Genomic DNA, 230,686 nt, shown 5'->3' with positions numbered 1-230,686 from the left:
GTAAAACATCAATACCCGCTTCTACTAATGCAGCAATACGCTCATCAGTACCAGCACCAACACTTACAGCAGCACCTACACGTAAACGACCTTGGTCGTCTTTACATGCGTCTGGTTTGTCTTGGGCTTTTTGGTAATCTTTTACTGTTATCATGCCTTTAAGTTTAAAAGCGTCATCAACAACAAGGATTTTTTCAATGCGGTGTTCGTGCATTAAGCCTAAAATTTCTTCGCGAGCTGCGCCTTCTTTAACGGTAACAAGCTTTTCTTTTTTAGTCATAACGGTAGAAACAGGCTGTTCAAGCTTAGTTTCAAAACGCATGTCACGGCTAGTTACAATACCAACAAGTACATTGTCGCTATCGGTAACTGGAAAGCCTGAAAAACCTTTTTCGTGTGAAAGCTCAATAGCGTCTGCTATTGTTAAATCGGCAGTCACCGTTACAGGGTATGAAACAATACCTGCTTCGTAGGTTTTAACTTTACGTACGTTTTTCGCTTGTTCTTCAATAGTCATGTTTTTATGAATAAAACCAAGACCACCTTCTTGCGCAAGGGCAATAGCTAAACGAGCTTCTGTAACAGTATCCATAGATGCTGAAATAAGCGGCAAGTTAAGTTTGATACCACGCGTTAAGCGAGTTGAAATATTTGCCGTGTGTGGCAAAACAGTAGAATGACCAGGTACTAAAAGTACGTCATCAAAGGTAAGAGCTTCTTTAGCGATTCTAAGCATTTTGGCAACTTCTCACATGTGGATCTAAGATAAGGAATTGCGGCCAAATTTTAACAGCGTTGTTGCCATGAGTAAATAATATTTAGCAAATATTTATGATAAAGTAGTGCAATAAATAGTTTTAGGTTGTTTTTTATGTTTTCGAAGCCTTCGCAGGCGGTTTACACCGTTTCACGCCTTAATAGAGAAATTCGCACAATCCTTGAGCAAGGTTTTGCATCTTTAGTGCTCACGGGCGAAATTTCTAACTTTATTACCCCTGCATCTGGACATTGGTACTTTTCGTTAAAAGACGATAAAGCACAAATTAAAGCCGCAATGTGGCGAGGCAATAATCGCAACCAAAGCTACCGCCCTGTAAATGGCGCACAAGTTACAGTAAAAGCGCGTGTATCGCTTTATGAACCTCGCGGTGACTACCAGCTTATTGTTGAGCATATGGAACCCGCAGGCGAAGGTCAGCTAAAACAAGAATTTGATGCGCTTAAAATGCGTTTAGCCGCCGAAGGATTATTTAGCTCTGCTCACAAACAGCCATTACCCCAAAATATTAATCGCATTGGTGTTATTACCTCAGCAACCGGCGCTGCTATAAAAGATATTTTAACGGTACTCAAACGCCGTGCACCGCAGCTAGAAGTCATCATTTACCCTGCTATGGTACAAGGCAAAGAAGCGCACGTGCATTTAATTAACCAAATTGAATTAGCCAACACACGTGATGAAGTAGACGTACTTATTTTAGGGCGAGGCGGCGGATCACTTGAAGATTTATGGTGTTTTAATCACGAACAGCTCGCCCGCGCTATTTTCAAAAGTGAATTACCGATAGTAAGTGCGGTAGGCCACGAAATAGATACCACTATTAGCGATTACGTTGCTGATGTTCGTGCAGCGACTCCATCAGCCGCAGCTGAGCTTGTAAGCCCTAATACGCAAGAGTTACACAACAAAGTAACGCAATTAGTTAATCGTTTATCTAACGCGTTTAAGCACGGCATTGCCGACAAGCGCGCACTAGCAACGCAGTTACAACACCGCCTTAATTTATGTCATCCGCGTAATCAGCTTAATCAAAAATCACAACGTTTGGATGAGCTAAGCATTGCGCTGCAACAGGCGATGCGTAATCGTTTATACCAACAAGAACGCACACTCAATAACTTAACGCCGCGTTTAATGCGCCAATCACCCGATAAAAAACTCGCTACAGCAAGCCATCAACTTTCGCAATTACAAGCTAGGCTAAACCAAGCTATACAACATCAGTTACAGCAAGCGAATAATAGCTTAGCACTGCAAGCAAGCAGGTTAGATTCAGTAAGTCCGCTTAATGTTTTAGCGCGCGGCTATAGCATCACTAAAACACAACAAGGCAAAGTGGTTAAATCTGTGGGGCAAATTAAAACAGGCGATGTTTTGATTACAGAGCTCGTTGATGGCTCTATAGAATCACAGGTTATACCTGTTACATAAAGTTGGTATTACTTAAAACTCTGTACTTAGCAACAATTTAAGCTCGCTATCGCTTGATGTGGAGGTAGTGCTTTTAAATTGTTGCCAAAACTCTTGCTTCATCAACTCGTCGTTTAGCTCTCGCCATTGAGAATTATCAAATGTGTCGTTATCAGCGGGTGCGGCAAGTTCAAATTCACATATCGTCGTTTTACATTTTGCGCTAACAACATCGGGTATAATCGCTAAATCAGCTGTTAATAAAAAATCTTGTAATGCCATTTCAGTACGATAAGCCCATTCTTCGTCACGCGTTTGCTTTTCAAATTTATCACGTAAAATCTTCTCAAAATCTGAAGGACCTCTCATTTGCTTTAAAATGCTTTTAACTGTCGCTTTCTGCTCAGCAAGTTGCTGCTTAAGCTGAGTTACTTGCTCTTCTAAAGGTAGCTCATCAAGCATTTGGGTTTCTGAATAGGTTGGAGGCGTCTCTTCAGCGGGCTCTATACTAGCGACTTGCTCAGGTACTGCAGAGTCTGCATTACTTAATACCTCATTACTTTGTTGTCCAGTATGAAGCTTTTGCTGTTTTTCATAACTTGGCTGCGACTTAACAGATTCTGGATGACTTGAAGCTGCATTAAAGTAGCTCCAAGTTAAACCTACACCCGCAATAAACCCAATCCCTAGAGCCAATAAACTATTCTTGTTCATGTTAATTCCTTTTAAGTTTTATTATTTTTAATTACTTATAGCATTGCACTCGTGTGCGATTCGTTTTCAGGCTCAGGATTTGCTAAAAAGTTTTGGTTCATACTTTGCGCCGGACACTCACAATCCGGTCGACCAATAATTTTAGCGGGCACGCCAACAGCGGTTGTGTGTGGTGGAACATTGCTAAGTACAACTGAGCCCGCACCAATTCGTGCGCCCTCACCTACTTCAATATTACCAAGTACTTTAGCGCCGGCGCCAATTAATACGCCCGCTCTAATTTTGGGATGACGATCACCCTGCTCATTGCCTGTACCGCCAAGCGTTACAGATTGCAAAATTGATACATTATCTTCAATTACCGCTGTTTCACCAATAACAATACCGGTTGCGTGGTCAAACATAATGCCTTTACCCACTTTACATGCTGGGTGAATATCGACCCCAAACACTTCAGAGTTACGGCTTTGAATAAAGCGCGCTAGCTCTTTGCGGTTTTGTTGCCACAAGCAATTAGCCAAACGGTGCGCCTGAATAGCATGAAAACCTTTTAGATTTAATATAACCGTAAGATAGGTTTCTGATGCAGGGTCGCGGTCTTTTACCGCTTTAATATCCTCAGCAACAAAAGATAGCATACGGTCACATTTTACAAATGCTTGATCGAACAGCTCTCGGATAGTGAATGCCGATACCACCGCATCAGCCAACTTATTAGCAACAATAAAGCTCAATGCCGAACCTAAACAATCATGATTCAAAATGCATGAATAAACATGACTTGCTAATAATGGTTCACGTGTTACTACATCGTTAGCTTCTTCGCGAAGCTGTTGCCAAATTGCATGACGCATAATACTGCACTGCCTTAAGTTGATATAAAATAGCCTTTTCCCAAGTCTAACGGATTTAAAGCCTAAGGTGTTAATCCCTTAGTTATTTGTTCTGGTTATTAGATATAACTAGCAACCAGAAATGATATTTTAAATACGTACCCACTTTTTAGATTAAGCTATACGACAGTTGCTAAAATTTCCAATACATACTTAAAATATAATAAATTAATAAAAATCAAAAGCTAACAACATATGACAGTTCACCTGTCATATGCCAAAATACATACTGGCGTACAGCTGACGGCGTAAATAACAAAAACAAACGCTAAATTAGCATCATCAACTCAACAAGGATAACGATGATGAAAAACGATGTATTAAATACAAGAAAATTAGGTTACAAATTTTACTTTCAAGATGGCGATAATCAAATAGCGTGTTTTGGTAGCTACTTTACAGGGAAAGAAGAAGTATACGTAAATGATGAACTTATAAGTAATAAGCGTAACCAAAGGATTCACAGTGGCCATCAATTTAATATTGGTGACAATGATTTTAAAGTAATGTTTGAAATGCGTAATATTTTAACTGGCAGGTTAGAGTGCTCACTTTATAAAAATGGCCAATTTATAAAAAGTTATGAACAATCATCATTATTAAATAACCCAAAAACTTCGTTAAAAGTGCTTTTTGGCTGCTTTTTTGGAGGCCTAGTTGGTGGCTACTTGCTAATTATAATTTTAGAATTCTTGATTGGGAAATTTTAAAATGCAACTTAATCCTAAAACAATAAAAGAACTTAGGCAGCAATTTAATTGGACGCAACAGCAACTTGCCGATGCCTGCGATGTAAGCTTGAGAACAATCCAACGGGTAGAAAAAGAAGGCGCGGCATCAAAAGAAACCACAATGGCTTTATGCGCGGTTTTAGAAGTACGCCAGGGTAAATTAATTAAGCTTGATGAAGATACAACACCTCTCGGTGGTGCAACAACTTTAAACAAGCACACTATAACCACGGTGTTAGCATTGTCATCAGTAGTCAGCTTCATATTAGGCATGATAACTGTTTTTTTTATTATGAAATAAGGAGCTGCAGCAATGTCAAAATATGAGTCGAAAGAGCTACGTGGCCACATCACTTTAGTTGTAATAATAAGTGCAATGATACTTTTTGGGTTAGGTGTAAAAATTGGTTCAATACTATATCCAATACCATAAAAAATGCCCCAATATATGGGGCATTTTAATTATCTTAACTTATATAACTATTTAAACCTTCATTGAAATACTTTATCAACTTTCATCACTTCAATATTTTTTGCAGGAATTGCTAATTTGTAATCAGCAATTACTTTATCTTCAGCCACTAATTCGGCAGGTTTATCGGTATTGTAAACCATTGGTGATGTTTGCTCAGACGCTAAACGTTTTTGCATATCAGCGCCGTCTGCGGTTATAAACACATATTGAACGTTGTCTGTTTGTAGGTTTTCTTTAATAACGCGATTTACATCAGCAACGCTTAGCGTTTTAAGTTTGTTAGTTACGTAACTTACAAAGCTATCTGTGTTGTAAAATTCGCTATCAAGTGCGTAACCTAATTGGCGGTTTTGACTTGCAACCATTTGCGGTACAAAGTTAATTAAAAAGTTACGCGTGGCTTCAAAGTCATCTTCGCTCATACCATTTTTAATTAGCTTATCTAGCTCAAATAAAGCCGTACGAGTTGCAAAGTGCGCATCGTTATTAGAGCGAAGTGGGCGTAACCACACTTGAAATATTTGCTCAGAGCGCCCTAGGTTTGCATCAGGCTTGGTTTGAAACATACCACGTGGAAAGTATTCAATGTATGCGTAATCGCCGTAGTTCATGCCGCGGGTTTCACGAATGCGCTCATACAAAAAGCTGTTAGAACTACGGTGCTCACCAAAGTACGAACGCACAAGCCAAAGTGCTGTCCAGTCTTCGCTACTTCTTATTGTATCAATAGGAAAACCAAACGATACCGCAGTCGATTGCGCCGACTTTTCTACAATAGTTGCATGATGACCTTTAAGCGCTGGTGCATCAGGAATACTTAAACGGCTTTGATCACCTTTTGGTAGCGTTGCAAAATCGCTCATCATTTTAGCTTTAAGTTTTGCAGGCACAGCCCCAATTAAGCCAACCGTGAGTTTAGATTGCGTAAGCTCGCTGTTATAAAATGCTTTAACGTCATCCAGCGTCAACGCTTCTAAATCAGAAATATCACCGTAGTTGTAGCTTTCATAAGGATGATTTTTGTAAAGCGCGCTGTATAGCACTTCTTTGCCTAGCTCTTCATCGTTAGATGCTTTTAAGCCTGACTTAATACCGTCGATCATTTCTTTTTTAAGGCGTTTAAAGTCGTCATCTCTAAAACCTGGATTTAGTAATTGATCGCTCACAAGTGTATACCACTGCGCCGCATTATCTTTGTGAATGCGCCCTTGAAACGACAGCATTTCTTTATCTATTTGATAGCCAAAGCTACCCGCAAGCGGATAAAGTGCTTTTTGAATATCTTTATAGCTTGTCGCCTCTGAGCCACCTTGTGCAAGCATAGCCGCAGTTAACGCAGCAACACCTTTTTTGCCTTGTGGGTCGGCAGCTGCACCGGTATTGAATAAAAAGTTAACATCAATTAATGGCGAGCTATTCGTTTTATCAAGTACTTTAAATACAGGTGCCGCAGGTGCTTCTTCAAGCTTTGCAGTAAGCGCATTTAAATCAACTTCTTGCTCAAAACCTGGGGCTTTATCAAGTGCCGACATAGTTAATGTGGTACGTGCGTTATCAGTAAAGTATTTATTAGCAACGGCTTTAATATCTGCGCTGGTAATGTTATCTGCCGATTTATACAGCTGGTTTATAACCTCAGGATCGCGCTCAAAATGCATGTAGCTGGCAAGGGTTGATGCAATCGCTTGCGACGAGTCTAAGCCATTTATAAAGCTGTATTTAAGGTTCGATTTTAAATCACTCAGCTTTTGCTCATCAACAAGCTCAGTGCGTGCTTTTGCATAAGTTCGGTTAATGGCATCGCGCGCAGTGGCTAAATCGTCTGCGTTTTCTACTTTAACAAATACGTGTAATAAACCCGGATCTTTAGTCTCTGGGTTATAGGTAAACATTTGGCTGGCAATTTGTTTGTCGACCACTAGCTCTTGATATAAATCTGAATTACTTGAAAAATAAAGCTGTGAGATTAAATCAAGCGCCGCTCTGTCTTTTTTAGCAGGCTCCCACGCAGCGCCTTTGTACGATACAAGTAACCAATGACCTGGTAGCGCTTCATCTTGCTGGTGCAAATATTTTGGTGCTTGTTGAACAGGCTCTGCTTTAATGTCAGCAATATAGTTACCCTTTTTCCAGCTGCCCCAATGCTTTTTAACCATTGCCATTGTTGCTTGCGGGTCTACATCGCCCACAATAACAAGTGACACATACTCAGGCTTATAAAACTTAGCAAAAAATTCTTTACCATAGGCCATTTGATCAGGCATAGCTTCTATGTCTTTAAAAAAGCCCATAGTGGTGTGTTTATACGTGTGCTTATCAAACGCCTCTTCGCGTACAGCGCTTAATAATTTACGAATTGGGCTCGCGTTGTTTTTTAAGTACTCACCTTTTACCGTTTGTGCTTCTGTTCTAAATTGCTCTTCGGTGTAAGTTAAGTTTTGAAAAATATCAGCTTCAAGCTCAAGTACTTTATCAAGATGCTGCTTTGAAAAGTTTAAATGGTAGTTTGTAAAATCGTTTGTTGTATAAGCGCGGTTATCAACACCTGAATTTTTTAATATGTCTGAGTACACATCTTCAGGGTATTTTTGTGAGCCTTTAAACATCATGTGTTCAAAAAAGTGAGCAAAGCCTGTTTTGCCCTCTTCAACTTCGTTACGCGACCCAACCGATACCGGAATTTGCAGCGACACTACATCAGGGTAATCAGTTTTAACAACCATGACACGTAAGCCGTTTTCTAGCTCTTCAATTAAATAATCTTGCGAAAAAACACGATCATCAGCTTTATTTACTTGTTCTTGTTGTGCTGTTGTTTGCGTGCTTTGGTTTTGTTGCATGGCGCAACCTGTTAACGCCAGCGATACCGCTAAGCTGGTTGCTAATAATTTAAATTTCATTGTTGTCCCTTTTTAAATTGAGCAAATTTGTTGTCAGATTTAACTCTTTAATTATGCCCCAAAGCCAATAAATATAAGAGCCCCAAGGGAATTTATTATGTAAACAACTGTGTCAATTATAAATAATGGGAACAAGCACTATGAATAAACATCATGTTAGTTGAAAAACTTTCACTAAATAAATCTATCTAGACGTCTAAATGGCTGCTATATTAAATCCATCAAAACAAACTTAGCTGGAATGAGGATTATGGCTTTATCACTAAAAGAGAAGATAGTGGACACCAACCAAGGTGTTTATCTTATTGGTACTACCCCGCCTAAAATTGGCACCGATAAAGCGCAATTAAAAACCATTGCAGAAAAGCTATTAGGTCGCTTACACGAAATTGAATACGACGGCGTAATAATTTACGACATTCAAGACGAAAGCAGCCGAACCAATCAAGACCGCCCATTTGCGTTTAAACAAACCGTTGATCCGCGTGAATACAGCCATTTACTTCGTAATTTATCTGCACAAGATGTGATTACTTATAAAAGTGTGGCGCAGCGTGGCGTAGGCGAATTTAAAGATTGGCTAAGTGAAACTAAAAACGACTACGATTTACAAAATGTTGTTTTAGTAGGTAGCCCATCATCGATAGGCGATATAAAGCTAAGCCTGCCAGATGCGTATAAAGCATTGGCTGAGCAATCAGATGATTTCTTTTTAGGTGGCGTTACGATTGCCGAGCGCCATTCAAGTAAACGAAATGAGCACGAACGATTAATAGAAAAAACAGCACAAGGTTGTCAATTTTTTATATCGCAAGCTGTTTACGACGCACAAGCTACTATAGAGCTAATTACTAGCTACGCACGTACGTGTAAAGCACAGGGTATTACACCTCAACGTATTATATTAACGTTTACCCCGTGCGGCGGCGAAAAAACCTTAGACTTTATGCAATGGTTGGGTATCTCAGTGCCAGAGGCAACTAAATGGCGCATGCTTGATGCAGACAATACATTAAGCGAATCAGTCCGTATTTGCCGTGAAAACCTCGACTTAATACTTAAAAGCTGTGCGCATTTAGATGTACCGCTGGGCCTAAATATTGAAAGCTTAACAAACCGTAAAGAAGAAATTGACGCGTCAATTAACTTATACCGTTTATTAAAAGCCATTATGGAATTGAACCTTGCGGAAAAGCTAATAGCTTAAAGGCTAGGTAAGAGCTAATTAACACCCTTCTTGGCAAGCCTCATGGCTTGCTTTTTTATGTCCGTACTTTGAAAAATGAATTAATAAATACAAGTAAAAATTTGCAGCTTAAGCTATTTATTGAAGCTGTTTTTGGTTATTACTCTCAAGCCTTTTTAAGGCAAACCCCATAGAGGAGCACATAACACCAAAAACTATTCCCTCATTAGATATAAATCTAATGCTAGTAAACGTTTCAAATAAGCTTATTATTGCTAAGGAAAAAATAAAACCTATCGCAGAAAAAACCAGCCAAGTTTGTGTGGCATGAGTCATGACGAACCTCCTTTTACTATTGTGCCTTTTTAGCGAGCTTATACGCTTGTTTATTTTTATACATTGCGTGGTCTGCATCATTTAATAGCGCTTCAAAGGGCTGCTTTTGTTTATTAGTAAAACTATAACCAATACTAAGCGATAAATCGCAAACGTCTTCTTTGAGTAAGGCTTTTGAATACTCAGTCGAAATTTTATCCATGATGTAGTTAATCTTGCTTTTATCGCTTACTTGCATTACTGCAACAAACTCATCGCCACCTAAGCGCCCTACTATATCAGCATCTCTTAAATGCGTTTTTAGCGTATCCGCCAATATAATTAAGGCTTTGTCGCCCACTTCATGTCCGCAGGTGTCGTTTAATTTTTTAAAGTCGTTTATATCGATAAACAAACAACACACGTCAAAGCCTAAACGTAGCGCTAAGTTAAGTTTTTGCTGGGCTAATAAGTTAAGTGCTCGGCGATTATAAATATTCGTTAATGAGTCTAACATGGCTATTTCGCGCATTTGCTCATAGCTATACACAAGCGCTAGGTCGTCTTCAATCAAATCACGTAGTTGTTCTATGAGTTCAAAATATTCATCGGTATAGCTTGTTTTCTGAGTGTCTTTTAAGCATAGCGTGCCAAATACTTCGCCTTCAGGCCAATGAATAGGTAAACCTAGGTAGGATTCAACACCATCTTCAACTACTTCTGGTAGGGTGTTCCATGCATCGTTATTACTTGCATCATTAACATATAAAATATTTTTAGTTTCAGCAACGTACCGACAAAACAGAGGTGTTTGAGGAGGAAGTATAGGATTGGTCTCAAAGTTAGAGCCACCTTCGTTACTTCTAATAACAACGCGATAGCCTTTGCTTGTTGCCTGAACTATATAACCAGACGGGGCTGAAAAAAGCCCCGTTATAAGGTCGATTGTTTTTTGCCATTTATGCAAAGATATTTGGCCATCAATACCAGAAAATGCCCATTGATCAATTTCAAACATTGCTTTACCTCGGCTATTTAGTAGCTCCAGTATAGGCAAAAAAGCAAAGTAAAAGCTATTATTTGCGACGTCTACTTGGCTCTCTTTTACCAGTGATACGTTTTTTATCGCGATCTTTTCGCGACTTGTTAGTATTTTTACGATTATCTTTTGGCTTTTTATTAGGATCTGGCTCGTAACCTTCTAACCACTGCGGCGTTAAACGCGTATCGAGTAGTACTTCAATTTCTTCTAGCAGCCATTGCTCATCAAGACTTACCAGCGACATAGCAAGTCCTTGTTCACCAGCACGACCTGTACGGCCAATACGGTGCACGTAATCCTCGGCAATGTAAGGTAGTTCAAAGTTAATTACGTATCTAAGTGTAGAAATATCTAAACCACGCGCAGCTACATCGGTTGCAACAAGTACGCGTGTAATACCTTCTTTAAAGTTTTGCAATGCACGGTCGCGTGCGCCTTGCGATTTGTCGCCATGGATTGATTCGGTTTTTAAACCGTCTTTACACATTTCTTTAGCAAGCTGATCAGCCATTTGTTTTGTGCGAGTAAAAATAAGCACTTGGCGCCAGTTTTTCATACCAATCATGTGCGATACAAGTTCGCGCTTACGATCCTCATCTACAGCGTAAATAACTTGCTCTACTTCAACCGCGGCTGAGTTACGTTTATCAACTTCAATTAGTTCTGGGTTTTTAAGTAACTTTTTACTGAGTTCAAACACGCTGTCATCAAACGTAGCTGAAAATAGTAAAGTTTGGCGATCGCCCGGGATATGTCGCAATATACGTCTAATTTCATCAATAAAGCCCATATCAAGCATGCGGTCAGCTTCGTCAAACACTAAGGAGTCTACACTTGAAAGTACCACACTGCCTTTAACTATATGATCAAGCAAACGCCCAGGTGTTGCCACTATAACTTGCGCTGTTTTAAGTGCTTTTATTTGAGGGCCAATACTTGCGCCACCATAGGCTAAAGCGCCATTGATATTAGTGCCTTGTGCGTACTTTTCAAAGCTTGCAAATACTTGCTGAGCAAGCTCACGGGTTGGCGTTAAAATGACTACACGTGCAAGGCCTTGCTCATCTTTTTTAGGGGTATTTAAAAGCTTATGTAATAAAGGTAAAACAAAGGCGGCAGTTTTACCCGTACCTGTTTGCGCGCTGCCCATTACATCACTTCCGGCTAAAATAGGCGGAATAGTTTTAATCTGAATTGCGGTAGGTTGAGTGTAATTATTTTGCTCAATCGCTGTTAATAATAACGGGTCGAGATTAAGTGATGAGAACGTAGTGGCAGACATAGGCTTAGCTTTAAAATAACAAAGAGCGCTATTGTACGCATATTACTGTACTGCGTAAATTAACCAGTCCAGAAAAGTATTTAATCGTGGTTGCTCACTTTCACTTTAGCGCTAAAACAATAAAAAAGGCGCTAAATAACAGCTGTATTTAGCGCCTTTTATAATTTTATGTAGCTTTAAGCTGGCTTTAGTGTCGCTTTACGCTCGTTGTAAAACGCTATTAAATCGTCAACTGTTGCTTGGCAGTATTCGCGTATACCCGAAACTACCATATGCTTTTCACCACTACCCACTTTAACGCCGTTTTCTAACAGGTTAAAACGAAGTGTAATTTTTCCGCGCTTGCCGGCGTACTCAAAACTAGGCTCTGCAAACTCAAGTTCTGGTGCTGTAATATCAAGATTATCAAGGTTGATAAGCATTGATTCGTAAATGATCATTGGGCGAGCAGGGTTAATCATTACCTCTTGCTTACCCATTAATGGAATAATTACATGCGGGAAAGTAGTACCAGAAAACTCAACATAATTTTTTATTAGGCTATTAGTCAGTGCTGGGCATTGGCTGGTTTTACCTTTGCGCTTTACCTTTAAAATAACTTTTTCGCCATTGGTTACATCAAACTCATCAGCCCCTTCAGGGAAGTTAAGTTTGGTGTTTTCATCAACCATACCGGCAAAAGTAAATTCCATTTGTTCACTAATACCGTAGCGGTCTAGTACCAATGAAAAAAGTAAGTCTCCTGGCGCGCAAAACTTTTTGGCATCTTTGTCGTGAAGTGGATTGTAATCGTCAGCAACGCATTTAGCGAATCGACAACCTTGCTCACGAGAGATAGAAACATAATCAGCATGCTGCTGAAAAAAAGGACTTAACATAGTTTGTTCACTGCTTAAACTGCTTATAACCTATCTATATTACCAGAAAAAAAATACTGAGAGGTCGAATCTGTTAGATTAGTTGCTAAATAAAACAGAGCAATAAAAAACAATGACCTTTTATTTATTAGCGCTATCAATTATATGTGTTTTTCCGTACTGCAAAATATCAATAATGCGGCAACCCCTTTGGCACTACTTACTAGCTTTAAGTGTTGTAAGTGCATATTTTCAAGGTTATATAAATTTATATGCCCTGCTGTTAACCGGGCTTTACGTTGTTTTATACTACTGTGCGCTAAATACAAAGCAGGCAATAATACGCGCTACTTTAAGTACTGTTTTTATAGTTTCCTCATTGGCATTAGCACTTCATTGGATGCCTGGTTTTAATAACCTCCCTATTGTTATAAACGAGCGTATTACAAGCGATGCGATTGCATTTACCCTTTATGCTAATTTTGATAAAGCTATGGCGGGTTTATTTCTTTGTGCTTACTTTTATTCGAATAAAAAAGCTTTAAAAGCAGACTCTAATAAAGCGGGCCCATTAAACGTTAAACAACCCATTTTAATAGTTATTGCTACTGTTTTAGCTACGCTCACTGCGGCTTTAATGCTTGGACTTGTAAGCTTCAACCCTAAGGTTCCTGGCTTTTGGTTAGCCTTTATTGCTATTAATCTTTTATTTACCTGTGTTGCCGAGGAAGCTTTATTTCGAGGTTTACTACAAACTAAGCTTAGCAAAATAATTACACCTACCCGTTTAGCAATACTTGCCCCTGTAATTACTGCAGGTATTTTTGCTTTGGCACATTTTGCTGGAGGAATTAACTATGTATTGGTTTCATTTATTGCCGGCTTGGGGTATGGCTATGTTTTTTATAAAACGCAGCGCTTAGAGTGGGCTATTTTATGCCATTGGTTGGTTAATGTTTGCCACTTCTTTTTGTTTACTTACCCGATGCTCAATAAAATCTAAATACATTTACAAATGCTAACAATTTACTTAGTAGTAAACATTGCCCGCATTTGATTTTGTTAGTAATTTACTATTTCAAATAATAAATTAAGGGACTAATAAATATGCTACGTTTTATAACGGCAATAACAGTGCTCGCCACAATAACGGGTTGTTCAAGCATGACTTATCATACAGATATAGACAACGGCGTTTTATCTCAAGAAATTGGCACCTACGTTAATAAAAGAGATTTACAGCAATTTTATAGCGACCAAGAAGCACACGAAAGTGGCGCTACACTCCTAGGCCGAATAGAAGGTGAAAGCTGTGATGGCGACGGTATGGGTAACAATAATGTAAGCTATAACCGCTCTAAATCAAACGCAATTGATTTACTTAAAGCTGATGCCATGCGCAGAGGCGGAAATGCTTTTACTATTAATTCTTGTAGTGAAACGTCTGTATCGTATTGCGACCTATCTGTTTTATGCACCGGACAGGCCTACGACTATTAATAAGTAAAAGTGCAAATTATATATTAAGCGCAAAGCTAAGTAGTACGCGTTTTCCAGACTCTATTTTAGATACGCTGTGTTCGTACTTATCGGGTCTGAATAAATACACGCGATTAAATAAATTTATAATGCATTTTGAGCATTTAAATACCCCACCCGCTTTAGGTTTTTCTAATACAAAGTTGAGCTTGTAATAGCGCCCTTGCTGCACAGGGTCAATATGGTTCATTACGCTGTGATTAGTTGGGTAAGTAACAAGGTTTATCGAAAATGTATTGCTGCTAAAAATAGCTTTGTTTTTAACGGTTGCAATCATACTGCCTCCTATGAGTTTATATGCCGTATTGTAGCATTGGACTAAGTCTCACTATGGTTTTAAACGAGACTAAAACACCATGACATATAGCCAATAAAACTAATATAAAATGATTAAACACAAAAAAGCCGAGCTTAATAAAGCTCGGCTTTTAAAAGTACGTTTAATAATTATGTACTTGGGTATTCGCGGTACGCACGCTCTATATTTTTAGCCTGCTTTTTAGAAATACCTAAATGGGCAAGTGCTACACGCAAACGAGCACGTGATAAGTCAGACCCTAATATTTCCATTGCATCAAGCACTGACGTACTTGATGTTTTGCCAGTAATTGCAACAAATATTGGCTCTAAAAAGTCTTTAATCTTAAGCTCGTGGAATGTAGCCACTTCTTTTGCAATTGCAAAAATAGCGGGCTTTTCAAAGCTACGTAAACCTTCAAGCTGCCATACAAAAAATTGTAGCGCTTGGCGAATCACGTTTTCGTCTGCTTTTCCGGCTGTTAATAGCGCAGGATCGTAAGTTGGAATACCACCTACAAAGTGCCCTGCAAGCTCAACCATATCCGACAGCGTATTAATACGTGTTTTAACTTCTGGTAATATTTTAGCTAACATTTCGCCGTTAAACTTCCAATCAACAAAGCGCTGAATTAACTGCTCGTCGGTTAGATTTTCACGGATCCACATGCCGTTTAACCAGCTTAATTTATCTACGTCGAATACTGGACCACCAAGCGATACGCGCTTCATGTCGAAGTTTTCAATCATTTCATTGAGTGTGAATTTTTCACGCTCATCAGGCATTGACCAACCCATACGGCCTAAATAGTTAAGCACGGCTTCTGGCAGGTAGCCCATTTCTTTATAGTAGTTAATAGACGTTGGGTTTTTACGCTTAGACAGCTTTGATTTATCTGGGTTACGTAATAACGGTAAGTGACCAAGTACTGGCGCTTCCCAACCAAAATCTTCATAAAGCTTTAATAGCTTAGGCGCTGAGTTAATCCATTCTTCACCACGGAAAATATGGCTAATTTCCATATGGTGGTCATCAACTACGTTCGCTAAAAAGTACGTTGGAAAACCATCTGCTTTTAAAAGTACTTGCATGTCTACGTTTTCCCACGGGATCTCAATTTCATCACGTAGGTAGTCGTTAAACTTAAATGTGCCTTCGCTTGGGATTTTCATACGTATAACGTAAGGTTTGCCTTCAGCTAAGTTTGCTTTAATTTCTTCATCTGTATGGTTTAAACCACGACCGTCATATTTAGGGCGTAGGCCTTCTGCCATTTGCTCTTCACGCATTTGATCAAGCTCTTCGCTTGTTGCAAAGCAGTAAAACGCTTTACCATCGTCAACTAACTGATGCGCGTATTTTTTATATAAATCGCTACGCTCAGATTGACGGTAAGGACCAAATTCGCCACCCACATCAGGACCATGATCCCACTCAAGCCCTAACCAACGTAGGCTATCCATAATCGCAAGTTCAGACTCTGGCGTGCTACGTACTTGGTCTGTATCTTCTATACGAAGTACAAATTCACCGCCTTGTTGTTTAGCAAAACAGTAGTTAAATAAGGCGATATAAGCGGTGCCAAGATGCGGGTCACCAGTTGGCGACGGGGCAACACGGGTGCGAATTGTCATGGTATATTCTCTTTAAATAAGTGAGATAGTAAAAGTGGTTTATGCAGCTACTTTGTTTAAGTAAGCAATAATATCGTTTGATTCATACAGCCATTGTACTTGGCCGTTTTGCTCTATACGCAGGCAAGGCACTTTAACTTTGCCGCCTTGCTCTAATAGCTCTTGACGATATTGCTCATTGTCTTTTGCATCACGCGTTTCTATGTTTAAGCCTTCGCGTTTAATAGCGCGACGTACTTTTACACAAAACGGGCATGCTTTAAATTGATACAGTTTAAATTGTGAGGTTTGCTGATCAAGCTGTGCTTGCTCGTCGCTTGCACGCTTTTTACTGCGAGGAGTAAATACAAAATTAAAGAATAAGATTATACAACCTAAAAACCAACGAACTAATTTCATGTTCTGCGCTCTGCTTACAACAATTTAAGGAGCCAGATTTTAGCACAAATTTACAATCAAAAAAGTGTAATACTGCGAGAATTACACTCAAGTAATTTAATTTAATAAAAGTGCTTCTATAGCAAGACCATATCATCCCTATGAAGTACTTCTGCGCCACTATCGTAATCGAGTAATAGGCCTATTTGACTAGAATGCGCACCCTTTATTTTATTTACCTCGGTGCTACTAAAGCGCGTTAAGCCCCGTGCAATTACTTGATTTTTATTATCTATTAAATCAATTAAATCACCGCGTTCAAAACGTCCAAATGCATTAGTAACGCCTTTAGCGAGTAAGCTAGCGCCTTTATTTTGAAGGGCGCCAATAGCACCTGCATCTATAACAATTTGGCCGGTACTTTTAGGCCCGGCTAGTAACCATTTTTTACGGCCATCTTTTGGGGCGGTGAGTTTTAAAAAACGAGTGCCTGGTAATTCGTCACTCATGCACTTTAAAATAACGTTTTTACCTGCGCCTTTAGCAATAATAACTTCAACGCCTGCGCGCCTTGCAATGTCAGCTGCTTGCAGTTTAGTTGCCATGCCGCCAGTGCCTAAACTTGTACCACTGCCACCAGCAAGTTGGCGTAATTCATCGTTTATATGTGTAACTTCACCAATGAGGGTAGCATTGGCATTGGTGCGCGGATCGCTGGTAAATAGCCCTTCTTGATCGGTTAGCAGTAATAATTTATTAGCATTAGCCAAAATAGCGACAAGTGCCGATAAGTTATCGTTATCGCCTACTTTTATTTCGCTGGTAGCGACTGCGTCGTTTTCGTTAATAATAGGCACAACGTCGTAATTTAATAATGCTGTGAGTGTATCGCGGGCATTAAGGTATCGCTCTCTGTCGTTTACATCAGCGCGAGTTAGCAGCATTTGCCCTACATTTACCCCATATAAAGCAAATAAGCTCTGCCAAATATGAATAAGTTGACCTTGTCCAATTGCAGCAAGCATTTGTTTATCAATTAAGCTCCTGCCACAGGGTTTTAATAGTTGTTCGCGCCCAGCAGCTACCGCGCCGCTCGATACTAAAACAACCTGGTGGCCTTGCTTTTTAAGCTCGCAGCATTGGCGTACTAATTCAACCATGTGTGCTTTATCTAGTTTATCGGTGCCGCCAGTAAGTACGCTTGTACCAAGCTTTACAACTATTACCTGTTCCCTTTGCATGTGCATGTGCTTTTTGCTACTGATTAATTAAAGATGAATTAATTTATACCAGCTCGGTATTTTTGAACAAGTTAAAAATATTCATGCTAGGATCTGATTTTATTAAATTATGTAAATTACTCTCTATGCCTGCCAGTTTATGTTTAATTATTGCCACCTTTTTATGGGGCAGCTCTTTTATAGCGCTCAAATACGCCATTGCTATTTACGACCCTGCATTGGTAATATTTTTACGCATGCTCACCACGTTAGTTTTGTCGCTTTGTTTATGGCGCTACGTTATTCGGTTTGAGTATTTAAAAGGTGACTGGAAGTATTTAGTGGGTATGTCGCTTGCTGAGCCTTGCTTGTACTTTTTATTTGAAGGCCATGCAATGGAATACACGTCAGCCTCGCAGGCCGGTGTTATTGTGTCGTGCTTGCCTATTATTATTGCTCTGCTTGCCTTTTTATTGCTTAAAGAATACATAAGTAAATCCATCGTGGTCGGTTTTACTTTGTGTATTGGCGGCAGTATTTTACTTACGCTTCTTTCACCCAATTCTGAGCAGGCACCTAATCCGTTGTTGGGTAACTTTTTAGAGCTTATGGCTATGGTGTGCGCTGCATTTTATACCGTAAGTATTAAACATTTAGCTAATCGCTACTCGCCCCTGACTTTAATTGCGTTGCAAGGTATTAGCGGCAGCTTGTTTTTTGCGCCATTTTTGTTTTTTATCGACCTACCAAGCGAAAACCAACACGACTTAACCGCGCTTATGAGCATTTTGTATTTAGGCTCGTGTGTAACTCTTGGCGGGTATGGCATGTACAACTATGCAATTAGTAAAGTATCGGTATTAACCGCTGCTGCGTACTCTAATTTAATTCCTATTTTTACACTTATTTTGTCAGCTATTATTTTGGGCGAAGTGCTCAACGTTTGGCAATGGCTGAGCATATTTGTGGTATTTATTGGCGTAATGATAAGCCAGCGCCATCAAGAGCTCGTGGTTGATATACCGCTTAGCGAATCGGGCGAAGACATTTGCGCAGATACAAGCAATCTTAAATCAGTACCCGAGGCAAGCGAATCAAAAGGATAACAGGTAAGCAAATACAGCCCAGGTGTTTGTAAAAATGAGTTTTGGGATTGATGAATAACCTCAATCCCCGTTACTTTATAATTTTGTATCACCCCACTTTGCAGCTGCAAAGTAAACGCTTCCCCCACTTTTGCGTTTTGTAAAAATGCAAAGTGGGTGTCGTTATGCCCTGCTATTAGCGCGCCTTTTTCGTTTCCAAATTCTTTTCCGCCAAGCTCCCCTGCGGGTAAAAATTGGCTAGGCGCAAATGCTAAATTACGACCACTCGCTCCAGCCAATACGCTTAATGTTTTATTATGGCTTGGCCAATCAAGCTTTGCAGTAACGTAGCTGTCGGCGTAATACCACGGCCTTACTTTAATCCCGGGTGATTTAAGTGCCTCTTGCCATGCCTGTTCAATTAATACTTGAGCAAGCCACGCTTTTGCCTGCATATAAGTACCGTGACCAAATAATCCAAGCCCAGCTATTAGTAAGCCCACGCTTAGCCACCTTTTCATTTTAAGTCTCTTTTCATTTAGGGATTCGCTCTGTGTTTAAATTTAAGAGCGCCAAATCCTAATAATAAAATACAGCCTAATAATATGTGCAGCCTACTTTGCCCATCTGTTTGTGGTAAACGCATCGCCATACCTTGTGGTACTGCATTAGTAGCTTGCGCCGTTTGCTCTGCCACTTCTTTTATTTGAGTTTGTTCAATCGCTATAAAAGCAGTAAACGGGCTAAGTAATTGATGAGTAAGTGCAAGCTCCTGTACTTCATCTTTAACGGTATTTTGCTCGTTGTATAAAAGTAATGACTTAATTTTTTGGCGCGCCCACAGTTTTGCTATACCTTGAGCGCTTGAGCTATTTTGTGTACTTAATTTAATACTTAAAGGCCCTTGTGCTGTTTGCCCAGCAAGTACCACACTTTTAGCATTATTAAGTTTTATAGCGACCATGATAGGCTCGCCAAAATATAAATCAGGTAGTGGTGATGGCCAAAAATCTAAGTTGTTACCGCTTTCATCGCTTAGCGCCAAATTAGTAATAGCCGGATGTGCAAGCTTATCAAACAACTGCTGCATTTTAGGTTGTACCTCGCTTGTGCTGCCTATAAACGTAAATGAGCCCTTACCTACATCTGCCGCTCGGCGCATAAAAAAGCTGTTAGGTGCGCTGCCAATACCTACCGTAAATAAGCGGCTATCGCCTAATTTACTTTGAATGTTTTTAAACAATACGTCTTCATTACTTACACTGCCATCAGTTAAAAATACAACTTGGCGTACAAAACCATCAAACTCGCTGCCATCAAGTACGGCATTAAGCGCACCTTGTATTTCAGTGCCGCCGTCGGCTGCTAGGCTATAAATAAATCGCTCTGCACGGCGTAAATTAAAGTCACTGGCTATTAGTGGTTTATCGCTCATTGGAGTCACTATGTTGTCAAAACCAATAATATTAAAACTGTCGTCGCTATCAAGTAATGAAAGCGCATAAAACAAGGCTTTTTTAGCTTGCTCCATAGATTGCCCGTGCATCGAGCCAGACGTATCAACGACAAATACCATTTCGCGAGGTAATCGCTGCGTTTGTGTAAAGTGATCCCCTGGAGGCATTAGCATAGCAAGCCCGTATCGGTCGCCATTTTCAAACTGCTGAGTAAAAAATGCAGCTTGAGCTTGCTCTTTTTGCAGCGGTTTAAACTCAAACACAAAGTCGCGATTAACTGCATTTGTCTCATTTAACGCTATTTTATATTGCCCAAACGCAGTGTTTTGTACATCAACATTATGAAACTTAGAATTGATATCCACCAGTTCTAAGCCGACGTCTATATCAATGTTTAAACTAAATTGGCTGCTTGGTACGTTATCAGTTTGAGTACTATCTTGAGTGATATTTTGAGTGCTGTAAACAGGGCTTAACCAGCCTGTTGGCGCTGGATTAAATGCTGTTTTTTCGGTATTACTTTGCTCAACTTCACCACTAATAGCGTGATAACGCGGTGTAATGGTAGTAGGAAACCTAATAGCAAATGTGCCGCTGCTGTAGTCAATTATTTCTTGATACTCAAGCTCAATAATTACTTGCTCACCTGGGCCAATGTTTGCCACATTAGTAATAAACATATTAGCGCGTTGCTGGCGTACAAGGGCCGCCTGCTTACCTGCTTTTTTAGCCTCCTCATATTTCTTTTCGGCTTCCACTTTTTTATCAATTTGGCCTTTAATGATTCGCTCACCAATGTGCATGGTCATGGCATGCACGGCGCTTTCATCAGGCAATGGAAAAACGTAGCGCGCATTAACTGCAAACGGGTTTTCGTTTTGATAGGTTTGCGTTACTACAACGTGATTAATCAGGCCAGTTAAGGTCATATTGGCGTCGCTTTTTAATATTATTGCGGGGCCTGCTGGTGCACCATTGCTATCAAAAAGCTCTAACTTGGGTGATTGTGCATGGCTTTTAAAGCTTGCTAACATCACAAATATATTTAGTATAAAAAGGCTTACCCATTTAAGGGTAAGCACTTTGGTTGGTTTACTCAATATCAACATAAATCACTCCATCGAACGCTTAGCTTTACTTAAATTCAGTTAGGTTTAGTTACTCGCCGTTTGGCCATTTACACTATTCATTGAGCGAGTGGTAAGCGTTACGCGTCTATCAAAAAAGTTATCTTCCACCGTGTTGCTGTTAGCTAATGTTTGTTGCTCACCAAATGCCTGCGTGCTCAAGCGTTTGTGGCTCACACCGTGTTTTATTAAATAGCTTTGCACCGCATTTACACGCGCTTTAGAAAGTAAAAGGTTAGCTTGCTCATCGCCGCGCTGATCGGCAAAGCCACTTAAATCAAGCGCGAGTTGTGGTTGGTTGTTTAAAAGTGTAACGAGTTGGTCTAACTGCAGTGCAAAATGCGGAGCAATAACACTTGAACCTGTTTTAAATTGCACCGTCATCGCCAATAAGTTATTAATTTGAACTTGAGTTAATTGCTCATTTTGATTGGCAAGTACCTCTAACTGTTGCTCTAACATATTGTTGTGGTTAAGTACGTGTTGGTAATCGCTGGTTTTTTCTTTCATTACCGTAATGGCACGCTCTTGCTCTGCAATTTTGTTATCAGCTACTTTTGAATCGCCTATTAAGCCACCGGCAAATGCCCCAATAAACGCACCAATTGGCCCGCCTACTACGCCGCCAATAATAGCGCCTGCACCTAAACCAATAGCCGTTTCTTTATGGGCTTCTTTTGATGGTGTGTTAGATGTTGAAGCAATTGCTGGAGTACAAAAACTAGCAATCAGTGTTAACGCAATTAATGTCTTCTTCATGATTTTATCCTTAAACTTACTTTAAATTTGTGATGTTTTGTTTTGATGGCTCTATTAAAACAAGTTCAAGTGGCAACAAAGGGGAGCAAAAATGGCAAACTGCTGAGCAATTGTGGCAAAAAAATGGCAATTGCCTTTTTAAGCGTACTTAGCTTAAAAACTTCGTTATAGTGCACAACAGAGCCGATAGGATAATGATTAGAATGAAAAAAATAGCCATCGTTGAAGATGAACCCGCAATCCGCGAAAACTATATAGAGATGCTTAGCGCACAGGGCTACCAAGTGAGTGGCTTTGCAGATCGCGTCAGCGCAGAAGCTGAATTTAAAAATGCCCTACCCGATTTAGCCATTGTTGATATTGGCCTAGGCCATGAAATAGATGGGGGGTTTTTACTGTGCCAAACATTGCGTTCGCTTTCTAAAACACTGCCTATTATTTTTTTAACCGCCCGCGATAGCGAAATAGATACCGTATGCGGCCTGCGCATGGGCGCCGACGACTACCTAACAAAAGATATAAGCTTGGCTCACTTGGCTGCACGTATTGGTGCACTATTTCGCCGAATGGAAGCACTTGAACAACCCGCTGATGCAAATGCACTTATAACACGCGGGCAGTTAACGCTCGACACGCAACGTATGCAGGTATTTTGGCAACAACAACTCGTTGATTTAACCGTAACCGAATTTTGGATGCTGCATTCACTCGCCCAGCGACCCGGCCATGTTAAAAGCCGTAACGAATTAATGAGCGATGCAAAAATTTACGTAGACGACAGCACAATTACCTCGCACGTAAAACGTATTCGTAAAAAGTTTGTAGCACTCGATGACGCCTTTGATTGTATAGATACCGTGTATGGCATGGGCTACAGGTGGGAACAACACTAATGCTACGATTTGGCCTGCGCAGTAAATTTATATTACTTTCATGTTTTTTGTTTTTGCTACCGTGGCTTGGCTACGAGTACGTATGGGAAATGGAAAAGTTTTTACGCCAAGGCCAAGAAAAAACCCTCGTAGGCACCACTCGAGCCCTTGCCACTGCATTACATGAGCGCCCCGCATTATTTGACGAACAAACCAACTTTTTAGACCAAGTAGTAAAAGGGCGCGATTTATACGCTTATAATCTTAAAAACCCTATTCAATTAGACGGTAAACTCACCGATTGGGACAGCTACCAACCACTATTTTGGCATTACGATAAACGCTACTTACAAAAAACAAACAGTACTCATAAAGCCAGCGACTTGTCGTTTGATCACATGGTGGGAAAATTTGATAACTACTTATATGCGCTATTTAAAGTAACTGACGACACGCTTATCTATCGCGCTAAAAATAGCTTAAGTATTACCAATAATGATTATTTAAAAATTGGCCTAAAAACGCCTGACGGCCAATTTAATACCTACATTATTGCCCCGCGCCAAAACGGTTGGGTTAATGCGTTTGATGCTAAAACCAAAATACCTTTTACAAAAATTCAGGGTTATTTTGAAAGTACCGAATCAGGTTATAACGTAGAGCTGCGCTTTCCTATTAACATGCTGGGCAACAAACTTGGCTTTGCCATTGTTGACATTGATAGTAAAGAGGCATTGTTAGAGCCTAAAATAATGTCGACCTCAAACTTAAATAACCCAAACGATTTAGGCTCGGTACTCGTACCTTCCCCAGAAATCAGCCGTATTTTAAAAGGCATGGGCCACAGTGGCAGCCGTATTTGGGTAGTCGATAATCATCATCGGGTATTGGCACAAACCGGCACTATTCAAAATGCCGATGGCGTATGGGCTGATGGACTTGCTAACCAGGCTCCCGAGACGTGGTGGCAGCGCTTTGAGCAAAATTACTTGCACCCAATTTACTATAAAATATTAACGCGCCCAGAAAACGAGTTTTTAGATACCCTGCACGATGTAGCTTCTATGCAAGGCACGCACTTAGCAAAGGCATTAAAAGGCCAACCTGCATCGTCTTGGCGCTTAACCCCTGACAGCAAAGCCGTTATTTTATCGGCCGCTTACCCTATTTGGATTCAAGATCAAGTAATTGGCGCGGTAATAGCAGAGGAAACCACAAACGGCGTACGTACGCTGCGTAATAAATCACTCGAAAAACTCTTTAACGTTATTTTAGCTGTGATGCTAATTGGTACTGTCACCTTGTTCTTTTTTGCCTCACGTATATCGAACCGAATTAGGCGGCTGCGCGATACAGCTGAGCAAGCAATTGATGCACAAGGGCGTGTTACCGGCAGTATTAATTACAGCGATGCTAACGATGAAATTGGCGATCTGTCGCGTAGTTTTTCAAACATTGTTAGTCGACTTGGTGGCTATACCGATTACTTAGAAAATATGTCGTCGCGGTTGTCACATGAGCTGCGCACGCCTGTTGCCGTAGTACGCTCGTCACTCGAGAACTTACAAAGCTTGCCACAGAACGAGCTGAGTCAAAAATACCTCGATCGCGCCAGCGAAGGCGTTGAACGCTTAGGTAAAATAATAACCACCATGAGCGAAGCCACTCGCCTTGAGCAAAGCATTCAAAGCAACGAACCTGAACCTTTTGATTTACAAAAAGTAATAAATGGCTGCATGCAAGGCTATCAGCTTACTTACCTAAACCAGTTATTTACGCTTGATGTATGCCAAAACAAATTACCTATGCAGGGTGCACCGGAGTTTATAGCTCAGCTGCTTGATAAACTTATTAATAACGCGCTGGAGTTTAGTGAGGCCAATACAGCTATTAATGTAGGCCTTAAGCAAAGCGAAAATAAAGCAATATTAACAGTGAGTAACACAGGCCCCGCGTTACCCGAAGGATTAACTGAGCATATTTTTGACTCTATGGTGTCGGTACGTAGCCAGCAAATGCAGCAACAGCCACATTTGGGGTTAGGTCTTTATATTGTAAGGCTGGTGTGCGACTACCATAAAGGCAGTGTAACAGCGCAAAACAACGAACAAGGTGATGGTGTCGTATTTACCGTAACACTGCCGTTAGTAAATGGTTAAGGCTGTATTTATACCGTTATATTTGTACCGTTATATTTATAGCCACAGCATTATATGCAAATAGTAAGTACGCAATAAGTTAAATTCAGCTGTATATTTTTAGTTAAAAAGAGTTACTTTAATTTACCTTAACTCCATATAAATTAACAAATAAACCCCTCTCATCCCTCAAAACCTGCCGGTTACAATTTAGTACAACTTCAAATGTAACTATTCACTTTTAATTCAGTCGAATGACCATACCCTACATCATATTAAAGTATTAAATTGAAGGAATACTCATGAAACCATCACTAGAGCGTGAAGAACTAGACTTTATTTTTGACTTATACAGGCCCTCTAAAAAACCTGAGCCTGAAAGTGTAAAACCAAGAAGTACTAACTACAAAGAATTAAGAAAGCACGACGCGACTAAAAACCAAGGCGTATCGCACTACTTAGTCTAATTATATTACGCTTGGGACTTCTCATGTTCTAAAAATGCTTTAATGCAGTTTATTTCTGCAAGTTTTACTTCTTCGCCTATTTCAGGGCCTTTTTTGCCATTTTTAAGTGCATTTTGCACTATCTGCTTTTTATCCATTTTTTGCAATTCAGTATGAATTGCTCTCAGTTTAGCTGCTTGTGGATATCGCTTATCAACCAATGTTTCACCACGCCCCTGTGCATCGCATTGGCATGCTTGGGTAAACGCTGTAAAACGCTCTGGGTGTACCAACGCATTTAAGTTAGTCACTATTAGCTTATGAATGGTTTGCGGCCTTAGTTGATCGACCGTATGGCAAAGCGTGTGGTTATCACTGGTGAGTACACCAACATCGCGAAAACGATTAGGTACTTTTAAGCGCTCACAAAACGCCTCAATAACTGCAACACCTTCGCGTTCGTGCCCACGTAAATTTCCATACTTTTTAAAACTAAGTGCTTTACCAAAGTCATGAGTCAGGGCTGCAAAACGAGTTTCTAAGTTAAAATTTAAATCAGCTGCACGTCTAAGTACCAGCATAGTATGTACAAATACATCACCTTCAGGATGATGGTTTGCCGGTTGCGGTACATTAACCATGCGCTCAAGTTCTGGAAAAATACCTAAGCCTTGCAGTGCTTCAAAATAAAGCTCAGGGTGCTTTTCACCCAGTGCTTTTTCAGTTTCAAGCCACACGCGCTCAGGTACTAAATGATTTAGCTCACCTTTATTTTTAAGCTCGCGCATTAATGCATACGTACTTGGGTGAATACGCCAATCACTGCCATAGCGCGCTAAAAAACGGGCAATACGCAGTACTCGAACAGGGTCTTCTACAAATGCCTCAGTGGTGTGGCGCAGTGTTTTATTTTGTAAGTCAGTTTGGCCATTAAATGGGTCAATAATGTTACCGTGTTCATCAAGCGCCATTGAATTTATGGTTAAATCGCGTCTTGCTAAATCTTCTTCGAGCGTTACCGTTGGGCTGGCATCAACCACAAAGCCAGTATAGCCTTTGCCGCTTTTACGCTCTGTGCGCCCAAGTGCATATTCTTCTTTTGTTTTTGGGTGCAAGTAAACCGGAAAGTCGCTACCTATTGGTACAAAACCAAGCGATTCCATCGTTTTTGGTGTTTCACCAATCACTACATAATCGTTATCTTTTGATTTTATATTTAGCAGTTTGTCGCGCACTGCACCACCAACGAGGTAGACTTGTTTTAAGTTACTTTTCACTTTATTCCCATAAACATTAATAAAATTGTTTGATACTAATCATAACATTAATTAAAAAATTCTGCGGTGTTTGCCAAGCTTAAGTAAGCTCATTACAATGGCGCATTATTTTCAGCTATAGCCTCACAATTAATGAAAAACCATTCATCAAAAAAAGAACTTATGTTACTACCCATTTTATTAGTGGTTATTTTAATGTGTGTGGCGGGTCACTTTTTACTACAAGCAAACTTTCAAGACAGTAATGTGGTTGAATACATGTTAGCAGCACTGCCGTTTGCTATGTTTGGATTGGTTATTGTGGCGTTTAAAATGGCGGCTAAAAGCGAAAAGGATGAACAAAACGAGCAGGACTCTTAATCCTACTCAGTTTTAGCTACTTATTATAATTTAAAGTATGTGATAGCCAAACCAGTCTGGCTTTATAGGCTGCGATATACCGCTGGGCGTGAGCTTAATGTTTAGCTGGCTGTCGAGTAAATCAATGGCAAAGCAATCGTCTACGTCATGTAAATCATCTTTATGAATATGGCTAAGCCCTGCTAGCAAATCGCTTTTAGCCCGCTCTTTAGCTTCATGGCTACTGCTTGCAACATACAGTGCAAAGTCGTGTTGCTCAGCCATAGAATCACTTCTGTAAGCGCCTAAATTTACAAAATAGAGTTGTTTATTTTGTTCAACGTACGTATCAACAATCTCTACTTTAAAGCCATCAATATCATTAATTGCCATGTAGCTATCCATGTGAACACTACTTCTGTCGCCTACCCATTGGCTTTTTAACTTTGTATAAGTTTGCTCGATGTTTTGCCCTACAACAAAACGAATATCATGCATTTCAATGTGGCAACCTTGAATCCGGCCACCTAAATACACCATAAATAACTGCATGCTTTTCCTTAACCTAAATTATCAACATCAATATTATGCTTTTTAATCAACTTATAAAAATCTGAGCGATTGCGCTTGGCAAGCTTAGCGCCTTCGGCTACGTTACCACCTGCCATTTTTAAAGTGTTAATTACATAGTCGCGCTCAAACTCTTTTTTAGCGTCGTTTAGTGATAATGGTTCTACGTTTGTTTCGTTACTATTTAGCGCAGCTAATACTAAGTGCTCTGAAATAACATCGCTTGGCGTTAATGCTACAACCTGCTCTACTACGTTTTGTAGTTGGCGGATATTACCTGGCCAGTCGTAACGCACAAGCGCATGCATAGCATCGCTTGCAAAGTGTTTTTCAGTTTGCTTCATGCGCTTAGCAATACTTGCACTAAAGTGCTGTGCTAATAAGCTTATATCTTCGCGGCGTTCACACAGTGGCGGTAATTTTAAATTAACTACGTTTAAGCGATAGTATAAATCTTCTCTAAATTGCTGGTTTAAAATAGCTTCAGGAAGATTTTTATGTGTTGCCGATACAATACGTACATCGATTGCTATTTCTTCTTGAAAGCCTACGGGGCGAATTGTTTTTTCTTGTAATACGCGCAGTAACTTAACCTGCAAGTTAAGTGGCATATCGCCTATTTCATCTAAAAATAGCGTGCCGCCCTCAGCTTGTTGAAACAAGCCTTGGTGATCTTTAATTGCGCCCGTAAAAGAGCCTTTTTTATGACCAAATAATTCAGACTCTAAAAGCTCCCCTGGTACAGCGCCGCAGTTAATTGCAACGAAAGGGCCACCGCTTACATGACTATGTTGATGGATAGCCTGTGCGAGTAGCTCTTTACCTGTACCACTAGCCCCCGAAATCAATACATTAACTTGCGTTGGCCCAAGTAGTTTTACTTGCTCTAACAAGTGCAGCATTGCACCACTGCGCGTAACTATATTACTTTTAGGTGCTGCTTCATCTGCATTAACACCATGTATTTCTATCGCTTTAGCAAGGCTGTCAAATAGCTCATCTTTATCTACAGGTTTAGTTATAAATGCAAAAATGCCCTGCTTAGTTGCCTCTACGGCATCAGGAATTGAGCCATGCGCTGTCATCATAATGACAGGTAATGCAGGGTAGCGGCTTTGCAACTGACGATGCAGTGCCATGCCATCCATTTCATCCATACGTAGGTCGGTTATTACGGCGTCAAACACTTGGCTTTTAAGTATTTGTAGTGCGGTTAAGCCGCTTTCACAGGTCGTTACTTCGTATCCTTTTGATTCGATACGAATAGCGAGCAGTTTTAATAAGCTAGCGTCGTCGTCAACGAGTAATACTTTTGCACCTTGAACTTTAGTTGCTGCCATAGTTACTGCTCCTTAGTTTCTTCTCGTAGTAAAAGCTGCTGCTCAATAGTTGCTAACGATGAGAGGGTTTCTTGCATTTTATTGTTAAGTGCTTGCTGCTCTTTTTTAGCATTTATTTGCATAGTCACTTGCTGCTTTTGAAGCCATAAATATTGCTTTATATCATCTGGCCAAAAGTAAGCTAAATCGAGTTTTAGCAACTTAGTCATTACCGTATTTGGATCATCATTTATGTTTAAGCACATAAATTTAAAAAAACGTTTAAGATCGTTTTCACCTGTAAAAATATCTTTTTTTGGCACCAATTTAAATCCGCCACACTGATTAGCGTGCCATGCAATAACTTGCTCTGCAGGCGGATAGCTTGGTTCAATTTTTGGTCTGGGTTTTGGACTAGGTTTACTGTTTTTGTCATTCGTTATTTTGGTATCGACCACAGGTGCAGGTGTAATTGACACACGCTCTTCTTGCCCATTATTAATTTCACAACCTGATATAACCATGCTGCTACTGAGCACACATAAAATAGCGATTAAACGCAAGCGCATGTTAATTAACTCCTAGATTTTTTGTTATGGGAATTTTAATTGAAAACCGGCAACCATGCGGCTCGTTATGCTCAACAGTAAGTGTACCTCTTAGCTGTTCAACAGACTCTTTCACAATAGTTAAGCCAAGCCCACTGCCTTGCAGCGTAACATTTTTACTGTGTTTACCTTGATAAAATGCGCTGAAAATTTGAGTTTTTTCTTGCTCTTTAATACCGCATCCTTTATCAAGTACAGCAATACAAAGTTGGTTTTGCTCAAGCGCTAAATTAATAGTAACGCTTTGCTTATCTTGTGAAAATTTTAAGCCATTTGAAATAAGCTGAATTAAAATCATCTCAATAAGCTCACTAGGCAAAGCAAGCTGTTTATTAGGTAAGTTATTTTGCCACTGTAGAGCTTGCTGACGCGCACTTAAGCGATGTTCAAAATGGCTATTAATTTTATTAATAAGATAGCTAAACTCAACTTCGCTTAGGCTGTCTTTACTGGTGCGAATCGCATTATAACTCAGCAGGCTGTCAATCATTGTACGAAGGCGCACCATAGATTGGCTAATAAGCTCAAGCACTGCTTTTTGCTCAGCAGTAATTGGGCCTACTATTTCATCAGTTAGTAAATCAGTGCCTTCGACCATTGAAGCAAGCGGCGTTTTTAGCTCATGGGTAACATGGCGTAAAAAGGTATCTTTTTGCTGCTCAAGCATATGAAGTTGCTCTTGCACCCATTGGAGTTTTTCTCCTAGCTCAACTAGCTCAGCGGAGCCTTTCACAGATATTTTTTGCTGCCAATGCCCCTGCCCTAGTTTATCAATAACTGTAGTTAACCCTTTTAGTCGCCCACTTATACGCCATAAAAAACCACCACCAACAATTAAAGTAAGCGGAATAAGTGCCACCAGCCAGTTTATAAATGAAGTTTGTAGGCTTGTAAGCTCATTTTGGTTATTGGTAATTTGCGCTTCATTTTTATCACGTAACCATAAAGTAAGCTCAGCAACTAAATCGCTCACTGGCACAAATAGCTCCGCTTGCTGTTGTTTTTGCTCAACAAGCTCTACATGCGCTGTTTGTAAGGTGACATATAAGCGTTGCCATTGGTAGGTGTAATCTTTATCCGTGTTAACAAATTTAAGTTCATCAATACTTTGCAGGGATGATTGCCATTTATCGACAATGAGCTTATCTAACGATTCGCTTTTTAATACCCAGTTTTGCCTAGTGGCGCGCTCAAGGCTGTTGAGTTCTTGTTTTAGAGTGTTAAACGATTTGGTAACTTGGTAGTTGTTACTCACGATACTTTGAGTCACTGCTAATTGCTTGTTAAGCGCATTTAAAAATACAATCACCACTATAGAAAGCGGGAGTAACGAAAGCAGCATACTCATTGCAAATTGCCCAATTAAATTAGGCCGCCAGTTAAGCATTGCATGGTATTTTTTAGCTATGGTTGCTGGCATTTCGTTTAGTCCTTTTAAGTTAAGCGTTCTATTATTAAGTGCTTACCTTATACACTAGCTGAACCAGCAATTATATTTAATACGATTAACAGCCAGCGCTACAAAAACAATGTGTCGCCAAATAGAGACAACGTAAACCATTGATTTTTAAACCCTACCTTTAATCTCACTACATAGTGTTGCAAAAGGCACACAAAAATTACAATAAACCCCGTAAAAACTTCCCACCTCTTTCAAGTTAAAAATATAAACACTTGAAAATTAACAACAATTATTTTTGGCATCATTTTTGTAGTAGGAGTAATAACTTTAATCAATAAGGAAATAATTATGAACAAACGCATTTTAGTAATTTCATCATTACTGGCTTTAGGCTTTTTAGGCGCTAACGCACACGCAATGGACGTTCACGCGACTTTTAACGAGCTTGATAAAGACAGTAACGGCACATTAAGTGAAGCCGAAGCAGGTGAAGATGCCGTTCTACACGAGAATTTTTTACAAATTGATACTAATCAAGATGGGCAATTGTCGCTAGATGAATTCAAAAAATTTATTCAATAAACTCATTTAATAAGGAACGTGATTATGAAACAACTTATAGCCGCTTTTTCATTAATGTTTTTAGCAATTAGTGCCACCGTAATTGCATCGCCAACAAACGTGCGCTTTGCCCATTTAGATAAGGATATGGACGGGCAAATATCAATTGTAGAAGCTAAGGAAGACAAGGAAGTAATGAGACAATTTGCCGACTTAGATGAAGACGGTGATGAAAAAGTCTCAAAAAAAGAATTTGAAAGCTTTAAGCCTTAATGAGTAATTACTGATTAAGCTTTACTTAAGTTTGTTACAAGTAAACTGAATTTAAAAGCATTTGCCATAATCCCTGAGGGAGTGTGTAAAAGGATTTAATGTTGGGAGTTAAATTACGGCAAGTGCTTTTTTCCTTTTTATTTTATTTTAGCCACGAACTTTTAATACATCTTTTGGAAGGAAAACCATGAAGATACTTTCCCTTGTTATAAGCATTTTAATGCTATTAAGTTTTGATGCCGCGGCACTTGATGTAAAGCAACGCTTTGATCACCTAGATAGCGACAAAAGTGGCTATTTAACACATGACGAACTTGATCCCCAACCACAACTTTTAAACACCTTTGTAAAATGGGACAAAAACCAAGATAACCAAATTTCGCTAGTCGAATTTAAAAGTTATCTAACTAACAACCTTTACTAAGTGATTTGTATGAAAAGCATTAGCTATATAACGCTGCTGGCGTTTAGTATTTTTAGCACATTTAGTTTTGCCGCAAGTAACGACATTGCAAAGCAATTTAAAAAGCTAGATAGGAATAAAGACGGTTTTTTATCACGTTCAGAAACCGCTATAGACCCGGCTTTGTGGTCACGGTTTTCAAGCTACGACAGTGATAAAGACGGTAAATTAGCATTAAATGAATATGGCTTATATGCAAGTAAGTAGTTTTATAGCTAGGTAAAAAAACACCTAGCTTATTATATTTATATCTATTAATTACGTTCAGGTTTTACTTTTAGAACAATGCGCCAAATACTCTGCATCAGCAGGTTTTGGGCTTACCATAAAATCCATTTTGAGATAAGTTAGAACAGGTTGATTACTCGTATTTTCAGTTGTCGCTTTCCAGCGCCATAAACCCACAGCAGCTGCCGCATTATTATCAAACACGCCCTCTGGGTAAGACGAGATAACCTTATACCCTTGGGCTTTACCTTGTGAATTAATTAACGTAGCAAGCTCAACACAACCTGAAATACTTTTCTTTGCAGCTTCTATCGGATATCGCGGCTCTACTCTTTTAACAACATCCCAGTATTCACCTGCCTTACTTCGCAGTTCAGGACTCGATAAATCAATAAAACTCAGCATTTCATCGCTTACTTGTTTATCAGACGTTGAACTACAGGCTATTAGCATCATACTCAAGGGGAGTAATAAATAGAGAGCTTTCATAGCATTTCCTTATTCTTGATGCTTATTTAGTTATTTGTAATATTCGTATTAAACTCATACCCATCAGATTTTATAAAGGTTCGATCCAAAATATTACACACACCGAAAGTAACTTTAAAGTGAGGTAAATAAGTACTTTTTTTTTCAAACCTTGTAATTTTTCTCGTTACTTGAAATGTTTCATCAGTAGGAGATTTTTTTAATTTTACCTGTTACTTGAAATGTTTCGCCAGCCGGACAATTTTTTAGATATTTTTTACCTACAGGTATTGAATCAATCATGAAATCAATTCTGATATGCGTAAGTACAGGTTGTTTAACTACATTTACGTTAGTAGGCAGCCAGGCCCATGTATTTAAAGATTGAGCTGCTGCTTCATCAAATAACCCTTTAGGATATGAAGAAATTACTTTATATCCTTGCGCCTTACCCTCAGAATTAATAATAGTCATGAGTTCTACACAACCTGCAAGACCTTTTTTTGCAGCAGCTATTGGATATCGTGGTTCTGTTCTTGTGGAAATATTCCAATAGTCTTTCACCCTGTCGCGCAGTTCAACACTTGATAAATCTATATAATCGCGTATTTCAGCATTTGATACATCAGTATGGTTTAGCTTTTCTACACTTTTATCTGCAGTAGGTGTCGATCCACATGCCGCAAGTAATGAAGTTAATGGGAGTAATAAATAGAGGGCTTTCATAGCGTTTCCTTATGCTTTATTGATTATTTTACATACTAAATAATTACATCAATTACCTATTTTGTAAACAGTTAATATAGAGAAAAGCCTTAAAATGAGGTCTATCAATTCATTGGTATTATAAAATCAAGTTTGTTAATGTAAGTAAATTAACAATAAAAATTAAGTAACTATGCCACTCAAAAAAATAATCAAACCACTCATACTAGCCAGCCTTTGCGCTAGTTCTAGTTACACTCTCGCACAAACAAAAGTAATTTATAACGCCAATGGTTATACCCCTTTATACAAAGGTGAAGTACAGCAGTTTTCTACCCTCGTTATTAAAAATGGCAAGGTAGTTAAGCTCGGTAGCGAAACACTTAAAGATAGCTACCCAGATGCCAAGCTAATTGACGCGCACGGTAATACCTTATTACCTGGCTTAATTGATGCTCATGGGCACGTTATTGGCCTTGGCGACAATTTATCGCAACTTGACGTACGCGGCGCAACATCGGTTGATGAAGTAACAAATAAACTAAAAGTATTTGCCGATAACAAACAAGGTTGGATTATTGGGCGAGGTTGGAACCAAGAGCTTTGGGCTGATACACGCTTTCCTACAGCTAAAGATTTAGACAAAGTAGTGAGCGATCGACCTGTGGCTCTTTCGCGGGTTGATAGTCATGCCATTTGGGTTAATTCAAAAGCGCTCGAACTTGCTGGTATTAACGCCCAAACAAAAGCGCCTGAAGGCGGTGAAATAATTAAAGACGAATTTGGCAATCCTACGGGTATTTTTGTAGATAAAGCAGAATCGCTAATTACCCAGCATATGCCAGCCCCTTCAAAGCAAGATATAAGTGACTCACTAGATGCAGCAGGTAAGCATTTATTAAGTTTAGGCATTACCTCTACTCACGATGCAGGTATTGATAAAGCCACATGGGAGGTTTACAAAGAGCGCGGCGACCTTGGTAATTTACCGCTACGTATTGTGGCAATGTTAAGTGGTGCAAGCCCTGATTTAAATACAATGTTAAAGGCAGGCCGATACCACGACAAAAATGACTTTATGGAAATTCGCAGTGTTAAAGTTTACGCCGATGGCGCACTTGGCTCTCGCGGAGCCGCTCTGATTGAAGAATACGCAGACAGACCTGGTCACCATGGTTTAATGCTTGAAACACAAGAAAAACTCGAAGCGCTCTTTACACAAAGCTTTAAAAGCGGCTTTAGCGCAAATACCCACGCCATTGGCGATAAAGCAAATAAAGTAGTACTTGATGCTTATCAAAATGTGTTTAAAAAAACGGGCGGTATATTACTACGTAACCGAATAGAGCACGCACAAATTGTAACGCCTGTGGATATCCCTCGCTTTAAAGCGTTAAAAATAATCCCTTCAATGCAGCCAGTACATGCCACTTCTGATATGCATATGGCAGAGCAACGCTTAACTGAAAAACAATTAAGCGGTGCCTATGCTTGGCAAACATTTTTAAAGCAAGGATCGGTTGTTGCAGCAGGCTCTGATTACCCGGTAGAGCTTGCAAATCCATTTGATGGTTTGTATTCAGCCATTACACGCATGGATCATAACAAACTACCTGAAAACGGCTGGCGCGCAAGTGAAGTACTAAGCCGCGAAGATGCATTACGTGCATTTACTCTCGGTGGCGCTTATTCAGCTCATCAAGAATTTAAGGTGGGTAGTTTAGAAAAAGGTAAATGGGCCGACTTTATTTTAATTGATAAAGACTACTTTAAAGTGCCTGTTGACGAGATATACAAAACAAACGTGCTGCAAACATGGGTAGCAGGAATAAAACGATACGAAAAAACTAAAACAGAAAATACCACCGAAAAATAAAACTAAAAAAGGGTTAACGCAAGTTAACCCTTTTGGGTTGTGTAGGAAGGCACTTTTAGCTAAACATGTTTTTCACATCTTTTAGCATGTCGTTGTACTCATCACTTGTGAATAGCTGCATAGACGGTATAACGCCTTTGTCTATATACGTTTGCAGCGCTGCTGACTTATCAGAAACCTGTAATATTCCCTCTAAAATAGCGCCTACTCGAATAAAGTCTACGTAACTAACTTTATCAGGTTTGTAACTTGGATCTGCCCAGCTTAGAGCTACATCAACAAACTCTTTAGGAAATTCCCACGCTTGCATAATCGACGAGCCAATTTTCCCACTCAGCTTTTGAATTGCGTGCGCTAAAAAGCTTGGGTTGGCAAACACTTCAGGGTGGCGCTCAGCTTCTGTTAAAATTGGTAATACACCAATATTGTAAACAAGCGCAGCTAATGTAATTGAATCACGATTTAATGAAGTGTGTTTATTGTTTTTTAAGTAAAACTCCATGAGTGTTATTGAATGGCTAGCAACGGTTAATGTTTTTTGCCAAGCCTTGCCCATGTAGCCTTTAATTAGCTCATTGTTTGATACAAATAATTGCTCCATAGCCATAGCCGTTGCAATATTTTTAATTTGGCGCAACCCAATGCGAGTCACTGCTTGTTGTAAATTAGATACTTTTACAGAACGTCCCATAATCGCACTATTAGCTACTTTTATCATACGAGCTGAAAGCGCTGGGTCTTGTGAGATTACATCTGACATTTGCATTAAATTCACATCAGGGTTATCTGCAGCTTGGCGAACCTTAATCGCTACTTCAGGTAGCGTTGGTAAAACCAACGTATCGTTATTTATTCTATCGACTAGAATCGTTAATAAAGCGTTTTCTGTAGACATAAAGCTGCCGTCCTTTTGTGTTCAGCCTGTAAAGTAACTGCAAACTCAGGCAGTTAATTTTCGTATTAGTAATATAATTAGTATTGTCTAACTTACCGATAAAGTTAAGAAAGTTATAGAAGTTTATTTTTATTTATAATGCTTTATCGCTCATGCTTGCCTTACAACGCCAAATACTTGCTATTTACTATTTAGTTTTGCTTTAATGCACTCACAATAAGGAAGCGTTTGTACATATTTAGTCTTTTAACTAAAGCAGTACAAATTATTAAACTTACTTTTTAACAGGCAATATAATGATCTTAAATAAAATTAGCCAAGCAATTATGCTCTCTGGTGTCGTTTTTCTTAGTGCATGTTCTGAACAAGCGCCGTCTTCTACCGACAACACAGCCACAGAGCTTGCTCAAAAAAGCAGTGCACAATCAGGCCCTGAGCTTATTAATGCAAATAACCAACGTTTAGATATTTACACCGACTTTAGCTTACAAAGTGATTTATCGCACTTAAGCGATAACCAACGAGCAATGGTTGCAAAGCTTATTGATGCTTCAAAAATAATGGACGAGTTATTTTGGAAACAATCTTTTGGCGAAAATAAAGACGCTTTTTTAGCAAAACTAAACGACGACAAAGTACGTAAATTTGCCGATATTAACTACGGTCCATGGGATCGTTTAAATGGCGATGAAGCGTTTTTATCCAGCTATAAAGAAAAACCTCTTGGCGCACAGTTTTACCCTGCCGATATAACCAAAGAAGAGTTAAACAATGCAGATGTTGAAGACAAAACAGGCCTTTACTCTGTAATTAAGCGTGATGAGCAAGGTAAGCTTTACAGCGTGCCATATTCAAAAGAATACGCTAATGAGCTTGCAAAAGCCGCTGACCTTTTACGTCAAGCTAGCAAACTTGCTGACGATAAAGAGTTTGCTAACTATCTAAACTTGCGTGCTGATGCTCTACAAAAAGATGACTTCCAAGTATCTGACTTTGCTTGGATGGATATGAAAAACAACCCAGTAGATGTGGTTATTGGTCCAATTGAGACCTATGAAGATCAATTATTTGGTTACCGCGCAGCTTATGAATCTTACGTACTTATTAAAGATTTAAAATGGAGCGAACGCTTAGCTAAGTTTGCCGCATTTTTACCGGAGCTTCAAAAAGGCTTACCCGTTGATGCTAAGTACAAACAAGAAGTACCAGGCTCTGACGCCGACCTAAATGCATATGATGTTGTTTACTACGCTGGGCATTCAAACGCTGGTAGTAAAACAATAGCGATTAACTTGCCAAACGATGAGCAAGTACAGTTAGAAAAAGGAACTCGTCGCCTGCAACTTAAAAATGCGATGCGTGCTAAATTTGATAAAATTTTAGTACCTATTTCAAAGCAGTTAATTGTACCTGAGCAGCGTAAACACATTACTTTTGATGCATTTTTTGCCAATACGATGTTCCATGAAGTCGCTCACGGTTTAGGTATTAAAAATACAATCACAGGTAAAGGTACTGTTCGTCAATCATTACAAGAACACGCAAGTGCGCTTGAAGAAGGTAAAGCCGACATTTTAGGCCTGTACATGATTGAGCAATTACTTAAAAAGGGCGAAATTACAGAAGGAACTATTGAAGATTATTACACGACCTTCATGGCGGGTATATTCCGCTCAGTTCGTTTTGGAGCATCAAGTGCGCATGGTAAAGCAAATATGATCCGCTTTAACTTTTTTGCTCAAGAAGGCGCTTTTTCTAAAAATGAAGAAGGCCTGTACCGCGTTAATATGGAAAAAATGAGCATTGCAATGGCCAAGCTTTCTCGCTTAATTTTAACCTTACAAGGTGATGGCGATTACGAAAAAGTAGATCAACTAATTGCAACGCATGGCGATATAAAAGAAGAACTTGCTGAAGACTTAGAAAAACTAAGTAAAGCAAATATCCCTGTAGATGTAACGTTTAAGCAAGGTAAAGAAGTACTAGGGCTTAAGTAGTTTTAGTTAAACTTAGCTAAACCCTAAAAAAGCGTTGCAGCTTAAAACTGCAGCGCTTTTTTTAACTCTGTAATTTGTACATCTGTATACGGCACAGCTGGATACTTACCCCAAATTGGCGCAGGCCAAGCAGCATCAGTAGTAAAGCGTGCAATATGGTGAATATGTAATTGCGGCACCATATTACCCAAAGCCGCTATGTTTAACTTATAAGGGCTAAACACATCCATTAATAATTTACTTAGCTTGGCTGACTCTTTTAAATACACAATTTGATCATCCTCAGATAAATCAATTATCTCTTTTAAGTTAGCCTGCCTAGGCACTAATACAAACCACGGATATTGGCTGTCGTTCAATAAAAGTACTTTACACAGTGGCCAATCGGCAAGCTCTATACAGTCGCGTTTAAGTTCTGGCGCTAGTTTAAATTCAGGGTTAGTCATTGTTATGTCCTACTTTGTCTTTAATAATCGCCACTTTATAGCATTTAGTTGCAGTTGCACACGCTTGGCTTTACCATCAAAGCAATATTTATAATAAGCTAAGGCAACCTTGTGCTAAAAAAAATAAAACACCTCTCACTAGCCCTCCCATTAATGGTTGGCGCTATTAGTGTTCAAGCAAAACCTTTATCGTTGGAGCGTATTTTTGACGATCCGAGCCTTTCGGGTAAATCACCTGTACAACTTAAATTTTCGCCTGACGGCAGCCGTGTAACTTATTTACAAGGCAAAAGCGATGACTACAACCGCTACGATTTATGGGAATACAATCTAAAAGATAACACCAACCGTGTGCTAGTTGATTCGGCAAAGTTATTTTCAGGCCCAGAAAACCTATCTGATGAAGAAAAAGCACGCCGCGAACGCCAACGTATTTTTGGTAAAGGCATATTAGAATACAAATGGTCTAAAGACGGTAAAGCACTTTTATTCCCACTTAACGGCGACCTTTACTATTACGATTTAGCCTCTGCTAAAAGTAAAAAACTAACCGACACTGAAACATTTGAAACCGATGCACGCTTTTCACCTAAAGGTAACTACGTATCGTTTATTCGAGAGCAAAACCTATTCGCTTTAGAGCTTGAATCAGGTAAAGAGATTCAGCTTAGTAAAGATGGCGGCGGCGTAATTAAAAACGGCATGGCCGAATTTGTAGCTCAAGAAGAAATGAGCCGCATGACGGGTTACTGGTGGTCAGGTGATGAAACTAAAATTGCTTATACCCGCGTTGACGAAACTCCAGTAAAAGAAGCTATCCGTAACGAAATTTACGCTGATGAAGTTAAATTATTTAACCAACGCTACCCGTTTACAGGTACTGATAACGTAAAAATTCAACTCGGTGTGGCTAAGCTAAATGACCAAAAAGTAGATTGGATTGATTTAGGTAAAGATGAAGACATTTATATCGCGCGTGCTAAGTGGCTAAAAGACGGCAATACACTGTCTTACCAATGGCAAAATCGCTCGCAACATAAATTAGAGCTTCGTTTTTATAACAGCGAAACTAAAGTCCAAAAAGTAGCATTAATCGAAAACAGCGAAACGTGGATTAACTTACATTTTGATCTTGAGTTTTTAAAAGACAAAAAACATTTTGTATGGGCATCTGAGCGCGACGGTTTTAAACACTTATATCTGTATCGCACAAACGGTCAACTTGTTCGCCAAATTACCTCAGGTGATTGGGCTGTTGATAGCTTAAAAGGTATTGATGAGAAAAAAGGCATTGTTTACTTTGCCGGTCGAAAAGATACACCGCTTGAAAGCCATTTATACAGCGCGCCTTTATTTAAAAAAGGCGATGCCAAACGTATCACCGAAAAAGGTCAGTACCATAATGTTGTGCTAGCAAAAGACAGCAAAACCTTTATCGATAATAGCTCGTCTGATAATAAACCAAACTCAGCAGCGCTTCGTAAAGTAAACGGCGAATTTATTACATGGCTTGAAGAAAATAAGCTTGATAGTAACCATCCGCTTACTCCTTATTTAAGCGACTTAACAAAACCAGAATACGGCACAATTAAAGCCGAAGATGGCCAAGTTATGCATTACCGTTTATTTAAGCCTAGCAACATTACTGATGGCAAAAAGCACCCTGTTATTGTTAACGTATACGGCGGCCCGCATGCTCAACGAGTGACGAATAGCTGGCGCAGTAAAAACTTGTACTTTCAGTACATGGCGCAACAAGGTTACGTAATTTTTCAACTGGATAACCGTGGTTCGTACAACCGTGGTAAAAAGTTTGAAGATGCTATTTATAAAAACCTAGGCGTGGTTGAAGTTGCCGATCAAATTAAAGGCGTAGAGTTTTTACGTACACTTGATTACGTAGACCCACAACGCATCGGTGTTTATGGCCACAGCTACGGCGGCTACATGGCACTTATGACTATGTTTAAAGCAGGCGATTACTTTCAAGCCGGCGTATCGGGTGCTCCTGTAACCGATTGGGCTCTATACGATACGCATTACACAGAGCGTTATTTAGGTCACCCTGATACGAATGCTAAAGGGTATGAAGACAGCGCAGTATTTCCATATGCTGATGGCTTAAAAGGCCCATTAATGATTTATCATGGAATGGCTGACGACAACGTATTGTTTACGCATTCAACTAAATTGTTTAAACAACTGCAAGATAACGAAAAACAGTTTGAAATGATGACCTACCCAGGCTCTAAGCACAGCCTACGTGGTAAACAAGTGCAAACACACTTACATCAAACAATTACAAACTTCTTTAATCGTCATTTTGATGTTAAATAAGCAAGTAAAGTAATAACAGACTAAAGGCTGATTGATAAATCAGCCTTTTTTTTGCATTAATGGGCGTTAAGCCTAGATTAAACTCTTTTTTTAGCTACGCTTATTCTATGCGCTAAAGCGCACACTTTTTGAGGATAAATGTATGCCTAGTCTACGTAGTTTTAGTATATTCCAACGTTTCTCGCTGCTCATAGCTATTGTTGTATTTGGGCTTATAGCGCTTAGTGTAGCCAGCCTAACTCACCAATATAGCTCTCTTAAAAACGAGCAGTACCTTAAAACACAAAATGTAGTAGAAACTGCGTACAGTATAATCGAGCACTTTTATGACCTTGAGCAAAATAATACTCTCACTCAACAACAAGCTCAATCGCAAGCACTTAATGCAATAAGAGCTCTGCGCTACGACAAAACCAATTACTTTTGGATTAACAATTACCAGCCAAAAATGGTTATGCATCCTATAAAACCTGCGCTTGAGGGAAAAGATTTAACCAATAATAAAGACCCTGACGGCAAAGCATTGTTTGTTGATATGGTTAATATAGTTAAACGCTCTGGCGAGGGATTTATTCCTTATAAATGGCCAAAACCAGGTAAAGAAAAACCAGTTGAAAAAATCGCATTTGTTAAAGGTTTTAATCAATGGCAATGGATTATTGGCTCAGGTGTTTATCTTGATTCAATTGACGAAGCATTTAGCGAGCAACGTAATCTAATAGTCGTCAGTGCAACAATTATGATTATTGCTGTTATTTTACTTAGCTACTTTATAGGCAAGAGCATTTTAATACCTACTCGTTTAGCAGCCGATATGATGAAAGATATTTCACAAGGTGAAGGCGATTTAACTCGTACATTAAATGAATCCGGTAACGATGAAATATCTGAACTATCACACTCATTTAATTTATTTGTTTTAAAAATGCGAGAGTCTCTTGTTCATGTATCACAAAGTGCAAACGATGTAAGCGAACATGCGCATACAGTTGATGATTCAAGTAGAACAAGCCACTCGTTTATTGAGCTTCAAAACGATAGCTCAACCCAAGTTGCAGCTGCCATGGAGCAAATGACTCACCAAATACATGATGTAAGCCGTAACGCCGAAGCCGCAGAGCAAGCAGCTAAAGATGCAGCACAAAACGCATCAACGGGTAAAAATGTGGTTGCGCAAACAATTACAGCAATAGAAACACTCTCAAGCAACATAGAAACAGTCAGTCGTGTAACAGAAGATTTAGCCAACGAGAGCCATAATATAGGCTCTGTACTTGATGTAATAAGAAGCATCTCGGAGCAAACAAACTTACTGGCATTAAATGCTGCCATTGAGGCTGCTCGCGCAGGAGAGCATGGCCGAGGATTTGCTGTTGTTGCAGATGAAGTAAGAACACTGGCCAGTCGTACAGGCCAAAGTACCGACGAAATTCAAACCATGATCACTAAACTTCAAGAAGGTGCAAAAGCAGCAGTAGAAGCAGTTAAATCAAGCCAAGCACTTTCAGTTTCTACCGTAGATCAGGCGTCATCAGCCAATACTTCACTTAATGAAATAGAACGACTTGTTTCAATTATTACCGAAATGAACAGCCAAATCGCACGCGCCACAGAGCAGCAAACTCAAGCTGCCGACGAGGTTAATTTGCGTATTAATGAGCTATCTCAATCAACTGAGCAATCATTAAATAATACTAAACAGCTTACCGATGCCAGTGATAATCTTAAACAAAGTAGCCAAGAGCTTTCGAGCGTAGTTAATCGTTTTAAATTAGATTAATCGATACCGTTCTCATAAAATGCAAAAAGCCCTGAATTAACAGGGCTTTTTTATTGCATGTAAGTTTTTAGCTTACAAACAGTAACGTGCAAACAAGCTGGTTACTGATGCAGCCGTTGGCTTGCCATGCTGCCAATCACCGCCTTCAACACCGCTTCCTGCAATGTCCATATGCACATAAGGCAAAGGTTGTGCAGAGTCGTTACCGTGCTTATCAAGCCCACCAACAATAGCCATAAACGCCATAGGGAACTGATGTCCACGCGCAGTAACAGCAGATGCTGCGTTATTGCTAGATAAAACATCGTCAGCTAGCGTGCGTGGTTTAATAAAGTCGTAATCTTCACGGCGAGAACGCGATACTTCAGCGCCATCGGCCCACAAATCTCCAAGGTCAGCTATTTGACGTGAAACACCAGCGCTACGAGCTGGACCATTTTCAACATACGCACCGTAAGGGCCCATTGCACGTGCCGCGTGACCCGTTAATGTAGCTACAGTAAATAACGTTGGGTTTATTTCGCCTTTAGCTAAATCTTTCATTTCGCTAAGCAGGTCACCCATTGCTAAGCGCCCTTCTGCATCGGTATTACCAATGCGTACACGGATACCTTCGCGGCTAGTAATAATTTCATCTGGCACAAAACAATCAGAACCAATAGAGTTACGAACAACAGCCAAGTACGATACTACTTTAACGCCTTTAGGCTGATAATCCGCAACAGCTTTCATAAAGCCCGCAACAGAAGCTGCGCCGCCTTTATCACGGCTCATGCCTGCCATATGGCCACCTACTTTTAAATCTGCACCCCCTGTATCGTATACAAGACCCTTACCTACAAACATAAGTGTACGAGTAATTTCGCCCTCTGGTACATATTCAAGCTTAACAACACGTGGGTGATGGCGCTCAACTGCATACGATGCACGAGCAACAGTGCTTAGCATTGGGTAGTTTTTATCAATAGCTGCAATATCATCAATTACGTCAACTGCAATGCTTGAGCCTTTAAATAAATCAACGCAGTAATCAGCAAAACGTGGTGGAGCCATACGCTCAGGTTCGGTGCCACACAAGTCACGCGCGGCATATTGGCCTGCAGCAATTGCATTAACAGCTTTGATTGTTTGCTCGCTTGCGCCAACTAAACCAATTTGAGTAATAGGTTCAATACTTTCACCGTGATATTCACGCGCTTCTAATGGCTGCCATAAGGCTTGGCAAGCGCCTAAATAAGCAACTTCTAAAGCATGCTGATAACGGCTATCGCCATTTAAATTTGGTAAAAATAATGCAGGATTAACACTACCCGACGCTTTTGCTTCGTTAATTGCTAATTTAGCAGCATCAAAATAACGGCGAACATCGTCGTAATCTCTATTTAACGGACCCGTTGGCGCAAGTACAACGCGTTTGTTTTCAATCACTAATAAAGTAACTTGTTTACCAATACGAGAATCAACTTTTGCTTGGTCTAAAATAGCATCACGTAATGAGTTATTTGGTAATAGAGAAAAGTCATCACTAATAATAATAAGCGCATCATGAGATGTGCATTCAAGGCTTGCACTAACCGCTTGAGGGTATGCCATAAATAAAGTCCTGTTAGAAAACATAAGCCCCTATTATCGTCGATTTAAATATTGAAGACCAGCAAGGTGCGATGAGCTAATTATACAACTTGCCAATAAATGGCAACTTGGGGTTACAGGCTTTATAGCTTAATCGAGAATACTCAGTTGGAAGTTTTGTTCTGGCTCGCTTTTAATGCCAACGCCTATGCCAAGTAATCTTACAGGTTGTTGTAGCCCTCGTTGATAGGCCTTAGTAAGGAGTTGAATAAATATTTCTGTGTTTAGCTCGTGGTATGCCTGATCGGCTGAGGTTACTACAAAATTTGCAAACTTCACTTTAACACTCAGCTTATTAATACGGTTTTGTAATTGCTGTTTATTAAGCCTTAAAACTAATTCGTCTAACAATTTTGGCAGCTCATCTAAGCACTCTTGCAAACTTGTTTTGTTGTATTCGTAGGTATGTTCAACACTCAGCGACTTTCTGATGCGATCTGTTGATACTTTACCAACATATTCACCTGCACATTTTTGATAAAGCGACACACCAAAATTACCCACATGTTGCTGCATCCAGTTAACGCCTTTTTCACGTACATCCTTGCCGGTATATAAGCCTTTTAAATTTAGCTTTTCGAGCGTTACTTTACCCACCCCCGGAATTTTCCCCAGCGGTAATTGCGCTAAAAAATCATCGACCTCATGAGGCAAAACGACAAATTGACCATTCGGTTTTTTTTCGTCGCTGGCTATTTTGGCAATAAATTTAATCGGTGCAATACCAGCTGATGCAGTGAGCCCTGTGGCATTGTAAATATCGGCTCTTATTTGCTGTGCAATAAGTGTGGCACTGCCTTTACAAGCGGTGCTGTCTGTTACATCTAGGTAGGCTTCGTCTAAAGAAAGAGGTTCAACTAAATCTGTGTAGCGGCTAAATACTTCACGTATTTGATTTGAAGCTTCTTTGTATACAGCCATGCGCCCAGGAACAATAACTAAATCGGGGCATAATTGTTTAGCATGATAGTTCGACATAGCCGATCGCACGCCATATTCTCTCGCTATATAGTTAGCGGTTGAGAGCACGCCTCGTCGGCTATTGCCTCCAATAGCAAGCGGTACACATGCAAGTTTTGGATTATCTCGCATTTCTACTGCTGCATGGTAAAACTACAGGGTAAAAAGTGTAAGTTCATGGAACTTAACAACTCAAGCTATTGAATTTAAATTATTTTTAAATTTAAATAAGCTTACAGTATTCACTTACATTAATTTCAGATAAAAACTTACAATTATATCGTAGTTTAGCGTCTAAATTAATTGAAAAGGAATATGTACTAAGTAAGCCATCAATAAGACTTAGTAGTCTCTTTATGCAAAATACAGTCATATGTCTCTTGCTGTAAATAGCTACTCAATCCCTGATCCTATTAAATATTTAGTAATATTGAAACTTAGCGCTATGTGTTGCACAAGACCAGCATAGTTATATGACTGTTCTTACAGCATAAAGAAATGCCTAGAGTTATTAGCTTTGGGGGAACTTAGATACGACTAACCGAGCTTAAAATAGCCATACAAAATCCTAAAAGAGTTCCCCTGTACTATCAAATAATGAACATTTAATAACTTTATATACCTGCTTTCTCAATATCTAATTTGCATTTTTTCCATGAAGCAATATGATCCAAGTTGAATTTATCGATTCCTTTGACGTATAAGGGCTCAAATTTTAGCTTGTTTATTACTTTCAAACTAATGATTGATGGATTGAAAGCCAACGTAAAAAGCTGCTGCATAATACCTTCGTATTTATCAACCAAATTAGATATTTTCTCTCTTCCTAGCTTCCATTCGAAGATAAAGTTTTCTTCGTCAACAGGGAGCATCATAGTAAGAACCCCTTGAGCAGCCGGGTGACTGAGTTGACAAAGCTCTGAATAACAATCGTAAAATTGAGAGCCGGCTTCCTCATCAGTTTTTCGAACGTAATATGAAGCAGTTTTCGCTTTGTGAGTTTGGGGAGCGTTCTCCTCGCTTTTTAATCTTCTAGCGTGCGTAAAGTGAATTAATTGATTTTCGAGTTCTTCACACAAAACAAGTTCTGCAGATTTGGCTCTTAATGCATTATCAATATGTTTTATGCTTTTTGATATGGTTGGCGCAAGGTTACCAATACTATGATAACTATCAGCCACCGATTCTATTAAACAACGAAATGAAGAAGCAAATGGCAGATATAATTGGCTTTCATAGGCAGACTTCATTCCCATTAACCACTCATAATTTCTCACTAAAGCTGAAAGTGAAGAAAAATTGGCTCTATATAGTATTTCTTTTATATATTGCGAGTTACCATTCAAGGGCTCTTTAAGCATAAGAGCTTCAAACTCACTTTGACCCATAAAGGTATATTTGTAATTTTCTAATTCAAAGAGCAGCTCCCCAATTAATTTGAGATACTGTGCTTCATTCTTGCCTATTAGGTTTTCGAAAGAGTTATACATAGTGTTTATCCATACTGTACTTTTAATAGCGTTAATTACACCTCATAACACTTCTCTAAGCTGTGCTTGTCAACGCTATAAATTTAAATGACGAACACTTCCCGATTTCCATAGTTGGTGGTCACTATCCTTGTCCGTTATAACACTATCTTCTGGCAATACATTATAATAACCACTGGTATATGTTTTAATAAGTCGACCGTTAACTCTATTGAATTTAAAGTTCGCAAGTGTTACTAGAAACCGCATAAACTGTAGCCAGTTAAATAGCTGGCTGGTATGCTATTTACGTCAAAGCCGCTCGGTAATTAGACCGACACAATCCCCAGGTAATCACACTAGTACAGATTATTCATCAGAAATTTTAGAAGAGGCTCTCTGGCTTCACCGACTATGTCAAAAGCACCTTTGTTAGTTACAACTAAAGATACATTTTGGTGCTGGTAGAAAAAAGATACTTTCGCCTTTTTGAATAAATAATCTTGATTTGGGAACTTATTATTAAGAGCTTCTAAAATATTCTTTCTGGATTTAATTTGAATATCAGCAAAGTTGTTTTCATCAATCTTCAAATTCCCAACAGAAATATTATTGATTTTCACATTTGATATAGTGTCATATTCGTTCAAGTAGTGTAATAATTTGTCGATCTTGAGTTGAAGTACACTAATGAACACGGGAGTAGATAATGTACGCTCTAAGTTGTCAATAAAACTATTTATGCTTCTTGGGGCTGCAACAACCTCAATCAAATATTTATTTTCTTGCAACTGCACTACCGCGAAATCGAAATTTATTATGCTTATTTGTTCGTTTTCAATTTCCGTACCATCAGGAAGAGCGAATTTTTCTATTCTAGTTACTTTTTCTGTGTAAGAAGCTTCTATAAAACTGTTCTCAACTGAAAACACTTCAAAACCAAAATTTTGTTCTTCAGAAAACGACCTTTTACCTATGCTCTGAATCAGTTCTGAAAGTTCCAATTCAACTGAAAAATTTATCCATCTTGATTTCATTTGCAGTTACTCCGTTACTTTTTTAAGCGCTTCATGCGCGGCTAATTCAACCTTTTGTGTAAGATTTCTTTCTTGACTGCTACTCAATGCTTTCCTTGCTTTCTGGTACTCACCTGCGCCCTTATACGTATAAAAGCCACGCACTAAATAAGAGAAATAGTCTTTTAATTCAGCATCAGAAAATTGAGCTTCAAACTCGAATAAGTCATCGTCTATCTTTGAATCAAGTTTAGAGCGCCACACAATTTTTGATATATAAAACCCCTTCTCGTATAGCTCCATTAGTTCCTCAGATTTGAGAACATTCTGTCCTTTTAAAGATGCTTTAGATATGTGCGTTCCTAACTCTATATCCCCTTGTTCTTCGGTTTCCGAATCATCTGAAGATACAAGTTCGGTCTCTTCAATGGGGTGATATACGTAGACATCTGTTACATCTACTAACTTAAAACCTGTAATACCATTAATTAGCTCTGTAAAGAATTTGGTAATCAATGTGTGGTTTGATATGTGCGTCAAATTTATGTTACTTGCTACAACTTCTTCTTCAAGTTCAGTTTCAAGTTTAGTGATGTATAAGGCTTTCCATTCTTCAACAGTTTTGTTCGACGGATGACGAATTACTAAATCACTTTCGTTATCCTCAATAGATATTACAGCTTCCTTGTTTGTCACCTGTTTAAATTCTGAGTTACTGTAATCAAACTCTCTGTACCGCACTTTAATATTGATTCCATTGCCATCTGATTTTTCAATGGTACATGTAGCTCCGTGATGCTCTATTTCTGCAACTAACTCGGCTGCGGCAGTTTCAATAACTTCTTTTTCAATGTGTCTACTAATGGTAGTGCTTGTATTCTTTTCGCGCCTAGTATTTGTGCCTAGAATGCCCGCAAGAGTTTTGTAGTCACCGTAGGAATGTGGGAAAAGAGAAAAATATTTAGCCAGCTTTTCTCGCTTCGTTGAATCAGAAATTATTATTCCTCGGCTAAGAAAAAGGTCTTTGATTTCACTATTTTTTAGTTTTGACTGATTAACTGCATCAAACATCGCTTTATCACTTACACTGTATAGACTTCCTTTCATTTTAGCTTCTCCAACCTACATCAATATCACTCAATAGTTCTTTGTACTGTGTTACAGTTTCAAAGTTATTTTCAATTTCTTTTAACCGCTTTTTCTTGTGTTCATCATAGCCCCACGCCGTTGCATATGATGATACTGCATTCTTAAACGTACTGGTGATATCCTTATGTTTTTCGAATGACGTGCACCTGATTTTAATTGAACAAGAACTATCTAGCATTTGGTGTCTGGAAATAGTGTCTAGCAGATATATGAACTCTTCTTGGGTTTCACCTCTGCCATGATAATAAATTATAAATCCTGCTGGTTCTTTTAATTCGGAATTATGTGTGACTTCATCATGTCCAATTATTAAAACAGGAGATGACAGCATTTCAATTGTTGCTGCTCTTTGATACTTATCATAGTGAGTCTTATGCAGGAACAATTCTGGATAATAGAACCAATGTTTATTTTCGTAAATTGGTGGAAGCTTTTGTTTTGCTGCTAAAGCGTTTAAATCGTTTACAATGGTGTTTAAATAACAAATCTGAGATGGCTCAATAATGTGAAGTAGCTGGTTTCTCTTTAGAGCAATGCTTGAAGTATTTATAACTCGTTTATTACTAGGATCTGATTTTTTTTTGATAAAAAATCGGTCATAAAAGTTTCTGTCGAACTGTCCATCGTGGTTATAAGTAAATAGCAGCGCCCTAATGTCTGCAGGCTCGCTAAAATTTGCGAACCGATTCTGCCACTCTTTGCTCATTCTTGCGCACTCAATAGTTTTGGCTAAAGACTTTAAAGCTGTTCTGACGTTACTTTCAGTAATTGAACCTTCTTTATAACTCTTGAGATCTGTATTGAATAAAACTCGCTTATTTGTATAGGGATCAAGGTAGTGAAAAACTACATCTACAGGATGCGTATGGCTTTTTGCATTATTTGACTTTGCATGCTCGGGGGGCTTCAAACACTCAAAGTTAGAGTTAAAAAGAGCTATAGTTTCCCATTTGAAAAATGAAAGTAAATTTTGAGAAACCAGCTCGGCCATTTTTCCGATGTTTTCCGTTTCAGCCATTTTATTTATCCTTAAAAGTTAGATGCATACGTTCGCACGATAATCTAATGTACTCCAAATTTAGGTCATATTAAATATCAAAGCTTTAAACTTTAGAAATTAAAAAGCGTTTATTTGTTTTAACTAAATCGTTATGTGCACTGTGAGTATATGTCTGGCTCGTCTTTGTCCAAAAACAAGTAAAGTGAATGTCCGTCCCTCGCTCACATCTGAACTTCTTAAAGGTGCCAATTGGGTCATTGGCAACACTTGCCTAGGAGGCTAAAATTAGCGACGAAGGAGCGTAACCAGTTGTTTTAGGTCCTTTGGTCAAGGCACTTGTTATTTGTAAAATAAAGGCGGCGCGCCAGCCTAACTGATTACGCACCTAAGCATTACAGCTTGGCTAGTATAATTGATGCTACTAGTGTCAACGCGAACGCAACAGCTGGTACGAATGCCACAGACAAAGCTGTAAACAATACACCAAAAGCACCTAACCGAAGATGCAAGCTTGCTGAACCCGCCAAAGTAGGTTTTGTCATAGACTCACTCCTTTAACAATGCCTCAGCCTCATGTTGGATCGGGAAAGAGACGGTTCAGACTTTGCTACCATATTTAGGTTTAAAACCGGTCATGCTTTGGTGGTAGCAACCCGACCGGACGGTTGTTGGGAAGAGTATGACTCTACTCCCAAGCATTCTTTAAACATAACGCCACTAAAACGGGGGGAAGAGCAATGTTCCGTTTGAAGTGCTTGTTAGCGCGTCTACTTTTTGGGTAACCCTTTAAATGTATTCTCAACCCATGCGTCAAACTTACTTCCTTTGTCAAAGCTAAGTACATCATACATTTCAGGGTTTGTATCTTTAAACCCTGCTTTGAATTGTTCAAGGTTAAACTCTTCTATATTTTTCTCACGCTTAACTCTAAGAAATAGTTTAGTGGTATCTTTAGGTCTAAATCCGATATCTTTTTTGCCTAAGCTGATTACTTTTCCATTTTTAGTAATATCCAACGCTTGAGCAGCTCGAACAGCTTCTTCTTTAACTTTGAAAACTTTATCGTGTAAAGCCAATCTAGTTATAACATCTCGGGATTTTTGACAATCATACTTTTTTAGTTCTTCTAACGCTGAGAGTCTAGCTTTCCAATCATGTTTACAATTGGCATTTTTAACAAGGTCATCGATATTAATTGGCGTTTCCATAATTAGTGACATTGACTTTCCTTAAGTGATGAATGATACATAGTGGACGACGTGCTAACAGCTTTATCAGAGGACACTCCCCCTACTTTAGCGCGAAAACATCCTCATTTTATTAATAGCATCTAGTGTAACTTATTGCCAGCTATAAATATTATACTTACTAAAGCTTGTTTAAACATGTGTAAATAGGAAAATTTTCTCTTAGTAATAGTTAGCTTATTACAGCTAATCATGACTTATCGTTCACAGCCGAACTTCGCAAAAGTGCCAAAAGCAGAAGTTCAAGAAATTGAAGTATAATAAAAGCTAAACGCTATAAACATAGGTTTAACTATTATTATAACTCTTGGTAAAAGCTGGGAAGTCCAGTTAACCCCCGAAGATTTTGAGTAATTAATTCTGCTCTTTCTAAAGAAAGGTATATTATGACTATCACATCGGTAAAACCAATCAACTCAAAACAAGGCTTAGAAAAGGCACTCAAACGTGTAGATGAGCTGTGGGACGTTGCGGAACCTAACACTCCTGACGGAGAAGAGCTTGTTATGCTTACGCAATTAATCGAAGATTACGAGTTAGCAAACATTGTTGCTCAAAGGGTAGTTCAAGAAGAAATAGAAGTTAATATAGACGATTTATAAGGGTCTTGTTATCGCTTACAGTCCATCTCTGCCACGCTGTTGTTGCACAATTAGTAATATGCAGATTGTGCATATTACTTAATTTCAGCTTATCGCTCTTTGCCGAAGTTCGGCTCAGTGCCAGTTGCGGACCTTCAAGGTGTGAATCTGTAACTCTGTTGGGTGACGCCTTCGGCTTAACCAACCTACCTTTTGACGTTACTGTACGGGGTAGGTCGGATAAGTGGCGAAGCCACGCCATCCGACAAAAATGATGAGTTTACTAGAAACAGCCCGACTTACCGCGTTTAGCTGCGTTTTAAAATTGGCAATACTTCTGCTGTTTCAGAATCTAACATTTCCAAAACGCTTTCAAAATCATGTATAGGTGACCAACCTAATTTCTCACGTGCGGACGATGAATCATATACGCGATCTAAGCATTGAGGTAATTGCCAATTTCTTTGTTTAAATGCTAGCGCGATTTCTGGGCACTTACGCTTGATGACAGATCCAGCTTCAGTATATAAAGCTTCGCAATCAGAAAGATGAAAAGGTGTTGTACCTGAAATTATAAAACGATTAAAACCGTTTAAACGTTTTTCCACAGCACATAAATGAGCACTTGCTACATCTCGAGCATCAATACCACGAGTCAGACGAAATACCGCCATTAAATCCGCAGCCTCAGGAAAACATCTCGACATTTGCAGCACAGTCACTGGAAGCTGAAACAGGTTTGAAATTTCTTTTAGCTTAGTTTCAGCATCAATTTTACTTTTATGGTAAATCGACTTAGGTTGCGGAGTAACCTCCTCATTAATCCAACCTGAAATACCTTTCGGAGTCGAAGCATAACCGTACAACGCAGTTGTACTGGTAAAAACAAAGTGCTTAATACCTGCTTTTACGCCAGACAAAGCCAGTTTCTCAGTCGCGTCTACGTTGATAGATTTAAACTCAGAATCAGGCACTAAACCAACATGAGGAGCATGAAGAGCCGCTGTATGAATGATGACATCAATATTTTCAAGAACCCCATCAATCAGAGCACTATCACGAATATCACCAATGTAATCGGCTGTTGAACAAGGTGTTTTATCAATACCGACTACGTTATGTGTTCGCATTAATTTAATATAGATCGCACGCCCTACTCTACCCGCAGAGCCTGTTACCAATATTCTCATTTACAGCACCTTCTTAATGATTTACCTCAAAGCAGCTAACAATTTAATAGTGTGCAAATAGCGTATTTATTTGCTATTGCTAGCTCATCTCTACATAGTTTTAACAAATTACCTAAGATATTACTAAGTTTTCTAAAGTTTTTATGTAAAGTTAAATGAAACAATATACGCGCGCCGCTCATTACCTCCAATTAATGAGCAAACAACATTGACCAATCTGTTAACTATTATATTTAGTCAATCGCAATGACTGGTTTTCGCTCTAGGCGGACTTCGCCAAAGTGCCAACAGCAGACATTGGTAACGTCTTACTAAACCGGCAAAATAGCAGGCTAGAATTAGCGACGAAGGAGCAAAAGCCTGCTATTTTGCGTCCCTTGGTTAAAGTGTATGTTAGCTTCGTTTTGAATGCTTCTCATTGTGTACTATAAATCGTGCTCTTTCATAAAGCTCATCGTAAGTCACTAACTCAACATTTCTAGAGTCCCTTCGGAATAGCTCTAAAGTCTTTTCTTTAATACGCTTAATACCAACTGGATCATCGTTCAGCTGAGACCAACACCCCATTATTAAAATTGTTTTTGAATCGTAAGAGCGTTGTGTAATTTCTTCATAATCGTCACCAATTAACTCTTTATTGGTTTCAACTTTTATTTGGCCACTAGCTTTTTGTTCTAGTATTTGAGAAAAAGCATCTATAAGACTGTTAGATAAACTCCAACAATTTGATCTGTTTTTAGATTTATTAAAAAGATCAGTTGTTGGTAACTTTAACTCCACAAAGGTAGTGAATTTTTTATCCCCCAATAGAAAGTCGGCTATAACTTCCTCTTTACCAGCGGCATTAGAAGTCGAAGCATGGAACTCCTTTTGAAGAATACCTTGAAAGCGATAATCTAATCCGTAGCCAAATATCCATTCGTTAGATTGAAAAAAATGCTGCCATGCTGTTTCATCTTTTGTGTTGGGAGCGCCAATTTGAATTTTATATTGAGCTAATCCACCTCTATATAACAATGATTCAAACAATTCTAGTTGGTGCTTTCTATACCCTGTGTTTACAAGGTCTTGGTTGGTTATTAAGCCTTTATCCAGTAATTCATAAACTACATCACTTCCATCATCACCTGACAGTAATGTAGCTATTTTAGCTTTGGTTTCAGAATCTAATACACTTAATTCATCGTCTGCTAGAGATATACGACGTTTAGTTACATCTTTAAAATCTAACTCTTTGATAAATTCTAAGAAGCAAGTAAGTTGTTCTAAATTGAATTTCGATAATTTTACTCGCTCTTTTTCTTTATTTGAAACAAGTTTAATTATTTCAAATCCCTCAATATCGTCTTTTTCTTTAAGGTAAACAACTTTCAAGCAAGTTCTTGCCGCTAATTTAATATGAGTTTCATCCTCATCCGAAAAGACAACTTGAAAAAAGCGACCATCTCCAAATTCATGGTTATACAAGTGTTCCAATTTAGAGTTTAAAATCACGTCCTCACCAGTTAATGAGGGCGGTGTAAAATCGTTCATATTGACTCCATTCTATTATGAAACGCTTAAGAAGCTAACGAGGCTGCAGAATAACTTCAACAGCCAAATTCAATTAAAAAACGAGCTCCTGTAATTAACTCTAAGCGTTTTTAAAGCATTAGGTAATACATTTGGAACCCATAAAACAGGCTGTTTTTCTTAAAAATGAGTAATTCCACAGCCTCAACGCCTAATTAACAGGCAAAAAATAGTTGGTTAAAATAAGCGACGCAGGAGCAAAAACCAACTTTTTTTTGTCCTTGTTTAATTTCTTATAGTTCGACCAAGCCACTTAATTTAAAAGTAACTGACTATTATATTAAGTGGAATATGCTTCTGTTGGTTACGAATATTGAATGACAAACATCCAATGTTTTTAACAAGACGTTCGAGCCAACAGAGCACCTCGATTTCAAAACGCATACTCAGGGATTGCCGACCAAGACTATCTATAAGACCTGCGAGAAACGAGATTTAAGCACATTCCGTCCTTAACTTTAACCGTAGGCGCTATAAAATGAAAGCATATAACGTTGATAATTTTGCTGTACTCATTGGCATAGATTGGGCCGATAAAAAACATGATATTTGTGAACACCCAACAGGCACTAATAAATATCATTACACCGTTATTAAACACACACCTGAAGCGTTGCATGAATGGGCTATGGATATTAAACAGCGTTATCCAGAGCAGAAAATAGCGATTGTTTGTGAGCTTAAAAAAGGCCCGCTTATTTATGCGTTAGCTAAATACGACCATCTTACTTTATTTACCGTTAACCCTTGTGCTGTTGCTAAATACCGCCAGGCTTTTAAGCCCAGTGGCGCAAAAGATGACCCATCAGATGCCTTTGTACAAGTTGAAATTCTCACGTTACACATGGATAAGCTGTCTGTCATTGAGCCTGAGTCTGCAGCTATGCGAACGCTGTCTCAGCTTGTTGAATATCGCCGAAGTTTAGTGCAAGACAGTGTCGATTTATCCAATAAAATAACGGCGACATTAAAGAATTATTACCCGCAGGCACTTGAATGGTTTAAAGAAAAGGACACGTATATATTCTGCGACTTCATTCAGAAGTGGCCGTCACTCACTGCGGTTAAAAAAGCAAGAAAACAGACTTTACTCGACTTTTTTGAGAGTCATAACTCACACTATTGCACGGTCAATAATGCACGACTAGACAGTATTAAAAATTCAATGCCATTAACTCTGGATGAAGGAGTCATTGTGCCTAATCAAATGCTCGTTGAAGTGCTTATTATGCAATTTAAAGTGTTATTAAAAGGTATTGAAAAACTCGATAAAGCAATAAAATCGGCTTATAAAGCCCAGCAGGATAAAAAGACATTTGATAGCTTACCCGGTGCAGGTCCACAACTCGCCCCACGTTTACTTGTTGCTTTTGGGAGTAATCGTGCGCGTTATAATGATGCTGCAGAGCTTCAAAAATACGCTGGTATAGCGCCTGTTATTGAGCGCAGTGGTCAAAAGGTGTGGACGCATTGGCGTTATAGTTGCCCCACTTTTTTAAGGCAAACATTTGTAGAATGGGCAGGCTTTTCTATTCGTTATTCATTTTGGGCTAAAGCGTATTATGAGCAACAAAAAGCCAAGGGTAAGCCGCACAACAGCATTATTAGATCACTGGCATTTAAATGGATAAGGATTGTATTTAGGTGTTGGAAAACGAATACACCCTACGATGAATCGACGTATTTAGCAGCATTAAAACGCAGAGGCTCACCACTTTTAAAATTTGCAATTAATAGCTAAATTTTACTAGTCGTCCACCTCAGGGCGTGTTGTTAGCTTTTAATTACACTAAACCGCCGCTAACACCCCTAAACTAACCCATGAAAGTAGAGATAATGTAACAGCTATTATTCCCCAGTATCCTAAGTATTCAGTGAAAAACAACCATCCATTATAATATTTATTTTCTATGCCTTTAGAGTTTGTAATCAGAAAATCAATTTGTTCATGAACTAAATTTCTATTTAATATTTCAGCATATTTTTCGCTTTTTTCAACGTAAAGCTCTTCTTGTGATTTACCATTAGCCGAAGGGCTTTCTATTAAGTGTTTAAACGAAATTCGTAATTCACTAATATCCATAGCTTGGTTTCTATACTTATCAGATCTTAATGCAAAGTTACTTTTTTGTATTAAGACGCTAATAACTAAAGCAAAAACAGACATAGAAGTAATTGAAAAATTAATAAACTTTATATACTCAGCTACAAATAAATTATCTTTATACACCTGAGTAATCATTGAAATTATGATTAAGCAAAAAGCTAAAGTTGTTAGAGACCAAAGAGATAAGTTATCGTGCTTTCCTATTCTTCGGCTAGCGAAAAAACAGCTTTCTTTTGTTTGGCCAGTCCTTTTGTATAAATCTTGAAGTTGCGACTTCATACTTTTCCTTAAAGCTAACAGCTTTATCAGAGGACACTTTCCTATTTTAGCGCGAAAATGTTCTTATTTTATGAACTTATATTAATAGCAAATAGTGTAAGCTATTGCCAGCTATAAATATTATGCTTTCTGTAGCTTATATAAACATGTAAAAAAGAGGAAAGTTTCCTCTTATTCTTACTAAGTTAATGTCAACTCCTCTGAATGACCGCTGCTCGCTCAAGTAACACCCTGAAAAGTAGCTCATATAGCTATCTAGGTTAACAACGCTATCAAAAAACAGAAGTATATTTCCGATAACTACCTTTGAAGCCCTAGAAACAGAAGTTTACTTCCGAAATATGGCAATATAGACTTAAAATCGGAAGTCTACTTCCGTTTTGTACTTTAAGATTATAAGCCGGTGTCTAGTGAAAGCTGGGGAATCCAAACTCGTTTCTGCCCATTTTCGAGTTAGAGCAAAAATTCTTCCTGCTCAATTAAACCAGTTCAGTCCATTAAAACCACCTCAAATTCTCTTGTTATATTTTATGTGGTATGGCGATAACTGATTGAACCAAAATAGGAACTCGGCTATGGTTGATTTATCAATAAAAATAAATTTAAAACGCGTTAATCTACAGGCTCGTTAGCCTCTTTAAGGAGTCATCGTGTTCTATCACGTAATAATTAAACCGAAATCAGATAAATACTACGGTGAGTACAAAACAGATCTCACTAAAGAACAGCTGATTTCAAGATTTGTTGAGCCCTACGAGCAAGGAATGCCAATAGTTATAAATGGTAAAACTGTTCAACCAGATGATCTTGAGCGAATCAAAATCTCAAAAAGTGAAAAAACAATCGAGTCATTTATTCCTCAGATTAAAGCTGAGGATCGGGCATCATCTGTTGCTTTTATTGGTGGGCCATCTTATACGTATCAAGCTATTGGAAGGGCTACTGATGTGACTGATGATTTTATTGAAGGTGCAATTGGATATAAGAAAGCCCTTGCCGAAACCAAAAGTAGTGCTAAAAAGAGCAAAGATGGTGAGCTATGTAGGGTGTTTATTGTTCATGGGCATGATGAAAGCGCTCAAAATAAAGCAGCTAGGTTTGTTGAGAAGTTAGGCTTTGAAGCAATAATCCTTCATGAGAAAGCTAGTTCAGGTAGAACGATAATTGAAAAAATCGAGCATTATTCAGATGTTGGGTTTGCGATTGTCTTATACACTCCTGATGATGTTGGCAACGTTAGATCCGAAGCCGATAATTTGAATGTTCGCGCGCGGCAGAATGTGGTTTTTGAGCATGGCTATCTTATCGGTAAGCTTGGGCGTACAAATGTCTCTGCTCTAGTTGACGGCAAGTTAGAGCTTCCAAACGATATTAGTGGAGTTGTTTATATTAGTCTTGATGAAGGAGCTGCTTGGCAGTTGCAGTTGGCAAAAGAGATGAAGCAATCCGGCTATAAAATAGATATGAATAAACTAATTTAAGGCTAACAAAGCGTTTCACCGGAAAAGTTGGTGAACGCGATGTTGGATTTTAAGTTCACTATAAATACTTAAAACGGGCATTTCTGTTTAGGAGACTTAGTGGTTCAAAAAATTGATACAACGGTCCAAGATTGGACTTCTAAGTATATGGAAAATGCCAACCAAGAAAATCAGATAATGTTGCGCGGTAATATATCTCCATTGGAATTAGCTAAGTATATCTCTGCCGTAAGCAACGATGATGGTGGGTATATATTACTGGGTGCGTACTCCGAGCCAGGTTATGGTTCAGGTTTTGAAAACACTGATTCTGAGTTAGTTAATGAAGCCTTAAAGCTGATATCTGGACTCAACGTAAAGTATCAAGAATATTCACCTAGACATCAACGGGTTTTCTTATTTACCATTGAAAAATGCGATTCTATTGCTTTAGCAAATGGCAGTGCGTATATCATGAACAATGGAATTCCTACTCTGATTTCAGAGAGAGAAGTTTTAGAAAAATTGGGGCTTGGTCTCGATTCATCTTTAATCAATATGCTTTCAGATCAAATCACTAAGCAATCTGATACAGTATCCGCGTTAAGAAATGAAGTTATTGAAAAAGGTAAACTAAAAAACCAAATTTCCGGTTTATTAGTTGGCGCATTAATCGGGTGGCTTTTTTCCACTGTGTTAAACGCTGTATTTGGAATCGTAGCATAATTCGTATAACAAACGATTTAACTCGCCTTTGCCCCAAAAAGAGTTAGCTCAGCAGTCTAAATGTCTCCATCTGATAATTTTTTCCATACTTTATCTAATGTTTACTTCATAGCTGAACATTAGGAACTTCACAGACTTTATTCAAATATTCTGTTAGTGTCTTATATATTCTCATAAATGCGGCAACCACCTAAAATAACATTAATTTCATTAAGAAAATGCCGTAAAGAAAAATATATACCAAGGTCATATTTATTATGTCTCCGACTTTTTATCTCAATCGAACACTATTTAGTGACAACCAACGATTCACCGAATCAGAATTACTCAATGCCTCAAATTACATTGTAATTTTGGCTGAGCCAGGTGCTGGAAAGACTGAGCTTATGAAAAGCTTAGCTAATCAGTTAGGGACTAAGGAGGTTACGGCAAATGTATTTAGCTATATGGGAGCTAATAGCGAATATTCTCCTCTTGTCATTGATGCTTTTGATGAATTGGCTAAAGTTGATACTACAGGTATTCATAAGCTACTTTCTAATGTATCAAATGCAAGACCTACACATGTCATTATTTCAAGCCGTTCGAGTGAATGGGATAGTTCTGCCACGAACACTTTTGAACAATTTATCGGCCATGCACCAACTGTTGCTCGGCTATGTGAATTTGATGAGTCTGAGCAACGAGAAATTTATACTCACCATACAAAAAAAGATAATTTTATAGAGTTTCAAGCTGAGGTTACTAGGTTTTCGTTGGAACCTCTCCTCCCAAACCCACAATTTCTTAAATTATTTGCAGATGCTTATATTGAGAGTGAAGGACACTTTACCGACAAACGTTCAATCTTTACTCAAGCCATTACCAGCTTAGCAAGAGAAGTAAATGCTAACACTAAACCGACCCCTTCGCTTTCTAGTGATCAAAAGATTAACTTGTCTTCAGAAATTTTTGCAAAGCTACTACTCTCTGGTGCTGAGGGGATAAGAATAAGTGAAGCAAACGAAAACAGGATGTATCCTCTAGCTGGTTCGTTGTTGAGTTCTAGTAGTGTGAATCTTAGTGGTATCCTAGCTACTCGCCTTTTTAAGCCTGGAGATAATGCAGACCAGCATCGACCTGTACATAAGATAGTTGCTGAATATTGTGCAGCAGATTATCTCACTAAGCGTATCGCTAACCCATCAGATCCTTTGACTATTGCACAGTGTTTGCCAATCATTGCTCCAAACTCTACTGTCCGAGATGAGTTGAGAGGATTAATAGGCTGGATGGCCGCACTGGGTAGTAAGACAATTGAAGAAGCTGCAATTGAACTTGATCCATATGCGGTACTCGCGAATGGCGACCCTTCTCAATTAGCTACATCGTCAAAGGCCATGCTTTTGTCACGTTTGAAGGAAGTAGAAGCTGTTGACCCTTACTTTAGGCGAAGTGACTCTTGGCGTAGGTTTAGTGTTGCAGGCTTATTTACACAAGATGTAATGAAAGAGGTAAAGCCAATTATCTCTGATGGAGGTGATGGCGATTTGCGAGACTTACTGCTTGAGCTTTTGGTGGGAACCCAAGCTGCAAGGTGGCTAGATATAGAGTTACGTCAGCTTTTATTATCGTCTACTGAAAGTAAACAAACACGTATGCTAGCTTACAAGTGCCTAATAGGGTTGGAATCTTACGATCCTCACTTAGACCTACGTGATTTAATTGCTGAAGCTAGCAGCTCCTCTTTAAATATCGCAGCAAATGTAATTGAATCAACTGATATTGACACCTTTAAACCGAATGAACTAGAAGTGTTCTTTCGGAATTGCGCTAACTTGTACCCTAGCCATAAACAAGACTTTGACGGTGTGCTAGGAGAACGTTACTTTGTTAAGCGTTTTATTTCCCATTTGAACGTACTACAGCTTGAAGGTTTGTTAGATTTATTAAGCAAAGGTTTGGCCTGCAATTATGGAAAAAAAGCGTATGAATGCGAATGTAGAACAGGGTTAAGTAAAATAATTGGTTCACTTTTAGACTGCTACTTTGAGTTAGCTAAACCTCCATTTGAACCATTGCGTATTTGGCAGTGGGTAGAGCACTTAAACTTTCCTGGGCAAATGAATACTCAAGATAATAAGTCGGTACAGGCTCTGCGGGCAGATGATCCATTACGCCAAGGAATTATTTCTCATGTTTTCGGAAAATTAACGGAACGAGAGGCGATATTTCAAGCTAGGATATACAAGTTTGAAGGTTATTATTCTCATGCGGGACTTTGTTTAAGCCTTGCTGACCATAGGTTCATAATTGATTTAGCATTTGAAAATAATAACACTCAGTTGTGGGCGAGTTTTTTAGCTCAGCATCAATTCAATCGCTTTTCTAATAAAAAGGAGCCTGATAGTTTACGCAGCCATATGCGTAAGCAAGCATCTGAAAAACCAGAGTTTATGAAAAGGTGGGCTCTGATGAATAGACAAGAGTCGATTCAGGCTAAAGAAGAAGATCAAAAGTGGAATGCTAAACATCGCCGGTTAATGAGGCGTCGTAAAAATAAAAAGAAAAAAGTTCATGTGGAAAATATTCAGTATGTTCAAGCAGAACGTGAGTTAGTCGAGGGTGGTCAACATTGGGGATGCTTAGTTCGTTTTGCTCAGCTCATATTGAATAAACCCGAAAATATTGAATTAGAATTTGGTGATGAAGTACTTGTTCGAAATGCGATTAGGAATTGCCTAGACTTTATAGCTCCCCTTATTCCTGATTTGCAAAAACTAGCTGATTTGCAGTGTGAGTCCAAGGGGTTGGTCGCTGAAACTATTCTTTATGCAGCTTGTATTGAAATCATGCGAGACCGTGGTAGTTTGGAAAGAGTAGAGCATTCATTGCTTCTTGCTCTCAGAACAAATTTGAACATGGGATATCACGCGGTTAGCCAAGATGAAGCTAATGCCCTTAAGTCTGAAGTAGATCGCTTGCTATTTCCTGATATTAAATCTGCTGAGAAGTTTCTTCTTGAATATGTTGAGCCTCAATTAGCACAAAATAAATGTGCTCACCCTGAAGTTGGCTTATTAGAATACGACGAAATATTCAGCCCTTTACAAGCCAAGCTACCAATCGAGTGGCTTGAACATTTCGACAAGCTTGAGCCTTCTGCACTAAACACTCTTTTTGAACTTGCTGCTCAATATGGAGATCGAGGAAGGCTGAACAGTCTTATTGAGTTACGTTGTGGCCAGTTTTTATTTGGTCAATCAGAACCGAATAATGATGAACACTTAGAACAAAGGCGCAAATTTTGGTTCGTGAGAGCTTTTTACTTTTTAAGTCTAGAGCAAGCTGAGCCTTATTGGAGTTGGCTTACGGATGATAAAAACTCAATATTATTACTCAATGAGCGTTCTAGTCGAATGAATCGAAGTGATCATCCATATTGGCCAGCACTAACATCTCATAAGGTGTATGCTATTTTACAAGCATTTTTTGAACAATGGCCAAAGGTGCAGCTACCAAGTAATTGGGGAACAGGAAGCCTTGATGGAGAGACTGCATACCGTTTCTTAACAGATATAATTTGGTCTATCGGAAATGATAGTCCAGATGAGGCGATTCCAGTTCTTCATCAACTACTAGCTGAACCTCATTTTGCTAATATTCATATTCCGCTGAAAAGCATACAAGCAGAGCAGTTAAGGAAGAAAGCACTAAGAGACTTTGAGCCTCCTACTTCAACGAAAATAGTCGATTTATTAGATAACAATGCTGTTGTTACTGTTGAAGGCTTACGACAGCTAATTCTTTTAGAGTTAACCAATTATCAAAAGGATATTGTCGGTGGCGAGTTCAACTCGGCAAATCGTTATTATACTAACAATATAAAAGGCGAAAAAGTACGGTTAGGGGAAGTTGCTTCTGTCGAAATTATTGCAGAACGCCTAAATTTAGTGCTACACCCTCAAAGCGTTTCAATCACTTGCGAGCACCAAACCCAAAATCAAAATAGAATTGATATTACCGCCTCTAAGGTGATTGATGGAAAAAGGCGATTACTTGTAATAGAAGTAAAAGGGCAATGGCATAAAGATCTTTATTCAGCAGCCAGTAGTCAACTTTATGAACGCTATTCAGTTCATCCCGATGCCGAACAACAAGGTATTTACCTTGTAATTTGGTTTGGTGCTAATGAAAAAGTTGCAAATAGAATTAAGCATAATGTAACAAGCGCACTAGAACTAAGGGAATCTATTGAGGATACATTACCGCCAGAACTAAAAGGATTTATTGATGTCTTTGTTTTGGATGTATCGCGCCATTAATTATTTTGTAGTGAAATATGATGCTAGCGCATTAGTTTGTGGCTGGCAGAAATATTTGGCATAGAAAAACTTATACCAAACTCTAAGGTTTAACAAACCCTGAAACTCATATTTGTCCAAAAACGAGTTTATCTGACCGTCTGCTTCTCGCTCATAGCTGTATGTCAGGTGGCTTCTATACTTATTAAGCTACTTCAAATTATGATTGCTATTAGCTTTGATCCCATGATTGATGTCAAAGAGAGCAGCTTCACTATGCTTATATTTAGCTTACCCAAAGACAACCCCCATAGAAGCACGTAATTATCGCTGGTATATGTAAACTCAAATCGCCCCGATTTATCTGATATGTCATAAGTAGGTTTAGTACCATTATTATGGTGATATAAAAAATCACTTTGATGAGTATGATTCAACACTTTGTATTTGGATCTTACTAATAATATGGCAACTATAGTGCACGTTAAACTCTGTATTAATCTTTCGTTGGATTTAAAAAGTAGATAACACTTTGAGCTGCTAAATTTAGGTGGCATTCGTATAGTAAACTTGAAGATAACATTATTTATTATTCATCCTCGTTTCGGCCAGCGTTACCCTTGTTTTTAATTTTCACTTCGTACAGGTGAGAAAGCTAGCGCTTTTCTTCTTGCGAACGAAAGCGTAATTCGTCTACTTTTTCTAGCGCATCACGAAGTAAATAACCGCTTTGAATTTTGTTTTTGATCTCGCTAAAAATCTCACCTATTTTGTATTCAATGGTGTCAGGGCTTTTAGCTCGAAGTTTAAGACCTTTAACGTAAGGGAGTAGTTCGCCATCGACAAGGTCCATTAAATCGCTGCCAGTTAGTGCGTTGTCGTGATCAAACTAACCATTAGCTGCTTTAGGCGCAGCCATGACCTCCAACGATACTCTTCATCAATAATATATTGGTAGTCCTCTGCCATTAGCTCAGCTTCTTGAAATTTATTGAACTATAAATCACCAAAGTATTTTAAAAATAGCATCCACGACGACTGCTCGGTGTAGCCTAGTTCACTAGAGCAGCCTGCGTTTTGTGAAAAATGTCGTCGATGTTTTTAAAGGTTTGTTCGAACATGTAAATTAAGTCCTTGTTAGCCAGTGAGTTTGAGATGATTTTTTTGCTTAAAGCAACTCACTCGCTTATTTATATTCCTGAGGTAATAGTGATTAATATACCCTAATTAATTAAAAAATTAATAATATATTAGTACCAAGTAGTTTTTGGTTAATCTAGGTCAATTTTATACTTTTTCCTTGCCGGTAGTATCTCTTCAAACTCGCAATTTAATGCGTTTACTAATTTATATAAGGTTTCGAGCTTAATATTAACATTACCTCTTTCCATTTTTCCGTAATTACCGCGCTCTATACCGACATAGGCGGCAAAACCTTCTTGCGAATAGCCTGCTTCTTTGCGTTTTTCTCGTAGCTTTTCGCCAAAATGTTTAACTAAATCACTCACCTGATTTTCCTCAAGGCAAAATGATTAGATTTTCATGTTGAGGGCTTAACTACCACGCCCTATAATACCCATTATTATAAGAAGTTTATTAGGATTTACTTTGAAATTTGACCCTCTCGTAGCTCAAATTATTGTTGCACCAAATTTTGATAACTTTACAACAAGCGATGTACGCTCTGCGTACTTAGCATTAAAAAGTGATTCTTCTTTAGTACCTACAGCAGTTAGGCGAAGTATATATGCCGAATTGATCAAGCTTGTTAAAAAAGGCTGGCTGAAAAAAGTGGTATCAAATAAAAAAGGATTTACACGATTCAATAAAACAGAGAGCTTTAACGTTGAGGTAATTACTCAGCTAGCTAGTGCAATACCTATCGCAACTACAGAAAAGGCAGATGATAAACACGCGCTATTACTTAGTAAGTTAAATCATTACAAAGCCGAGCTATTATTGAATATGGGTGAATCTGAAGCATATAAAGAGCTTTATTTAGAGTCGCCCGAACTGGTAGATGAACTTCAGCCACAATACAACAAAGCGAGAGACAACAACACCAGAATACTTGGTAAGATTAGAGCGATTGAAGGCTTACTGAAGCAAAACGAAGCATTAGAGAAAATATGAAACTAAGACTATGGCAAGACGAGTGTATTAATTTAGCGCTTACACAATACCAGAACGGCAATAGCCACTTTTTAGCCTTGGCAACTCCTGGGGCGGGTAAAACCTTAATGGCCTCAGAATTAGCCGATCAATTATTAAAAAATAATATGGTCGATGTGATTATTTGTTTTTCACCGTCGTCTATTGTTTCTCAAGATTTTAAGGAAAGCTTACAGCTAAAAACGAATGAACGATTTGATGGGCTTATTGGCGCTAAAGGTAGAGCTTTAACCTATCAAAGCTTACAGTATTTAGATGTGCACTTTTGGCAGCTATTTGAACGATATCGTGTTTTTGTAATATTTGATGAAATTCATCATTGTGCTGGCTCTAATATTGACAACGCCAATGCTTGGGGTGAGCAGATAATACTTAACATTCAAAATAAAGCACAGTATACATTAGCCTTAACAGGCACTCCCTGGCGCTCTGACGCTGCTCCTATTGTTCTTTCATCATATCAGCAGCCTAACAATAAAATAGCGTGTGATTACGTTTACGGGCTTTCTGAGGCTATTGGAGATAATGTTTGTCGGGTTCCACAAATAGTAGCTGTTGATAATAGCCGTATTACAGTTGTAGATGACGCTGAAACCAAAACATTTAACTGCTTTAAAGCGTTATTAAACGACTCTGGCGTTTCTTATCAAGAGGTTATTGAAAATGAAGCGATAATAAAATACATGATTTCTTCAGCTCAAAAGAAGCTGACTTCAATCAGATTGAAAAACCCCGATGCAGCGGGGTTGATTGTTGCATCGTCTGTTGAGCATGCCCATCAAATCTCTATGTTAATGCGAACTCACTTTGACCAGGATAGCGTTGTTGTAACCTACCGAGAAAATGAACCTACAAGTATTATTCAGCAGTTTAGGTATGCACAAACTAAGTGGATTATTTCTGTTGGTATGATTAGCGAAGGTACAAACATCCCTCGTTTGCAGGTTTGCTGCCACCTTACAAACATAAAAACAGAAATGCATTTTAGGCAAATATTGGGCCGTATACTGAGGGTAACAAACTCTAAGAACCAAGAAGCTATTATGTACATGCCCGCCGAACCTAAGCTTTTAGAGTATGCTTATAGAGTTAATCAAGATGTTCCATTAGAAGCTGATGTAGTTAAGTTTGAAAAGATGAAAGCTACTGCTGAAGAGCCTACTGAAGATAAAGGTTTAAGTAAAATGACTTTTAATAAGAAAAATAAAAAATCTTCCAAAGCTCAGTTTGATTTTGACAACTTTGCTGACTATTTTGATCAGCCGGTTATGAGTAATAGGCCTGAAGCGACAGAGGAGCATTTTTTAACCGGTGCCTATGAGCGAATTATTAATATATCAGGCCGCTTTCAACAAGAGGCTATTGCTTTGGGGTTAAGTGAGTTGAGATAGGCTGTTAATTGATCTCTGCATAAAAACACTGTATTTTTATACAGCCTTCATTTTTTATTATTAAATATGCGAAAAATAATTCATGTAGATATGGACGCATTTTATGTATCTGTAGAAATTAGAGACAATCCAGAGCTAGCGAATAAGCCCGTTGCAGTTGGTGGTAGCAGAAGCTCTAGAGGCGTGCTTTCTACTAGTAATTATATAGCGAGGCAATATGGTGTAAGAAGTGCAATGCCGACAAGTGTAGCGCTGCGAAAATGTCCTGACTTAATTTTGGTTCCAGGCAGAATGGAAGTATATAAATCGGTAAGCTCTCAAATTAGAGAAATTTTCGAACGATATACAGACATTATTGAGCCCCTAAGCTTAGATGAAGCATACTTGGACGTTAGTGATTGTAAGCTCTTTAGCGGTTCAGCCACGCTAATCGCACAAGATATATGTCGCTCTATCCATAAAGAATTAAATCTCACAGCTTCTGCTGGCGTTGCACCAATAAAGTTTTTAGCTAAAGTAGCCTCTGACTTAAATAAACCAAATGGTGTTTATGTTATCCCCCCTAAAGATGTAGATTCTTTTATCGATAATATGGAATTAAAAAAGATCCCTGGTGTTGGTAAAGTAACTAATGAAAAGCTACTTATTAATAACCTTAAGTTTGGCAGAGACGTTAAAGCATCTAGCTTAAAGTATTTAACATCTAAATATGGCAAGCTTGGTCAATTGTTATGGGACCGATGCAATGGAAGTGACGATAGACCAATTATGGTCAGTAGAGAAAGAAAGTCAGTAGGCGTTGAAAGAACGTTCCCTGAAGATATATTAGACCTATCTATTCTTGATGAAATTCTTAAAAATAAATTACTCCCTGAGCTTCAAAAAAGAGCCGGAAAACACTTGATAGATAGAGGTATTAGCAAGATTGGCGTTAAAGTTAAGTTCTCTGATTTCCATCAAACAACTAAAGAGTTTTCAACAGATAAAATTAACTTGGCCATTTTATCTGAATTATTAGTTGAAGCCTTTGCGCGAGGAAATGGCAAAAAAGTACGCTTACTTGGTATCCACATAGGGCTTACACCTAATAAAAGTGAAACAGAGCAAATTTCATTTGATTGGTAGAGTACACTATGAATCTGACCAATTTTCTAATGCAGGGATTGAAAAGCTCATATCATGAGACTTCGAGTATATTATTTTTTCTCTGTGCTCCTGCAACAAGTCAATCAAAGCATTCGGTTTTTTCAGCCCTAACCTATTAAAATATTCAATTAATCGACCGCATGTACCATGCAACCTAGGAAGAGCATCATCACATAAAATTTGAAATAACTGTATTATATTTTCTTGTTCAATATCTTTTGAATATTTCAATAGATGTATATATTGATAATCTAGTTTTAACTTTGTAAGGAATAGTGGCCATAATTCTTTATCCTTAATCCAAAGCGAGAGGTCTGATATATCCTCTAAAATAATAGGTAAGAATTCGTCCAGCTTATCTACTATAGTTTCCTTCTTTTCTTCACTTGTAGCCAGAGAAAATAATGCTGCCCATGATTGTGGCATGAAGTCACCAACACAATTCAGCTTTTTTTTAAGTAAAAGATTCAATATAACATCAATATCCTCTTCATATTTAGTAGAGATCAACATCGCAATCTCATCATCCCTTGAACCGCTTAAGGTTATTTCTTGCCAACAAATATCGCATAAAGGATGCTCTAAATCACTAGCAATTTCCCAGATAAGACTGTTCATTTTTTTAGAATCGTGATGATGCAACCCTATCCACCATAATGGCTGAGGATCTCCACAATGGATTTGAACCGCTTTTTGTAAAATAGCAAAAGGTAAATTATTCTTTATTTCTTTAACTGAGTTGTCACTAAAAAATTTTACAGTTTCAATCAAATCATAATATTCTGAAGGCATGTCTTTGAAAGTGATCAACGTGGATGCAAACCAGTCTTTGTGTTCTGACTCTACAACTAAGTTTAAAAGGTATTTCTTCTCATTTTTACTAAGTACCTCCCAAGAGCGAATGAAGTCTTTAAAAGAAACTAATTGCAATGACAAACTCTTAGTATTAAAAATATCTTGTATCAAACCGTCTCGTAAATGGGGTTCTTTAATAGTTGCTTGAATGATGATATTTGCGACACCTAATCCGTAGTCATCAGGCAACATACCAATAGAAAGACGCCTTTTAAGCTGATTTAACCATGCCTTGCATATATTAATACTATAAATTCCGTCAACCTTTCCTATCGAGTCACTAATCGATGTGTAGAGACTTGAACCATTAAGTCTTGCTTCCGTTGGCAAGTGCACCAAAACGTCAGGTAATACTTTGGAAAATAACTCCCAAGAAGAAGTATCAGATGAATCATATCTATAAGCCTTTGCTAAAATACTCAGCATGCTTATTGCAGATTCAGGAGTTGATGCTACTTGAGATAGGCCATTAGTTAATACTGATTTCTCATCTTCCTTAAGATTTTTCCATATTCCAAAGGCCCCCCTTAATATCTCAACACTAGTTCTAGGGTGCTTATGAGAAAAAATCAATTGTGATGATTTTTGACAAATATCCTTGGTTCTCATCCAAACAGAAATTGCTTTTGAACGAATAATTGCCTCAGGGTATGTCATAAACTTATGAAGTGAACTTAAATTATACTTTTTTGGGTCAGTCCTGAAATAATCTATAATCGAAAATATGATTTCCGGTGGATAATATACATCTTCTTTTTCGCTAAAACTGTGTGCGAAGTCTTCTATATTGTCAACCAAACGAGGACGTTGCATGAATCGATAAGGTCCCCAGACCGCATGCTCCTCTTGCCAGTAGAGCTGAGAGTAATCTTCATAAGTTACTTTACTAACCAATTTTTGTAGTTCACCGAGTTCTTCGGGGAGAGATTTGATATTATCAACTAAATGAGCAAAGCATATATCTTGGACAGCAGGATATCTCGAACTAAGACCTTCATAAGTTAGCTCAAAGATCTCTTTACTAAAACCAAGCTTACTTAGTTCGCTTATTATCCAACCTAGGTTACCCGCTATAGAACTAGCAACTCTAGGGTTTGCACAAAACAAACCTTTCTTAATCAAATTCAAGACTTGTTTAGCCTTTCTTTTTTTTAAAGAAAAGATGTACAGTTCTGCAGCGCCTCGATAAAATGAGTGTGAAAAGTTAAAGACATCATCCTCATCAATAAAAAGCACATTCATTTCTTCGAGAGCATTGATTTTTTCTTCATATGAATCAATAACTTCATACTGAACAGAGTACCTTGGCGGTTCAAATTTTTCATCATCACGAAGTGATATAACTTCACCATAAGTTTCATTCTTAGAGGGAAGATCTTCATCACTACTTAATAAAAAAGCCAAATCAAGTTCTGTAATTCCTACTAGAGGGGTTGTAGAAATTGATAAAATAAAAGTGAGTGTATCTAAGCCTTTACTTTTTAAAATCCCATAAAATTTAGAAGCATCTTGCCTAGCAAACCTCATTAAATCATCTTCATTCATATCTCCGGAAAATGAATTTATGTTTGAAGCTAAGTGAGTTAAACAGCCAGGTTCTATGAGATAATTACTCAGGTAGTTTAAGGTAATGCTTTTAATTTGTTCACTAATAGAGTGCCTTTGGCATAGTTTTAACCAAAGATCTTTTAAAAAATCAAATTTCAAGTCACTAATATCATGCCAACAATGTCCACTTATTGAACAACGCTTTAAAGAGTCCGACGTCTTATATTCAAGAATTTTTTCCTGTGGCTGAGACACAATAAGCTTTCTACTGCCATTAGCTTTTTCGAGCAACAAACACAACCTATGCCAGTCTTGAGAAATGTTTTGAGTTTGTTCAAAAGGGTCATCAAGAATCACTAATTTAGTGTGGCTAGAGGGAGCCAATAACAAGCGCTCAGCATCATCGATAGAAGCAACTATTTTAGAGTCGATACCCATCCTCTGCAATTTGGAAGCTATATATTTTGCAGTCGTCGTTTTGCCTGAGCGAGGAGTGCCCGACAGCAACAAAACGTTCTTATCTATTACTTCTTGTAAGAGGTAAGCTTCATCGGATCTTTCAACATAATTCTCTGGATATAGTGAATTGCCAGATAAATGCGCTAACTCACTTGAAAAGCTATTTAAAATACAACCACTTCTTTTTCCCTTTACAACTAAATCAGTGAGCCTTTTAATTGCATTATAAGTTCTGTCTGGTGAAACATAAAAATTAGACTGTAGCTTATTTTTAATCAGTTGCTTTAATTCCGCTTCTTTTAGGTTTTCCCAAATATGTATTCTTTCAAAAGCAGGATTTAATAACTCTGTTGTATTTACAAACTTTTCAAAGCGTTGCTTTCGCTTTTGAAATAAAGGAGTTTTCTTCCACGGTAATTCAAAAAAACTATTCTTAAGTTCGTCTTGATATTTTCTAGGAAGTTTAGTTACTGTGAAATCACAAATATTAGTTTCAAGCGGCTTAAGAAAGGCTTTGGCTTTATCATCACACCTACCTGTCATTACAAATAAGACATTTTTATTCTCACTGTGTATTCTTTCTAAAAGACAATTCAAATCAGTCTTATTTTGAAAATGAGATAGCATTTGTGCAATTGATTTTAGAGTAACAGGTTGCTCAGCACCTTTTACTTGTATCTCTATCTTAAGTCCATTTTGAAAATGAATTTCTGCATCTTCACCATTTTCAGGCTCGACCAAAAATGAAGCGACCGGAAGGCCTTGATGTATTAGCAAAATATATACACAAACAAGGTCTTGGAAGTTATACTTTTCTTGCCCTATGATTTCAATTGACATCCTTGGTCCTTAATGCAAGCTGGGGGAGCTACGATAGTAGATCATTTAACAATATGACTATGAGCTCATTTTACACAACCCTCTTGAATTTAATATATTTTAATTCGCCAATAGAGTTACTTCTTATGTACCTCTGTTCAATAACTTTCTTTAGCCAATGTAATTTATGACTTACAGGTTTTAGATTCAAAAAACAAGATATAGTGTTCTTGGACAATTATGGCAAATATAGAGCGGTCGGATTAACTTAGATTATATACCCAACCTTCGCCTAAGATCTAATGGCATTCTTTGTAGCATCAGATCTAACGTGTCTTTAACTGTTTGACATTCAAGCTCTTCTACCTTTTTCCTTAATACCTGCATATCATCAACTAACTCAGGTTTACACTTACTCCGGACACCTGATCTTTTTCTTCGTAGTCTTTGCTTGTTTTGTTCTATTTCAAAGAGCTCTAGTAGATCTGAGTTAACATCATCAAAAAAAACTCTAATATCATCACTAAAACCTGAAGTACGAAATAAGCTTTGTGACTTTATAACAACTATCTCAGCAACCTCTGATTTTATTATTTGATATAACGACTTCGGTGTTTTTCTGTCAGCTACTTTTCCATAATTCTTGATACTTTTTTCTTTTATCGCTTGGAGATCTAAAACCGCTCTCCAAGTTTTAAATGTTGTATGTCCAATATCACCTCTTACCCAAGATGGCTTATCTAACAATCCTTCATTATTGTTGCTTGGGCTATCTAAGCCGGAAAGAAAGTCATCAGCTCATCTAATTCATTCGACATCTAAACCTGCATTTTATAAACATTCTATTCAATATTAGAAATTGCCTTTTCTATCATATTTAAAATTTTCAATATGTTGTTTTGGTTATCGGAATTCTCGAGTTGTTTTATTCTTTTATAACCTGAACGTAATAAGGGCATATGATGCTCTATCATAAACCTCGGAATATTTTCATTTAAAGCTTCTTTAACAAAAGGCTGTATCGTTAACCAAATCCCTCTTATATTTTCGCTTGTAATGACCGCATTTGAACAGTTTAAGCAGAATTCAGGTTTTGCATTATGAGGTGCCATATCTCCAAATTCTACACACTTAGCTCGACTCTCAGCTCCCTCTCTGAAAAGTCAAAATCGTGTAAGTTATTACCAGCTATAAACATTGTGTTTTATGTAGTTTATATAAACATATAAAAAAGAGGAAAGTCTCCTCTTATTCTTACTGAGTTAATGACGATTCACTAAAAGACTATATATTGCTCAAATAAGATCCCGAAAAGTGGCTCATACCGCCACCTAGGTTAACGCTTTCAAAAAACAGAAGTATATATTTCCGATAACTACCTTCGAAGCCCTAGAAACGGAAGTTTACTCCCGAAATTTAGCAGTAAAGGCTTACAAACCGGAAGTTTACTTCTGTCTTTTACTTTAAGGTTATAAGCTGGTGTCTAGTGAAAGCTGGTAAGTCCAAACCTTCACTTAGCGGGATGAAAAGAGTCTTCTGATTCTCGCTTTCTCGTAACACCATTAGCTTTTAGTGCATTCAATAATTAGCTTTTAGTGCAGAGCTAATGACATTTACAGCATGGTACTCCTTACGCTTGCTTCGTCAAAACCCTTAAGTACCTAACGTTATGTTAGAGCCTACTACCTTCAAAAGTAAAACAGATAGACAAATTAGAAGACGCTGAGCGCCTTATTTATCTTCTATAATATCTTCAAGGGCAATGCGTTTTAGCTGTATGCCATCGCGGTACCCTTTTGCTAACAAACCGTCTAATACAGCGCCAGTGTAGAAGGTGAAGCCATTTTCTTGATCAATGGGGAGCTCGTATGTAGAGCCTGATATTTGAGGCCAAATCCAATAATCCTCACATGATGATAAGTGAGGTAGAACCATTGAACCTGAACTTACTCTCCATTCATCATTATTTCTCCACGAACAAAACAACACATAGCAAGGTTTATCATCGACTGTTTGAAATGTTAAAACAACCCAACCTTCAGGCTTGCACCTTGAAAACATCAACTAATTCCTATTTAAGTTGTTAATAAAATTAATTTTTATAGAAACATACGTTTCTCTAAATAAAAAAGTACTTCTTTCTTAAAATTCAAAAAAGAGACTGTTGTTTGAATTAGCTACTCCGTTCAATATTTTCGGGGCTTCTACAGGCTTACTCTAAGGGCTTATATAGTTATGACAGAAAAACTAGAAAACATATTTCCTTATGGCAATTATAGCCCACTATGTAAAAGTATTCTTTTGTATGGGTGGCGAAATTATGACGATTACAAAAACAAACGCTAACGTCCACGGAGGTCAGTTTGCTATAAGGTTTTACTCCAAAATTCATATTTTTAACGAGTACACATGAAAAAAGGCACAAATAAGTATATGGTTAATCATCGTCGATAAACTTAATACTATTCTGAATCCGATAGCAATTTATTACTCGGAGCGTTCATTTCCCTCAACAACATTCCTTATGGAATTTTAACCTTTACAGAACTCATCAAGTGCCTAGAAGGTATAGCTAAAAATCCAATATAGGAGGCGTTTGGGTTAACTGCCGCTGAATACGTTCCGCGCTTTGATCTAGTCATTTTTTACCCAAATTTGTATCCTTATTAGCATAACATTTCTTTCTTAATGGATACCCAAAATCACTCTACCACCACTGAGTAAACAAATAGAATAACAACATTCACTTTCGTCTATATACGCAAGACAGTCCATGTGAGTCACCTTACTCAGTGTGGAATATGACAATTTATATAAACTTGCTCTAATTACTAAAAGCGCATATTTCTATACATTTATTCTATAGGCCAAGTTTTAGCCTGTAATCTAATGGCATTTTATCTATAGCCAAATCGAGCACTTCTTTAGTTGTTCGTGCTTTAAGTTGATTTAATTCGTTTTCGATATCTTGGTGACTCCTCACAATAGCTTGTTTCTTTTGAGACCGAATCCCCGTATTTTTTTGTCTATTTCTTTGCTTAATTTGCTCTTTTTCATACAACTCTAACAAGGAGAAATTTATTTCATCAAAAAACTCAAGAATTGAAGGGCTAAACTTTGAAGTTCTGAAGATACTTTGAGAACTAATCTCCATTTTTTCTGCAACTTCAGACTTTAATATTTTATACAAAGATCTTTGTGTTTTATTATTAGCAACTTTTCCAAAATTTCTGATTTTTTCTTCTTTTTCTTCTTTAATTATCAAAATAATTTGCCAAGACTTATATGTAGTATGATCCTCATCATCAATTACCCACGACGGTCTTTCGGGTGCATGAGACTGAATATATTTATCATCGAGAGTTTCTAGGAATTTTTCTCCAATTAGCTCATCCAAGTCAATATGATCATTTGCCATATATTGTACTCTCTTGCTGAAGCTTTAATTCAATTGTCCTGATTGCAGTTTCGATAGCCCCTAAAATTTTCGCCACTGCTTCCGAGTTTGATGATTGTAGTTGCTTTATTCGCTTATAGCCTGAGCGTAAAGTAGGTAAATGTGATTCCAGCATGAAACCTAACGTATTTTCGTTGAGAGCTTCTTTCACCATCGGTTGAATTGTTGTCCAAATACCTCTTAAGTTTCCAGATGTGATAACAGCATTAGTGCAATTCAAACAAAACTCTGGTTTGGCATCTTGTGGATTAATACTGCCAAATTTGGCGCATTTAGCCCTTATTTCACCGCTATCTCTAGGAATACATATAGCAAAAATGCTTGGCTGAATACTAATGATACGCTCGTTGATACTCGACCTTAATGTATTAAACTCATCTACACTTACTGGCTTAGTAAGAGCAACAGCTTTTTTGACATAATGAGCAAAACCACCAATATACTCTTGCCCTACTTTATCTGAATCAATGAGTAACGAATCTACAATAGAATTAAGATAACGTTGACTTGCACCTTTCATTAAGCCTCGAACGTCTTTATTTCGAAGATACGCCATAAAGAACGAGCTATCTAAATGACAAAATTGATGCTGAATCACTGCGCCTATATCACCATGATATCGAGTTAATACGGCTTCAGCCCAAATATGTCTCAATGCATGTGAAGATGGATAACGAACTCCCACTAGCAATTCATTAACAATATCATTCATAGCTTTGTTGTCTAAAACCACAGTTCCGGAGCGAAGCAATTTTTTTGTTTTTTCAGAAAAGTTAGTTTCTATTAACTTTTGATGTAACTCGTTGTGGGTGAAACCAACGGATATAAAAGATTTTATTGACGCTTTAAAATCTTTTTGGGCTCGAGCACTAGAAAATGAAGTGCAAGACAATCTTGTCCAATCCCGTTTTACCTCTTTTGCTGTAGATAGTAGATGCTTATACCGAGCGCTTCGGGGATCATACATGTGACGTAATCGATCAAAATCTTTCAACTCATCACTGTTCATAGACCCCACATTTTTAGAGTTCAATAGTTCTAACTTAAGAGCATCATTAAAAGGCTGATAACTATGCACAAAATCTTGCCAGTTTGCCTTTACCCTTCTTTCAATAAACATCTCAGATTGATTCGTCACTTTCTTCCCTGCACCGCATTCATACAAACATGGGGTGCCGCCTGAAGCACTGAATAAATTACTTAGCTGTGCTGCGATTTGATAGCACTGCGAAGTAATTTCTCTCTTAATTTTAGTTTTCCCATGCGTTTTTGGAACAAGCCAACTTAACTTAAAACGAAATGGTATATGTGAACTATCAAGAATATCTATGTTTGGTTCTATTTGAATTGCATTTAACGGAAAACCAAACTCACTTTTTCGATAACCTAGCCAAGCAGCAACAAGGGTAGTCATAGCATGAACAATATTATTCAATGTAGCCTTAAAAGATCTATAATCAGGCCTTAAACCTTTTTTTAGAATCTTATCACCGAAACATTCAAGGGTTCGCAAAAACTCCGCTTTTTTCAGTTTTTTTGGTAAAATTATGCCTTGCATTTGTTCATAGACGCATTCAATAGTCACTTCAGCTAATTTATGACTTTCAATAAAAGTCTTATCGAGTGAAGCTAAATAACTATCCCATATCTCTGTTGGTGATTTGTGCACACCCAAATCATAAAACTTTGCGAGCATTAAAATACGAATTATTTCAACTCCATCGAACCGCATACCAAGACCGAGCTTGATTACTAGCTCTTTGATACACTTTTCATTGAGCGACATGGCACTCTCAAACAGCTTTTGATACTCGCTGAATGCAATTTCTTGCACCTCATTAAATAAGTCTTTGTGATTAATACCTTTTGTGTGTTTCTTATGGGGGTCTAATTTGTGATGAGTTAACGAAGCTACCACCACATCGTTTATCCTGACGTGTAACTTTGAATCCAAAACTCTATTGTAGGTCTCAGCTACTTTTTTAATGGTTTTCTTACATATGACCATATATAAGTAATCTTTTTGGTAAACCAATCTTAAATAATCAATAAAGTACTGCCCAAGCTCTAAACCTAAAAAGTTAAAACTCCCCCCTAATCTATATTCACTCAGTGTTATACCTAACTGTGATTGGCATACATTATCTAGTATGATTTCAACCTTTTTTTGCGTAATATTATTATCTATGACACCAATAACACCTAGCGCTTTAAGTTTGTTTCTTGTAATGGCAAGAGGTATAAACTTGATAGCTGCACTAAAGCTCGGAGGAGATAAACGATTATAAAATCCATTTTCGTTAACTGACTCACTTAAATATGAAATCCAAAAATCTTCTAATTTATTTGAACTTAGATATAGAGCTTTATGGAAGTTTAGGAAAGCAAAAATATGTATTACTATTTGTAAAATAGAAGTAATACCGTATACATTATTTTTGGGGATAGTAGCGATAAAAAATAATTTGGCATATTCTTTAGCTGACAGTGGGTATACATCTCCCCCTATTTTTAAAGTTGCAGATCCACTTGAATTAATGTGAGGCATGTCAAACAATGAAAAATTAATTTCTGTAACATTATTTATATTGTGGTGTTTAAAATAGAATACATCATCGAAAATCGTTCCTTTTTCCTTTATAAAACAAGGGTGTGAAAGCAGCTTTTGATTTTGATCTTCCCAAAACATTTCATATGCAGTTGTAGAAAAATTTAATTTCATATTAAACCTCATTAAATAGAATGAAAAACACTAACTACAACGCGGTTTTTAATTGCATTCTCGAATATGGCCTGTCCAGCCTCTTGACTTTCTTTACTCAACTGACTCAGAGTATGTTCTGCCCACTCTACAGTAGGCAAAACTGTCTTATAAAGGTATTCAGAGTTTCGGGATAATAACTTTTTATAATGCTTCTTAAATTCGTGTAAATAATTGAACATTTTCCATGCAACAACAGCACTATCTATGACATATAAAAAGGATAATTTTGGTGTATCCTCAACACTATCGAGAGCTGATACTCCCACTTCATCAATTACACCTTTATTTTGTCCGGTTATAATTCTAAGTCTAGATAACATCTCACCCGCTTTATAAGACACACTTTGTGTTACTGACATGAATTCACTATTAAACCGCTCAACAGCTTCTTTCTTACCCTTGGTATTTAAATCTTCAAAATCTAGATCATACACATTATTAATTAAGTCCAACATGACTTCTCTAGTTATACGTCCTGCTGAATTAATCCAGTTTTCATTCTCACTATTCAAATAATGCCGCTTTTCAGTTTGATTAGAGTGTGAGTTTTTATTAATGAGGTAATTAAGCGTGTAAGGGTCACTAAAAGCATGTACAGCGCTATTTTTTATAGCCTGGAAACCAAAGAGTGTAACTGGGCAAGTTAAATTTGTTGTTGCCACAGGTTTTGATGCATCTTCAACTAAAAGACCATTATATGGGCCCCCCTCAATACCAGCGTAACCACCAGTATTTTTAATCAATGAAATTAATGCTCTAGGCATAGACAATGGTATATTATCTAGCTTACGATGGTGTTCAATCAAATAGCTTGACAATACTCTTGTCGTTAATAGGCAATAAAGAGTACCAACTAGTGAGTTAACCCCATTACTAATTCCAAGGGCCCTTTTTTCAACAAGATACTCACTTTCTTTTCTTAAAGACAAATATGATACTAGTGCTTCACCTTCAAGAGTACTAACAGAAAGAGAGCGGGTTGTATGAAATACCTTTGCCCGGCCTTTAAAGTATTCACATTCAACATTTCTAACTTTGCCTCCAACCTTCAACAGGCGAAAAGATCCTACCGTAAGCTTTGGTATGTCAAAAGGTTGAACACATTGAGATGCCATCAACCATGAAAACATTAATTCTTCTATTACGGTTGCAGGGGGGGAGAATTTATCAAGAGTAATTTGTTGCAACACTTCAAAGCTAAATAAGTTACCTGGCATAACCTGAGAACAAGTACCTGCGCAAAATACAGAACTGACCTCTCCCTTAAATTGCGATTGACTAGTAAAGAGGTCATCACATTGCGTTTTAGAAGCTAAAGCTGATAGTAAAAATTGGAAAGATTTGAAGTTATTCGAATTTGATAATAATACTACTTCTAAAGCCCCTTTTAGCACGCAGCTAGGGGTTTTCATTCTATGGTAAGCAGAAAGCAGTCGATATATTGTACTCCCAACAAACTTTCTTTTTTTTGTATGAGAGAGGTTTTTAGGAATTAAAAATAAGGAAAAATCAACTCCCTCTGACTTGAAAAAGCTATGTAACTCCTGCTTATATTTAGCCAGTACATTAATAACCGTAGATGCAGTTAAGCTTAATGATTTAACAGTTAGGTTCGGTGAAGCTAATACATTATACAACTCATGTCCTATTCCCACATCATCACGTCTTAACCAACTGATTGAACCAAAGTAACTTGCTAAAGATATTTGTGTTTTATTCAAGTTAGGACTAGCTTTTGTTTTCCTAAGCTCGTATAAGTAGCTGAGCTCTGATGAAGTTAGCGCTTCATGTAGCTCAATTGATTTATCTAATGCATGACAAAATAATGTCTTCAGTGAGATAAGCCCACTTACCCCACCATGATTACTCATTTTATCAAATTGATATTCTTCATACTCTTTCAGGATCTCAAAACGGTTTGTTACCACTGCGATGTTTAACCATTCCACAAAACGAGGAGCAATACTTAAAAAGAATTGCTTGGCTGAAAGTGCCGCTGATTTATCAAAATAAGCGTAGTTATATGCTGCAACAATAAATTTATATAAAACCTCTTTATCTGGGTTGTTGGTGTCGGTCATTCTAATTTTTAGTTTGATCAATTTTGAGGTTTTACGGACTATAATTTCTCGTGCCTCAAGTGGGTATTTAAATTCATCTACAAACTCTTTATGATTAAACTCCGATTGAAGAAGTTGCTCATAATAATCAGAGCTTTTTGGTTTCCGAACTTTTTTCTCTGAATCTTCCATCTTATTGTTCTCCATTAACAACCAGTTTTAGTAAACGCTCTTTATAACCGCAAGAATGTATATATAATTTGGTTGTTTGATTCGAACTATAGCCATCTACCTTATGGCCCATACGCCTAGCTGTCTCAATGTAAGTTGCAGACTCAGTGGTGATTGACTCAAAATTTTTGCCACTATTCCTGCACTGCTCGTAAAATACATCCGTCCCAAACGAGTGTCGCAAGTGATGGTAAACAGCCCCTCTTTCGAGGATCTGGCAACCTGTATATAATTCGGGATTTTCATCTATACTGTTGATAACTTTAAGTAAAACTTTATGAAATGTCCTAGAACCATATTCAGAGGATAAAACGCATCCCTTTGAGTAATTATTGGCGTTAGAGACAAATAGATTATTGGAGTTGGTAATTGGTCTTTCAGTAGAATAGTAGCGTTGCATTTTCTCTAGTAAAAACCTTGGTATATAAAGAGTCCTTGAACGTCCATATTTGGTATATAGAGAAGAGAGATGGTATTCAAATTCATGTTTATCGGCTTTTTTTTCTAATTCAGAGAATAAGCTCAATAGACCACTGTGTTTTTTCTGGTTTGCAGTAAAATCTTTTAGTAAAAAGCCTTGATTTTCTTTAGTCCGACAACCTAAGTCACCGCCAGTTCGCAGTATAATTTCTTCGAGTAGTGTCCCTGCTCTGCGGTATAATAGCTCTCTAGTTGCAGGTAGAAGGTATTTAACAAGCAAGCATTGTTTGTTATTGGCTCTTGATAGTGTTCGGTGAGATGAAAACACAAAAATATTTTTATATTTATTATCAAAGAAATAACTTAACCAATTGAAGTAACTTTTCAAGGAGTAAACAGCTTTAGAAACAGCAGCTTCACTCTTACCTTGAGTTTTAATAAGGTAGTTATTTATATATCCATTAATAACATCACTAGGCAAAGCAGTATGGTTAGTTAAGGACATTTGAGAGCCTGATAGAGATTGCATACAAACCCAATCTAAGAAAAGGCCAAGCTGATTACAACGAACATACTGCCCGTCGAAAGAAGTTTCTACTTCCTCAAAAAAATGGATGATTTGATTAGTAATTCTATCTTTTTTTACTTTGAGCTCAATATATACCCCTCGCTGAGTTATATATCGAGCGTAAAGACAAGGTAAAATTAAAGGTGTATTGTTATCATCTAAGTAGATCCAATGCTTATTATATTTCTTATCATGAAACCTCTGCATTTAAAAACAACCCTAAGTTACTCTCTATAACTTAAGAGTAGCAGAGATAATTTAACTTACATTTAAAACCGTAAGAATACACCCCTGAGTTTAAAAGCAATCCATGTCTATGTGAATAAACTTCTTCATCACCACAACAACAACTGGTTATTTATACAGTCATTATTATAGAATCAAATGTGATAAGCAAGCCTAGGGCCTGTTTATCTTTCGAGGTTAAATTTGCAGCAGTATGTTTGGTATTTAGGCAAGGCAGAGCCTATGTAGTGTGGTTATTCCCCATAAATAGGCGATAACGTAGCACAAATGCCAAACATACGCTGCCCGAAGGGTTCTGCCTAGGGGCAATTTACTCTTTGTTGCTCGGTTTTTACTTAGCCCACTAGGTCACAAACCTCGCGCCGCGATTAAATAGCCCCTAGATTGAACAAATTTTAATCCTGAAAGGTCAACAGGCCCTAGTTAGCGATTAAAAAAAGCGCTTATTACCTTCTTGCTCTTTATAACCGCGCAACCAAAACATAACCTCGAAAAAAAACCCTGCTAACATCAAAATAATAGCGCCTGATTCGTTACCCATTGCGTAACAGGTAAAAGAGGCTATAAAAACCAAACAAGCTAAGGACCAATTAATTATGTTCTGCATATTTCTACCTCTGTGTGTTTTTGTGTTTGTCTGTGTAATTTAACTGTAGACCTAAAATTAAATAGGTACAATCATCTTATAAAAAAACATGCCATTAATTACCTTGAGCTCGTAACCCCATGTTGATAATCTAAGCACTTTAAAATTAAGGGCCAATAAATAATGCAAACGTTTAAAGATCAGCACCCTATCCATACCGACATCACCGTAGCGTGGGCTGATATGGATGCACTACAACACGTAAATAATGTAGTGTATTTACGTTACTTTGAAATAGCCCGAATCGACTTCTTAAATAAAATAAATCTGTTCGATACAATAAGCCCTAATGGCGTGGGCCCGGTAATAAGCGAAAATAACATTCGTTATAAACGCCCAGTTACATTCCCAGATACGCTTACAGTCGGTGTTACTATTTCTGATATAAAAACAGACCGGTTTGTTATGAATTACACCGTATTTAGTCACGCACAAAACGCTATAACAACCACAGGCACTTCAAAAGTGGTTATGTTTGATTTTGAAACAGGCCAAAAAGCCCTCATTGCAGAGCCTCTTTTATCGGCGTTAGTTAGCTACTCTCAAGACGAGCAATAAGGAATTCTCATGCAATACAGCCCACTTGGCAGCAGTGGTATTAACGTTTCAAGAGTATGTTTAGGCAGTATGACTTGGGGTAAACAAAATACTCAAAGCGATGCTGATGAACAAATAGCCTATGCGCTAGAGCAAGGCGTAAACTTTATTGATACAGCCGAAATGTATGCAGTACCGCCCTCTCCAGAGACCTATGGTAAAACTGAGGAAATTATTGGCGATTGGCTATCGCGTAATCAGCAAAAGCGCAGCGATGTGGTACTTGCTACAAAAATTGCAGGCAATGGATTATCGTGGGTACGTGATGGTGGCAATATTACGCGCCAAACGGTAATAGAAGCCGTAGACGATTCACTTAAGCGCCTTAAAACCGACTACATTGATTTATATCAGCTGCATTGGCCAAACCGCTCTACCCCGCACTTTGGCAGACAATGGCCCGGCACTCTTAAATTTACCGACGTAAATACACAAGAGCAGCAAGCTAGTATGCTTGATATTCTAGAGGGCCTTAATGAATGTGTTAAAGCAGGTAAAATTAAGCACTGCGGTTTATCTGACGATACGCCATGGGGTATAAGCCAGTTTTTAAGTTTGGCCAAAGAGCATAACTTACCGCGTATGGTATCTATTCAAAATGAGTTTAGCCTAGCGCACGCTAAAGATTGGCCGTATTTAATAGAACAATGTGTTCATGAAGATATTGCGTATTTACCATGGTCACCTCTAGCGGCTGGTTTATTAACGGGTAAATACTTAAACGGCGCGCGCCCAGAAGGATCTCGTTGGACCTTCATGCAGCGCAACGGTATTTTTAGAGATACACCCAATGCAGAGCAAGCCACTAAGCAGTATGTTGAGCTGGCTCATGCAAACAATATTACTCCAGCACAACTAGCACTCGCATGGTGCAACCAAGTAGATGGCGTAACCTCTTCAATTATTGGTGCAACAAGCATAGCCCAATTAAAAGAAGATATTGATGCATTTAACATCACGTTAAGCGACGAAATTCTTAGTGATATTAACACTATATTTAGAAACCATCCGATGCCTTATTAAGCATGTATGAGTTAAAGCAGCCTTGAATGAGGTTGCTTTTTAACTAAAATATTTGACCCTACTACAACCAACACTATACTTTTATTAAGTTTTCTTAATTCAACGAACACTTATCAATGCTGAAAAACGGATACTATGCATTTTGCTTATTAATTGTATTTAACGCGCATGCTGTTGAACAAAAATTACAGCCTCTAGAAGAAATTATTTGGCTACAAAGTTACACGCCCCCTTTTCATATAGCTAAAAGCGAAAGTGCACCCCAAGGCGGTATTTGCGACAACCTAACCGAGCAACTCATTAGAACCATAACAGATGTAAAACATACCCGCTTAATTGTCCCTCAGCAGCGTATAAATAAATATTTAAGTGAAGGAAAAAGCGTATGCTTCCCGTGTGTTATTTATAAAAAGCATAATAACCAACTACTTAACTACTCAAATCCAACAACGGTATATCCCCCATTTTCAATTATCACGACTAAAGAGCTAAAGCCCAAATTAGAAGAAAAGCACGGCTCGCCTATTCATTTGATTAATTTATTAACCGACCCGCAATACGTATACGGCCAAGCGGCTGCACGTAAATTTACAACTAAAATTAATACAATTATTGAAAACACAAAACAAGATAAAGAATCGTCGTTAAGTTGGAGTAGCGAAAATGAAAGTCAGGCTGTTATAGCACGCTTGAGTCATGGCTTTTTAGACTACTCAATTGATTACCCGTTTATGGCCGATTACTTTAATAAACAAGGGGAATATACGAATATAGAGAGTGTACCAATTGCAGAAAATGACATTCAATTTATACGAGGAGCAATAGGTTGTGCGGCTAACGCACCTAATAATTTTGCACAGCAAGCGCTTAAAAAAATTAACCGCGCACTAAAAAACAATGTACTACAATCGCCTGAGTATCAACAAAGTCAGCATAATTGGCTTAAAACTACCTTTGCCGACTTTGATCAACACTACCAACAGCAAGTTATTAATTTTTACTTACTTGCCACTGATGCTCAAGCAAGCACTGATCATTAGCATAAAGTGCCACAGCAAAAATACTTTTAGCTGTTACCTCGCCTACGCCCGACGGTGTGCCGGTCATTACTACATCACCATCTTCTAAGCTCATAAATTCACTAATTTCTTGTAAAATTGAGTCCGGATTATGCAGCATAAAATGAGTATCGCCTTGCTGAACTACTTTATTATTAATTTTAAGTTCAAAGGTAAAGTGCTTCATTGCATCAGTTAGCGCTACAAAATCAGTTAAAATTACAGAGCCGTCGAACGCTTTAGCGCGCTCCCATGGAAGCCCTTTATTTTTTAATTTACTTTGCACAGTACGCTTAGTTAAATCAAGGCCGAGTCCAACACCTACAAATTTTTTATTTTTAACTACAAAACATAGCTCGGTTTCATAATGCAACGTATCGCCGTTGTGAGCTGCAAATAACGTGTTAGTAATTGCGCTATTTGGTTTGTTAAATAAAACCATTTGATCTGGCGTTTCGTTATTTAGCTCTGCAATGTGTGCTGTATAATTACGGCCAACACACACTACTTTTGATGGTGTTAATTCTTCAGATACTAACTTTATTGAATGCATATAAATAATGTCTCAGTTATTGGACCTGTTGACCTTTCAGGATTAAAGTTTGTTCAATCTAGGGGCTATTTAATCGCGGCGCGAGGTTTGTAACCTAGTGGGCTCGATAACTGCTCCTGCGTTATTCTACTGACTTACATCCATGTAAGAATAAGTAAAAACCGAGCAAAGCTTCCGCGTCCTGCTCACGCCCCTTACCTAAATCCATGTAGGCAACAAAGAGTAAATAGCCCCTAGGAAGAACCCTTTGGCAGCGCCTGTTTGGCATTAATGCTACGTTATCGCCTATTTATGGGGAATAGACCACACTGTATAGGCTCTGCCTTGCCTAAATACCAAACAGACTGCTGCAAATTTAACCTCGAAAGATAAACAGGCCCTAACTAATAAGCGTTTCAAGCAAGCTCAAATTAATAGGTTTAAGTAAAACTCGATCAATATTTAAATCTTTTATTTCTTTAGGATCTGGCTCTGCCCCACTTACAATTACTAAACGTAGCTCTGGATATCGCTCATTAACTTGCTGGCCTAAATCAATGCCACGCCCATCGGGTAAATGCATGTCTAACAATACCTTATTAAATTGCTGGTCGTGATTAAGTATTTGCAAACATTGTGCGCAGCTAGACGCAATGACGGTTTCAACGCCTAGACTTTCTAAAAGTAGCTGCGTAATTTGCGCTGCATCGTGATCGTCTTCAACAAGTAAAAAGCGCTGCTTTTTCTCGGTTAAGCCCTTACTACAATTTATATCTTTAGCTTGTGGTGCATGCTCTGGCGCTACCAAATAATCTTGCAAACATTGATATAAAGCCGCGCTATCAACAGGTTTTGGTATTACATCGTTAAAGCCTAGTGCAGCAAGCTCCTCATGTATGCCTTTCATAGTAGCGGCAGTGAGCGCGATTATTGGGCCTTTGTAACCCATTTTTCTAAGCTCTATGGTAGCTTCCTTGCCGCCCATTACAGGCATATGAATATCAATAAAAATAATGTCGTAAGGCGCTTTATACGCATCTGCAATACGCACTTTTTCAAGCGCTTGTTGGCCATGTTCGGCATAATCAACTCGTGCACCGCAGGTACTGATCATATGACCAACTAGCATGCGTAAATCACGTAAATCATCAACTACTAATACTCGCCCATGCACTTTACAAGGAGCCAGTTTACTTTGTAGTTGCGGAGCACTGCTAAAGTTAAGTACTTGGCGCTCTTCTTCACTAATATCACCGGGGTAAACCGAAATAGTAAACGTAGAGCCTTTACCAACTTCAGAGTGCAAACTAATATCACCGCGCATACGCGCTAACAGCTCAGCACATATTGCTAAGCCAAGACCTGCACCACCTACAGAGCGCGATTCTACATCAGCTATTTGCTCAAACGGTTTAAATATCAGTTCTTGTTTTTCAGGGGCTATACCCATTCCTGAATCTTTAATACTAAAAAATAGCATTTCAGTGTCATTAACCCATTGCGTCCACGCATTAACAACAATTTCGCCTTTATCGGTAAACTTAACCGCATTATTTATTAAATTTATTAAAATTTGGCGAACTCTTGTTGCATCAAGTCGTGCAACTAAAGGTAATGGCTGATGAGATTCAAAGCGCAGCGTAAGCCCCTTATCAAGCACCGATACGCGCATTAACGTGTATACATCGGCAAGCATGCTATCAAGGTTAACTTCACTTAAGGTTAGCTCTAACTTATCGGCTGCTATTTTAGACAAGTCGAGCACATCGTTTAATAGGCTCAATAAGTGTTTACCGTTTCGATAAATTACACCTAACTCATTTTCTGCTTGCTGACTAAAGTCGCTCTGCATTAATAGCTCGGTATAACCTAAAATAGACGATAGAGGAGTTCGTAATTCGTGGCTTAAATGCGCTAAAAATCGGTCTTTAGAACGGTTTTCTGCTTCGGCTTTTAAACGCTCTACTCGCTCACCTTCAACATCTTTACGCGCCAAAGCATAGCGAATAGCACGCGCAAAGCGGCTAGAGCTCATTTCTGTTTTTATTAAATAATCTACCGCGCCAGCATCAAGTGCCGCCGAATCTAGTTCGTCGTTTGACTGCCCGGTAAGCATAATAATAGGGCCGCTAAAACCATTCGCAATGGCCTCTTTTAATACATCTAAACCATTAGATGCACCCAAGCGGTAATCAAGCAGGCAAATGTCATGCTCATTTTTGCTAAGCGTTTCAATTGCCTGCTCTGGGGAGCTTATCCATTGAATGTTAAACGTGTGTGAATCCAATTGGTCCAGATAGTCGCAGGTGAGTATGTAATCATCTTCATCATCTTCTACAAGCAGCAACTGAGTCACTTTATCTAACATACAATCTCCTTTAATCGTTAAATGTTGTCGGTAGCTCTACAAATTCTACCCAGTATTTTCCAAGTGTTTTCATTAAATCAACTAGGCCATCAAACGTTACAGGTTTTGTAATGTAAGATGCAGCGCCTAGGTTATACCCTTTAACCATGTCTTCTTCTTGCTTAGACGTAGTTAAAATTACAACCGGAATACCCTTTAAGTTAGGGTTTGCTTTAATTGCTTCAAGCGCTTCACGGCCATCCATTCTAGGCATATTTAAATCAAGCAATATAAGCCCTGGGCGAGGCGATGTTGTCTTGTCTTCAAACTTACCTTTACGCTCTAAGTATTCAAGTAACTCAACACCATCTTCAACAAAGTGAAGTTCGTTAAGTACACGGCTTTCGGCAAGGGCATCTTGTGTTAATAAACGATCATCTTCATCATCATCTGCCATTAAAATAGTAATCGGTTTTACTTTTGTATAGGGCATTTAAGCCTCTCCTTGCAATGTGAAAAGCGCAGCTTCCACAGGTAGTTTTATGGTGAAAGTTGCACCTTCACCGTCTTTACTTTGGGCTGTAATTGTTCCGCCATGACGCTCCACAATACGCCTACATACAGAAAGGCCAATACCCGTGCCTTTATACTCTGAGCGGCCATGTAAACGCTGAAACGGTACAAATATTTTATCGGCGTAGTCTTGTGAAAAACCAATGCCATTGTCTTCTATTGTAATAACTTGAAAACTTAATTCGGTATTATGATCAGCACTAAATATATTTTCATGCTGGTAACTAATTTTAATATGTGGACTTACATCTGGGCGTCTAAATTTCACCGCATTCGACAACAAATTTAAAAACAATTGCTGCATTTGGCTTTTATCAGCCTGAATAACCGGTAAGTCTTCTACATCTACTTGTGTATTAGACTCATCTATCGCAATTTCTAAATCACTTAATATATCGGTTACCACTTCGTTTAAATTTGTATCGTCAAAGTCTTTACCACGCGTTGCTATACGCGAAAACTCTAATAGGTCGTTTATTAAGTTAGACATACGTTGAGCTGCATTTTTCATACGGCCAATGTAATCAATCCCTTTTTCACCAAGTTCATCTTTAAACATTGTTTCTAAGCGGTCACTAAAGGCTTGAATTTTTCTAAGTGGTTCTTGTAAATCATGGCTCGCCACAAAAGCAAACTCTTCAAGCTCTCGGTTACTTCGGCTCAACTCGTCAGAATACAACGTTAACTCTTGCGTACGTTCAGACACTTTCGTTGCTAGTGTTTCGTTTTGTTTTTCAAGCTCAAAACGATACTGTGCTGAATTTCTTAAATTAAGGCGCGTCATAATAAACATACCAATAATAAGTAGTGCACTTGTTATTGCCGTTATAGCAAACGTAATTTTAGCCTCATTTTTTATCTTTGCTAACTTAGAAAAATGACTCACTTTGAAAAGTAATTCGCGGTCTTGTATTTCATTTACGTGTTCACGGATTTGCCTATAAAGATCTCGTCCTTTATGTGTATTTAGCACATACAATGCACGTCTTTCTCTATCATCAAGTGCAAGGTTAACGGTTTTTTTAAGCTCGTTAATTTTACTATCTACAAGCACTAGTAACTGAGCAATACGATCTGCTTGGCCATCAATTTCAGAGTGGAGCGATTTAACATGATCCGTTTGTGCCTGTATTTGCCCAATCGCATCATAGTAAGGCGTTAAATAATCAGCCTCTTCAGTTAATAAATAACCACGTTGACCCGACTCAGCCTGCACTATAGATAAATGCAATTGCTCAATTGCCGTTGTCAGCATACTTGTGTTGTCTAAACTCTTTTGGGTTTGTGTTAAACCTTGAATAGTGTTCAATGCTAAAAATGCGTTACCTACAATAATACTCAACACAACAACTATAAAAGCTGCCCAAGTAATATTCGCTTTGCTTTGATGTTTTTGCTTGTTCATTAGCTTCCCGAGTTAGTGTTTAAACAACACTGTATTTATTGAGAGTCTGATATTTTTTGTAAACTTTCGCTGCACTGTTGGCAATTATTGATAATTTTATCAAGTGCATCTAACGCTTTTTCTTTTGGCATATCGTTTTCAAGTACCAATTTAATAAGCTCGGCATTCATCGAAATACGATTTAGCGGCCCTCTTGCATCGTGTACTAATTTATTAAGCTGCTCTGTTTTATTGTCTGATGTCATACCCTTCCTCAGATCTATTTATATTCGCCAATACCGCCATACGCATTAAGGCGGTTATAAAGTGTTTTTGTACTAATACCTAACATTTGCGCAGCAAGTGTTTTATTACCTTGCACTTTATCAAGCGTTGCATGAATAAGTTCTTTTTCAACTTCTTCAATTGTTTGCCCTGCCGATACTGGCTTTTCTGCAGTTTGATTATTAACACGCGAAAACGGCGATTCTAAATTATCAGGCAAAATAATATCGCTAGTTTGCGGATCACTCATAATAAATGCACGGTGTATCGCATGGCGAATTTCGCGCACGTTACCCGGCCATTCATAGCTTTGCAACTCTTTAAGCTGTGCTGGCGTCCAACTAAAGGCAGTGCCATTTTCGTCATTAAGTTGATCTAAAAACGCTTTAGCTAATAAAGGAATATCTTCTTTTCTATCGCGAAGTGGCGGTATATCAATAGGAAAAACCGCTAGCCTAAAGTAAATATCTTCACGAATAATATTATTTTGCGCTAAATCGGTAAGCGAGCGGTTAGTGGCTGAAATAACACGGCAATTTGTTGGTATTTCTCTGTTACCACCGACGCGCGTTACTTTTTTAGTTTCAAGCACTCGCAGTAAATTTGGCTGCATATCAATTGGCATTTCGGTTACTTCATCTAAAAATAAAGTACCGTTATTTGATTGCTCAAATACCCCTTCTTTACGAGCTATAGCACCGGTAAAAGCGCCTTTTTCATGGCCAAATAATTCACTACCAATTAACTCTTTTGAAAGCGCACCACAGTTACTCGCCACTAACGGGCCTTCACACTGGCTGGCGTTATGGATAGCTTGAGCTACAACTTCTTTACCTGCACCACTTTCACCCATGAGCATCACGTTAGCATTTGTTTTAGCAACGCGTTCAATCATGTTGTAAAGCTTGTGCATTACCTCTGATTCGCCAATTAAGCCACCAAAGTGACGCGTTATACCACTCGACTTTGCTTTTTTAACTGCTTTTTTAGGGCCATTTAAAACCAGTTCTAAATCTTCGCGTTGTAATGGCTTTAATAAATGCCCAACATTTGGCTCACACATTTCAGCTAAAATACCCTTCACTGAAGGGTGGCCCGAAATAAGTGTAATTTTTGGAGATTGCCCAATCATTTTTAAATGATCGAGTAAATGCAGGCCGCTGCCATCTGGCAACATAAAATCTAACAGCACATGGTCAAAGGTATTATTTTCAAACCATTGATGTGCTTCTTTTAAACTGGTGGCGGTGCTTATATTGTGGCCGAGGAATTCGACTATGTGGCATACAACGTCACTAAACTCGACGTCATCATCTACTAAAAGTATGTTTAACATGATAAATCCCTATGCTTTTTTCTTATTCTACGCATCATAAATACTAATTTAAAGGCGTACTTAAAACCTTATAGCTTAAATAATTAAGTGATTTGATGCTACTTATGTTACCAACTCAATATTTACGTATGCTTAAAAAAATCGATCATAAAAAATAATTTAAATCGTTCCTATTCACACAATGATAGTAACTGATAATATGAACATCCCACAAAGGAGATGAAATGCAGCAATTAAAAACCCTGATTCATTCAGGTATTAATATCGACCAAGGCACTCAATTTACTCGCATAACAGGGCGTGCCATTGTAATTAAAAATAGTAAAATACTTTTAATGTACACAAACCGCTATGAAGATTATAGCTTGCCCGGTGGTGGCGTGGATGAAGGCGAAAGCATTGAGCAAGGCTTAATACGCGAACTAAATGAGGAAACCGGTGCACAGCAAATAAGTGTAGTAAAAGCCTTTGGACTCTACGAAGAGTATCGCCCTTGGTATAAAGACGATTTTGACATTATCCATATAAAATCGTATTGCTACGTATGTAATATTGCCGACGAACTTGGTAAAGCCCAGCTTGAACATTACGAGCAACAAAATGGCATGACTGCTAAATGGGTCAATATTAATGATGCAATTGCACATAACGAGCGCACGCTTGCCAACAGCGAAAAACAAGGGCTTTCTATTTTGCGAGAAACCTACTTACTTAAAAAGATTGCTGAACAGCTTTTTTAACGTCTACTTACCTGTTTAGAAAACGAAATATACCGACCCCTAAGCTAATTTTTTAGGGGTATAAAACCGATATAGCCCTACTAAATTACTGGCCATAAATAGGCTTTCCATTAATACCGCAACCGGCGAGCCTACTAATATATTATGACTTATCCAAAGCGATGTACCCACCACCATAATTAAGCGTAAATACAGATCATTTTTTTGAAATGAGGCAAAAGTCTGAATAAGTGTTGCAGCAAGTGCCAAACCACTTAGCCAGCTATACCAAGTAATATAAACGGCTAAGCAACTAAGTAACATAAACGCCAACATTACCCATGTTTTTCGAGCAAATACACAATATAAATAACGTATTGCAGCAATTAGCATTAAGCTGCCCGCACTAGCATGGCCAAGCATAAAAAAATGAACTGACGTAAGTAAAACAGAACTAAATAAACACATTAAAATAAGCGAACGAGACTTAAACTGAAAAGAAGCTAAATCTAATAAAGTAGCGATGGCTACCAAGCACTGAGCAAATAAAAACATAGTGACTCCTGAAAAAGCAGCAGTCTAACCAGCTTTACTATTTTTACCCTTAACTTAAGTTAAGTCGTTTACGAATTCGTGATAACGAAATAGCCGATATACCAATATACATAGCCACTTCGGTTAAGCTTAGCTGTGCAAGCCAGTGCGGCTTTTTTAGTAATAAATAACGATAACGCTGCTCAGGACTATTAAGTAGTAAAAAAGCCTCCTTTGCCTCTTTAAATATAAGCTGCTGAGCAACAAGCTGGTTTTTAATGTCGACCCATTCACTGTTATCAAATATATGTAATGGGACAATGATAACTGTGGCAGCCTTTATAACCTTTAACTGATAAAAAGCCTCTGTGTTTGTAAGCCAATTAGCAAACAATAGCGCAAATTCATCTTTAAAATAAAACTCCTTACACCTTTGCCCTCCATCAATTGTAGAGTGCAAAGCGCCAAGTACACCGTCAATAATTAAATAACCATAACGCTGCGTTTCGCCTTGTTGTAATAGCACTGTATCTCGGGAAAATTGCTTAACTGAGTATTGCCCCGCCAGCTTTTGTTTTAAAACGTGTGTAAGCTCGGCATAACTATCGCCCAGTTCAAATACATATGTTTGACTCATTTATTTGCCATTTTAATCATTTGCGAATTTTAGCTGCACTCGTATTAGCATATTGAGTAAACAACCTTATATTATCAGCGCTGCACTAAGCTTTATACGTGCGCAGTAACCATCAGTAATCTATAAGTAGTAAGTGAAGATTAGAAGAAACGTATCATTTTAATCCCTATGTAACTTTTTCTGCTAATTGCATTATTTACAGAACATATCAGAAAGCATTTTAAATAAAAATTATACTTTTATAAAAGTTAAAATAAAAACTCAAATATTACATATAGTTATAAATAATTTATTGATAACTACTAATCTGGCTTTTGTTTTGCACCCTTATAGATAATTAATTTGTAAGGAGATAGAAATGAGTAACACAGTTAAAACGATTAATCCGGCAACTGAGCAAACCATTAATACCTACACACTACTTTCTCAAAAGGAAGCTGAGCAGGTAATCGAAAAATCTCACGAAACATATTTAAAATGGCGCTTAACGTCGTTCACTGAACGTGCGAGATATCTTAATAAGTTAGCCTCACTTTTCGAAGAGCAAAAAGAAGCTATTGCAAAACTTATGACCGAAGAAATGGGCAAAGTTTACGAGCAAGGCTTTCAAGAGGTTGAGCTGTGTGCAGCTATTTGTCGTTACACCGCCGAAAACGGCCCACAAGTACTTGCCGACGAAGAACGTGATATGGAAGGTGGCCGCGCTATTATTAGCTACCAACCAACGGGCGTATTATTAGGTATTCAGCCTTGGAACTTCCCGCTTTATCAGGTAATTCGTTACAGTGCAGCCAATATTATGGCGGGTAACACAACCGTACTTAAACACGCGGGTAACGTATTTGGCATGGCTGAAAAAATCGACACCTTATTTAAACAAGCAGGCTTCCCTGAACATTGCTTTAGCAACTTACTTATCGATGGTAAAACAGCAAGTTCATTAATCGCACACAAAGCAATTAGCGGCGTAACCTTTACAGGTAGTGATGCTACAGGTAAAAAAGTAGCTGAAGAAGCTGGCAAGCATGCTAAAAAGACGGTACTTGAGCTTGGTAGTAACGATGCCTACTTAGTACTTGATGACGCAGACTTAGAGTTAGCAGTTAAAACCTGTGTAACAGGCCGTATGATTAACAACGGCGAAACCTGTGTTTCAGCTAAACGTTATGTAGTGGTTGAGTCTCTTTATGATGACTTTAAAGCGCAAATAAAAGAGCAATTTGAAGCCATGAAAATGGGCGACCCAATGGCAGATGATACAGACTTAGGTCCAATGGCACGTGAAGACTTGCGTGACGGCATTCATGACCAAGTTATGCAATCGGTTAAAGCCGGTGCAAACATAGTAACGGGTGGCGAAATTCCATCGCAAACAGGTTACTACTACCCTCCAACGCTATTAGATAACTTATCGCCTGGCATGCCAGCTTACGATGATGAGTTATTTGGCCCAGTAGCTTCGCTAATAAAAGCGAAAGACAACGACGATGCAATGCGCATCGCCAACGACTCTCGCTACGGTTTAGGCGGTGGTATTTTCTCTAAAGATGAGAAAAAAGCTATTGAGCTTGCTAAAAAGCACTTTGACACCGGCATGATCAACATTAACGGTTACGGTTTAGCACAGCCTAACTTACCGTTTGGTGGTGTTAAAGGCAGTGGCTATGGCCGAGAGCACGGCGGCTTTGGTATGCGTGAATTTGTGAATGTTAAAAGCATCATGATCGCCAGCTAATTTAGCTAAAGCAGTTAAGTTGCGTATTGAATAAATATTTTTAATACACCTTTTAAAATCAAAAAATTATTAAGCCTAAAAGTGGGTAACCGCTTTTAGGCTTTTTTATGACTTTTAGAAAGTAATTTTCAGGAGAGAGTACTTAGTTTTTAGTAAGAGATAGTACCGAGTTTTGGATATATTCGTAGGTGCGATTTTATATCGTGCTTTTAATATAAATATGAGGAGTTAAAAACTAAAAAACAGCCTTTAATGTGAAATAAATACCGTGGTCTAGTTTTATATTTAATCGTAAACTCTCATACCCAACAAGTGCTCAGTCGTTTTCTAATATCCTTGCTAAATAATTTACTACGGCCTGAACAACTAGCTAATCAATTAGCATCCTTCGCTTATCGCTTTACTCATAGCGAGTCCTAGTATTAACTCTTGCTCATGGTTATTTAATTTCTAATGATTGCTACTTGGAGTTTTCACCAGATAATTTAATGACGAATGGAAAATGATCAGTGCTATATTTAGCTAGGCACTCAAAGCGTTTTTTTCAAAGCCCTACTATTAGAAATAGTTATCGAACGCTCGGTGTATAAATATCTGAAATTATATTTTTAGTTTTAATAAATTTGATGTCTTTTTTCACGTTTCGTACTTTGCTGGAGCATCCATAAAGTGAAAACTGCCCCAGAGTAATAGTAAAAAAAACATGGGCAAAGAAGCCAATATAAGGTCATATTCTTTAAAATTATCGCTAAACCAATCGCATCCAAAAAATACAAAGGGATATATTAAAACGCCCCATAAAAAGAATTTATTCATGATTCTATTAAACAAAGGAATATCAATATGAGGCTTACTTCCTAAACCCATAAGGCTAGGGATAATCGCAAATGGGTATACAACCAAAGGTATAGCGCCTAAAACCAGCAAAGTAAGCCTGAAATACTCAAACATATAATTAAAAACCTAAAGTTTTAAAAAGTTAACGCTTATTGTAAATAACTTAAAATACAAACAAGGAGAGTTAACTGCCAGTCTTTATTTCGAGAGTTTTAGCATTGTCTACTTCTAATAAAGCAAATATGTATTTTAAAAATAAAGTCTAAACCAAAGAGCACAGTAATAATTCAGCACTCCGCAATTCAACACAAGTCGGCCTCAACTATTAGTAATTTAGTACTTTATATAAATACCGCTACATCTGATGTTTACTCGTCAAATTTTGGCACTTTTCGCTTATCTGCCTTGCTCATAGCTAGCTCTTGGATTTCTTCATGCTTTAGATCTTCGGGTTTATCTTCTAGTGACTCCTGATTGGCATTCTCATAAGAAAGCTCAGTAAGTAGTGCAAAGTGATCAGAGCCATATTTAGCAAGACGCTTAATACGCTTTACTTTAAAGCCTTCGCTGTGAAATAAGTGATCAAGCGGCCAGCGCATAAAGAAGTAACTTGCATGAAATGTGTTATAAAAACCACGGCCTTTTCGAGGGTCTAAAAAGCCACTTATTTGCATAAACAAACGCGTGCTGCGCGACCATGCTACGTCGTTTAAATCACCGGCAACTATGGTAGGGCGAGTTGGGTTTTTAAGTGCTTTAGCCACCATTATTAGCTCTGAGTCGCGTGGGCGCGATGAGTCTTCCTCCGTTGGGCTTGGCGGTGCGGGGTGAATAAAATGCCCTTGCATTTTAAGGCCCTCGTCGTTTTCAAACAGTATATGAATAGAAGGAATATCGTCCTCTATTAACTCACATATTTGGGCATCGAGTATTTTAAATTTACTGTATAAGTGCATGCCGTAGCGGTTGTCTTTAGGGCATTCTATAAAATACGGATAGTGTTTTTTAATAACTGATAATTTATTTTCCCACCAGCTGTCGCTTTCAAGCGTGATAAGTAAGTCGGGTTGGTGCTCGTTAACCAAGCTAATTAACTGCTCACTTTTATGATTCGACATAAGTACATTTGCCGACATAATTCGTATGCTATGATCAATATGCTTAGGTGCACTTTGCACCTCTTTTTTAGCAAGCCACGTATACGGGTAAATCCACTTACCTTGTAAAATCATTATAAGTAATGAGGTTAAGGCTATAAACACGTAACCTATTGCGCTACTTTGCCATAATAAAAACAGCGAAGTAACAGCTACAAAACTGGCAATATAAAATACCTGTAAGCGCACAAAGTCGCAGCTACGCACTAAGTAATGCTGGCTGTACGACATAGGTAATAGGGTAACCAGTAAAAAAAAGCCAATAATTATAGCCAGCGCAATGAGCATTTTAATATCCTTATAAAGTTAATTTAGCGACTTAAAATTGAAAGTATTTCTCGGGTGTCGTGCACCATGTGAATAACTGTACGGTCTATCTCAATGCTTACTGTACCATTATCTCTAGAGCGTTCAATAACTCTACCTCGTTTATATAAATCGCGCTCTAAAAAGTCGCCTCGGTGGTAGCTTTTACTTAGCCCTGGTGGCGTCCAACCTGCGCGAATTAACTGCTTTGCCTCTTTTTTAGAAAGGTAGTCATTGTCGTTATGTTTATGCGAATGATGCTTTTTATGGCCGTGTTTATGACCATGTTTATCTTTATGCGGTTTTGCGTCTGCGCTTATTGAACATAAACCCAATGCTATTAGTGCTGTGTATATTACTGCTCTCATAAATAATCTCTAGCGTAGTTAATAGCTAAAGATTAACAAACATGGATGAACATCGTATGAAACACCCACCCCTCGTTTAACGTTGTTTATATTGAGTTTTACAATGGCTGCGCATAATAGCGGGATCGCGTAATTTTAAGTGTTTTGTTTTACGCCCTGCATGGCGTTTACGCCACACTTTAAAACTGCCTTTTGAAATATGTTCGCGCATAAATACCACCAGCTGCGGGTATTTTAATCCGTATAGCTGCTCTATTGCCTCATAAGGGGTTCTATCTTCCCACGCCATTTCAATAATGCGTGACTGTTGCTCTGGGTTAAACATGATGTTTCTCACAAAATTTAACTTATACGCTAGGTAAAAATACTTAGATCAATGCAATTAAGCTCAGTAACTGTATAATTGGCGTTCAATTTATGTACTTTAAAAGATATCGAATTTATATTTATGCGCGCAATATTCCTGTTTTTAGCTTTAACTTTACCTTCGTTATTACTTGCAGCGCCAAGTAAAACCCTGCGCTGCGTAACAACCCACTACCCGCCTTTTACTATTTACGATGAAAAAGCCGATACATTTACAGGTTTAGATATTGATTACATTAAGTTTATTGAAAAAAACTTAAACCTCAAGATTGACGTTGTTCATTTACCTTGGGCGCGTGTTAAAAAAGAGATGAAGCTGGGCTATTACGACTGCTATTTCTCATTGGCTAACTATAAAGAGCGTACAGAATATTTAGATTTTACTAGCGAGCCTTTGCATACGACTAAGTATGGTTTATTTACTTTAAATGAAGATAATTTGCTTACTGATGATTTATCAAAAGCCGCTATAGCTATGCTACGCGGTGTTATTCTTCCCGAAATTATCGCTAAAAAGTACAGCCTTGATGAGAATAATCTGCTTCGTTCACTTTCAACTAAAGACACTTTTGAGCTACTTGAAAAAAAACGCGTTGAATATGCAATAACTAACTATCAAGCGGGTTTGTGGTACTCAAAAGAATATAAAAACATTTATGCTCGGCAATTAAATGAGTTTACATTTCCTACTTATATTGCTTTTAAGCGTGGCGTAATTGATACAAAATTAGTTGATGAACAAATAAAGCGTTTTAAAGCACAAGCTCAATAATTAACTCTGCACATATTAAGAGATAACCAATGTTTACAAAACTACCAAAGTGGGTTGAATATGGCGCGTTTACACTGGCATTTATAGCGGGCATAGTTAACGCTGTTGGCTTATTAGGATTTGAACATCAGGCTATTTCGCACTTATCAGGCTCTGTCACTTTGTTGGGTATTAAACTAATGAGCAGTACTTCAGCCGCTTTACTGTTATTGAGCATACTAATAAGCTTTATGCTGGGCTCTGCGCTTTCTGGTTTTTTACTTGCAGGGCGTTCATTAAAACTTGGCCGGCATTACGACACGCTCTTATTTATTGAAGGCGCTTTACTGTTAGCAAGTGCCTACCTACTTAATCAATCTTATGTTTATGGCATTACGCTCGCATCTGCTGCTTGTGGATTACAAAACGCGTTAGCGACTAATTACAGTGGCGCAGTAGTTCGTACCACACACTTAACGGGTATTTTTACTGACCTTGGTTTAATGATAGGAAAAGCACTTAAAGGTGAGCAATTTGATACGCGTAAAGGCGTTATGTTTTTACTTATTATTGCGGGCTTTTTATTAGGTGGTGTAATCGGCTTTATTTTATTTGAACACTACCAAGTGCTTACTTTGGTGTTTCCTGCTGTGGCTTGTTTTGTTTTATCAATTACGTATCGGGTTTATAGGTTACGTACGCTTTAACGCAACGAGTTTAAAAGCACATTAAAACCTCATATTATAGAGGTAATGCAATATAGATTACTTTCAAGGAATGTATGAAACCTTATTTTTTGCCGCTGCTATTACCCTTTAGCCACACTGCGTTTGCCGATAATCAAAACAACGATGCAATAGAAACCATAACAACTACGACATCACGTATTGAAGCGCTATCTACCCCACTTCCTTTATCAATAAGCACACTAACGCAAGCGCAGCTAAATAGTATAGCGCCTACCCATATTGAAGAAGCTCTACAACGTGTAGCAGGTGCTAATATTCAACGCGGAAATGGCCAGGAGTATTTACCCGCGCTTCGCTCACAAGTGCTTTCGGGCGCAGGCGCTTGTGGTGGCATATTGACTCTAGAAGATGGCATACCACTGAGAGCCGCTGGGTTTTGTAATATAAACGAGCTATTTGAGGCGCACAGCGAAATGGCGCAGCGCATTGAAGTGCTAAAAGGCCCTGGCTCTGCACTTTATGGCTCAAACGCTGTGCACGGTGTTATTAATGTAATAACGCCCGACACCACACAAGGCGGCGGCTTAGTTGGCATTGATTACGGTTCATACGGTTATGCTCGTTATAAATTACGCGCAGGGCAAGATTACGGCAACAGTGGTATAGGCATTAACGCAAGCATTACCGACGACAGCGGTTACCGTGATGATGAAAGCGTAGAGCAACAAAAAGTAAATATTCGCCACCGCTATTCAAATGATAATTTACTACTAACTTCAGGGCTTACTTACACAAACCTCGATCAGCAAACAGCTGGATTTATTACAGGCTTTGAAAGTTATAAAAACGAAGACCTCGCGCAAAAAAACTTTGACCCAGACGCATTTAGAAAAGCACGCGCATTTAGAGCATGGAGCAATGCAACATGGCAATTAAATAACGATGATGTGCTCTCTACTACGTTATATTTTCGCGACCAAAGCATGGACTTTTTTAAGCACTTTTTACCCGGCACACCGCTTGAAAAAAACAGTCAAACCGGCTTTGGTGTGCAATCGCTTTATCAACATAATTTACAACGTAATGTAAAAGTAAACCTAGGGCTTGATGGCGAATACACGCAAGCCGACTTTACTCAAAGCCAAAATGAGCCCACTCAAGGTTCTGCATTTTTAGTTGCTACAGTGCCACAAGGTAAGCATTACGATTACGATGTAAACGCCACGCTTTATGCCCCTTTTGCATCTATTGATTGGCAATTAAATAAGTGGTTACTTACCGCAGGTGTGCGCTACGAGCATATGCAGTACGACTACACCAATAATATGCTAGCAGGCAGAACAAAAGACGATGGAACAGAATGCGGCTTTGGTGGCTGCCGATACAGCCGCCCTGAAAGTGGAAAAAATAGTTTTAGTAATCTATCGCCAAAGCTTGGGGTTAGTTATCAGTACAATACAAATAACACGCTTTATGCAAACTTTTCTCGCGGTTACAGAGCGCCACAAGCGGCTGAGCTCTACCAATTACAACGCGAGCAAACCACTGCAAATTTAAGCGCCGAAATAGCCAATAACGCAGAGCTGGGTATTAAAAGGATTTACGAAAAACTACGTTATGGCGTGTCGGTTTACGCTATGAGTAAACACAATACGATTTACCGCGATAGTGACTTTTTTACGGTAAATAATGGCAGCTCTCGCCATCGTGGTATTGAGCTTGAACTTGACTACCAGCTAACGCAGTCGCTTGCGCTTAACTTTGCAGGCACTCACGCAAAGCATACTTATACTAACAACCAAATACTTAACGGTTTAAATATAAACGGCAACGACATAGATACCGCGCCGCGTAATATTGCTAATCTCGATTTAACATGGCAGGCATTAAACAACGCGCAATTTGCTTTGCAGTGGCATCGCGTTGGTAACTACTACACCGACCCAGAAAACTTAAATAAATACCAAGGGCATGATGTTTTAAGCCTGCGCGCTCAGTGGCAAGTTACTAATAACCTTGAAGTGCTTGCCCGCATTATTAATTTAACTAATAAGGCTTATGCAGAGCGCGCCGATTACACCAGTTTTACCGGCGACAGATACTTCCCGGGTAGACCTCGTAACGCGATGCTTTCGGCAACTTATACGTGGTAATGCTTATTTAAGAGCTAAACTGATTTAAAGGCTAAGCTAATTTAATTGATTTAAGTCGCTCATGTATTTCATGGGCGACTTTTTCATCACTTTTTTAAACATAGTAATAAATGCACTCACCGACTCATACCCTAGTAACTCCGACACCTGCTGCACACTTTGCTTATCAGAAAGCGCTTTTAGGGCTGTAATTATATGTAATTGCGTACGCCACTTTCCAAATGTCATACCGGTTTCTTTTTTAATTAACCGCGCTAATGTGCGCTCAGTTAATGCAAACTGCTTAGCCCATTGTGGTAGTGTTTTTCGATTGTTTGGCTTGTTTATAAGCTGATCGCTCATAGTTTGAATTACCTCATTTTTAGATAATACAAAATCCAGTGGCTGTACGGGCATTTCAATAAGTTGATCAAATAACACCTGCGCTAAACGCGCTGTTTTACTATTTAAAGTATAGTGCTGATTATGCGCAGACAACTCGCACATTAGCTCTTTAACTAACGGCGTAATAGCTAACGTACAGGTATTTAGCGGCATACCGTTTTTACTACTATCAATAAATAAATGACAAAGCTTTGCGTTATCAGACGCCCTATTACTGTGAATCTTTTTTGCAGGGATCCAAATTGCACTGTGCGTAGGCACCATCCACATTTTTGCCGACACTTCACATGTTACATAACCATGCAGCGCTAAAATTAACTGCCCTTTAGGATGGGTATGTAGTGGTATTTCGTGACTTGCATGCGCGTGCTCTATTTTGGCTATTATGGGCTGCGCCATAGTTTCAAAATTTTTAATGTCGTCCCAGCCAATTGCATCAAACATAGTTTTGTCTGTTTTTAGTTATTTAATGTCATTATCTCTAAATTATAGTTTTTGCTAAGCCTTTATACTAGCGCCCATTAAGTATTAGCTTTAATGGTCTTCCCTTTTGTTAAATAACACACCTAAATCACGCTTTGCTGGCATATTACTTGTGCTTGGCATATTACTTATTGCCGCAAATTTACGCGCCACATTTACAGGTATTGCACCTGTGCTTGAACAAATTATTAATCACTTTGGGCTTAGCGCATCGCAAGCTGGGTTTTTAACAACATTGCCACTCATTGCCTTTGCGGTTGTATCGCCAATGGCCGCAACTCTTGCTAAAAAGCAGGGGCTAGAGCGCACCTTGTTTGTGGCTTTGTTATTTATACTTGCGGGGGTTGCAGCGCGGGTAATAAATACCTCAGCCATGCTTTTTGTAGGCACCGCTATTATTGGTGTAGGTATTGCCATCGCAAACGTATTATTACCAAGTTTAATTAAGCGCGACTTTCCTGCAAAGGTTGCGTTAATGACCTCAGCCTACGTGCTTACTATGGGCGTGGTATCGGGTGGGTTTTCCACTTTGGTATTTCCGCTTAGTCAGTTAAACGGATTAGGATGGCAACTTGCGCTGGGCTCATCAGCTCTTATTACTCTGGCGAGTATTATTGTATGGATCTCGCAATTAAGTAAGCACACAAAACCCGCGAGTATTGCTCAACACACTGACACGTCAAAAAGTGTATGGCGCTATTTACTAGCATGGCAAATTACCTTGTTACTGGGTTTAAACTCTTTTTTAAATTATATAATTATTACGTGGTTGCCCAGCATATTAACCGAAGCAGGCCAAAGTGCTACGCAAGCGGGTGCTTATCATGGAGCTTTTCAAATTGCGACTGCATTACCGGGTTTAATATTAATCCCCCTATTGGCAAAATTAAAAGATCAAAGCGCGCTTAGCTTTATTTTAGCTATGCTCAGTGCATTTAGTGCATTGGGGCTGCTTTACATGCCTAACTATGCCTTTGTGTGGACCTTAATGCTGGGTTTTTGCTCTGGAGCATGTTTTATATTGGGGTTGTCGTTTATTAGTTTACGAACCGATGATTCGCAACAAGCAGCATCGCTTTCAGGTATGTCGCAAAGCGTAGGTTATTTACTCGCGGCTATTGGTCCTATGCTAGCTGGTGCATTACACACGACTACAGGAAGTTGGGCTGCGCCATTATGGCTGTGCGCTATTGCCGGAGTACTGTGTGCATTATGTGGTTTAGGCAGTGGTAAAAACACTACTTTAGCTAAATCAGTTAACTAGTTGCTGTAACCACGAAAATAAACCAGACGAAGTTTTGTTGCTCGTGTGTTTTTGCTCATAGCGTTTATTAGTCGCTTCGCGCTGTTCACGGCGCTCTTGTGCTAAATTAGCCTTTGCAGCAAAACGCAAGCGCTGCTCTTGAGTAAGCTCATCATTAAAACTAATGGCTGTTTTTTTAACTGCTCGGCTGCTTTTAGGTGAACTACACATGTTATTCTCCAAATGACTGACTTATAAGTAGACAGTCATTTGGTAAAATAAATTTCAAACCGCTTACTAAAAAAGTGATTTTTGATCAGTATTACTAATAACTCCAACTAACTAGTTTTGTGGGGTTGTATCAAACGCAGGTACTTCGTGTAAGCCGCTCAACCAGCTCAATGTTGATTTAGCCCAAATTTGTGCTGTTGGCGTAAACTGTTCACGCTGATCAACCGCACCAATACGCAAGCCATATACACGGTCAGTTTTAGCTTCGTTAGTTGCATAAAGTGTTGTACCACATGTACCACAAAAACCTTGCGCACGCTTGTTACCACTTTGCGCTGTTTTAACAAACTCTTTTGGCTCACCTTGGGTAAATACTACCGAATTTGGCTCTGCAATTATAACGGCTCTAAATGGGCCGCTCGACATACGTTGGCAATCGCTACAATGGCAAACAAGTGCATTATTATTTTGAGACTTTGCTTGGTATTTAATTTCACCACAGTAACAGCTTCCAGTAATTTCCATTATTTAAATCCTTAATGCTTATGAAGATTGAATCGAGATATAAGACCGGCAGTATCGATTCATTATTTTTAAAATATAAAAAATTGCTCGCCGGTTCATTTGTATATTCGGTTAGATTTTTAATTTTTGAGAGTGATTTTCAACGTTGAGCAAGTGCTACAAACATGATCCGATGTTTTAAATAAAACAGCAATACCACGTTAAGCTAATAGCGTAACGTGGTGCGTCTAAATTATTTTTTATATGTGTTTAGATCATAAAATAAGAATAGCAATGTAGAACCTCCCCTTATGTTGGGGGTAATTATTTAAATGCGTTAGCATTTTTTATGCTGTCAAAATCGTTAAAGCGCACGTTGTGTTGCGCCATTACTTTAAGTATTTTTTCACTTAGCATTTGACGTAAATAAAACGGCTGATTTGGCACAAAATGATGGATGGTATGCGTTTTACCAAAGTTAAAACAAAACAAGTGAAACGGCATAAATAAACGGCTCGTTAGTACATGAGTTTGCTCAAGCATGTTATTAACGCCGCCATAGTAATGCATGCTTGAGGTAACAAAATTAAGCGAGCTTGAGCGAATAATATTAGGAACAATGAGCACAACCATTAAAAATTCGAACACATTCATTGTACTTAACAACCAGCTAGGCGAATTTAGCGAAAGTGGTATAAATAAATCAACAATATGAAATACAATAACGCTGTATAAAACAGCAAAATACGCAGTCGCTATCGGAAATCCCGCATTAAAAACACTCGAAAAACTAAAGCCATTAATTTCTTTTCTAAAACGTTTAGTAGAAATAACTAACCCTAATAACCCATCCATAATAACTAACGCACGTAAGAATGGGTTTTTAATACCGTTGCCCACCAAGCGCTCTTCTAAGTCTTGTTGTGTGCCTGAGGTTCTGTGATGGTGTAAATGCATTTTACGTCGGTACCACGGGCTAATAGTATTTGGCCGCATTAACCATACTGTTAGCATCATAAAATTATGCATAAATGGCTGGTTACTAAAGTATTGTTTATGTATAAGGTCGTGTTCTAACTCATGGGAAATAGATGCAGCAATAGCCGCAAGTACTATGCATACCCAAGCAGGTATGATGGCTAAATAATATAAAACACCAACACCAATTAGTGCGCTAAGCGATAGCAATAAAATAATTAACCCTAAGGTATTTTGATGTGCAAGTAACGGGTGCTTTTGACGAAGTGATGCTTCCTCTGCCTTAATTGCTTTAACAATCGATTGAATGTTCTGTTTGGCACTTAATTGAGTCATATATAATGTCTTAAAAACCTTGTTGTACAAATAATACCTGAATTAAGCGCAAAATCGGCATAAAGCAGGAATAATTTTTGTAATACGATTAACTATTATCAATAGTTCAATTGCTTATTTATTCAATCGCATAACAATTTAATAGCACTCATAACCCAAAATATTCGCTTTATATATCAGTCCAAAAAGACTTAAAAAATTTACCGATGGAGTCTCCTTGCTATAAACGATTAATTATCAACCAGTTGTTTATACAAATAAAAGAAAAGGCTTGCCGCCCCCTCTTTTGTTTGTATAATGCGGATACAGAATAAGAGGTATATAAGTATCCTTTTTATTTTAAGTGGTTTTTCTTTATCTTTTTATGCTTAAAAGATTAAAGAAAAATTATGCCAGCGTGATGAAATTGGTAGACATGGGGGATTCAAAATCCCCTTCCGAAAGGAGTGCCGGTTCGAGTCCGGCCGCTGGTACCACTTTTTGAACCTCAGCTAATTATTGGCTGAGGTTTTTTTATGCCTAAAATTTAACTAGTAATTAATACTAATTCGCTTTACTAAGTGAGCTACGTTTAGGCAGAAAACGGTTTCGATAACAAGATAAAACCTAGATGAGTTGAAGCAAAAGCTACAAGCCTTTCATTAAAGCCGTCAACGTAATTAGGAAGGTACATAAATCTAATTAGCATGCTAGTTATGCGTCTTGCTCTTGATTTGTTATATTCCCAATACGATTATTTAACTCTTCGTCACTAACATCTTCTTTGTGTGTACCAATGATCCATATATGACCAAATGGGTCTTGTAGTGTGCCGGTCCTATCACCATAAAACTGATCATGTACGGGTCTTATTAGTGTTGCACCAAGCTCAATTGCTTTTTTAAATACGGTATCAATATCTTCAACATAAAGCATAAGGCTTAGCGCTGTACCACCGAGTTCTTTTGGGCTTTTTAAATGCTCTTCAGAACCATTATCTGAAAGCATAATATGCGAATCACCAATTATTATTTCTGCATGGGCTATTCCACCATCAGGTAAAGGCATTTGCATTACGTGTTCAGCACTAAATGCATCACAATAAAAATCTATCGCTTTTTGTGCGTCATTCATAATTAAATATGGTGTAACTGAATGAAACCCTTTTGGTATTGCTGGGACTGCCATAATATTCTCCTTTACTTACGCGGTGATTTTTAATATTTAATAAACTAAATATGCGTTTAATTGCCCCTAAATTTAAGCTTAGCTCATACAAAAAATTGCGTTACTTTTCGAGGTTTAAACGCTTATGCCAAGCAGCAATACTTTCATCAGGGTATTCTTCAAATTGCTTGTCACCTTCATTAATGGGCGCATTTACCCAATTTGCTTTACTACCAAGCATTAAATGAGTGCGCTCTGGCGGTATGGGTAACTCACTATCTATTGCACCAGCAAAGGGGTGAACTTGCTCAGGCCAACGTGCATCGTATAACCACAAGTTAGCACTACAATGCTTACAAAAATGACGCTCTGCAGGGCTGATTTTATCGCCTATTTTTGCATGATAAATAGTTATGTGTTCACGCCCTGTAACCTCAAGCGTGCTGTATTGTGCGTTCAAATTAATAACAAACCCGCCGCTCCCTGCGGTTTTACGACATACAGAGCAATAGCATAAATTATAAGGATAAGGGTGTTTTGAGTTGACCGTAAATACCACTTTGCCACAGTGACAAGCGCCATTAAGCTTCATAATATATCCAATTTTATTGTTGGCTTGAACTAATACCTTAACTAGGTGAGCTTAAAAAAAACCACAACAATTACATGCTGTGGTTTTTTAATTATTGAGCTTACTAACGTTTCCAATATCTTAAATTACGTAATGTATTTATAAATTTATCGGCAGAGTGTGCCTCTAAATCAATCCAACCATCATCTGCTTTGTCATCGAGCCCTGCGGCTTTAAATAAAGGCTTAGCCTCTTGTGTGTAGCCTATGTATTTCATATGTGCATACGCATCACTTACAAAGTCTTTAGCTTCTGCAATAGCAGCTAGTTTTTCGGCTCCCTCTTCAGTGGTGAGTACAAGTACCGCATCGTATAAAACCGATGGACCACCATTAATAACCTGATCAGCTTTAAAGTGCTTACCTTTACTGCATTTAGCACCGCCAACTTGTGGGGCAATAATTTCAGAGTTTGCGCCTTCACTTTTAAGTGCATTGGTAACCGATTCAAAGATGTCTGCATTAAAGCCATCACTTACTAAAATACCTAATTTACGGCCTTTGAAGGTGTTGGGCGCATTTTTCAAAATACTTAACGCATCAGATACAGGTAAGTCTTTACGTGTTGGCATAGCAGCTTCAGCTGGGTCTGGCATTTCTTGCAAGCCAAGTCCTTCGGCAACTTTATCTGAGAGGGTTTCGTCAATATTTAACAAGTGCGATACCAAACGTTCTCGTATTGGTAAATGCTCAACTTTAGACAGCTCAAACACGTACGCAGATTGAATATGCGCCTGCTCTACCTCTGTTTGACTTAAATAAAATTGACGGGCTTGACTGTAATGATCGCTGAATGTTTCTGAGCGATAACGCAGTTTATCACCGCCGCTTACTTCAGGTTCCTTTGAGCTTTTAAAGCCATGTACTGGGCATTCGCGCGGGTTGTTTTCGTCGCCGCTCCATGAGTTTGGCTCATAATTAACACGCCCTTTTGGATTGTGCATTGCCATGTGGCCATCTTGCTGAAAATGACGCATTGGACATTTAGGCGCATTGACCGGAATATGCGTAAAGTTAGGACCACCTAAACGCTTAGTTTGAGTATCTAAGTATGAAAAGTTACGACCTTGCAGTAGCGGGTCGGGTGTAAAGTCGAGCCCCGGTACAATGTTTTGAGTACAAAATGCTACTTGCTCTGTTTCTGCAAAAAAGTTGTCTACAACACGGTCAAGCACCATACGGCCAACAATTTGCACTGGTACTTGCTCTTCAGGTATAAGCTTAGTGGCATCGAATACATCAAATTCAAATTCATCAGCAAATTGCTGATCAAACACCTGTACACCTAGCTCCCACTCAGGGAAGTCGCCATTACCAATAGATTCCCACATATCTCTGCGATGAAAATCAGGGTCTGCGCCATTTAGCTTAAGTGCTTCGTTCCATACTACAGATTGCATGCCGCCTTTTGGTTTCCAATGAAATTTAACAAATTTCTCTTCACCTTTGGCATTAATAAATTTAAAGGTATGAACACCAAAACCTTCCATAAAGCGTAAAGAGCGCGGAATAGCTCTATCAGACATTGCCCACATAACCATGTGCATTGACTCAGGCGATAAGCTCACAAAATCCCAAAAGTTATCATGTGCTGTTTGCGCTTGCGGAAAACCTCGGTCGGGCTCGGCTTTAGCTGAATGAACTAAGTCTGGAAACTTCATCGCATCTTGAATAAAGAAAACCGGTATATTGTTTCCCACTAAATCCCAGTTTCCTTCTTGGGTATAAAATTTTACCGCAAAACCACGTACATCACGTGCTAAATCTGGAGACCCTTTATTACCTGCAACTGTAGAGAAACGAGTAAATACTGGGGTTTTTTCACCTTTTCGCTGAAAAATATCTGCACAGGTTAAATCTTCAAGCGTGTCGTAATTTTCAAAGTACCCATGTGCCCCGTAACCTCGTGCATGCACTACTCGCTCAGGAATGCGTTCGTGATCAAAGTGAAAGATCTTCTCGCGCATTATGTGATCTTCTAATAATCCTGGGCCACGCTTTCCTGCACGTAATGAGTTTTGATCGTCACTTACAGGGCAGCCCTGCGCGGTGGTCATGGTAGGGTGTTCATCCGACGCTTTTTGATGCAATTCACCGCCATGCCCTTTATTACCTGAGTATTTAAATGATTCAGCCATGTTTAGTCCTTCATACAGTTTGATTTAATGGGTCAATAGTTTTTATGAGCTTTAAAGCTAAAAGCGACTATGCAAATGCAAAATAAAGACCAGCCATCCAACCTAGTAAAAAAGGGCTGTACAGATAACAATGTAGTATTTGAAGTGGTTTATAAAAGAAAAGGTTACACAGGTATGTAACTTTTTCACACAAAAAAAGAGCACTTAAAAGTGCCCTTAGGTTTAAATCGTTTTAAATTTAGTTAATCTTTGCTTTCGTTAACTAAAATAACTTTACGATGTGGGAAAGGTATTTCGATGTTGTTTTCATCCAGTGCTTTTTTAATTAACTCTGGCACCGTGTAAAGAATATCGAAGTAATGCTCGCCCTTACAAAAAGGTCTTACTAAAAAGTCTACTGAGCTGTTGTTAAGAGTTTCTACTTCAACAAAAGGAGCTGGATCTTTTAGTATGTGTGGGTGCGCTGCAAGTACGGCATCTATAACTTTACGTACAGCCGTTGTATCTTCACCGTAAGCAACACCAAAATGCATATCCACACCACGAATTGGATGATGTGAATGGTTTATAATTTGCGCGCCCCAAATTTGACTATTTGGAATAATAACCTGTTGGTTATCGAACGTTTGTAAAATAGTAGTAAACATATCTACTTCTGTTACTTTACCAAAACGCCCTGCGGCCTCAATAAAGTCATTCACTTTATAAGGTCTGAAAACAAGTAGCATAACGCCTGCGGCAAGGTTCGACATTGCACCTTGTAACGCCAAGCCTATAGCAAGTCCCGCAGCACCTAGCAAAGCAATAATAGAGGCCGTTTGTACACCAAAGCGATTTAACACAGCAATAATAACGAACGCTAATATGATGTAGCGAGCCATACTGCCTAAAAAGCGAAAAAGCGTATCATCAAGATGAGTGTATTTATGGCATAAGCCAATAATTAAATTGCGTACTTTGCCTGCCAGCCATAAGCCCGCAAGTAAGATTGCAATCGCTAGTAATATGTTGGTTGCCCACGTAATTGCAGCGGGTAAATATTGATTAATATCAATGTTGTTTATTATATCTTCCATTTTTTTTCCTGTTTTAAAAACTTTTAACTGACTTCAATTCATACTAAGCGCAATAGTTTAACAAAAAATTAACTAAAGTACGACTATAGGAGTAATTTAAAACATAAAGAAAGAGCGTTCCCTCAAAACATGTCATCGCTCACGTAAATCTTTCAACACATAATTTTGCTTTAACCCTTGGTCTACAGCTTAAATAATTCAACTTTAACTTGTTCATAAATAAAGCTAATACCCGAAATAAATCTCGGTTAGCTCTCTTAATTTTCTAATTACTACTGGCACTCATCTATAAATTTACCGATAATCTCACCTAAGCGCGCATATATTGGCGAGACAACACAATTGGATGAAATTAAAACAAAGGATTATTATGAAAAAGTACTCAATTTTACTTACAGCGGCAGCACTTACTGTACTTGCTGGTTGTTCAACATCTGTTGCAGTAAGAGACTTTGAACAAAACCCTATTCCACAAACATCAACAATTACCAACAGTGAAGCTGACGTAGAAAAAGGCATTCTAAAGGCATGTATTCAGCTTGGTTGGAAGTGTACGCCTATGAGTGAAGGTAAAATAAAAGGTGTACTGGATATTCGCACACACCAATTAACTGTCGATATTGCGTATGACAAAACGGCATACTCAATCAACTATAAAGACTCTATTAACTTAAACTACAACGGCAAAAAAATTCACCGCCAATATGTTAATTGGGTATCAAACCTAATACGCCATATAGATGCTGAAATGATTTAGCAGCGCGTTAACCTGCTTTACATATTATAAAAATCACTAAATATGAATAATAAAAGTGGAGAAGTTACCTATAGCTTCTCCATTTTTTAATTGAGATTTAAACAGTAATAATCACGCCAAAAATATTAATAAATTTCAACCAGTTACAAGTCAAAAAAGCACCAAACCTAACACTATTAGTAAAAGTACTCTCCCGTATTTTCACTCTTTAATGAATGAGTGATTTTTTACTTATCCCCCTTCGTAAAAACATATTTTATATCTTGCTATAACGCAGTTTCGCTCATATAGTCAGCAAATTATCACACCTTTATTTTGAACATCTTTGTTTATGAAATCTTCTGCTCCTGCTAGTGATTTTGGTACCTTATTAGGTTATGCACCTGGTAATGTTGCTGTGTACTCATCTGATTATGATACGGCTGACGAAAGTATTTATCCTAATCGTAGCGCCTACCGTAGTTACCTTGATGGCATTTACATGGGCTATAAATGGCAATGTGTTGAGTTTGCACGGCGATGGATGTATCTCAACCATAGTTATATTTTTGATGATATTGCTATGGCTTACGATATTTTTGAGCTGCGTTCTGTGCGCGATGTAAATAGCCAAAACAGACTGCCACTAAACGCGTTTAAAAATGGTGCTAAACATCATCCGCAAGTAGGTAGTTTACTTATTTGGGAGGAAGGCGGCGAGTTTGAAGAAACAGGCCATGTTGCTGTCGTTGTTGAAGTGCACGAAGATAAAATACGCCTTGCTGAGCAAAATGTAGGACATCAAATATGGCCAAAAGATCAAAGCTGGTGCCGTGAACTAAAAGCAAAAGTAACTAAAGATGGCGACTATTGGATTGAGTGCTCTTACAGCGACGCCACTATTTTAGGCTGGATGACACAAACTGATGAAACAGAATATGCTGAGCCAACGTCTGAGCTAAACACTGATTTATTTATTATAGAAGCCCATAAAGCAGTAGATACAGGCCAAGCAAACAAGTCATGGTTAAATATTGCGAATGACGATGAAGCTGCCTACGTAGAAATGATGCAAGGCCATAAACTTACATCAGTAGCTGCGGATCAACATAATTACTTTGCGATATCTCAAACGGCGCAGCAAAGCATTGAGCATGCAACAAATGAGCTGCATGGCTTATTTATGCATGCAACCGACTATGTACTGCAGCACCCTGAGTTATTAAAAAAGTTTAATTTACCCGATGTTGTGATTAATAAAATTCGCCAATCGTGGGATAACCGCTTAAACCAATTAATTACCAGTCGGCTTGACTTTGCTTTAACAGCAGCCGGTTTAAAAGTTTACGAATACAATTGCGATTCGGCATCGTGTTACATGGAAAGCGGCAAAGTTCAGGGTAAATGGGCAAAACACTTTGGTGTTAAAACAGGTGTAGATGCAGGCCAAAATTTATTTAAAGATCTCGTAAAAGCATGGCGTAAAAGTGAAGTAAAAGGTCTTGTTCATATTCTGCAAGATGATGAACCAGAAGAGCATTACCACGCATTATTTATGAAAGAAGCTATTGAAGCCGCGGGCTTTGAGTGTAAGTTAGTAATTGGCTTAAGCACACTTCGCTGGAATGAATCAGGCAACATAGTAGATGCAGATGGCGCACAACTGAGTTACGTATGGAAAACCTGGTCGTGGGAAACCGCACTTGATCAAATTCGTGAAGAATGCGAAGCAGACCAATCATTAGGTGATAACTTTGAACCACAATTCAAAATTGGTGAAACGCCACGCTTAGTCGATGTACTGCTGCGTAAAAACGTCATGGTATTTGAACCGCTGTGGACATTGATCCCAAGTAACAAGGCTATTTTACCAATACTGTGGAGTTTATTCCCTAATCATAAATATTTACTTAATACCGCGTTTGAACTTAACGACGAGTTATTACAAACCGGTTATGTAGTTAAACCAATAGTAGGACGTTGTGGTGCTAATATTCAACTTGTTGATGAACAGCAGCAAGTTATAGAAAAAACAATGGGGCACTTTGCCGAGCAAGACCAAATATACCAACAACTATTTGCACTGCCTAAAGTAGATGACTACTTTGTACAAATATGTAGTTTTACAGCCGCCGGAAAATACTCTGGTGGTGGCGTACGTGTTGATAAAAGCATGATCATAAACGGCCATAGCGATTGTATGGCACTGCGTATTAAATAAATAATACTAAGCCCGCAATTTTGCTGCGGGCTTAAGTTTGTGTAGACCCCCTTCCCTCTTTTAAGTTTTATAGCTATCTCAAGCGAGTTACTCCTGATAGAGTAAATTTATTAAACACCACAAACTAAGGTATTTCATGGCGAATCAATTTAATGTACTTGGCACACGTTTAAAACTATGTTGCGGTAATGGTGGCTACACACGTGAAGGATTTTGTTATGTACCAGAATCAGATCTTGGCAATCACAGTGTGTGTGCAATTATGACTGACGAGTTTTTACAATTTTCAAAATCACAAGGTAACGACTTAATAAGCCCAAACCCTCTTTACGATTTTGAAGGTTTAAAAGCCGGTGATAAATGGTGCTTGTGTGCAGTAAGATGGCTTCATGCTATTGCAGCAAACGTTGCGCCACCAGTGGTACTTGAAGCTACAAATAAAAAATCATTAGAAATAGTGCCGCTCGATGTTTTAAAAGCGCACGAATATATAGCCAAAGTTTAAATACACTTAAGCGTTATTAAATTAAAGTCTGCAGATTTTACAAATGTATGCAGGCTTTTCAAAAATTCAATCACCCCTCCAGCCTCTAAAATCTCAAATAAAAACATAACCCCATGTTTTTAAACAGCTTTTAAAAACAATAAACTTACGGCATAACAGTTGCTTCATTAAGTTTAAGTCATGCTCATAACGCAACATATTATATGAGCAACACATTACTTAATGTAGGAGAAATTATGAGTAACAATAACGAATCAAACAAAACAACTAAATTTACCGCGCCAGGTATGAGTGACGAATCAGCTCAAAAAACAATAGCTACGCTAGATAACCGCATGGTTGCATTGATAGATTTACAGCTTACTTTAAAGCATATTCACTGGAATGTAGTAGGACCTAACTTTATTGGCGTACACGAAATGATAGACCCACAAGTAGACATTGTGCGCGAAATGACAGATACAATTGCAGAGCGAATTGCGACTCTTGGTGGAGTGCCCGTTGGTACGCCTAAATCAATTGTAGATCGTCGTACATGGAGCGAATACTCAGTAGGTAAAGGGTTAGTAACCGAGCATTTAGCCGCACTTGATAAAGTATACAACGGCGTTAATGGCGATCACCGCAAAGCAATTGAGACTCTTTCTGAATTAGATCCGGTGTCTGAAGATATGATCACCAGCCAACTAGCTGACCTAGAGCAATTTCAGTGGTTTATTAGAGCCCATTTAGAATCATCTACAGGCGAGTTAAAAAGCTAATATATTTAATCTAAGAAAGCCCAGCATTAATATGCTGGGCTTTTTTTTTGCGTAAAAATCACTCTATTTATAATCATATATAGATATGTATCAGTAAGCTCTAATACAAAATTCATATAAAAACAATAGAAAATTGGTATTACCAAAACAAATAACCAAAATAAAATTTAATGATTTTATACTCCTTACTATTTCGCAAATTTATAAGCCATACCCAACCTTTAATGAACATCTCATTATTTTAACATCACTTAAAAAACAAACTAAATACGTATAAAAGTACGGCATAAAATTTAAAAATAGCACTAAAAAATGTATTTAATAGTACAAATAATATAAAAAAACGCCTTTGGTAAACATACTTCAATAAAATTCACTCAAAATATAAAAAATAAAAATACACCATAAGCCATTAAATTTATTAAATATAAGCAAAATAAAAGAACACTTTGTAATACACCTTGTGAATTTTTGGTAAACAAAGGTTGTAATAAAAGCTGAATTGGACTAATTTCAACCATACCACCTGTATGACACGCTACAGGGAAATAGCAGTTAAATTGGTTAACCAAACCAAGTAACAACACACACAATGACGTAAGTCGTACCCAAACGGGAGAGATACATGAAACTCAATCAAATTACTTCAACATTAATTAATAAACATAAAAGAAGTAGCTCTACAACAATCAGTGCAGCAGCCCTTTTATTAATGGCTTCTTCTACTATTGCAGCGCAAGAGGCTCCGGCAGCTTCAGAAACGGCAGCTGCAGATATTGAAGTTATTGAAGTAAAAGGCATGCTAGGTAGTATGAAAGCCGCCGCTATGCTTAAGCGTACTGACGGACGTATTGTAGATGCGATTGTTGCTGAAGACATTGGTAAGTTACCTGATAATAATATTGCAGAAGCACTGCAACGTATTACTGGTGTATCTATTAATACCGATTTTGGTGTGGGTGACAGTGTTTCGATTCGTGGCTTACCTCAAAACCGTGTTGAATTAAACGGTCGCTCTACTATTGGCGACTCTCGTGACGGTATTAGCTTACAAGATTACCCATCAAGTTTCTTAAAAACAGTAGAAGTAGTTAAGTCTCCTACTGCCGATATGATTGAAGGTGCATTAGGCGGAACAGTTAGCTTAAAAACAGTTCGCCCATTAGAGTTAGATAAACTAACTGGCGCAGTTTCATTAGATGGTGAATATGCAGATAAAACAGAAAAAGTAGCACCTATTTTTAGTGGTTCACTTGGTAACAACTGGGACTTTGACGAAATGGGTACCTTTGGTGCTATTGCTATGTTTTCGTATCAAGATCGTGAAATTCGTCAAGATGAAACGTCTAGCCGTGTTAAACCTCAAGACATTGATATTAATGGTCAAGAAGGTAATACACCAAGTGGCAACGCTATCGTACGAGACGAGCACAGTGTTGAACAATATGTAGAACAACGTAAACGTACTGCTGTAAATTTATCACTTCAGTGGGCACCGCAATCTGGTAATGGCATGGTGTATCTAGATTTAAGTGGCACTAAACGCTCTGGTGAGCAAAGTGGTAACTCTATATTAGGTGTTGCGGGTTCGTTATCAACAGATGCAAATACAACTCAAGATGCTAACGGCGTAAATAATTACACGCTAACAAACGAATTTGGTATCCCTAAAACATACAGTGACTTTCGTGAAACTGACTCGTTTTCAAATGCACTTGGTGCAGAGTGGAACCTTACTGACAGTATAAAAATCTCTGGCGAAATTGCAGTAGCATCATCAGAAAGCGTAAGACCTGATTCTGAATTTACACTTCGCCCAATCGAAAAATCAACATTTGAAGCAAGTGGCGGAACTAAGCTAACAAATCATTTATATGATGGTGCATTTTCTCAAGACGGTAATAAATTACCAAGCATCATTCATTCAGATCCTAATGCATTTACTGACCCACAAAACTTAGCACTTCGTACGTTTAAAAGTGAAGATAGAAGAACAGACAATGACGAAACAGCTATTCGTTTTGATGTTGAAATGTTTGAACCTCTCAGCAGCTTAAGCTGGGTGTCTAAAGTAAAAGCAGGTGTACGTGTTACTAACCGCGATTACGAATATGAGCAATACAAAGTAGAAATTAAAGACATTTACAAAAATGCATTTAACGACTCAGATGGTTCATTAGCTACTTTATGGGTTGATGACTACAACGCTGCTTTTTCAAATAGCTTCACAACAGTTAGCCACGACAACTCTTTTGACCAATTAGGTAATTCTGGTCAAAACGACCTACTAACGTTTTTAAGCTACAACGGTTTATCTAACCCTGCAAATACTTACGCTCAACTTCAGCAGTTACTTGCAGGTACTAACCTAGCGTCAACGGGGAGTCTTTCAGATAACCAAGAGTTCCAAGAAAGCGCATACCGTAACGTAGTTGAAGATACAGCAGCTGTGTATATATCAGCGTACTTAGACTTTGATAACATCACTGCGATTGTGGGTGGTCGTTATGTGACTACAGATTTAGAATCAAGCGTATTTCTTAATGGCGAAAAAGTAACTGGCGACAATGACTACAGCGACTTTTTACCAAGCTTAAACGTTACGTATAACTACTCAGACGAAACATTATTCCGCTTTGCTGCTGCAAAAGTTATGCGCCGCGCTGACTTTAGCGAGCTAAGCCCTGCATTTGACGTTAATAACGATATTACGGGTGCAACGCAAGGATCTATTGATTTAGAACCATACCGTGCAACGCAGTACGACTTATCAGTAGAGCATTACTTTGATGAAGGTAACGTACTATCTTTCGCTGTATTTTATAAAGATGTTGAGTCTTTCTTAAGTAACGAAAGCAGCTGTCAGGCTTCTTCAAGCACTTCAACTGGTCAAAACGTAACGCAGTGGAACCAAGTATGTCAGCTTGACGTTGCAGGTGTTTCACAAGACAACCTAGTATACTCTGACGCAACTGATTTCCCTGTAGATGCAGATGGCTTTAACCATGTTGCAGGTCTGCGTGACGCAGGACTAACGGGTATCGATACAGTTAAAAATGTAAATGGTGAAAACGGCTCAGTACAAGGTTTTGAAGTGGGTTACCAACAGTTCTTTACAAGCTTACCTGGTGCATTTTCTGGCTTAGGTGTTAATGCAAACTACACGTATGCAGACAGCGAACAACCAAACGGCAACCCACTATTAGATATTTCTAAAAATACATATAACTTACAAGTATTTTGGGAATACGAAGGGTTCTCTACTCGTATCGCTTATAACTACCGTGACAGTTTCTTAGATACTGAAAACGAAAAACGCGTAGAAAATATTAACTCAGATGGCAGTATTTCAGCAGAAGGCACTGTTTACGGTAATAACTACCGTGACGACAGAGGCCAGTTAGATTTCTCTGCAAGCTGGGATATTAACGAAAATATTACGCTAGTAGGTAATGCGACTAACTTAACGGGTGAGCCTTCAATCTACCTATCTGAACTAGGTGGTGCTTGGAAGTACACTGAAGCGGATCGTCGTTACAGCTTTGGTATTCGCGCTAAATTTTAATTTTCCCTGGAAACTAAAGCCTGCTTTATGCAGGCTTTTTTACGTCTATAAAAAAGTGGCTTTATATTATACAACCTTATTAAAAACATGATTATTCTACCGAGTTAAATAACCCTCCATCGCTATAGTAAATAACTAATTCAATACAGTGGGTATTACGTAAAAATACTCTCCTCTAGCTATACTTATTTGAATATTAAATTTACTATCAAAGCGTTATTACTATTAACAGGAAAAGTTGAAGTGCTGTCGCGTTTATATAATTTTATGCCGGGTTTAGATACATTGCTGCACTATGAGCGACAATGGTTTGCTGATGATTTAAGAGCAGCGCTATCGGTAGCTGCCGTAGCTTTACCTGTTGCCATTGCTTACGCACAGCTAACCGGTGTTAATGCTGCCGTAGGGTTATATTCTTGCATATTGCCAATGATGTTATATGCACTTTTTGGCACTTCAAAACAGTTAATAGTAGGCCCTGATGCTGCTACCTGCGCCGTTATTGCAGCAGTAGTAACACCTCTTGCTGCAGGTGACAGTTTTAAACATTGGCAACTTGTTGTCACCATGACCGCTATGACCGGCTTTTGGTGCTTTATAGCCAGTAAATTTAAGCTAGGTGTATTAGCCGACTTTTTATCTAAACCTATTTTAATGGGATTACTAAACGGCGTAGCCATTACTATTATTGTTGGTCAATTTTCCAAAGTATTTGGCTTTACCTTTGACGAACGCTACCTACTTGAACGCTTAGGTGGTGTGCCCACATACCTAGCGCAAACACATGTCCCCACCTTATTAATGGCTTTGTTTACACTGGCGGTTTATTTTGTGATGAAACGCGTAAAACCCACGTGGCCTGCATCTATGTTCGCCATTGCCTTTGGTGCGCTTTTGGTGTGGATTTTTGATTTAAAACAGCTTGATATAAAAACCATTGGCACCGTAACAGGTGGACTTCCCGTTTTTAATACCCCTGTTTTTGATTTAGGGATTATTCGTGAGTTAGTGGTCCCCGCACTTAACTTAGCCATCGTGAGCTTTGTTAGTATGATGCTAACTGCCCGCAGCTTTGCTGCTAAAAATGGCTACGACATAGACGCCGATAAAGAATTTAGAGCGTTAGGTATTGCCAATATAGCGTCAGCTCTTTCGCAAGGTTTTGCAGTCAGTGGCGCCGACTCACGCACCGCTGTTAACGATGCAACAGGTGGTAAAACACAGTTAGTATCAATAATAGCAGCGGCCATTATTGCTGTCATAGCCGTATTTTTAACAGCCCCACTTGAATTTATTCCAAGCGCAGCGCTAGGTGTTGTACTCATTATTGCCTCTGTTCATTTACTCGATTTAAAAGCTGTTTGGCAATTAAAACGAAAAGATAAACAGGCATTTTATCTCGCATCAGCCACCTTACTTGCCGTGTTATTTATTGGCGTTATACCAGGGATCACACTTGCTGTATTACTGGGGTTATTTCAGTTTATTCGCACCGTAATGCGCCCAACCGATAATATACTCGGCGTAGATATCAACGGCGTAGTAAGAAGTTTAGACGCCACTGACAAAGCAAAAGCAGTGCAAGGCGTATTTATTTATCGCTTTAATTCACCTTTAACTTACTTTAATGCCAGCTACTTTAAACGCAGATTACTAGAGCAATACGCAAGACAAAAAGACGATACGCAATGCGTAATAATTGATGCCGTGCCCTGCTTTACTCACTTAGATTTAAGTGTAATGGCCATGCTTGCCGATCTCGACGTTATATTTAAAAAGCGCGATATAAGACTTGAACTTGCAGGCAGAAAACGCCAGCTGCTCTCATGGTTTGAAATTGCCGGAATGAAGTCAGGAACAGAGGGTATATACATTCACTCAGACCTATACATCGCCCTAAAAAGAAATAGCGTAAGCCAGCACACACAAGAGGTTAGCTTGTTTGAGTCAGACGAAAATAAAGAAGCGCTCACACAGCCATAAAATACTAAACAGCAGATCAGCTAGCTGATCTGCTGTTTATACCAATTCCAATAAATAGCTGATCTATTTTACTTGCTAAAACAACCCATTTCTTTGTTGTAAATTTCGCAAAGGGAACAACCATTTACATCAATTTACGCCTAGAACTGAATTATTTTTTCGGCGTAAAATTTAGATCACATACTTAATGGAATTGGTATTAGTATTGAGTGCTTTTATACTTTTGGGTAGTTTGAAGGGAAAAATGCTTTTTTAGCGTCTTCATCAAACTCTTTTTTAAAGGCTACATCAGTACCAATTACGCGTGCACGCGCAACCGCTGGGCGCCTATCAATGCTTTCAAACCAACGCTTAAGATTTGGATACGGTGCTAAGCCCTCTTCACCTAATACAACCGGTGCTTTATCAATCCAGCCCCATGCAGATACATCAGCAATGGTATACGTATCACCCACAATAAAGTCGCGGCCCTCAAGATGCGTATCAAGTACTTCGTAATGGCGCTGCGCTTCACGTAAATAACGATTAACCGCATAATCAAGCCCTTCTGGCGCCATGTGTCTAAAGTGTACACTTTGCCCTGAATACGGACCCAAACCAGATGCAATAAACATTAACCACGACAGCATTTCAGCACGGTCATCGCCCTTGCCTTCTAGCTTTCCATATTTTTCAGAAAGGTACATTAAAATAGCATTCGAATCGAACACACGAGTTTCACCATCAACAATTGCTGGCGCTTTAGCATTTGGATTAATTGCTTTAAATTCAGGTGTATGTTGCTCACCTTTTAAAGTATCAAGAGGAACAAGTTCAAACGGTAAGCCTGTTTCTTCTAAAAAGAGTGCAACCTTCATTGGGTTAGGAGTATGGTGAAAATAAAATTTAATCATGTAAAGTTCCTCAATAATTGAGCAACGATTAAAACACAACTTGAGCGGGTGTTCAAATTAAGTTTTAACCAAGTAAAATATACAGTTAAAACGTGATTTAATTGTGAGTATTTCGTGATACTTCATTCGTAAATATCATTTAGGCTGAATGCAATATCAACCTTTGCGAGAAGTAACATGCCTTTTAAAGCACTATCCCGTCCATTTTTTATCTCACTTGTTGGGTTAATAATTTTTTGCTTTCAAAGCCAAGCTGCTGAGCAAGTAACTATTTCCAGTACAGCTAATCCGACTACCTTTTTAGAGCTTTACACATCGCAAGGTTGCAGTAGTTGCCCACCAGCAGAGCGCTGGATTTCAACGTTTACAGATGATGAAAAGCTATGGACTGATTTAATCCCTATTAATTTTCATGTTACTTATTGGGATTATTTAGGATGGAAAGACCCGTTTGCCTCTGCTGTTTTTAGTAAAAGACAACGTACTTATAAAGCACTCGGTAAAAGTAGGATTGTAGCAACCCCAGGATTTATGGTTAACGGCAGCGGGTGGCAAGGTTGGTTTTATAAGCAAGCTATTCCTGTAGCTAAAGCCCCTCATTTAGGTAATTTAAAAGCGACTATAAACAATAGTAAAATTAATCTCGAATACGATACTGTTAATACCAAAGATGATACTAACCAAAACTTAATAGCCCATGTAGCTCTGTTAGGCTTTGGCATAGAAACACAAATACACAGCGGCGAAAACGCAGGCCATAAGTTAAAACACGACTTTGTTGTTATTGGCTACGAGCAAAGTGACATGCAAACTAAGCAACAATTATCATTAACTGACTTAAACCTGCCTCGCGCTAAAAAAATATCGCCAACAAAGCAAGCCTTAGTATTTTGGGTATCTGAAAAAAGCGACCCTACCCCACTACAAGTTGCAGCAGATTGGTTTTAATATGGATAAAATAAACAGCTGAAGTTTAAAAATAGGCCACCATTACACCTTTAACTATACAGCTTGTTAGTAGTCCACTCATACCCATATACGTAAACATAAAGCGTTGTTCAGAATCTGTTTTAAACACGAAAGCGACTAAATAAAGAGAAGCAATAATAGCTACGCTTAGCATAAGCCCATAAATAAATGAGCCGCAATAGTGTGGTAATACAGCTAAAGCGAGTGCGGTTAAATTAGTGCCAAAGAATGCTACGGGCTTTTTAATACCGCGTAAAATGGCAAATAGCGGTATAACAAAAGTAAGACAATACAACCAAATAATATGAGTAGACCATCCGTAACTTAAGGGAGCTTTAACTTCAAAAGTAGAAAGCTTAAAATTACTCGTAAATGTCCATGCAGCATTAATAATTATACTTACAATAAAAGCCCCAATAAATAGAGCGACTAACACCGCAATTGCACCGCCTGCGGTAGCCCCTGCTTTCTCTTTTTCTATAATTAAAATAATGACACTTAACAGCCCACTTAATTGTAACCACTGCCAATAATCGCTCGTAAATAGAGGAATAGCAGCTAAAACGATCGTAGTTATAATTAACTTACTTCCATCATTTGAGCGCAATAAATAAAAGGCCATTATGGCAATATAAAATAGAGCCGTTACATCAGGCATATCAACAACTTCCTTGTAAAAATATAATAAAAACCAATAAACGCAGCGATTATACCTATTACTGAGCCCCTATAAAATCCGATAATTGTGTTTACTTTTTAGCTGTGCAATATTAACTCACTATAAAACACAAGGATCGCTAAGCCTATCTAGAGGTTTGGTATAAAAACTAAAAAGGATGAATATGATTAAGCCATTTTACGCTAGCTGTTTGTTAGCCCTCTCGCTATTAACACCCAGCCTTGTAAAAGCCAACCCGACAGCCTCGCAATATTAGGAAATTCTTAACGAGAACCTTGCTGAAAACGAGCCTGGGGTATCGGTAATTATAAGTAAAAATGACAAAGTACTTTTTAAAGGAGCGCGCGGGCTTGCCAACCTTGAACATAACATTGCACTTAATGAGCAAAGCGTTTTGCGTTTAGGTTCTATTTCAAAACAATTTACTGCAGCTGCAATTATGATGCTGCAAGAGCAAGGTAAGCTAGCGGTTACCGATGATATTCATAAGTATGTTGCAAGCTTTCCAACAGAGGGCAACCTCGTCACAATCGAAAACTTATTAACCCACACCTCAGGCATCGCCAACTACACAGATGACGACGATCTCTTTGATAAAGAAATACAAGTACCCACCAGCGTTGACGATACACTAGCGCGATTTGCCAAACACCCAATGGTGTTTAAACCCGGCGAAACAATGGCTTATTCCAACACGGGTTATTCACTGCTTGGTAAAATAATTGAAGTAGCAAGTGGCCAGTCTTACAAAGACTTTATTGAACAACACATATTTAAAAAGCTAAAAATGAACCAGAGTAGTTATGAAGGGCAAGAAATTGTTGCCCATCGCGCCTCTGGGTATGAGCAAACAGAGCAAGGATTTATCAACACCAACTACATTAATATGGATTGGCCATATGCCGCAGGTGCGCTTATATCTACTCCAACTGACTTAAACATTTGGTTTAGTGCGTTATCGTCTGGCAAGCTTATTAGTAAAGCAAGTTATGAGAAGATGGTAAGCCCTTTTAAACTAAATGACGGCAGCTTTTCATCCTATGGTTACGGATTAATTATTAAGCCTTTGAATGAATACACCGTAATTAAACACACTGGCGGAATAAATGGTTTTTTAGCGCATGCACGCTATATTCCAGAACAAAAGCTATATGTTGCAGTACTGGCTAATTCAAACCACATAAACCCTATTTTTATCAACGAAAAACTCACAGCCAGAGTACTAGGTATTGCACTCCCCGAGTTTAAAAAAGCAGAGGTAACAGAGCAGCAATTAGCGCCCGTATTGGGTGATTATCGTATTGATAAAAACACCTTACGCAGCCTAATTTTTGAAAATGACGTTTTGTATTCAAAGCGCACTGGTGGCGATAAAACAAAACTTATTACGATGTCTAAAAATAGCTTTTACTATCCTAATTCAAACAATTACTTAGTAATAGAAAAAAACAGCCAAGGCCAATTGGTAATGAAGTATTTTAGTGGATTATCAACAACGCCTACTGAGGCGATTAAGATTTAATTTCGACGTTATCTTAAATAACAATGCCCGAGGATGACTCAAGTCGTAATCTCGGGCATGACTAATTTTATCGTGTTCCTGAGGTAAATTAGGACCCTATTCATGTGATATTACGAAAAACTTCACTAAATTATAAAAAAGTTTATTAAGCACATAAAAACTTACTGCTGATTTAATAACCACTCTTTTGGCGCTTGCCCTGTTTTTTTTCTAAATACACGGGCAAGTGCAGAGCCATTTTCGTACCCAACCTGATTAGCCACTAAATCCATATTTTGATTTTTTAAAATAAGCTTTTTAGCAACCGATAAACGCCAATCAGCCAAATAGTCAGCCGGTGTTTGCTCAATTACTCGCTTAAAGGTATCGGCAAATTTAGAGCGCGACATACCACATTCCTCAGCCATAGTGCTGAGCGACCAGCTTTGTTCTGTGGTTTGGTGTATTTTTATTAATACCTTAGCCAACTGAGGATGGGCAAGCCCTGCCATCATCCCGGTTTTAATGGTGCCCTCTTCTAATACCTTGCGCAAAACACTAATTAAAAATACATCGCATAAGCGATCTATAATTAAATGCTTACCGCTGGCGTCTTTAAATGCCTCATCAAAAATCCAAAAAGCGCTCTGCGCTAATAATCCATCACCCGTTAATTCGTAATTTAAGCAAAAAGGCAGCGCCTGCAATAAAGGGCTATGCCCGCCGCTTTGATAGCTAATTTGTGCACACACTAAATCAGCACCGTCACTTTTATCCGAAAATAAACAGTGCCCTGTAGAGTGAGGAAAAAATATAACCGAAGGCGTAGACAAAACAACTTCAAAGCCACTGTTACTGCGCACTTTTAACGTACCAGAACGTAATAAATGTAAATGCCCAACACCTTGGTCGTTACTAAAATCGCTAGTACCGCACATGTTCCCACTAAAAAACACATTAGCGTTAAGTGAAAAATGACTAAGCACGCTCGAAAGTACGTCCATAAACACCTCTTTGGATTATTGGTATGAAAATACAGACTAATAGACGCATATTAACCAAAGTATAACGATAAAGTACACCTAAGCTTTAAACAAACACATTAATTAAATTACTCTTTGGAGATACACATGAAATTTTCGACACTCACTAAATCAGCTTTTTTTGCAGCATCAGTACTTGCAAGTTCATTAAGCTTTGCAGCAGATATAGACGCAAATGCAGACGTTAACGACATTGCAATTAGTGGCTACGATACCGTTGCTTACTTTACCCAAAACAAAGCGGTAACAGGCAGTTCTGAATATACCGCAACGCATAAAAATGCCATTTATAAATTTACCTCAGCTAAGCACCGCGATTTATTTAGAGCTAACCCAGAAAAGTACGCACCGCAATTTGGTGGCTTTTGTGCGTTTGGTGTATCAATGGAGAAAAAGTTTGACGTAGATCCTGAAGCGTTCAAAATTGTTGAAAACAAACTTTATTTAAATCTTGATAAATCGGTTCAAAAACAATGGCTAAAAGACGTACCAGGCTTGATTACTTCAGCCAATTCAAACTGGTTTGACATAAAAGACAAAACAGCAAAAGAGCTTTAATAAAACCAATTTAAAGTTAATTTTGAGGTTGCTTCGGTTTATAACCGTTCACCCTCAAAATGCCATTTAAATTAATAAAATTTTAGGTTTAAGCTCTTAATTTAACTAATATTACTTTGATTTATTAAGCATCGCTTTTAAATCGGCAAATGGAGAATGCGTCGCAGCCTCAACTTTGCGATCTGTAGTCGACCCGCCATACATAATATGCTCGTGGTATTTATTGTGCTCATTGTCGTGGCAATAAATACACAATAACTCCCAGTTACTTCCGTCTTCAGGATTATTACTGTGGTTATGATCAACATGATGCACCGTTAACTCACGTAAATTTGAGTATTCAAACTCACGAGCACAACGCCCGCATACCCAAGGATATAATCTTAAGGCTTTTATTCTATAACCTTCCTCTTGCTTAACATAAGCCTGAGGTACATCGTTATTCTTACTCATAATATTCCAGTTAAATTTGTTATTTCTATGCTTAACAAGTAAATAGCCAATATGTTAAAGCAAATATAAAAGTAAAAAGTTCGTAAGGGATCTAACTTAAGCTACGTTTCGTATAAGTCAGGTCTAATTATAAAGTTGAGCAACATGGAAAATATATTCCAAACAAGTCGGTTTTTGGTCGTAATCGCCGTTATTACCGCTGCAATATCATCATTACTCGTTTATGTTTCATGCATTAATATTGTAGCTAATATAGTAATAACAACGCTATTTGACCTGCCTGATTCAGCTAAAGCCGGTAAAGCCCTAATAGTTGAACTACTGAAAATTCTTGATTTGCTACTAATCGGAATTACCTTACAAGTTATTGCTATTAGCTTGTACCGACTATTTATAACACCATCTAAGCCTGAGGAAAGTAAATTTCTTGCTGCTTTTAATATTAAAGACTTTCATGATTTAAAAATAACTCTGGTACAAGTAACTTCGGTTGTACTGGTAATACTATTTTTAGAGCACGCAGTTGAGTTCGGCGGCACAATAGAAACACTCTACTTAGGTATTGCCATTGCGATCGTTATTGCAGCATCTACATTTGCATGGCGCTCAATGAAAGACTAACTAAGCACTCATTACTATTAAGTAATTACATGAAGGTGTAATTACTTATCCCTAAAATTCTGCAAAAACTTAAGTGAGAGCCCCAGCACTCAATATTAAAAAAACTTAATTACTGACAAGTCACCAAAAGAAGTATCTATATGCCTACCTGTTTGCTCCCACGCACGTAGTACTACCATGAGTTTTTTGTTACTTGAAGTCCAAGAAATACCACCGCCGTATGCCGCTACTTTTTCACCGCCCGAATCTTTTAACCCCAGTCCAGGGTCTGTGTTTTGAATATGCCCTTTACCTACTTTGTATTCAGCAAATAAGTGAACATTATGCGGTAACGAAAATGATAAAAGCGAGCCAATACTCGCCCCATACGAATTAGAAATTAACTTATTGACCTGTGGTGCAGACGAATTTAAAAAATCAGCCTGAAACACAATATTATCTTTATTCTCAAGAGATACATGTTTGAAAGACCACGCGCCAACAACACTTAATGCCACGTCAAATTTGTTGCTTAGCTTTGGTCTATTAAGAAAAAAATGCTCAAACAAAGACTCTTTATTATTAAAGGTATAAAAGTTGTGTTGGCCAGAAAGCTCAAACTTAGTTGAACGTGTATTTTTCGAGAAAAGTTGCTCTGACTGATTGCCGCTTAAGTTGCTAGCCGTGCTTTGTAGCCCTTCAAGCGTTTGATAGTTAAATGTGATTTTAGAATTTTTAAATTTTCTATACGAAAGCAGTATATCTTGTGTTTTTGTTTCAACATCATCTTCAAAAATATCGGCAGAATAACCAATTTCAATGTCGTTAATATCAAAAAACACACCCACACGTTGATTGTTTATGGGCTCTAACGAAAACAGTGTTTTTTGATTACTCCCAGCCAAGTCGTCATATATTAACGCGTGGCTAGTGTTAGGGTTTGAAATAGTGGTTCGTACCGACTTTAAGTCAAAGTCGAAAGCCAATACAGCACCAGATTGAAATGCCGCTAAAACAGCAAAGCTCACAATAACCAAGTAATTGCGATTCATTAAAAACACTCAAAAATTAATTTGTATTAGAGTAGCGTTTTTTTTACCTTAAATTATCACAAAAGGTTAACAATTGATGAAAACTTTAAATAATGCGCTTTATGCCATTTTTTGGGGTGCTTTCAAGGTCAAACTCACTTACATGCTTAATTAGCTCTGGGAAGAATGCTAAAAAAGTAGCCTCTAGTTCGTCGTAGTTGCGCGCAATATCGTCAGCAGCGCCCGCAAAAGTGTTAGCAAAGCGAATGCGCTTGGCAATGTTATCCAGTGCTAACCCTATTCCCTCAACGGTTTCGTACTCTTTAAACCAATCGTTTTTAGTCATGCTTGTTACAACATGCTGCATTCGTTGTGGCATAACAGGTATACGGTTATTTAAAAGCTGATAACTGGTGTACTTAAAGTCACTTAAAGGTTGCTTGCTAAATCGCTGCCAATGCACAATTAAAAAATGATCAAACACCACATCAATAGCTACACCAGCAAAGCGCTTACGCTCGGGTGAAAAGTACTGTTTAGCGTGTTTTACTACTGGGTGAGAGTCGGTAAATTTATCGACTAAATAGTGGTTATCGAGCCCGTTTATAACCGTATTTGGTAAGTGTTCTACATGCCTTTTACCACCAAAGTCGCCCAACAAGTTCCCAAAGTGAGAATCGGCTGTAGGCTGTGCTAAATAAAGGTGAGCTAAATAATTCAAAGTGTTCTCGGGCTTAGTATTAATACAGTTAAAATAATAACTTAGTTGTAAGCGCTACTTAAAGTTAGATTTTATGCCTAATCAAAAAAATAGCATAAAAAAGGTGAAACTAAGTTTCACCTTTCATATTAATTTTGAAACTAATTAGCTAGCATTACGCTGTAGAAACGTTACTTGCGCCTGCATTGTTAAGTATTTCTTCAATAGCGTTTTTGTTGTCACTATCGTACTTAATACCAATTAATATAGAGCCTTTTTCAATGGCGTCTTCGTAGTACTTAATTTCGTGCTCTGGGATAAACGCACCAACTGCGGCACCTAAAGTACCACCTACTGCAGCGCCTGCTCCACCAGCAGCAAATGCAGCGACTAATGGACCGGCAACTAATAAGCCCGTACCACCTGTTGCTACAGTCCCTACGGCAGTAAATCCGCCAATAATTGCAGCAAGAATACCACCTGAAGCCGCGCCTATAATGCCGCCCTCGGCAGCTTTAGTACCTTCGTCTACAGCAAAATCTTCCTTTGCGTATGAGTCGTTGGCTACAATACTAATATCAGCTTCATTAATACCTAAAGCTTCTAATCTATAAATTGCGAGTGTTGCTTGTGATGCACTTTCGAATAACCCAGTAATAACGGTACTCATAATAACTCCTTTATTTATTTAAGAAAATACACTTACTACCAAGCAAAACTCAAACCAAGTAAATTGTCATTTAAAATCAACAAGATAAAACAGAACCCTGTACTGACACTCTTATTATTAGAGTAAAAATTGCTAAATTTTGTAAAAAACTCCTATCTACATAAACAAAATTCCTTGCGAAATAAAGAGAGGTTTTTATCACTCTCTTGTTTATGGTTATTACCGTGCTTACCAATAAAATTAAAAACACCAACAGAGCATTATTTTTCATGCGATTTGAAGGTTAAAACAAAGACGCTTATCCTCTTCAATTCCCCTACCCAGTTACAATTGTGTTTTATTAATTCAGTAAAGAGTCAGTCTAATTTTGTTATCACTGTGGTTCATTTTTCGGTGCGCATGAATCGTAAAATACTGTGCTAAATCTCCTTTTTATATTGCCCTGCTATCAGCAGATATAGGCCGCCCATGGATTACGAAAACAACTTTTTAAGTCAATCACAACAAGCTGCACTGCAACAAGCGATGGTCAATACCAAGCTTTTAAACAGCACTTCAATAAATACTAACAACATGCCAACACCTGAACAGCAAGCTTATGGTGTTATTGCTGTCGCGCTTTACCGCTTTAATTTACAAAAAATAAAATGGTCATTATTTTTAAAAACAGCAATAAACACAGCTAGCAACGCCTGCCAATGGTTATCCACCGAACTCACAAGATGCCAGCAAGAATACAAAGCCCAACCTAATGACGCTGTAATAATTGAGCAAAACGCTCTTTTGAATGGTATTTTTAGCGAAGAACTCGCCTATATCGGTGCCTTACTAGGAACTGAAGCACAAGCTTAATAAACCTCCTAAGCGTGAGTAAAATAACCTTTCAGTTAAACGCTCTTACTTTTGTCGTAATCTCACTCAAAGCTCTACGCTTAAATTTGTAAAACTTTGAGTGAGTTTTTTATATAACTGTGCTTATTACCCAGGCGTATATCGGTACGTAAATTGCTGTTATTAATATTCTTACTTAAAGAGTTATACATAAATAACGCTGCCGTTATTTATAAAAAGGAGAACATTATGAGTAATAAACAACTAATTACGACTATCGGTATAGGTCTCGCCGCTGCATCAGCAGGTATGTTAACAAGGAAAACTTTACAAAAATCGTGGGAAAAGGTTACCAACGAACCAGCCCCAAAAGATAGACCAAGCGAAGAAACAGATCTTAAAGAGGCAGTTACATGGGCAGTAGTCTCAGGTATTGGTGCGGGTGTTGCAAGAATGGCCGTACGTTATGTGCTAGACAAGCGCCGATCCAAATAAACCGACCCGATTGATACCTCTTATAAGTATTAAGCGTAATGCGGTGAGGCTCTAAAGGCGGCTTGCGACAACCAATCCCCAGTTGTCGCAAGCAACTTTGCTAAAGCCTTGATTAAGGTTACTTAACTATTGAGCTAAAAAACATATTAATATCCAAACCGGGGTTCTGTGGTTAAATTTAAAATGTCGGATGGCACGGCTGCGCCGCTTATCCGACCTACGTAGGTTGAAAAAGCCAAAGGCGCCTTCCAACAAGACCTCCTAGATTTTAAACAGATACACTCTATTGAACATTAACCTATTAAATATTAACTCCCTTTCAAAGTTGTTGCTTACCTACAAGCTTGCGTATAATGCCCGCATTCCGGCTGCATTTTTTAGCCGCTAACTTGGATTTTAATAATGAAAAAACTCTCTGCAGTGCAAATAAAACAGCAAGCACTTGTACTTAATACTGCTGAAAAATTAGAAGAACAAGGCCGCGCTGAGCTCCCAGGCATGCTGCAATGCTGGTTTGATGTGGAATATCACTTATTTCCAAGTACACTACTGCTGTGCTTTCAGTTTGAAAACGAACAAGCCTTAGCGGCCGCAGAGCCTGACTTATTAAAGTGGCAAAAACGCTTAAGCGGCGCAATGCTTAAAAAAGGCGTGATTTTAAAAGATATGCGTAAACATTTAGTGTTTACTTTAAAAGGGCCAGATGATTAAAGCGAGGTTTTTAAAGGGGTATAAAGCCTTTTGCTCGTATTGCCAAAGCACATAAAACTATAATGAAAAGCCGCTGCATTACTGCAACGGCTTTTTACTATTATGAGAGCTTAAAGTAGAGCCCATAAAGATCAATTTTGACTCAAGGATTTTTATTAGCCGATAATGCTAATTGCCCTGTTAAACAATACTAATGCATGGCAAAAGCAAATATCAGTCGATTCAACGTTAATTGGTTGCCCTAAGTTAGCAATAGTAGGATAGTAAATTACACATAAAACAATAGCTTTATCTTAGGAGTATTATGATCAAAGTATTATTAGCGACCAGCTTAATTACCTCTTCATTCGCTGCTTTAAGTAATCCTTTAACTGTTGAAGAACAGCGTATCAACAAAGCACAATCAGCAATGCCAAATGTTTTAAATGCATTTACCCCACAAGTATCAAGTTTTGAACAGCAATTTAAAGAATTAAACGACTTTAAAAGTGCAAAAATATTAGTACAAAGCTTTAGCTTTGATCTGTGGGAAAACGCCAAACAACGCATAATAAAAACCAATAACTACGACGACCGAGAGCTTTACTGGGCACGCCTGCTTTCAAGCAAAGTAATACGCACAACATCGCCTAAATTTTCAATTACGCAGGCTCAACTAAATACTTTACTAACCCTACTTGAGGAAGGCAGCAGAGGCCGCACCGACCTTGCTTTTTCATCAGGCAGCACTAAAAAAATATTACTTACGGGCTTTGACCCATTTTTACTTGATAAAAACATAAACCAAAGTAATCCCTCAGGTGTTGCAGCGTTATTACTCGACGGCCAAGTTATTAATTACAACGGCATAAGCGCAGAAATTAACACCTTTATGGTGCCTGTACGCTACGAAGACTTTGATCAAGGCATAATAGAATCACTACTTGCCCCCTACTACGCACTTAATAATGTAGACATGGTAGTAACCGTAAGTATGGGCAGAACAGAATTTGATTTAGAGCACTTCCCGGGTAAACGCCGCAGTGTAACTGCGCCCGATAATGCCAATATTGTGTATGGTGGAACGCAAACAAGCCCAGTAATACCAAAACTTAATGGCCGACCACTTCCAGGCAACGAGTTTGTAAAATTTAGCTTGCCTGTAAGTTACATGCAACAAGCTAAAGGCCCTTATAAAGTTATCGACAATCATGAAGTCACCACGCTTGAAAAAACCTATAAAGCCGGTTCGTACGGCGAGCTTAAAAATAGTATTGCGGTAAATGGCGGCGGCGGCGGTTACCTGTCTAACGAAATATCATACCGAAGTATTCGCCTGCGCGATGCGCTTAATTCAAGTATACCTACAGGGCACATTCATACCCCACGTATACAACAATTCGAACCTGAAACAGAAGCTAAAATAGTAAAACAAATAAAGGCAATGTTAGAGCAAAGCTTAGTAGCGCTATAGTTTATAACTACCAATTTAAGCGCATAATAAAGGGCAATAACATTGCCCTTTATTTAGACGGGATTACTAGGGGCAGGTTTTGCATTTTTTTATCACAAAAGGCAAAAAGAAAGACCTGACCCTGCTGATTGTATTATTCAAGCCATGGTGCATATTCACACCAATCGACGTCATTACTAGGTGCATAGTCATATTTAAATTGAGTTTAAATAATAAGAACACTTGGTTTTTGAATAAAAATCTCAAGAAAACACAACTGCCTGCTTGACCGGAACTTTCTAATGGGTGACCCCTTTGGTTTTCTTTGACGTAATGCTGGAATATTCATATTACTCAAGCTGTAAATCACTTTTATTAGGTACTTTTTTCGCCCAAGTATTGTGAGTGTCTAATTTTACTTTACTAATATTCTCAACGAGTAGTTGAGAAGCTTCTAGTTGATCTTTGCCTTTATAAGAACCACTTAAGAAATCATACTGAGTAATTTGATCCTCAATTAGCCTTTCTGCCCCCCTATATAACGCCCATAAGTCTTGCGGCTTTCTAAGTTGAAGCCATGCTGTTGAAAATGCAGCAAATGCAGATAATACTGATGGTGTTACTTTTGAGAGCCAAAAGCCATCAGTCAAGGTTACAAATAATGGAGCTGTAAGAGTGCTAACCATAATCAAACGAAAACACCAAAGTGATTCAAATTTATTATGAGCAGCCTTATCTTTAAAATGGTTGAGCTGTTCTATTCCGTATTTTCTCGACTTATTTACATCTATATTCATTAACTTTCCGTTAGGCTAAACCTTTGCAACTGTTTTTAAAGGTGTTTAAAATTCTTAAAGCTATTCGTATATATTTGCGAATTTAGCGATTAATAAAACTTAACTATAGTATTTGGTTATATATTCACAAATAAGTCTCGCAGACATTATTGAACCTATTTCTTGAAAGGTGTCATCTTTTTCTTTATTACCAAGATCTGTGACGGTCTTTACAGCTAAAAAACTGGGTTTACAAGTTGCCTGTAAAGCAGCCTCATGGAAAGCTTGAATTTCCATCTCTAAACCTAACACCTTTCGATATTGCTCTTTAATTTCTACCATGGCATTCTCATCTGCTATAACAGTCGAACCTGATGCAATTGCACCATGCAATATTTCACTGTTTTCAACAATCTTATTAGTTATGAAACCATCTTTTATTATCGAGATAACTGCTTTATCTTCTGTAAATTGTTCAATACGAGTTCTCATTTCGTCAGGTTGCCATGATTGATGGGGCTGTTGAATAAACTTACCATCCTCATACTTACCTTCTTGATAATTCCATGCAACAGTACATGCAATTACGTCTAGCATATTAACCGAACCATTCTTACCTGCACAAATCCCACTCATTCCAACAAAGCCAGGTTCAAAAATCTCTATCGAGCGGCTAGTAGTAATTGCCATACTCACAAGTCCCATGTTACTTGGCTTAATACAAAGTCCTTTTTTGCCATTAATTGTAATTTCTAGGCAGTTTAATCCCTTAATTTCAAAGGTTTTTCCTAGAACAGCACTAGTATGATTAAAAGCATTTCTTTCTTTAGTTAGCGCACAAAAAATTAGGAAGTTAAACCTTATCTTTTGTGCCACCCTATCCAACTTTTCTCTGAGTGCTCCTCTCCATGGTCTTCGTTCATCTGAATAACTGACGAATGTTATTCCATTTTCGTTGAAAAGTGTTTTATCTTCAGAATTTGGTAATGCTGTTAGTACAATCGCTTCCGTTAATCTATTCAAGCTGTCGTTCTTTGAAAATATTATCTCTTGTGAAAAGTTTTCATCCTCACTCTCAGAGAATTTACCAGGCATAAAAACATCAAACACTATCAAATCAAATTTATCGCTATAGATTTTCCCGTATGCTGATTGCATACCATCTGCATGCTGAATGTCTAATTCATTACATAAATCTTGTTCGCTATGCCACTCACTTATACAATTTTTCAAATCTAAGAATTTTTCTTTTTTATCTTCAATTATTAATATATTCATTATTGCTGCAAAAACCTTTTTGTTGAGTTTTTCCAATGACTACTGTCGTCATCAAACTCATCGACAATTAAACTTTTAAAATTGAACTTATCTGTAATTACTTTTGCAACATCTGATATTGGATAGTAGTCGTTATTAATCTGGATTTGAGGATATTGGGTAAGGATTATAATAGGGATATTGACTTTACCTAAATAGGATAACTCCCTAATTACTTCCATACCACCAGAAGTTAAACCCAAAGGAGTTCCTTCCCCAAGTTCAGCGACATGACTTGGCAGTGACATATCTAAAATGATTTTATCGGGAGAGTAGCTATTCAGAAACTCTACTGTATCAGCAACAGCCTGTTTTAAAATTATTGCTTCTTCGGGTACACCATTTTTTATAATAAAATTTTTAATTTCAGCAAATTTAAAACTGTCATCTTCAACAATCAAGATATTCATATTAGTAATCAAGCTCTATAGTGAAAATTGCATTTATTAAAGGATTGCTAGATTTATCATTAAAACTAAAATCTAATTTTTGAATCAATTTGTCGTCTTCCATATTTTTCAGCTTTTTGATACCACTATCTCCCTCAATTACATGAGCATCAACAATGTTACTGCTCGATAAACTATCCCTGATTCTTTCTTTAGACTTTAGATATGAACTGTAGCTATTAGATTCTGATGAGATGCTTATATGAAGGGACTTTTTACTACCTTCCGCAAAAGGCTTTTCTATCGTGTATCTTAAATTTATAACACCATCTTGTTTGCCATGCTCTGCTATATTTTTAATAATTATAGTGAGTGCATCATAAATTACAAAATAGTGCCCACCTGTCAACATTTGGAGAGTATTTTCATCTTCAACCACAGGCTCGAAGCTTGAGTTTTGTTTCTTTATTTCATCAATTACAACTTTAAACAATAATGAGATATCTGCACTCTGCGTAGCATAAGATGGTTTATTAAACCAAGAACAAACGATGGCAAATTTTTCTGAGGTTAATGCATTTACAGCTTCTGAAAACTTTTGTATTAAACGTTTGTGATTAACTCGCTGTTGTTCTTTTATATTAAAAACTGAAACATTTGACTTTACCTTTAAAATATGCTGCCTTGCTCTGGCAAGGTCTCCATCAATTAACCGCCAACAATATTCAGTAATCAATACTGGTGCTTGTATTACATTGTCGATTTCCAAGTACGATTTATATAGATTACTAACCAAAGCATTTGCAATAGTAGATTTTTCGTCATTATCAATATGGGGAGATAGTAGGCCTTTTTTCTTTTTGTCACTTCTGATATGAAAATATTCACCAATTAATTCATCAAAACTAGCCATATAAGTAGATAGCCATTTATTCCACTCTTCGCAGAAGTAATTCTCAAGAAACAAAGGGGCAAACTCAGGATTCTGAGATAAAGCTTTTACCTCTCCTACACCAGTTCCCTTTGCTGTCCCATGCCGTATCCTTCGGCCCAAATATGAACTAATCCCGTAAATTTTATTATTTACGAATTCATTGTAAGAGTTGGCAATTACAATTCCGACAAAGTTTTCCGGGTTTAAGCTTGTTCTCAAGTTATACCAATCAAGTTGTAATTTCGGATTCGCCAATTTATCAATATTATCAAATTGCAAAGCTAGTTGGTTATTTACATTATCAGTTATCCACTGCATTACTCTTGCTGGCTCTGCATATATTCTTGAGTCATCTATATGTTGTCGATGTTTGTTGATCTGAATATCAATTCTTGTGTTTTTAGCTCTGTCGTTATACTTTTTCTCACCACTAATATCACCATACCAATCGAATAGTTCGGCTCTTATAGATAATGCTTGGTTTGGCTTAACATTAATGTTAAATAGTCTACTAATGAACACTTCGTCAAATGACATCAGAAAGTAATCAGTTATAGCGGGTGAAACCTGATAAAAGGATTTTAGGGCTTCTAGAATTTTACCTTCATATTTTTGATTACAAAGATTCTGAAATACCTTTCTTAATTCAAAATCTGCATCATCATCATCGCCTAAAGATGAAGCCGTTAACAGACATAATGCAATCAGTTTGACTTCTAAATTTGGACAACTATCTTTAATTGTTTCTATATATTCAGGTAAACATAAATATGCAATATCTCGTGTTCTTGACATGACTTTTATAAATATAGTTTCGTCATCACTACAAGTTATTAAATTGCCATCATGCTTATTTAATAGATAATCAAAAGCTGACGTATTTTCAAACAGTGTAGAAACTCGCTTATCAAATTTCGATAAACTTATTGAAAATCTCTCTGTATCGGTCGTCCTTAAATCGGATATTTTATTTACATCACAAAAATATTCACTGATCACTCGAAATTCATATGGGGTTTTTACTCTAATGGTGCTACTTGGTAGGTTGAAATAAGGGGCATGAATTGATTTATACTTTAAACAATCATCTAACTCTATTAATAAAAAAGCCTCCCTATAAAAACTAAGGTCCATACCGTCATCTGATTCTCCATCATAATATGAAAGATTTACATCAAGTTTAGCTATTTCATCGAGATGGCACTGGAGTTTTGCAGGTAACCAAAAATCTAATACAGGAAACTCCATTCTTTTTATTAAATTCAAATAAAGCACTGCATCCAGCAGAGAATAAGACAGGTGCGCATTAAGATTTTTAACGAAATCTTCTTCGTCGATAGGAGCATGACTTATAAAACTGAGTAAAATCCTTTTATTATTATCATCTATTTCAGCATCCTTTACCTTTGAACAAATACTAAAGTAATCGGCCCTATCGTTAATAATTTGGCGAACACCGTCATTTATTTCTCTAAGGTTGCCCACTTGAATTTTAGCTAAAATTTCATCAATTACATTAGTAAAGGTGTTAACCCCTGGGATATATTCTAGTCTATTGTTTAAAAACATAATAAGACGATAGAAAACTAATGAAACCCCATTTTCTTCGATAAGAGATACAAAGCAATTCAGAGCCTCTGAAAATTCCTTATTCAGAATATGATTGTATAGCCTGAATATAATAAGAAGACATTTTTCGAGCTTTCTTTCATTATATTCAATAATTTGTAGAATATCTTGAACATTAAAGTTAACTAGGTTGACTAGTTTTCGGGGCACTTTCTGATTAAAATGTCTTGTTAAAACATTTTGGCTATAGACTTGGCTAGTTCGAAGCAATATTAATGCTTGTTTAGCATTATAATCACCGGTTTTGTTCTGTATTTTTCTTAATGCATTTTCAATATCAAAACGACAATCTAACGAACTAGAAACTCCTCTTAAAATATTCTTAGCTAATTGATTTGTTAATTTATTATGTTTGTGCATAATTTAGGTTAATTCCTTTTAACTTCCCCCTAATTATAATAATTAAAGGATTGATACGATTTTTATAAAACTTAATTTAGATTTTCTTATGAGCTAGCAATTCATATTTTTTTGAAGCTTTATAATACATTAAGAAATAGAAACGAGAGCAATTAATTATTTATCTAGTTATATAAAAGTAAGAGAATAGAATAAATCCTTTTGTGAGAATTAAAGTTAGCTTTCATTGCAATCCTTATCCACAGTATATTAATGCCATAAACCATTAAAATATCAAGTAAAACTTGTGAGGTAACTATTTTAGCTAATGTAATACGTAAGCAATTTAGTTAGCCGCTCATTTACACTCTTAGAGTTCAGATAGAGTATGCGTGGTAGCCCTTTACCTGCTCATGGTAGATTATTCAAAGTTTATCCATAAAAGTTAAGTTAAAAGCCAAAGGAGTCAAATCTCGACTTCATACATTAAAGTGTTAACTGATAAACTTTTCATTTTGCTAAGACTAAGCATCAATCTCAAGTTTAACCTTCTCCCCCGTCATCACACCATGAAAATAAGTAATTGATGAGTAATTCATTTCATGGCGTTTACGTTCACATCAATTAATTATTTGAAGGATTAAGCGTGATGCTCGGGTGCGCTGAGAGTGTCCAGAGAGGGACCAGCGGCAGCCCCTCTTTGGCTGCCGTCGCCAGCGCGACAAAACCTTGAATAAGGTTTTTTAATGTAGGTCGCGGATTTATCCCGACAATATATGTAAGTTAGCAAGTTTGAAAACAACATATTTACACGCAATAACACAGAATTTCAAATAAGCTCTGCAAGTTAAATTCACTATTTCGCCCTAAAGGACGACCTACAATTTAAATCAACCTCGTTGGGTTTCATTGCACTCTACCCAGCCTATGCAACTTGTGTTGTAAGGCGAAAGTTAAGTGCTTTCATCACTTTAAAAATAGTTTCCCAACGTGGCTTGGTTTTACCGTTAACTGCTTTATATAAGCTTTCACGGTTTAATCCCGTTGCTTTAGCAATATCACTCACGCCATGTTTTTTAACTAATAAGCCAAGTGCTTCAATAAAGGTATTTGGATCGTCATCAGCTAAACACTCTTCTAAAAATGTATTAATTTCTTGCTGTGTTTCCATATAGTCAAACGGGTTAAAATCTGATGTTTGTAGCGCCATAATAATTACTCCAATTTATTCAACCTGCTGAACAAATGTAGCCTAAAGGCTACGAGTGCACAATATTATTTATAACTTTTGGGCTGCCGCGCGCGCGTCAGCAAGCTGCACGTCTACAACGCTTAAACACACACAAAAAAAGCCGTTGCATTGCTGCAACGGCTTTTTAAATTTTGATAAATTCCCAAACTATAATGGGACTTACTTACCATGGAATTTTTTCAAAAATTAATCACGATAAGTCTCAACCGGTGGGCAAGCACACACTAAGTTACGGTCGCCGTATACGTCATCAATACGTGTAACAGTTGGCCAAAACTTGTTTTTAGCCACTGCTGGCACTGGGAATGCTGCGTAAAAACGGTCGTACGCGCGGTCCCATTCGTTACCTAATACGTCGCCTTGTGTATGCGGTGCAAACACTAGCGGGTTGTTTTCGATTGACCATTCGCCAGAGATTACTTTTTCGATTTCGCCTTTAATCGACACCATTGCTTCGATAAAGCGGTCAATCTCGCCTTTTGACTCAGACTCAGTTGGCTCAATCATTAATGTACCAGCTACTGGGAACGACATAGTTGGTGAATGGAAGCCGTAATCTTGCAAGCGCTTAGCTACGTCCATTTCAGTAATGCCTGATTGCTCTTTAAGCGGGCGTAGGTCAACAATACATTCGTGAGCAACACGGTTGTTACGTCCACGGTATAAAATTGGGAAGTGCTTGCTTAGCTCATGCGTTAAGTAGTTAGCATTAACGATTGCCATTTCAGTGGCTTGTTTTAAGCCCTCTGAACCCATCATGGTGATGTAAGCCCATGAAATAGGTAAAATAGCGGCTGAGCCGTAAGGCGCTGCCGATACCGCACCATTACCAATGTTAGTACCTGGTACGTTAATTACGCTGTGGTTTGGCATAAATGGCGCAAGGTGCGATTTAACACCAATTGGGCCAACACCTGGACCACCGCCACCATGTGGAATACAAAACGTTTTATGCAAGTTTAAGTGCGATACGTCTGAGCCAATAAAGCCAGGGCTTGTTACGCCAACTTGCGCGTTCATATTTGCGCCGTCCATGTAAACTTGGCCGCCGTGCTCATGAATAATGTCACAAATTTCGCGAATTGTTTCTTCGTATACGCCGTGCGTAGACGGGTATGTGATCATGATGCACGATAGGTTTTCAGCAACTTCTTCAGCTTTCGCTTTAAGGTCGTCCATGTCTACGTTGCCGTTTTTGTCGCAGTTAACTACCACAATTTTCATGCTCGCCATTTGCGCTGATGCAGGGTTAGTACCGTGCGCAGAGCTTGGGATTAAACATACATTACGGTGTGCGTCGCCGCGTGACTCGTGGTATTTACGAATCGCGATTAAGCCTGCGTATTCACCTTGTGCGCCAGAGTTTGGCTGAAGTGATACTGCATCGTAACCGGTAATGTTTACTAGCCAGTCGTGTAGCTCGCCAATCATTATTTGGTAACCTTCTGCTTGATCTAGCGGGCAGAATGGGTGAAGGTTTGCAAACTCAGGCCACGTAATTGGGATCATCTCGGCAGTCGCATTTAGCTTCATGGTACATGAGCCTAACGAGATCATTGAGTGATTAAGCGATAAGTCTTTGCTTTCTAGTCGCTTAATGTAGCGAAGCATGTCAGTTTCGCTGTGGTAACTGTTAAAGTTTGGATGCGTTAGTACTTCGTCATCACGTACTAAACTTGCAGGGATTGACTCGCTGCCATTTACTTCAACGTCGGCTGCAATAGCGTCAACACTTAGGCCATGGCCTTCGCCTAAAATAATATCGAATAACTCAGCTACATCCGCGCGTGTTGTTGTCTCTGATACCGAAATTGAGTACTCGCCTTCGTGGTTTGTTGCAAAGTTTACGCCTTTTGCAATTGCACGTGCTGTTACGTCGTCTTTGCTGTCGCTTACTACTGTTAGCGTATCAAACCACGTGCTGTGCTTAAGTGCGATGCCTTTAGCTTTAAGACCACTTGCTAAAATATCAGCAAAGCGATGTATACGCTGCGCGATAGTTTTTAAGCCTTGTGGGCCGTGGTATACCGCGTAAAACGCTGCCATGTTGGCAAGTAATACTTGCGCTGTACAAATGTTTGAGTTGGCTTTGTCGCGGCGAATGTGTTGTTCGCGCGTTTGCATTGCCATACGTAGTGCGTCGTTACCTAAACGGTCTTTAGATACACCAATAATACGACCTGGTAATGAACGTTTGTATGCGTCACGTGTTGCAAAAAATGCAGCGTGTGGACCGCCGTAACCCATAGGTACGCCAAAACGTTGAGCCGAACCAAGTACTACGTCTGCGCCTAGTTTACCCGGTGCTTTTAATAGTAATAAACTCATTATGTCGGCAGCAACACAGGCAATGGCCTTCTTGCTTTGTACGCCAGCAATTAGGTCTGTTATGTCTACCACTTCGCCTGATGTAGTTGGGTATTGGAACAATGCGCCAAAAATATCAAAGTTAACGGCATCTTCTGCTTTACCTACAATTATTTCAAAACCAAACTGCTCGGCACGCGTTGTTACTACGTCGATTGTTTGTGTGTGTACGTCGTCGGCAATAAAAAAGGCATTGGCTTTTTTTGCTTTTGATACGCGTTTTGCAAGGCCCATAGCCTCTGCAGCCGCTGTTGATTCGTCAAGCAGTGATGCGCTTGCTAAATCAAGACCAGTTAAATCTAGGGTCATAGTCTGGAAGTTTAATAATGATTCTAAACGCCCTTGTGCAATCTCTGGCTGATACGGTGTGTACGCTGTATACCAACCTGGATTTTCTAGTACGTTACGTAAAATTACGTGCGGTACGTTAGTTGGGTGGTAGCCTTGGCCAATGTACGATTTGAAAACTTTATTTTTGCTTGCTACTGATTTTAGGTAGCTTAGTGTTTCAACTTCAGTACGGCTTTGTCCAACTGTTAATGGCTGCTCTAAGCGAATGCTTGCAGGTACAGTTTGGTCAATGAGCTCTTGCACACTCGATACTTCTAAAGCACTTAGCATATCGCTTACTTGTGCTGGGCTTGGCCCAATATGGCGGCGAATAAAATCTTGCTTTTGCTCTAGTTCTTCAAGAGATTTGGCGTTTGACATGAATCCAGATTCCTATGATCCTAAATGCTAATGGGTAACTAGCATTAATTAAAATATTTGACGATTTAACAGTTCACTCAGTATGGGGTTGTGCGCTGTAAAATCATAAAAGCCCCATTTTTATACATTAAACGGGGCTTTTAGTTATCTACAAAAAATTATTATTCTTCGTCGATAGTGTGCGAGTAACCTTCAGCGTCTAATAAGTTGTCTAGCTCAGACTCGTCAGATGCTTTAATACGGAATAACCAACCGTCGCCGTAAGAGTCACTATTTACCGTTTCTGGTGAATCTTCAAGCTCTTCGTTAATAGCAACAATTTCGCCACTGATAGGTGCGTAAATGTCTGATGCTGCTTTAACTGACTCTGCTACTGCACAGTCTTCGCCAGCGTCTACTTCGTCGCCAACTTCTGGTAATTCAACAAATACCATGTCGCCAAGAAGTTCTTGTGCATGCTCAGAAATACCAACAGTAAATGTACCGTCGCCTTCACTGCGAACCCACTCGTGTGAAGGTGCGTATTTTAACTCGCTAGGAATATTGCTCATTTTATTTGTCCTTTGGTTTACATTGGGTGGATACCAATCACAATGATTATTGTGATTGGTATAACCAAATTATTTAAATTATTGATTTACCGTTACGTACAAAGCTAGGCTTTACTACTTTAACGTTTACTAATTTTTTACGCATTTCTACTTGAGCTGTGTCGCCTGTTGAACGTGGTACACGTGCAAGGGCTACACTAAAACCAAGTGTTGGTGAAAAAGTACCAGAAGTAATAATACCTACCCCACCGTCAACAATTACTTTAGAACCGCTACGCAAAACGCCTTTTTCTTCAAACACTAAGCCAACTAGTTTGTCAGTGCTTTTTTCTGCGCGTTGCTTAACAAGTACGTCACGACCAATAAAGTCGCGATCTTCTGGTTCCCATGCAATGGTCCATGCCATGTTAGCAGCAAGTGGTGATACACTTTCGTCCATATCTAGGCCGTAAAGGTTCATACCTGCTTCTAAACGTAGCGTGTCGCGTGCACCTAAACCAGCTGGCGCAACACCTGCATCTAGCAGTTGTTGCCATAAATCGGCTGCTTGGTCGTTCGGTACTACTATTTCGTAACCGTCTTCGCCAGTATAACCCGTTGTGGCAATAAATAAATCACCTACTTGAACGCCAAAAAACGGCTTCATACCTTCAACGGCTGCTTGTTGCTCAGCATTTAAAAGTGTGGCTGTTTTTGCTTTAGCGTTAGGACCTTGTACTGCAATCATTGCAAACTCTGGACGCTCTGTAACTGTTACGTCAAAGTCGCTCGATACGTTAGCTAAATGTGCTAGGTCTTTTTCGCGCGTTGCTGAGTTAACAACCAGGCGGTAAAAAGTTTCGCTAAAGAAATAAATAATTAAGTCGTCTATTACACCGCCTTGCTCGTTAAGCATGCCTGTGTAAAGCGCTTTACCTGGTACGGTTAATTTTGCAACGTCGTTAGCTACTAGCTTACGTAAAAATGCTTGTGCTTGAGGCCCTTCAATATCAACAATAGTCATGTGTGATACATCAAACATGCCTGCGTCGGTGCGAACGGCATTGTGTTCTTCTATTTGTGAGCCGTAGTTGATTGGCATTTCCCAGCCATGAAAATCAACCATTTTTGCGCCCGCTTCTAGGTGCTTAGCATGTAGTACAGTTTTAGAAGTCATAACATTCCTTCACGTTTAAATTAACCCTGTTTAGGGCGTGGCTTAAATTAGTTTTTACTTAACCGTAACTAAAAACAGGTAAACATTGTTATGTTCACCTGTTGTTTGTATTCGTTATGCGGCTTCACTATGCATAAGTGCAAAACCTTGCGCTTGCATGTAGCTTTGCCATTTTTGTAATTCTTGTTGTTTAGCTACTAATACAAAGTGTTGTTCGTCGTTTTTATCAATGGCGGTAATAAATACATCACCACTTTGCGCACCGTAGCATAGTTGCGCGTCAGAAAGGCGCAAACCTGGTGTTAATTTAAAAGCATTTACTAGAGTATCAAACGCGTTGTCGCCACTTAAAATAAAGCTTGCTAGGTCGGTGCGTACTACATAATCAATATCAAAACGTAGCTGTTGCTCGTTTATAAGTGCTTGTAGTTGAAGGCTTGCGTTGTGTGGCAGTACAAATCTAAAGGCGGTTTCGCTAAAGTAATAAACAGCAAAGCTGTAGTCAGAATTATAGTCGCCATCAAGCGTGCCTTTTAAGCCTAAACCGCTGGCGGTAAGCTTCGTTAAATCAAGGCCTAAAATAGTGCTTAAAAATACACTGGTTTCGGTGCCGCTAAAATCCATTACAACGTGATTGTTGTTAGTTTGCAAAGCGTTAGTAACCGCACTACTTGCGTTGCTGTGGCGGGCAAACATTATTGGGTTAAAAGTCATAACAAACACCTGTGTATTTTCGATCACAAAAGTATATTGCCCACGCCTACCAACAACAAATTGTAATTTTTTATCAATTGATAAATAATACTTATATATATAGCTATATAAATTGTAATTTTAAATATGAAAAACATATCAACAGATGGTTTACGTACTTTTGTGATGGTAGTTGAAATAGGTGGCTTTGCTAAAGCAGGCGATTTACTTGGCCTGTCGCAACCTGCTGTAAGTTTGCAAATAAAGCGCTTAGAAGACGTGCTCGGATATAAACTATTTAAAAAACAAGGGCAGCGCCAAGTATTAAACCAGTACGGCGAGCTATTATTGCCTATGGCAAAACAAATGATGCAACACAACGATGCTATTTTGCAGCAGTTCACCTCAGAAAATATTGCAGGTAAAGTGCGTTTGGGTATTCCGAGCGAATTTGCTGCGCGTATTTTACCTTCTATTATTGGCGATTTTGTGGCGCTCTACCCTGAGGTGTCGTTAGAAGTTAAATCGCGTTTAAGTAAACATTTACTTTCGGCCTCAAGGCAAGATCAGTTCGATTTAGTACTTGCACTAAATGAGCGGCTCAACTCTGATAAGTTTCCTATTTTTATGCAAGACGAATTAGTGTGGGTGGGCGATCTATCACTTGCGCAAAACGATGTGGTTACGCTAGTTACCGCACCAGAGGGGTGTATTTATCGTCGCCGTGCAATTGATGCATTAAAAAGTGCAGGCATAAAATACCGTATCGTATACAGCAACGCCGATTTAACTGGCCTTATTGCGGCATTAAAAGAAGGCTTAGGCATTACGGTACTCGCTAAAAGCACAGTACCTAGCGAGCTTAATTATCAAGTTCAAACCAAACATTTACCCACTCTTGGCAATATTGGTATTAGTTTAATTAAAAGCTCGGGCGAATCGGATCATGCTGTAGATAAACTCGCGGAGTTTATAGCGCTACGCTTAGGTTATAGCTAATCAAAACTTTATAACGAGCAAAGCAATTACAAACTAATACAAAAGAAACGATTTAGTTAACAAAGTTGCATAAGTAGGTATTTTTAGTTCTATTAAACTGAATAATTAAATACTTAATAACATTGATTCGTATTCGTTAACGTGTTCAAATTACGCCAATTTAGATAATTGACATGATTAGGAACACAATGAACCCTAAGTTTTTAGTATCTACCCTGGCAACTGCGGTTGCTTTGTCTTTTAGTGCTACTGCAATAGCAAAAGACACCAGCAATAAAGAACAACGCTTTGAACAAATTACCGTTATTGGCTCACAGCAAGCAATTAACGATATTCCGGGTTCGGCTACGTTTATTTCTGAAGAAGAGCTTCAAAAATTCCAGTTTACCGATATTTCTCGCGTTTTAGCGTCTGTTCCGGGCGTTTACGTGCAAGAAGAAGACGGCTACGGCCTTCGCCCTAATATTGGTATGCGCGGTACAGGTACTGGCCGTAACGATAAAATATCGGTAATGGAAGACGGTGTATTAGTTGCGCCAGCACCCTATTCAGCACCATCTGCTTACTACTTCCCTACTACGGGTCGTATGGAGTCTATTGAAGTATTAAAAGGCGCGGCATCAGTTAAGTACGGCCCGCGTACTACGGGCGGTGTTTTAAACTTACTTTCGCGCAGCTTACCTACTGAGCCAAATAGCTCAAAAGGTATGGTAGATGCAGCCCTTGGTGGTGATGGTTACTACAAAGGTCACGCTTACTTCGGTAAAGAAAAAAACAACACAGCAGGCTTAATTGAAGTATTTACTTACGGCGCAGACGGCTTTAAAGAGCTGCCAGTAGGTAATGACAACACCGGCTTTGAAAAAACAGATTTACTATTAAAGTTTGGCCATACGTTTGGTCAAAACGATGCGCATAATCTTGAGCTAAAAATTAAGTACTCTGACGAAACATCAGACGAAACATACATGGGCTTAACTGACGAAGACTATCAAGAAAGTCCTTACCGTCGTTATGCTGCATCGCAAAACGATGAAATGAATACTCGCCACAACGCATACCAACTTAACTACGCGTACCGTTTTGGTGATGGCTATGAATTTTTAGCTACGGCTTACTTAAACGATTTTCATCGTAACTGGTATAAAGCCAGCAAAGTAAGCGAAAGCTACCTTGAGCAATACAGTGAATTTGAAGCAAACCCTACAAGCGAAGGTATTGAAGGTATTGGTATTAAAGCTAATAACCGCGATTACCAAGCTAAAGGTATTCAGTCTGAATTACATATTCCTGCAGGCGACCACTATGTGACTGTTGGCGTACGTTACCACGAAGACGAAATGGATCGTTTTCAATGGGAAGACAAATACACACTTAATCAAGATCTAAGCTTAACGCTTACAGAGCAAGGCGTTCCGGGCTCTGACAGCAACCGTGTAGATAGCGCAGAAGCAAGTACCTTGTTTATTCAAGACGAGTGGACAATTGATGCATTAGTAGTAAGTGCAGGCCTTCGTTATGAAGACATTACTATTACGCGTGAAGAGTGGTCTAAATCAGATCCAACACGCAGCAACGGTTTAACTAAAGATGTGTCGAACGACACTGAAATTTTAGTTCCATCACTAGGTGCTACTTACACACTTAACGAAAACGTAACGCTACTTGCGGGCATTCAAAAAGGGTATGCACCAGCAGCACCTGGTAATGCTGACCAAGAAGAAGAAGAAAGTGTAAACATTGAGTTTGGCTCTCGCTTTAATATGGATGGCTTTAGCGGTGAAGTAATTGCGTTTTACTCTGACTACAGCAACATGCACGGTAACTGTACTGCAGCGGTTGGTTGTAGCGACGACAACATTGGCGACCAATACAACTACGGTGAAGTAGAAGTAGCGGGCTTTGAATTTAGTGCAGCACGTACGTTTGCAACTGATACAGCTATGTTCCCAGTTAAATTAACGTATACCTACACAGACTCTGAGTTTAAAAACGATTTTGATTCAGAAATTTGGGGCACGGTAGAAAAAGGCGATGCAATGCCTTACGTACCAGAAAACCAAGTAGCGTTATCGTTAGGTGCTGAGTTTTCTGCGTTTGTAGTTCACAGCCAAATACGTTACGTATCTGATGCGCATGCTAACTTAACGCAGTCGGGCTTAAACGCAATTGATAGCCGCGTAGTATGGGATTTAGCTGCTAAATACTTAATCGATGAAAATCAAAAAGTATACCTAAGCGTTGATAACTTGTTTGATAAAACATACGTTGCTAACCGTTCAAACGGTGGCATTCAACCAGGTAAGCCGCGTACTGTACAGATGGGCTACACTTACTCATTCTAAATTGAAAGCTGGTTAAACGGTTCACTAACAGCGTTAATAATTTTTTATGTAAGAACACTACACATCTAAATTATTGCCTTGTTATTAAACCGTTTACCTGCGCTTTGTATAGGAGAAATGGTTCACTAGCTACGTTAAAAATAACTCATATAAGAACAACTATATTTCGTTATTTTTGCCTTGCTATAGGGTTATTTTCCTATCGCTATGATAGAGCATCAATTCAGTACAATTGGTGCAAAGTTAAAAGCGTAAATTACAGACACAAAAAAGCCGAGATTGAATTTCAATCTCGGCTTTTTTAATACATAAAACTTATCGTTTATATATTAGTTATTTGCGTTACGTTGGCGTAATACTTCAAACAAACAAATACCCGTGGCTACCGATACGTTTAAGCTTGAAACAGTACCCGCCATTGGGATTTTAACAAGCATATCGCAATGCTCACGCGTTAAGCGTCGCATGCCCTCGCCTTCTGCGCCCATAACAATCGCCATTGGGCCCGTTAAGCTTGCATCAAATACGTGGTTATCAGTTTCGCCAGCGGTGCCTACAACCCATACGCCTGCATCTTTAATTTCGCGAAGCGTACGTGCAAGGTTAGTCACTTGAATAAGCGGTACTGTTTCGGCTGCACCACAAGCAACTTTACGTGCTGTGCCGTTAAGCTTGGCAGAGCGATCTTTAGGTACAATTATAGCGTGAACACCAGCAGCGTCTGCACTACGTAGGCATGCGCCTAAGTTATGCGGATCGGTAATACCATCAAGCACAAGTAAAAACGGTGTGTCTTCACGAGCGATGATCGCATCAAGATCTTTTTCGTTAAACGTTGGCGCTGCTTTTACGTTGGCAATAATACCTTGATGCTGCTCACCCTTTGATTTGCTATCAAGGGCTTTACGCTGCATAAACTGTACTGAAATACCAAACTTACGTGCTTCATCAATAATCGGAGTTGAGCGTTTGTCGTCACGACCTTTAAGGGCGTAAATTTCTACAAAGCGCTCTGGCTCGCTTTCTAAAATTGCTTCAACAGAGTGAAAGCCAAAAATTAATTCATTACTCACGTATTATCTGCTCCTGGGCTAGTACTTTTACGGGCATTTTTGCCAGCTCTTTTAGGCTTTTTAACTGCCTTCTTCTTAGGCTTTTTCTTTACGGCAGTGTCTGCTGCTTTTTTATCTGCGGGTTTAGTTGCAGACTTATTTGCAGGCTTGCCTTTATCTTTATTTGCTGGCTTTTTTTTACCTTTTGGTTTGTCATCGCTGTGCGACTTTTTACCCGGTACTTTGCCTGCTTTTAATTGCGAACGCACACTTGCTGGCGCATGCTCAGATTTACCTGAACCTTTTTTTGGCGCACGACGACGTGAGTATCTGTCTTGTGCCACATCGCCTTTAAGCGTTAAGTTGATACGGCGATCGTCTAAACTAACCGACGCAACTTTTACTGTTACTTTATCGCCAAGGCGATAAACTTTGTGAGAGTGCTCACCTATTAGGGTGTGTTTTGCAGCATCATGCGCAAAAAACTCATCGCCTAAATTAGTAACATGAATAAGCCCATCAATTTGTAAATCGTCTAAACGAATAAACAAACCAAAGTTAGTGACCGATGAAATAACACCGTCAAACTCGTCACCTACGTGATCTTGCATAAACTCACATTTAAGCCAATCCGCTACTTCGCGAGTTGCATCATCGGCGCGGCGCTCTGTGGTAGAACACTGCTCACCTAGTTGATCAACTTCGTCGTCGGTATAAGCGTATTCGCCAGACGTTTGCTGACCTTGTGCTTTTATAACTGCTTTAATAGCACGATGTACTACTAAATCTGGGTAACGACGTATTGGCGATGTAAAGTGCGCGTAAGCCGATAACGCTAAACCAAAGTGACCAATGTTATCTGGCTGATATACAGCTTGTTTCATTGAACGCAGTAGCATAGTTTGAATAAGCTCGGCTTCTGGGCGGTCACCTAGTCGCGCTAATACTTGGGTTATTTCTTTTGGTGTTGGCTCGTCGCTTAATGTGCTTTCGATACCTAACTCGCCTAAAAACTTAGTAAAGTTACCTAGCTTTTCGCTGTCTGGTTCGTCATGCACACGATAAAGCGCGCTTGCTTCGTGCTTTTCAAGAATTTTAGCCGCCGATACGTTGGCTAAAATCATACATTCTTCAATTAGTTTGTGCGCATCGTTACGAATAACAGGCACTATTGATTCTATTTTACGCTGAGCGTTAAATACAAAACGTGTTTCTAGGGTTTCAAACTCAATGGCACCACGGTCTTGGCGTGCAGCTTTAAGTGCCATATACATTTGCTGTAAGTCAGTTAAATGTGGCACTACGGCTGAGTATTCTTCGCGTAGTTTTTCGTCGTTTTGTAAAATGGCATTTACTTTGGTGTAAGTTAAACGTGCATGCGAGTTCATTATCGCTTCGTAAAACTTATAGCCCGAAAGTTTACCCGCGCTCGATACGATCATTTCGGCAACCATACATAAGCGATCTACTTTTGGATTAAGCGAACATAATCCGTTAGAAAGCACTTTTGGTAGCATCGGAATTACTTGCTCAGGAAAATACACTGAGTTACCACGCAAAATTGCTTCTTTGTTAAGCGGCGTGTTCATTCCTACGTAATGCGATACATCGGCAATGGCAACCCATAAGCGCCAGCCACCCGATTTTTTAGGTTCACAGTATACGGCGTCATCAAAATCGCGAGCGTCTTCGCCATCAATGGTTACAAGTGGTAAGTCACGTAAATCTACGCGGCCTTGTTTGTCAGCGTCTTCAACAAACTCACCTAGGTGAGCAACTTGTGCTTCAACTTCTTCTGGCCATACGTGTGGAATATCGTGATTGCGAAGTGCGACTTCAATTTCCATACCTGGGGCTAAATGCTCACCAAGTACATCAATAATTTTACCTACCGCGTTCATGTTGCGGCTTGGATTTTGAGTGATTTTAACCTGCACCATTTGGTTATGGCGGGCACCGTTTTCGTTGCCTGGTAAAATCATTATATCTTGCGTTATGCGCGGGTCTTCAGCTACCACAACGGCAACACCATGCTCTACAAAGTAACGGCCAACAATTGGCGCGCGCTCGTTAGTAAGCACTTTTATAATACGTGCATCGCATTTTGAGCCAGAGCCACGCTTAGTGCCTTTAGCTAGTACAATGTCGCCATGTAACACCATATTCATTTGGTGCTTGGCAATAAACCAATCTTTACTCTCGCCTTCAACTTCTAAAAAGCCAAAACCGTCTCTGTGGCCTATTACTTTGCCTTTGGTTAAACCGGCTTCGTCAATTAGGGCATAGCATTTAAATTTATTAAAATACAGCTGTCCGTCACGCTCCATAGCGCGAAGGCGGCGTTTAAATGCTATTTGGCGTTCGTCATCGTTTACTGCTAGTTCTTCACATAATTGCGCGTAGTTAGCAGGCTTTGAACGCTCTTGAAGGTGAGTAAGTATAAACTCACGACTAGGGACTGGGTTTTCGTACTTTTCTTGTTCTCGACTGAGATTTGGATCTTGGTTTGACATTCACTATCTTGTTAGTTGGTTATGTAGGTATTTTAACCCATATAGTTATAATGAGACAGGTAAAAGCGATTAAACTTTTAAGAAAGCGCTTTTACCCTGCTGTTTACCTTGCTGTATAGTTTAAAAATCTAGCGCAATGGGGCTTAACGACCCCTTAACTGCAAAGTGTTTAATCATCTCGTAGCAATGCTAAAACCCTTTCGCGCTAAATATTTATTTATAACCTGAGCTCTGGATAATAAATCTATCTCGAGCAGCTATTTTCAGCGCTAACAGCGTTGAATATACTTACAATAGGCCAGCTATTGACGCGTAAATTCGCCTTGTTTTCACTGAAAATCTCTGGCTAGAGAAAATAAATTTAAATATCAACATGATTCAATACGTCAGTAAATCTCTTAACCAGAGTTCAGGTTATTTATACTATTTTTTTTGTAGGTTTTTCCAGAGCAATTTACTTATATTATCAATAAAGCTTGGATCTTCTTCTTTCATTGTAAGCAAAATTTGTTTATTCATTTGTGTTTTGTTTTGAGCGTAAATCCAACGGTTTTTATTAAACTGCTGGGCAAACTCAAGTACACCGGCTTGTAGTTCGTCGTTATTTGCAAACACAGCTTCAACCACTTTATTGTCTAGCAACTGCTGTGCACCAACACGCTCTCCTGACATAGCTAAACGATTAAAGAATGTTTGCGAGATAGCTTTATTAATTATAGGAAACATCGACGGTACAAAAGGCACCATTACATCAACTTCAGGAAAACAAAAAAAACCTTTGTCTGACTTCATAAATCTAAAATCGCACGCACATGCAAGCACAGAACCATTGCCATAGGTATGCCCGTTTAACGCAGCAATTATAGGCATAGGAAAAGTAACTATGCGCTTAAACAAGTCACTTATTTGAATCATAAAGTCAGAAATTGCAGCAGGTAAAATACTTGGATTAGACATCCATTGAAGGTCGATGCCCAATGACCAGTTTTTGTCACTCGCAGACGTTAAAATAACTGACTTAATATTTTGATCTGCTTCAATATGGTCAAGGTGTAAATTAAACTCAGCCACAAACGCTGGATTGTGGCGGTTTTCAGCGGTATTCATAGTGAGTATTGCAGTACTATTTTTAGTTATTAGTTCTATTAGATTTGCCATTAAACCCTCTTTTAACGCTTTTTAAGCTAACTTTAAGCACTGTTCGTTACTTTTATAAGTAATACCAACCTGCATAAATCTTTGATCAATTTAACGAATTAAATTTCACTATAACGTCGTTAAAAAATTTTTATTTAGAACACTAGATACAAAAATTTTTGCCTAGTTCTAGCGTAATTTTCTTAACGTTAAATAGACCCCATATATAAGCAGATTGGTATAACATAGTAATACTTTGCTTATAATTTATAAACCCACTATTTAAAGCCATCCTTTTTGTTTAGCTATACGCGCAGCATCTATACGGTTAGTGGCGTTTAGCTTAGCAATAGCGTCTGATAAATAATTACGTGTGGTACCTTCACTTATAAATAACTGCTTGGCTATGTCGCTTGTTTTAAGGCCGTCGCTTGCAAGTTTAAGTGCTTTGCGTTCTTTATCTGTAAGCGGATCTGCGTCGTCTAATGCATTGATAGCAAGCTCTGGGTCTATCACTTTTTGTCCCTGCATTACTTTTTTAAGCGCATTTATTAGCTCTTCACTGGGTGCTTCTTTTAAAATAAAACCTTTAACGCCTGCCGTAAGCGCTCGCCTAATATAACCCGCACGAGAAAATGTGGTCATAATAACCATTTTTATAGCGGGGAACTTAGCGGCTATTTTTTCACTCAGCTCTATACCATTCATGGTTGGCATTTCTATATCGGTTAAAATTATATCGGGATGTAAATCACTATCAAGTGCTTCAATTGCATTAAGTGCATCTTGCCCGTTACTTGCTTGCCCAATAATCTCAATATTAAAATCGAGTCCTAACAATGCTGCTACTGCGTCGCGCACAAGCGCTTGATCTTCCACTAAATACACTCTGATCATTGTAAATCCTTAGCTGAAATTGGTAGCATTACATTTAAAGTAAAAATATCGCCACAGGTAAATGTTGCACTGCCATTGAGTTGCTCTGCTCGCTCTTTAATACCATTTAGGCCATTGCCCGAATTTAATGTAGAGCACGGTGCACGATCAATAACGGTAATGAGTAGCTGCTGCGCTGTTTGTTCTATATTTATTTCGCAATTTTTTGTGCTGCTATGACGTAGCAAATTGGTAACGGCTTCTTTAATTATAAGGCCTGCGATGCCCTCTACTTTAGCGGGTAGAGTATTTAAAACTACATTAAATGAAACGTTAAAGTCTTGCTCTATTAATCTTTGTTTTAACTGTGCTACTTGGCTAACAAGGTTAAGCTGTTTTAAATCACTAACGGCGCTTCTTACATCACTGAGTAACTGCCTTGCCAGATCGGCCACTTGTGCAATTTCGCTATTTGCTTGAGCGTAACGCTCGCCTTGGTTTAATTTATTGGCAAGCTCAGCTTTTAAAGCAATAGATGACAATGAGTGACCTAAAATATCGTGCAAGTCGCGGGCTATCCGTTCACGCTCAGCAATTGCTGCTAATTGCTCTAATTGGTTAGCGTTTTCTTGCTCACGTTTTTTGTACAGGCTCTCTCTTTTAGCTGCAATACCGTAACTAAATAAGGCTGCACATAAAATCAAAGCAACGGCTAAAAAGTATTGCACCTTCCCTATATCACCAATATATGCGCTTAATAAAACCATAGATATAATCGCGAGTGCAGCATAAATTCTTTGATGATAGCTGTATGCATAGCCTGCTACGTACGCTGCAAAGCCAAATAAAGTAGGAGTACCTGTGGTGTAAAACGTGGCGCAAAAACAAATTAATAGCATGGCTACAAACAACTTGGTCACCCCTGCACTTTTACAGTTTATTGCTTTTACATATAGAAGAATAAAAGCAACATAAAAGGCTAAAGACATCGTTATTTGGTTAGCAGTAAAGCTCGCAAAATTAATTATTAATGGGAGTAAATAAAAGCCTGTAAAAATTAAATGCCCATATTTCCAAAAACCTTTATCACTTTGTTGAGAAAAGGAGTTAAGCGAGCTCATACAAATACCTCTGGCATATTATTTTTACTTATAGGACTATTTTTATTAATAAATATAAATAACATAAAAATGCATGCCAGCATAAAGCAATCTGCGTACGTAATCGTAAAACTTAATGCCTCTAGCACTTCATTAATAGTTAAGCTGATTAAAATTAAAGAATTCATAATTATCCCCTGTTGAGTAAGGTAACTATGCCAGCGTACAAAAATAATAAGAGTGTGAAGTGTCATCAACTTTTATGACATTTGTCATGCGATAAAAAAATTCATCTTAAGAATTTTTAAGCAATGTTAATATGTTCAAAAAGTACAACAAGGAAACTAAATGCAATCTCAGCAGCAAAGTTTAATTTATTTGCACATAGCGGTATTACTTTTTGGCGGAACCGCTTTATTTGCCAAGCTTATTGGTTTAAATGCTTTAGATATTACCGTTTACAGAACTGCAATTGCAGGAATGGCTATTTTAGCCATGCTGTATTTTCAAAAAAAACAAATTAAACTAAACAAGCCTAAAGACTACCTTATTGCATTATTTTTAGGTGTTGCGGTGGGTATTCACTGGGTAACCTATTTTGCTGGTATGCAAATGGCCGGTATAACAATTGGGATGTTGGCATTTTTTAGCTACCCCGTAATGACGGTATTTTTAGAGCCCTTATTTAATAAAAGCAGGCCAAAAGCAAAAGATATAATAAGTGCGGCGGTGGTTGTTTTAGGGATTTACCTGTTAGTACCAAGTGCAAACTTGGGCGACGATGTAACCTTAGGTGTAATAACAGGTGTGATATCGGCATTGTTTTTTTCAATCAGAAACATTACCCATAAGCGCTACTTTAGCCAATATGGTGGCCCGCAAACGATGTTTTATCAAACCTTAGTGGCAAGCATTATGCTGTGCGCATTTATAGAAGTGCCGGTATATGAGGTTAGTCATCACGACCTAATTTTAATTGCCATAGCGGGTGTTATTTTTACAGCTACACCGCACTCGTTATTTGCAGCAAGTTTAAAGCATTTATCAGCGGCAACTGCGGGGTTAATTTCTTGCTTACAACCACTTTATGGCACCATACTGGCTATAGTAATTATTCATGAACGTCCTACTGTTATGACGTTAGTTGGTGGAGCACTTATTGTTAGTGCCGCTTGTTTTGAAACGTGGTCAATCACTAAAAAGGCTCGACAATGAAAGTATTTGCACACCGTGGTGCCAGTGGGGATTTTCCTGAAAACACCAAAAGCGCTATTTTAGAAGCGTTAAAAGTAGGTGTTGATGGTATTGAAGTAGATATTCAAAGTTCCATCGATGATTACATGTTAATACACGACTCATGGCTCGATAGAACCACCAGCGGTAAAGGTAGAGTGAGTAACTTTACGGCACATGAACTCTCTAAACTTGATGCTGGAAATGGTGAAAAAATTCCCACTCTTCAACAGTTGTTTGATTGGAATAACAATAAATCTTTATTAAATATTGAGCTTAAACATACATTTGAACTAGAAAGGTTTGTGGCTCAACTTGAAGAAAATATTGAAGCTAACAAAATATCGAAAGCGAATATTTTAGTATCATCGTTTGATCATCATCAACTACAGTGGCTTAAAAGCAAGCTACCATGGCTTAAAATAGGCGCCCTTACTTCTTCTATTCCAATTAACTATGCAAAGTTTGCAAGTGATTTAAACGCTTATAGCGTACATGCAGATAAAACCTTTATAAATAAGGCTTTTGCCGATGATGCAAAAAAAAGAGGCTTAAAGATTTATGCTTATACGGTCGATAGAGAACAAGATATAGCGCTAATGCTTGAGTATGGCATAGACGGAATTTTTACAAATTACCCAGCGCGAACCAAAGCTTACTTGTTATCGTTACAAAAAAGCTAACTTACACCTCCCTAACTAAAATAAGAATCGTAGGGCTTAAGCATAATGAGTAGTTTTATGAAAATTTATAACTATATAGAGCAAACATTCTTTTTTACGTTAACGCGTAAAATAATCGGTAATTTAAGTTTTGTATTATTGTTCCAAGCAATTACGTTATTTTGGCTGCATCAGAGTTTAAGCGAACAACAGCAAAGTACAGGGCTATTTTGGCTGCTTACGCTTGTTATTATATCTGGTTTTATTTTTACTCTTTTTTATATGCGTTTTTTAATTGTTCGCCCTGTTACTGCTATGCGCGATACTTTGATAAAAATAAACCAACAAGATGCAAATTTAGCAGCAAAACTTCCCCACTTTTCGTATGACGAATTTAAAGATTTAAGTTCACAATATAATATATTTACTGCCCATTTAAGTGAGTTACTCAGCACAACATATAACAGTGCTCAAGCTAGTGCACACAGTAATATACAAGTCACTGAATCGATGAAAAATACTGAGCAATCAAGTGAGCAACAAATACAGTTAAGCCACAGTATTATTAATGCCAGTATGCAAATAACCCAAAGCTTACAAAACATAGTAAATAATACAGATAGCGTGCATAACGTTAATAATGAACACCTTAACTTTGTAAAACTATCTGCATCAGAGCTCGCTGCTTTAGTAAAGCAGGTTAAACTTATTACTAATATGCTAGGTAGCTTTTCAAATACAATTGCGGGACTGAAAGAGAACAGTGAAAACATTCGTAGTATTTTAAAAATGGTTGAAGAGTTTTCTGATCAAACTAATTTGTTAGCCCTTAACGCCGCAATAGAAGCAGCTAGAGCGGGTGAAGCTGGCAGAGGGTTTGCCGTAGTTGCAGACGAAGTACGCACACTTTCAATAAAGGTCAGTGGCGCAACTAGGCAAATAAGCGACTTTATTACTCAAATGAATGAGCTAGTAAATGAAACAAATAAAGAGTCAGAGCAATTAATGACTCACTCCAATAACGCACAAAGCTCAATTAGTGCAACCTCCGAGGGTTTTACAAAAATGCTTAGTGAGTTTGAGCACAACCAACAGCAACTACAACAAATAGCCAGTGCTGTGCATATGCTTGAGGGCACTCAAACTAATACTCACCAATCGGTAGAGCAAATAGTAGCTTTAGGTGAGCAAGCTAAACAGCAAATAGATACGGCATTAGCCGATAGCGAGCAATCTCAACAGTTAAGCTTACAAACCCAACAACAGTTAAAGCGCTTCGTGCGCTAAGAAGCGTTTTCGGGCTTAGAGAAATATGGTAAATTACGCAGCTATTAATTTAAGTGTGTGAAGTGTGTGAGCAACCCTACCCCAAACTATGAAAAATTAGCCCTGCAAATAAAAACCTGGGGGCAAGAGCTTGGTTTTAGCGAAGTAGGTATTACTGATATTGACCTATCTAAGCACGAAGCCCAATTGCAACGCTGGCTTGATGCTGGCTACCACGGCTCGATGGATTATATGGCTGCTCACGGCATGAAACGCGCTCGCCCTGCTGAATTAGTACCTGGTACACAGCGTGTTATATCCGTAAAAATGAATTATCTTCCTCCCGATGCTGGCTTTGCAAAAACCTTAAAAAATAAAGAAAAAGCATACATAAGTCGTTATGCACTGGGTCGTGATTACCATAAATTAATGCGTAATCGTTTAAAAAAACTTGGCCAAAAAATAGAGCAAGAAATTGGCGAATATGGCTTTAGGCCATTTGTAGATTCAGCCCCGGTACTTGAGCGTCAACTTGCCGAAAAAGCCGGTTTAGGGTGGCGTGGTAAGCATTCGTTATTAATTAATCAAGAAGCAGGATCGTGGTTTTTTTTAGGCGAACTATTTATTGATTTACCTCTACCAATAGATGCAGAGAACACGTTTGAAGGCTGCGGAAAATGTGTTGCTTGTATTACTCTTTGCCCAACAGGTGCAATTGTAGAGCCTTACGTTGTTGATGCACGTAAATGCATATCGTACTTAACGATAGAACACCAAGGCCCCATACCCGAACAATACCGAACTTTATTAGGCAACCGTATCTATGGTTGTGATGATTGCCAGTTGGTATGCCCTTGGAATCGTTATGGACAAATAACGGATGAAAATGATTTTCATCCTCGTACTCAATTAAAAAATAAAGATTTACTTGAGCTATTTGCTTGGGATGAGCCTACATTTTTAAAAAATACCGAAGGCAGCCCTATTCGCCGCATAGGTCACGAACGTTGGTTACGTAATATAGCGGTCGGTTTAGGTAATGCAGAGTTTAGCCCGGCTATTATTCATGCTTTACAAGATAAAAGCCAAATATCCAGCGAGCTTGTTTTAGAACATATTGAATGGGCGCTTGCTCAACAAAACGATAAACAACGATTACAAATTCGTAAAACGGCTAGGTTAATCAGAATCGTAGAAAAAGGCTTACCCAGAGATGCATAATGCAGTTGGAGTAAGCCTTAAAGTAACATTATTTAATTAAATATATTTAGCTCTTTAAAAGCAATGACAGGTCTTGCTCAATTTCAGCAAAAGCTGCTTTTACCTGTTTAACAGACTCCTCTCTGGCCACTGAGTTTTGGATAGTTTCATCTACTTTTTTATAAATAAACACCTCCTGATCTTCATCTAATCCCATTGATGGGATACGTTCTTCGAGCTCTTCTTGTAACTGTTTAAACACTTTTTCGTTGTTTTGACGGTTGTCATTCAATAAGCTAATTAAGCCATGAAACTTACTGTGAACTGTACTTGCTACGGCATTAAGTTTTGCCTGTTGTGATTCAAGCATTTTCTTAGTCATGATGGCGCGTAGTTGCTGCTCGGTAACACTGACAATAAAACATACGTGGTCGCGTATACGCCCGTGTTTATCTGGATCGTGATCAGGCATATTTAAAATAAGTAAGCTAATCAATTCATAGTTAACTAAAATTCGATGCGAAAATTCATGTAAACGCCCTTTGTTTTTAAGCATTTCAAATAGCTCCACCACAATAGGTGAACACACGCCGCTTAATGCAAAGTGACTAATTTCATCGTTCTCTCTAAACTCAACATTACTTTGCAAATCAAAAGATTGTAGGCAATCTATAAGCGCTTTACCTAGCTCTTGAGGGTCGTTAATAAAGCCTATGTTTTCAACGTAGTTAACTATCTGCCCCATTTCACTGCTGTTAGCCATGGCATTAAATGCAGTTGATGTAGCATCTTCAACTTGCTTTTCAAGGCTTTGTTTTTCAACAAGTACTTGGTTTAAATTTTTAAGCTTTGACTTAAGTTCATCATGGCCAAAGGGTTTTACAATATAGTCTTCTGCACCAACCGAGTAGCCTTCCATACGCTCTTCAACTGTGCCACGAGCAGACACAAACATAACAATAATGTGTGCTGTATTTGGGTTTGCTTTAAGTGCCTTACATACTTCATAGCCGTTCATTTGCGGCATACTTACGTCGAGCAATATAACCTGAGGCATATAGCCTTCAACCATGTTTAAACACTCAGGACCACTTGTTGCTACTTGTAATTCAAAATCAAGATCCTCTAAAATCTCCTCAATAATTTCAAGGTTAAAGGGTTCGTCATCAACGGCAAGTATTTTAGTTAAGGCCATAATTTATCATCCATTCAAATTCTCAAAAAAAGTTACTTGGTATGCTAACTAGCAATTAATTACTGTGTTGTATTAATTGATCTTCAGCCAAATGATCATCTAGATTTATTTCTAATGGCACCTGTATAGATATAGTTGCACCACCATTTTCGTTGTTACGTGCAGTGATCTCACCTTGATGTAAAGACACAAACTCTCTACACAATGCAAGGCCCAATCCGGTACCACCGGCACCGCTATTTGTTTTGCTGCTTTGTACAAACTTAGTAAAAATATGTTCCAGCTCATCTTCTGGTATACCGACCCCATTATCGGTAACCTCTATGGTAGCAAATCGACTATCTGACTCTAAATTTATCTGTATTTTACTTTTTGGTTCACTAAATTTGAGTGCATTACCTAATACGTTTCGAAGTAACTGGTTTATTTGCTCTTCATCACACTGCGAAATTACAGGTAGCGGCTGCGCGGTGAATACAACCTCAATTTCTTTTTCCATTGCCGTACCAGATACATCATCAATACTTGTTTTTATAATGTTCGCTAAATTATATGGACGAGGATTAAATGGAAACTTACCCACATCAAGCTTAGATAGGTCGAGTAAATTATTTAGTAACGACAGTAAACGCTCACCACTACTCTCTATTCGCGATAGGTATTTAATTAGTTTCTCTTTTGCAAAATCTCCAGTTTCTAATTTGCTTAAACCAAAACGCGAAAAGCTTAAAATAGAGTGCATTGGTGTGCGAAGTTCATGCGACATGTTTGCTAAAAACTCTGATTTACTTAAGTTTGCAGCTTCAGCAATATTTTTTGCATGTTCAAGCTGTGAAGTACGCGCTCTTACTTGCTCTTCAAGGATATCTTTTGCTTCAAGTAGTAAATCTTCTTTTTGCTTAAGGTGGGTTACATTTTTAAATATTACGGCAAGTGCTATTTCACCATGGTGATCTATCTCATTAAAAGATCCCACTAACGGTATATAGCCCCCTGCAGTTTTAGATAAACGTAAGTCGCAGCTAAATTGGCGATTGCTGTTTAGTGTCGAAATTTTATTTTTAATACCTAACGTTGAATCATCATCTAAAAAGCTAAATACTGATTTACCTTCTAGTTCGTTAAACGGTAAGTTAAATAGTTTTAAACAAGCATCATTAGCTTCTATCACTCTACCGCATTTCTCAAACAACATAATTGCATCAGGCGTATGCTTATAAATAACCTGAAGTAGGCTGTCTTTTTCAATCAGGGCATCAACCGTATCTTGTAGCCTTTCGACAAGTTCTGCGTTATGGCGTTTTAATAACTCTGTTTGCCACAGTTTATGTATTGATTGTAATAATGAGCTGTCGTTCAATGGCTTAATAAGTACGTCTTCTACACCTTGACGAATAGCTTCAATCATTGAAACTTGATCGGGACGTGAGGTAAATAATAAGCAACGGCAATGTGGTTGCATTATTTTTAAGTTTGAAAAAATTTCTAAACCGGTTCCGTCATCTAAAACAAAATCACTTATCAGTATATCGATTTTCTTTTCTTTCGTAATTTCTAAAGCTTCTGCAGAGGTGGTTGCTGTATGGGTCTCGATATGAGCACCAATCAAGCTGCTTTTCATTTTTTCGAGGCGCTCAGGAACATGATCGACGAGTAAAATAGCGGGTAATTGCAAAATATGATTAGAGCCTAATTCTAGTAGGCTCTCTAAAAGAGAAGTAATTTCTTTATTAGAAAAAAATGGGTAGATCACGGTTGCGTCAGGCGCAACATGATTTAGCTCACTAAACGCAGTTAGTTGCTCACCACTTTGTGCTTTTGGAGCAAGCAGCATAAAACGCTCTTGCGCTACTTGGCTAACAAGCGGTTTTATAGAATCAACAGGCACACCATGGGCAACAACAACTAAGTCGTAGTCGCCTATATTGGTATACATGTCTAGCATGCTGAAATGAATTAATTCGACTTCACATCCTATTAATTCTAAAAGCACTTTCACACGCATTGCGATGACACTGCTACTATCAACAATTAATATTTTTCGAATCATCAAGCTACACTTCAAATTAATAAACTTAATATGATAATAGCGTAGACTATTTTTATTTAATTGGCATAAACCCTTCGTCTTATTTTGTAAAAAAATATTACAACATTATGAAAAATAATTTATTCCAGATGTTTTCCAAAAATAGTAAGGCTATACGCCTTATCATCCATTATGGCAACGCTTGGCAACTCACCCCATATTGCAAAATCAAAATGCTTAAATAATTTAACACTCGGTAAGTTATGACTAAAAATAAAGCCGAGTAATACTTTAATATTTAATTGCTTAGCTTGTGTTTGAGCAAATATCATTAGCTTTTTACCAAGCCCTTTACCTTGCGCTTTACTGGTAATGTAAATGCTCATTTCTACTGTGCCGTCGTAAGCTGGGCGCCCATAAAACGATTTATAACTTACCCAAGCAAGTACTTGGTTATTTTCGCAGTAAACGTAAATAGGCCTTTTATCGTTGTGGCTATTAAACCAGTCACGCTTTTCGTCAACGCTCACTTCTTGCGTATCTGCAGTTACCATTCGCCCTGCAATAGTTTCGTTGTAAATGGCTACAATTTCATTAAGATCATTAATAGTTGCTAAACGGATTGTCATAGGTCATTAGAGGGTTGATCAATTTGTTCCATATTAGCGTATGATTATCCAATCAAACAATCGTAAAGTTTAGGTAATGTAATGCTTAAAATAATTATAATAGGTTTAACGGCTTTACTTATTAATGCTCCCCTTCAAGCTCAAACACCATCAATCATAAATAAAACCTCTACACAGGACTGCCAAGATTTTACCAATGTAGATATACGAAAGCTTCGCTCAAAAGAATCTATTAACTTGTGCCAATTTAAAAATAAACCTTTGTTAATAGTAAACACGGCAAGTAATTGTGGTTTTACATATCAATTTAAAGGCCTTGAAGCGCTATATCAACAATACAAAGAGCAAGGTTTAGTCGTATTAGGGTTCCCCTCTGATGACTTTTTTCAAGAAGAAGACAATGAAAAAGAAACAGCGAAAGTATGCTTTGTAAATTATGGTGTAACTTTTCCCATGTTTGCCACCAGCAAAGTTCGTGGTAGCGAAGCAAATCCAATTTTTAAATATTTGAATGAGCAAACTAGCTCTCCAAATTGGAACTTTTATAAATACTTAGTGTCTGCTGATCGTAAAACAGTTTTACGGTTTAACAGCAAAGTGGCACCTAATTCAGAGCAAATGATTACTGCAATTGAAACTGCGTTTTCTGATAAATAAGTTTATACTGGTACAATTAGTTGAAACTAACTAGAATGATATTTCAATTCGGTTAAAAAAACACCACACTATACTCGGGAGATTTTATGACAGTAGCAAGCGCACGACATATACTTGTAGACAGTGAAGCACAATGCTTAGACTTAAAAACAAAAATTGAGCAAGGCGAAGACTTTGCTGAACTAGCAAAAGCACATTCTAATTGTCCTTCAGGTCAGGATGGCGGTGCACTTGGTGAGTTTGGCCCTGGTATGATGGTTCCAGAGTTTGATAAAGTTGTGTTTTCTGCGCCAATTAATCAAGTACAAGGCCCTGTGCAAACTCAATTTGGTTATCATTTACTTGAAGTTACTAGCCGTTCAGAATAAATTTAACTGTACTGTAAGTAACATTTGATAAAAGCCGCTTATGCGGCTTTTTTATGGAGTAATTATGCAATTAATTGGTTCTGTACCTTCACCTTACGTGCGCCGCATTAGAATTTGGGCACAACAAAACAGCTGCAAACTAGAGCTTGTAAGTCTCGATATATTTTCTGAGCAAGATCGCCCTACTATGGCCAGTAAAAATCCAGCTCGAAAAATCCCAATACTGGTAGATGGCGACTTAACTCTTAGTGACTCTAATTCTATATTGCGTTATTTACTTGAAAAAACAGGTCAGCCAAAACTAACGTGGCCTCAAGAGCACTTACTTACGACTATAAATGCTTGTAACGATTCGTTAGTAGAAATGGTGTTATGTAAACGTTCTGGATTTGACACCAAAAGCGATAAATTATTTTTTAATCTGCAAAACGAACGTATTGAACAAACATTAAGCTTTTTAAATACCCATTTAAGCGATGAAGAATTTAAAAGCTGTGAATACCTCAACATCAGTTTATACTGCCTGCTTGATTGGATTTGCTTTCGCGAATTAGCTGACTTTAGTCAGCATTCAGCGCTTGTTGCTTTTCATAAGCAATATGACGAGCGCCAAGCAGCAATAGACACCAATCCTCGTCACTAATTTAAAAGGGTAAACACATGAGCGATATCGAAATTGAATCACAACTAGTTAACTTCGTAGAAAAAGTACGTATTAGCGAAGTAATTTGGGCACTTGGTGCAGAAGATAATGGCTTTGTAGTGTGCGATTCTAACCAATTTGATGAAACTGACGTATTACTGCTTTGGGAAAGTGAAGCAGCAGCTAAAGCACAATGTAAAGAAGAGTGGAAAGATTACAGCCCAGTAGAAATCAATCTTGATGAGTTTTTAGATGCATGGGTTGAAGACTTAAACGAAGACAACGCACTTGTTGGCATTAACTGGAATGATGACCAAGTATGCACAGAAATTGAGCCTACAGGTTTAGCTCGTGCATTGAGTGAATAATACTTTATACGCTTTACGTTAAAAGCGAATAAAACCCGACTAGCATCTACTGCTAGTTGGGTATAAAATAAAACACATCATTATTTTCAAGGTATTACGTTGAAAACCCATCTTGGTCGCCGGCCCTTTTCAGCCATGGAACTGCACACTCTTTATAATGGATATATATACGGTGATTTTAAAGTTGCACGAGAGCAACCAAAACACTGGCATTTTTGGCTCCCTTTAATTGCATATTATAGTGGTGCTTATAGCGATGAGATTGGTTATTTAACGCTTGATGATCTGTCCCTTGAAAAAAACGTCTTATGCTTTAATTTTCATACCCACGGTAAAATAAAACCTCGCTTAGTTCCTGTACATCAAGCACTTATAAATGCTGGATTTAATGAATATATAACGTTCATCAAATCGCAAAACCAACACCGATTAATGTTCGACTTACCCGCTAAAACTGGCAGGTACAGTGAAAAAGTCCGCATTTGGTTTTCAGGCGAAGGTGAGCGAGCCGGTTATCTGCAAAAATGTGATATACCAAACGTAGATCAACTCGGTATGAAAACAGCAATAAGCAGTCTTCGTCTTAACTTTGAGCAACAAGTGCGTATATACGCCCTACAAGCTAACTCTAAAGACGCCTTTAATTACTTGATGGGTTTTAACGAGTATCCACACGATGTGTTTAGCGATACCCACTTATTAAATACCGTTGTCCAACAAATACGTATTATTAACTCACACCTGCATTGGCAGCGTTTTATAACGCGCGAAAGCCACTGACAAACTTTGTTACTATTTCCCCTTAAAGTCACCGTTATAATCAATTACTCTATTTAAAAAAACTGTTAGGATATCTAACCCCCTAATTATATGAGCATAAAAAAGCCTATTTAGGGTAGTTTCTAACAACAACAATCTAGGGATCACTATGTTTCTTAAAAGCCTCTTAACAGTGAGCGTTGCTTTGGCAATGGGTGCTGCAAACGCTAACGAATTCGTTATTGAAAAACTCGCAAAACCAAGTTCACAACAGGTGTCGTTAACACTCGACCCGAGCCAAGATACATTCACAGGGATGACTGAGATTTCCCTAGAAGTACTAAAACCAACAAAATACATTGAGTTAAATGGCGTAGCTTACGCTGTTAAAATGGCGCAACTGCTTGGTGATGAAAACTGTGATTTAAACAATGAAATGCTTAAAACAGGTAAAGTGAAATTTAGCTGTGATGAGCAAATTCAACCAGGTAAATACACACTTAAAGTTGATTTTTCAGCGCCATATAACCGTCAAAGTGTTGGTTTATACAAAACATTAGACCAAGGCACTCCTTACTTATTTACTCAATTTGAAATGAGTGATGCACGCCGTGCATTTCCTGTTTTTGACGAGCCAAGTTACAAAATTCCATTTCAGTTAACGATTACTGCGCCTACATCACAAAAAGTATATTCAAATACGCCAGAGTTAAAAACAACAGTTAATGGCGATATGACCACACACTTTTTTGATAAAACACCGCCAATCCCTTCATACCTAGTAGCGATGGCTGTTGGCCCGTTTGAAGAATTAGAAATTAAAGGCATGCCAATTCCTGGTCGTGTAATTACCCCACAAGGTAAAATTCACTTAGCCCAATACGCAAAAGAAAATATGCCAAAAGTACTGGGCGCACTTGAAGCGTATTTTGGTATCCCTTACGTTTACAAAAAATTAGACTCAGTAGCGGTACCAGAGTTTCCATTTGGCGCAATGGAAAACTCAGGCTTAGTGACCTACAGAGAAGATATTTTATTGGTTGATTTAGCTGCCGCAACACGCAGTAAAAAACAACGTAATGTATCAATTATTGCTCACGAACTTGCTCACCAATGGTACGGTAACTTAGTAACCATGAAATGGTGGAACGACTTATGGTTAAACGAAGCGTTTGCTAGCTGGATGGCTGCAAAAATTACTAAGCAGCTTAACCCTGAGTTTGAATCGCACTTAGACCTGCCACAAAACAACGTAATGGCACTTGATGCACGCCTAAGCACCAAGCCTATTCGTAAGCCAATTAAAACCGAAGCTGACATTATGGACGGTTTAGGTCTTGCTTACAGTAAAGGCAGCTCAGTACTTGCTATGGTTGAAAACTGGATTGGCGAAGATGCATTTCAAAAAGGTATTCAAAGCTACTTAAAAGAGTTTTCATATAAAAACGCAGAAGCGGCCGACCTATGGGAAGCACTTGGTAAAGCATCAAATCAAGACGTAGCGAGTGTTTTAAAATCGTTTATTGAACAGTCTTCTTTCCCACTAGTTAAAGTAACTCAACAAGGTAGCAAAGTAACTATTTCACAAAGCCGCTTTGTAAATGCAGGCGTTGATGCGCCAGAGCAGTTATGGAATGTACCGGTTGCAATTAAATATGGTGCTGGCGATAAAGTAAAAACAGCAAATGTATTACTTAATAAACAAAGCCAAACGCTAGACTTAGACTTTGAGCCAGAATGGATTTATCCTGACCAAGGTGCACTAGGCTACTACCGCTGGGTAATGGATGACGCACAATTTAGCGCACTTGTTAAAAAGGCGCCAAGCGTACTGAGTGACCGTGAACGCTTAGCGTTGTTATCGGCTACTGATGCACTACTTGACGCTGGTGTTATATCTGCTGCTAAGTTAATGCAAACACTTGAAGTGTTCGTAAGCGATAGCCACCCTCGCGTAGCAAATACAGCGCTAGGTTACTTAGTATCGCAACAACGTACTTTTAAAGACGATAGCAATAAAGACCTATGGCCTGAATTTATTCGTAATGCAGTAACGCCTGCAGCTAAAAAATATGGTTTAGAAGCTAAAGCGGGAGAAGACGGAGCTATTGCACAACTTCGTGCGGCCGTGGTATCACGCTTAGGTTTTGATGGTGAAGATCAAAACGTCATTAATAAAGCGAAAGAACAAACACAAGTTTATTTAAATGATCCACAAAAAGTAGACCCTTACTTAGCGGGTACGTACTTAACTCTTGCTGCTTTTCATGGTGACAAAGCGCTGCTTGATCAATTCATGACAACGTTTAAAACAACGAAAGATCCACAAGTACGCACTAACATGCTTGCTGCAATGGGCTTTTTTGGTAAACCTGAATTACAAAAAGCGGTATTAGCTTATAGCTTAACGGATGAAGTAACTGCCTCTGACATGCGTACTATTTTGTCAGGTCAAAGTTATACAGATGAGCGCCAAGCGTTATTTATTGACTGGGTTTACAGTAACTACGATAAAGTAACAGCAAGCTTACCGCCTTTCTTTATTCCTAACTTACCGTACTTTACAACGGCGAGTTGTAATGCAGAAAGCTTAGCTAAAACAAAGACCTTTTTTAACGAAAAAGTAGCTGATGTAGCCGGTTACGCTCGTACATTAAGTAAGCTTGAAGAAAGTACAAACGATTGTATCGCGCTTAAAACACGTGAACTAGAATCGGTTAATAGCTTCTTAAAAAGTAAGTAACCCTTAGGTTTATTAAGCTATAAAAACACAAAAGCCGCTGAATATAAATTCAGCGGCTTTTTACGTTTATATTTTTGCTTTATTAATTACCAATAATCATCGTTAGCTTAGCAATAAAGTCTTTTGCTGCTTGCTCAGAGTTTATTTTAAATGCCACACCGTAGTGAATAGGCTGAGCACTTTTAAAAATACGTGTAGGAAAGCGTGTCATCTCGCTGCTATGAAAGTAGCCTTGCGCACGCGTTACGCCATCAATATCACTAAAGTCATCGCTAAACACCTCAAATGCTGGGCGAATTACTATTTTACCCTTACCGCTTTCGCTGTGGGTATAAAATGCTTCTTTAGAGTTTACTAACATGTACTCTGCAATATTTTTAATCTTAAAATTACTTCTACACTGTAATTTAATGAGCTGTTCTGTCAGCTCGTCTGCACTATAAGCCACGTGTAATCCCTATTAGTTAATTTGCGTATTAGATTAACGCATACACACAATAAAATCTGAATTTATTTGTCTGCTTTACTGCGTTATATCACATACAAAAGCGAGTTTTTCATTGTTGTAACTCATTCTTGTTATATTTGTTTCGCAGTAGGTGCTTAAATTAAGCCATTGCGATACTTCATCACTTCCATCAAGTTTACGCTGATAAACGCGGTTTTTAATAGCATAAGCGATAGTTGCATCATCTTTCAAAATAAAATCTTGAACTTGAGCAGGTAACCTTAGTAGGTCTTCAACTTGTTTATCCTGTGGATTAAAACTCGCTAAAATATGTTGCTCGTTTTTAGTGTAACTAAATAAAAATGCAGCTGTAGAGTTGTTATAAATAAGCGTTCGGCCAATATTACTGGCAGCTATTTTCCCCTTCGCTTGTGCAACAGAAGTATATTGAAGAGTATGAGGCTTTCCTAAAATAAACATTACTAAATCATTTTGAACACCCCATGCATGGTACCCAACAGGTTCAATCCAATCAAAAATACGACTTGGCGCATCTTCGCTTTTGAGTGGGTATTGCCACAGTTTTTGCTTACCATCTGCCTCTACAACAATCGCTGATACTGCATCACCACTTGGCATAACCGTTGGTGAATATTCGCTTACGGGAGAGTTACTGATATTAATAACTTTTTTTGATGTTAAATCATAATAAGCAATATCGGTTTGGCTTTGCTCACCTGCAATCACCTCATGAGTAAAGTATAAACCTGTACTTGTTAAGTACGGTTGGTTGTTATAACTGTTTTTATCACTCACTATACTAACTTGTACCCCGAAAGGTGTATTTAAATCAGCAAGTAATACTTGGCTTTTTGGCATGCTAGCCTGCGCCATAATTGGGCTAAGCGCTGCTATAGAAAAGACCCCAAGTAATGGTTTAATAAGTTTCATGCTTTCTCTCGTTTTAATTTTAAGCACCTCATGATAACGTTATTTGCTGATGGCGTCACTTGAGCTAAGTCAGTCAACTCTTAAGATACCCAAACGGCTTAAAATAATGTTAAGTTTAGTCTGGTTATAAAACCTGGTCCTAAAAAAGAGAATTAACATGTCAGCTAAAAATCCTATTATTGCGATTACGGGTTCGTCTGGTGCGGGTACAACCACCACAACCAATGCAATTAAACATATTTTCCGTAGCCTTAATATTGAAGCGGCTTTTATCGAAGGAGATAGCTTTCATCGTTACACTCGCCCTGAAATGGATAAAAAAGTACGTGAAGCACAACAAGAAAATAAACACATTAGTTACTTTGGCCGAGAAGCAAATGACTTTGGTGCTTTAGAAGCGTTGTTTGAAAACTATAGTGAAACAGGCCAAGGTAAGTTACGCCGATACTTACACACCTTTGATGAAGCCGTCCCATACAATCAATTACCGGGTACATTTACTCCTTGGCAAGACCTTGATAGCAATACTGATATTTTGTTTTATGAAGGGTTACACGGTGGTGTAGTTGATCAAGATGTAGACGTGGCAAAGCATGTCGATTTATTAATAGGCATGGTTCCAATTATTAACCTTGAGTGGATTCAAAAATTAATACGCGACACATCCGAACGAGGCCATTCTCGCGAAGCGGTTATGGGCTCTATTGTGCGCAGTATGGATGACTATATAAATCATATTACCCCGCAGTTTTCTCGTACCCATATTAATTTTCAGCGGGTGCCTACTGTTGATACCTCAAATCCATTTAGCGCCAAAGATATTCCATCTCTTGATGAAAGCTTTGTAGTTATTCGCTTTAGGGGTATTGATGATGTTGATTTTCCTTATTATTTACGCATGATCGAAGGCAGTTTTATGTCTCGTATTAATACGCTTGTAGTACCAGGCGGCAAAATGGGCTTGGCTATGGAGCTTGTGCTTACCCCATTAATTAAAGATATTATTTTGAAAAAGCGTGCACTGGAAAACCTAGCACCACTCGATTTACCTATTTGATTACCGACTCTTTTTTGTTAAAGCTAACTCACGTACACTGCTGATTTTGCTCAAGGTGAGATCAGCATGTCACAACAATTAAAAATTATTGTCGGTTCTAAAAATCCTGTAAAAATAAATGCCGCTAAACATATTTTTACTATGTATTTTCCAGAATGTATCATTGACTGTGAAGGTGTGAATGCTCCCTCAGACGTGCCCGATCAGCCTATTGGCGAAGACGAAACACGTATTGGCGCGCAAAACCGTGTTAATTATTGTAAAAAGCACCACCAAGCTCACTATTACGTTGCAATGGAAGGCGGTGCAGAGCAATTTAGCTATGGTGCAGCAACCTTTGCTTACGTAGTTATTGATAATGCCTTAGATCAAGTTGTAGGGCGTAGCAGCAACCTTCCTCTACCCCAAGTACTTTATAATGCATTACTTAAAGGTGAAGAACTTGGCGATGTAATGGACAAAGCATTTAATACCACCAACGTTAAACAAAAAGGTGGCGCTATTGGTCTACTTACCAATAATCATGCCACGCGCGGAAGTACCTATACACAAGCACTCACTTTAGCTATGGCGCCTTTTTTACACCCTGAGCTATACAGCCAAACAAATTAATTTAGGAAGTTTAATGAAGTACAACTATGTATTGTTTGATGCAGACGAAACCTTATTTAGGTTTGATATTTTAGCGGGCATGACTCGCATGTTTAAAGCTTACAACGTAGATTTTAGCCAAGACGATTATATTCATTATCAAAAAACCAATAAGCAGCTGTGGGTTGATTATCAAAATGGCACTATTAGCGCAGATTACTTACAAGTAACACGCTTTAATGAGTGGGCTTCAAAACTTAATGTGCCAGCAAAAGAGCTAAACGATGCTTTTTTAGATTCTATGGCGCAAATTTGCGAGCCATTACCTGGTGCTATTGAGCTTTTAAATAAACTTAAGCCAAATGCTAGATTAGGTATTATTACTAACGGATTTGCCCGCTTACAAACCGTACGCCTTGAGCATACTGGCTTAAAAGATATGTTTGAATGGTTAGTTATATCTGAACTTGTAGGTATAGCAAAACCGAATAAAGCGATTTTCGAGCACACATTTGAGCTAATGGGTAACCCAGATAAAAGCGAGATACTTATGGTGGGTGATACTGCTGCAAGTGACATACTTGGCGGCAACAATGCAGGTATTGATACTTGCTGGTTACAACACCCTGGTGAGCAATTAGCCGACGGAATAAAGCCAACCTATACCGTAGCTAGTTTAAATCAGTTACAAGCTCTTTTGGAGTTATAATAAAGTATAGAGCTATTAAATTTCACGCAAAAAAATGACGCTAATTAGCGTCATTTTTTATAACTGTTTTTCGAGCTGCTCTTTTACTGCTTTTAGGCTGGAGCTAACTCAAGACCGGGTGCAGGCATCGTCACAGGCGTTTCAAATGTTGCCCACTCCCATGCTGACTCTGTAGCCATAATTTTACGAAGTAATTTATTATTTAAATCATGACCCGATTTAAATGCAGTTACTTTACCTAAAAGGTTATGGCCTGTCATAAACATGTCACCAACACAGTCTAATATCTTGTGCTTAACAAACTCGTCGCTATAACGCAAACCGTTAGGATTTAAAACTTTGAACTCATCAAGTACCACAGCACTATCCATGCTACCACCTAGCGCTAGGTTGTTTGCATGCATGTATTCAATATCTTTCATAAATCCAAAAGTACGCGCACGGCTAATTTCTTCAATAAAGCTTTGCGTTGTTATATCCAACCCAATACGTTGGCGACTTTCATTGATAGCTGGGTGGTTAAATGCAATCTCAAAGTCGATATGAAAACCATCATATGGTTCAACTTCAGCCCACTTATCACCTTCTTCAATGCGTACTTTTTCTTTAATGCGGATAAAGCGTTTAGCAACGTTTTGCTCTTCAATTCCGCCTTTTTGTAACAGATATATGAATGGTAATGCACTACCATCCATAATCGGCACTTCTGAGCTATCTAATTCTACAATTAGATTATCAATTCCCATTGCAGCAACAGCTGCAATAAGATGCTCAGTAGTCGATAAGCGAACACCATCTTTGTTAATTAAACAGGTACACAACTGCGTATCACCAACGGCTTCAGGTGTTGTTTCAAAATCAACAACCGGATCAAGGTCGACACGACGAAATACAATCCCAGTATTTGCGCTCGCAGGTCGGAGAGTTATTGTGACCTTCTCACCTTTATGAAGTCCAATTCCTATGGCTTTGACTACTTCTGCAATCGTACGCTGTTTAATCATAGGTATGCTCACTTTTAAATCAGTTACAGTTATATGGCGTATTTTAACATAAATCCTTTTGCCTTTCAATATTTGTACATATTTCAAACAAAAGTATTATTAAATGTTAATCAGCCTGCTTACGTAAAAAAGCGGGGATATCAAAATAATCACCACCTTCTGATTTATCCGCTTTTTTACTGTTTTGTGCTGAAGAGCTTGATGCACTGCTTGAACTAGTTGTAGGCGCTTTTTCTTTGCTTTTCGTTTGCGCTTTAGCAGTGTTTTCTTCAGTGTTTGTATCTTGGCTTGCAAAGCTTGGTACGTACATACTGCTCGTTTGGTTTGATGTGCTTGCAACATCAGAACCTGATGCTTTTTTAAAGCCGTTATCAACAATACCAAACTGTGGACGACGATCGCCGCCTAAGCCAGTTGCAACAACCGTTACACGTAGCTCATCAGTCATTTCTGGGTCGATTACCGCACCAACAACAACCGTTGCGTTTTCTGACGCAAGTGCTTTAACGTGATTACCAACAATTTCAAATTCTTCAATCGCAATGTCCATACCTGCGGTGATATTAACTAAGATACCTTTAGCACCTGTTAAATCAACGTCTTCTAGTAGTGGGCTTGAGATAGCCGCTTCTGCTGCTTCTTGTGCACGATCAGGGCCTGACGCAGACGCCGTTCCCATCATTGCAGTACCCATTGCAGACATTACAGTTCTAACATCGGCGAAATCCACGTTAATTAAACCAGAACGTGTAATTAGCTCTGCTATACCTTGTACCGCACCAAATAATACGTCATTAGCTTTAGCGAAGGCATCTAGAAGTGTAGTCCCTTTTCCTAAAACTTTAAGCAATTTATTGTTCGGAATTGTAATAAGTGAATCTACAATTTCTGACAATTCGTTAATGCCTTGTTCAGCGGCTGCTGCACGTTTTTTACCTTCAAAATCAAAAGGACGTGTTACAACTGCAACGGTTAAAATACCGAGTTCTTTAGCAATTTTAGCAACTACCGGTGCTGCACCAGTACCTGTACCGCCGCCCATACCGGCTGCAATAAATACCATATCGGCGCCTTCAAGGCTGGCACGAATTGTATCTGCATCTTCTTCAGCCGACTTACGGCCTACTTCAGGGTTTGCGCCCGCACCCAACCCAGAGGTTATTTGCGTGCCTAGCTGAACTGTAATATCGGCAGCAGAGTTACGTAATGCTTGCGCATCCGTATTAGCGGCTATAAAACGCACGCCTTCTATTTGTTGTTTAACCATGTGCTCAACAGCGTTACCGCCACCACCGCCCACGCCGATTACTTTTATTACAGCTTCTTCGCTGTGTTGTTCCATTATATCAAACATGTTTACTCTCCGACTTGAGTCTTAAAACTCGCCTTGGAACCATTTAGTAATGCGGTTCCACCAATTATTGTTATCCTCTGCTTTCGACTTTTGTGCATTCATCGATTGCATGGTACGCCCGTATTGTAACAAACCAACAGCGGTTGCGTACGAAGGATCATCTACGTAGTCTGTCAAACCAACCATCCCGATTGGTTTGCCTATCCTTACTGGCATTTGGAAGATGTCTTCTGCCACTTCCATCGCGCCAGTCATTTTAGCAGTTCCGCCTGTTATAACGAGACCTGCCGCAATTTGGTCTTCTAAGCCTGAACGACGAATTTCTTCCATCGCAAGCTCAAATAATTCTCTAAAACGAGGCTCTACCACCTCAGATAATGTATGGCGCGACATCAGTCTTGCTGGTCGTCCGCCTACACTAGGTACTTCAATCGTGTCTTCACTACTAGCCATTTGACTACTAGCGCATGCGTATTGTACTTTGAGTGACTCTGCATGTGATATAGGTGTACGAAATATTTTTGCAATATCACCAGTAACTTGGTTACCAGCCACAGGTATAACGGCAGAGTGACGAAGCGCACCATTAATATAAATGGTGATATCCATAGTACCGCCGCCAATATCAAGTACTGCAACACCAAGCTCTTTTTCATCTGGCGTAAGCACTGAATAACATGATGCCAACGCAGTAAAGATAAGCTGATCAACTTCAAGACCACAGCGCTCTACGCATTTCTCGATATTTTTTGCCATATCGTTTGAGCACGTAATAATGTGTGCACGCGCTTCCATACGAACACCACTCATGCCCAATGGGTTTTTAATGCCCTCTTGCATGTCGATACTGTATTCTTGCGGCAATGCATGCAGCATTTTACGCTCTGCCGAAATAGGCACAGAACGCGCAATATGAATTACATTTTCAATGTCTTCTTCAGTGACTTCAGTGTTATTAATTGCCACCACGCCACTTTCGTTTTGACATTGTATATGCTTGCCAGAAATACCCAAATACACAGAGCTAATACGACAATCAGCCATTAACTCGGCTTCGTCTATTGCTCGGCGAATAGACTCAGACACTAAGTTTAAATCGTTAACGCCGCCTTTATCCATACCATGAGATACTTGGCTGCCCACACCAACAATGCTGAGCTTGTTATCTGCGGTGATTTCACCTACCGTGGCAACCACTTTCGAGGTGCCAACGTCTAACCCTATTACTAGGTTTCTTTCTGCTGACTTAGTCATGCCTTACTCTTATTTTGTAATTGTTCTTCTTGCACTGGCTTAAAGCTGACTGCAAGGCCGGTATCATACCGTAAATCTATTGTATCTACTTGTGCATCTGCACGTTGTTCCATTCGTGGATAAACGTCTATAAAACGTTGTACACGCTTGGCTTTATCTTTACGTCCTAAATTTAAACGTATTCCGTTATCTAACCATAGTTGCCACGAAAAGCGCTCCGACAATGCCAAACTTGTTAACGTTAAGCCGTTAACTTTTAGCATTTCATCAAATTGCTTAAAAGCAATCCACGCTTCTTCTTCGCTGCCTTCTGGGCCGTATAACTGCGGTAAGTTATCATCTAACTTATCGCTGCTGGCTTGAAATGCTTGACCACTTTGGTTGAGCAATAAGTCGCTATTCCAATGTGCTACTACTTCATGTTCAACAACATATACTTGTATAGTATCAGGCCATTGTTTACGCACCGAAGCGGTAGCAACCCAGGGTAAGTCTTGAACTAGCTGCTGCACATGCTTAACATCAAGTTCAAAAAAACTACTTAAATCGGCTTTTTTAATCGCTTTTATAATTGCCGTTTCATCTGTGTATTTAGGCTGCCCTTGCACTGTAAGGTGCTTAATTTGAGCATCTTTGTTTTCAACTAACCAATCCGATACACCTGTCGTAATTTGCACTAAGCCAATTACAACTATCAGAAAAAAGCTCACACCAAAAATCAGAGACCAATTAAGTTTCAGTTTGATTTCCTGAGCTTTTTCTAAAAGGGGATGCATATTAAAGCGTTTGCTCTAAAATGCGAACAACTAATTGTTCAAAAGTTGCCCCATTCGCTTTTGCTGCCATTGGCACTAACGACTTTTCAGTCATGCCAGGTACTGTATTTACTTCAAGCAGGTAAAAGTTACCTTGCTCGTCTTGCATCGCATCAACACGGCCCCAACCACTTGCGCCCACTAAATCAAATGCATCTAGCGATATAGCTTGTAAGTACTTAGTATCTTGCTCTGATAAATCTGCAGGGCAATGATACTGCGTTGTATTTGATTGATACTTAGCTTGGTAATCGTAAAAACCATTTGGTGTCGTCATCTCGATGACTGGTTGTACTTCATCGCCAAGCACTGTAACTGTGAATTCACGTCCCGTGATCCACTGCTCTACAAGCACTTGATTATCAAACTTAAATGCATTAGCTAGTGCGTCTTCAAGTTCTTGTGCTGTACTTGCTTGCGCCATACCTATGCTTGAGCCTTCGTGCGATGGCTTAACCATTACCTTTTTAAACTCACCCATAATAGCTGCAGCATCAAAGCCTTTTTTAGCGTCAACTACGGTATAAGGTGCAGTGCTTAAACCCGCTGATTTAAATAAGTGCTTACAACGTACTTTATCCATAGCAAGTGCTGAACCCAGTACATTACTGCCCGTGTAAGGCAGGTTCATAAACTCAAGCGCACCTTGTACAGTTCCGTCTTCGCCACCACGACCATGCAAAGCAATAAAAACGCGCTCTACATTTAATTCTTTTAACTCCCACAAAGAACGACTTTGCGGGTCAAATGCAATTGCATCAATGCCACTATTTTGCAGCGCATTTAAAACAGCCTGACCCGATCGTAAAGACACTTCACGTTCTGCTGAGTTACCACCTAGCAGTACCGCTACTTTACCAAATTGTGTGTTTACCTGAGTCATACTTCACCTTGCTTAAGTTTTTCTATCGACATACCCGTCGCAGCTAATGTTTTAACTAACTGACCTATATTACCAGCGCCTTGGGTTAATACTAAATCATTATTTTGTAAATTTGCGGCCAAAACGCCTGCAAGCTCTGCATTTGTTGCTACATGTAGCGGCTCTTTGCCACGTTGACGAAGGCTACGGCATAAGCTTTTGCTATCTGCGCCAACAATTGGATCTTCACCAGCGCTATACACATCAAGCAATAGCAACTGATCTACATCAGCAAGTACTTTTACAAAATCTTCGTATAAGTCGCGTGTACGAGAAAATCTATGAGGTTGATATACCATTACTAAACGCTTATCAGGCCAACCTTCACGTACTGCTGCAATTGTTGCTGCAACTTCTGAGGGATGATGCCCGTAATCATCAACTAACATCACATTGCCACGCTCGTTTTCAAATTCACCATAGTGTTGAAAACGACGACCAATACCTTCAAACTTCTGCAGCGCTTCTAAAATTGCATGATTCGCAATGTTTTGATCTTTTGCCACAGCAATCGCAGCGGTTGCATTAAGTGCGTTGTGTCTACCTGGCATATTCAACGTGGCAGTTAAACACTCACCTTGTTTGTTAGTTACTGTAAATGTGCATGTATTAGCTGATTGGCTAAAGTCGCTCATGCGGTAATCAGCATCCTTCGATTCACCATACGTGATAACTGGGCGACCAAAACGCGGGATAAGTTCAGCAGCAACTTCAGAATCAATACATACAACAGCTAAACCATAAAACGGCAAGTTATGAATGAAATCTACATATGTGTCTTTCATCTTTTCAAGACTGCCGCCATAAGTATCCATGTGATCTTCTTCAATATTTGTGATCACCGAGACCATTGGCTGTAAGTGTAAAAACGACGCGTCGCTTTCATCAGCTTCGGCAATTAAAAAATCACTTTTACCTACTTTTGCGTTACTACCTGCGCTATTTAGCAAGCCACCAATAATAAAGGTTGGATCAAGCCCTGCTTGTCCATAAATACTCGCAATTAAGCTTGTTGTCGTTGTTTTACCATGCGTACCCGCAATGGCTATACCGTGGCGAAAACGCATTAACTCAGCCAACATTTCTGCGCGGCGAACAACAGGAACTCTTGCGGCTTTGGCTGCAATAATTTCAGGATTTGTTTCATCAATCGCACTTGAAACAACGACTACATTGGCATCTTTCACGTTATTTTCATGATGGCCTATAAATACTTCTGCACCGGCTTTAATTAAACGATCTGTCATAGCGCTATGGGCAATGTCAGAACCTGTAATACGGTAGCCTTCAAAAGCGAGTACTTCAGCAATACCGCCCATACCTGCTCCACCAATACCAATAAAGTGAATGGTTTCTATTCGGCGCATTGCAGGGCGTGTGTGTTTTTCTTGTACTGACGTTTCTTTCACTTATTTTCTCTTATTTGTTACTTGCTCACAGTGCGTTGCTACGCTTGCTGTGGCATCTAAAATGGCTTGTTTTTTTGCATTTGTAGCCATTTCAGTAATTAATGAAGGTTGGGCTAAATACGGGCTTAATAGTTCAACAATTGATTGTTTATTAAACTGCCCTTGTGGCATTAATAATGCGCCATTAGCCATCACTAAATATTGTGCGTTCGCTGTTTGATGGTCGTCCACAGCATGTGGAAACGGAACAAAAACGGCCATTTTACCTGCCGCTGCAATTTCGCTAACAGTTAACGCACCAGCACGGCAAACAACAATGTCGGCCCAGCTATACGCTGCGTCCATATCATCAATAAATTCAGCTATTTTTGCATTACTGCCTGTAAAAGCATGCATTTTATAAGCGGCTTCTACAGTAGTTAAATGACCCTTACCTGTTTGATGCCATACACTTATTGGAGCTGTATTATTTAGTGCTTTAAATGCTTCTGGTAATGTTTGATTAAGCACTTGTGCACCAAGCGAGCCGCCCACTACTAAAATATTAATAGGGCTTGATACATCGCGTTTGGCTATATTCATAACGCTTTGGCGAACTGGGTTACCTACTAGCTCGGCTTGACCCTGTGCAAAAGCACTTGGAAATGCAGCTAATACTCGTGTAGCCACCTTAGCTAGCAGTTTATTGCTCATACCCGCTACAGCGTTTTGCTCGTGAATAACCAGCGGGATACCTAAACTTTTTGCGGCAATTCCCGTTGGCCCCGTAACATAACCGCCCATTGCAAGTACTACATCAGGACGCTGTTCTTTCAATACCTTACGCGCCTGCAATACTGCATTAATTACCATGAATGGGGCTTTAATAAGACGCTTTAATCCGTTACCACGAACACCTTTAACGTTAATAAAATCAATATCTATATTGTGCTTAGGTACAACGCTCGCTTCCATTCGATCTGGTGTGCCGATCCAGCTAACTTGCCAGCCCTGCTGTTTTAAATAATCGGCTACTGCAATACCGGGAAAAATGTGTCCGCCAGTTCCACCAGCCACTACTACTAATTTTTTACTCATCGCTTACCTCCGCGTGAGGTGGCTTGTTTGGTTGCCATTTTGGTTTCAAAATCTACGCGTAATAAAATACCCGTGGCAATCGTCATAATTAATAAGCTTGAGCCGCCATAAGAAATAAACGGCAGGGTTAAACCCTTCGTCGGTAAAATACCCGCACTCGCACCTACATTCACCATGGTTTGAAATGCAAACCAAATACCAATGGCAAATGAAAAGTAGCCTTCGTATTCCTTGCCGCACTTAAGCGCTTGTTGGCCTATTAATAAGGCTCTAAATACTAAAGTAGCTAATACCGTTAAAATACTTACAACGCCTATTAAGCCAAGTTCTTCACCTATAACGGCAAAAATAAAATCGTTATGTGCTTCAGGTAAATATTGTAGCTTTTGTACACTGTTACCTAAGCCTTGGCCAAACCAACCACCCTGGCTATATGCCATTAGCGATTGCACCAACTGATAACCCTTGCCAAAAGGATCATCCCAAGGGTCTAAAAAGCCAACAACACGTGCCATACGATATGGTTCAACAATAATAAGTAATACAACCAGACCAACGCCCGTTAAAATAAGTACAAAAAACTGCCATAACTTAGCACCAGCTAAAAACAATAAACCAACCGTTGTTACAAACATAACAACCACTGTGCCTAAATCTGGCTGCAGCAGAATAAGCAGTGCATACACTGCAAATACAGCAATTGGCTTTGCAAAGCCTTTAATATTTTCTTGTACTTCTTCGCGTTTTCTTACCAAATAACCCGCAATATAACTAAAAAAGTACAACTTAGCGGCCTCAGCCACCTGAAAACCAACAGGTCCAATAGGTATCCATCGTTTAGCGCCGTTTACTTCACGCCCAATAATCAATACCGCTATTAATAGCACCATACCTAGTATTAATAGATAAGGGTTTGATCGTTTCCACCACTCCATTGGCACACAAACGCTTATCCAAAAAAGCACAAACGCCATTGCCAAAAACATGCTGTGGCGAATGGTAATATGGTACGGGTCATCAAATAACCGCTCTGCGGTAGGCATTGATGCGCTGGTCACCATGATAAAACCAACACCAATGAGCATTATTACGCAGTACAATAGCGGTACATCGTATAACTGCGCCGAAGGCTTAGGTGTTAATGCGTCTCTTATATCGGCAAAAGCAATCATAACGCCCCTGCCATTACACACTGAACAAAGTCATCACCGCGTTGCATATAGTTGTTATACATATCAATACTGGCACATGCGGGTGCTAATAAAACAATATTGCCTGTACTACTAAGTACTTTGGCCAAAGTAACGGCTTCTTCCATATTGTTAGTTAAATAACTCTTATTGGTAATCGCAGCTAAGTCACTTGCATCTTTACCAAAACAAATTAATGCTTTTACATGCTGTTCTATGTAAGGTTTAAGCGCATTTAAATCAGCGCCTTTGGCATCGCCACCAGCAATAACAATCAGATTTTCACCGCCACTAGCTAAACTATCTATTGCAGCAATGGTCGCTCCAACATTAGTTGCCTTTGAATCGTTAAAATACTTTACACCGTTAAGCTCAGCTACAAATTGGCAGCGATGAGCCAACCCATTAAATTGACCTAATGCATTTTTATATTGCTCTTTGCTTACTTCAAACGGACTTAAGAGCGCCATTACTGCAAGCGTATTTAAATAATTGTGCTTACCCACTACCGCAAGCGTATCAACAGGTAAAAAGGCATCGCCTTTAACCGTAAAGTGAGTTTCGCCATTATGTTGCGCTAAATGGTAATCACCTTGTTGAGCACCAAAGCTGATTAGGGGGGTAGAACCGCGCTCAACTGGATGTGTTTGCATATCGTCTGCGTTGACAATAATAAGCTCTGCACCGTCATAAATACTTAGCTTTGAGTCTATATAAGCTTGGTAACTGTCGTAGCGATCAAGGTGATCTTCAGACACATTTAATACCGTTGCACTCACAGGTTTTAAACTCGTTGTGGTATCTAGCTGAAAACTCGATAACTCAAGTACATACACGTCAAAATCATCACTGAGCAAATCAAGCACCGCTGTGCCAATATTTCCACCCAAAGCAACTTTATAGCCGGCTTGTTTTAATACTTCATAAGCGAGCGTAACCACGGTTGATTTACCATTAGAGCCCGTTACTGCAACAACCGGTTTTGAATTAATACGTGCAAATAACTCAACGTCGCCAATCACTTCAACACCTGCGTTAATTGCATTTGCAACAGCTGGTATTTTTAAGCTAAGCCCAGGGCTTATAATAATCATATCGCTTGAACAAAACTCTGCGTCATCCAAATTACCAAAGTGAGTATTTAGATTAGGCGCGTGCTCTTTTAACCAATCAATCCCCGGCGGGGTTACTCGGCTATCAATGACCTTTGGTGTGAGGCCATGAGATAATAGAAAACGCACAATGCCCAGACCGGTTACACCGAGTCCGAGCACTGTTATTTGTTTGTTTTTTATCTCGTTTAAATACTGCATTTATCGAATCTTTAAAGTAGCTAAGCCAGCAAGCACTAGCACAACAGAAATAATCCAAAAGCGCACAATAACGCGAGGCTCTGGCCAACCTTTTAATTCATAATGATGATGAATCGGCGCCATTCTAAAAATGCGTTGTCCGCGTAATTTATACGACCCCACTTGTAATATTACCGATAGTGCTTCCATTACAAATACACCGCCCATAATAATAAGCAGTAACTCTTGGCGTACTAAAACAGCAATAATACCTAATGCGCCACCAAGTGCTAATGAGCCAACATCGCCCATAAATACTTGTGCTGGGTAAGTGTTAAACCATAAAAAGCCAAGCCCTGCGCCCACAATGGCAGTACATACAACCACAAGCTCACTCGCCAGCGGTAAATGTGGAATATGTAAGTAAGCCGAAAAGTTAATATTACCTGTTAAGTAAGCAATAATTGCCAATGCCGAAGCCACTAAAATAATTGGCACAATCGCCAAGCCATCTAAACCATCGGTCAGGTTTACCGCGTTTGATGTACCTACTATGGCAAAATACGTAAGCACGATATAAAACAAACCTAATTGCGGTAACACGTCTTTAAAAAATGGAACAACAAGTGATGTTTCAGATGCTTGTGCACTGGTAAAATACAAAGCAGTAGCTACAACTAATGCAATGACTGACTGCCAAAAGTACTTCCACTTAGCAATTAAGCCTTTTGGATCTTTACGAATAACTTTACGGTAATCATCAACAAAGCCAACAATACCTAAAGAGCCAATTACAAACAGTGTTGCCCATACGTATTTATTTGATAAATCGGCCCAAAGTAGCGTGCTGGTAAAAATGGCCGCTAAAATAAGTAAGCCGCCCATAGTCGGCGTACCCGACTTAGACAAATGCGATTGCGGACCATCGTCTCGAACTGTTTGGCCTATTTGCATACGTTGCAAACCACGAATTAACTTAGGTCCTAAATAAAGAGACATAATTAGCGCAGTTAAAATACCTAAAATGGCACGTAGCGTTAAATACGAAAAAACATGAAAACCACTAAAATACTGTGTTAAATACTCTGCCAGCCAAACTAACATTATGATACTCCATTGATGGCTTGTTGCTGGCCATTAACTAAATCGGTTACTAATAATTCCATGCGAGAACTGCGCGATCCTTTCACTACTATTGTTGTTTTAGTATTCACTTTATTAATACTGTCTTGAATTTTTTGCTGCATCTGTTCGCGGCTCGAAAAGTGGCGATTAGGTAGTTCAAACACATCACTTGCGTATTTACTTAACACACCTAATGTAAATAACTCATCAATCCCTTGCTCAAGTGCATACTCGCCAACTTCTTGATGGTACGTACGTGCATCTTCACCTAGCTCACCCATGTCTCCGAGCGCTAAAATGCGGTGACCTTGCATATCACTTAACAAGTCAATCGCAGCCTTTACCGACTTAACATTGGCATTATAGGTATCATCAACCACGGTGAGTAAATCAGACACTTCAATTAAATTAACGCGCCCTTTTACATCACCCATTGTGGCAAGTGCATTGGCTATTTCTTCAAGAGTTACATCAAACTCGCTAGTTAATGCGGCTGCAATAAGCGCGTTCCCAATGTTATGTTTACCAGGCAATGCTAAAGTAACAGGTACTTGCTTGTTTTTAGTGCAAAGCGTAAAGCTTGCACGCGCATTGGCATCAAGCGTGATGTTCTCTGCCCAAATATCTAGTTTTTCAGTTGTAGAAAAACGTTTAACACTTCGCCCTTCAAGCTTATCTAACCAATATTGGCTAAATTCACTATCACAGTTAACAATCGCAACGCCGTTATCTTTAAGGCCATCAAAAATCTCACCTTTAGCTTTTGCGACGCCCATTAAACTACCAAAACCTTCTAAGTGGGCTGCTGCAACATTACATACAACGGCTACATCTGGTTTTGTCATTGCAGTGGTGTAGGCAATTTCACCTAAGTGATTTGCACCCAGTTCAATAACCGCAAAACGATGTTGAGGCTCTAAGCGCAATAACGTAAGTGGGACGCCAATATCATTATTAAAATTACCTTTAGTAGCTAATACATCACCGTGGACCGACAAAATAGCGGCGCACATTTCTTTTACCGTGGTTTTACCCACACTGCCTGTAATAGCAATTGTTTTAGGCGCCACTTGCGCAATAACAGCAGTACCAATTACACCTAGTGCAATACGTGTATCGCTTACTATAAATTGTGGAATATCTACATCAACTTTGTGCTGAACAATAACGCCAATAGCACCTTTTTGTTTAGCCTCAGCTATAAATTTATGCCCATCATAATTTGGCCCTTTCAGTGCTAAAAACACTTCGCCATCGCACACTGTACGAGTATCAGTATTTATATTAAGCACGTGTTGATTATCACCTTGATAATCGGTTGTTAGCACATTAGCTAACCAATCAAAATCCATTGGGATCATTGTGTTATCCCTCTTACTGCTTTTTTTAGTTGTTCTTGTACATATCGGCGATCGCAAAAGTCGATTCGCTTATCGCCTATAATTTGATAATCTTCATGGCCTTTACCTGCAATCAAAATAACCTCATCAGCTGTAGCGTTTTCTATAGCAAAACGAATTGCAGTTGCTCTATCAGCCTCTAAATGTGCATTTTGAGGATGGGTTAAACCGCCAGCTACATCTGCAATAATGTCATCAGGATTTTCTGAGCGAGGATTGTCACTGGTAATAATCACTTTATTCGCATTTTGCTCTGCAGCTTGCGCCATTAATACGCGCTTACCTTTATCTCTGTCACCACCGCAACCAAATACACAACTTACACCGCCTGGCACATGCAGCTGCAATGCTTGTAACGCAAGGGCTAGTGCATCGGGCGTATGGGCGTAATCAACAACACACGTTGGCATACCTGCTTGACTAAATGCTTGCATTCGCCCTGCTACTGGCTGTAATTGCGCACAACCTGCAACTAATTGCTCAAGCGGATAACCAAGCCCTAGTAATGTAGCGAGCGCTGCCGTTAAGTTATATAAGTTGAATTCGCCAAACAGAGGCGATTTAATTGAAATATCACCCCAACTTGTCGATAACTGAGCCGAAATACCTTCACTTGAATATTCAACATCAGAAAAATAAACGTATCGGGCATTCTTAGGAGCTAAGTTTTTGCGACCATAACAAATTAGGTTATTAAAATCATACTTTTCAAGCCATTGCTCAGCTTGAGAATCATCTTGATTAAGCACTACAACTTGCGGTTCAAAATCACGGAAAAGCATTAGTTTCGCATCACCGTAACTTGCCATATCACCATGGTAATCTAAGTGATCACGCGAAATATTAGTAAACACAGCCGCTTTAAACGCGCATTTAGCAACACGTTGCTGCACTAACCCATGAGATGATACTTCCATGGCTACTAGCTTTTTATGCTGCGAATTTAAATCACTCAAAATATGTTGTAAATCAACCGCAGAAGGCGTGGTATTAATCAGTGGAATTAAATTATCAGGGTGGCCGTAACCTAAAGTCCCTATAATGGCCGACTCTGTACTGCAAAATTGCGCTAAGTGGGCAATCATTGCTGTGGTTGTCGATTTACCGTTTGTACCTGTCACACCAATTAAATCAAGAGCCTGACTTGGCTGGCTATAAAAGCGACTTGCTAATTCTGGAAGCTTTTTATCAAGCTCCGAAACTAAATATAGTGGCTCAAAACTTGTTTCAAATTCACATAATCTGTCAGCAATAATAGCTGTTGCGCCATTTTCAATTGCTTTATTAATAAATTGACCGCCATCAAGTGCATGGCCTTTAATAGCAACAAATACATCACCTGGCGTTACTTCACGACTATCAAGGCGTAAATGTTTTACCAGCTGCGAGGGCGCATCTATTTCGATGTATTTTAAAATGTCCTTTAAATCACGCATCGTTGTCCTTACCTTTTACGTACGCAACCTCTTCCTTGTCAGGCGCTACGTTTAATATTCTTAATGCGTTAGAGATGATTTCTGCAAATGCAGGGCCAGCGGTGGCACCTCCATAGTACACATCACCACCTGGTTCATTAATCATAACTACCACGGCTAAACGAGGATTACTTGCCGGCGCTACACCTGCAAAATAACCTACATATTCATCACCATAACCACCTGCTACGGCTTTTTTAGATGTACCTGTTTTACCAGCTGCACGATACCCATCAACTTTTATGTTGCGAGCAGTACCGTCTTTTTCAAATACACTTTCCATCATGTGGACTACGGCTTCTACGTCTTTTTGTTTAAAAATACGTTCGCCTTCAGGTATATTGTCTTGCTTTAAAATAGTCAGTGGTCGGTTAACTCCACCAGCGCCTAACATGGTATAAAAGCGCGCCATTTGCGCAGTACTTACCGAAATCGCATAACCAAATGATAAAGTGGCAATTTCAAAGTCAGACCAACGACGATTTGGATAAAACAAACCGCTGCTTTCGCCTACCATGCCTGTTCCAGTGTCACTGCCAAACCCTACTTTTTGGTATAAGCCAACGAGGTAATCTTTAGGCACTAACTGAGTAACCTTCGCAACTCCCATGTTTGAGGAGTACTTTAGTATTTCACGCAATGTTAGTTCGCCGTGATTACGGGTATCTCTCACTAAACTACCACCTAAACGCATCCACCCTGGATAGGTATCAATTGTGTCATCTGCCTTAATGGCGCCATAGTCTAGCCCAGCCAAAATGGCTAGAGGCTTAACAGTTGAGCCAGGTTCAAACAAATCGGTAATTGCACGATTACGACGTTTATGAGGGGCTGCATCGCTTAAATTATTTGGATTAAATGAAGGACTGTTTACCATTGCCAGTACTTCACCGGTTTTAACATCAACTACCATAGCCGATCCCGATGTGGCTTTATAAGTCAGTACAGCTGATTTTACGGCCTTGTACGCAATGGCTTGAATTCGTTGATCAATACTTAATTCTATACTTTCTGGCTCTACACGTTCACGTTCGTCAAGTACTTCTACCTCACGCCCTTGTGCGTCTTTACGAATGGTACGGCGGCCTTCCTCGCCCGTTAAAGCGTTTTCGTATAGCTTTTCAATACCTTCAATGCCTTTGCCATCGATATTGGTAAAGCCAATTACATGCGCGGTAACTTCACCTGCAGGGTAGTAGCGTTTAGATTCATCTAGTAAATGGATACCAGGGAGGCGTAAATCACCAATATAATTTGCTACAGCAGGAGTAACTTGGCGCTTTAAATACACAAAGCGACGCGAAGGATCGTTTAAAAGTCGAGAATTAATCTTTTTAGGATCAATACGCAGCACATCTGCAAGCTCGCGCCAACGTAAATCGTTTTTATAATAAAGTGCAGTACGCTTATCAAGCTCAACAGTGTTTTCAGTTAAAGATAAGTGATCTTCGCCGCTTTTGCGGGCTTGTTTGATTACTTTAGATACAAGCGATTTATGTAATGCTTTAGGATCAGCATACACACTTACCACAGGCACACTTACCGCTAATTCTTTACCATTGCGGTCAAAAATCATTCCGCGTTGCACATGCAGTTTTTCAACACGTACCGTACGTTTATCACTTTCTGAACGTGCTTTATCAGGTTCTATCACTTGTAAATAAGCAGCGCGAGATACGAGTGTTACAAACACCATAAACACAACTGTACACACCAGCATAAAGCGCCATGTGATTAAATTAGTGACTGGTTTTTTGCCTCTATTTCTCATTGTACTATTATTACCTGCTCATCTTGACTCGTAGGTCGTTTCATTTTTAATTGTGATATAGCAACTTCTTCAATGCGTGCATGTTGCGAATAAAATTCTTCTTCAACAAGTAAGTAGCGCCACTCTAAATCGAGTTCATCACGTTCTTGTAATAATTGATCTTGCTTTATAAGTTGCCCACGAGCTAAATGTGTTGTTTGCACAACAGCTAAACTAGAAGCGAATATCACAACCAACAAGGCCGAGGTTAGCTTGTTAGCACCTAGGCCTTTTAATATTTCAAAGAATAAATTGGGTTGACGATAGCTCGCTTTTTTACTCATCCCAACCTCTGTGCAATCCTAAGTACAGAACTACGAGAACGTGGATTACGTTCTACTTCAACAGTACTTGGCTTAATAGCCTTACCCACTGCTTTTAACGTCAGGTTTTTATTTATTTGTGCATCAGTTAAAGGCAGACCTCTGGGTAACACTTCTCCCCTACTCTGTTTTCTAATAAACTGTTTTACAATACGATCCTCTAGTGAGTGAAACGAAATCACCACTAAACGTCCGCCTGGCTTTAGCACTTTAACTGCAGACTGTAGCGCTGTTTGAATCTCTTCAAGCTCGCTATTGATATAAATACGAATCGCCTGAAAAGTACGTGTTGCAGGGTGCTTAAACTTATCTTTTACAGGTACTGCTTCATCAACAAGGTCAGCAAGTTGCTTGGTTGTTGTGATTGGCGTGTGCTCACGAACTTCGAGTACTTTGTGTGCAATGCGTTTACCAAACTTTTCTTCGCCCAGTTTTTTAATTACGTGGGTAATATCATCTAACTCGGCTTCTGCTAACCACTGTGCAGCACTGCGACCTGTTGTTGGGTCCATACGCATATCAAGTGGCCCATCTTTCATAAAACTAAAACCACGCGCAGCGTCATCCAGTTGTGGCGACGAGACACCAATGTCTAATAAAATGCCATCCACTTTACCAATTAGATCGTTCTGCTCTGCTACTTCGTATAAATTTGAAAAACGAGTATGTGCAATCGCAAAACGTGGATCATCAGCAAATTTTTCGGCTGATTGTATCGCTTGTGGATCTTGGTCAATTGCTTGCAGGCGACCTTCATCACCTAGGCGTGCTAAAATTTGTCCAGAGTGGCCGCCACGTCCAAACGTACCATCCATGTATATACCGTCTGGCTTAATTGCGAGGGCATCGATGGTTTCGTCCATTAATACGGATACGTGTTCAAATTGCGCTGTCATTAGCTATTATTTGCCTTTTTTTGTGCTGTTAGAGTGTAAAATTATCTAAATCTTGGTTAGGTTCAAAATCGCCAAGCCTTTCAAGCTCAGTATCTTGCTGCATTTGCTCGTGCCAACGCGCCTCATCCCAAATTTCAAATTTATTCATCAAACCAACTAGCATGATTTTTTTGCCAAGTGATGCATGAGCCCTCAGTGACGGCGCAAGCAAAATTCGACCATTTTTATCAAGTTGATATTCAGTAGCATTCCCGAGCAACATACGCTGCATTCGACGGGCTCGTGGGTTCATATTGGAGATTTTAGCTAAACGGCTTTCTATTTCTAGCCACTCAGCCAGCGGATACAACCATAAACACGGCTCATTTAATGCGACGGTACAAATAACCGTTCCCTGATCTTCAGACAATAGAGATTCTCGGTACTTAGTCGGTACCGCAAAACGCCCCTTATCATCCAAACTCAGTGAACTCGCGCCACGAAACATAAAAAACCTACTTTAAAATTGTTTTATTCAACTTTTGTTTATTTTTATCCAGAGTGATCCACTAAAAACCACTTTTTACCACAGTGCTCCAGTTTAGGGCTTGACAAGCCATTTTGTCAAGTAAGCTGACCAGCTTTAGTAAGTCCCAAAGCTAGAAAAAATAAGGGCTCAAGCGAAGCGTTTGAATTACGTGGGAAAAAGTGGGATTGTGATGAAAAAAATATCTATTCTGTTTTTTATAACTTTCTGTTTACACGCTTTGCTTACTGAATAACCAATGAATATTTACAACTTTTTAAGCATTTTTACTCCCTTTGTAAAATTTACCTAACCGTGTAGTAATAGTTACTGTTTACTTTAAATTACCAAATATGAAAAGTTACATGCAAACAATAAAAACCAATAAACTCAACAACTTAAAATAAATAACAGTTTTGGTTTAATCATTGCATCATCTAAATCACTATTTAAATTTTTAACTTATTAAGGATTGATTATGGCTACTGCAACAAATACGAAACCAAACACAACTTCAGATGTTAAGCCTGACGTTAAACTAACAAATACTGAATCACCTCTTACAGAGAAAGCAACATCAGCAGCGCACGATGCGGTAGATGCACTTTCTAGCAAAGCAGCAACAGCTGAAAGCAGTGTTCGTAAAGGCGCTTCGAGTTCAGCAGATGCATTAAGCGAAAAACAACTTATTGCACGCGAAAAGTTAAGTGAATGTACAGCTAAAACCCGTGCATTTGCTTCTGAAAATCCATTAGCAACCGCGGGTATTGCTTTTGCTGCGGGTATGCTGATTACATCACTATTTCGTCGTAAGTAATCAGTGATGAATAACCCACAAACAAGCGCAGCCAAGGATGGTGAAGCGCAAAACCAAACAACTGAGCAGCAGAGCCAAAAGGACGATTGGCAAGATCATATTGCAAAGCTTTTAGAGTACTCTAAGCAGCTCAAGGATGATTACCAAACTCAAGGAAAGATCACCCATCAGCTTGCTAAAGCTGAATGGCGGTTATCGCTTAGATCGCTTGCATTGATCACTATATTTTTAGGCTGTTTTGCCAGTGGTTTGGTTTTGTTGTGGGCAGGATTTCTAGGTGCTGTTGGATACGGTGTATACGATCTTTTTGGGTCAGTATGGCTAAGTATTGCAACAGCTACTTTGCTGCAAGTTGCTTGTTTAGCATGGCTTTGGAAAAATACGGTTTACCTAAGCAATAAAATTGGCTTTAGTAAAACACTTAAAAGCTTAAAACAACTGTTTAACTTATAAGGAAATTAATATGTTGGTTAACTACTTAATTAAAGCACCTAATGAAAACGTTGATGCTCTGAGTAAGCAAATGGATACGCGCAGTGAGTTAAAACGCCAACATCATGCAGCGTTTCAATATAGACTAAAGCGTTTTGCCGCAACTAAAGTGGGACTAACAAGTGCCTTTTTAGCCGGCGCAGCTGTACAAGCAGGGAAAGGCGAAACCAGCTTGGTAAGAAAATACGGCTGGCTTGTTAGGCTGTTTGCTTAAACGCTAAACATTTCTACCGTGATCAGATAAGTAATCAACACTTGGGCCATTTGGCACAACTTGTGTTGGATTGATCATTGTATGGCTAAAATAGTAATGACGTTTAATGTGGTAAAAATCAACTGTCTCTGCTACTCCCTTAACCTGATATAGCTCTCTGAGGTATCCGCTCAGTGCAGGATAGCTTTCAATTGTGCGTAAATTACATTTAAAGTGACCAACGTACACACTATCAAACCGAATGAGAGTGGTGAATAATCGCCAATCTGCCTCTGTGAGTTCATTTGTGGCTAAATAACGCTGCTTTCTCAGTATCCCCTCTACTGTATCGAGTGCTTTAAATACATCATTAAATGCCTCTTCATACGCATCCTGAGTTGTTGCGAACCCTGTACGATAAACACCATTATTTATACTTGGATAAATCAACGCGTTTAATTCATCAATTTTTGGTTGCAGCGCCTCAGGGTAGTAGTCATCGTTATTACCTGTTAACTCATTAAACGCACTATTGAACATACGTATAATATCGGCAGACTCATTACTGACAATTTTATTGAGCTTTTTATCCCACAATACGGGAACGGTTACTCGCCCGGAGTACTTTGGATTATTTTTTGTATAAACTTGATGTAAGTAGTTACTATTAAATAAAGCATCACCAGTACTGTGGTTTTGCGTATCAAAAGCCCAACCACTATTAAGCATATCAGGACTAACAACCGACACCGTAATTAAATCTTGTAACCCTTTTAATGCTCTAAATATAAGCGTTCGATGCGCCCAAGGACACGCAAGTGACACATATAAATGATACCTGTTCGCTTGAGCTTTAAAACCGGCCTCGCCCGTTATTCCAGCGCTACCATCAACAGTTATCCAGTGACGTAACTGCGCCGCCTCGCGCTCAAACTTACCATTACTTGAATCAGTGTCGTACCATTTATCTTGCCATTGACCGTTAACTAATAATCCCATAAAACTCTCCTAAAAATACCGTTAAATTTTGCCAAACTCGCCGTTTTGATAATCACGCACTGCTTGCTGTACTTCAGCTTGAGTCGTCATTACAAACGGCCCCATATGAGCAATCGGCTGATTAAGTGGATCGCCAGCTAAAACCAAAACACCAGCGCCGTGCTCAGAGCTAATATTAATGTCACTCCCTGGTTCCAAAATAAGTAACTTACCCGCTGGTATTGTTTGATTGTCGCTCATTATTAGTGAGCCGCTATGAATATAAAGCATTACTTTTTGTTGGCTAATAGGTTCTAAATTCATGCTTTTACCAGCAGGTAATGTAATATCAGCAAGCGCCGCATTGGCAGCTAAACTCTGCAGAGCGCTTGTAAGCGTTTCACTTTCAAACTGCCACGATCCCGCCAGTGCTTTTAACGTCACACCTTGTGTGTTAGTAAAACTCGGAGCTGGATTCTTTGTAGTATCTTGATAACGTGAATCACGCATTTTTTCTGCACTTGGCATGTTTATCCAAATTTGAAAGCCATGCAAACCGTCAACAGCATCAGCGAGTGGCATTTCACTGTGCATGACGCCGCGCCCTGTACTCATCCATTGCACATCACCTGCTTTAATTGCTTCTCTGTTACCCATTTGGTCACGATGTTCAAAGCCACCTTTTAGAATATAAGTAAACGTTTCAATACCTCGGTGCGGATGCTCAGGAAAGCCTCCCATATAATCTTTTTTGTCGTCTGACTTAAGTTCATCAATCATTAAAAAGGGATCTAAATATTTACCATCAAACCCAGGTATACGGCTAATACTCACACCATCGCCATCTTGAGTTGCATAAGCTGTAAGTATTTTTGATATTTTCATTTATTAATTCACTCTAAAGAATAAGTTTATGGGGTTATTAAATCATCCATTAAACAAAACAACTATGTCTTTAAATCGACCTTAACATTCCAAAAAATAGAACTATAATGATTCATTGGTTACATTTTCAACCTTATAATTACTATGGTTATTTGGAGTGAATTTGGCTACAATTGTTATTGCAAAATACAAAACTAAGGAATGGTTATTTTTACTTATTCTCTCAAACATCAGCTTTATCGTTTACTTATATTGCTAAGTATTCCGGGCACCGCTGTAATTATTTTTACACTGCTGCTTGAACGCGATCACTCTATTGAGCAAAGTGAAAAAAAAGTAGAAAATATTGCTAAGCAATTAATTTTACAGCAAAAGTACTTAGTCGATGATATTGACCGTTTAGCGCGTTATTTGGCTAAAGAGGAAAGTAAGAAAGAAAATTTAGCAACGACCTGCCCTAATTATTTTAATCAATTTAGATCTATTTACGCACATGTTGCCAATATCGGGATTATAGATCCAAATGGCATTGTTATATGTACAACAAGCGGGTTAGCCAAAACAATTAATATTGCCGATCGGGCGTATTTCCAAAACGCCTTAAAAAGTAACCAATTGTCGGTAGGTTATTTTCAGCACGACCGAAGTCTGCAAAAAAACACCCTTAATTTTGCGTTACCTATTATTAATAAAAAAAATGTAATTCAGGGCGTTGTAGTTATCGTTGTTGCGCTTGACTGGTGGAACAATGCTTTTAATGACATTGAACTTCCGCCAGGCTCTATTGCTGCAATTGCTGATTCTAACGGAAAAATTTTAGCGCGTTATCCACCTACAGCGGCCACGCTTGGCGATAATATTGCACAGACTTTATTAGCAACTGATTCTTCGATTAATAATGAGGCATCAACAAAAATAAAATCTATTGAAGGTGAAGCCCGAATGCTTCACCACTCTGTTATTTACAGCGATCCGAGTAATAACAGCTTAAATATACATATCGCACTTCCTGTTACGCATGCTTTAAAGCAAATAAATAATAATTTTTTTATAGCGATTGGTGTGTTTATTTTATCGCTGCTGATACTGTGTTTAATTGCACGTAAACTACTTAAAACCAGCATTATTGACCCAATTAATAATCTAACAAATGCAACAAACGTATTGGCTAAGGGCGAGATGCCCTCACAAAAAATACAACCCAATAATCCAGAGCTAAATACTCTCTATCAGCGTTTTAAATCAATGGCGCAAACTCGGTTAACAGCTGAAGCTAATTTAAAAAACAAGCATGATGAGCTTACTAGCTTGCTTAATACTCTGCCCGATAGTTACGTTAGAATTAACATCCATGGCGATATTCTCAACATAACAGGACAGTTTAAGCCTCAAGTAAATCCTAACAGCACTGTAGTACCTCATTTATCATCAATACTTTCACACAGCAATGTTCAGCTTTTGTTATCGCAGTTATCTAAACTTGATGTTTCGAGTAATTTAGAATTCACACTCGAAAAATCAGATCCTAAACGCAGCTTTGAAGCACGTATTAGCGCAATGCAAAGTAAAAATGAATACGTTGTTGTACTACGAGATATAACACAACGAAAAGTAAATGAAGAAGCACTCCACCTTGCCTCACTAGTGTATAACAACAGTAGTGAAGGCATGGCAATCACCGATCCAACGGGTATCATATTTGATGTAAATCCTGCATTTTGCAAAACGACTTTATATAGTAAAGAAGAAGTAATTGGCCGGTCCTCTTCAATTCTTTCATCAGGAAAACATGATAAGAATTTTTACAATAAAATGTGGTCTGAATTACAGCAAACAGGCCGCTGGCAAGGCGAGGTTATTAACCGTAAAAAAAACGGGCAGCTTTATTCTGAGTGGCTCACAATCGATACTATTTATGATACAAACAACGCACCTATTCGTCGTATCGCGATATTCACAGACCTCACAGAAAAAAAACAAGCTGATGAAACCATTTGGCGACAAGCTCATTTTGATCACCTAACTGACTTACCAAATCGTTTAGAATTAAAGGAGCGATTAAATCAACGATTTTCAAATGTTGTTACTCCAGATAATCAATTGGTTGTCATGCTTTTAGATATTGATCACTTTAAAGATATTAATGACACATTAGGCCATCACTATGGCGATAACTTATTAAAACTCGTATCTCAGCGTATAGTCCAGTCGGCAAAAAATGCTGAGTTTGTGGCACGAATTGGGGGAGATGAGTTTGTTATTGTATTTAGTCACATTAAAAGTACGCGCCATATTAATCAAATTGCGAGTAATATTTTACTTAGTCTATCGTCAGCTTTGCATCTTGAAAACGAAGAGTTATTTATTAGTGCAAGCATAGGCATTGCTTGCGCTCCTAATGATGGTGAAAATACTGAACAGCTTTTAAAGGCAGCCGATCAGGCTATGTATAAAGCAAAAAGTAATGGTCGTAACTGTTTTGAGTTTTTCTCTGCTGACATGCGCGAATATGCACACGCGCGCATGGTGCTATTAAAAGACTTACGAAGTGCCATAGAACTTGAACAGTTTGAGTTATTTTATCAGCCCATAGTTGCTTTAAATGATTTACATATTCATAAAGCTGAAGCGCTTATTCGTTGGCAACATCCCGAAAAAGGCCTAATTAGCCCTATCGCATTTATCCCACTTGCTGAAGAAACCAGGCAAATAAATGCAATTGGTCAATTTGTATTTGCCCAAGCTTTGCAAACACTTAACGATATAAAAACACTAACCGATGATACTTTTCAAATAAGTGTAAACGTATCGCCAGTGCAATTATCCACGCCAGAGAGTGGCATAGATGAATGGTACGATATGCTAAAAGCAGCAAAGCTGCCTGCTTCGTCAATTGTCGCAGAAATAACTGAAGGCTTAATGGTTAACCCTGAAGCACTTACGCAAAGACGCCTAAAAGAAATAGTAAAATCAGGTATGCAGCTTGCTCTTGATGATTTTGGTACCGGGTATTCGTCGCTCGCTTACTTACAAGAAATGGACACCGACTATTTAAAAATAGATAAACGTTTTGTTGATAATATTCAAGTAGGCAGCCAAGAACTTGCATTGTGTGAAGCCATCATTGTTATGGCGCATCAGTTGGGCTTAAAAGTAATCGCCGAAGGAATTGAAACTAAATTACAAATGCAGCTACTACTTGAAGCAGGATGCGATTACGGTCAAGGTTATTTATTTTCAAGACCTTTAAATAAAAGCAGTTTTATGGCACTTCTAGCTGATAAAAAAGTAGCTTTATTAAAATAAATAGACAAAAAATCACTGTTACGCAATAAATAATGCGTCTGCGCGGTCAAGTTAAGCAATCAGATATAAAGTAGTAACAGGATTTAAAAATGGCAAAAGCAACATTAGAGCAATGGCGAATGTTTAAAGCGGTAGTGGATCATGGCGGGTTTGCAGGCGCAAGCGCAGCTGTACATAAAAGTCAGTCAACCGTACACCATGCTGTGCAAAAACTTGAAGCCGCCTTGCAAATTAAGTTGCTTGAAGTAAAAGGCCGTAAAGCATTTTTAACCGATAGCGGTAAGCTGATTTTACGCAGAGCCGAGTTTTTAATTGAGGAAGCGACTAAAATAGAATCGGTAGCAAGTACACTAAGCGAAGGCGTGGAAAGCACATTAAAAATAGCTGTTGATGAGGTTTTTCCACACGCTATTTTATATCAAGCACTTGCTAAAACGAGTGAGCTTTACCCTCTTTTAAAAATTGATTTAGTAGAAAGCGTGCTAACAGGTGCAAACGAATTACTACATAACTCAGTGGTTGATTTAGCTATTTCATCAATTCCTATCTATGGAATTAGTTGCAGTACGTTATGCGATATAGAGTTTATAGCGGTTGCGCATAAAGACCATGTATTACAACAACATACTGAACAACTCAACTTTCGTGATTTAAAGCTACATAGACAAATAGTAGTTCGCGATTCAGCAACCCACACCAGTCACAATGAAGGCTGGTTAGGTGCAGATATGCGCTGGACAGTAAGCCACTTACGTAACTCTATTGATATGGTTAGCCAAAATTTAGGTTACGCTTGGCTGCCAAAAACACAAATTGCACATTTAATTGAAGATAAAACCCTCATTGCACTTAATTTAGACCAAGGTACAACCCGCACTCTTAATTTATATTTAATGTGCAACGACAACGACAGGCTTGGTCCTGCAGCACAAGAGTTTAAAGAGCAAATTACTGCACTTACTAATTTAGCTAATTAATAGCTATTCATTTTTTACATCGAGGTGATCTGCTACATAGGCGCCTCGCTGCCCACGCTCTTTAGCCGGCCCTACAGTGCTATCTTTACCTGTTTGCTGCTCAGTAGCTGCATTAATAACAGCACCTAATGTGATTATATAAGCGCTGATATACAACCACATCAGCATAATCACTACACCACCTAGTGAGCCATACGTTTCGTTGTAACTAGAAAAACGCGACACATAAAATGAAAAACCTATAGATGCTAAAATCCACAGCACGGTAGCAATAGACGACCCCATTGTGATCCAACGCCATTTAGCAGGTTTACGATGTGGGGCATAACGATATAAAAGTACCAATGCAAAATTAAAGGTAAAAGCCAATAATGGCCAAGAAATGAGTTTAATTAATAAATCTATACTTTCTTTTAGTCCCACTAAATTAAGTACAATAGGTAAAATACCAATAATTAATAGCGCAAAAATTGCGACTACAATCGCTCCTACCGAAAATAAAAAGCGCACTAGTTGAGCCTGAAAAAATGAGCGTTTTTCATATTCACGATAACTAATATTACATGCAGTAATAAGTGCTTGGCTGCCCTTTGAACTACTCCAAATAGTAAGTATGAGCGTACCAATTGCACTTAAGCTCAAGCTTGCACTTGATGTTTTAGCAAGGCTAGAAACCTGAGATAAAATCAGTTCACTGGTGCTTGGTGGAAGCAAAGTAACTATTTTACTTAAGTGCTCACTTATATCTGTTGGGGATGAAAAGTACGCATACACTGATACCATCGCCGCAATGGCTGGAAAAATAGCAAGTAACGCATAAAATGCCACACCGGCTGCCACTATAGATAAGTTATCTTCACTCATTTGCTTAAAAATACGTTTAACAATATCCCACCAACCTATAAAAGGGATATGTGCAGGCTGCTCTGCTTGCTGTCCTCGTTTAGCTTCTTTCATTCTAAACCTCAATATTTGTATTACGTTACTACAGCAAAATATTTGCCAAGTTATAAGCGTTTGGTACCAAACTTGCTAATATTTATCTATAAGTGACTCTAACACGGAAGATAAGCCATGCTCGGTACCCTAAAAAGCAGTGTAGCGCTAAATAATACAACACCAATAACTGACGTGATCAAAGTTGATACACTTTCGTGGAATTTCTTTTATGAGCAAGGCGTGCAATTACTTCACGTAACAGCGCAAATATTACCCACTATTTTACTCGGCATAATGCTTTTAGTACTCAGTTACTTAATTTCAGGACCACTTTCTAGATTACTAATCAAACCCATTGACTATATGACTGACAGCAAGCTTGTTCACCTAGTTATAAGGCGCAGCATAAGCACCCTAATAATTTTATTTGGGGTATATTTATTTTTACGTTTAGCAGGGCTTACTCAGTTTGCCGTTGCTATTATGAGTGGGACTGGGTTGATAGGTTTAATACTCGGCTTTGCTTTTAGAGACATAGCAGAGAACTTTATTGCCAGTTTATTACTGAGCGTACAAAGACCTTTTAAAATTGACGATGTAATTGAAGTGGATGGCCGATTAGGTATTGTTAAAAAAGTAACAGCAAGAGCAACCACACTTGTTGATTACGATGGCAATCATATTCAAATACCTAATGCGACTGTATATAAAAATACCATTAAAAACCTGACTGCCAATCCAAAAATGCGCGGCAAAGTAGAAATTGGTATTGGCTACGATAACGATATACGCAGCGCACAAACCCTCGCCCTAGATATTGCCAATCAACAAAATGCAGTACTTAGCGACCCACCCGCGCAGGTTTTAATAAAAAACTTAGGCTCATCTACTATTAACTTCGTTTTGTATTTTTGGGTTAATAGCGAGCAGCACAGCCCATTAAAAGTAGGCTCACAACTTATGCGCGAATTAGTAAATGAGTTCACTAAACAAAAAATCAGCATGCCTGATGACGCACGAGAGAGAATTATACTCACCGACACTAATGAAAATGCTTCTAGCTTAGAGGAAAAACAACCATCGCAAATACAAAGCGAAAAAAGTGAAACTGTTGAGCAAACTAAAACGCTTGATGATGTAAGTAGTGATACCGACGAAATACGTGAACAAGCAGAGCAATCTCGCGATCCAGAACAAGGGAAAAATATTATTTAATAACGCTTAAATTGTATTAACTAAAATTTAAACGCAAAAAAGCCCGCAGCGTTAACTGCGGGCTTTTTATTGAATGAGTGAGTCAGCCGTATAAGCCGGGTTTTGTCCTTTCCGAAGAAAGTGATAATCATTCGTCTAGGCCATAAATCGCTCTATGGCTCAAGCAACCTACCCGGTTCCAACGTGGGCCACGCCATAAGGAACCCTATTTGGTCTTGCTCCGAGTGGAGTTTACCTTGCAACCGACTATTACTAGCGGCCCGGTGCGCTCTTACCGCACCCTTTCACCCTTACCAATCCGAAGATTGGCGGTCTCCTCTCTGCTGCACTTGTCGTGGGCTCACGCCCCCCAGCCGTTAGCTGGCACTCTGCCCTATGGAGCCCGGACTTTCCTCCCCCTGATCATTTTCGTCACAGGCAGCGATCATCTTGGCTGACTCGGCGCGCAGTATACATGAGGCTAATACCAAGCGCAGTAAAATTTACTCTTTTTCTTCAATAATTGTTTTGTATAAAGCGTTTTTCTTCATTCCAAAGTATTCAGCAACAACGCCACAGGCTTTTTTCATTGGCATTTCGCTTTCAAGAAGTGCCAGCATTTTGCGCGCTTCAGGCGGAACATCATCTATTTGCTTTGGTTTGCCCGGAAGCATAAGCACTATTTCGCCGCGCTGCTTGGTAGGATCATCAGTTAAAAACTGTTTAAGCTCGCTTACGCTACCGTTAAAAAATGTTTCAAACGTTTTAGTTAGCTCTTTAGCAAATACAACTTGTTGCTCATCGCCAAGGGCTAGCGCTAAATCATCAAGGCTTGCCATAATACGGTGCGTACTTTCGTACATTATACTAGTAATGCCCGAGTTAACTGCTTCGGTAAAAAAGTCTTGGCGAGCTTTACTTTTAGCGGGCGTAAAACCAATAAACTGAAAGCGGTCGGTTGGCAAGCCTGAACAACATACGGCTGTAATTGCAGCACATGCACCGGGTACGGGTGTAACATTAGCGCCTTGTTCGCGGCATAAGTTTACAACGGCATAACCTGGGTCACTAATAAGCGGTGTACCAGCGTCGGATACTAAAGCAATATTTAAACCTTGATTTAGTTGATCGATAATTTGCTGTGCTTTTTGCTTTTCGTTGTGGTCATGTAATGCAAACGTTTTTGCCTTAATACCAAAGTGGCTAAGTAGCTTGCCAGTATGGCGAGTGTCTTCAGCAGCTATTAAGTCAACCTGCGATAATGTCGCGATGGCACGGTGACTTAAGTCGTCATAATTGCCAATTGGGGTGGCAACAATGTAAAGAGTGCCAATTTTCTGTGAATTCTCCTCATTTAACATTGAGGTCTCCTGCGTCAGTCAGTAATATAAGCAAATCGCGTTAACGTATTGGGAAATCATTTGTGCGACTTAAACTAGTTAGTCTATTAATTATATTGTCAGGGTTATCGGCGTGTAGCACAACCGAAAAACCAACTAAAAACAGCGATAACGTAAGTAACCGCACTAATGCACTGCAAAATCAGGCAACCAGTGCGCAATCTATCTATCAATTGGCGCAAAACCGCCAAGGTGCCGATAAAATACAATTACTGTATAGCGCACGTGATGCTGCAATTAGTGAGCAAAACTGGCCTTTATTAGAGACAATTGGAAATGAGCTTGAATTAACCGCAAGTGTTGATCAAATTCAAAACCGTCTTTATATTGCATTTGCACAAAAACAACAAAATAAAAATGACCAAGCCTTAGTGATTTTACAATCGCTAGACGGACAACTTACTCAACCTGAGCATTTTGCATGGCACCAGTTTTTAACTGCCACTATTTACGCATCACAAAATTTTCCTAAAAAAGCAGCACCCTACTTTTTTAGAGCCTCTGAAACAGCAGCAAAAAACAACATAGAAATCCCTCAGCTTAATCAAAGTTTATGGGATAACTTAAAACAGCTCTCTTCTTATGCGCTTGAGCGCTTTAACCGTGGCTCGGTTATTCAGCAAGGCTGGACTAACCTAGCGTTATACCATCAAGTATATGCAGGTAGCGGTGTAGAGTTAGATCAAGCAATCAATAATTGGCGAAGACGCTATATTGGGCACCCCGCTTTTAGTGTTTTACCTAAACAAGATGAAATGCTTACTGAATTTGCGCCTCTGAATATAGAGCGCTTAGTTGTATTGTTCCCGCAGTCAGGACCTAACGAACGTTTAGGTGATGCGCTTAAAGCCGGTGTATTGGCTGCGCTTGATACGCAAAATATCAACGACACTATTTTTATTGATGAAAACTTAAGTACAGAAGAAATTGCAGCACAACTTGAAGAAATAAAGCCTGATTTTGTAATTGGCCCTCTACTTAAAGCAAATATAGATAAACTAGCTAATGCGCAAACGTTTATCGATACGCCAGTACTACATTTAAACACCTTTGATGGTGAACGCATTTCGCTTCAGCATTATTACTTTGCACTAAATCCTGAACACGAAGTAGAACAAGCCCTAGAGCACTTTTTAGCAATGGGTTACCAAAAGCCGATGCTACTTGCACCTAATAACGCTAACGGGCAACGTCTTGTTGATTACTTTAACTTGCAGTGGCAACGCTATAGCGAAACTAAGCCGCAAATAGGTTTTTATAACGATAAAAAAGATATGCCAAACACGATTACAAGCTTGCTGGAAGTAGATAAATCAAAAGATCGCATAAAAACGGTTAAGGCATTATTTAGACAAGAAGTAGAAAATGAAACGCGCTCACGCAGTGATATTGATGTTATTTATATTTTAGGTGATGCAATAGAAACACGCTTAATTAAACCTTATCTTGATGTAAACGTAAGTACATTTGCAGATCGCATTCCACTTTACGCCAGCTCTAAAAGCCACAGTAAACAAATTGACAGTACTGACAAAGGCGACTTAGACGGCCTATACTTCACTGAATTGCCGTGGATGCTCGATTCGCAAATTAAACAGCATAATTTACGCCAGCAATATGATTCGTTATGGCCAGAACAAGTAGATATTAGCCAACGCTTATTTGCTATGGCATACGATGCAGTCTCTATATTACTTGATATTAGGCAGTTAAGCGTAATGCCAGGTAATCAATACAGTGGTTTAAGCGGAAAATTATCAGTTAATACAAGCGGTCATATAGAGCGTATGCTTGACTGGGCTCAATACACAAATCGCCGTATTGAACCCGTGCAATTAAAAACACAGCGTCCTGTGCCATTGTTTATGCAATCAGCAAGTGAGATGCAAACTATAAATTAAACTTAATTAAGTTGAGGGGGCGGCATGTCGTGGTTTAAAGAGCTATGGCACAATAGTCGCGAAAAAGGCCAGTATTATGAGCTTGAAGCGCAAAAATACTTAGTTACTCAAGGGTTAACGCCTATTGAACGTAATTATTACTGCCCCTTTGGTGAGCTTGATGTCATTATGAAAGAAGGCAACACCCTTGTATTTATTGAGGTTAAGTTTCGCAAAAATAATGCAAGGGGCGGCGCCAACTATGCGCTTAGTCCACAAAAACAAGCTCGATTAAAACGTAGTATTTATCATTACTTAGCAGCTAAAAATTTGACTAACCAAGCTCTAAGAATTGATTATGTAGCCATTACAGGAGAAGCATCTCCTAATATTAATTGGCTGAAAAATGTATTTTAAACACAAATACAAAGATAAATTATTGGTAGGCTATGCAAGATACAATTAAAGAAATTTTTACAGAGAGCATTCAAGTTCAAATCGCTGCGGGTGAAGTACTACCGAGTGCACTTGAGTCAGCTGCATTTACTATTGCACAAAGTCTGATCAACGGAAATAAACTCATTTGCTGCGGTACTGCAAATTGCCACATGCTCGCACAGCATATGGCCGGTGTATTGGTTAATCATTATGAAACCGAACGCCCCTGCTTACCTGCAATTGCTCTATCGCAAGAAAACGTTAACCTTGGACAAAGTACTCAGGTAGACGATCACGATACATTTGCTCGTCAAGTCCGCGCTTTTGCCCAGCAAGGCGATTTATTGCTGGTACTGGCTATTAACGGTAACGAAAAACATGTTATTTCGGCCGTTGAAGCTGCACTAACTAAAGATATGAAGGTCATAGTGATGGTTGGTGATGATGGTGGCGAGTTGGTTGGCCTACTTGGGCCTAATGATGTTGAAATTAGATCTCCATCTAAACGCCCTAGCCGCATTATCGAATCCCATTTAGTTAACTTACATTGTTTAAGCGAACTGGTTGATTTAACGCTTTTCCCTCAGGATGAAAATTATGTTTAAACGCTCTCTTATTGTTTTAGGTACTGTTGTATTACTGCAAGGTTGCGCAGCCGCTGTTGTTGCAGGTACAGCCAGTGCAGTAACTGCAGCGAACGACCGCCGTACCATTGGCTCTCAAATTGACGACAACAATATTGAAATAAAAGCCAGTATTGCACTTAGCGAAGTAGAACGTCTTGAAAAGTTTGCCAATATAAGCGCTGTAAGCGTTAATGGTATTGTTTTACTTGTTGGCCAAGTTGCTAATGAAGAAATGAGAAACGAAGCCCAGCGCACCATTGAGGGCGTTGCAGGCATTCGTAAAATACATAACCAAATTCGTATTGGCTCAAATATTGGCATTACTACACAAACTCACGACTCTTGGCTTACTTCTAAAGTAAAAGCTCAGCTACTAACAGCAAAAGACATTAGCAGTAATAATATTAAAGTGGTTACAGAAAACGCTGAAGTGTTTTTAATGGGTTTAGTATCTGACTCTGAATCTACCCAGGCGGTAAATATAGCCCGTAATGTATCAGGCGTAGAGCGTGTAATTAAAGTGTTTGAATATATGTAAAGTTAAACACAAACATAAAAAAACCGCTTATTAAGCGGTTTTTTTTGGCATTTACTTATTATTTAATAACGCGTAAATGTGAGCCTTTTTTCTTCTCAGGCTTTTCTAGTGGCGTTTCATCAATAAACTCAGCTGATGAATCAACACTTTCAAGTTCTGGCACAAAATCGTCTTCGTCCTCTAAAAACTCATCTGCGGTAAAGACTGTTCCTTCGCCATTTTCACGCGCGTATATTGCAAGCACAGCACCTAGAGGTACATACACTTGCATTGGCTGACCACCAAAGCGCGCATTGAAGCTAAGTTGGGTTAAGTCTAACGAAAACTGTGTGACCGCTGATGGACTTATGTTTAAAACAATTTGTCCATCTTGAACAAATTGTGTTGGCACTTGTACATTTGCAAATCCAGCGTCTACCACTAAATGCGGTGTACACTCGTTATCGACTATCCAATCAAAAAAAGCACGTAATAAATAAGGACGATTAGGCGTCATTATAAACGGATCTCACGCTCAGCTTCAGTTAAAGAGGCTTGGAATGACTCACGTTCAAATAAACGGATCATGTACTCTTTAAGTTCTTTAGAACCTGCACCATTAAGCTCAATACCAAACTCTGGTAAACGCCATAATAGTGGAGCTAAATAACAATCTACTAAGCTAAACTCTTCACTCATAAAGTAAGGTGCTTCGCTAAAAATAGGTGCTACAGCAAGTAATGCTTCTGTTAGCTCTTTACGAGCTTGAGCTGCATCTGATGTGTTGTTACTGATTTTGTCAGCTAGGCTGTACCAATCTTTATCAATACGATGCATCATTAAGCGGCTACGACCACGCATTACCGGGTAAACAGGCATTAGTGGAGGATGAGGAAAACGCTCATCAAGGTATTCCATGATGATGTTTGCCTGGTATAAACCAAGCTCACGGTCAATCAGTGTTGGCACTGTACCGTAAGGGTTAATTTCGTGAAGTGCTTCTGGCAAATTATCTTTTTCAGCCAAATGAATATCTACACTTACACCTTTTTCCGCAAGTACAATACGTACTTGGTGGCTATACATACAGTTAGCACCAGAAAAAAGGGTCATTACAGGGCGCTTATTGGCAGCTACGGCCATGCCTATACCTCCATTAAATAACTAAAACAGCAAAAGGGGCTTAAGCCCCTATTGCAAAATTACCTTTAAAAATGTTCAACTTAATGAACATCTCTCCAGTATTCTTTCTTAAGCATAAATGCCAAGATAAATAGGATGATTAAAAATCCAATTACCTTAATACCTAGCGCTTCCGATTCAAGACGTGAAGGTTCACCCACGTACTCAAGGAAGTTTGTTAAATCACGAGCCGCTTGGTCGTATTCATCTATGCTTAATTCGCCCGTACCATCTGTTTCAGTAGCAATAACTTTAGTCACAGTGTGACCATGCTCTTGTACTTCTTTAGTGATAGGTGTTGGTAAACCTTGTAGTTCTTGAAGAACGTGAGGCATACCTACCGATGGGAAAACAATGTTGTTAACCCCAAACGGACGAGATTCATCTTTATAAAACGATTTTAAGTACGTGTAAATATAATCTGGTGATTTTACACGAGCAATTAGAGTTAAATCCGGCGGAGCCGCACCAAACCATTTTGCTGCATCGTCTTTTGTAATCGCGTTAGTAATATGACTACCTACTTTAGAGCCGTCAAAAATCAACTGCTCTAAACCAACCTCTGTTGGGATACCGATATCACGAAAAGTACGTTCATAACGTTGATACTGCATTTGGTGACAACCAAGACAGTAGTTCATGAACAACTTTGCACCGCGTTGTAAAGATGGTTGATCAGTAAGGTCGTTGTTCGCTTCCATTAAAGGAACCGATGGACCCGCTGCCATAACCATGTTCGGCAACAAGTTTACTGATAAAGCAAATAAACCAATAATAAGCTTCTTCATCATTTCGTTAACCTCTCTGGCAATGGCTTAGTTTTTTCGTTCTTACTGTATACAAACAACAGTACGAAGAACATAAAGTAAGTCACAGTACAGATTTGAGAAATAATCGTTTTCATATCAGTTTGTGGAGTTGCACCCACCCAACCTAGAAGAACGAAAGTTACAACAAAACCTGCAATGTTCCATTTATGGAAACCACAACGGTAACGAACCGATTTAACTCTACCACGGTCTACCCAAGGTAGTAACGCAAGTACCACAATCGATGCACCCATCGCCGCAACACCGATTAACTTATCAGGGATTGCACGTAAGATTGCATAGAATGGCGTAAAGTACCAAACCGGGAAAATATGCTCAGGTGTTTTAAGTGGGTTAGCTGCCTCGAAGTTTGGACCTTCTAAAAAGAAGCCATTCATCGCTGGCATAAAGAACACAACCCAACAGAACAATATTAAGAAACCAACCACACCCACAATATCTTTAACTGTGTAGTAAGGGTGGAACGGTATCGCATCAACAATATCTTTCTTGTCAGTGTAATACTCATGAAATTTAAATTTAGGCTTATCTTCTTCAGCTACTGAGCCTTTCTTACGTTTAATCTCAATACCTTCAGGGTTATTTGAACCCACTTCGTGTAGAGCAACAATGTGTAAGAAAACTAAGATTACAATAACCAGTGGTAGTGCAATTACATGTAATGCAAAGAAGCGGTTAAGCGTTGCACCTGATATTACATAGTCACCACGGATCCAAAGTGTTAAGTCATCACCAATAACCGGAATAGCCCCGAATAAGGAGATGATTACCTGTGCACCCCAGAACGACATTTGCCCCCATGGTAATAAATACCCCATGAATGCTTCAGCCATTAGCGCTAAGAAAATAAACATACCAAATAACCACAGTAACTCACGTGGTTTTTGATAAGAACCGTAGATCATGCCACGGAACATATGCATATATACAACGATGAAAAACGCTGATGCACCGGTTGAGTGCAAGTAACGTAATAACCAGCCATATTCTACATCACGCATGATGTATTCTACTGAAGCGAATGCACCTTCAGAAGACGGAACAAAGTTCATCGTTAACCAAATACCTGTTAGGATTTGGTTTACTAGTACCAACATGGCTAATGAGCCAAAAAAGTACCAGAAGTTGAAGTTTTTAGGTGCTGGATACTGTGCAATATGCATGTTCCAAACACGTGTCATTGGGATACGGTCGTCTATCCAACCAATAATCTTACCAAACATTAGGCTGCCCCTTTTTCTTCGCCCACTAAAATAGTGGTCTCATCAAGAAAAGTATAAGGTGGTATTTCTAAGTTTAATGGAGCAGGTACCGATTGAAATACACGGCCAGCCATATCAAATTTAGAACCATGACACGGGCAATAGAAGCCATCATCGGTTCCTTCAACTTTTTCACTAAAGTTACCTTGGAAAAAGCCAGGTGAACACCCTAAATGCGTACAAATACCTACAGCCAAAAAGATCTCTGGGCGTAATGAACGGTAATCATTTGTTGATGATTCTAATTGTTGTGGCTCTTGCGAATGCGGATCACGAAGTTGACCTTCATGTTCTTTCATTTGCTCAAGCATTTTTGGGGTACGTGATACAACCCATACAGGTTTACCACGCCACTCGACACGTATTAATTGTCCAGGCTCAAGTTTGCTGATATCTACTTCTACAGGCGCACCCGCAGATTTAGCTCGCTCACTTGGATTCCAAGACGCAATAAAAGGAACAGCAGCCCCAGCCGCACCAACACCACCTACAACAGAGGTAGCTATGGTTAAAAAGCGACGTCGGCCATTGTCTACAGGCGCATTGCTCATCCACTTATCTCCACTATGATTCTCAACACTTGCTATATTGAGAACATCAGTTACAGCAGGTTAATTATTCGAATTTTTAAAATAGAAGCGATCATAATTAAAACCCTTGATTAAAACAAGGTTATTCAAAGCCCTATGCTCGAATAAAACTAACTTGATCAAAACTTGATTAAGTAAGCTCGAGAATAAAGCCGAACGACTATAATAACGCTTCTGTAAAAACAATATACTGACCAAGATCAACACCACTAAGAGGAAACAGTAAAAACTGTACATAGTGCGGTTAAACTCACTCATTTTACTTCAATGCCAATTGTAGCAAAAAATTCCACCAATTAACTGATGGATTTAAACTAATTACGATAATTATTTAACTTTTTTGCAGCTATCTGAGTGTTTTTTAACTTTCGTTTGATTAATACGCAGTTATTAATCAATTTGATCATCATTAATTGCTGCAATCACCCAGTATCACCGTCGATATAAATAACTTTATATTAAGTTGCAAATGTAAACATTTTGATTTGAAAACAAAAAACCCAGCATAAGCTGGGTTTTTGAATTCTTGATAACGTATAGATTAACGTTTTGAGAACTGTGGACGCTTACGCGCTTTCTTAAGACCCACTTTCTTACGTTCAACTTTACGTGCATCACGTGTAACAAAACCTGCTTTACGAAGTTGTGAACGTAATGATTCGTCAAACTCCATAAGTGCACGAGTGATACCATGACGGATAGCACCAGCTTGACCAGTTGTACCACCACCAGAAACGGTGATGTAAAGGTCAAATTTTTCAGTCATATCAACTAGCTCAAGAGCTTGATGAACAACCATGCGTGCTGTTTCGCGACCAAAATACTCTTCTAGAGAGCGTTTGTTGATTACGATGTTACCAGTGCCTGGGCGTAAGAATACGCGAGCACTTGAACTTTTACGACGACCTGTACCGTAGTATTGATTTGCCATGATGGTGCTCCTTAAATGTCTAGAACCTGAGGCTGTTGTGCAGCATGGTTGTGCTCAGTACCTGTGTAAACTTTAAGTTTACGGTACATAGCGCGGCCTAAAGGACCACGTGGCAACATGCCCTTAACAGCCTTCTCGATGATCATTTCAGGCTTTGCGGCTTGAAGTTTATCAAAAGTAGTAGACTTAAGACCACCTGGAAAACCAGAGTGTGAATAGTACACTTTGTTTTTGAATTTGTTACCAGTTACAGTAACTTTTTCAGCGTTGATAACGATGATATAATCACCAGTATCTACGTGCGGTGTATATTCAACTTTATGCTTACCGCGTAGGCGATGAGCGATTTCAGTAGCGATGCGACCTAAAGTTTTACCTTCAGCGTCAACTACGTACCAGTCACGTTTTACTGTTTCTGGTTTAGCAACAAACGTTTTCATTTATAAAAATCCAATGTTTTTCAATTAAAACCACAAGTAGTTAATATTAACTACTGCTCTAAGTTTGCTATAACCCCTTCGAGTTTTAGACTTTTGCGCCGCTCACAAGTGGCTAGACTATATGAGGGCATAGAACGCAACGTGGCAGACGCGGGAGTATACCAGCACTTAAAACACATTGCTACTCGCCGGTTGTTTTTTCCACAAGAAATTTTAGAAATAAGAAGTACTATATATGCACCTCTTACTTTTAATGGCTAACCTATTACACTTTTACCTACTAATTTAAACCAAATGCTCTCTAGCTAAATACTCTAGAGACTGCATTTCTTGCAAACGGCTTATACAGCGCTTAAATTCAAAGTTTAAATTACCTTGGGTATAAAGTTCGGTAATAGGTTTTTCAGCCGATATAATTAAAGTTACATGGCGCTCGTAAAATTCATCCACTAAAGCAATAAAGCGTCTAGCGGCATCATCATTAGTTTGCCCAAGCTGTTTTACGTTAGAAATAATCACCGTATTATATAAGCGACTAATCTCCATGTAATCAACCTGACTACGCGCTGTTTCGCACAATTCACTAAACTCAAACATCACCACGCATTTGGCTACTTTTCGCGTTTTGATTAAACGACCTTCTATCTCTATCGGCTCATCTAATTGTCCAGGCTCTGACGATAGCTTATCGAAGTATTCAAATAGGTTTTTATCCGCTTCTTTATCTAACGGACTATGAAAAATTTCGGCTTGCTCTAAGGTACGCAACCGATAATCAATACCTGAGTCTACATTAACTATTTCTGTATTGAGCTTAACCAGTTCTATAGCAGGGACAAAGCGGGCACGCTGCAAGCCATTTCTGTAAAGCTCATCAGGCACTATATTAGATGTAGCAACAAGTACTATACCCCGTGCAAATAGCGCTTCCATTAAGCCACCTAGCAACATAGCATCGGTAATGTCTTGAACAAAAAACTCATCAAAACAAATTATGTCTGTTTCTGCTTTGAAAGTGTCAGCTATTTTTTCTAATGGATTAGCCGTATTGTTTAGTTTTTTAAGCTCATTATGCACTCGGTGCATAAATCGATGAAAGTGCACGCGCATTTTACGTGTGCCCGGTAGTGATTCGTAAAAAGTGTCAACTAAATAAGTTTTACCACGCCCTACTCCACCCCAAAAGTACAAACCTTTTATAGGCGCAGGTTCATCTTTACTAAATAACTTAGCAAAAAAACCTTTTTGTTTTGGCTTTGCCTGAGTTAGGTCATCGTATAGACGTTGTAAATGGCGCACAGCATTTTCTTGTGCTGCGTCGTGTACAAAGTCATCTCGCTTTAAGTCTTGTTGGTATGTTTGCCAAGGAGTCATATCTATTTACAGTTAAAACACAGTTTAATTTGCAAAGCATATTAACACGCATCATAACTCGGGGTATATTACACTTAGTATGATTTATAATTGAATCGGCATTCGTTAGTTATTTTCCCAAAGGGGTAGTTTTTATGGGCACAGTTATGTGGGTAGGTTTAATTGTTATTGCTGCTGTTGTAGCATTTTTTATTGGCGCATTTGTTACTAAAAAACAATTCAAACAAGATGAATTAAAAGAGCAGGCAGAGCAAGCTGAAAATGCGTTAGAGCAGTATCGTCAAGATGTAGCTGATCATTTAGCGAATACTGGCAAGCTCGTAAATAAAATGAAAGAAAACTATGATCAACTGCTTAGTCACGTTGAAGAAACAAACCAACTTCTTTTAGAAGATAGAAATAAAGCACCAGCAGAACCTTATTTTTCTAAAGAAACAACAGAACAACTACAAGCGTCTTTAAAAGAACGTCGTTCAGATCGTTCTTCAGCCGCAGCGCAACCAGCTGATTATGTATCGGGTGAATCTGGTTTATTTGCTGGTCAAAATAAAGTTTCAGAACATTCTAAAGTATCTTGATGAACTTTTTTTAGACCCCATAGTCTTTAGATATAACAGCTTTGTTGTTTTATCTTAATAAACCAAAAAGGGCTGCTTTTAAAGTAGCCCTTTTTGTTTTTGCTTTATCTTAAGTGGAGTTACCCCTGACTATGAAAATGAAATTATCACTTATCAGCGCAGCTATTTTATCTACAAGCTTATTAATGAGCCCTGTAGCGTCTTATGCAAAAATGCCAATTGCAGTAAATGGTCAACAATTACCCACTCTTGCCCCCATGCTAGAGAAAATATCTCCTGGTGTTGTAAGTATCCAAGTTTCAGGCTCTAAAGAAGTACGCCGCCGTGCAGATCCACTCGAATACTTTTTTGGACAACAGCAGCCTCGCAGTCAAAAACGCCAATTTAGTGGATTAGGTTCTGGGGTCATTATCGATGCTGATGAGGGCTATGTAGTGACTAATAACCACGTAATCCAAGACGCCGAAAAAATGGTAGTTACTCTCGAAGATGGCCGTGAATTTGAAGCAACTAAAATTGGTACTGACACAGAATCAGACATCGCTCTTTTACAAATAGACGCTGATGACTTAACTGAAATCAAACTCGCCAACTCAGATAATTTACGAGTGGGCGACTTTGCGGTTGCGATTGGTAACCCATTTGGCCTTAGCCACACAGTTACATCAGGTATTGTTAGTGCCCTTGGTCGAAGTGGTTTAAACATTGAGGGCTACGAAGATTTCATTCAAACCGACGCAGCTATTAACCAAGGTAATTCTGGCGGTGCCTTAGTTAACCTCAATGGTGAGTTGATTGGTATTAATACCGCTATTTTAGGTGCTTCTGGCGGCAACGTGGGCATTGGTTTTGCGATTCCATCTAATATGATGAAAAATCTAGTCGATCAAATTATTGAACATGGTGAAGTACGTCGAGGCTCGTTAGGCATTTCTGGTCGCCCACTTGATGCAGGACTTGCAAAAGCACAGCAACTTGATGTCAAACAAGGTGCTTATGTAATGCAAGTAATGGACGACACTGCCGCAAGTAAGGCAGGAATTGAAGCTGGTGACGTTATTGTTAGCATAAACGGTGGCGACATTAGTGGCTTTCATGAACTACGCAGCAAAATTGCTACGCTAGGTGAAGGCCGTGAGATAAAACTTGGCATTTACCGCGATGGTAAAATTAAAACAGTGAAAGTAACTCTTGATGGTGCATCAGGTGTTACAGCGACCGGTGAAGAACTCCATCCTGCATTCCAAGGTGCGACACTTGAAAATGTACAAAAAAACAGTAATAAAGGTGTTGAGGTTACTTCTGTAGATCCTCGTTCACCTTCTGCCCGTGTTGGCCTTGAAGAAGGCGATATTATTATGCAAGTGAATCGTCAACGAGTAGAAACAATTCGCGACATGAATAAAATCATCGACAGTACAAAAGGTAATATAGTACTTGGCGTGCAACGTGGTCGTGAGTCTATATTTATTTTAATTCAGTAATAAATAGCACTATTAATGTAATAAAAATAACAGTGGCACTTGCCGCTGTTATTTTTTTTATGTCATCATAAAGAGATTGCTCACTTACATAATAAGAAAATCGTGCTGAAACTAATAAAATTTATTCTTCCCCCTTTATTTGCAGGCCTAAGTATTGCTTTTTTAGTGGTTTTTTTCAGCCCTAATATGCGAGCGGCTTTACTTCCAAATGTTCCCCTACCAAGCGCAATGAGTTCGAGTCACCTGAGTTTTTCTGATGCAGTTAAACGAGCAGCTCCTTCTGTGGTTACTATTTTTTCAGAAAGTATCTCCAAAGAACCTCGTTATAAAAGAAAAAACACGGTACAAGAGCTAGGCTCTGGCGTCATCATGTCGCAAGACGGTTACATTCTTACCAACTACCATGTTGTTAATAATGCAGATCAAATTATGGTTATTCTAACCGATGGCAGACGCTTTTTTGATGTACAGCTAATTGGTTTTGATACTATTACTGATTTAGCCTTACTTAAAATAAATGCAGATCACCTTCCGGTAATTCCTGTAAATGATAGCTATGTATCCAGTGTAGGCGATGTTGTACTTGCCATAGGTAACCCGCTTAATTTAGGCCAAACAATCACGCAAGGCATTATTAGCGCAACGGGTAAGCAAAAAATTACAGACAGTCCGTACAATAACTTATTGCAAATGGATGCGGCTATTAATGTGGGCAACTCTGGCGGCGCATTAGTTAACTCCAATGGTGATTTAGTCGGCATTACTTCTGCGCAGTTTAAAACGCGTGAGAACTTGAATATTCAAGGAATATTCTTTGCGGTTCCTTACTCACTTGCTAAAAAAGTAATGGGTAAGCTCATTCGTCATGGTCGCGTTGTGCGCGGCTATTTAGGCTTTGAAGGCACAGCAGTAGATAGTACCGGCAAGGAAGTAAACGACAGTCTGACCCCAGTTACTGGCATGCGTATTACTAATTTAGACCCTTTGGGACCAGCATGGCAAGCGGGTATTGAAGAGCAAGATATTGTTATTAAAATTGCAGGTCTTTCGGTAGCAAATCCACAAAAAGTGCTGGAAGAAATAGGTAATACAGAACCAGGTAAAGAAATAGAATTTGAGCTTTACCGGAATGGTAAAATAGAAAAGATTATGGTGACTGTCGCAGAGCTTGAAACAAAGCTTTAATAAAAAATAATACCAACTTTCATAAATCGTCAATAAAAAGGTCGGATAGCAATTTGCGTATCCGACCTTTTTAAAATAGCTTAGCTAGTTAAATATCTACTTAACTACTTCGACGTTTAATATTTGCACCCAACGCACTTAGCTTATCTTCAATGCGCTGATAACCTCTATCAACGTGATAAATACGGTCAACAACCGTTTCACCCTGTGCCACTATACCTGTTAAGATTAAGCTAGCTGAAGCGCGTAGGTCGGTTGCCATCACTTGCGCGCCCGTTAGGCTCTCAGTCTCACCACAAATTGCGGTATGCCCTTCTAAACGAATATTAGCGCCCATACGCTGCAACTCAGGTACATGCATAAAACGGTTTTCAAAAATCGTTTCCGTAATCGTTGCACTACCATTTGCTACTACATTTAATGCTGTAAACTGAGCTTGCATATCCGTAGGAAAACCTGGGTGTGGAGCTGTTTTAATATTCACGGCTCTCAGTTCTCGGCCGCGCATATCAAGATAAATACTGTCGTTATGTACTTCTAAGTGTGCATTTGTTGCACGTAGCTTTTCAATCACAGGCTCAAGAGAATGAAAGTCAGTGTTTTTGCAAAGTACTTCACCGCCTGCCATTGCTGCAGCGACTAAAAACGTACCTGTTTCTATTCTATCTGGTAAAATGCTGTGCTCGCATCCTGCTAAACGCTCAACGCCTTCAACTTCAATGCGGCTAGTGCCTGCACCCGTAATTTTAGCGCCCATAGCAATTAAGCAGTTAGCTAAATCAATTATTTCGGGCTCGCGTGCAGCGTTATCAAGTATGGTTTTACCATCAGCGAGGGCAGCTGCCATCAATAGATTTTCGGTAGCGCCTACGCTTACCATTTCCATAAAGATTTCAGCGCCTTTTAAGCGACCGTTTACCTTGGCATTAATATAACCATTTTCAACGTTAATTACCGCGCCCATGCGCTCCAAACCCTGAATATGAATATCAACAGGGCGAGCACCAATAGCACACCCACCAGGTAAAGACACTTGAGCTTCACCAAAACGAGCAACTAAAGGGCCTAATGCAAGTACAGAGGCACGCATTTGCTTAACTAAGTCGTATGGCGCTAATGTCTTATTAACCGTTGCGCCGTCAATCACTAGCGTATCGCCGTGCCAATTAACATCAGCGCCTAGAGTTTTTAATAAGGCTTCAGTGGTCACTATATCGCGAAGGCGCGGTACATTAGTAAATGTACTTTTTCCATCAGCTAATAATGAAGCAAACAAAATAGGAAGTGCGGCATTTTTAGCGCCAGAAATAGTCACTTCACCAGCAAGTGAAGTACCACCTTGAATTACAAATTGATCCATTAAGAGGCCCTATTTATTGCGGTAAAATAAATTTTTGTTCACGCTTCCACTCTACAGGAGTAAATGCACGAATAGATACTGCGTGAATTGTGCCATCTGAAATTGTATTCATTAATGGGCCATAAACTAGCTGCTGCTTTTTAACTCGGCTTAAACCGTCAAAGCATTCACCTACTGCAACAACTTCATAATGACTACCATTGGCTTTTACATGTACTTCAGCTAATTGAAGTTCTTCGCGTAATAATGTTTCGACTTGGCTAGTTTCCATAACTCTCACTCAAATAGGGTTGTAACCTGACCCAGTTGCATTAAATTTTGCAATTGCTCAGGTAGGTTTTGCAATTCAAGGCGAATGCCTTGCTGCTTTAATTCTGCAAAAGAGTGAATTAACCAAGCTAAGCCCGCTGTGTCAACCCTAGATACACCACTTAGGTCGAAATAGATGATTTTATGCTTGGTTAATAGCTTGTTGTTCAGAAGCTGTTCATCGCCAATTGAATTTCGAGTAAGCTCACCGTTTACTCGAAAATGTTGTCCATCAACTTGGCTTATTGCCAATTTAGTCATTCGAGTTACTGCCTCTAAACTGAACTGGTAGCTGACTCTTTTGCTCTAAAAGGTTACTTACATTATCAATACCTTGCTGACGCAAAATACCTTGTAGCTCACTTTGTTTTGCATCTAGTAAACTAATACCTTCAGCAATCATATCGTACGCGCGCCATTCACCGTCACGGTCTTCGCGTACTTTAAAATCGATTCTGATATCAGGTTTACCATCTTCAATAATTTTAGTTTTAACGACAACGACATCTTTGCCTTTAAATGCTTGTTCTGCACCAAACTCAACTTTTTGGTTTGTATATTGAGTGAATACACCTGCATAAGTAGCAACTAAGTACTCTCTAAAAACACCAATAAAGCGTTGAATTTCTTTAATTGCTTTGGCTTTTTCAGCTTCGTCGGTAATTGCACGTACTTTAGATACTTCACTACCTAGTACGCGAAGTGCTGCATATTTGTAGTCGATATAAGGCATTAATTCATCTTCAACGATTACGCGAAGATGCTCTTGATTTTTAACAATTAATGGCTGATCTTTTTTAATACGTGCAAATGTATTATCGGCAACTTGGCGTACCATTTTATTTGGATCAACCAATTTAACATCTGCTGCACTTACGCTTTGAGTTAGCGTCATTGTGCCAATTGCTACAATAGCTAAAAACTTTTTCAACATAATAATTACTCACTACCTTGGTTGAATAAAAACTGCCCGATTAATTCTTCAAGTACAATGGCAGACTTAGTATCAGTAATTGAATCGCCATCACCTAGTGCTTTACTTTCCACACCAAACAAATCGTCAATTGCTTCATCTTGCTTGTTTTCAGTCACTGTTTCGCCTAAACAACGTTGTTTAGCCGAATCTGGAGAAATTACAGGGTGAATACCTAAGTACTGCTCACCTAAAATACCCGACGTTAAAATAGAAATTGAGCTTGTGTCTGAAAAACGACATAAGTACTGTGTATCAATGGTCATATTAACGACTGGTAAAAATTCTTGTGGGTGAACATAAATTGATTCAACACGACCAATTACAACACCACCTACTTTTACCGGCGCACGCGCTTTTAACGAGCCGATGTTTTCAAACTTGGCATTAAGCGTATATGTTTCGCCAGAGCCACTAATACCTGAATTGGCAACTTTAAGTGCAAGCATCGCAAAAGCTAAAATGCCAAGTGCTACAAAAAAACCAACTAAAATTTCTAATTTCCGTGAATTCATTATCTATACCCTATTAGCTGGTAAACATTACCGCTGTCAAAATAAAGTCAAAACCTAAAACTGCTAATGACGAATGAACAACCGTTTCGGTGGTTGCTTTGCTGATCCCTTCTGAGGTCGGCACACAGTCATATCCTTTATAAAGCGCAATCCAGGTCACCACTATGGCGAATACAAAACTCTTAATAATACCGTTTAGTATGTCTTGCTGAAACGACACTTGTGATTGCATGATTGACCAAAAACTACCTGTATCAACCCCCAGCCAATCTACACCCACTAAATGAGCGCCTATGATTGCTACGGCTGAAAATATCAATGCAAGCAATGGCATGCTTATAAAACCCGCCCAAAAGCGCGGTGCAATAATACGTTTTAGCGGATCGATTGCCATCATCTCAAGTGATGAAAGTTGCTCTGTTGCTTTCATTAAGCCAATTTCAGCAGTCAATGCGCTACCTGCGCGTCCTGCAAATAGTAATGCAGTAACAACCGGGCCCAGTTCTCGCAATAAACTCAGTGCCACTAACGGCCCTAAACTATCCTCAGCGCCATAACCAACTAATACGGTGTAACCTTGTAGAGCCAACACCATGCCGATAAACAAACCCGACACCATAATAATCAGCAACGATTGCGAACCGACCATATAAAGTTGGCGAACAAGTAACGGTGTGCCTTTTTTAAAATTAGGAACATGCGCAAGCGCACTAAATAGCATATAAGCCGAACGGCCAAGAGCCGCAAAACGTCCTAGCGTTTTATGCCCTAGCTTTTGAAATAAATCCAACATTATGCTTTTTCTCCAAGCAGTTCATCTGCATAAGCTTGAGCCGGAAAATGAAATGGTACTGGACCATCCGACAAGCCTTTTAAAAACTGTTGAACTAAAGGAGATTCATGATTGCGCATTTCATCAGGAGTACCACAACCAATTACCCCTTGATCGGCGATAATTATAACGTGATCAGCAATACTCATTACCTCTGTCACATCGTGTGTCACAATTAAAGACGATAAACCCAATACTTCGTTAAGCGACTTAATTAGCTTAACCAATACGCCCATCGAAATAGGGTCTTGTCCTGCAAATGGTTCATCGTACATGATTAGCTCTGGATCAAGTGCTATAGCGCGCGCAAGTGCAGCACGTCTTGCCATACCGCCCGATAACTCAGAGGGCATTAAATCTTTAGCGCCACGTAGCCCAACCGCTTGCAATTTCATTAATACAACTAATCGAATAAGGTCTTCACTTAGCTTTGTGTGCTCTCTTATAGGAAACGCAATATTGTCAAATACCGACATATCAGTAAACAGCGCACCACTTTGAAAAAGCATGCTCATTTTAGTACGTGCTTCGTATAACTCTTTACGAGACATTTTAGGAATGCTGCCACCTTCAAATAAAATATCACCTGAATCTGGTTTAAGCTGACCACCAATTAAACGCAACATAGTGGTTTTGCCAATTCCGCTTGGCCCCATGATCGCAGTAATTTTACCTTTAGGAACGCTAAAACTCATATTTTTATATATGATTCTATTGCCTCTCGAAAAGCTAACATCCTTGACTTCTACTATTGATTGCGACAAGTCGCTCTCCATAAAAATGTTCACTAGTGCACCTATTTTAAAGCTTTTTTGTCAAAGATGGAAAAAACAATTCGTAAGATTTTGTAATACACCCATGAAAAGGATTATAAGACTCGCTCAAAACAGCTTAACCCCGGCTTAAATTTTTAAATTAGCTGTTTAAAAGCAGCATTGTTACGTAGTTGACCTTACTCTTTTATTTATACTTTCATCTTGGCTTTTGTTACTATTCGCGCCATCCGTATTTTGTATAACTGGCTTAACACAATGGTTACCTCGTTTGTTATTTTAATTCTTGGTTTTGCAGCTCTTGTTTGGAGTGCAGACAGGTTTGTTTATGGCGCTGCGGCTCTTGCTAAAAACTTTGGTGTACCTACACTTATTGTTGGTTTAACCGTGGTAGCTATGGGCTCTTCAGCACCCGAAATGATGGTTTCAGCCTCTGCCGCTTTGGCTAATAAAACCGACACAGCAGTTGGTAATGCTGTTGGTTCTAATATTACAAACATTTTACTTGTGTTAGGTATCACAGCTTTATTTCGCCCTCTTTCAGTTTCATCAAGTACATTAAAACGTGAAATGCCATTAGTGATGCTCGTATCTTTAGCTACTTGGTATGTGTTCTCAGATAACTACTTTTCATTTAATGAAGGTGTTGCACTTTTGGTTGGCTTTATCGTATTCATCGGTGGGTTAATTATTGTATCTATGCGTGCAAAAAACCAAGATGACCCATTTGTCTCAGAAGCCTGCGACGACGTCCCTAACGATGTACCTACGAAAAAAGCGGTATTTTGGTTAGTTGTCGGCATGATACTCCTACCTGTTAGCTCTCATTTTTTAATAGGTTCGGCTGTCGATATTGCTAAATACTTCGGCTTAAGCGACTTAGTCATTGGCTTAACAATTATTGCCATCGGTACTAGTTTGCCTGAACTTGCCGCTTCGGTTGCAGGTGTACTTAAAAATGAAGATGATTTAGCACTAGGTAATATTGTTGGCTCAAACATATTTAATATTCTAGCGGTATTACCACTTGCCGGTATTATTAACCCTTCAGCCATTGATCCATCATTAGTAAGCCGAGACGTATTAATTATGATTGGCGCAACACTTGCTCTTATTATTATGTCATTGAACTTTAGAGGCACCCAACGTATCAATAGAGTAGAAGGCGGCTTATTGCTAATAGCGTTTTTGGGTTACCAAGGGTATATTTTTAGTCAAGTAGGGTAAATGATGGCAACGCTAAATTTTATTGAACAAGGCCTTCGCGTTTTAGATGTTGAGCGCCAAGCACTTAGTGATATTGCACAATATGTAGATGAGAATTTTCATAACGCATGCCAATTAATGTACGACTGTGAAGGCCGTATTATTGTCATTGGTATGGGTAAATCAGGTCATATTGGCAATAAAATAGCAGCAACCCTTGCAAGCACTGGCAGTCCTGCATTTTTTGTTCACCCTGGTGAAGCAAGTCATGGTGATTTAGGTATGATCACTAAAAATGACGTGGTTATGCTTATTTCTAATTCAGGTGAGACCAGCGAAGTTTTAAATATCATTCCTGTTTTAAAACGACTTGGTGCCAAAATGATATCGATGACTGGCAATACGCAATCAACCATGGCGACCCTTGCTAATGTGCATGTGTGCATTAAAGTAGAAAAAGAAGCCTGTTCATTGGGTCTAGCTCCTACATCAAGTACCACTGCAACGCTTGCGATGGGCGATGCCATGGCAGTTGCATTATTAGAAGCTCGCGGGTTTACAGCTGATGACTTCGCGCTATCTCACCCAGGTGGTAGTTTAGGCAAGCGTTTATTACTTACTTTAAAAGATGTTATGCACAGCGGCGCAAATACACCTATTATTAGCGTTTCACAAACAGTTAAAGACGCCCTCATTGAAATGTCTGCTAAAGGTTTAGGTATGACAGCCATTGTTGATGAAAATCAGCAGCTCGTGGGATTATTTACCGATGGCGATTTGCGTCGTATTTTAGAGCAAAGAATTGATATTCATACAACACAAATAGATGTTGTTATGACTAAGTCATGCACTACGGCTACGCAAGATATTTTGGCTGCTGAAGCGCTTAATATTATGGAACACAAACGTATAAATGGCTTAATCGTCGTCAATGAGAAAAACCAACCTATTGGCGCATTAAACATGCAAGACCTATTAAAAGCAGGAGTATTATAAATGCAATTTGAAGAACTCTATCAACCGCTGAGCGATGATGCAAAAGCACGCGCTAAAAAAGTAAAACTACTTATATGCGATATTGATGGTGTATTTTCTGATGGCCGTATTTACCTTGGTAATCAAGGTGAAGAGCTAAAAGCATTTAATACAAAAGATGGTTTTGGCATTAAAGCGCTTATAAACAGTGGCTTTGAAGTGGCTGTAATTACTGGTCGTCATTCACAAATAGTGCAACAACGTATGAGCAGCTTAACCGTACAGCATATTTATCAAGGCCAAGAAAATAAGCTCATTGCCTATCAAGAGCTAAAAGACAAACTCAACCTTAGCGATGAACAAATTGCTTATATCGGTGATGATGGTCCTGACATGCCCGTTATGGAATTAGTCGGCTTTGCTGTTGCAGTAAATGATGCCCATCCACTTATTAAACGTTTATCACACTATGTAACGCAAATGCCTGGCGGCTTTGGTGCAGTAAGAGAGCTCACCGACTTACTTATGCTTGAAAATGGTAAAGCATTGACTACACAAGGCACTAGTTCATGAATGCAGCGCGCATAATATTAAGCGTTTTATTCATTAGCTGTATGGTTTGGCTTTGGTACCCTTATTTTACACAAACAAATATTGTGCCTCAGACTGAGCCTGAAGTTATTGCCAAGCCTGATTACATAGCCATAGAACTCAAACAAACAGCCTATGACGAACAAGGTAAAATTAGCCACAAAGTCACTGCGGCTAAAATGGAGCTATATCAACAATTAGGTTTTACGTTTTTTGAAAAACCTATTTTTACTTTATATAACGAAAAGCAAACGTGGCAAATAAATGCAGACGAAGCAACATTATACGAAGACAAACAATTAATTTTAGAAGGCAATGTGGTTGCCAAAAACTTAACCGATAACGCCATGATAGACAAAATCAATGCTGATAATATTCAGGTAGATATAAAGCTATTAACAATGCGTTCGGAGCAACCCGTTATCATCACTGGACCCAATTTAAAAATCACTGGTAAAGGCCTAGAAGCCGACTTAAAAACCGAAGTGATAAAACTAATTAACCATACGCGAACCATATATTATGACCAATAAAATATTAAAATCACTTATTATTCCTACACTTATACTAGCGTTTAATAGTAGTGCTGCAGAGCAAAACACGCAACCGGCTGCAAATCAAATTTCAATAAGCGCCGATAAGCAAGAAGGTCAATTAAAAGCTAATGTCGGGATTTTTGAGAAAAACGTTGAAATTATTCACGGTAACCGCCGTATCACAGCCGACCGCTTAGAAGTACATAAACGCGATGAACTTGGCGATAATAAACAATTATTAATTGCTACAGGTAGCCCTGCGCACTTTGAAGAAAAGCAATCAGATGGCACGACTATGAGCGCCAGTGCTGACGAAGTACGTTATGATGTATCTAAGCGTTTTTTAACGCTTGTTGGTAATGCACAAGTATCGCAAGCGGGACAAAAAATAAATGCTAAAAGCATTACCTACGATATAGAGCAGCAGCTAATCAGTGCCGAAAAAGATGAAAACTCAACTGACCGCGTTCACACAATTTTAGTACCAATCGAGACTAAAAAAAGTAAAAAAAGCGACAAAGGTCAACCATGAGCACATTAAAAGCAGAGCTATTAGCAAAGAGCTATAAAGGCCGTGAAGTTGTAAAAAACGTCGGCCTTGAAGTCAAAGCTGGCAGTATTGTTGGCTTACTTGGCCCTAACGGCGCAGGTAAAACTACCACGTTTTATATGATAGTAGGACTTGTACCTAGCGACAAAGGTAAAATATCGATAGACGATAACGATATTACTCTTTTACCTATGCATAGTCGTGCTAGATTAGGCATTGGCTACTTACCGCAAGAGTCTTCAATATTCAGAAAGCTGACTGTTTATCAAAACTTAATGGCCATTTTAGAAACGCGCAAAGAGTTAAATAAACAAGCTAGAGAAGACACTCTCGATAAATTATTAGATGAATTTAGCATACAACACATTCGTGATAGCCAAGGTATGGCATTGTCGGGTGGCGAACGTCGTCGTGTTGAAATAGCACGTGCGCTGGCAGCAGATCCTAAATTTATATTACTGGATGAACCATTTGCAGGTGTTGACCCGATTTCGGTATTAGACATAAAGAAAATAATAGAACATCTTAAAAATCGTGGGATTGGTGTATTAATTACCGATCATAACGTAAGAGAAACCCTTGATGTTTGTGAAAAAGCCTACATTGTTTCTCATGGGGAGCTGATTGCATCAGGTACTCCAGAACACGTATTAAATGATAAAACAGTACGCGATGTTTACTTAGGCGAGCAATTTAGGCTGTAACATTTACGCCATGTCTTTAAGCATCTGCTAGTATTAATTATAACAACATAAAAGGATTGTTAGAGATACATGAGGCAATCACTACAGCTGCGCATGGGCCAGCAACTTACAATGACTCCACAGCTGCAACAAGCTATTCGTTTGTTGCAACTCAGTACATTGGATCTCCAGCAAGAAATACAAGAAGCTCTCGACAGCAACCCGCTATTAGAGGTTGAAGAAGCAGACTATTCAGAAGACGCTGCAGGTAAAAACGAGCAAAAAGCAGATACAGATGACATAACTGTTAGCGCATCTGCCGATGATGCTCCAAGCGAATACGAACAAGATAGTGGTGAAGCACTTGCAAAAGACACGCTAAGTGACGACATGGCTATGGATGTTAGTTGGGATGAGTACATGAGTGCCGCCCCAGCAGCATCATCGGGTCCGATGCCTGAAGACGAATCAATATACCAAGGCGCCTCTACTGAAACGCTCCATGAGTATTTAATGTGGCAGTTACAACTAACGCCATTTAGCCCTACAGACGAAGCTATTGCTATTGCTATTGTAGAAGCCGTCGATGATTCAGGTATTTTAACACTAAGCTGCGAAGAGATTTTAGAAAGCTTTAATCAAGAAAACGAAGATGATAACGAAGTCGAACTTGATGAAATTGAAGCTGTATTAAAACGCATCCAACTGTTTGATCCTGTTGGTATTGCTGCACGTAGTTTACAAGAGTGTTTGTGTATTCAGCTTAACCAGTTTGATAAAGAAACACCTTACATTAATGAAACAAAAATGATTTTAACCGAGCATATTGATTTATTAGCTGCTCGTGACTATCGTACATTAATGAAGAAAACTAAGCTCAAAGAAGAAGAGCTTAAGGAAGTAATGACATTAATACATACTCTTAGCCCTAAACCTGCAGATACTATTGTAAGAGAAGAATCTGAGTATGTTATTCCTGATGTGTCAGTTAAAAAAATTAAAGGCCGCTGGGTTGTTGAGTTAAACCCAGACAGCATGCCTAAAATTCGTGTTAATAGCCAATACGCGGCAATGTCTCGCACTGTAAAATCCAGTGGTGACAGCCAGTTTATTCGCTCGCATTTACAAGAAGCTAAATGGTTTATTAAAAGCTTAGAAAGTAGAAACGACACGCTATTAAAAGTGACAAATTGTATTGTTAAGCAACAACAAGGCTTTTTTGAACACGGTCCTGAAGCCATGAAACCAATGGTTTTAAATGATGTTGCTGAAATGGTAGAAATGCACGAATCAACAATTTCGCGCGTAACAACCCAAAAGTATATGCACACACCCCGTGGTATATTTGAGCTTAAATATTTTTTCTCAAGCCATGTAAGCACCGAAAACGGTGGTGAATGTTCATCTACAGCAATCCGTGCGCTTATCCGAAAATTAATCGCAGCAGAAAACTCAGCAAAACCATTGAGTGATAGCAAAATAGCGGATATATTGGCTGAGCAAGGAATTAAAGTAGCGAGACGTACAATCGCAAAATACCGCGAATCTCTGGCTATTCCACCGTCAAATCAGCGTAAAAGTTTGATTTAAGACGCAAAAAAAAGAGGGTAATGCTTATGCAACTAAACTTAACTGGTCGTCACGTAGAATTAACCGATTCACTAAGAGACTATATTAATACCAAATTTGCGAAGCTAGAAAGACACTCTGATCATATTAATAATGTTCATGTCATTCTCGATGTAGAAAAATTAAATCAAAAAGCAGAAGCCACCATACACGTAAGCGGTGCTGAGCTATTTGCCTCTACAGAACATCAAGATATGTATGCCGCCATTGACTCGTTGATCGACAAGCTCGATCGACAAGTAATTAAACACAAAGAGAAGCTTGCTCGACACTAATATGATGAAATTAAGCTCACTTATATGCCAGGACTGCAGCAAAGCTGCGGTCCTTTTTAATAGCAAAAAAAGAATTTTAGAGTTCATTAGCGAACTTGCTCACGACAAACTTCCGTATTTACCGCAACAAGATATTCTTAATGCTTTAATGAGCAGAGAAAAATTGGGTAGTACAGGTATAGGGCGTGGCATTGCCATTCCTCATGGAAGAATGAGCGGTGCAGAAGAGCCTTTGGCTTTAGTACTCGTTAGCGAAACTCCAATAAATTTTGATGCGATCGATAATCGCCCTGTTGATATTTTCGTCGCACTCATCGTACCAGATGGCGATAACCAGCAGCACTTAAAGACTCTAGCAACCATTGCTGATAAACTAAACAACAAAGATTTTTGTAAACAGTTACGCAGTGCAAAATCAGATACTGAGCTTTACCAAGTTATTGTCAATCAATCATAGTTTTATAAAGGGTGTTAAATGGAGTTAATTATCATAAGCGGCCGTTCTGGTTCTGGAAAGTCGGTTGCTTTACGCGTTGTAGAAGATTTAGGTTATTATTGCGTAGATAATATTCCAGTTAACTTGCTTCCTTCATTAGTTCGCAGTGTGTCTGATAGCTATGATAAAATTGCTGTTAGCATTGATGTGCGTAACATCCCTAAACAACAAGATGAATTTAACGATATTCTTGAATACTTGCCTGGCTTTGCAAAACCTACGTTATTTTATTTAGATAGCGACGATCAAACATTGATCAAACGTTTTTCTGAAACTCGTAGATTACACCCACTATCAATTGACTCGTTGCCTCTTGATTTAGCCATCAAAAAAGAAAAAGAATTACTTGATGTATTAATCACCCGCGCCGACTTTATGATAGATACAACTGATTTAAGCGTTCATCAACTTGCTGAATCTATTCGTGAAAAGATTTTAGGTAAAAAAGATAAGCAACTGATTGTCACGTTTGAATCGTTTGGTTTTAAATACGGTATACCAAAAGAAGCAGATTACGTATTTGATGCACGCTTTTTACCCAATCCACATTGGGAACCTGAATTAAAACCTTTAAATGGGTTAGATCAACCTGTTAAAGATTATTTGGCCAATCACAGCATAGTGCAAAAATTCACATGGCAAATTCAAACATTTGTACAAACGTGGTTACCGCACTTAGAGCGAAATAACCGCAGTTATTTAACCATTGCCATTGGGTGTACAGGCGGGCAACACCGCTCTGTATATTTAGCGCAAACTATCGGTGAAAGTTTTGCAATGACACATCCCAATGTGAAAATTCGCCATCGCGAACAAGAAAAATAATATAGCTGAATAATCACCTGTTCAGCTTAAGTAGAGTAAGTTATGCATTGTGAAGACACTTTTTTAATAAAAAACAAATTAGGATTGCACGCCAGAGCAGCCACCGTGCTTGCCCAATTGGCAGTGCAGTTTGATGCGACAATTACATTATTTCAAGATGACAAAGAAGCCGCAGGCGATAGCGTACTTGCACTAATGTTACTTGAAAGTAGCCAAGGCAAAGAAGTAAAAGTTGTATGCAAAGGCCCCGATTCTGAGCAAGCTTTACATGCTGTTGGAGAATTAATAGCACAACGTTTTAATGAACAAGAATAAACAGTTATAAAAATAATGCTCGCATTACTAATGCCCCAACTAAAACAGATATATAAAATAAATACGGTTAGTGACGCCAGTTAACTCACCTCTCCCCATAAAATAATATAAAAATTTATAAAGGACGCCAATGCCTGAAGCTTTTGAACAAGATTACCCACTACAGCAACTAAAACAGGTGACTAAGTCACTCAATAGTGGTCAATTTGTTCAAGTTAGGCGCATGCTCGCAAAAACAGCTCCTTGTGATACCGCATTATTATTAGAATCATCACCGCATAAAATTCGCCGACTCCTTTGGCAGTTGGTTGATCCTGATGTGCAAGGCGATGTTCTTGAAGAACTATCAGAAGATGTTCGTTTAGGCATTATTGCCCAAATGGAACCTAAGCACATTGCAGCCGCAACAGAAGATATGGGCCACGATGACTTAGGTGAAGTATTACGTAGTCTGCCGGACACCGTTTATAAAGACGTTGTTAGCGCGATGGACATTCAAGACCGTGAACGTGCAACACAAGCACTTTCGTATCAAGAGCGTTCTGCTGGCGCGCTAATGAACACCGATACGGTGACCATTCGCCCTGACGTTACGCTTGATGTTGTACTTAGGTATATTAGGCTACGTGGCGAGTTACCAGAAGGTACCGATGACTTGTACGTTGTTGATAAGCATAACTGCTTTATAGGCGCTTTATCGCTGAGTACATTATTAACTAACCCGCCAGAAAAGATTGTTCGCGATTTAATGGATGAAGATTGTGAATCCATTCCAATCTCAATGGATGAAAGTGAAGTCGCGCAATTATTTGAACGTCATAATTGGATATCGGCCCCCGTAGTCGATGATAACGATCAGCTCCTTGGCCGTGTCACTATCGATGACATCGTTGACGTAATCCGCGAAGATGCTGAGCATAGTTTATTGGGCTTAGCCGGCCTTGATGATGAAGAAGATACCTTTGCGCCAGTACTAAAAAGCTCTAAAAAACGCTCAGTTTGGTTAGGTGTCAACTTACTAACTGCACTTGCAGCTGCTTTTGTAGCTAGCTTTTTTGAAGGCACTTTAGATGTTTTACCTATTTTAGCTGTACTTAACGGTATTGTCCCTTCTATGGGCGGTGTTGCAGGTAGCCAATCATTAACGCTTGTTATTCGTGGTATTGCGGTAGGTCATATAAATCAAACAAACCAACGTTTCTTGATGATGAAAGAGCTTGCTATTGGCGCGTTAAACGGTGTTTTGTGGTCGTTGTTAATAGCAGGTGTTATTGCCCTATGGCAGTGGGACTTTATGCTTGGTGGCGTACTCGCCTTCGCTATGTTTATGAACTTAGTGGTGGCAGGTGTTGCTGGTGCGAGTATCCCTATTATTCTTAAAAGAATGAATATAGACCCAGCACTTGCAGGGAGTGTGGTGCTAACCACGGTGACAGATATTGTGGGTATATTCGCCTTTTTAGGTACTGCTACTTGGTTGCTGGTTTAAGTTAGAAACTTTTGCAAATAACTAAAGTAAAAAACACTTAGGGTAAAGCTGCAACTATGACAACGGGTACCAAAAATAAAAAAGACACACCTAAAAAAACGCCAAAACAAAAAGGCCTATCAATATTAAAAAGTGTGTTGATATATGGTTTCATATTTTTCGTAATTTATAACGCTGTCAATTGGTGGCGACAACCTGTTATGCCAGCAAATCCTCAATTACAATTAATAGATTATAAAGGGCAAAACATTGATTTGTCAGCAATGAGCCAAGATAAACCAACACTTGTCTATTTTTGGGGAACTTGGTGCCCTATTTGTAGTATTACCTCCCCTGCCATAAACGAACTCGCAAACGAGAATAACTACCCTGTCGTGAGTATCGCAATAAAATCAGGCTCGGATCAAAAACTACATGAGTATCTAAATGATCATGGCTACAGTTTTACCACTGTCAACGATCAACACGGTGAGATATTTGCCGATTGGCAAGGGCAAGTCACGCCATCTTATATAATCTTAAAAGATAATAAAATGACGCAAGGGCTAACAGGCATTCAGCCGTTATGGTCACTAAAATTACGTTTGTGGTTATCATCAACGTTTTAAGAAAAAACTAACTGCAAGTATATAGGCACTAAATACGTGCTATCTCAAGAGGGGTTTCTAAAAGCTCGCTCTTTATTACCTACAATAATATAGCCAATAAAGAGCAAGGTTTACTTAATTTACGCATGAAAAGGGTTTAAAAACCCTTAGCGTAATTAAACTAATCTACTAGGGCGTGTTGATCTTTGTGGATTGAAATTTGTTCAATCTAGGGGCGATTAAATCGCGGCGCGAGGTTTGTAACCTAGTGGGCTAAGTAAAAACCGAGCAACAAAGAGTTAATCGTCCCTAGAAAGAACCCAAAGGGCAGCGCATGTTTGGTATTTATGCTGCGTTATCGCCTA

Annotated in this window: 215 protein-coding genes, 1 tRNA gene, 1 other RNA gene and 1 pseudogene (1 of these 218 cut by a window edge); 92 read left to right on the top strand and 126 right to left on the bottom strand. The window is 38.8% G+C overall.

Features of this window, described 5'->3' with window-relative positions; genetic code table 11:
- A protein-coding gene (gene guaB / locus I6F50_RS05420; protein WP_165727594.1) for an IMP dehydrogenase crosses the window boundary here: on the bottom strand, positions 1–736 show its 5' portion. The gene continues 734 nt to the left of window position 1, outside the view; only the first 736 of its 1,470 coding nucleotides appear in the window; it begins with the start codon at positions 734–736; its stop codon lies off the left edge, out of view.
- Between the two features lie 135 nt (positions 737–871).
- On the opposite strand from guaB, the gene xseA reads away from it, so the two are divergent.
- Positions 872–2,212, top strand: coding sequence for an exodeoxyribonuclease VII large subunit (xseA, locus tag I6F50_RS05415; protein WP_165721065.1), 1,341 nt, complete (start codon positions 872–874; stop codon positions 2,210–2,212).
- 12 nt (positions 2,213–2,224) lie between these two features.
- On the opposite strand, the gene I6F50_RS05410 is transcribed toward xseA, so the two are convergent.
- Positions 2,225–2,905, bottom strand: coding sequence for a hypothetical protein (locus I6F50_RS05410; protein ID WP_165740795.1), 681 nt, complete (start codon positions 2,903–2,905; stop codon positions 2,225–2,227).
- A gap of 35 nt (positions 2,906–2,940) precedes the next feature.
- Entirely contained in the window at positions 2,941–3,759 is an 819-nt protein-coding gene (gene cysE / locus I6F50_RS05405; RefSeq protein WP_165727596.1) for a serine O-acetyltransferase, read from the bottom strand.
- Positions 3,760–4,103: 344 nt separating this feature from the next.
- Between cysE and I6F50_RS05400 the strand changes: the two genes are divergently transcribed.
- On the top strand, positions 4,104–4,508 hold the full coding sequence (locus tag I6F50_RS05400; RefSeq protein WP_197139946.1) for a hypothetical protein: 405 nt from the start codon (positions 4,104–4,106) through the stop codon (positions 4,506–4,508).
- A 1-nt stretch (position 4,509) separates the two neighbouring features.
- A complete protein-coding gene (locus I6F50_RS05395) occupies positions 4,510–4,830 on the top strand; it encodes a helix-turn-helix domain-containing protein (RefSeq protein ID WP_024598636.1) in 321 nt (106 codons plus the stop codon).
- A gap of 191 nt (positions 4,831–5,021) precedes the next feature.
- Here I6F50_RS05395 and I6F50_RS05390 read toward each other — a convergent pair whose 3' ends face one another.
- Entirely contained in the window at positions 5,022–7,904 is a 2,883-nt protein-coding gene (locus I6F50_RS05390; RefSeq protein ID WP_197175502.1) for a pitrilysin family protein, read from the bottom strand.
- 250 nt (positions 7,905–8,154) lie between these two features.
- Here I6F50_RS05390 and I6F50_RS05385 point away from each other — a divergent pair, with 250 nt between their 5' ends.
- Positions 8,155–9,111 carry a methylenetetrahydrofolate reductase gene (locus I6F50_RS05385; protein ID WP_197175500.1) on the top strand — a complete coding sequence of 319 codons (957 nt, stop codon included), beginning with the start codon at positions 8,155–8,157 and terminating at the stop codon, positions 9,109–9,111.
- A gap of 117 nt (positions 9,112–9,228) precedes the next feature.
- Here I6F50_RS05385 and I6F50_RS05380 read toward each other — a convergent pair whose 3' ends face one another.
- The 4 genes from I6F50_RS05380 to I6F50_RS05365 all read right to left on the bottom strand — a co-directional run bounded on the left by I6F50_RS05380 (position 9,229) and on the right by I6F50_RS05365 (position 12,607).
- Positions 9,229–9,426, bottom strand: coding sequence for a hypothetical protein (locus tag I6F50_RS05380; RefSeq protein WP_165727599.1), 198 nt, complete (start codon positions 9,424–9,426; stop codon positions 9,229–9,231).
- Positions 9,427–9,442: 16 nt separating this feature from the next.
- Entirely contained in the window at positions 9,443–10,423 is a 981-nt protein-coding gene (locus I6F50_RS05375; RefSeq protein WP_169044225.1) for a sensor domain-containing diguanylate cyclase, read from the bottom strand.
- 58 nt (positions 10,424–10,481) lie between these two features.
- Complete coding sequence (locus I6F50_RS05370; protein ID WP_024593280.1) at positions 10,482–11,729, bottom strand: DEAD/DEAH box helicase; 1,248 nt, start codon at positions 11,727–11,729, stop codon at positions 10,482–10,484.
- A 176-nt stretch (positions 11,730–11,905) separates the two neighbouring features.
- Positions 11,906–12,607, bottom strand: coding sequence for a DUF3581 domain-containing protein (locus I6F50_RS05365; protein WP_007581602.1), 702 nt, complete (start codon positions 12,605–12,607; stop codon positions 11,906–11,908).
- Between the two features lie 358 nt (positions 12,608–12,965).
- Between I6F50_RS05365 and I6F50_RS05360 the strand changes: the two genes are divergently transcribed.
- Both I6F50_RS05360 and I6F50_RS05355 read left to right on the top strand, forming a co-directional pair.
- Complete coding sequence (locus I6F50_RS05360) at positions 12,966–13,589, top strand: CPBP family intramembrane glutamic endopeptidase (protein ID WP_231609597.1); 624 nt, start codon at positions 12,966–12,968, stop codon at positions 13,587–13,589.
- 104 nt (positions 13,590–13,693) lie between these two features.
- Positions 13,694–14,086: a hypothetical protein gene (locus I6F50_RS05355; RefSeq protein WP_024593283.1), complete on the top strand. Its 393-nt coding sequence runs from the start codon at positions 13,694–13,696 to the stop codon at positions 14,084–14,086.
- Between the two features lie 16 nt (positions 14,087–14,102).
- On the opposite strand, the gene I6F50_RS05350 is transcribed toward I6F50_RS05355, so the two are convergent.
- The 4 genes from I6F50_RS05350 to proB form a co-directional block, all read right to left on the bottom strand.
- Positions 14,103–14,402 (bottom strand): hypothetical protein, encoded by a 300-nt coding sequence (locus I6F50_RS05350; protein ID WP_021032137.1) that lies wholly within the window; start codon positions 14,400–14,402, stop codon positions 14,103–14,105.
- 170 nt (positions 14,403–14,572) lie between these two features.
- The gene (gene gltX / locus I6F50_RS05345; RefSeq protein WP_165727602.1) at positions 14,573–16,057 is read right to left on the bottom strand and encodes a glutamate--tRNA ligase; all 1,485 of its coding nucleotides are present in this window, start codon (positions 16,055–16,057) and stop codon (positions 14,573–14,575) included.
- 39 nt (positions 16,058–16,096) lie between these two features.
- Positions 16,097–16,456, bottom strand: coding sequence for a glutaredoxin domain-containing protein (locus I6F50_RS05340; protein WP_007581591.1), 360 nt, complete (start codon positions 16,454–16,456; stop codon positions 16,097–16,099).
- 116 nt (positions 16,457–16,572) lie between these two features.
- Positions 16,573–17,676 carry a glutamate 5-kinase gene (proB, locus tag I6F50_RS05335; protein WP_197175510.1) on the bottom strand — a complete coding sequence of 368 codons (1,104 nt, stop codon included), beginning with the start codon at positions 17,674–17,676 and terminating at the stop codon, positions 16,573–16,575.
- A gap of 125 nt (positions 17,677–17,801) precedes the next feature.
- Between proB and I6F50_RS05330 the strand changes: the two genes are divergently transcribed.
- The gene (locus I6F50_RS05330; RefSeq protein ID WP_197175509.1) at positions 17,802–18,761 is read left to right on the top strand and encodes a DMT family transporter; all 960 of its coding nucleotides are present in this window, start codon (positions 17,802–17,804) and stop codon (positions 18,759–18,761) included.
- On the opposite strand, the gene I6F50_RS05325 is transcribed toward I6F50_RS05330, so the two are convergent.
- Genes I6F50_RS05325 through pdsO form a run of 3 tightly spaced genes read right to left on the bottom strand, consistent with a single transcriptional unit; the run spans position 18,656 to position 22,083 of the window.
- Positions 18,656–19,261, bottom strand: a complete 606-nt coding sequence (locus I6F50_RS05325; RefSeq protein ID WP_165727604.1) for a class GN sortase — start codon at positions 19,259–19,261, stop codon at positions 18,656–18,658. The genes I6F50_RS05330 and I6F50_RS05325 overlap by 106 nt on opposite strands.
- 17 nt (positions 19,262–19,278) lie before the next feature.
- Complete coding sequence (locus tag I6F50_RS05320; RefSeq protein WP_197175508.1) at positions 19,279–21,300, bottom strand: marine proteobacterial sortase target protein; 2,022 nt, start codon at positions 21,298–21,300, stop codon at positions 19,279–19,281.
- A gap of 51 nt (positions 21,301–21,351) precedes the next feature.
- Positions 21,352–22,083: a sortase-associated OmpA-like protein PdsO gene (gene pdsO, locus I6F50_RS05315; RefSeq protein ID WP_182692554.1), complete on the bottom strand. Its 732-nt coding sequence runs from the start codon at positions 22,081–22,083 to the stop codon at positions 21,352–21,354.
- 203 nt (positions 22,084–22,286) lie between these two features.
- On the opposite strand from pdsO, the gene pdsR reads away from it, so the two are divergent.
- From pdsR to I6F50_RS05300, 3 genes are all read left to right on the top strand, one after another.
- On the top strand, positions 22,287–22,976 hold the full coding sequence (gene pdsR / locus I6F50_RS05310; RefSeq protein WP_166420518.1) for a proteobacterial dedicated sortase system response regulator: 690 nt from the start codon (positions 22,287–22,289) through the stop codon (positions 22,974–22,976).
- Positions 22,976–25,114, top strand: coding sequence for a proteobacterial dedicated sortase system histidine kinase (gene pdsS / locus I6F50_RS05305; protein ID WP_197175498.1), 2,139 nt, complete (start codon positions 22,976–22,978; stop codon positions 25,112–25,114). Before pdsR ends, pdsS begins: the two co-directional genes overlap by 1 nt.
- A 281-nt stretch (positions 25,115–25,395) precedes the next feature.
- Complete coding sequence (locus tag I6F50_RS05300; RefSeq protein ID WP_197175496.1) at positions 25,396–25,560, top strand: hypothetical protein; 165 nt, start codon at positions 25,396–25,398, stop codon at positions 25,558–25,560.
- Positions 25,561–25,565: 5 nt separating this feature from the next.
- Here the strand turns inward: I6F50_RS05300 and I6F50_RS05295 are convergent, their stop codons facing one another.
- Positions 25,566–26,816 carry a multifunctional CCA addition/repair protein gene (locus I6F50_RS05295; RefSeq protein ID WP_197175494.1) on the bottom strand — a complete coding sequence of 417 codons (1,251 nt, stop codon included), beginning with the start codon at positions 26,814–26,816 and terminating at the stop codon, positions 25,566–25,568.
- Positions 26,817–26,948: 132 nt separating this feature from the next.
- Between I6F50_RS05295 and I6F50_RS05290 the strand changes: the two genes are divergently transcribed.
- Positions 26,949–27,176, top strand: a complete 228-nt coding sequence (locus I6F50_RS05290; RefSeq protein WP_007581571.1) for a hypothetical protein — start codon at positions 26,949–26,951, stop codon at positions 27,174–27,176.
- Positions 27,177–27,206: 30 nt separating this feature from the next.
- Here I6F50_RS05290 and I6F50_RS05285 read toward each other — a convergent pair whose 3' ends face one another.
- From I6F50_RS05285 to I6F50_RS05270, 4 genes are read right to left on the bottom strand one after another with little or no spacing between them, the layout of a single operon-like run.
- Positions 27,207–27,707 (bottom strand): DUF1543 domain-containing protein, encoded by a 501-nt coding sequence (locus I6F50_RS05285; RefSeq protein WP_197159638.1) that lies wholly within the window; start codon positions 27,705–27,707, stop codon positions 27,207–27,209.
- 8 nt (positions 27,708–27,715) lie between these two features.
- Positions 27,716–29,065, bottom strand: coding sequence for a sigma 54-interacting transcriptional regulator (locus I6F50_RS05280; protein WP_010553151.1), 1,350 nt, complete (start codon positions 29,063–29,065; stop codon positions 27,716–27,718).
- 2 nt (positions 29,066–29,067) lie between these two features.
- Entirely contained in the window at positions 29,068–29,613 is a 546-nt protein-coding gene (locus I6F50_RS05275) for a hypothetical protein (protein WP_024607489.1), read from the bottom strand.
- 1 nt (position 29,614) lies between these two features.
- Positions 29,615–31,072, bottom strand: a complete 1,458-nt coding sequence (locus I6F50_RS05270; protein WP_165740274.1) for a sensor histidine kinase KdpD — start codon at positions 31,070–31,072, stop codon at positions 29,615–29,617.
- Positions 31,073–31,402: 330 nt separating this feature from the next.
- Between I6F50_RS05270 and I6F50_RS05265 the strand changes: the two genes are divergently transcribed.
- From I6F50_RS05265 to I6F50_RS05250, 4 genes are all read left to right on the top strand, one after another.
- On the top strand, positions 31,403–31,636 hold the full coding sequence (locus I6F50_RS05265) for a cag pathogenicity island protein Cag25 (protein ID WP_007581561.1): 234 nt from the start codon (positions 31,403–31,405) through the stop codon (positions 31,634–31,636).
- Positions 31,637–31,660: 24 nt separating this feature from the next.
- Complete coding sequence (locus I6F50_RS05260; RefSeq protein ID WP_007581559.1) at positions 31,661–31,888, top strand: hypothetical protein; 228 nt, start codon at positions 31,661–31,663, stop codon at positions 31,886–31,888.
- Positions 31,889–32,075: 187 nt separating this feature from the next.
- Positions 32,076–32,312 carry a hypothetical protein gene (locus tag I6F50_RS05255; protein ID WP_007581558.1) on the top strand — a complete coding sequence of 79 codons (237 nt, stop codon included), beginning with the start codon at positions 32,076–32,078 and terminating at the stop codon, positions 32,310–32,312.
- Positions 32,313–32,321: 9 nt separating this feature from the next.
- Complete coding sequence (locus I6F50_RS05250) at positions 32,322–32,558, top strand: calcium-binding protein (RefSeq protein WP_024598659.1); 237 nt, start codon at positions 32,322–32,324, stop codon at positions 32,556–32,558.
- Between the two features lie 57 nt (positions 32,559–32,615).
- Here the strand turns inward: I6F50_RS05250 and I6F50_RS05245 are convergent, their stop codons facing one another.
- Together I6F50_RS05245 and I6F50_RS05240 are read right to left on the bottom strand one after the other, a co-directional pair.
- A complete protein-coding gene (locus I6F50_RS05245; RefSeq protein WP_165739632.1) occupies positions 32,616–33,068 on the bottom strand; it encodes an energy transducer TonB in 453 nt (150 codons plus the stop codon).
- Between the two features lie 183 nt (positions 33,069–33,251).
- On the bottom strand, positions 33,252–33,773 hold the full coding sequence (locus I6F50_RS05240; protein ID WP_165739630.1) for an energy transducer TonB: 522 nt from the start codon (positions 33,771–33,773) through the stop codon (positions 33,252–33,254).
- 172 nt (positions 33,774–33,945) lie between these two features.
- Here I6F50_RS05240 and I6F50_RS05235 point away from each other — a divergent pair, with 172 nt between their 5' ends.
- Complete coding sequence (locus I6F50_RS05235) at positions 33,946–35,628, top strand: amidohydrolase (RefSeq protein WP_165739628.1); 1,683 nt, start codon at positions 33,946–33,948, stop codon at positions 35,626–35,628.
- 55 nt (positions 35,629–35,683) lie between these two features.
- Here the strand turns inward: I6F50_RS05235 and I6F50_RS05230 are convergent, their stop codons facing one another.
- Positions 35,684–36,523 (bottom strand): HDOD domain-containing protein, encoded by an 840-nt coding sequence (locus tag I6F50_RS05230; RefSeq protein ID WP_197175492.1) that lies wholly within the window; start codon positions 36,521–36,523, stop codon positions 35,684–35,686.
- A gap of 296 nt (positions 36,524–36,819) precedes the next feature.
- Here I6F50_RS05230 and I6F50_RS05225 point away from each other — a divergent pair, with 296 nt between their 5' ends.
- On the top strand, positions 36,820–38,520 hold the full coding sequence (locus I6F50_RS05225) for a hypothetical protein (RefSeq protein ID WP_024590071.1): 1,701 nt from the start codon (positions 36,820–36,822) through the stop codon (positions 38,518–38,520).
- Between the two features lie 41 nt (positions 38,521–38,561).
- Here the strand turns inward: I6F50_RS05225 and I6F50_RS05220 are convergent, their stop codons facing one another.
- Positions 38,562–38,966 (bottom strand): HIT domain-containing protein, encoded by a 405-nt coding sequence (locus I6F50_RS05220; protein WP_165739623.1) that lies wholly within the window; start codon positions 38,964–38,966, stop codon positions 38,562–38,564.
- A 111-nt stretch (positions 38,967–39,077) separates the two neighbouring features.
- Between I6F50_RS05220 and I6F50_RS05215 the strand changes: the two genes are divergently transcribed.
- Both I6F50_RS05215 and I6F50_RS05210 read left to right on the top strand, forming a co-directional pair.
- Complete coding sequence (locus I6F50_RS05215) at positions 39,078–41,303, top strand: DPP IV N-terminal domain-containing protein (RefSeq protein WP_165739621.1); 2,226 nt, start codon at positions 39,078–39,080, stop codon at positions 41,301–41,303.
- A 142-nt stretch (positions 41,304–41,445) separates the two neighbouring features.
- Entirely contained in the window at positions 41,446–43,083 is a 1,638-nt protein-coding gene (locus I6F50_RS05210) for a methyl-accepting chemotaxis protein (RefSeq protein ID WP_007581540.1), read from the top strand.
- Between the two features lie 72 nt (positions 43,084–43,155).
- On the opposite strand, the gene I6F50_RS05205 is transcribed toward I6F50_RS05210, so the two are convergent.
- The 7 genes and pseudogenes from I6F50_RS05205 to I6F50_RS05175 form a co-directional block, all read right to left on the bottom strand.
- On the bottom strand, positions 43,156–44,676 hold the full coding sequence (locus I6F50_RS05205; protein ID WP_197112398.1) for a leucyl aminopeptidase family protein: 1,521 nt from the start codon (positions 44,674–44,676) through the stop codon (positions 43,156–43,158).
- A gap of 129 nt (positions 44,677–44,805) precedes the next feature.
- A pseudogene (gene dinB, locus I6F50_RS05200) lies at positions 44,806–45,834 on the bottom strand (DNA polymerase IV).
- Between the two features lie 455 nt (positions 45,835–46,289).
- Positions 46,290–47,165, bottom strand: a complete 876-nt coding sequence (locus I6F50_RS05195) for a hypothetical protein (protein WP_197175486.1) — start codon at positions 47,163–47,165, stop codon at positions 46,290–46,292.
- A gap of 338 nt (positions 47,166–47,503) precedes the next feature.
- Positions 47,504–48,181, bottom strand: coding sequence for a hypothetical protein (locus tag I6F50_RS05190; protein ID WP_096042173.1), 678 nt, complete (start codon positions 48,179–48,181; stop codon positions 47,504–47,506).
- Positions 48,182–48,187: 6 nt separating this feature from the next.
- Complete coding sequence (locus I6F50_RS05185; protein ID WP_197175484.1) at positions 48,188–49,267, bottom strand: hypothetical protein; 1,080 nt, start codon at positions 49,265–49,267, stop codon at positions 48,188–48,190.
- A 1-nt stretch (position 49,268) separates the two neighbouring features.
- Positions 49,269–50,327 (bottom strand): hypothetical protein, encoded by a 1,059-nt coding sequence (locus I6F50_RS05180; RefSeq protein WP_197175482.1) that lies wholly within the window; start codon positions 50,325–50,327, stop codon positions 49,269–49,271.
- 749 nt (positions 50,328–51,076) lie between these two features.
- On the bottom strand, positions 51,077–51,529 hold the full coding sequence (locus tag I6F50_RS05175; protein ID WP_197175480.1) for a HEAT repeat domain-containing protein: 453 nt from the start codon (positions 51,527–51,529) through the stop codon (positions 51,077–51,079).
- Between the two features lie 413 nt (positions 51,530–51,942).
- On the opposite strand from I6F50_RS05175, the gene I6F50_RS05170 reads away from it, so the two are divergent.
- Positions 51,943–52,158, top strand: a complete 216-nt coding sequence (locus I6F50_RS05170) for a hypothetical protein (RefSeq protein WP_197108702.1) — start codon at positions 51,943–51,945, stop codon at positions 52,156–52,158.
- Positions 52,159–52,445: 287 nt separating this feature from the next.
- Here the strand turns inward: I6F50_RS05170 and I6F50_RS05165 are convergent, their stop codons facing one another.
- Both I6F50_RS05165 and I6F50_RS05160 read right to left on the bottom strand, forming a co-directional pair.
- A complete protein-coding gene (locus I6F50_RS05165) occupies positions 52,446–53,327 on the bottom strand; it encodes an NAD(P)-dependent oxidoreductase (RefSeq protein WP_058372994.1) in 882 nt (293 codons plus the stop codon).
- Positions 53,328–53,720: 393 nt separating this feature from the next.
- Positions 53,721–54,860: a Shedu immune nuclease family protein gene (locus tag I6F50_RS05160; RefSeq protein WP_197175478.1), complete on the bottom strand. Its 1,140-nt coding sequence runs from the start codon at positions 54,858–54,860 to the stop codon at positions 53,721–53,723.
- A gap of 517 nt (positions 54,861–55,377) precedes the next feature.
- Between I6F50_RS05160 and I6F50_RS05155 the strand changes: the two genes are divergently transcribed.
- Positions 55,378–56,640, top strand: coding sequence for an IS110 family transposase (locus tag I6F50_RS05155; protein WP_197175477.1), 1,263 nt, complete (start codon positions 55,378–55,380; stop codon positions 56,638–56,640).
- A 48-nt stretch (positions 56,641–56,688) separates the two neighbouring features.
- Here the strand turns inward: I6F50_RS05155 and I6F50_RS05150 are convergent, their stop codons facing one another.
- Positions 56,689–57,285, bottom strand: a complete 597-nt coding sequence (locus I6F50_RS05150) for an SLATT domain-containing protein (protein WP_197175475.1) — start codon at positions 57,283–57,285, stop codon at positions 56,689–56,691.
- A 650-nt stretch (positions 57,286–57,935) separates the two neighbouring features.
- Here I6F50_RS05150 and I6F50_RS05145 point away from each other — a divergent pair.
- The 3 genes from I6F50_RS05145 (at position 57,936) to I6F50_RS05135 (ending at position 63,775) form a co-directional block, all read left to right on the top strand.
- The gene (locus I6F50_RS05145; protein ID WP_331458707.1) at positions 57,936–58,766 is read left to right on the top strand and encodes a nucleotide-binding protein; all 831 of its coding nucleotides are present in this window, start codon (positions 57,936–57,938) and stop codon (positions 58,764–58,766) included.
- A gap of 99 nt (positions 58,767–58,865) precedes the next feature.
- Positions 58,866–59,471 carry a hypothetical protein gene (locus I6F50_RS05140; RefSeq protein WP_197175473.1) on the top strand — a complete coding sequence of 202 codons (606 nt, stop codon included), beginning with the start codon at positions 58,866–58,868 and terminating at the stop codon, positions 59,469–59,471.
- 257 nt (positions 59,472–59,728) lie between these two features.
- Entirely contained in the window at positions 59,729–63,775 is a 4,047-nt protein-coding gene (locus I6F50_RS05135) for a hypothetical protein (protein ID WP_197175471.1), read from the top strand.
- A 634-nt stretch (positions 63,776–64,409) separates the two neighbouring features.
- Here I6F50_RS05135 and I6F50_RS20270 read toward each other — a convergent pair.
- Both I6F50_RS20270 and I6F50_RS05125 read right to left on the bottom strand, forming a co-directional pair.
- Positions 64,410–64,607 carry a hypothetical protein gene (locus tag I6F50_RS20270; protein WP_231612978.1) on the bottom strand — a complete coding sequence of 66 codons (198 nt, stop codon included), beginning with the start codon at positions 64,605–64,607 and terminating at the stop codon, positions 64,410–64,412.
- 418 nt (positions 64,608–65,025) lie between these two features.
- Positions 65,026–65,262: a helix-turn-helix domain-containing protein gene (locus I6F50_RS05125; RefSeq protein ID WP_197175469.1), complete on the bottom strand. Its 237-nt coding sequence runs from the start codon at positions 65,260–65,262 to the stop codon at positions 65,026–65,028.
- A 100-nt stretch (positions 65,263–65,362) separates the two neighbouring features.
- On the opposite strand from I6F50_RS05125, the gene I6F50_RS05120 reads away from it, so the two are divergent.
- The 3 genes from I6F50_RS05120 (at position 65,363) to dinB (I6F50_RS05110) (ending at position 68,442) form a co-directional block, all read left to right on the top strand.
- Entirely contained in the window at positions 65,363–65,887 is a 525-nt protein-coding gene (locus tag I6F50_RS05120) for a hypothetical protein (RefSeq protein WP_086993195.1), read from the top strand.
- Positions 65,884–67,317 carry a DEAD/DEAH box helicase gene (locus I6F50_RS05115; protein ID WP_197175467.1) on the top strand — a complete coding sequence of 478 codons (1,434 nt, stop codon included), beginning with the start codon at positions 65,884–65,886 and terminating at the stop codon, positions 67,315–67,317. Before I6F50_RS05120 ends, I6F50_RS05115 begins: the two co-directional genes overlap by 4 nt.
- A 66-nt stretch (positions 67,318–67,383) precedes the next feature.
- The gene (gene dinB, locus I6F50_RS05110) at positions 67,384–68,442 is read left to right on the top strand and encodes a DNA polymerase IV (RefSeq protein ID WP_197175464.1); all 1,059 of its coding nucleotides are present in this window, start codon (positions 67,384–67,386) and stop codon (positions 68,440–68,442) included.
- A gap of 6 nt (positions 68,443–68,448) precedes the next feature.
- Here the strand turns inward: dinB (I6F50_RS05110) and I6F50_RS05105 are convergent, their stop codons facing one another.
- From I6F50_RS05105 to I6F50_RS05070, 8 genes are all read right to left on the bottom strand, one after another.
- On the bottom strand, positions 68,449–72,165 hold the full coding sequence (locus I6F50_RS05105; RefSeq protein ID WP_197175455.1) for an ATP-binding protein: 3,717 nt from the start codon (positions 72,163–72,165) through the stop codon (positions 68,449–68,451).
- A 252-nt stretch (positions 72,166–72,417) separates the two neighbouring features.
- Positions 72,418–72,891, bottom strand: a complete 474-nt coding sequence (locus I6F50_RS05100; protein ID WP_197175453.1) for a hypothetical protein — start codon at positions 72,889–72,891, stop codon at positions 72,418–72,420.
- 95 nt (positions 72,892–72,986) lie between these two features.
- Complete coding sequence (locus I6F50_RS05095) at positions 72,987–73,256, bottom strand: hypothetical protein (protein ID WP_197175450.1); 270 nt, start codon at positions 73,254–73,256, stop codon at positions 72,987–72,989.
- 619 nt (positions 73,257–73,875) lie between these two features.
- The gene (locus I6F50_RS05090) at positions 73,876–74,205 is read right to left on the bottom strand and encodes a hypothetical protein (protein WP_197175448.1); all 330 of its coding nucleotides are present in this window, start codon (positions 74,203–74,205) and stop codon (positions 73,876–73,878) included.
- A 799-nt stretch (positions 74,206–75,004) separates the two neighbouring features.
- On the bottom strand, positions 75,005–75,562 hold the full coding sequence (locus I6F50_RS05085; protein ID WP_197175446.1) for a hypothetical protein: 558 nt from the start codon (positions 75,560–75,562) through the stop codon (positions 75,005–75,007).
- Entirely contained in the window at positions 75,552–78,323 is a 2,772-nt protein-coding gene (locus I6F50_RS05080; protein WP_231612977.1) for a hypothetical protein, read from the bottom strand. Before I6F50_RS05080 ends, I6F50_RS05085 begins: the two co-directional genes overlap by 11 nt.
- 11 nt (positions 78,324–78,334) lie before the next feature.
- A complete protein-coding gene (locus I6F50_RS05075; RefSeq protein WP_231612976.1) occupies positions 78,335–80,617 on the bottom strand; it encodes a hypothetical protein in 2,283 nt (760 codons plus the stop codon).
- Position 80,618: 1 nt separating this feature from the next.
- Positions 80,619–81,851, bottom strand: a complete 1,233-nt coding sequence (locus I6F50_RS05070; protein WP_197175440.1) for a site-specific integrase — start codon at positions 81,849–81,851, stop codon at positions 80,619–80,621.
- 808 nt (positions 81,852–82,659) lie between these two features.
- Here I6F50_RS05070 and I6F50_RS05065 point away from each other — a divergent pair.
- The 3 genes from I6F50_RS05065 (at position 82,660) to I6F50_RS05055 (ending at position 85,196) form a co-directional block, all read left to right on the top strand.
- Positions 82,660–83,094 (top strand): thioesterase family protein, encoded by a 435-nt coding sequence (locus I6F50_RS05065; protein ID WP_010553137.1) that lies wholly within the window; start codon positions 82,660–82,662, stop codon positions 83,092–83,094.
- Between the two features lie 9 nt (positions 83,095–83,103).
- A complete protein-coding gene (locus I6F50_RS05060; protein WP_165739615.1) occupies positions 83,104–84,156 on the top strand; it encodes an aldo/keto reductase in 1,053 nt (350 codons plus the stop codon).
- Between the two features lie 116 nt (positions 84,157–84,272).
- On the top strand, positions 84,273–85,196 hold the full coding sequence (locus I6F50_RS05055) for an ABC transporter substrate-binding protein (RefSeq protein ID WP_165727620.1): 924 nt from the start codon (positions 84,273–84,275) through the stop codon (positions 85,194–85,196).
- Here I6F50_RS05055 and I6F50_RS05050 read toward each other — a convergent pair.
- From I6F50_RS05050 to I6F50_RS05025, 6 genes are all read right to left on the bottom strand, one after another.
- Positions 85,147–85,767: a fumarylacetoacetate hydrolase family protein gene (locus I6F50_RS05050; RefSeq protein ID WP_165739611.1), complete on the bottom strand. Its 621-nt coding sequence runs from the start codon at positions 85,765–85,767 to the stop codon at positions 85,147–85,149. The two genes, I6F50_RS05055 and I6F50_RS05050, sit on opposite strands and share 50 nt — an antisense overlap.
- Positions 85,768–86,146: 379 nt before the next feature.
- Positions 86,147–88,114 carry a response regulator gene (locus I6F50_RS05045; RefSeq protein ID WP_197175438.1) on the bottom strand — a complete coding sequence of 656 codons (1,968 nt, stop codon included), beginning with the start codon at positions 88,112–88,114 and terminating at the stop codon, positions 86,147–86,149.
- Between the two features lie 10 nt (positions 88,115–88,124).
- Entirely contained in the window at positions 88,125–88,586 is a 462-nt protein-coding gene (locus I6F50_RS05040; RefSeq protein WP_165727623.1) for a response regulator, read from the bottom strand.
- On the bottom strand, positions 88,587–90,071 hold the full coding sequence (locus I6F50_RS05035; RefSeq protein WP_197175436.1) for an ATP-binding protein: 1,485 nt from the start codon (positions 90,069–90,071) through the stop codon (positions 88,587–88,589). It lies immediately after the preceding gene.
- Between the two features lie 35 nt (positions 90,072–90,106).
- A complete protein-coding gene (locus tag I6F50_RS05030) occupies positions 90,107–90,316 on the bottom strand; it encodes a histidine kinase dimerization/phospho-acceptor domain-containing protein (protein WP_166420498.1) in 210 nt (69 codons plus the stop codon).
- Positions 90,317–90,330: 14 nt separating this feature from the next.
- Positions 90,331–91,671 carry a sigma-54 dependent transcriptional regulator gene (locus tag I6F50_RS05025; RefSeq protein ID WP_165727625.1) on the bottom strand — a complete coding sequence of 447 codons (1,341 nt, stop codon included), beginning with the start codon at positions 91,669–91,671 and terminating at the stop codon, positions 90,331–90,333.
- A 224-nt stretch (positions 91,672–91,895) separates the two neighbouring features.
- Here I6F50_RS05025 and I6F50_RS05020 point away from each other — a divergent pair, with 224 nt between their 5' ends.
- Entirely contained in the window at positions 91,896–92,411 is a 516-nt protein-coding gene (locus I6F50_RS05020) for an NUDIX hydrolase (RefSeq protein WP_165727626.1), read from the top strand.
- 39 nt (positions 92,412–92,450) lie between these two features.
- Here the strand turns inward: I6F50_RS05020 and I6F50_RS05015 are convergent, their stop codons facing one another.
- The gene (locus I6F50_RS05015) at positions 92,451–92,945 is read right to left on the bottom strand and encodes a YgjV family protein (protein ID WP_165727627.1); all 495 of its coding nucleotides are present in this window, start codon (positions 92,943–92,945) and stop codon (positions 92,451–92,453) included.
- A 49-nt stretch (positions 92,946–92,994) separates the two neighbouring features.
- Positions 92,995–93,561 carry a Crp/Fnr family transcriptional regulator gene (locus I6F50_RS05010; RefSeq protein WP_197118648.1) on the bottom strand — a complete coding sequence of 189 codons (567 nt, stop codon included), beginning with the start codon at positions 93,559–93,561 and terminating at the stop codon, positions 92,995–92,997.
- A gap of 358 nt (positions 93,562–93,919) precedes the next feature.
- On the opposite strand from I6F50_RS05010, the gene I6F50_RS05005 reads away from it, so the two are divergent.
- A complete protein-coding gene (locus I6F50_RS05005) occupies positions 93,920–95,296 on the top strand; it encodes an NAD-dependent succinate-semialdehyde dehydrogenase (RefSeq protein ID WP_165742193.1) in 1,377 nt (458 codons plus the stop codon).
- A 636-nt stretch (positions 95,297–95,932) separates the two neighbouring features.
- On the opposite strand, the gene I6F50_RS05000 is transcribed toward I6F50_RS05005, so the two are convergent.
- The 4 genes from I6F50_RS05000 to I6F50_RS04985 form a co-directional block, all read right to left on the bottom strand.
- Positions 95,933–96,247 carry a hypothetical protein gene (locus I6F50_RS05000; RefSeq protein ID WP_197118647.1) on the bottom strand — a complete coding sequence of 105 codons (315 nt, stop codon included), beginning with the start codon at positions 96,245–96,247 and terminating at the stop codon, positions 95,933–95,935.
- 254 nt (positions 96,248–96,501) lie between these two features.
- Positions 96,502–97,578 (bottom strand): endonuclease/exonuclease/phosphatase family protein, encoded by a 1,077-nt coding sequence (locus I6F50_RS04995; protein ID WP_165740946.1) that lies wholly within the window; start codon positions 97,576–97,578, stop codon positions 96,502–96,504.
- Positions 97,579–97,601: 23 nt separating this feature from the next.
- Positions 97,602–97,964, bottom strand: a complete 363-nt coding sequence (locus I6F50_RS04990; RefSeq protein ID WP_165727633.1) for a hypothetical protein — start codon at positions 97,962–97,964, stop codon at positions 97,602–97,604.
- Positions 97,965–98,040: 76 nt separating this feature from the next.
- Positions 98,041–98,289, bottom strand: coding sequence for a TIGR03643 family protein (locus tag I6F50_RS04985; protein ID WP_166378022.1), 249 nt, complete (start codon positions 98,287–98,289; stop codon positions 98,041–98,043).
- 123 nt (positions 98,290–98,412) lie between these two features.
- Here I6F50_RS04985 and I6F50_RS04980 point away from each other — a divergent pair, with 123 nt between their 5' ends.
- The 3 genes from I6F50_RS04980 (at position 98,413) to I6F50_RS04970 (ending at position 101,923) form a co-directional block, all read left to right on the top strand.
- Entirely contained in the window at positions 98,413–99,102 is a 690-nt protein-coding gene (locus I6F50_RS04980; protein WP_197175434.1) for an ABC transporter substrate-binding protein, read from the top strand.
- Between the two features lie 29 nt (positions 99,103–99,131).
- Positions 99,132–99,788 carry a YoaK family protein gene (locus I6F50_RS04975; protein WP_165740949.1) on the top strand — a complete coding sequence of 219 codons (657 nt, stop codon included), beginning with the start codon at positions 99,132–99,134 and terminating at the stop codon, positions 99,786–99,788.
- Between the two features lie 74 nt (positions 99,789–99,862).
- Positions 99,863–101,923, top strand: a complete 2,061-nt coding sequence (locus I6F50_RS04970; protein ID WP_197175432.1) for a TonB-dependent receptor — start codon at positions 99,863–99,865, stop codon at positions 101,921–101,923.
- Positions 101,924–101,959: 36 nt separating this feature from the next.
- On the opposite strand, the gene I6F50_RS04965 is transcribed toward I6F50_RS04970, so the two are convergent.
- Positions 101,960–102,751, bottom strand: coding sequence for a helix-turn-helix domain-containing protein (locus tag I6F50_RS04965; protein WP_197175430.1), 792 nt, complete (start codon positions 102,749–102,751; stop codon positions 101,960–101,962).
- Positions 102,752–102,857: 106 nt separating this feature from the next.
- Here I6F50_RS04965 and I6F50_RS04960 point away from each other — a divergent pair, with 106 nt between their 5' ends.
- Complete coding sequence (locus I6F50_RS04960; RefSeq protein WP_165740952.1) at positions 102,858–104,054, top strand: MFS transporter; 1,197 nt, start codon at positions 102,858–102,860, stop codon at positions 104,052–104,054.
- On the opposite strand, the gene I6F50_RS04955 is transcribed toward I6F50_RS04960, so the two are convergent.
- The 3 genes from I6F50_RS04955 to I6F50_RS04945 form a co-directional block, all read right to left on the bottom strand.
- Complete coding sequence (locus I6F50_RS04955; RefSeq protein WP_165740953.1) at positions 104,043–104,264, bottom strand: hypothetical protein; 222 nt, start codon at positions 104,262–104,264, stop codon at positions 104,043–104,045. The two genes, I6F50_RS04960 and I6F50_RS04955, sit on opposite strands and share 12 nt — an antisense overlap.
- Positions 104,265–104,375: 111 nt before the next feature.
- Positions 104,376–104,789, bottom strand: coding sequence for a GFA family protein (locus I6F50_RS04950; RefSeq protein ID WP_007581502.1), 414 nt, complete (start codon positions 104,787–104,789; stop codon positions 104,376–104,378).
- 303 nt (positions 104,790–105,092) lie between these two features.
- On the bottom strand, positions 105,093–106,082 hold the full coding sequence (locus I6F50_RS04945; protein WP_165740955.1) for a fatty acid desaturase: 990 nt from the start codon (positions 106,080–106,082) through the stop codon (positions 105,093–105,095).
- A gap of 391 nt (positions 106,083–106,473) precedes the next feature.
- On the opposite strand from I6F50_RS04945, the gene I6F50_RS04940 reads away from it, so the two are divergent.
- A tRNA-Leu gene (locus I6F50_RS04940) sits at positions 106,474–106,558 on the top strand.
- A gap of 217 nt (positions 106,559–106,775) precedes the next feature.
- Here the strand turns inward: I6F50_RS04940 and I6F50_RS04935 are convergent.
- The 4 genes from I6F50_RS04935 to I6F50_RS04920 all read right to left on the bottom strand — a co-directional run bounded on the left by I6F50_RS04935 (position 106,776) and on the right by I6F50_RS04920 (position 111,072).
- Positions 106,776–107,249, bottom strand: coding sequence for a VOC family protein (locus I6F50_RS04935; RefSeq protein WP_231612975.1), 474 nt, complete (start codon positions 107,247–107,249; stop codon positions 106,776–106,778).
- 100 nt (positions 107,250–107,349) lie between these two features.
- Entirely contained in the window at positions 107,350–107,820 is a 471-nt protein-coding gene (locus I6F50_RS04930; RefSeq protein WP_165741088.1) for a GFA family protein, read from the bottom strand.
- A 103-nt stretch (positions 107,821–107,923) separates the two neighbouring features.
- Positions 107,924–109,996 (bottom strand): catalase, encoded by a 2,073-nt coding sequence (locus I6F50_RS04925; protein ID WP_165727642.1) that lies wholly within the window; start codon positions 109,994–109,996, stop codon positions 107,924–107,926.
- Between the two features lie 242 nt (positions 109,997–110,238).
- A complete protein-coding gene (locus I6F50_RS04920; protein ID WP_010553100.1) occupies positions 110,239–111,072 on the bottom strand; it encodes a mechanosensitive ion channel family protein in 834 nt (277 codons plus the stop codon).
- Between the two features lie 370 nt (positions 111,073–111,442).
- Between I6F50_RS04920 and I6F50_RS04915 the strand changes: the two genes are divergently transcribed.
- The 6 genes from I6F50_RS04915 (at position 111,443) to I6F50_RS04890 (ending at position 120,843) form a co-directional block, all read left to right on the top strand.
- The gene (locus tag I6F50_RS04915; protein ID WP_007581468.1) at positions 111,443–111,829 is read left to right on the top strand and encodes a hypothetical protein; all 387 of its coding nucleotides are present in this window, start codon (positions 111,443–111,445) and stop codon (positions 111,827–111,829) included.
- Positions 111,830–112,160: 331 nt separating this feature from the next.
- Positions 112,161–114,029 (top strand): bifunctional glutathionylspermidine amidase/synthase, encoded by a 1,869-nt coding sequence (gene gss, locus I6F50_RS04910; protein ID WP_197175429.1) that lies wholly within the window; start codon positions 112,161–112,163, stop codon positions 114,027–114,029.
- A gap of 136 nt (positions 114,030–114,165) precedes the next feature.
- Complete coding sequence (locus I6F50_RS04905) at positions 114,166–114,534, top strand: DUF2237 family protein (protein WP_197159617.1); 369 nt, start codon at positions 114,166–114,168, stop codon at positions 114,532–114,534.
- 236 nt (positions 114,535–114,770) lie between these two features.
- Positions 114,771–115,295: a DNA starvation/stationary phase protection protein Dps gene (dps, locus tag I6F50_RS04900; RefSeq protein ID WP_166378003.1), complete on the top strand. Its 525-nt coding sequence runs from the start codon at positions 114,771–114,773 to the stop codon at positions 115,293–115,295.
- 625 nt (positions 115,296–115,920) lie between these two features.
- Positions 115,921–118,860: a TonB-dependent receptor gene (locus I6F50_RS04895; protein ID WP_197175428.1), complete on the top strand. Its 2,940-nt coding sequence runs from the start codon at positions 115,921–115,923 to the stop codon at positions 118,858–118,860.
- A gap of 243 nt (positions 118,861–119,103) precedes the next feature.
- On the top strand, positions 119,104–120,843 hold the full coding sequence (locus I6F50_RS04890) for a SulP family inorganic anion transporter (protein ID WP_197159696.1): 1,740 nt from the start codon (positions 119,104–119,106) through the stop codon (positions 120,841–120,843).
- Positions 120,844–121,058: 215 nt separating this feature from the next.
- On the opposite strand, the gene I6F50_RS04885 is transcribed toward I6F50_RS04890, so the two are convergent.
- Complete coding sequence (locus I6F50_RS04885; RefSeq protein WP_197118638.1) at positions 121,059–121,736, bottom strand: glutathione S-transferase family protein; 678 nt, start codon at positions 121,734–121,736, stop codon at positions 121,059–121,061.
- Positions 121,737–121,913: 177 nt separating this feature from the next.
- Between I6F50_RS04885 and I6F50_RS04880 the strand changes: the two genes are divergently transcribed.
- Positions 121,914–122,684 carry a DUF1223 domain-containing protein gene (locus tag I6F50_RS04880; RefSeq protein WP_165740882.1) on the top strand — a complete coding sequence of 257 codons (771 nt, stop codon included), beginning with the start codon at positions 121,914–121,916 and terminating at the stop codon, positions 122,682–122,684.
- A 25-nt stretch (positions 122,685–122,709) separates the two neighbouring features.
- On the opposite strand, the gene I6F50_RS04875 is transcribed toward I6F50_RS04880, so the two are convergent.
- On the bottom strand, positions 122,710–123,363 hold the full coding sequence (locus I6F50_RS04875) for a hypothetical protein (protein ID WP_165740883.1): 654 nt from the start codon (positions 123,361–123,363) through the stop codon (positions 122,710–122,712).
- A gap of 280 nt (positions 123,364–123,643) precedes the next feature.
- Here I6F50_RS04875 and I6F50_RS04870 point away from each other — a divergent pair, with 280 nt between their 5' ends.
- The gene (locus I6F50_RS04870) at positions 123,644–124,906 is read left to right on the top strand and encodes a serine hydrolase domain-containing protein (protein ID WP_331458711.1); all 1,263 of its coding nucleotides are present in this window, start codon (positions 123,644–123,646) and stop codon (positions 124,904–124,906) included.
- A gap of 161 nt (positions 124,907–125,067) precedes the next feature.
- Here the strand turns inward: I6F50_RS04870 and I6F50_RS04865 are convergent, their stop codons facing one another.
- Complete coding sequence (locus I6F50_RS04865) at positions 125,068–125,889, bottom strand: AraC family transcriptional regulator (protein WP_197175427.1); 822 nt, start codon at positions 125,887–125,889, stop codon at positions 125,068–125,070.
- Positions 125,890–126,015: 126 nt separating this feature from the next.
- Here I6F50_RS04865 and I6F50_RS04860 point away from each other — a divergent pair, with 126 nt between their 5' ends.
- Complete coding sequence (locus I6F50_RS04860; protein ID WP_197175426.1) at positions 126,016–126,486, top strand: YHS domain-containing (seleno)protein; 471 nt, start codon at positions 126,016–126,018, stop codon at positions 126,484–126,486.
- Between the two features lie 111 nt (positions 126,487–126,597).
- On the opposite strand, the gene I6F50_RS04855 is transcribed toward I6F50_RS04860, so the two are convergent.
- Positions 126,598–126,939, bottom strand: a complete 342-nt coding sequence (locus I6F50_RS04855; RefSeq protein WP_007581433.1) for a YajD family HNH nuclease — start codon at positions 126,937–126,939, stop codon at positions 126,598–126,600.
- 144 nt (positions 126,940–127,083) lie between these two features.
- Between I6F50_RS04855 and I6F50_RS04850 the strand changes: the two genes are divergently transcribed.
- On the top strand, positions 127,084–127,560 hold the full coding sequence (locus tag I6F50_RS04850) for a YqhA family protein (protein ID WP_007581432.1): 477 nt from the start codon (positions 127,084–127,086) through the stop codon (positions 127,558–127,560).
- A gap of 95 nt (positions 127,561–127,655) precedes the next feature.
- Here I6F50_RS04850 and I6F50_RS04845 read toward each other — a convergent pair whose 3' ends face one another.
- From I6F50_RS04845 to I6F50_RS04835, 3 genes are all read right to left on the bottom strand, one after another.
- Positions 127,656–128,591 (bottom strand): hypothetical protein, encoded by a 936-nt coding sequence (locus I6F50_RS04845; protein WP_197175425.1) that lies wholly within the window; start codon positions 128,589–128,591, stop codon positions 127,656–127,658.
- A gap of 85 nt (positions 128,592–128,676) precedes the next feature.
- Positions 128,677–129,291 carry an ACP phosphodiesterase gene (locus I6F50_RS04840; RefSeq protein ID WP_197175424.1) on the bottom strand — a complete coding sequence of 205 codons (615 nt, stop codon included), beginning with the start codon at positions 129,289–129,291 and terminating at the stop codon, positions 128,677–128,679.
- Between the two features lie 154 nt (positions 129,292–129,445).
- Positions 129,446–129,940, bottom strand: a complete 495-nt coding sequence (locus I6F50_RS04835; protein WP_007378461.1) for a hypothetical protein — start codon at positions 129,938–129,940, stop codon at positions 129,446–129,448.
- A gap of 468 nt (positions 129,941–130,408) precedes the next feature.
- Between I6F50_RS04835 and I6F50_RS04830 the strand changes: the two genes are divergently transcribed.
- The 4 genes from I6F50_RS04830 to I6F50_RS04815 all read left to right on the top strand — a co-directional run bounded on the left by I6F50_RS04830 (position 130,409) and on the right by I6F50_RS04815 (position 133,430).
- The gene (locus tag I6F50_RS04830) at positions 130,409–130,792 is read left to right on the top strand and encodes a hypothetical protein (protein WP_197175422.1); all 384 of its coding nucleotides are present in this window, start codon (positions 130,409–130,411) and stop codon (positions 130,790–130,792) included.
- Between the two features lie 228 nt (positions 130,793–131,020).
- Positions 131,021–131,266 carry a DUF4235 domain-containing protein gene (locus I6F50_RS04825; protein WP_002958040.1) on the top strand — a complete coding sequence of 82 codons (246 nt, stop codon included), beginning with the start codon at positions 131,021–131,023 and terminating at the stop codon, positions 131,264–131,266.
- 402 nt (positions 131,267–131,668) lie between these two features.
- Positions 131,669–131,977: a hypothetical protein gene (locus tag I6F50_RS04820; protein WP_007579961.1), complete on the top strand. Its 309-nt coding sequence runs from the start codon at positions 131,669–131,671 to the stop codon at positions 131,975–131,977.
- Positions 131,978–132,281: 304 nt separating this feature from the next.
- A complete protein-coding gene (locus I6F50_RS04815; RefSeq protein WP_197175420.1) occupies positions 132,282–133,430 on the top strand; it encodes a hypothetical protein in 1,149 nt (382 codons plus the stop codon).
- 329 nt (positions 133,431–133,759) lie between these two features.
- Here the strand turns inward: I6F50_RS04815 and I6F50_RS04810 are convergent, their stop codons facing one another.
- The 9 genes from I6F50_RS04810 to I6F50_RS04770 form a co-directional block, all read right to left on the bottom strand.
- Positions 133,760–134,206 carry a DUF4231 domain-containing protein gene (locus I6F50_RS04810; RefSeq protein ID WP_197175417.1) on the bottom strand — a complete coding sequence of 149 codons (447 nt, stop codon included), beginning with the start codon at positions 134,204–134,206 and terminating at the stop codon, positions 133,760–133,762.
- 99 nt (positions 134,207–134,305) lie between these two features.
- A complete protein-coding gene (locus I6F50_RS04805) occupies positions 134,306–135,499 on the bottom strand; it encodes a hypothetical protein (RefSeq protein WP_197175415.1) in 1,194 nt (397 codons plus the stop codon).
- Positions 135,463–135,912: a hypothetical protein gene (locus I6F50_RS04800; RefSeq protein WP_231612974.1), complete on the bottom strand. Its 450-nt coding sequence runs from the start codon at positions 135,910–135,912 to the stop codon at positions 135,463–135,465. The genes I6F50_RS04805 and I6F50_RS04800 overlap by 37 nt, the downstream gene beginning before the upstream one ends.
- A 1-nt stretch (position 135,913) precedes the next feature.
- Positions 135,914–138,814, bottom strand: coding sequence for a hypothetical protein (locus I6F50_RS04795; RefSeq protein WP_197175411.1), 2,901 nt, complete (start codon positions 138,812–138,814; stop codon positions 135,914–135,916).
- 904 nt (positions 138,815–139,718) lie between these two features.
- On the bottom strand, positions 139,719–140,003 hold the full coding sequence (locus I6F50_RS04790) for an addiction module antidote protein (RefSeq protein WP_007579952.1): 285 nt from the start codon (positions 140,001–140,003) through the stop codon (positions 139,719–139,721).
- Between the two features lie 228 nt (positions 140,004–140,231).
- On the bottom strand, positions 140,232–143,123 hold the full coding sequence (gcvP, locus tag I6F50_RS04785; protein WP_197175409.1) for an aminomethyl-transferring glycine dehydrogenase: 2,892 nt from the start codon (positions 143,121–143,123) through the stop codon (positions 140,232–140,234).
- Positions 143,124–143,284: 161 nt separating this feature from the next.
- Positions 143,285–143,674: a glycine cleavage system protein GcvH gene (gcvH, locus tag I6F50_RS04780; RefSeq protein ID WP_024592874.1), complete on the bottom strand. Its 390-nt coding sequence runs from the start codon at positions 143,672–143,674 to the stop codon at positions 143,285–143,287.
- A 73-nt stretch (positions 143,675–143,747) separates the two neighbouring features.
- Positions 143,748–144,830: a glycine cleavage system aminomethyltransferase GcvT gene (gene gcvT, locus I6F50_RS04775; RefSeq protein WP_197175407.1), complete on the bottom strand. Its 1,083-nt coding sequence runs from the start codon at positions 144,828–144,830 to the stop codon at positions 143,748–143,750.
- Positions 144,831–144,944: 114 nt separating this feature from the next.
- Positions 144,945–145,544, bottom strand: a complete 600-nt coding sequence (locus I6F50_RS04770) for a hypothetical protein (RefSeq protein ID WP_002958026.1) — start codon at positions 145,542–145,544, stop codon at positions 144,945–144,947.
- A gap of 126 nt (positions 145,545–145,670) precedes the next feature.
- Between I6F50_RS04770 and I6F50_RS04765 the strand changes: the two genes are divergently transcribed.
- Together I6F50_RS04765 and I6F50_RS04760 are read left to right on the top strand one after the other, a co-directional pair.
- Complete coding sequence (locus I6F50_RS04765; protein ID WP_007579940.1) at positions 145,671–146,522, top strand: LysR family transcriptional regulator; 852 nt, start codon at positions 145,671–145,673, stop codon at positions 146,520–146,522.
- Positions 146,523–146,710: 188 nt separating this feature from the next.
- Complete coding sequence (locus I6F50_RS04760; protein WP_197175405.1) at positions 146,711–148,867, top strand: TonB-dependent receptor; 2,157 nt, start codon at positions 146,711–146,713, stop codon at positions 148,865–148,867.
- A 329-nt stretch (positions 148,868–149,196) separates the two neighbouring features.
- Here the strand turns inward: I6F50_RS04760 and rlmB are convergent, their stop codons facing one another.
- The 5 genes from rlmB to I6F50_RS04735 all read right to left on the bottom strand — a co-directional run bounded on the left by rlmB (position 149,197) and on the right by I6F50_RS04735 (position 155,566).
- Positions 149,197–149,940 carry a 23S rRNA (guanosine(2251)-2'-O)-methyltransferase RlmB gene (rlmB, locus tag I6F50_RS04755; RefSeq protein WP_007378377.1) on the bottom strand — a complete coding sequence of 248 codons (744 nt, stop codon included), beginning with the start codon at positions 149,938–149,940 and terminating at the stop codon, positions 149,197–149,199.
- A complete protein-coding gene (gene rnr / locus I6F50_RS04750; protein WP_197175403.1) occupies positions 149,937–152,432 on the bottom strand; it encodes a ribonuclease R in 2,496 nt (831 codons plus the stop codon). Before rnr ends, rlmB begins: the two co-directional genes overlap by 4 nt.
- A 423-nt stretch (positions 152,433–152,855) precedes the next feature.
- Positions 152,856–153,590: an enoyl-CoA hydratase/isomerase family protein gene (locus tag I6F50_RS04745; protein WP_197175401.1), complete on the bottom strand. Its 735-nt coding sequence runs from the start codon at positions 153,588–153,590 to the stop codon at positions 152,856–152,858.
- A 261-nt stretch (positions 153,591–153,851) separates the two neighbouring features.
- Positions 153,852–154,466 (bottom strand): DNA-binding response regulator, encoded by a 615-nt coding sequence (locus tag I6F50_RS04740; RefSeq protein WP_058154167.1) that lies wholly within the window; start codon positions 154,464–154,466, stop codon positions 153,852–153,854.
- A complete protein-coding gene (locus I6F50_RS04735) occupies positions 154,463–155,566 on the bottom strand; it encodes a sensor histidine kinase (protein WP_197175399.1) in 1,104 nt (367 codons plus the stop codon). Before I6F50_RS04735 ends, I6F50_RS04740 begins: the two co-directional genes overlap by 4 nt.
- A gap of 327 nt (positions 155,567–155,893) precedes the next feature.
- Here I6F50_RS04735 and I6F50_RS04730 point away from each other — a divergent pair, with 327 nt between their 5' ends.
- The 4 genes from I6F50_RS04730 to queG all read left to right on the top strand — a co-directional run bounded on the left by I6F50_RS04730 (position 155,894) and on the right by queG (position 159,927).
- The gene (locus I6F50_RS04730; protein WP_010554316.1) at positions 155,894–156,760 is read left to right on the top strand and encodes a DMT family transporter; all 867 of its coding nucleotides are present in this window, start codon (positions 155,894–155,896) and stop codon (positions 156,758–156,760) included.
- Positions 156,757–157,461, top strand: a complete 705-nt coding sequence (locus I6F50_RS04725) for a glycerophosphodiester phosphodiesterase family protein (protein ID WP_165740593.1) — start codon at positions 156,757–156,759, stop codon at positions 157,459–157,461. The genes I6F50_RS04730 and I6F50_RS04725 overlap by 4 nt, the downstream gene beginning before the upstream one ends.
- 45 nt (positions 157,462–157,506) lie before the next feature.
- Positions 157,507–158,727: a methyl-accepting chemotaxis protein gene (locus tag I6F50_RS04720; protein WP_197118619.1), complete on the top strand. Its 1,221-nt coding sequence runs from the start codon at positions 157,507–157,509 to the stop codon at positions 158,725–158,727.
- A gap of 66 nt (positions 158,728–158,793) precedes the next feature.
- On the top strand, positions 158,794–159,927 hold the full coding sequence (gene queG, locus I6F50_RS04715; RefSeq protein ID WP_197139821.1) for a tRNA epoxyqueuosine(34) reductase QueG: 1,134 nt from the start codon (positions 158,794–158,796) through the stop codon (positions 159,925–159,927).
- Between the two features lie 46 nt (positions 159,928–159,973).
- Here the strand turns inward: queG and I6F50_RS04710 are convergent, their stop codons facing one another.
- The 3 genes from I6F50_RS04710 to I6F50_RS04700 form a co-directional block, all read right to left on the bottom strand.
- Positions 159,974–161,101: a PleD family two-component system response regulator gene (locus I6F50_RS04710; protein WP_165727670.1), complete on the bottom strand. Its 1,128-nt coding sequence runs from the start codon at positions 161,099–161,101 to the stop codon at positions 159,974–159,976.
- Between the two features lie 55 nt (positions 161,102–161,156).
- Positions 161,157–163,151, bottom strand: a complete 1,995-nt coding sequence (locus I6F50_RS04705) for an ATP-binding protein (RefSeq protein WP_197175397.1) — start codon at positions 163,149–163,151, stop codon at positions 161,157–161,159.
- A 119-nt stretch (positions 163,152–163,270) separates the two neighbouring features.
- The gene (locus tag I6F50_RS04700; protein ID WP_007579917.1) at positions 163,271–163,759 is read right to left on the bottom strand and encodes a GNAT family N-acetyltransferase; all 489 of its coding nucleotides are present in this window, start codon (positions 163,757–163,759) and stop codon (positions 163,271–163,273) included.
- Positions 163,760–163,840: 81 nt separating this feature from the next.
- Here I6F50_RS04700 and I6F50_RS04695 point away from each other — a divergent pair, with 81 nt between their 5' ends.
- The 6 genes from I6F50_RS04695 to I6F50_RS04670 all read left to right on the top strand — a co-directional run bounded on the left by I6F50_RS04695 (position 163,841) and on the right by I6F50_RS04670 (position 169,297).
- Positions 163,841–164,416 (top strand): glutathione peroxidase, encoded by a 576-nt coding sequence (locus I6F50_RS04695; RefSeq protein ID WP_024590220.1) that lies wholly within the window; start codon positions 163,841–163,843, stop codon positions 164,414–164,416.
- 86 nt (positions 164,417–164,502) lie between these two features.
- Positions 164,503–164,784, top strand: a complete 282-nt coding sequence (locus I6F50_RS04690; RefSeq protein ID WP_002958009.1) for a peptidylprolyl isomerase — start codon at positions 164,503–164,505, stop codon at positions 164,782–164,784.
- Positions 164,785–164,848: 64 nt separating this feature from the next.
- Complete coding sequence (locus I6F50_RS04685) at positions 164,849–165,427, top strand: glutathione S-transferase family protein (RefSeq protein ID WP_007579913.1); 579 nt, start codon at positions 164,849–164,851, stop codon at positions 165,425–165,427.
- Positions 165,428–165,444: 17 nt separating this feature from the next.
- Positions 165,445–165,795, top strand: coding sequence for a DUF2750 domain-containing protein (locus I6F50_RS04680; protein WP_165740589.1), 351 nt, complete (start codon positions 165,445–165,447; stop codon positions 165,793–165,795).
- Positions 165,796–165,894: 99 nt separating this feature from the next.
- On the top strand, positions 165,895–166,575 hold the full coding sequence (locus I6F50_RS04675; protein ID WP_024590219.1) for a hypothetical protein: 681 nt from the start codon (positions 165,895–165,897) through the stop codon (positions 166,573–166,575).
- Between the two features lie 148 nt (positions 166,576–166,723).
- On the top strand, positions 166,724–169,297 hold the full coding sequence (locus tag I6F50_RS04670) for a M1 family metallopeptidase (protein ID WP_197139809.1): 2,574 nt from the start codon (positions 166,724–166,726) through the stop codon (positions 169,295–169,297).
- Between the two features lie 82 nt (positions 169,298–169,379).
- Here I6F50_RS04670 and I6F50_RS04665 read toward each other — a convergent pair whose 3' ends face one another.
- Both I6F50_RS04665 and I6F50_RS04660 read right to left on the bottom strand, forming a co-directional pair.
- Complete coding sequence (locus tag I6F50_RS04665) at positions 169,380–169,745, bottom strand: hypothetical protein (protein WP_007579906.1); 366 nt, start codon at positions 169,743–169,745, stop codon at positions 169,380–169,382.
- 75 nt (positions 169,746–169,820) lie between these two features.
- On the bottom strand, positions 169,821–170,696 hold the full coding sequence (locus tag I6F50_RS04660; RefSeq protein ID WP_197118616.1) for a hypothetical protein: 876 nt from the start codon (positions 170,694–170,696) through the stop codon (positions 169,821–169,823).
- A 157-nt stretch (positions 170,697–170,853) separates the two neighbouring features.
- On the opposite strand from I6F50_RS04660, the gene I6F50_RS04655 reads away from it, so the two are divergent.
- The 3 genes from I6F50_RS04655 (at position 170,854) to yjjG (ending at position 173,053) form a co-directional block, all read left to right on the top strand.
- Complete coding sequence (locus I6F50_RS04655) at positions 170,854–171,753, top strand: phosphoribulokinase (protein ID WP_007579904.1); 900 nt, start codon at positions 170,854–170,856, stop codon at positions 171,751–171,753.
- A gap of 66 nt (positions 171,754–171,819) precedes the next feature.
- Positions 171,820–172,365, top strand: coding sequence for an inosine/xanthosine triphosphatase (gene yjjX, locus I6F50_RS04650; protein ID WP_197175395.1), 546 nt, complete (start codon positions 171,820–171,822; stop codon positions 172,363–172,365).
- A 13-nt stretch (positions 172,366–172,378) separates the two neighbouring features.
- Positions 172,379–173,053, top strand: coding sequence for a pyrimidine 5'-nucleotidase (gene yjjG / locus I6F50_RS04645; RefSeq protein ID WP_010554302.1), 675 nt, complete (start codon positions 172,379–172,381; stop codon positions 173,051–173,053).
- A 92-nt stretch (positions 173,054–173,145) separates the two neighbouring features.
- On the opposite strand, the gene lpxC is transcribed toward yjjG, so the two are convergent.
- From lpxC to mraZ, 16 genes are all read right to left on the bottom strand, one after another.
- Positions 173,146–174,057 (bottom strand): UDP-3-O-acyl-N-acetylglucosamine deacetylase, encoded by a 912-nt coding sequence (gene lpxC / locus I6F50_RS04640; protein WP_007582940.1) that lies wholly within the window; start codon positions 174,055–174,057, stop codon positions 173,146–173,148.
- A 106-nt stretch (positions 174,058–174,163) separates the two neighbouring features.
- Complete coding sequence (gene ftsZ, locus I6F50_RS04635) at positions 174,164–175,411, bottom strand: cell division protein FtsZ (RefSeq protein ID WP_197175393.1); 1,248 nt, start codon at positions 175,409–175,411, stop codon at positions 174,164–174,166.
- Between the two features lie 21 nt (positions 175,412–175,432).
- Positions 175,433–176,665 carry a cell division protein FtsA gene (gene ftsA / locus I6F50_RS04630; protein WP_197118615.1) on the bottom strand — a complete coding sequence of 411 codons (1,233 nt, stop codon included), beginning with the start codon at positions 176,663–176,665 and terminating at the stop codon, positions 175,433–175,435.
- Positions 176,662–177,441, bottom strand: coding sequence for a cell division protein FtsQ/DivIB (locus I6F50_RS04625; protein ID WP_197175391.1), 780 nt, complete (start codon positions 177,439–177,441; stop codon positions 176,662–176,664). Before I6F50_RS04625 ends, ftsA begins: the two co-directional genes overlap by 4 nt.
- Before the next feature lies 1 nt (position 177,442).
- On the bottom strand, positions 177,443–178,363 hold the full coding sequence (locus I6F50_RS04620) for a D-alanine--D-alanine ligase (RefSeq protein ID WP_024592944.1): 921 nt from the start codon (positions 178,361–178,363) through the stop codon (positions 177,443–177,445).
- Positions 178,360–179,811, bottom strand: a complete 1,452-nt coding sequence (gene murC / locus I6F50_RS04615; RefSeq protein WP_002957994.1) for a UDP-N-acetylmuramate--L-alanine ligase — start codon at positions 179,809–179,811, stop codon at positions 178,360–178,362. Before murC ends, I6F50_RS04620 begins: the two co-directional genes overlap by 4 nt.
- Complete coding sequence (murG, locus tag I6F50_RS04610; protein WP_197139796.1) at positions 179,812–180,888, bottom strand: undecaprenyldiphospho-muramoylpentapeptide beta-N-acetylglucosaminyltransferase; 1,077 nt, start codon at positions 180,886–180,888, stop codon at positions 179,812–179,814.
- On the bottom strand, positions 180,885–182,060 hold the full coding sequence (gene ftsW / locus I6F50_RS04605; protein WP_007582927.1) for a cell division protein FtsW: 1,176 nt from the start codon (positions 182,058–182,060) through the stop codon (positions 180,885–180,887). The genes murG and ftsW overlap by 4 nt, the downstream gene beginning before the upstream one ends.
- Positions 182,057–183,391 carry a UDP-N-acetylmuramoyl-L-alanine--D-glutamate ligase gene (gene murD, locus I6F50_RS04600; RefSeq protein ID WP_197175389.1) on the bottom strand — a complete coding sequence of 445 codons (1,335 nt, stop codon included), beginning with the start codon at positions 183,389–183,391 and terminating at the stop codon, positions 182,057–182,059. Before murD ends, ftsW begins: the two co-directional genes overlap by 4 nt.
- The gene (gene mraY, locus I6F50_RS04595) at positions 183,392–184,474 is read right to left on the bottom strand and encodes a phospho-N-acetylmuramoyl-pentapeptide-transferase (protein WP_007582922.1); all 1,083 of its coding nucleotides are present in this window, start codon (positions 184,472–184,474) and stop codon (positions 183,392–183,394) included. It abuts the gene before it with no gap.
- Complete coding sequence (gene murF / locus I6F50_RS04590; RefSeq protein WP_197175387.1) at positions 184,474–185,856, bottom strand: UDP-N-acetylmuramoyl-tripeptide--D-alanyl-D-alanine ligase; 1,383 nt, start codon at positions 185,854–185,856, stop codon at positions 184,474–184,476. Before murF ends, mraY begins: the two co-directional genes overlap by 1 nt.
- Positions 185,853–187,331, bottom strand: coding sequence for a UDP-N-acetylmuramoyl-L-alanyl-D-glutamate--2,6-diaminopimelate ligase (murE, locus tag I6F50_RS04585; RefSeq protein ID WP_197175385.1), 1,479 nt, complete (start codon positions 187,329–187,331; stop codon positions 185,853–185,855). The genes murF and murE overlap by 4 nt, the downstream gene beginning before the upstream one ends.
- Positions 187,324–189,141 (bottom strand): penicillin-binding transpeptidase domain-containing protein, encoded by a 1,818-nt coding sequence (locus tag I6F50_RS04580; RefSeq protein WP_197175384.1) that lies wholly within the window; start codon positions 189,139–189,141, stop codon positions 187,324–187,326. Before I6F50_RS04580 ends, murE begins: the two co-directional genes overlap by 8 nt.
- Complete coding sequence (gene ftsL / locus I6F50_RS04575; protein ID WP_007582915.1) at positions 189,138–189,464, bottom strand: cell division protein FtsL; 327 nt, start codon at positions 189,462–189,464, stop codon at positions 189,138–189,140. Before ftsL ends, I6F50_RS04580 begins: the two co-directional genes overlap by 4 nt.
- Positions 189,461–190,399 carry a 16S rRNA (cytosine(1402)-N(4))-methyltransferase RsmH gene (gene rsmH, locus I6F50_RS04570; protein WP_008167099.1) on the bottom strand — a complete coding sequence of 313 codons (939 nt, stop codon included), beginning with the start codon at positions 190,397–190,399 and terminating at the stop codon, positions 189,461–189,463. Before rsmH ends, ftsL begins: the two co-directional genes overlap by 4 nt.
- 28 nt (positions 190,400–190,427) lie before the next feature.
- On the bottom strand, positions 190,428–190,886 hold the full coding sequence (mraZ, locus tag I6F50_RS04565; RefSeq protein ID WP_007582904.1) for a division/cell wall cluster transcriptional repressor MraZ: 459 nt from the start codon (positions 190,884–190,886) through the stop codon (positions 190,428–190,430).
- 496 nt (positions 190,887–191,382) lie between these two features.
- Between mraZ and I6F50_RS04560 the strand changes: the two genes are divergently transcribed.
- Genes I6F50_RS04560 through I6F50_RS04550 form a run of 3 tightly spaced genes read left to right on the top strand, consistent with a single transcriptional unit; the run spans position 191,383 to position 192,427 of the window.
- The gene (locus I6F50_RS04560; protein ID WP_007582901.1) at positions 191,383–191,721 is read left to right on the top strand and encodes a hypothetical protein; all 339 of its coding nucleotides are present in this window, start codon (positions 191,383–191,385) and stop codon (positions 191,719–191,721) included.
- Positions 191,722–191,727: 6 nt separating this feature from the next.
- Positions 191,728–192,174, top strand: coding sequence for a hypothetical protein (locus I6F50_RS04555; RefSeq protein WP_024590208.1), 447 nt, complete (start codon positions 191,728–191,730; stop codon positions 192,172–192,174).
- 10 nt (positions 192,175–192,184) lie between these two features.
- Positions 192,185–192,427 (top strand): hypothetical protein, encoded by a 243-nt coding sequence (locus tag I6F50_RS04550; RefSeq protein WP_007582895.1) that lies wholly within the window; start codon positions 192,185–192,187, stop codon positions 192,425–192,427.
- A 3-nt stretch (positions 192,428–192,430) separates the two neighbouring features.
- On the opposite strand, the gene I6F50_RS04545 is transcribed toward I6F50_RS04550, so the two are convergent.
- Positions 192,431–193,405 carry a glutathione S-transferase family protein gene (locus I6F50_RS04545; protein ID WP_165740981.1) on the bottom strand — a complete coding sequence of 325 codons (975 nt, stop codon included), beginning with the start codon at positions 193,403–193,405 and terminating at the stop codon, positions 192,431–192,433.
- 21 nt (positions 193,406–193,426) lie between these two features.
- Positions 193,427–194,269, bottom strand: coding sequence for a pirin family protein (locus tag I6F50_RS04540; RefSeq protein ID WP_165727684.1), 843 nt, complete (start codon positions 194,267–194,269; stop codon positions 193,427–193,429).
- A 201-nt stretch (positions 194,270–194,470) separates the two neighbouring features.
- On the opposite strand from I6F50_RS04540, the gene I6F50_RS04535 reads away from it, so the two are divergent.
- Entirely contained in the window at positions 194,471–197,575 is a 3,105-nt protein-coding gene (locus tag I6F50_RS04535; RefSeq protein ID WP_165740980.1) for an EAL domain-containing protein, read from the top strand.
- A gap of 89 nt (positions 197,576–197,664) precedes the next feature.
- Positions 197,665–198,552, top strand: a complete 888-nt coding sequence (locus I6F50_RS04530) for a LysR family transcriptional regulator (protein WP_165740979.1) — start codon at positions 197,665–197,667, stop codon at positions 198,550–198,552.
- Positions 198,553–198,555: 3 nt separating this feature from the next.
- Here I6F50_RS04530 and I6F50_RS04525 read toward each other — a convergent pair whose 3' ends face one another.
- Complete coding sequence (locus tag I6F50_RS04525) at positions 198,556–199,509, bottom strand: YihY/virulence factor BrkB family protein (RefSeq protein ID WP_007582878.1); 954 nt, start codon at positions 199,507–199,509, stop codon at positions 198,556–198,558.
- A gap of 117 nt (positions 199,510–199,626) precedes the next feature.
- Here I6F50_RS04525 and I6F50_RS04520 point away from each other — a divergent pair, with 117 nt between their 5' ends.
- The gene (locus tag I6F50_RS04520) at positions 199,627–200,706 is read left to right on the top strand and encodes a mechanosensitive ion channel family protein (protein WP_165740978.1); all 1,080 of its coding nucleotides are present in this window, start codon (positions 199,627–199,629) and stop codon (positions 200,704–200,706) included.
- A 75-nt stretch (positions 200,707–200,781) separates the two neighbouring features.
- On the opposite strand, the gene rnpB is transcribed toward I6F50_RS04520, so the two are convergent.
- Together rnpB and rsmI are read right to left on the bottom strand one after the other, a co-directional pair.
- Positions 200,782–201,146, bottom strand: an RNA gene (gene rnpB / locus I6F50_RS04515) — RNase P RNA component class A.
- A gap of 42 nt (positions 201,147–201,188) precedes the next feature.
- Positions 201,189–202,046 (bottom strand): 16S rRNA (cytidine(1402)-2'-O)-methyltransferase, encoded by an 858-nt coding sequence (gene rsmI, locus I6F50_RS04510; RefSeq protein WP_166419362.1) that lies wholly within the window; start codon positions 202,044–202,046, stop codon positions 201,189–201,191.
- Between the two features lie 62 nt (positions 202,047–202,108).
- Between rsmI and I6F50_RS04505 the strand changes: the two genes are divergently transcribed.
- The 4 genes from I6F50_RS04505 to dolP are packed head-to-tail and all read left to right on the top strand — an operon-like array spanning position 202,109 to position 205,567.
- Positions 202,109–203,986 (top strand): penicillin-binding protein activator, encoded by a 1,878-nt coding sequence (locus tag I6F50_RS04505; RefSeq protein ID WP_197175383.1) that lies wholly within the window; start codon positions 202,109–202,111, stop codon positions 203,984–203,986.
- 24 nt (positions 203,987–204,010) lie between these two features.
- On the top strand, positions 204,011–204,382 hold the full coding sequence (locus I6F50_RS04500) for a YraN family protein (protein ID WP_166419364.1): 372 nt from the start codon (positions 204,011–204,013) through the stop codon (positions 204,380–204,382).
- Positions 204,383–204,414: 32 nt separating this feature from the next.
- Positions 204,415–205,008 carry an SIS domain-containing protein gene (locus I6F50_RS04495; protein WP_002957968.1) on the top strand — a complete coding sequence of 198 codons (594 nt, stop codon included), beginning with the start codon at positions 204,415–204,417 and terminating at the stop codon, positions 205,006–205,008.
- A complete protein-coding gene (gene dolP, locus I6F50_RS04490; RefSeq protein ID WP_166419365.1) occupies positions 205,001–205,567 on the top strand; it encodes a division/outer membrane stress-associated lipid-binding lipoprotein in 567 nt (188 codons plus the stop codon). Before I6F50_RS04495 ends, dolP begins: the two co-directional genes overlap by 8 nt.
- Before the next feature lie 58 nt (positions 205,568–205,625).
- On the opposite strand, the gene I6F50_RS04485 is transcribed toward dolP, so the two are convergent.
- From I6F50_RS04485 to zapE, 8 genes are all read right to left on the bottom strand, one after another.
- Positions 205,626–206,063, bottom strand: coding sequence for a ClpXP protease specificity-enhancing factor (locus I6F50_RS04485; RefSeq protein ID WP_197175382.1), 438 nt, complete (start codon positions 206,061–206,063; stop codon positions 205,626–205,628).
- Positions 206,063–206,689 carry a stringent starvation protein SspA gene (sspA, locus tag I6F50_RS04480; protein WP_165741632.1) on the bottom strand — a complete coding sequence of 209 codons (627 nt, stop codon included), beginning with the start codon at positions 206,687–206,689 and terminating at the stop codon, positions 206,063–206,065. The genes I6F50_RS04485 and sspA overlap by 1 nt, the downstream gene beginning before the upstream one ends.
- A gap of 80 nt (positions 206,690–206,769) precedes the next feature.
- Positions 206,770–207,519, bottom strand: coding sequence for a cytochrome c1 (locus I6F50_RS04475; protein WP_007580337.1), 750 nt, complete (start codon positions 207,517–207,519; stop codon positions 206,770–206,772).
- Complete coding sequence (locus I6F50_RS04470; RefSeq protein ID WP_007580335.1) at positions 207,516–208,781, bottom strand: cytochrome b N-terminal domain-containing protein; 1,266 nt, start codon at positions 208,779–208,781, stop codon at positions 207,516–207,518. The genes I6F50_RS04475 and I6F50_RS04470 overlap by 4 nt, the downstream gene beginning before the upstream one ends.
- Positions 208,781–209,371, bottom strand: a complete 591-nt coding sequence (petA, locus tag I6F50_RS04465; RefSeq protein ID WP_007580333.1) for a ubiquinol-cytochrome c reductase iron-sulfur subunit — start codon at positions 209,369–209,371, stop codon at positions 208,781–208,783. Before petA ends, I6F50_RS04470 begins: the two co-directional genes overlap by 1 nt.
- Before the next feature lie 580 nt (positions 209,372–209,951).
- Positions 209,952–210,344, bottom strand: coding sequence for a 30S ribosomal protein S9 (rpsI, locus tag I6F50_RS04460; RefSeq protein WP_024590200.1), 393 nt, complete (start codon positions 210,342–210,344; stop codon positions 209,952–209,954).
- Between the two features lie 8 nt (positions 210,345–210,352).
- The gene (gene rplM, locus I6F50_RS04455) at positions 210,353–210,781 is read right to left on the bottom strand and encodes a 50S ribosomal protein L13 (protein WP_007378318.1); all 429 of its coding nucleotides are present in this window, start codon (positions 210,779–210,781) and stop codon (positions 210,353–210,355) included.
- 285 nt (positions 210,782–211,066) lie between these two features.
- The gene (gene zapE / locus I6F50_RS04450; RefSeq protein ID WP_010554277.1) at positions 211,067–212,155 is read right to left on the bottom strand and encodes a cell division protein ZapE; all 1,089 of its coding nucleotides are present in this window, start codon (positions 212,153–212,155) and stop codon (positions 211,067–211,069) included.
- A gap of 134 nt (positions 212,156–212,289) precedes the next feature.
- Between zapE and I6F50_RS04445 the strand changes: the two genes are divergently transcribed.
- From I6F50_RS04445 to I6F50_RS04435, 3 genes are all read left to right on the top strand, one after another.
- Positions 212,290–212,733 (top strand): YhcB family protein, encoded by a 444-nt coding sequence (locus tag I6F50_RS04445; protein ID WP_007580324.1) that lies wholly within the window; start codon positions 212,290–212,292, stop codon positions 212,731–212,733.
- A gap of 131 nt (positions 212,734–212,864) precedes the next feature.
- Positions 212,865–214,217 (top strand): Do family serine endopeptidase, encoded by a 1,353-nt coding sequence (locus tag I6F50_RS04440; protein ID WP_010554276.1) that lies wholly within the window; start codon positions 212,865–212,867, stop codon positions 214,215–214,217.
- A gap of 102 nt (positions 214,218–214,319) precedes the next feature.
- A complete protein-coding gene (locus I6F50_RS04435; RefSeq protein WP_165727692.1) occupies positions 214,320–215,402 on the top strand; it encodes a trypsin-like peptidase domain-containing protein in 1,083 nt (360 codons plus the stop codon).
- A gap of 100 nt (positions 215,403–215,502) precedes the next feature.
- Here I6F50_RS04435 and murA read toward each other — a convergent pair whose 3' ends face one another.
- Genes murA through I6F50_RS04400 form a run of 7 tightly spaced genes read right to left on the bottom strand, consistent with a single transcriptional unit; the run spans position 215,503 to position 220,167 of the window.
- On the bottom strand, positions 215,503–216,762 hold the full coding sequence (gene murA, locus I6F50_RS04430) for a UDP-N-acetylglucosamine 1-carboxyvinyltransferase (protein WP_165727693.1): 1,260 nt from the start codon (positions 216,760–216,762) through the stop codon (positions 215,503–215,505).
- Positions 216,763–216,775: 13 nt separating this feature from the next.
- Positions 216,776–217,033: a BolA family protein gene (locus I6F50_RS04425; RefSeq protein ID WP_002957953.1), complete on the bottom strand. Its 258-nt coding sequence runs from the start codon at positions 217,031–217,033 to the stop codon at positions 216,776–216,778.
- A gap of 5 nt (positions 217,034–217,038) precedes the next feature.
- The gene (locus tag I6F50_RS04420; RefSeq protein WP_010554274.1) at positions 217,039–217,332 is read right to left on the bottom strand and encodes a lipid asymmetry maintenance protein MlaB; all 294 of its coding nucleotides are present in this window, start codon (positions 217,330–217,332) and stop codon (positions 217,039–217,041) included.
- Positions 217,325–218,005, bottom strand: coding sequence for a phospholipid-binding protein MlaC (locus tag I6F50_RS04415; RefSeq protein ID WP_165739997.1), 681 nt, complete (start codon positions 218,003–218,005; stop codon positions 217,325–217,327). Before I6F50_RS04415 ends, I6F50_RS04420 begins: the two co-directional genes overlap by 8 nt.
- A gap of 5 nt (positions 218,006–218,010) precedes the next feature.
- Complete coding sequence (gene mlaD / locus I6F50_RS04410; protein WP_197175381.1) at positions 218,011–218,559, bottom strand: outer membrane lipid asymmetry maintenance protein MlaD; 549 nt, start codon at positions 218,557–218,559, stop codon at positions 218,011–218,013.
- 13 nt (positions 218,560–218,572) lie between these two features.
- Entirely contained in the window at positions 218,573–219,352 is a 780-nt protein-coding gene (gene mlaE, locus I6F50_RS04405) for a lipid asymmetry maintenance ABC transporter permease subunit MlaE (RefSeq protein WP_002957949.1), read from the bottom strand.
- Positions 219,352–220,167: an ATP-binding cassette domain-containing protein gene (locus I6F50_RS04400; protein WP_165727701.1), complete on the bottom strand. Its 816-nt coding sequence runs from the start codon at positions 220,165–220,167 to the stop codon at positions 219,352–219,354. The genes mlaE and I6F50_RS04400 overlap by 1 nt, the downstream gene beginning before the upstream one ends.
- Before the next feature lie 255 nt (positions 220,168–220,422).
- Between I6F50_RS04400 and I6F50_RS04395 the strand changes: the two genes are divergently transcribed.
- The 13 genes from I6F50_RS04395 to I6F50_RS04335 all read left to right on the top strand — a co-directional run bounded on the left by I6F50_RS04395 (position 220,423) and on the right by I6F50_RS04335 (position 230,342).
- On the top strand, positions 220,423–221,391 hold the full coding sequence (locus I6F50_RS04395; protein ID WP_024607453.1) for a calcium/sodium antiporter: 969 nt from the start codon (positions 220,423–220,425) through the stop codon (positions 221,389–221,391).
- A 3-nt stretch (positions 221,392–221,394) separates the two neighbouring features.
- Positions 221,395–222,366: a KpsF/GutQ family sugar-phosphate isomerase gene (locus tag I6F50_RS04390; protein ID WP_024607452.1), complete on the top strand. Its 972-nt coding sequence runs from the start codon at positions 221,395–221,397 to the stop codon at positions 222,364–222,366.
- Positions 222,367–222,918 carry a 3-deoxy-manno-octulosonate-8-phosphatase KdsC gene (gene kdsC, locus I6F50_RS04385; protein WP_007580311.1) on the top strand — a complete coding sequence of 184 codons (552 nt, stop codon included), beginning with the start codon at positions 222,367–222,369 and terminating at the stop codon, positions 222,916–222,918.
- A complete protein-coding gene (lptC, locus tag I6F50_RS04380) occupies positions 222,915–223,469 on the top strand; it encodes an LPS export ABC transporter periplasmic protein LptC (protein WP_007580308.1) in 555 nt (184 codons plus the stop codon). The genes kdsC and lptC overlap by 4 nt, the downstream gene beginning before the upstream one ends.
- Positions 223,459–224,004 carry a lipopolysaccharide transport periplasmic protein LptA gene (gene lptA, locus I6F50_RS04375; protein WP_024590191.1) on the top strand — a complete coding sequence of 182 codons (546 nt, stop codon included), beginning with the start codon at positions 223,459–223,461 and terminating at the stop codon, positions 224,002–224,004. Before lptC ends, lptA begins: the two co-directional genes overlap by 11 nt.
- The gene (lptB, locus tag I6F50_RS04370) at positions 224,001–224,726 is read left to right on the top strand and encodes an LPS export ABC transporter ATP-binding protein (protein ID WP_007580304.1); all 726 of its coding nucleotides are present in this window, start codon (positions 224,001–224,003) and stop codon (positions 224,724–224,726) included. The genes lptA and lptB overlap by 4 nt, the downstream gene beginning before the upstream one ends.
- Before the next feature lie 69 nt (positions 224,727–224,795).
- A complete protein-coding gene (locus tag I6F50_RS04365; protein WP_007580303.1) occupies positions 224,796–226,295 on the top strand; it encodes an RNA polymerase factor sigma-54 in 1,500 nt (499 codons plus the stop codon).
- A 26-nt stretch (positions 226,296–226,321) separates the two neighbouring features.
- The gene (hpf, locus tag I6F50_RS04360) at positions 226,322–226,609 is read left to right on the top strand and encodes a ribosome hibernation promoting factor (protein ID WP_007580301.1); all 288 of its coding nucleotides are present in this window, start codon (positions 226,322–226,324) and stop codon (positions 226,607–226,609) included.
- A 4-nt stretch (positions 226,610–226,613) separates the two neighbouring features.
- Entirely contained in the window at positions 226,614–227,066 is a 453-nt protein-coding gene (gene ptsN, locus I6F50_RS04355) for a PTS IIA-like nitrogen regulatory protein PtsN (protein ID WP_024590190.1), read from the top strand.
- A gap of 18 nt (positions 227,067–227,084) precedes the next feature.
- A complete protein-coding gene (gene rapZ, locus I6F50_RS04350; RefSeq protein ID WP_010554269.1) occupies positions 227,085–227,930 on the top strand; it encodes an RNase adapter RapZ in 846 nt (281 codons plus the stop codon).
- Between the two features lie 42 nt (positions 227,931–227,972).
- Positions 227,973–228,245, top strand: a complete 273-nt coding sequence (locus I6F50_RS04345; protein WP_002957937.1) for an HPr family phosphocarrier protein — start codon at positions 227,973–227,975, stop codon at positions 228,243–228,245.
- 130 nt (positions 228,246–228,375) lie between these two features.
- Positions 228,376–229,734 carry a magnesium transporter gene (mgtE, locus tag I6F50_RS04340; RefSeq protein WP_010554268.1) on the top strand — a complete coding sequence of 453 codons (1,359 nt, stop codon included), beginning with the start codon at positions 228,376–228,378 and terminating at the stop codon, positions 229,732–229,734.
- Positions 229,735–229,790: 56 nt separating this feature from the next.
- A complete protein-coding gene (locus I6F50_RS04335) occupies positions 229,791–230,342 on the top strand; it encodes a protein disulfide oxidoreductase (protein ID WP_165721143.1) in 552 nt (183 codons plus the stop codon).
- The last annotated feature ends 344 nt before the right edge of the window (positions 230,343–230,686 follow it).

The sequence above is a fragment of the Pseudoalteromonas sp. NZS127_1 genome, assembly GCF_015864295.1.
In the GTDB taxonomy this organism is placed as follows: domain Bacteria; phylum Pseudomonadota; class Gammaproteobacteria; order Enterobacterales; family Alteromonadaceae; genus Pseudoalteromonas; species Pseudoalteromonas arctica.
Note: the sequence above shows the minus strand (reverse complement) of the source record. Positions and strands in the feature narration are given on the sequence as shown.

Coding starts and splice junctions, on each gene's coding strand:
- xseA (WP_165721065.1), top strand. CDS start 872: ATGTTTTCGAAGCCTTCGCAGGCGGTTTACACCGTTTCACGCCTTAAT.
- I6F50_RS05410 (WP_165740795.1), bottom strand. CDS start 2,905: ATGAACAAGAATAGTTTATTGGCTCTAGGGATTGGGTTTATTGCGGGT.
- cysE (WP_165727596.1), bottom strand. CDS start 3,759: ATGCGTCATGCAATTTGGCAACAGCTTCGCGAAGAAGCTAACGATGTA.
- I6F50_RS05400 (WP_197139946.1), top strand. CDS start 4,104: ATGAAAAACGATGTATTAAATACAAGAAAATTAGGTTACAAATTTTAC.
- I6F50_RS05395 (WP_024598636.1), top strand. CDS start 4,510: ATGCAACTTAATCCTAAAACAATAAAAGAACTTAGGCAGCAATTTAAT.
- I6F50_RS05390 (WP_197175502.1), bottom strand. CDS start 7,904: ATGAAATTTAAATTATTAGCAACCAGCTTAGCGGTATCGCTGGCGTTA.
- I6F50_RS05385 (WP_197175500.1), top strand. CDS start 8,155: ATGGCTTTATCACTAAAAGAGAAGATAGTGGACACCAACCAAGGTGTT.
- I6F50_RS05380 (WP_165727599.1), bottom strand. CDS start 9,426: ATGACTCATGCCACACAAACTTGGCTGGTTTTTTCTGCGATAGGTTTT.
- I6F50_RS05375 (WP_169044225.1), bottom strand. CDS start 10,423: ATGTTTGAAATTGATCAATGGGCATTTTCTGGTATTGATGGCCAAATA.
- I6F50_RS05370 (WP_024593280.1), bottom strand. CDS start 11,729: ATGTCTGCCACTACGTTCTCATCACTTAATCTCGACCCGTTATTATTA.
- I6F50_RS05365 (WP_007581602.1), bottom strand. CDS start 12,607: ATGTTAAGTCCTTTTTTTCAGCAGCATGCTGATTATGTTTCTATCTCT.
- I6F50_RS05355 (WP_024593283.1), top strand. CDS start 13,694: ATGCTACGTTTTATAACGGCAATAACAGTGCTCGCCACAATAACGGGT.
- I6F50_RS05350 (WP_021032137.1), bottom strand. CDS start 14,402: ATGATTGCAACCGTTAAAAACAAAGCTATTTTTAGCAGCAATACATTT.
- gltX (WP_165727602.1), bottom strand. CDS start 16,057: ATGACAATTCGCACCCGTGTTGCCCCGTCGCCAACTGGTGACCCGCAT.
- I6F50_RS05340 (WP_007581591.1), bottom strand. CDS start 16,456: ATGAAATTAGTTCGTTGGTTTTTAGGTTGTATAATCTTATTCTTTAAT.
- proB (WP_197175510.1), bottom strand. CDS start 17,676: ATGCAAAGGGAACAGGTAATAGTTGTAAAGCTTGGTACAAGCGTACTT.
- I6F50_RS05330 (WP_197175509.1), top strand. CDS start 17,802: ATGCCTGCCAGTTTATGTTTAATTATTGCCACCTTTTTATGGGGCAGC.
- I6F50_RS05325 (WP_165727604.1), bottom strand. CDS start 19,261: ATGAAAAGGTGGCTAAGCGTGGGCTTACTAATAGCTGGGCTTGGATTA.
- pdsO (WP_182692554.1), bottom strand. CDS start 22,083: ATGAAGAAGACATTAATTGCGTTAACACTGATTGCTAGTTTTTGTACT.
- pdsR (WP_166420518.1), top strand. CDS start 22,287: ATGAAAAAAATAGCCATCGTTGAAGATGAACCCGCAATCCGCGAAAAC.
- pdsS (WP_197175498.1), top strand. CDS start 22,976: ATGCTACGATTTGGCCTGCGCAGTAAATTTATATTACTTTCATGTTTT.
- I6F50_RS05300 (WP_197175496.1), top strand. CDS start 25,396: ATGAAACCATCACTAGAGCGTGAAGAACTAGACTTTATTTTTGACTTA.
- I6F50_RS05290 (WP_007581571.1), top strand. CDS start 26,949: ATGAAAAACCATTCATCAAAAAAAGAACTTATGTTACTACCCATTTTA.
- I6F50_RS05285 (WP_197159638.1), bottom strand. CDS start 27,707: ATGCAGTTATTTATGGTGTATTTAGGTGGCCGGATTCAAGGTTGCCAC.
- I6F50_RS05280 (WP_010553151.1), bottom strand. CDS start 29,065: ATGGCAGCAACTAAAGTTCAAGGTGCAAAAGTATTACTCGTTGACGAC.
- I6F50_RS05275 (WP_024607489.1), bottom strand. CDS start 29,613: ATGCGCTTGCGTTTAATCGCTATTTTATGTGTGCTCAGTAGCAGCATG.
- I6F50_RS05270 (WP_165740274.1), bottom strand. CDS start 31,072: ATGCCAGCAACCATAGCTAAAAAATACCATGCAATGCTTAACTGGCGG.
- I6F50_RS05265 (WP_007581561.1), top strand. CDS start 31,403: ATGAACAAACGCATTTTAGTAATTTCATCATTACTGGCTTTAGGCTTT.
- I6F50_RS05260 (WP_007581559.1), top strand. CDS start 31,661: ATGAAACAACTTATAGCCGCTTTTTCATTAATGTTTTTAGCAATTAGT.
- I6F50_RS05255 (WP_007581558.1), top strand. CDS start 32,076: ATGAAGATACTTTCCCTTGTTATAAGCATTTTAATGCTATTAAGTTTT.
- I6F50_RS05250 (WP_024598659.1), top strand. CDS start 32,322: ATGAAAAGCATTAGCTATATAACGCTGCTGGCGTTTAGTATTTTTAGC.
- I6F50_RS05245 (WP_165739632.1), bottom strand. CDS start 33,068: ATGAAAGCTCTCTATTTATTACTCCCCTTGAGTATGATGCTAATAGCC.
- I6F50_RS05240 (WP_165739630.1), bottom strand. CDS start 33,773: ATGAAAGCCCTCTATTTATTACTCCCATTAACTTCATTACTTGCGGCA.
- I6F50_RS05235 (WP_165739628.1), top strand. CDS start 33,946: ATGCCACTCAAAAAAATAATCAAACCACTCATACTAGCCAGCCTTTGC.
- I6F50_RS05230 (WP_197175492.1), bottom strand. CDS start 36,523: ATGTCTACAGAAAACGCTTTATTAACGATTCTAGTCGATAGAATAAAT.
- I6F50_RS05225 (WP_024590071.1), top strand. CDS start 36,820: ATGATCTTAAATAAAATTAGCCAAGCAATTATGCTCTCTGGTGTCGTT.
- I6F50_RS05220 (WP_165739623.1), bottom strand. CDS start 38,966: ATGACTAACCCTGAATTTAAACTAGCGCCAGAACTTAAACGCGACTGT.
- I6F50_RS05210 (WP_007581540.1), top strand. CDS start 41,446: ATGCCTAGTCTACGTAGTTTTAGTATATTCCAACGTTTCTCGCTGCTC.
- I6F50_RS05205 (WP_197112398.1), bottom strand. CDS start 44,676: ATGGCATACCCTCAAGCGGTTAGTGCAAGCCTTGAATGCACATCTCAT.
- I6F50_RS05195 (WP_197175486.1), bottom strand. CDS start 47,165: ATGTATAACTCTTTCGAAAACCTAATAGGCAAGAATGAAGCACAGTAT.
- I6F50_RS05190 (WP_096042173.1), bottom strand. CDS start 48,181: ATGAAATCAAGATGGATAAATTTTTCAGTTGAATTGGAACTTTCAGAA.
- I6F50_RS05185 (WP_197175484.1), bottom strand. CDS start 49,267: ATGAAAGGAAGTCTATACAGTGTAAGTGATAAAGCGATGTTTGATGCA.
- I6F50_RS05180 (WP_197175482.1), bottom strand. CDS start 50,327: ATGGCTGAAACGGAAAACATCGGAAAAATGGCCGAGCTGGTTTCTCAA.
- I6F50_RS05175 (WP_197175480.1), bottom strand. CDS start 51,529: ATGTCACTAATTATGGAAACGCCAATTAATATCGATGACCTTGTTAAA.
- I6F50_RS05170 (WP_197108702.1), top strand. CDS start 51,943: ATGACTATCACATCGGTAAAACCAATCAACTCAAAACAAGGCTTAGAA.
- I6F50_RS05165 (WP_058372994.1), bottom strand. CDS start 53,327: ATGAGAATATTGGTAACAGGCTCTGCGGGTAGAGTAGGGCGTGCGATC.
- I6F50_RS05160 (WP_197175478.1), bottom strand. CDS start 54,860: ATGAACGATTTTACACCGCCCTCATTAACTGGTGAGGACGTGATTTTA.
- I6F50_RS05155 (WP_197175477.1), top strand. CDS start 55,378: ATGAAAGCATATAACGTTGATAATTTTGCTGTACTCATTGGCATAGAT.
- I6F50_RS05150 (WP_197175475.1), bottom strand. CDS start 57,285: ATGAAGTCGCAACTTCAAGATTTATACAAAAGGACTGGCCAAACAAAA.
- I6F50_RS05135 (WP_197175471.1), top strand. CDS start 59,729: ATGTCTCCGACTTTTTATCTCAATCGAACACTATTTAGTGACAACCAA.
- I6F50_RS20270 (WP_231612978.1), bottom strand. CDS start 64,607: ATGGACCTTGTCGATGGCGAACTACTCCCTTACGTTAAAGGTCTTAAA.
- I6F50_RS05115 (WP_197175467.1), top strand. CDS start 65,884: ATGAAACTAAGACTATGGCAAGACGAGTGTATTAATTTAGCGCTTACA.
- dinB (WP_197175464.1), top strand. CDS start 67,384: ATGCGAAAAATAATTCATGTAGATATGGACGCATTTTATGTATCTGTA.
- I6F50_RS05105 (WP_197175455.1), bottom strand. CDS start 72,165: ATGTCAATTGAAATCATAGGGCAAGAAAAGTATAACTTCCAAGACCTT.
- I6F50_RS05095 (WP_197175450.1), bottom strand. CDS start 73,256: ATGGCACCTCATAATGCAAAACCTGAATTCTGCTTAAACTGTTCAAAT.
- I6F50_RS05090 (WP_197175448.1), bottom strand. CDS start 74,205: ATGTTTTCAAGGTGCAAGCCTGAAGGTTGGGTTGTTTTAACATTTCAA.
- I6F50_RS05085 (WP_197175446.1), bottom strand. CDS start 75,562: ATGGCAAATGATCATATTGACTTGGATGAGCTAATTGGAGAAAAATTC.
- I6F50_RS05080 (WP_231612977.1), bottom strand. CDS start 78,323: ATGAAATTAAATTTTTCTACAACTGCATATGAAATGTTTTGGGAAGAT.
- I6F50_RS05075 (WP_231612976.1), bottom strand. CDS start 80,617: ATGGAAGATTCAGAGAAAAAAGTTCGGAAACCAAAAAGCTCTGATTAT.
- I6F50_RS05070 (WP_197175440.1), bottom strand. CDS start 81,851: ATGCAGAGGTTTCATGATAAGAAATATAATAAGCATTGGATCTACTTA.
- I6F50_RS05065 (WP_010553137.1), top strand. CDS start 82,660: ATGCAAACGTTTAAAGATCAGCACCCTATCCATACCGACATCACCGTA.
- I6F50_RS05060 (WP_165739615.1), top strand. CDS start 83,104: ATGCAATACAGCCCACTTGGCAGCAGTGGTATTAACGTTTCAAGAGTA.
- I6F50_RS05055 (WP_165727620.1), top strand. CDS start 84,273: ATGCTGAAAAACGGATACTATGCATTTTGCTTATTAATTGTATTTAAC.
- I6F50_RS05050 (WP_165739611.1), bottom strand. CDS start 85,767: ATGCATTCAATAAAGTTAGTATCTGAAGAATTAACACCATCAAAAGTA.
- I6F50_RS05045 (WP_197175438.1), bottom strand. CDS start 88,114: ATGTTAGATAAAGTGACTCAGTTGCTGCTTGTAGAAGATGATGAAGAT.
- I6F50_RS05040 (WP_165727623.1), bottom strand. CDS start 88,586: ATGCCCTATACAAAAGTAAAACCGATTACTATTTTAATGGCAGATGAT.
- I6F50_RS05035 (WP_197175436.1), bottom strand. CDS start 90,071: ATGAACAAGCAAAAACATCAAAGCAAAGCGAATATTACTTGGGCAGCT.
- I6F50_RS05030 (WP_166420498.1), bottom strand. CDS start 90,316: ATGACATCAGACAATAAAACAGAGCAGCTTAATAAATTAGTACACGAT.
- I6F50_RS05025 (WP_165727625.1), bottom strand. CDS start 91,671: ATGTTAAACATACTTTTAGTAGATGATGACGTCGAGTTTAGTGACGTT.
- I6F50_RS05020 (WP_165727626.1), top strand. CDS start 91,896: ATGCAGCAATTAAAAACCCTGATTCATTCAGGTATTAATATCGACCAA.
- I6F50_RS05015 (WP_165727627.1), bottom strand. CDS start 92,945: ATGTTTTTATTTGCTCAGTGCTTGGTAGCCATCGCTACTTTATTAGAT.
- I6F50_RS05010 (WP_197118648.1), bottom strand. CDS start 93,561: ATGAGTCAAACATATGTATTTGAACTGGGCGATAGTTATGCCGAGCTT.
- I6F50_RS05005 (WP_165742193.1), top strand. CDS start 93,920: ATGAGTAACACAGTTAAAACGATTAATCCGGCAACTGAGCAAACCATT.
- I6F50_RS05000 (WP_197118647.1), bottom strand. CDS start 96,247: ATGTTTGAGTATTTCAGGCTTACTTTGCTGGTTTTAGGCGCTATACCT.
- I6F50_RS04995 (WP_165740946.1), bottom strand. CDS start 97,578: ATGCTCATTGCGCTGGCTATAATTATTGGCTTTTTTTTACTGGTTACC.
- I6F50_RS04990 (WP_165727633.1), bottom strand. CDS start 97,964: ATGAGAGCAGTAATATACACAGCACTAATAGCATTGGGTTTATGTTCA.
- I6F50_RS04985 (WP_166378022.1), bottom strand. CDS start 98,289: ATGTTTAACCCAGAGCAACAGTCACGCATTATTGAAATGGCGTGGGAA.
- I6F50_RS04980 (WP_197175434.1), top strand. CDS start 98,413: ATGCGCGCAATATTCCTGTTTTTAGCTTTAACTTTACCTTCGTTATTA.
- I6F50_RS04975 (WP_165740949.1), top strand. CDS start 99,132: ATGTTTACAAAACTACCAAAGTGGGTTGAATATGGCGCGTTTACACTG.
- I6F50_RS04970 (WP_197175432.1), top strand. CDS start 99,863: ATGAAACCTTATTTTTTGCCGCTGCTATTACCCTTTAGCCACACTGCG.
- I6F50_RS04965 (WP_197175430.1), bottom strand. CDS start 102,751: ATGTTTGATGCAATTGGCTGGGACGACATTAAAAATTTTGAAACTATG.
- I6F50_RS04955 (WP_165740953.1), bottom strand. CDS start 104,264: ATGTGTAGTTCACCTAAAAGCAGCCGAGCAGTTAAAAAAACAGCCATT.
- I6F50_RS04950 (WP_007581502.1), bottom strand. CDS start 104,789: ATGGAAATTACTGGAAGCTGTTACTGTGGTGAAATTAAATACCAAGCA.
- I6F50_RS04945 (WP_165740955.1), bottom strand. CDS start 106,082: ATGACTCAATTAAGTGCCAAACAGAACATTCAATCGATTGTTAAAGCA.
- I6F50_RS04935 (WP_231612975.1), bottom strand. CDS start 107,249: ATGGCAGTCCCAGCAATACCAAAAGGGTTTCATTCAGTTACACCATAT.
- I6F50_RS04930 (WP_165741088.1), bottom strand. CDS start 107,820: ATGAAGCTTAATGGCGCTTGTCACTGTGGCAAAGTGGTATTTACGGTC.
- I6F50_RS04925 (WP_165727642.1), bottom strand. CDS start 109,996: ATGGCTGAATCATTTAAATACTCAGGTAATAAAGGGCATGGCGGTGAA.
- I6F50_RS04920 (WP_010553100.1), bottom strand. CDS start 111,072: ATGGAAGATATAATAAACAACATTGATATTAATCAATATTTACCCGCT.
- I6F50_RS04915 (WP_007581468.1), top strand. CDS start 111,443: ATGAAAAAGTACTCAATTTTACTTACAGCGGCAGCACTTACTGTACTT.
- gss (WP_197175429.1), top strand. CDS start 112,161: ATGAAATCTTCTGCTCCTGCTAGTGATTTTGGTACCTTATTAGGTTAT.
- I6F50_RS04905 (WP_197159617.1), top strand. CDS start 114,166: ATGGCGAATCAATTTAATGTACTTGGCACACGTTTAAAACTATGTTGC.
- dps (WP_166378003.1), top strand. CDS start 114,771: ATGAGTAACAATAACGAATCAAACAAAACAACTAAATTTACCGCGCCA.
- I6F50_RS04895 (WP_197175428.1), top strand. CDS start 115,921: ATGAAACTCAATCAAATTACTTCAACATTAATTAATAAACATAAAAGA.
- I6F50_RS04885 (WP_197118638.1), bottom strand. CDS start 121,736: ATGATTAAATTTTATTTTCACCATACTCCTAACCCAATGAAGGTTGCA.
- I6F50_RS04880 (WP_165740882.1), top strand. CDS start 121,914: ATGCCTTTTAAAGCACTATCCCGTCCATTTTTTATCTCACTTGTTGGG.
- I6F50_RS04875 (WP_165740883.1), bottom strand. CDS start 123,363: ATGCCTGATGTAACGGCTCTATTTTATATTGCCATAATGGCCTTTTAT.
- I6F50_RS04865 (WP_197175427.1), bottom strand. CDS start 125,889: ATGGACGTACTTTCGAGCGTGCTTAGTCATTTTTCACTTAACGCTAAT.
- I6F50_RS04860 (WP_197175426.1), top strand. CDS start 126,016: ATGAAATTTTCGACACTCACTAAATCAGCTTTTTTTGCAGCATCAGTA.
- I6F50_RS04855 (WP_007581433.1), bottom strand. CDS start 126,939: ATGAGTAAGAATAACGATGTACCTCAGGCTTATGTTAAGCAAGAGGAA.
- I6F50_RS04850 (WP_007581432.1), top strand. CDS start 127,084: ATGGAAAATATATTCCAAACAAGTCGGTTTTTGGTCGTAATCGCCGTT.
- I6F50_RS04845 (WP_197175425.1), bottom strand. CDS start 128,591: ATGAATCGCAATTACTTGGTTATTGTGAGCTTTGCTGTTTTAGCGGCA.
- I6F50_RS04835 (WP_007378461.1), bottom strand. CDS start 129,940: ATGAGTACCGTTATTACTGGGTTATTCGAAAGTGCATCACAAGCAACA.
- I6F50_RS04830 (WP_197175422.1), top strand. CDS start 130,409: ATGGATTACGAAAACAACTTTTTAAGTCAATCACAACAAGCTGCACTG.
- I6F50_RS04825 (WP_002958040.1), top strand. CDS start 131,021: ATGAGTAATAAACAACTAATTACGACTATCGGTATAGGTCTCGCCGCT.
- I6F50_RS04820 (WP_007579961.1), top strand. CDS start 131,669: ATGAAAAAACTCTCTGCAGTGCAAATAAAACAGCAAGCACTTGTACTT.
- I6F50_RS04815 (WP_197175420.1), top strand. CDS start 132,282: ATGATCAAAGTATTATTAGCGACCAGCTTAATTACCTCTTCATTCGCT.
- I6F50_RS04810 (WP_197175417.1), bottom strand. CDS start 134,206: ATGAATATAGATGTAAATAAGTCGAGAAAATACGGAATAGAACAGCTC.
- I6F50_RS04800 (WP_231612974.1), bottom strand. CDS start 135,912: ATGAATATCTTGATTGTTGAAGATGACAGTTTTAAATTTGCTGAAATT.
- I6F50_RS04795 (WP_197175411.1), bottom strand. CDS start 138,814: ATGCACAAACATAATAAATTAACAAATCAATTAGCTAAGAATATTTTA.
- I6F50_RS04790 (WP_007579952.1), bottom strand. CDS start 140,003: ATGGCGCTACAAACATCAGATTTTAACCCGTTTGACTATATGGAAACA.
- gcvP (WP_197175409.1), bottom strand. CDS start 143,123: ATGTCAAACGCCAAATCTCTTGAAGAACTAGAGCAAAAGCAAGATTTT.
- gcvH (WP_024592874.1), bottom strand. CDS start 143,674: ATGAGCAATATTCCTAGCGAGTTAAAATACGCACCTTCACACGAGTGG.
- gcvT (WP_197175407.1), bottom strand. CDS start 144,830: ATGACTTCTAAAACTGTACTACATGCTAAGCACCTAGAAGCGGGCGCA.
- I6F50_RS04770 (WP_002958026.1), bottom strand. CDS start 145,544: ATGACTTTTAACCCAATAATGTTTGCCCGCCACAGCAACGCAAGTAGT.
- I6F50_RS04765 (WP_007579940.1), top strand. CDS start 145,671: ATGAAAAACATATCAACAGATGGTTTACGTACTTTTGTGATGGTAGTT.
- I6F50_RS04760 (WP_197175405.1), top strand. CDS start 146,711: ATGAACCCTAAGTTTTTAGTATCTACCCTGGCAACTGCGGTTGCTTTG.
- rnr (WP_197175403.1), bottom strand. CDS start 152,432: ATGTCAAACCAAGATCCAAATCTCAGTCGAGAACAAGAAAAGTACGAA.
- I6F50_RS04745 (WP_197175401.1), bottom strand. CDS start 153,590: ATGGCAAATCTAATAGAACTAATAACTAAAAATAGTACTGCAATACTC.
- I6F50_RS04740 (WP_058154167.1), bottom strand. CDS start 154,466: ATGATCAGAGTGTATTTAGTGGAAGATCAAGCGCTTGTGCGCGACGCA.
- I6F50_RS04735 (WP_197175399.1), bottom strand. CDS start 155,566: ATGAGCTCGCTTAACTCCTTTTCTCAACAAAGTGATAAAGGTTTTTGG.
- I6F50_RS04730 (WP_010554316.1), top strand. CDS start 155,894: ATGCAATCTCAGCAGCAAAGTTTAATTTATTTGCACATAGCGGTATTA.
- I6F50_RS04725 (WP_165740593.1), top strand. CDS start 156,757: ATGAAAGTATTTGCACACCGTGGTGCCAGTGGGGATTTTCCTGAAAAC.
- I6F50_RS04720 (WP_197118619.1), top strand. CDS start 157,507: ATGAGTAGTTTTATGAAAATTTATAACTATATAGAGCAAACATTCTTT.
- I6F50_RS04710 (WP_165727670.1), bottom strand. CDS start 161,101: ATGGCCTTAACTAAAATACTTGCCGTTGATGACGAACCCTTTAACCTT.
- I6F50_RS04705 (WP_197175397.1), bottom strand. CDS start 163,151: ATGATTCGAAAAATATTAATTGTTGATAGTAGCAGTGTCATCGCAATG.
- I6F50_RS04700 (WP_007579917.1), bottom strand. CDS start 163,759: ATGACAATCCGTTTAGCAACTATTAATGATCTTAATGAAATTGTAGCC.
- I6F50_RS04695 (WP_024590220.1), top strand. CDS start 163,841: ATGCTTAAAATAATTATAATAGGTTTAACGGCTTTACTTATTAATGCT.
- I6F50_RS04690 (WP_002958009.1), top strand. CDS start 164,503: ATGACAGTAGCAAGCGCACGACATATACTTGTAGACAGTGAAGCACAA.
- I6F50_RS04685 (WP_007579913.1), top strand. CDS start 164,849: ATGCAATTAATTGGTTCTGTACCTTCACCTTACGTGCGCCGCATTAGA.
- I6F50_RS04680 (WP_165740589.1), top strand. CDS start 165,445: ATGAGCGATATCGAAATTGAATCACAACTAGTTAACTTCGTAGAAAAA.
- I6F50_RS04670 (WP_197139809.1), top strand. CDS start 166,724: ATGTTTCTTAAAAGCCTCTTAACAGTGAGCGTTGCTTTGGCAATGGGT.
- I6F50_RS04660 (WP_197118616.1), bottom strand. CDS start 170,696: ATGAAACTTATTAAACCATTACTTGGGGTCTTTTCTATAGCAGCGCTT.
- I6F50_RS04655 (WP_007579904.1), top strand. CDS start 170,854: ATGTCAGCTAAAAATCCTATTATTGCGATTACGGGTTCGTCTGGTGCG.
- yjjX (WP_197175395.1), top strand. CDS start 171,820: ATGTCACAACAATTAAAAATTATTGTCGGTTCTAAAAATCCTGTAAAA.
- yjjG (WP_010554302.1), top strand. CDS start 172,379: ATGAAGTACAACTATGTATTGTTTGATGCAGACGAAACCTTATTTAGG.
- lpxC (WP_007582940.1), bottom strand. CDS start 174,057: ATGATTAAACAGCGTACGATTGCAGAAGTAGTCAAAGCCATAGGAATT.
- ftsZ (WP_197175393.1), bottom strand. CDS start 175,411: ATGTTTGATATAATGGAACAACACAGCGAAGAAGCTGTAATAAAAGTA.
- ftsA (WP_197118615.1), bottom strand. CDS start 176,665: ATGACTAAGTCAGCAGAAAGAAACCTAGTAATAGGGTTAGACGTTGGC.
- I6F50_RS04625 (WP_197175391.1), bottom strand. CDS start 177,441: ATGCATCCCCTTTTAGAAAAAGCTCAGGAAATCAAACTGAAACTTAAT.
- I6F50_RS04620 (WP_024592944.1), bottom strand. CDS start 178,363: ATGACTCAGGTAAACACACAATTTGGTAAAGTAGCGGTACTGCTAGGT.
- murG (WP_197139796.1), bottom strand. CDS start 180,888: ATGAGTAAAAAATTAGTAGTAGTGGCTGGTGGAACTGGCGGACACATT.
- ftsW (WP_007582927.1), bottom strand. CDS start 182,060: ATGATTGCTTTTGCCGATATAAGAGACGCATTAACACCTAAGCCTTCG.
- murD (WP_197175389.1), bottom strand. CDS start 183,391: ATGCAGTATTTAAACGAGATAAAAAACAAACAAATAACAGTGCTCGGA.
- mraY (WP_007582922.1), bottom strand. CDS start 184,474: ATGTTAGTTTGGCTGGCAGAGTATTTAACACAGTATTTTAGTGGTTTT.
- murF (WP_197175387.1), bottom strand. CDS start 185,856: ATGATCCCAATGGATTTTGATTGGTTAGCTAATGTGCTAACAACCGAT.
- murE (WP_197175385.1), bottom strand. CDS start 187,331: ATGCGTGATTTAAAGGACATTTTAAAATACATCGAAATAGATGCGCCC.
- I6F50_RS04580 (WP_197175384.1), bottom strand. CDS start 189,141: ATGAGAAATAGAGGCAAAAAACCAGTCACTAATTTAATCACATGGCGC.
- ftsL (WP_007582915.1), bottom strand. CDS start 189,464: ATGAGTAAAAAAGCGAGCTATCGTCAACCCAATTTATTCTTTGAAATA.
- rsmH (WP_008167099.1), bottom strand. CDS start 190,399: ATGACAGCGCAATTTGAACACGTATCCGTATTAATGGACGAAACCATC.
- mraZ (WP_007582904.1), bottom strand. CDS start 190,886: ATGTTTCGTGGCGCGAGTTCACTGAGTTTGGATGATAAGGGGCGTTTT.
- I6F50_RS04560 (WP_007582901.1), top strand. CDS start 191,383: ATGGCTACTGCAACAAATACGAAACCAAACACAACTTCAGATGTTAAG.
- I6F50_RS04555 (WP_024590208.1), top strand. CDS start 191,728: ATGAATAACCCACAAACAAGCGCAGCCAAGGATGGTGAAGCGCAAAAC.
- I6F50_RS04550 (WP_007582895.1), top strand. CDS start 192,185: ATGTTGGTTAACTACTTAATTAAAGCACCTAATGAAAACGTTGATGCT.
- I6F50_RS04545 (WP_165740981.1), bottom strand. CDS start 193,405: ATGGGATTATTAGTTAACGGTCAATGGCAAGATAAATGGTACGACACT.
- I6F50_RS04540 (WP_165727684.1), bottom strand. CDS start 194,269: ATGAAAATATCAAAAATACTTACAGCTTATGCAACTCAAGATGGCGAT.
- I6F50_RS04535 (WP_165740980.1), top strand. CDS start 194,471: ATGGTTATTTTTACTTATTCTCTCAAACATCAGCTTTATCGTTTACTT.
- I6F50_RS04530 (WP_165740979.1), top strand. CDS start 197,665: ATGGCAAAAGCAACATTAGAGCAATGGCGAATGTTTAAAGCGGTAGTG.
- I6F50_RS04525 (WP_007582878.1), bottom strand. CDS start 199,509: ATGAAAGAAGCTAAACGAGGACAGCAAGCAGAGCAGCCTGCACATATC.
- I6F50_RS04520 (WP_165740978.1), top strand. CDS start 199,627: ATGCTCGGTACCCTAAAAAGCAGTGTAGCGCTAAATAATACAACACCA.
- rsmI (WP_166419362.1), bottom strand. CDS start 202,046: ATGTTAAATGAGGAGAATTCACAGAAAATTGGCACTCTTTACATTGTT.
- I6F50_RS04500 (WP_166419364.1), top strand. CDS start 204,011: ATGTCGTGGTTTAAAGAGCTATGGCACAATAGTCGCGAAAAAGGCCAG.
- I6F50_RS04495 (WP_002957968.1), top strand. CDS start 204,415: ATGCAAGATACAATTAAAGAAATTTTTACAGAGAGCATTCAAGTTCAA.
- dolP (WP_166419365.1), top strand. CDS start 205,001: ATGTTTAAACGCTCTCTTATTGTTTTAGGTACTGTTGTATTACTGCAA.
- I6F50_RS04485 (WP_197175382.1), bottom strand. CDS start 206,063: ATGACGCCTAATCGTCCTTATTTATTACGTGCTTTTTTTGATTGGATA.
- sspA (WP_165741632.1), bottom strand. CDS start 206,689: ATGGCCGTAGCTGCCAATAAGCGCCCTGTAATGACCCTTTTTTCTGGT.
- I6F50_RS04475 (WP_007580337.1), bottom strand. CDS start 207,519: ATGATGAAGAAGCTTATTATTGGTTTATTTGCTTTATCAGTAAACTTG.
- I6F50_RS04470 (WP_007580335.1), bottom strand. CDS start 208,781: ATGTTTGGTAAGATTATTGGTTGGATAGACGACCGTATCCCAATGACA.
- petA (WP_007580333.1), bottom strand. CDS start 209,371: ATGAGCAATGCGCCTGTAGACAATGGCCGACGTCGCTTTTTAACCATA.
- rplM (WP_007378318.1), bottom strand. CDS start 210,781: ATGAAAACGTTTGTTGCTAAACCAGAAACAGTAAAACGTGACTGGTAC.
- zapE (WP_010554277.1), bottom strand. CDS start 212,155: ATGACTCCTTGGCAAACATACCAACAAGACTTAAAGCGAGATGACTTT.
- I6F50_RS04445 (WP_007580324.1), top strand. CDS start 212,290: ATGGGCACAGTTATGTGGGTAGGTTTAATTGTTATTGCTGCTGTTGTA.
- I6F50_RS04440 (WP_010554276.1), top strand. CDS start 212,865: ATGAAAATGAAATTATCACTTATCAGCGCAGCTATTTTATCTACAAGC.
- murA (WP_165727693.1), bottom strand. CDS start 216,762: ATGGATCAATTTGTAATTCAAGGTGGTACTTCACTTGCTGGTGAAGTG.
- I6F50_RS04425 (WP_002957953.1), bottom strand. CDS start 217,033: ATGGAAACTAGCCAAGTCGAAACATTATTACGCGAAGAACTTCAATTA.
- I6F50_RS04420 (WP_010554274.1), bottom strand. CDS start 217,332: ATGACTAAATTGGCAATAAGCCAAGTTGATGGACAACATTTTCGAGTA.
- I6F50_RS04415 (WP_165739997.1), bottom strand. CDS start 218,005: ATGTTGAAAAAGTTTTTAGCTATTGTAGCAATTGGCACAATGACGCTA.
- mlaD (WP_197175381.1), bottom strand. CDS start 218,559: ATGAATTCACGGAAATTAGAAATTTTAGTTGGTTTTTTTGTAGCACTT.
- mlaE (WP_002957949.1), bottom strand. CDS start 219,352: ATGTTGGATTTATTTCAAAAGCTAGGGCATAAAACGCTAGGACGTTTT.
- I6F50_RS04400 (WP_165727701.1), bottom strand. CDS start 220,167: ATGGAGAGCGACTTGTCGCAATCAATAGTAGAAGTCAAGGATGTTAGC.
- I6F50_RS04395 (WP_024607453.1), top strand. CDS start 220,423: ATGGTTACCTCGTTTGTTATTTTAATTCTTGGTTTTGCAGCTCTTGTT.
- I6F50_RS04390 (WP_024607452.1), top strand. CDS start 221,395: ATGGCAACGCTAAATTTTATTGAACAAGGCCTTCGCGTTTTAGATGTT.
- kdsC (WP_007580311.1), top strand. CDS start 222,367: ATGCAATTTGAAGAACTCTATCAACCGCTGAGCGATGATGCAAAAGCA.
- lptC (WP_007580308.1), top strand. CDS start 222,915: ATGAATGCAGCGCGCATAATATTAAGCGTTTTATTCATTAGCTGTATG.
- lptA (WP_024590191.1), top strand. CDS start 223,459: ATGACCAATAAAATATTAAAATCACTTATTATTCCTACACTTATACTA.
- lptB (WP_007580304.1), top strand. CDS start 224,001: ATGAGCACATTAAAAGCAGAGCTATTAGCAAAGAGCTATAAAGGCCGT.
- I6F50_RS04365 (WP_007580303.1), top strand. CDS start 224,796: ATGAGGCAATCACTACAGCTGCGCATGGGCCAGCAACTTACAATGACT.
- hpf (WP_007580301.1), top strand. CDS start 226,322: ATGCAACTAAACTTAACTGGTCGTCACGTAGAATTAACCGATTCACTA.
- ptsN (WP_024590190.1), top strand. CDS start 226,614: ATGAAATTAAGCTCACTTATATGCCAGGACTGCAGCAAAGCTGCGGTC.
- rapZ (WP_010554269.1), top strand. CDS start 227,085: ATGGAGTTAATTATCATAAGCGGCCGTTCTGGTTCTGGAAAGTCGGTT.
- I6F50_RS04345 (WP_002957937.1), top strand. CDS start 227,973: ATGCATTGTGAAGACACTTTTTTAATAAAAAACAAATTAGGATTGCAC.
- mgtE (WP_010554268.1), top strand. CDS start 228,376: ATGCCTGAAGCTTTTGAACAAGATTACCCACTACAGCAACTAAAACAG.
- I6F50_RS04335 (WP_165721143.1), top strand. CDS start 229,791: ATGACAACGGGTACCAAAAATAAAAAAGACACACCTAAAAAAACGCCA.